A 226,892-nucleotide genomic window follows, 5' to 3' on the forward strand; every position below is an offset into this window, starting at 1 on the left:
GCGCTTCGGTTTCAGCGCGCGCCGTCGCGGCCATTTGCTTTACCGCTTCGAATTCCTCGCGGCTGACGAAATCCATCCGGCCGACCCATTCCTTGGCGCGTTCGCGCATCGCGGCTTCGGCCTCACGGCCGGCGCCCGCGACGGTTCCGGCCACGCCGTTCACCATCTTGGCCAGATCGTCGAAAAAGCGGTTCTCGCTCTGCATCTTAACTTCCTTCGTCGGGAGACATCCCTTGCCGTCACCCTATCTGGGTGCTGGCGGCGGTGGGGACAAGGGTTTCAGCGTCGGGATTGCGCTGATCGATCTGGAAATTCAGGATCGATGCGAAGCTCAGCCAGACCATATAGGGCACGAGCAGCCACGCCGCCGCCTTGCGGATCGGGGCAAAGGCAAAGGTGGTCGCGATCGTCGTCAGCAGGATGAAGATGATCAGGTACAGCGCGCTGGTCACCTGATATTGACCGAAAAACAGCGGCGACCAGGCAAAATTGGCGATCAACTGGACAAAGAACAATGTCAGCGCCAGCCCGCGCCCCTTGGCGCCGCGCGCGTGCAGGATCATCGCCAGCGCCAGCCCGAGCATGATGTAAAGGATCGGCCAGACCACCCCGAACACCCAGCCTGGCGGGGTAATCGCGGGCAGGTCGAGCGACGCGAACCAGCGATTGCCGTAACCGCTGTTCGACAGCACCCCCATCAGGCTGCCGATCAGGACGATCGCGGGGACTGTCACCATCGCCCAGCGGAGATACGACATGCGAAGCTGGCCCGGTGTAGCGATCTCGGTCATGCACATGGTCCTTTGCGCGGGAATCGGCTGATGTCGGGTGTCGCGGCGGGCGGGGCTGGCGTCAAGCCGCTGCTTTGACCGCGGCAATCAGAAATTCGACATTGCCCTCCGGCCCGGTGATCGGGCTTTCGACCGTTTCAACGACCGTCCAGCCATTCTGTTCCAGCCAGTCGCGCACATCGCCGCACACCCGGGCATGGACCGCGGCGTCGCGCACGACCCCTTTTTTGCCGACCTCGTGCCGTTCGGCCTCGAACTGCGGCTTGATCAGCGCGACGATGCGCGCGCCGGGTTTCGCGAAGGACATCGGCACCGGCAGCACTTTGGCCAGCGCGATGAAGCTGGCGTCGCACACGATCAGGTCGACGGGTTCGGGGATGTGCGCGGCGGTCAGGATGCGCGCGCTCGTCTGTTCGTGGACGACCACGCGGTCGTCCTGACGCAGCTTCCACGCCAGCTGGTTGGTCCCCGAATCGACCGCATAAACCTGCGCCGCGCCGCGGCTGAGCAGCACGTCGGTAAAGCCGCCCGTCGACGATCCGACATCGATCGCCACCGCGCCGGTCACATCCCAGCCGAGATGCGTCAGCGCATGATCGAGCTTGATGCCGCCGCGCGACACCCATGGATGGTCGCGGCCCTTGACGCTGATGTCGGCATCGGCGGCGAGCTGCTGTCCCGCCTTGTCGACCTTGCGGTCGCCGATAAACGCCAGGCCAGCGAGGATCAGCGCCTGCGCGCGCGTCCGGCTTTCGGCGAGGCCACGATCGACGAGCAATTGGTCGGCGCGAACCTTGGCCATCAGCGGCCCGCCTGTTCGACAAGTATCCCCGGCGTCAATATCTGCGGCAGAATTTCGGGCTTCGCCGCCCCTGGCGCGTACCACAGATACAGCGGCACGCTGTTGCGGCCATGTTCGGCCAGCGTGCGCGTGATCACCGGATCGCCGTTCGTCCAGTCGCCGACCAGTGTGACGACACCCGCCTTGTCGAACGCCGCCTGCACCGCCTCGCGATTGATCGCCGCCGCCTCGTTCGCCTTGCACGACAGGCACCAGTCGGCGGTGAAATAGACGAACACCGGTTTACCGGTCGCGCGCGCCTTTGCGAGCGCATCGCCGGCAAAGGTCGCACCGCTCGCGGCTGTCGTGCGTTCGGCGTCGGCAACTTCCGCAACCGTTCCTGCCAGACTGCCGACGAACAGCACCCCCGCGGCGATCAGCAGCCACGACCGCCGGTCGCCGCGCTGCATCGCGCCATAATGGGTGAGCAGCACCAGTGCCATGGTGACCGCAACGATCGGCCAGATCAGCTGCGATCCGCTGCCCAATTGCCGCCACAGCAGCCACGCCAGCGCGAGCGCGGTGAGCCCCATCGGCAGCGCCATCCATTTGCGAAAGCGGTCCATCCATGGCCCCGGCTTGGGCAGCCGGTTGCGCAGCGCCGGAACGAACCCGACCGCAAGGAAAGGCAGGGCGAGGCCGAACCCAAGACCGCCAAAGATCGGCAGCGCCGCCCAAATCGGCAGGACCAGCGTTGCGCCCAGCGCGGCTCCGAGCAGCGGGCCGCTGCACGGCGTCGCGACAAAGGCGGCCAGCGCCCCGGTCCAGAAACCGCCCGCCGCGCCCTCCTTGCCCGCCAGCGCCTGCCCGCCGCCGAACGACGGCAGGTCGTAGGCGCCGAGCAGGTTGAGCGTGATCGCGAGGGCAAGGATCAGCAGCGCGAGGACACTGACCGGATGCTGCAACTGAAACGCCCAGCCGACCTGCTCGCCCGCCGCGCGCAGCGCCAGCAACGCGCCGCCCAGCAGCAGCGCGGTGACGATCGCCCCCGCGGTATAGGCCAGCGCCTCGACCTTTGCCGACCGCGCATCGCCGCCTGAGCGGGCGAGGCTCAGCGCCTTCAGGCTCAGGATCGGAAAGACGCAGGGCATCAGGTTGAGGATCAGCCCGCCCAGGATTGCCCCGCCCAGCGCGGTCCAGAACAGCCCCATGTCGGTAGCGTCGATCGCGCCCGCCGGTCCGGCGATCGTCTCGCCCGCGGCAGGCACTGTGCCGGGCGCGAACCGCACCGAGAGCCCGCGGCCCTCGCCCAGCTTGAGCAGCGCCGCCACCGGCCCAACTGCCTCGCCCTTGGCGCGCGTCTCTACGATGATGAAATCGCCGTTGCGGCTGAACGCTTGCGGCGCCGCATAATCGACCAGATTTTGCGTCTCGGCGAACAGATAGGGCGCATCGAGCGCCGACCCGGCGGGCAGCGGGATCGCAAAGCGCACCTTGTCGCCGCGCCGCTCCCAAGTGCCGCCGCGGTCGAGCGGCTGCGGGATCAGCGCGCGCCAGCCGTCGAAGCGGGAGCGTGATGCGGCGGCAACGCTGCCGTCCGCCGCCTTCAGCGCCACCGAGACGACCGCCCGTTCGGGCACGCACACCTTGTCGGTGCAGGCGAGCCAGTTGGCGACCCCCGACAGCGTCAGGTCGGTGCCGGGCGCAACGCTCTTGTCGATGCGAACATCAGCGAGCAGCGCATAGGGGTGCTCATAGACATGGTTCATCATGCCGAACAGGACCAGCGGTTCGGGGACCGGATAACGGAAGGGCGCGACGGTGACGCCCTCGGGCGCATTCCATTCGATCGACAGCCCGAAACCGGCGTCGCCGCCGTTGATCCAATAGCCGTGCCAACCCGCGTCGGGGGCCATCGTCAGCGCCAGGGTGGTCGCGCCGCCGGGCGCGGGGGCAGCAGATTCGGCGACGAGTTTTGGCTGGATATGCGTCGATTGCGCCCTCGCCGGGCCCAGCGCGAGCAGCGCGAACGCCAGCAGCACCAGCACCGCGCGCCACAGCATTGTCACAAAAACGTCTTTGCCGCGATCCATGCCCGTTCCGCTGTCATCCATCTCTCGAGGCTTGCCATATAGGCGGCTTTCGTCGAGAGGACAGCCCGCGCTGACACCCTGCATGACGGAGACGCCGCTCGTGACGCTGAAACACCTCAAAATAGCCGTGGCCGCGACCCTCTGCGTCGGCGGCGCCAGCACCGTTCTCGCGCAAAATTCGGCGCCGCCGCCGGTTCAGAAAGTGACCGCCGCGACGCCGCCGCCGAAGCTGATCGTGATGGTCGCGGTTGACCAGCTGTCGGCGGACCTGTTCGCCCAATATCGCGGCAAGTTCACCGGCGGGCTCGCCCGGTTGGCGTCGGGCATCGTCTTTCCTTCGGGCTATCAGGCGCATGGCGCGACCGAAACATGCCCCGGCCATGCGACGATCCTGACCGGCCGTCACCCCGGCCCCGCGGGTGTCGTCGCCAATAATTATTTCGATCTGGCGGTCGCGCGCGAAGACAAGCGCATCTATTGCGCCGAGGACGAAAGCGTTGCCGGGACCGCATCGGGCGGCGGCAAATATGCGCCGTCGGTGAACCATCTGCTGGTCCCGACGCTGGGCGATCTGATGAAGGCGCGCGATCCCGCGGCGCAGGTCGTGTCGGTTGCGGGTAAGGACCGCGCCGCGATCATGATGGGCGGACGGAACGCCGACGAGCTGCTGTGGCTCGCCCCCACCGGCCTCACCAGCTATCGCGGCACCACGCTGTCGCCGACCGCGACGCAGGCGGGCGCGGCAATCGCCGCCGCGATCGCGCAGCCGCGTCCCGCGATGATGCTCCCGGCGGATTGCGTAAACCACGACATCGCTATTCCGGTGAATGACAAGGGCGGCACCGTCGGCACCGGCCGCCTCGCCCGCGAAGGCGGCGATTTCCGCCGCTTTATGGCCTCACCCGAAGCTGACGGCGCGGTCCTCGCGACCGCCGCGGCGCTGCGCCAAGCGCGCCGGATGGGCGAGGGCAGCGGCACCGATCTGTTGATCGTCGGGCTGTCGGCGACCGACTATGTCGGCCATGGCGCGGGGACAGAGGGCAGCGAAATGTGCCTTCAGATGACGGGCCTCGACCGCGAACTCGGCGATTTCTTCGCGCGCCTCGACGCGACCGGTATCGATTACGCCGTCGCGCTGACCGCCGACCATGGCGGTCACGACATGCCCGAACGCAACCGCCAGAACGCCTGGCCGGCGGCGCAGCGCGTCGATCCGGCGCTTGCCCCCGACGTGCTGGGCAAAGCGGTCGCCGAAAAGCTCGGCCTGCCGCAGCCGTTGCTCTATGGCGACGGCCCGTTTGGCGACATGTATCTGTCGAAGGCGCTCACCGCCGCGCAGCGCAAGGCCGCGCTCGACGATATTTTGGCCCGGCTCCGCGCGCATCCGCAGATCGAGGCGGTAGTAACAGCCGATGAGCTGGCGCGCCGTCCGATATCGAAGCAGGCACCCGACACCTGGGATCTTCACGACAAGCTGCGCGCGTCCTTCCACCCCGATCGGTCGGGCGACTTCATCGTGGTGCTCAAGCCGCGCGTGACCCCGATTCCCGAATCGGGACTCGGCTATGTTGCGACGCACGGGTCGGTGTGGGATTATGACCGGCGCGTGCCGATGCTGTTCTGGCGCAAGGGGCTGGCGGGGTTTGAACAGCCCAATGCGGTAATGACGGTCGACATTCTGCCGACGCTGGCGTCGTTGATCGGGGTGCCGGTCGATGCGGCCAAAATCGACGGGCGCTGCCTCGACCTGTTGTCGGGGCCTGAAACGAGCTGCCGCTAGGATTTAAGAAACAGGATCATGGTTCAAGATTTGAAGAGTTTTTCCCGCCGACTGCTGCTTGTCGGCTGCGGCAACATGGCGGGCGCGATGCTCGATCGCTGGCTGGCGGCCGGGCTCGACCGCGCCGATGTCGCGATCGTCGATCCGTTTGCAACGCCGCGGGGCGGCGTCGCCCAATATCCGTCGCTCGCCGAATGGAAAGCCGCGGGCGGCGGCGCCGACTGGATCATGCTGGGGATGAAGCCGCAGCAGCTGGGCGATGTCGCCGACATGCTCGCCCCGTTGGCGACCGGCGACGTGCATTTGCTGTCGATCCTTGCCGGCGTGTCGCTCGCCGATCTGGCGGCGCGCTTCCCCGATGCGGGGGCGCAGGTTCGCATCCTGCCCAACCTCGCTGCGCGCATCGGCGCCGGAGTGACCGCCGTCGCGACGCTGGGCGACGCCGATAATCAGGCGATCCACGCGCTGCTCGACCCACTCGGACAGACGGTCACGCTCACCGACGATTCGACGATGGATTTGGTCACCGCCTTTACCGGCAGCGGTCCGGCCTTTGTGTTTCGCCTGATCGAATCCTACGCGGCGGCGGGCGAACGGCTCGGTCTGTCGGGCGAAGATGCGCTGGCCCTCGCCACCGCGACCTTTGGCGGCGCGACGGCGCTGCTCGCCGACAGCGGCGAAAAACCCGGGGTGCTCACCGCGCAGGTGGCGAGCAAGGGCGGCACGACACAGGCCGGGCTCGACGTGCTCGACAGCGAGGGCCAGCTGGCCGCGCTGCTCACCAGCGTGTTGCGCGCCGCGCGCGACCGCGGCCGCGAACTCGCCGATCTGGCGCGGGGCGACGGCTAAACCGGATCGCGCCCCAGCGCCGCGATGCGTTTTCGGTCGCGTACCGGAACCAGGGCTTCACTGACGTGCCAGAACCCGGTCACCGCCTGTTGCCCGGCATGGGTGTAGGCGCGGCTCATCGTGTCGCGGAGCAGCGTAAAGATCGCGGCTTCGATCGTCCGTCCGGCTTCGGTCAGGCGCAGCTCCTTTTGCCGCCGGTCGCGATTGCCCGGCCGCGTCGTCAGCAAGTCGCGCGCTTCCAGTTCTTTCACCACCCGCCCCAGCGATTGCTTGGTGATGCCCAGCAGCGCGAGCAGGTCCGAAATCGTCAACGCCGGTTGCCGCGCAATGAAATAAAGCGCGCGGTAATGCGCCCGCCCGATCTCCTGCTCGGCCAGCTGCGCGTCAATCGACCGCCACAGCGATGCATGCGCGAAAAACAGAAATTCGATGCCGCGGCGCACTTCGTCTTCGCGCAAGAAAAGGGCAGACGCAGCGGGGACTTGTGAAAGAAAATTTTCCTCGGCCATGGTCACTACCGTTGCGCGCCGCGCCGGTCTTTGGCAAGAGGCGCGCACCATAGACCCGCTGATCATAGGTGTTTTCGCATGTCCGCTCCCGCATTTACCCATTTGCCGCACCCCAATCGCGTGGCGGACGATGTGCGCGCGGCGGCGATTGCCGATCCGGCGTTCGGGCGCGTCTTTACCGACCATATGGTGTCGATCCGCTATACCGAGGGGCAGGGTTGGCACGACGCACAGGTCATGCCTCGCGGCCCGCTGACGCTGGATCCCGCGACTGCGGTGCTGCATTATGCACAGGAAATCTTTGAGGGGCTGAAGGCCTATCGGCTCGACGACGGGTCGATGGCGCTGTTTCGGGTCGAGGCCAATGCGGCGCGCTTCAACGCCAGCGCGCGCCGCATGGCGATGGCCGAAATGCCCGAGGAGTTGTTCATCGCCGCGGTCAAGGCAGCCGTCGCCGCCGATGCGGCCTGGTTCCCGCCGGTCGATGGCGGCGCGCTCTATCTGCGTCCCTTCATGTTCGCCAGCGAGGTGTTTCTGGGGGTCAAGCCGGCGGCGGAATATCAATTCCTCGTCATCACCTCGCCGGTCGGAAATTATTTCAAATCGGGCGCCCCGGCGATATCGCTGTGGGTGTCGGAAGATTACACCCGCGCCGCGCCCGGCGGCACCGGCGCCGCCAAATGCGGCGGCAACTATGCCTCCAGCCTGATCGCGCAGCGCGAGGCGATCGCCAAGGGGCACGACCAGGTCGTGTTCCTCGATGCCGCCGAGCATCGCTGGATCGAGGAACTGGGCGGCATGAACATGTTTTTCGTGATGGGCGATGGCAGCATCGTCACCCCGCCGCTGACCGGCACGATCCTGCCGGGCATCACCCGCGACGCGATCATCACGCTGGCACGCGATGCCGGGTTGACGGTGCGCGAAGAACCCTATGCGATCGATCAGTGGCAGGCCGATGCGGAAAGCGGTAGGCTGACCGAGAGCTTTGCCTGCGGCACCGCCGCAGTCGTGACCCCGGTCGGCAAGGTGACGCGCGGCGACACCAGTTTCACCATCGGCGCAGGCGGCCCCGGACAGGTCACCGGGATGCTCAAGGACAAACTCGTCGACATCCAGCGCGGCCGCGCCGCCGATCCGCATGGCTGGGTCACGCGCCTCTAAGGGCTGCCTTGCCAACCTAAGCCGAAGCGTTATAGAGCGCGCTCGCACCGGCCCGTTGGGGCGTCGCCAAGTGGTAAGGCAGCGGCTTTTGATGCCGCCATTCGCAGGTTCGAATCCTGCCGCCCCAGCCAGCCGGTGCGGACTTCCCGCCCTATTCGCCGCGCTGCAGCGTCATCGCGAGTTCTTCGATATCCAGGTCGCGTTCCAGCTCGTGGAGCACCTCGTCCTCGATCAACCCCGCGCGGTGGATTCGGATCAATTCGGCGCGCCCGGCGGCAATCGCCGCCAGCAGTACGTCGAAATGCGATCGCAACCCGACCATTGCGGCCCCTGCGTCGGCTTCATAACGCTCCATGAACCCCAAACGCTTGCGATGTTCTTCGAGCATCATGGGGTGGACGAGCGTGCCATTCTCATCATATGCGAGCTTTTCGATCACTGCGAAGCGCGCGCGGGCCATCGCGGCTTCTGCCGCCGGCATCGCCATTTTGGCGGGCGGATCGGTATCGACCGGCTGGACCCGGCGGATCAGCAACCCAAGGCTGGAGCCTTGCGCGACGACAGTGACAAAGATCACGGCAAAGGCGCAGATCAACATCAGATCGCGCCCCGGCATATCGGTGGGCAGGGTGAGTGGCACCGCCAGCGTCACGACGCCGCGCATCCCGGCCCAGCTCAATACGGTCGCCTGACGCCAGCCAAGCGGACGGGCGCGCTTCAGTCCGGACTTGCCGACGATTTTCAGCACCGCCTCCGACCCGAAAACCCACATGAAGCGCGCGACGATAACGGTCAGCACGACCGCGACGATCAGGACGATCCACGACATCGGCATCGCCCCGATCCCGCCGACACGCTCGATCGCGCCGCGCAGCGAAAAGCCGATCAGAATGAACACCAGCGCTTCGAGGACGAAGACCAGGATCTGCCACCCTGAATTGGCGCGCAGGCGGACGGCGCCGGGCAGGATTTCATGCTGGTACCACCCCAGCGCCAGACCCGCAGTGACCGTTGCGATCACACCCGAAACATGGATGGCTTCGCCAGCGAGATAGGCGGCCCAGCATAGCAGGATCGTGATGAGCATGATCAGCATCGGGTCATCGAAACGCTTGGCGAGGAAAATCCACCCTTTGGCAACCACCGCGCCAACGACGACCCCGCCGACCGCGACGAAGGCAAAGCTCTGCACCGCCTCGCCCGTATGGAATACCCCGCTGAGCGTCGCAGCGACGGCAAAGCGGAACAGGATCAGCCCGGTCGCATCATTGAGCAGGCTTTCGCCCTCCAGCAGGGCTTCGAGCCGCCGCGGCAGATGGACGCCCTTCAGCACCGCGCGCGCCGATACCGCATCAGGCGGCGACACGATCGCGCCGAGCGCGAAGCAGGCGGCCCAGGGCAATTCCGGCACGATCCAGTGCACCACGACCCCGACAATCAAGGTGGTGAATATGACCGCGCCCACCGCGAGCGACAGGATGCCGGGCAGATGGCGACGAAAGCGGCCCAGCGCGGTGTAATAAGCGCCGTCCATCAGCAAGGGCGGCAGGAACAGGACAAGTGCCAGTTCGGGGTCGAGCGAAATCGCGGGCAGACCGGGAATGAACGCCAGCGCGCCGCCGCCGACGAGCAAGGCGGTCGCGGGCGGCCAATTGAGCTTCAGCGCCAGCCAGTGCAGCGCGATGACCAGCGCCAGCAGGCCAAGGACCAGCTCGAAGATTTCGACCGCGTGCATCGGCTCAGGTCCGATGTCGCGGGGTGTCAATTACCGATGTCATGCTGAGCCCCCCAAAGCCGCCCCAACTGCGTCTGATATTGGCGCCCTTTGCGGCGGCGATCAATGCTTTCGGTGACAGGCGCGTGGGGCGAACCTTTATCCCCCGTCCGCCGCGCTCGGCAGCCGCGACGGGGGATGAGGTTGGATGTGCACAAAAAGAACATTAAGTGAACAAATGACGTTCGTCAACCCTAATCCCTCACTTTTTAGAGCAGCGCCGGTCGATTGACGTAAACGTCAATCAACGGCAAGAGTTGGGGGATAAGCGAGAGGGAGAGCCATGGCCGACCAGCCGAAATTCGATCTGACGGGGCGCGTGGCGCTCGTAACCGGCGCGTCGTCGGGGTTGGGCGCGGGCTTTGCCAAGGCGCTCGCCGCCGCAGGTGCCAGGGTCGTGCTCGCCGCCCGCCGCGCCGACAAGCTCGCCGAACAGGTGGCGGCGATCGAAGCCGCAGGCGGGCAGGCGATTGCAGTCAGCATGGACGTCACTGACGACGCATCGACCATCGCCGCCTATGACGCCGCCGAAGCCGCGTTCGGCACCGTCGACACCATCGTCGCGAACGCCGGGGTGGCGACCGAAAAAATGGCGATGGGCCTGTCGGCGGGCGACGTCGATTTCCTGCTCGCCGCCAATGTCCGCGGTGTCTTTCTGACCGCGACCGAAGGCGCGCGGCGCCTCGACAAGGCGGGCAGCCGCGAGAAAGAGCATGGCCGCATCGTCCTGATCGGGTCGATCACCGCCGAGAAAATCTTTCCCGCCACCTCGGTCTATGGCGCAAGCAAGGCGGCGGTGCGCCATCTGGGCAAGGCGCTGGCGCGCGAATGGGCGCGGCGCGGGATCAGCGTCAATGTGATCCAGCCCGGCTATTTCGCATCCGAAATGACCGCCGAGCTGTTCGACAGCGATGTCGGTGCGGCGATGGTCAACAGCTTCCCGCGTCAGCGGATGCGCCCGGCGAGCGACCTGCACGCGCCGTTGCTGATGCTCTGCTCCGACGCGGCGCGGGGCATCACGGGCAGCGTGTTCACCATCGACGACGGGCAGACGTTGTGACTGACGCGCTGCTGATTGAGGCGCGCGGGCAGGTTGAGATCGCGACGCTGAACCGCCCCGACCGGCTCAACGCGCTGAACGAGGGGCTGGTCGATGCGCTCAACGCCTATTTCGGCGGGCTCGCCGAGCGACCCGAAGTTCGCGTCGTTATCCTCCGCGGCGCGGGGCGCGGCTTCTGTGCAGGACTTGATATTCAGGAGGACCGGTCGAGCGACGAAACGCCGGTGCTGCGCACGCTGCGGACCCAGACGCGCATCGGTAACATCTATCGCAAGATGCGCGCCTGTCCGCAGCCGATCATCGCGCTGGGCCACGGCGCGGCGTGCGGCGGCGGGCTGTCGCTGCTGCTGGCGTCCGACGTGCGCTATGCGGCGCCGTCGTTCAAGGCGAACGCCGCCTATATCCGTATCGGGCTGGGCGGTTGCGACATGGCGTCGAGCTATTTCCTGCCGCGGCTGGTCGGCGCCAGCCTGGCGGCCGAGATGATCCTGACCGGGCGGTTCGTCGACGCCGACCGCGCGCTGCGCGCCGGGCTGGTCAGCGAGATCGTCGATGAGGATGCATTGCTCGAACGTGGCCTTGCGCTTGCCGACGAGATGCTGGCGACCAGCCCGCACGGGCTACGCCTTTCGAAACAGGCGCTCAATCTCAACATTGACGCGCAAAGCCTCGATGCCGCGATGGCGATCGAGGATCGCCAGCAGGTGATCCTGTCGGCGACCGAGGATCATCGTGAAGCACTGGCGGCGTTTCTGGAAAAGCGCGCCCCCGACTATCGCGAACGATAGGCCGCGCGCGCCAACTTGACTCACCGATATATTGGCATAGTAAGTGCCAGTATCCCAGGGGGAGGGGGCGATGGCAGTGCGCGTGAGGACCACCAACGTGCCGGGTCGCAAGGGCCGGTTCCGGCGTACTGCCATCATCACCTGCGCCGCAATGTTGGCCGCGACGCCCGCGCAAGGCCAGCCGAAATCGGCTGCACCGCGCCAGCCCAACATCGTCATCCTGCTCGCCGACGACTGGGGCTTCAGCGACGTCGGGGCGTTCGGCGCCGAGTTCGCGACGCCCAATATTGACGCGCTGGCCTATGCCGGAACGCGCTTTGCCAACTTCCATGTCGCGGGATCCTGCTCGCCGACGCGGGCGATGCTCCAGACCGGGGTGATGAACCATCGTAACGGCCTCGGCAACATGCCCGAGACGATCCCCGACCAGCATCGCGGCAAGCCCGGCTACGACACGGTGATGAACCACCGCGTTGTGACGATCGCGCAGCTACTGAAGGCCGCGGGCTATCGCACGTATTTTACGGGTAAATGGCATCTGGGGAGCGACGCGACACGGCTGCCGCACGCGCGCGGCTATGACCGGGCCTATAGTCTGGCCGATGCCGGCGCCGACAATTTCGAACAGCGCCCGATCGAGGGCATGTATGACAGCGCCGCATGGACCGAAAACGGCAAGCCCGCGACGCTACCCAAGGATTATTATTCGTCGCGCTTCGTCGTCCAGAAGATGATCGATTATGTCGAGGCCGACCGGACGAGCGGCAAGCCCTTCCTCGCTTCGATCAACTTCCTCGCCAACCATATCCCGGTGCAGGCGCCCGACAGCGACATCGCGCGCTACGCGGCGCTATACAAGGATGGCTGGACCGCGTTGCGCGCCGCGCGGGCCAAGCGCGCCGCGGCACTGGGCATCGTGCCCGCGGGCGTGCCAATCGTGACGATGCCGACGACCCGCGACTGGCGCAAACTCGATGCCGACGAACGCGCCGCCGCGGTGCGGGTGATGCAGGCCTATGCCGGGATGGCAACCGCGATGGACCGCGAAGTCGGCCGGTTGGTCGCGCATCTGAAAGCGACCGGCGACTATGACAACACGATCTTCGTGTTCCTGTCGGACAATGGCGCCGAGCCGACCAATCCGTTCGGCAGCCTGCGCAACCGGCTGTTCCTCGACATGCAATATGACCTGTCGACCGCCAACATCGGCCGCCGCGGCAGTTTCAGCGCGATCGGACCCGGCTGGGCCAGCGCTGGCGCTTCGCCGCTGTCGGGGTATAAGTTCAGCGCGACCGAGGGTGGGCTGCGAGTCCCGCTGATCATCGCCTGGCCGGGCAATGACCAGGTGCAGGCGGGGGCGATCCGGCATGGGCTGGCGCATGTCACCGACATCCTGCCGACGCTGACCGACCTTGCCGGGGTCGCGGATCATGGCGGCCAGTGGCAGGGCAAGGCGGTCGAACCGGTCACGGGCCGCAGCCTCGTTCCGATGCTGGCCGGCAAAACCGACAGTGTTCATGGCGATACCCCGCTCGGTTACGAACTGTCGGGCAATGCGGCGCTGTTCCGCGGCGATTACAAACTCGTCCGCAACCTTGCGCCGACCGGCGATGGCCAATGGCGGCTGTTCGACCTCAAGACCGACCCCGGCGAGACGCGCGACCTGGCGGCGGTCCAGCCCGCGCGGTACGCGGCGATGCTGGCCGACTACCGCGCTTATGCCAAGGCGAACGGCGTGCTCGACATGCCCGCGGGCTACACCGCCGACGAACAGATCAATCGCTATGCGTTCGAACAGCAGGGGCGCAAGCGGCTGATCCAGCTCGGCCTGTGGGTCGGCGGGATCGGGCTGCTGTTGTCAGCTCTGGTCTGGCGCTGGCGCCGTCGGCGCCGCGTGCGCCGCGGAGACCCGGCGAAGCGCGAAATCGCTGGCGGCTAGCGGATCGCGCCGAGCCCGCTTCAGTGGGACTCGACGATCGTCGCCATCAATGTTTCGGCCATATGCATCGTCACGGTCCCGGCTTCCTCGGCCGACAAGCCCTGATCGTGGCGCAGCGCGCGCCAATTCTGGAACGACAGCGCCGCGCACAGCGCCTCGACGTTGATCCGGTCGATCAGCACCGCGCCGGGCAGCAGCCGGAGCAGCAGGTCGCGTTCCAGCATCACTGTGCGGCCATATTGTCCCATCAGAAACGGGGATTGGTATCGCTTGATGTTGGCCGCGAGGCGAAAGGGCAGCGTCGTTTCGAACACCCGCACGCGGCGGCGGACCAGATCGCGGACATTGGCGCGCCAGTCCTGGTCGGGATAGGGCGCGCTGACGATCGGCATGACCTGTTCGGTGATCGTTGCGGTAATCTCGGCGTAGAGTGCATCCATGTCGTCGAAATGACGAAAGACCGAGCGCAGCCCGATGCCGGCTTCTTCGGCGACGCGCGCCGCGCTGGGCGCCAGGTCGCCGCCGACAATCAACTCCATCATCGCCTCGACGATGCGTTTGCGGCTCGACCTGCCGCGCTCGCGGCGGCCGTCGATCCGCGTCGGTTCGGCCCTGCTCGCAATCGATCTGCTTGCCGCTTTGGTCATCATTCCTCCGCTGGCCCAGCTTGGCGCCGGGGTCAATGGGCTCGTGGTTCGCGAACTTGCGCTGCGCTTGATATAATGACACATATAGTGCCATAATATATCGGGCAAGGGTGGGGATGCCATGACAAAGCGATGGATAGCCGCGGGGGTGGTCGCGGCGTTGGCCGCGGGTGGATATTGGGGGTATCAGGCGAACAAATATCGCCTGCCCGGCCTGATTCAGGACTGGCGCGATCCCGTGGCGCCTAACCGCGCGGTGCTGTGGCAGCAAGGACCGACGACCGCCCCCGCCGAACCGCTTGGCGGCAAACGCCCGCCCAACATCATCCTGATCGTCGCCGACGACCTCGGATTTAACGACATCAGCCTGAATGGCGGCGGCGTCGCAGGCGGCATCGTCAAGACCCCCCATATCGATGCGCTGGCGCGCGAGGGGGCGAATTTTACCACCGCTTACGCCGCCAACGCCACCTGCTCACCGTCGCGCGCGGCGATGATGACGGGCCGCTACCCGACGCGCTTCGGCTTTGAATTTACCGCGGTGCCGGTCCAATTTGCCGAAAATCTGGCGCATGGTGAGGGCGTTGGGCCGCATCGGGCGATCTTCCACAAGGAGCGGATCACGCCCGACATCCCCGACTATCCCGCGATGGGCGTCCCGGCGAGCGAGGTGACGATTGCCGAAGCGGTGAAGGCGGCGGGGTATCACACGCTGCATATCGGCAAATGGCATCTGGGCGAGGCCGCTGCGCTGCAACCGCAGGCGCAGGGTTTCGACGAAAGCCTTGCGATCCTGGCGGGGGGCGCAATGTTCATGGCCGAGGACGATGTCGGGGTCGTCAACGCCAAGCTGCCCTGGGATCCGATTGATCGCTTTCTGTGGGCAAATCTGCGTCACGCGGTGACCTTCAACGGCGGCCCGCGTTTTCACCCCGAGGGGCATATGACCGACTATTTCGCCGATGAGGCGATCAAGGCGATCGACGCGAACCGAAACCGGCCATTCTTCCTGTATCTCGCGTTCAACGCGCCGCATACTCCGCTGCAGGCGACGAAAGCGGACTATGACAAGCTGCCGCAGATCAAGGATCACAAGACGCGGGTTTATGGCGCGATGATCGCGCAGATGGACCGGCGCATCGGCGACGTCATGGCGAAACTGAAGGAACAGGGGATCGATGACAATACCCTCGTCATCTTCACCAGCGACAATGGCGGCGCGTGGTATAACGGGATCGAGCGGTTGAACGCGCCGTTCCGCGGCTGGAAAGCGACTTTTTTCGAGGGCGGTATTCGGACCCCGCTGTTCATGCGCTGGCCGGGGGCGATCGCACCGGGGACGCAGCGCGCCGACGTCACTGGCCACCTCGACATTTTTTCGACCATCGCGGCGGCGGCGGGCGCGGCGGTGCCAAGCGATCGCGTCATTGATAGCGAGAATATCCTCGTCGGCCCGGCACAGCGCGCGGCGATGTTTTGGCGGTCGGGCGACTATCGCGCCGTCCGCGCGGGCGACTGGAAATTGCAAGTGACCAAGCGGCCCGAACAGGCGCGGCTGTATAATCTCGCCAGCGACCCCACGGAAAAAAACAACCTCGCCGCCGCCGATCCGGAGCGCGTCGCGGCGCTGGGCGCGATGATCGACGCGCAGAACAAGGGCATGGCCAAACCGATCTGGCCGGGGCTGGTCGAAGGTCCGGTCCGCATCGACGTCCCGCTGAACGCGCCGTGGCAGGACGGCCAGGACTATATCTATTGGAGCAATTGAGCTGCGCGGGGAGTGCTGCGGCTCGTAAACCAATTCCCTGCGACTGTATATTATGGTGCGGTCGAGAAGACTCGAACTTCCACGGCCTTTCGGCCACAACGACCTCAACGTTGCGCGTCTACCAGTTCCGCCACGACCGCACATCATGATGGGGCCGAACGGGTCCGGCTCCGGGTAGGAGCGGGCGCCTAGCAAAGGTTCCCCAGCGATGCAAGCGAGCTTCGTCGCATTTATTCTTGCCGGTGCGAAGGGCGGTTGCCGCGCCCGTGCTCGCGGTCCGGGCGGTTGTCATCGATCGGACTCAAAAGAGTCACCCGAATGTCACGGCTCTGGCGTCAGACCGTCATCGAATCACCCTAGTGGCGGCTTCACCGGGGGCGAAACATCGTTTGCCGGTGATTTTTCATCAGGGGCGCCGCTCGACCGATCTGGGGGCGCATACCGGGAACGGAGATTTTCATGGCGGCTTTCGCACGCGTTCGTTTGGTCATGCTCAGCGGCGTGGCCTGTTCTATCCTGGCTGCCTGCGGTGCCGACGGGGTTGCCTCGCCCGGTGAAGGCGTGATTGTCATTCCCGCGCCGACTCCGGCCCCAACCCCGACCCCAACCCCGACCCCCACGCCGACCGGCGTGACCCCCGCCGCGAATTGCCCGACCATTGCCGGTCCCGACCAGCTGGCGAACCTCGGCACGATCAGCGGCCCCGGCGGCGAATGGCGCAACTGTGGTTTCCCGACCCGCTTCACCGCGACGACCGCGATCCCGAAGGTGGCGGGCGTCATTTACTCACTCCCCGGCCGCGTCGATGTCGGCACGGATCAGGGCGCAACCAGCACCAACAATGTCGTCACGCTGACGATCGATCCGGGCGTGACCGTGTTCGGCGCGACCGGCGTGTCGTTTCTGGCGGTCAACCGCGGTAACCGCATCGACGCCGTAGGTACCCCGACCCAGCCGATCATCTTCACCGGTCGTGGCAACGTGGTCGGCTCGGCGAACGACCAGACGTCGCAGTTGTGGGGCGGCATCGTCCTGCTCGGCCGTGCGCCGATCACCGACTGCCTCGCCCCTGGTGCGACCCCCGGCACCGCGGCGTGCGAACGCGACACCGAAGGCACCTCGAACGCGCTGTACGGCGGCACGCAGGTTGCCGACAATTCGGGCCGCATGTCCTATGTCCAGATCCGCTATTCGGGCTTCGTCCTGTCGGGCAACAGCGAATTGCAGGGTCTGACCCCCTCGGGCGTCGGCAACGGCACCCAGCTCGACCATATCCAGATTCACAACAGCTCGGACGACGGCATCGAAGTGTTTGGCGGTCGCGTGAACATGAAGCATCTGGTCGTCACCGGCGCCGAGGACGACGGCCTCGACACCGACGTCGGGTACAAGGGCAATATCCAGTATGTCATCGGTGTGCAGCGCGAAGGCGGTGCGGTTGGCGATTCGATGATGGAAATCGACTCGAACGGCAACGAAGACACGACGCCGCGCCAGAATGTGAACCTGTCGAACTTCACCTATATCCACCGCAACACCGCGGCGGGCAACGGCGTGTCGATCCTGGTCCGCGGCGGCGCTGACTACACCTTCGCGAACGGCCTGATTGTGGCGCCCGGCTTCCGCTGCCTCGGCCTCAACAGCGCGACGACGATCCAGACGACTGGTCCCGACGAAGCCGGTCCGCCGCGCTTCTTCTCGGTGTCGATGCAGTGCAACGCTTCGCCGTTCCGCGGCACCAGCGGCGTCACCGATGCACAGGTTCAGGCAATCTTCGAAGGCGGCACGAACAACACCGTCGCCTACACGCCGACGCTGACCAACCTGTTCATCAACGGCGCGACGGAGACCGCACGTCCGGCCTTCGACGCCAAGACGCTGAACGCCTTCTTCGACACCACCGCCTATGTCGGCGCCGTCCGCGACGCCAATGACACCTGGTATCAAGGTTGGACGTGCAACTCGTCGACGGCAAACTTCGGGACCGCCAGCCGCAGCTGCAGCGCCATTCCGACGACCTGATCGCTCGCGATCCAATTGGGGAGCGGGCACGCCTGACGGGCTGGCCCGCTCCCTTCCTGCATGATTTGGGGACTTTCCACATGACCAAGCGGCCGATCTTTGCCAGCCTGCTCCTCCTCAGCTCGGCGCTGGTAGCGCCCGCGGCGCTCGCCCAGGATGTCAGCGGCGGCGCGCCCGCATCCGACACCCCGCCAGTGACCACCGAAGCACCCACCGGCGAAGAACCGGTCGCCGATGATGCGACGGCACCGGATGAGGACGGCGACATTTCGATCCCCGGCGGCGCCGATCAGGAAATCGTCGTCACCGGCCGCTTCACGCCCAACGTGGTCCGCGCGACCCCCGAAGTTGTGTCGGTCCTCTCCTCCGCCGACATCGCGCGGACCGGCGAAGGCGATATTTCAGGCTCGCTGCAGCGCGTCACCGGCCTGTCGGTCGTCGGCGGCGGTTTCGTCTATGTCCGCGGGCTTGGCGACCGCTATTCGCTCGCGCTGCTCAATGGTTCGCCGCTGCCCAGCCCCGAGCCGCTGAAGCGCGTCGTGCCGCTCGACATCTTCCCGTCGAATGTCATCGATTCGACGCTGGTCCAGAAAAGCTATTCGGTGAACTTCCCCGGCGAATTCGGCGGCGGCGTGATCAACCTGACCACCAAGTCCATCCCGCGCGAATCCTTCCTGACCCTCAGCGGCGGGATCGGCTGGGACAGCGAGACGACGAACCAGCTTGGCTATACTTATTATGGCGGCGACACCGACTGGACGGGCTTCGACGACGGTACCCGCGACGTCCCGCCGCTGCTCAAGGCCGCGCTGGCGAGCGGCAAGCCAATCCTCAACGGCGCCGATTTCACCCAGACCGATCTGAAAGCGATCATGGTCGAACTGGTCAATGCGCCGACCACTTTGCTTCAGCAGAATAATCATATTCCGGTCAACTGGTCGGCAGGCGTCACCGGCGGCACGTCGATCGCGTTGCCCGATGGCGAGCTGGGCATCATCGCTACGGCGGGTATCAGCAACAAATGGCGCACCCGCGATGCGATCCAGCAGACGTCGGTCGATCCCGAACTGGCAGGACCGCCGCAGACCGATTTCCGGCGCGTCATCACCGACAATCGCGTCGTCGTGAACGGGCTGCTCGGCTTTGGTCTCGAGCTGGGCGAGCACAAGTTTCGCTGGACCAACCTCTATATCCGCGACACGCTGAAACAATCGCGACTGGGGCTTGGCGTCGATCAGAACGTCCAGCTTCGTGACACGCTGGTGCAGGACACCGCGTGGTACGAGCGTCAGCTAATCAACACCCAACTCGTCGGCGAAATGCATTTCGACCGGCTGAAGCTCGATTTGCGCGGCGGTTACGCCAATTCGCAGCGCGAGGCGCCTTATGAGCGCAGCTTCACCTACATCCGTTCGAACCTGCCGCTCGATCAGGATCCGGTTGGCGACAAGTTCGTCAACGACCTTGGCGGCAACCGCGGCAGCGCGACGGTCGCCTTTTCGGATCTGAACGAGGATCTGTGGTCGGGCGGCGTCGATGTGTCTTATGAGCTGGCGCCGCGCATCACCGCGACCGTTGGCTATGCGTATAGCGACACACACCGCACCGCAGTCCGCCGGGCATTCCAGATCCGCGGCTCGAACCTGCCGATCGCAGTGCAGCAGCTGCGCCCCGACTATCTGCTCTCCGACGCGACGATCCAGCTGTACGACATCACGCTGGTCGAAGCATCGGCACAGGATGGCACGGCGGCGTTCGCAGCCGATCTGACGACCCACGCCGGCTATGCACAAGTCCAGGCCGAGATCCTGTCGGGCGTCAATATCAATGCGGGGGTCCGTTACGAAGACGCCAAGCAGAGCGTCACGCCGATCGACATCTTCGGCACGGGCGGCAGCGCCATCGTCGAGACCAGCCTCAACAATGATTATTGGCTGCCCGCGGTGACGCTGACCTGGGAAGTGGCGCCCGACATGCAGCTGCGCGTCAACGGATCTAAGACGATCGCGCGTCCGCAGTTTCGCGAGCTGATCGCGCAAATCTATCAGGATCCCGAATCGAATCGCCAGTTCCGCGGCAACCCGTCGCTGGTCGACAGCGAGCTGCTCAACGCCGAAGTGCGGTACGAATGGTACTTCGCCAAGGATCAGCGTCTGACGGTGGCGGGTTTCTATAAATCGATCGACAATCCGATCGAAACCTACACGTCGATCAGCACCGACTCGGTGGCCAACTCCAGCTTTGCCAATGCGCCCAAGGCCACGCTTTACGGCGCCGAGCTGGAAGCGCAGAAATACTTCCCGCTCGACACCTTGTCGGATTCTCCCTTTTGGGCGAGCCGCCGCTTGGTCTTGATCGGCAACTACACATTCACCAAGTCGAAAATCAAAGTCGGCGCCGATGACACGACGATCATCAACGGCGTGACGTTGAACGCGTCAGACTTCTTCTTCGATGGCTCCCCGATGACGGGTCAGTCGGACCATCTGGTGAACGTCCAGATCGGGCTGGAGGATCAGGACAATCTGTCGCAACAGACCTTGCTCCTGACCTATGCCAGCCCGCGCGTCACCAGCCGCGGTCCGTCGGGCCAGCCCGATATTCGCGAAAAGCCTGGCATCTCGCTCGATTTCGTGGCGCGGCAGGGGATCAACCTGCTGAACAAGGAAATCGAGCTGAAGTTCGAGGCGCGCAACCTGACGGGCCGTAATTATCAGGAAGTTCAGGAAAACGGCGACAACCGTCTCTTCCTCAACCGCTACAAGCTCGGCCGGACCTTCTCGCTGAGCGCGTCGCTGAAGTTCTGAGCTCATTCGCCCTCCTCGTCAGGAAGGGCGGCGAGACTTGGCAGCTTGCTGCCTAGTCGCAGCGGGTGGAGTCCATCGGCCTTGCGCAAGGCCGATGGACCTCGCCCCAACCCCTCCCCTGAAGGAAAGGGGCTTTCCGACGGCCAACTTCCGCACCAGACTCGCCCACCCGTCAAAAAACTGTAATCTTTCGGTCAACTGATTGTCACCAATCGCCCCTAGGCGATTCGCGACGGCAATTTCAGCCTCAGGGGGACAGGACGATTTCATGGCGACGCTGATGTCCGGATCGGCCTTCAGGCTGCCGCGCGGCTTGCCCGTGTGGCTGCGCGCGGGTCGGCGCTCGCCGCGCGAGATCGGGCCGGTGCTGCTTGCCGCGCTGCTCGGCGCGTTGCTGGTCTGGCAACTCGTCCGTCTGCTGTGGACGGTCATGACGCCGCTGTCGCCGCTGGGCGCGTGGCAACCGCAGGCCGCGGTCATCGCCTCGCCCGCCGAACGCCGCGCGCTGTTCGCCAGTTTCGATCCCTTCTTTCGCAGCGCCCCGCAGGGTCCGGCTTCGGCGACGGTGACCGCGCTCGGACTGACGCTGTTCGGGATCAACATCAACGAAGCGACCGGCGGCGGGTCAGCGATCATCGCGGGCGAGGACGGGGTGCAGACCAGCTATGCCGTCGGCGACGAGATCGCGCCGGGCGTCAAGCTCGTCGGCGTCGCCTTCGATCATGTGCTGCTCGACCGCGGCGGTGCGCGCGAAAGCCTGTTCCTCGATCAGAGCGGCGACGCCGCGGTCGCCGCGCCGGCAACGCCGCTGCCCGCGCCGACCCCCGAAGTCGGATCGACGGCCGCGACCGGCGTTAGCGCCAGCGGCGAAATGTCGCCCGCGACGCTCAAGGCCGGGGTCGGCTTTGCGCCGCGCGCCGAAAATGGCCGCGTCACGGGGCTGGTCGTCCAGCCACAGGGTGACGGCGCGGTGTTCCGCGCCGCCGGGCTGCGTCCGGGCGATGTTATCCGCTCGGTTAATGGGCGCCCGATCGGGTCGGCGGGCGATGCCGCCGCGCTCGCCAATCAGATTGGGCCGGGCGCCCGCATTTCGCTCGAAGTCGAACGCGGCGCCAGCGTCGTTCCCGTCGCCATCTTCCTCTCGAAGCAATAGGTTTTATGCGTCTCAAATTGTCCCTGATGCTTGCTGCCGCGCTGGTTTCCGCTGCGCCGGTCCCCGCGGTCGCCCAATACACCCTCAACGTCCGCGACGCCGACATCCGCGCCTTCATTCAAGATGCGGCGCGGATCACCGGGCGGACCTTCGTCATCGACGGCCGCGTCAACGGCAAGGTGTCGGTGGTGACCGACCGGCCGCTGTCGCGCAGCGAATATTTCGAGATTTTCCTCTCGACCCTGCGCTCGAACGGTCTGGTCGCGGTGCCGGGCCCGAACGGCAGCTACCGCGTGCAGCCGATCGACGGCGCCGCGGCGCAGCCGGGCCGCATCGGCAGCGGCGGCGCGGCGCAGAACCAGTTCGTCACCGAAATCATCCGCCTGCGCCACATCGATGCCGTGGCCGCGGTCGAAACGCTACGCCCGTTGGTCAGCGCGCAGGGATCGCTGACCGCGAACCGCAACGCCAACAGCCTGGTTGTCGCCGATTTCGCCGACAATATCCGCCGCATCCGCGCGCTGGCGTCGAGCATCGACCGCGACAGTTCGACCAGCCAGATCGTCACGCTGAAAAATGCCGGCGCGCGCGAAATTGCGGCCGCGCTGACCGCTTTGGTCCCGGCGGCGGGCGAGGGCGCACGGGCGCCGGTTGCGATCGTACCGATCGACAGCAGCAACGCGATCGCGCTGCGCGGCGATCAGGCGATGGTCGCGCGCTTTGTCGCGATGGCGACCGACCTCGATCAAAAGGCGGCGGGCGGCACCGAGCTGCGCGTCTATTGGCTGGAACATGCCAATGCCGAAACGCTGCTACCGACGATCCAGCAACTGGTCGGCGGCGGCAGCGATCCGGCGCAAAAGGCGGGCCTGCCGCCCGCGACCACCTCTTCGTCATCGGGCGGCGGGACGAGCACCCCGACGCCTGCCCCGGCGGCACCCGCCAATGTCTCCACGGGTGGTTCGGGCGGCAGCATCGCCACCCGCGGCCCCGCGATCGTCACCCGCTACGAAGGCGCCAACGCGATCATCGTCGCCGCCAACAGCGACGTCCAGCGCATGCTGGGCGAGTTGATCCGTCAGCTCGACAGTCGGCGGCAACAGGTGCTGGTCGAGGCGATCGTCGTCGAGATCGGCGACGATGCCGCCAAGCGGCTGGGCGTCCAGTTCCTGCTCGGCGGCAAGAATATCCCGTTCGTTGCGACCAGCTACAGCAATGCGTCGCCGAACATCCTGACCCTCGGTGGCGCCTATGCCGCCAATCGGCTGTCGCAGGAAACGACGACCGTCAACGGCAACACGACCGTGACCCAGACGAACAGCTCGCTGGGCAACAGCTTGCAGGAAGCGGCCGCGGCGTCGCTGCTCACCGCGACCGGGGGTTTTGCTGGTTTCGCGGGCGACATCGGCAAGAACACGATTTTCGGCGCGATCATCAACGCGGTGAAATCGGACACGACGTCGAACCTGCTGGCGACCCCGCATATCGTCACCCTCGACAATCAGGCGGCGAAGTTCCTGGTCGGCCAGGACGTGCCGATCACCACCGGCGAACAGCTGGGCGACAATTTCGAAAACGCCTTCCGCACCGTCCAGCGCGAAGAGGTCGGGATCAAGCTGGAAGTGACGCCGCAGGTCAATGGCGCGGGCGAAGTGAAGATGTTCCTGCGCCAGGAAGTGTCCAGCGTCGCCGGGCCGGTATCGTCTCGCAACAGCGACCTGATCCTCAACAAGCGCGCCTTCGAAACCGTGCTGACCGTCGACGACGGCGAGATTCTGGCGATTGGCGGGCTGCTCAACGATGACGAGCGCAAGACGATCGAGCGCATCCCGCTGCTCAGCGACATTCCGCTGCTCGGCGAACTGTTCAAATCGCGCAGCCGGACGCGGTCGAAAACCAATCTGATGGTGTTCATCCGCCCGACGATACTGCGCAATCGCGAGGATAATGCGGCGCTGACCGCGCGGCGTTATGGCTATATCCGCGACTTCCAATTGCAACGTAATCCCGATGAGGAGCCCGCGATCGATACGCTTGTGCGCGATTATCTGGGCGCGGTGCCGCCGGTGCCGACCGAGGCAACCGCCGCCGACATCACCGTCGGGCCGGTCAATCTGCCCGAACTGCGCGGTCCGGATGGCCGGGTGATTTCGACCGATGTCCCGCCGTCGATCTCGAACGCACCCGCGCCGCCGACCGGAGACTATCCGTGACCGACCCCGAACCGATCGTCGCGCCCGCAGCGCCGGTCGACATTCCTTATGGCTTCGCGCGTCAGCATGGCGTGGTGATCGCGCCGGGCGAGGGTGGTGCGTGGCTGGCCACGTTGCGCGAAGATGCCGACCCCGCGATCCTGATCGAGGTCAAACGCTACCTTGCCCAGCCGCTGCGCGTCGCGACCGCCAGCGTCGCCGATTTCGACCGGTTGCTGTCCGACCATTATGCCGTCGATAGTTCGGCGGCAGCGATGGCGGGGTCGGTCGGTGGCAACGACGTCGATTTCAGCCTGCCCAGCGCCGAAGATCTGCTCGACAGCGCCGACGACGCCCCCGCAATCCGCCTGATCAACGCGATCATCGCCGAAGCGGTGCGGCAGGGGGTCAGCGACATCCATATCGAACCCTATGAAAGCGGCCTTGTCGTGCGGATGCGGACCGACGGGGTGCTGCGCGAACATTTGCGGATGCCGCCGCACGTCGCCCCCGTCGTCGTCAGCCGTATCAAGGTGATGGCGCGGCTCGACATCGCCGAACGCCGCGTGCCGCAGGACGGCCGCATCGGGCTGACGCTGGCGGGCAAGGCGGTCGACGTGCGCGTCTCGACTTTGCCCAGCCGCGCGGGCGAGCGGGTGGTGATGCGTATCCTCGACAAGGATGCCGCGGGGATCGATTTCGACGTCCTCGGCCTGTCGGGCGCCGCCGACCAGATCCTGCGCGAGGCGCTGGCCGAACCCAATGGCATCATCCTGGTCACCGGGCCGACCGGATCGGGCAAGACGACGACGCTTTACGCCGCGCTCAAGCAATTGAACGACGGCCAGCGCAATATCCTGACCGTCGAGGATCCGGTCGAATATGCCGTCGACGGTGTCGGCCAGACGCAGGTCAACAGCAAGGTCGGGCTCGATTTTGCGGCCGGGCTGCGCGCTATTCTGCGCCAGGACCCCGACGTCGTGATGGTCGGGGAAATCCGCGACCGCGAGACCGCCGATATTGCGGTGCAGGCGTCGCTGACCGGGCATCTCGTGCTGTCGACCGTCCACACCAATGACGCGGTGGGAGCGATCACGCGCCTGAAGGATCTGAAGGTCGAGCCCTTCCTGCTCGCCTCGACGTTGCGCGCGGTCATTGCGCAGCGGCTGGTCCGCAAATTATGCGATCATTGCCGCGAACCGGTGCAGGCCGACAACAGCGTCGCCGCTATGCTCGGGCTCGACATCGGCACCGTCATCTGGCTTCCGAGGGGCTGCGACCAGTGCGGCGGCACCGGCTACAAGGGCCGGATCGGGGTGTTCGAGGCGATCAAGGTCGACGAAACGGTGCGCCGCTATATCTACAATGGCGGCGACGAGGCGATGATTACGCGCCATGCCTTTCTGAAATCGCCGACGCTCGCGTCCGCAGCGCGGGCGATGGTTGCGAAGGGGCTGACCACGGCCGAGGAGGCGATCCGCATCGCGCGGCGCGAGGAAATCGATGCCTGATTATCGCTATGTGGCGATCGATCCACAGGGCCGCGAGCGCAGGGGACGGCTGACCGCCGCCAACGACGATGCGGCGCGCGCCGATCTGGTGCGGCGCAAATTCCATATCGTCGCGGTCGAGGCGGCGGGGGCCAAGCCCGCGAGCCGGTCGCTGCTCGCCTTCCGCCGCGCGCGGCTGAGCAGCAAAGACCTCGCACTGTTCACTCGCCAGCTCGCGACGCTGGCCGAAGTCGCGCCGCTCGAAGAGGCGCTGCGCACGCTGACCCGGCAGAGCGAGGCGGAAAGCGCCCGCACGATCATTGGCGACGTCCATGCCGGACTGCTCGAAGGCCGCCGCCTCGCCGACGCGATGGCACGTCAGCCCGCCAGCTTCCCGCCGCTCTACCGCGCGATGGTCGCGGCGGGGGAAACCACCGGCAGCCTGACCACCATCCTCGCCCGCCTCGCCGATCTGCTCGAACGCCAAGCCGAGGTGCGCGGCAAGCTCATCGCGGCGCTCGCTTATCCGATCGTGCTGGCGGTCGTCGCCATCGGCGTCGTCGCGGCGCTGATGATCTTTGTCGTCCCGCGCGTCGTCGAACAATTCACCGATGTTGGCCAGCAATTGCCGTTCCTGACCCGCGCGGTGATCGCAATTTCGGGCTTTGCCGCCAGCTGGTGGTGGCTGATCGCGCTGCTGATTGTTGCCGCCAGCTTCGGCTGGGCGGCGGCGATGCGCCGCCCGGCGTTCAAGGCGCGCGTCGATGCGCGGTTGCTCCGCCTGCCTTTGTTTGGCCGCCTGCTGCGCGATCTCTACGCGGCGCGTTTTGCGCGGACGCTGGCGACGATGGTGTCGAGCCGCCTGCCGCTGGTCGACGGGTTGCGGCTGACCTTGCCCACGATCCGCAACGCCGCGCTGGCCAGCGCGACCGCGGCGATCGTCGATCAGGTCCGCGCCGGGGGCAGCCTGTCGGCGGCGCTGCGCGACGCAGGCGTGTTCCCGCCGTTGCTGGTTTACATGACCGCCAGCGGCGAGAGCGCCGGGCGGCTGGAGGTGATGCTGGAACGCGCCGCCGATTATCTGGAGCGCGAATTCGACCGCTTTACGGCGGCGTCGATGGCGTTACTCGAACCTGTCATAATAGTCCTTATGGGGTCATGCGTTGCCCTGATCATCCTCGCCATTCTGCTGCCGATCCTTCAGTTGCAGAATCTTGCCGGAATATAATAGATGTCGCTGATGCAGCTTTTCATTCGCCTGATGCTCGACACCTCGTTTTCGGGAGCGGGCCGCCCGCCGGTCCAGCGCCGCCGCAAGCGCGACGAACGCGGTTTTACGCTGACCGAATTGATGGTCGTGATCTTCATCATCGGGCTGCTCGCGACCGTGGTGATGATCAACGTCCTGCCCAGCCAGGACCGCGCCATGGTGACCAAGGCAAAGGCCGATATTGCAACGCTGGAAACCGCACTCGAACAGTATCGCCTCGACAATCTGACCTATCCGGCATCGACCGATGGATTGAACGCGCTCAGCACGCCGCCGCCCGCACTCGCGCAGCCCGAACGCTATCGCCGCGGCGGCTATATCAAGAAACTGCCCGCCGATCCGTGGGGCCGTCCGTATAATTATCAGGCGCCCGGGCCGAACGGGAAGGCGTTCGACGTCTGGTCGCTCGGCGCCGACGGTGCCCCCGGCGGGACCGACGACAATGCGGATATTCGCAGCGAAGGCTAAGCCGCGCGCGCGTCGGGTCTGGATCCCCGCTTTCGCGCGGACGCGATCATGTGCCGATGATCGCGGCTTCACGCTGGTCGAGCTGATGGTCGTGCTGGCCATCATGGCGCTGGCCGCGACTGCCGTCGTGCTGACCATCCCCGGCGACGAACGCAGCGCGCGCAGCGAAGCCGACCGGCTCGCGGCGCGGCTCGCCGGTGCGCGCGACATTGCGGTGATTGAGGGGCGCAGCGTCGCGGTGAATTTTGCGCCCTCGGGCTATGGCTTCGAGCGGCGAATCGCGGGCGAATGGCAACCGCTGCCCGGTCGCGCGTTCGCACAGCGCAACTGGCCCGGCGACGTGCGTTTTGCCGTCGGCAACGGGCAGGGCGTCGCGCGCATCCTGTTCGACCGCGTCGGGACCAGCCCGACCCCGCAAACGGTGGTGCTGAGCGGCGGCGACGCGCGCGAGATCGTGCGCGTGTCGGCGACGGGGGAGGTCAGCCGTGGCGAATGAGCGTGCCAATCGCTGCGAACGCGGCTTCACCCTGCTCGAAATGCTCGTCGCATTGAGCGTGATCAGCATCGCCGCGCTGACCCTCGTCCGCCTCGATGCCTTTGCGGTACGCACCGCGGGCGATCTCGACGAAAGCACCGTCGCCGGGATTGTTGCGCAGAATCGCGCCGTCGAACTGTGGACCGATCCGGCGCCGCCGACGATCGGCAATAGTGCGATTGGCGTCAGCAACGCAGGACGCAACTGGCGCATCGAGCAGCGGGTGGCGCGGACCGCCGACGATAGCCTGCTGCGCATCGACCTGATCGTTCGCCCCGAAAGCGGGCGCGGGCAGGCGGCGCTGACGATCATTCGGCCGTTGCGATGAAAGACGAGCGCGGCTTTACCCTCATCGAAATGCTCGTTGCGCTGTCGCTGTTCGCGGCAATCGCTTCGATCGGAGTCGGGTTGCTGCGCAGCAGCGTCGATACGCAGGATGCCGTACAGACGCGCTTGCAGGCGATGGGCGGCGTCAACCGGCTGCGCGCGGTGATGGCGAATGATCTGGCGCAGGCGGTCCAGCGATCGACGCGCGGCCCGGCGGGTGAGGCGGTGCCTGCCTTCGTCGGGTCATCGACCGGCTTTGCTTTCGTCCATGGCGGCGCAGCGGCGCTCGACGGGTCGCCGCGTCCCGCAGTCGAACGGGTCGCTTATGCGCTCGTCGGCCGCGAATGGCGGCGCGCGACCCAACCGATGCTCGACGGCGCCGCGTTAAGCGAAGGCGACCGGCTGTTGGGCGAGGTGGCCACGGTCGCGGTGCGCTATCGCGACGAGACGGGCAATTGGGGCGAAAGCTGGCGTTCCGAACCCGGCGACCGCCTGCCGCGCGCGGTCGAGGTGCGCGTATCGCGCAGCGGGCGTGAGGCGCTGACGATGCTGTTTCTGACCGCGCCGACGCTGCCGCCCCCGCCCCCGGTGGCCGAGAACCCGGCGCCATGATCCGCCGTCCGCCCAATGAGCGCGGCGCTGCGCTCCTCACCGTATTGCTGCTCGTCGCAGTAATGGCGGTAATTGCAGCCACCGCACTCGACCGGTTGACGCTCGCGACCCGAATCGCAGGCAGCGCGGCGACGGTCGATCAGGGGCGTGCCTACAGCTTTGCCGCCGAGCAGATCGCGCTGCGCCGCGTCGCCGATCTGGTCGGGCGCGATCCCGCGAAGCTGACGCTCGCGGGCGGCTGGCTGGGGCGCGATTTTACGTTGCCGCTGCCGGGCGGCGAGGGGCGCGCCAAGCTGGTCGACGCGAACAATTGCTTCAATCTCAACAGTCTGGTCGCCGAAACGGTGCCGGGCAAGTTCAGCCAGCGATCGGGATCGATGCGCCAGTTCGGCGAGCTGATGGTGCTGCTCGGGATCGACGCCGGCGAGGCACAGGCGATTGCAGGCGCCACCGCCGACTGGATCGACAGTGACGGCAACGACGGGCCGCTGGGTGCCGAGGACAATGTCTATCGCTCGCTGCCGGGCGCTTATCTCGCCGCCAACCGCAAGATGGCCGACGTCAGCGAACTGCGCGCGGTGCGCGGGGTTACGCCGAAAATCTATGCGCGGCTGAAGCCCTGGGTCTGCGTGCTGCCGGTGACCGATCCGGTACGGCTCAATGTCAACACGCTCGCGCCCGAGCAGGCGCCGCTGGTCGGGATGCTGCTGCCCGGTGAAATGACACTCGCCGATGCGCGGGCGGCGCTGGCCGCGCGGCCTGCGGGCGGCTATGGCAGCAGCGTGCGATTCTGGGAGGCAGCGGCGCTTGAGCGGTTCGACCCGCCAACCGACGTGGCCGAGCAGGCGGGGGTGACCAGCCGCTGGCTGACGCTGACGACGGATGTGACGATGGGGGACGGGTTTTTGACGGCAGTTTCGCTCATCGATGCCAATGGCGGCGCGCCGTCCGCGGGGCTGGCAGCGCCAGTGATCGTCCGCCGCGATTGGGGTGAGAGCGACTGATATGAGCCGCACGCTGGTTCTGTGGCTGCCGCCCGTGGCGTCGCTCGGCGATGGAGACGCTCCCGATCCCGCATGGCTACGCGTCGATGACGGTGTGATCGTCGATAGCGGGCAGGACGACGGCTGGGTCGATGCGTGGGAAAAGCCGCGGGATGATGGACCCGACGATCGGCTGATCGCGCTGGCCCCCGCCGCCGACGTGCCGCTGCGCTGGCGGCACTATCCCGACGCAGCCCCCGCGCAGGCCGCGTCCGCCGCGCGGCTCGATACATTGAAGGACAGTCTGGGCGACGGCGCCCTGTTGCATATCGTCGCGGGCCAGCCGATCGAGGCGGGGCAGGCCGTGCCGGTCGCCGTGACGACCCATGCTGCGATGACGGCATGGACCGACTGGCTGAAGGCTCGCGGCCTGTCGCCCGCCGCGATCATCCCCGCCGCCGCTGCCGTGCCGCCGCCCGAACCCGACAGCCTGTGGACGGCAGAGGTGGGCGGCGAACAGATCGTGCGTGCTGCCGATCATGCCTATCGCTCCGATCCCGACCTCGACCCGCTGATCGCGGGCGGCCGTAATATCGCGCCGCTTGATGGCGACCGGATGCGCGAGGCGTTGCTGATGACGTTGGCGACGCCGCCGCTCGATCTGCTCAGCGGCGGCTGGAAGCCGAAGCGCAGCTGGTCGCTCGACCCGGCGCTGCTGCGGCTGGCCAAGCGGCTGGCGATCGCGCTGCTGATCGTCAGCCTGCTGATCCCGATCATCCATGCCGTGCGTCTGTCGTCGGACACCAGCCGTGCCGATGATGCGGTGGTCGCGATGGCGAAAAAGGCGGGCATCACCGCACCCGACGCCACGACGGCCGAGGCTGAGCTTGATCGCCGACTCGCGGCCGCAGGTGGCGGGCCGCTGGCGTTTTCGGTCCCCGCGTCGGCGCTTTACGATGCCATGCGCGATACACCCGGCGTCGCGCTCAAGACGCTGTCGCACCGCACCGACGGCACGCTGACCACGACGCTGGCGGCGCCGCGGGTCGAGGATCTGAATGCGGTGCTGCTCGCGCTGCAAGCGCGCGGTTACCGTATCACCGCCCAACCGACGGCGGGTAGCGACGGCCAGCAGATGGCCAATATCACGATCCGGGCGGTGCCATGACCGAGCGTTTGCAAAATTGGTGGCTTGGCCTGTCGCAGCGCGAACGCTGGCTGGTCGGTATCGCGGGCCTATTAGCGCTCGGGGTCGTCCTGTGGGGCCTCGGACGCCCGGCCTATGGCGCTATAGTCGATCTGGAGAACCAGCATCGCGCCGCGATCGAGCGCGAGGGCCGCGTCGCGGCGAAAGTGCAATTGCTGGCGCAACGTCCGGCGAAGTCGGTCGCAGCCGCCGTCGATGCGATGGCGATCGACCAATTTCTCACGCAATCTGCCAGCGAGATCGGGCTAACCCTTGACCGCAACGAGGCACGCGGCGCGGGGCAGGCGACGATTGCGATCGCGACGGCGCGTGCGCCGGTACTCACCGACTGGCTGGCGTCGCTGGAGGGGCAGGGCTTTGTCATCGACCAGTTGACGATCACCCCCGCCGCCGACGGCACCGTCGGGCTGACCGCCGAATTACGAAAGGGCGGGCAATGAGCTTGCGGCAACGCTGGGGCATCGCCGCGCTGCTGCTGGCGCTGATCCTGATCATCGCGACATTTCCGATGCGCCTCGCGCTGGCATGGTCGGGCGCGACCGATGCCGGAGTGACCGCGCGCGAAGTGCGTGGGTCGGTGTGGGCAGGCGAACTGGTCGAGGCGCGGCTGGGCGCGCTGCCGCTTGGAACGGTGCGCGCCAGCCTTTCCCCGCTGGCGCTGCTCGGCGGCGACACCGAACTCGCTTTTTCGCGCCCTGACGAGCGGCTGGGCGCGCTGGCCGGGCGGCTGCATGGCAGCAACCCGCGCGGGGTGTCCGACGTCAATGGCAGGACGACGATGTCGGGCGGACTGGGGATGATCCCGGTCGATACCGTCCGCTTCGAAGGCGCGACGCTGCGGTTCGACGCCGCCGGGAAATGTACAAGCGCCAGCGGGCGCATCCAGCTGGCGGTCACCGCGCCGATCGCCGGGCTCGACCTGTCGCGCGGCCTGTCGGGGCCGCTACGCTGCGCGAACGGGCGCGCCCAGGCGGCGCTGGCCAGCCAGTCGGGGATGGAGCGGCTGACCCTCTCGTTCGACGGCAACGGTGCCTACCGCGCGCAATTCGCGATCAATGTCGACCGCGACCCGGCGATGGCAGCGGCGCTCGCGGCGCTGGGTTTCAAGGCCGGTTCGGGCGGCTTCGTGCTGGCGACCACGGGCCGCTTCTGACGTGACCTTTCTCGATGCCTTGCCCTTCGGCATGGGCGTCGTCTTGGCCGCGCTGATCGGACTTGTCCTTGGCAGCTTTCTCGCGACCTTGGTGCTGCGCTGGCCCGCCGGGCGATCGGTGCTGGGCCGCTCGCAATGCGATGGATGCCAGCGGGCGCTCGGGTCGCTGGAGCTTGTTCCTATGTTGTCGGCCTTATGGCTGCGCGGGCGGTGCCGCGGATGCGGAGCCCGCATCGATTGCTTTCACATGCTGGTCGAGCTGGGTGCGGCGCTGATCGGCGGTGCGGCGCTGGCCCTGCTGCCCGGCACGTCGGGCTGGCTCTGGGCGTTATTCGGGTGGTTGCTGCTGCCCCTTGCTTTGCTCGACGCGCGGCATTTCTGGCTCCCCGATCGGTTGAGCGCGGTCTTGGCGGTCACCGGCCTTGTGTTGGCGGGGCCGCTGCTCGGCGCGTCCCTGCTCGACCGCTGGATCGGCGCGCTGGTGGGTGGCGGCGCACTTGCGCTCATCGCCTGGGCCTATCGCCGCACGCGCGGCGGTGAGGGCATGGGCGGCGGCGATCCCAAACTGGTCGCGGCGATCGGCTGCTGGCTCGGCTGGCAGGCGCTGCCGCTGATGTTGCTGCTCGCCAGCCTGGGTGGCATCGCCTGGGCGCTTGCTGCCCAACGAAAAGGGGACCAGCCGCTGGCCCAGCGACCGGTCCCCTTTGGTGTCTTTGCCTGCACCGCCGCTTTCCTGGCGGTGCCGCTGTGGCCGCTTATTGCCCGATGACGACGGTCACCGCGCGGCGGTTCTTCGCATAGGCGTCTTCGGTCGATCCGAGTTCGGCGGGGCGTTCCTTGCCATAGCTGATGACATTGATCCGCGACGGGTCGATACCAAGCGAGGCGAGATAGTTTTTCGCGGCATTGGCGCGGCGCTCGCCCAGCGCGATGTTGTAATCGCGGGTCCCGCGTTCGTCGGCATGACCCTCCAGCGTGACGCGAACCGCCGGGTTACGCTGCAACCACTGCGACTGGCTCTGGAGCGTCGCCATGTCGGCGCTGTCGACGTTATACTGGTCGAAGTCGAAGAAGATGCGGTCGCCTTCGAGGCCGACGCTCGCAAGGAAATCTTCCTGCGACCCCGGCACGACCCCGGTGCCGGTGCCCGCGCCAGTATCGGTGCCGGTGCCTTCGGGAACCGGCGGCAGCGTTTCGGGAGCCTTTTTCGCGCAGGCGCCAACGGCAAGCATGGTGATCGCCGCGATCATCGCGGTGCTCTTGCGTATCGTCATGTCGTCTGTCCTCTTGTTGTTGCTCGGAAAATTTCGTCTCGGCCCGTTTTTCGCCGTTTTAAGCCAATATGTGAACCCTGAGAGCCAGTTTTGGTTCCCCTTTGGTTATGGCAGCACCGGCCCCCAGCTGGGGTCCGATCCATCCTGCGGGGTCGGCAGACGGCGCAGATTGACGCCGGTCAGATCGACCTGCCACAGGCTCGACTTGCCCTCGCGCCCCGGGCTGGTACGGAAAAACTGGATGACGCGGCCGTTCGGCGACCAGGTCGGCGCCTCGTCCTGCCAGCTGTTGGTCAGCATCCGCGCGCCGCCGCCCGACGGCGTCATGACGCCGATACGGAATTCGCCGCCGCCCATGCGGGTGAAGGCGATCAGGTCGCCGCGCGGCGACCATTCGGGGGTCGCGGCGCGGCCGCCGCCAAAGCTGATCCGTTGCTGGTTCGATCCGTCGATGTTCATCGTATAGATTTGCTGACTGCCCGACCGGTCGCTTTCGAACACGATCTTGCGGCCGTCGGGCGAAAAGCTGCCGCCGACGTCGATGCCCGGCGTGCTGGTCAGCCGCACCGGGGTGCCACCATTGGCCGAGATACGATAGATGTCGGTGTTGCCGCCGACCGCCATCGAATAAAGGATCTGCGATCCATCGGGCGACCAGCGCGGCGCGAAGGTCGCATTGCCGCTTTCGGTGACCAGCTTCTGCGACCCCGCTGCGATGTCGTAGATGAACACGCGGACGCGGTTGTTCAAATAGCTGACGTATACGATCTTTTTGTAATCGGGCGAGAATCGCGGCGAAATGGCGAGCGACTGGCCGTTGGTGATGAAGCGGTGGTTGCCGCCGTCGCTGTCCATGATCGCAAGGCGTTTGATGCGGTTCCCCTTGGGGCCGCTTTCGGCGATATAGGCGACACGGCTGTCAAAGAAGGGCGCCTCGCCCGACAGGCGCGAATAGATGGCGTCCGCGCATTTGTGCGCGGCACGGCGCCAGTCGCCGGGCTGAATCTCGAACCCCTTGCGGACCAGCTCGCTACCGAGCGCGGTATCATAGAGATAACAGCCGACGACCAGTCCGCCGGTGCCGCTGGCATCGACAAAACCGTGAACGACATTTTCGGCGTTGCGCGCCTGCCAGTCGGCAAAGCGCGGCGCCTGAACTTCGGCGCGGGTGACGGCGCGGACGCCATTGGGTCCGAAAGGATCATACAGGCCGCTGCGTTCAAGGTCGGCGGCGATGACTTCGGCGATCTGGCGGCCCAGCGTGTCGGTGCGCAGGCCCGCAACGGTCTGCACCGACGAGGTTGCCAGCGACGGGATGGCGATGACGGTGCGTTCGTTCGACAGCTCGCCTTCCACAGTCTCGCTCAAACGTGGTCCTGCAGGTGCCACGGGGTCAGCCGTTTGTGCAAAGAGTGGGCTGGATACCTGTAGGGCAACGCCCAAGCTGAGAAGAAGAATTGTCTTGGTCATCACTACCTCTTGAAGAAAGTTAAGTCGGATTCTTGCCAGAAACTGTAGCCTTCTTCCGAAAGATCAAAAGGCGAGGCGAGTTCGATTGCTCGCTTTGCACACTCCTGATGGCGGGCGACTTGGGGTTTGTTACTGTCATTTTGGCCCGTAGTCGTTACGCTTGTGAAACCGGCCAACTTTCCAGCCCGCGTAAGCGTGAATTCAATTTTAGTGACGAGTTCGCTCACATCGACGCCGGTTACAGAGCATCTGTTCCAGTATGGGCGAACCTTTGCGTTGATCGAAGCTCTGATTTCGCTTTGAGTTTGAGCGCCAACCGCCGCAGCAGGGGCGCCCTTGCTCGCGGGTGCTTTGGGCTGCGATTTCGACAGGCCTTCGGCGATGCCGTCGAGGCGCCCGGTGGGGCGCGCCGGGCGATCTTTGGCCGGGGCTGCCTTGGGCGCGGCCTTGGGCTGCGCCTTGGCGGCGGCGGGCGGGGTCTGTTTCGGCTGCGCCTTCGGCTGAGCGACCTGCTTCGGGGTTGGCGCAGGCGTCGGGCGGACGATCGGTTCGGGCAGCGGCGGCGCAGGCATCGGTTCGGGCGCGGTGATGTCGACCGCTTCCTCTTCGCCCAGCCGCGCCGCGGGGGGCGTTTCGCTGATCACCGGCGCGGTCGATTGCACCGCGGTTTCGGCGATCAGGTCGACCTCCATCGGCGGGTTGTCGAAACGCCGTTCGCCCGCGGTCCATTGCACCGACAGCAGGCCGATGATGACGACATGCGCCGCCACCGCGATGGCAAAGCCGCGTCCTTCTTTCCCCCTCACTGCCCGTGTTGCGGCCATGCTGTGACCCTATTGCCCAGTTTCTGAACCGTCGGTGACCGCGGCTTCGGCAGGCTGTGCGCTGTCGGCGCCGCCCTCTGCGCCGGTGGTCACTAGCGAAATGCGTGTCAGCCCGGCGCGGTTCAGTTCGCCCATGATGCGCATGACACGGCCATAATCGAGCCCCTTATCCGCCCGCAGCATGATCTGGCGCGGCTTGTCCGCGCCCTGCCGCTCGCGCACGATGGCGTCGAGCCGCGCCGGAAGTTCGGCTTCGGGCACCACCTCCTCGCCGATATACAGCGTGTCGTCGGCGTTGATCGACAGTTGTACCGGTTCCTGCTCCTCGGTCTCGACCGGCTTGGCGCGGCTTTCGGGCAGGTCGATCGGCACGGCGGAGGCGAGCAAGGGCGCGGTGATCATGAATATGATCAGCAGCACCAGCATCACATCGACCAGCGGGGTGACGTTGATGTCGGCGATCGGCGCGCGGCGATGGCCGCGACCGCGCCGTCCGCCGATGCCGCCCGAGGGACCGGTCATGCCCATCAGGCCTCGACCTCCAACTCGCGGCTAAAGGTCGCGTGCAGCCCGTCGGCGAAGCGGCCGAGCCGCGATTCGAGCCGGTTCAGCCGCTGCGAAAAGGCGTTGTAGGCGATCACCGCCGGGATCGCCGCGAACAGCCCGATCGCGGTCGCGAATAAGGCTTCGGCGATGCCCGGCGCGACGACGGCGAGGCTGCTGTTATTCTCGGCCGCAATTGCGGTGAAGCTGCGCATGATGCCCCACACGGTGCCGAACAGCCCGACGAAGGGCGCGACCGAACCGATGGTGGCCAGCGTACCGATCTTTTCGGCAAGGCGATCGACTTCGCCCGCGACCGCGCTGTTCATCGCGATGCCGAGGCGTTCGCGCGTGCCGTCGCGATCGACATTTTTGGTCTTGGTTGACCGGCGCCATTCGCTGATCCCGGCGCCGAGCACCTTGGCGCTCGGCAATTCCTCGCTGCCATTTTTGTCGAAAAATTTGTCGATATTGTCGGCGCGCCAGAAATCGCGTTCGAAGTTTTCGGACGCCCGCATCAATTTGCTGACACTGCGGCCGTGGGTGAAGATCACCTTCCAGACATAGATCGACGCCAGCAACAATCCGATCATCACCGCTTTCACGATGATATCGGCCTGCAGGAACAGCGCGACCGGGGACAGGGTCGCCGCGTCGGCGGCCAGCGAGATATTGTCTAGCAAGGGAAAGTCTCTCCATTCATGATGGCGGTAAAGCGGTCGGCCCAGCCCGTCGGCTGACGGCGCGGGCGGCCGGTGGGCGACAGAAAGGCGGCGGTGACCCGACCGTCGGTCAATGTCTCGCCGGTTAACGTGTCAGTTCCGCGAAGGATGCGCTGCGCGATGATCACGCTGGCGCCGCGCACCGCCTGAACCGTGCTGACGACGAGCAGATCGTCGTCGAGCCGCGCGGGGCGTTGGTATTTGATCGTCAGGTCGGTGACCGCCCAGCTGCCCTCGCCCGCGTCCATCGCGGCGCGCTGGTCGATGCCCGCGATCCGCAGCATGTCCGACCGCGCGCGCTCCATATAGCGCAGGTAATTGGCGTGATAGACGATGCCCGACAGGTCGGTATCCTCGAAATAGACGCGCGCCCGATACTGATGCGCTGCCCCGACAAAGGCGCCGGGAACGAAGGGGGGCGGGGCGTTTACCATGGGATTGATCGATAGCGGCCCTTCGACTCGTCGCATACCCCTGATCAACGGTTCGTCGCAGATGGGGGCCGTTTGGTGGGAGATGATGGGGGGAATCCGCTATATTTTTGTAGCCCGTGCCCCTGCGGAGGCAGGGGGCCATCACCGGACGCTTCGTTGCTGAGCTGCGTCTGCTTTAAGGATTGATGAGGTCAGGTCATCTCACTCGTCATTGCGAGCGAAGCGAAGCAATCCAGGGCGGTTTACGCTACTCTGGATTGCCGCGTCGCCTTCGGCTCCTCGCAATGACGATCCTGATTGAAGTCGTGCTGCGTTTGTGTGACGTCCGGTGATGGGCCCCTGCCTCCGCAGGGGCGCGGTCACTTGCCGTTGTCGAACAAACCGTCCTGCGATCCCGCGGGGGGATTGATCCCCAGATGCTTCCACGCGCTGGCATTCAGCATCCGCCCGCGCGCGGTGCGCGCGATCAGGCCGACCTGAAGGAGATAGGGTTCGATCACATCCTCGATCGTGTCGCGCGGTTCGGACAATCCCGCCGCCATCGTCTCGACCCCGACCGGGCCGCCGCGGTAAATATCGGCGATCATCGTCAGGTAGCGCCGGTCCATCGCGTCGAGCCCCAGCGCGTCGACTTCCAGCCGGTTGAGCGCGGCGTCGGCGGCTTTCGCATCGACGATCGCGTGACCCGCGACGGTCGCGAAATCGCGCACCCGCCGCAGCAGCCGCCCGGCGATGCGCGGGGTGCCGCGCGAGCGTTTGGCAATCTCCAGCGCGCCGTCGGCGGCGATCGGCAGCGACAGCAGCCGCGCGGCGCGGGTGATCACCTGCTCCAGCTCGCCATGGGTGTAGAAATTGAGCCGCACCGGGATGCCGAAACGGTCGCGCAGCGGTGTCGTCAGCAGCCCCTGCCGCGTCGTTGCGCCGACGAGGGTGAATTTGGGCAGGTCGATGCGGACGCTTCGCGCCGACGGCCCTTCACCGATCATGATGTCGAGCGCGCGGTCCTCCATCGCGGGGTAGAGGATTTCCTCGACCGCGGGCGACAGCCGGTGGATTTCGTCGATGAACAGCACGTCGCCGTCCTCGAGATTGGTGAGCAGCGCGGCAAGGTCGCCCGCCTTGGCAATCACCGGGCCACTTGTCGACCGGAAACCGACGCCGAGCTCGCGCGCGACGATCTGCGCCAGCGTCGTCTTACCGAGCCCCGGCGGGCCGTAGAAGAGGACATGGTCGAGCGCATCGGAGCGCGACTTGGCCGCCTCGATAAAGATCCGCAGATTCTCGCGCGCCGCAGCCTGGCCGACGAACTCGGCGAGCGTTTTGGGGCGCAGCGCGGCGTCGGCGTCTTCGGGGGTACGGATGGGGGTGGTGAGGTCGGTCAAGTCAGCATCCCAGTTGCGCTGCCAACGCGGTCAGGCTGTCGGCGCTATACGCCCAATCCTGCGCCGCGTCGGCATCGGGTGCGCGGGCGCCGCCATATTCCATGGGGCGGTGGATATAGGCGGTCATCAGCCCGCAACCCCGCGCGGCGGCGAGATCGCTGTGGTGCGAGGCGACGAGGCAAAGCTCGTGCGGCGCGAGCCCCAGCGCATCGGCGGTCGCAAGATAAGCCGCGGGTTGTGGTTTGTACGCGCGGGCATATTCGGCGCCGAGGATGGCGTCCCATATGATCCCGGCGCGGCGTGCCATATCGATCATCAGCGACACATTGCCATTCGACAGCGTGACGACGGGAAAGGCGGTGCGCAGCCGCGCGATCCCCGCAACGCTGTCGGGCCAGGGATCGAGCCGGTGCCAGGCGTCGGTCCAGTCGGCGAGCAGCGTCTGGTCGAGCGCGGCGGGGTCGATGCCCTGCGCGTCGAGCACGGCACCCAGCATCTCGCGGTGCAGGATGTCGAGTTTGACGAAGCCGCGCTGCCCGCCGCTGACCGCCGCCATCGCGGGCAGGTAGCGGCGGCGCCACTGGTCGGCGAAATCATGCGGGTCGATGTCGCTGCGATCGATCTTAGCAAGGAACGTCGCGGATTCGCGGGCGATGCTGCTGCGCCAGTCGACGACGGTGCCGAACACGTCGAAGGCGAGAGCTTTGGGGCGGCGGGCGGCGGCGGGCTCAGTCATAATGTTCTATTGCATCGCCCGTGATCGAAACCCAAGGCTCCATGCGGTCCTCGTACACCGAATAGTCGGGGGTAAAGCCGTGACCGGGCGCGAAATTGCCGAGCGGAATGGCATAGGCGTCATGATAGGGCCGCGCGCGGTACCAGACGCCTGAACCGCAGGTGCCGCAAAAGCAGAAGTCGGCGGGGTTGCCGCTGGCGCCGGTACATTGCCACATGCGCGCCTTGTCCTCACCCTCGATGCGGACCTGTTCGGCGGGGAAGCGGACCTGCGCGGCAAAGGCGCTGCCGCTGCGCGCCTTGCACTCGCGGCAATGGCACGCCGACACGCGGATCGGCTCGCCGGTGCAGGCGACGCGGATTTCGCCGCAGCGGCAGGATGCGTGGCGGGTGGGGGTCGTGATATTCGGCGCTTCAGTCTCCATCCGTCACCCGCCCTGATCGCCTGGCTTTAGTGGTATCGCTGCCGCACCCACAGCAAATCCGAGCTGGCCAGAAAGAATGGCGGGCGCTTTCCAGTTCAAACCCTTGTGCGGGCATTTTGTCGAACACCGACTGACCGCATTCGGGACAGGCTTTGGAAGAGAGAAGAGACCCAAGCCACTCGCAAAAAGGTGGAGTATCGGTGCCTGGACTCCAGCGACCCGCAGCGACCACGATCCCGACAAGGAAAATCCACGCGGGAGGTAGCTCGTTGTCGATCCCATTTGTTGCTGCAAACAGGGCGGAAATGGCGCCCAAAATCCACCAAATCACCATGCCACCGCCAAACAGCCCCAAGACACGCATCGCCAGCCATACAGGGTAGGGGGCAAGGCCTAACCCCAATTGGCGTGTATCTCGTGGGGCGTCGCGCGGAGGTTGGTCGTCCATTACTTTGCCGCTTTCTTGAGCGCCACGCGGACCAAGGCATCGAGGCTCGCATCCGCGCCCAGCTCTTCGCTCGCCGCCGCAACCGCGGCGCTCGCTTCGCCGGGTTTGAAGCCGAGGCCGGTGAGGGCGGTGACGGCGTCGGCGAGGGGGCCGGGGGTGGTGGCCACGTAGGAGGCGCTGCTGCCCGATATGCCGCCGAGCGCGCCGGCCTTGTCCTTCAGTTCATGCGTGATCCGCTGCGCCAGCTTTGGGCCGACGCCGTTCGCGCGCGCGATCATCGCGCTGTCGCCGCTGGCCAGCGCGCGTTGGAGGTCGGTGATTTCGAGCGCCGAGAGGATCGCGAGCGCAACTTTCGCACCGACGCCCTGGACGCTGGTGAGCAGGCGGAACCAGTCGCGTTCCTCGGCCTTGGCAAAGCCGAGCAGGCGCAGGAAATCCTCGCCGACCAGCATCTCGGTGTGGATTGTCACGTCGCCGCCGGTGGGGCCGAGCGCGTCGAGGGTGCGCGCCGATGCCTCGACCAGATAACCGACGCCGCCGACGTCGATCACCGCATGGCCTGCGCCGCTGGAGTCGAGCCGTCCGGTGAGTTTTGCGATCATGCGCCCGTGCTAGCGTGATGAGAACGAAAAGGGAATCAATTTCCCGCCGCCACCTGCTTCGTGACCTTCGAATAGGCCTTTCCTACATTATCCGGCTGTGTCAGCCTTCATGGGTCTTTTCAGGCTCGGGATACGGCCGGACGAGTCGGGCGCCTCATGGGGCCAAGGGAACGTCGTTGGGCTGAACTTTCCTGAACTTTGAACTATCGTGATGTCAAGCTGCGGTGGTTCGCGTGGCATATCGCGACCGCCAGCGCATCCGCGGCGTCCGGCCCCGCGACCTTTGCGCCGGGGAGCAACACGCGCAGCATCGCCTGCACCTGTTCCTTTGCCGCGGTGCCGGTGCCGACGATCGCTTTCTTCACCAGTCGGGGGGCATATTCGCCGACCGTCAGCCCTGCGTGCGCGCAGCCGAGCAGGACGACGCCGCGGGCGTGGGCGAGCTTCAACGTCGATTGCGGGTTGTCGTTGACGAACACCTCCTCGACTGCGGCGCTGACCGGCGCGTGATCGGCGATCACCGCCGTCAGCACGGTATCGAGATGCGCGAGACGGTCGGGCAAGGATGCCTTGGCGTCGGTCTTGATCTGGCCATTCGCGATATGGCTGATCCGGCTGCCCTCGACGCGGATCACGCCCCAGCCGGTGCAGCTGAGCGAGGGGTCGAGGCCGAGGATGATCATGGGTTGCCGCTCGTGTCGAGCGTAGTCGAGACACCCCGAAGGCCAGCACGACCGATGGGCATCTCGACTTCGCTCGATGCGAACGGGTTTTTGCGTTTAGCCAAGCTTTTCCATCACCGCGTCGGGGATCTCGTAATTGCCCCACACGGTCTGGACATCGTCATCGTCGTCGAGCGTGTCGATCAGCTTGAACAGCGTCTGAGCGGTCGCTTCGTCGCTGATTTCGCTTTTCAGCGTCGGGCGCCATGCCAGCTTCACGCCTTCGGCTTCGCCGAGTTTCGCTTCGAGCGCCTTGGCAACTTCATGCAGGCCTTCGACTTCGGTCCAGATATCGTGACCGTCCTCGGACGATTCGACGTCGCTGGCGCCTGCGTCGAGCGCAGCTTCGAACACCGTGTCGGGGTCGCCCGCCTTGGCGGGATAGCTGATCAGCCCGAGCCGGTCGAAGCCATGGGATACGCTGCCCGACGTGCCGAGGTTGCCGCCGTTCTTGGCAAAGGCCGTGCGGACGTTGGTCGCGGTGCGGTTGCGGTTGTCGGTCAGCGCCTCGACGATCAATGAAACGCCGCCGGGGCCATAGCCTTCGTAACGGATTTCTTCGTAATTATCGCCGTCGCCGCCCGCCGCCTTGTCGATCGAACGCTGAATATTGTCCTTGGGCACCGACTGCGCCTTGGCGGCGTTGATCGCGGCGCGCAGGCGCGCATTCGCGTCGGGATCGGGCAGGCCCATTTTCGCCGCGACGGTGATTTCCCGCGATAGCTTGGAAAATAGCGAACTGCGCTTTTTGTCCTGCGCACCCTTGCGGTGCATGATGTTCTTGAATTTACTATGGCCGGCCAAGCCACCCTCCATCGGTCAATTTGAAAGCTGGCGCCGCCCTACAGCGGCCGCCAACAAGAGACAACAGCGTCAAATGACGACCGCCGTCCCCGACGCGCTGACCATCAGCATCGAGCCATTCTGGCCGAGCACTTCATAGTCAAGGTCGACCCCGACCACCGCGTTGCCGCCCAGGCGCGCCGCTTCGGCTTCCATCTCGGCGATCGCTTCCTTCCGGGCGCGGGCCAGGACATCCTCATATTTGCCCGAGCGGCCGCCGACGATGTCGGTGATACTGGCGAACAGGTCGCGGAACAGGTTCGCGCCGACGATCACTTCGCCGGTGACGATGCCCAGATATTCGCGGGCCGGACGGCCTTCGACAGTGTTGGTGGTGGTGCTGAACATCGTCACTCTCCTGTGCTGATATTGGCTGGGGCTCAATCGATGCCGAGCGCCGATTTGTAAACGTCGAGGATCGCTTCCATTTCCTTGCGGTCGTTGACCGGCAATTTGCGCAGGCGAACGATCTGGCGCATGATCTTTGGATCATAACCCTGCGATTTCGCTTCGTTATAGGTGTCGCGAATGTCGTCGGCGACGCCCTTTTTCTCTTCTTCCATCCGTTCGATGCGCTCGATGAAAAGGCGCAATTGTTCGTCGGATACGGTGGCTTCGCTCATTTTATGCTCCGGTGATTGGGATGATGCGGCGCGAGAATCGCGGTTGGCGCGTCCCTAAAGCCCCAGAGGATTTTTGGCCATGCTTTCTTGGGCTGAGTTCTCACTCGGGCGGAAACGCCTGACGCTTGCCGCCCAGTTTGTGGACGACGCCGCGGCGCATGACAAAATCGATCGTTTCGAGCGCGGTGACGTCGGCGAGTGGGTCGCCGCCGACAGCAATGATGTCGGCCTCGTGCCCCGGCAGGATCGCCCCGATCGGCCGGTCGAGTTCGGCGGCATTGTCGATGGTCGCAGCCTTGATCGCCTGCGCCGGGGTCATCCCGGCCTTGACCATCAGCGCAAATTCCTTGGCGTTGTCGCCATGCGGCGCGACGCCCGAGTCGGTGCCGAACAGGATGCGGACATTGCCCTTTACCGCGCGCGCGATGCTGTTGGCGTGGGCGGCCGCGGCTTCCTCGGCCTTAGCCAGCTGCGGCCCCGGGGCGTCGCCGCGCCGCGCCTGCGCCAGCGCGGCGATCGGCGCGACCGCGGTCGGCACCAGCGCTGCATTCGACGCCTTGAACAGTTTGACAGTCTCATCGTCGATGAAGCTGCCATGTTCGATCGAATCGACCCCGGCGCGCAGCGCGGCGTCGATGCCTTCCTTGCCATGCGCATGGGCGGTGACCTTGCGGCCAAAGCTGTGCGCGGTGTCGACGACCGACTTCATTTCGGCATCGGACATCTGCTTGCCCAGCCCGCCTGCGACATTCGAGCGAACGCCGCCGGTTGCGGCGAACTTGATTACCTCGGCGCCCAGCGAGATCTGCGCGCGGACGGCGCTGGCGCAGCCATCCGGCCCGTCGCAGATGTTGGTGCGCTCGGCCGCAACCGCGTGGGTCAAGGTGCGGTTCAGCCCGTTGACACCGCCATGGCCGCCGGTGACCGAAATCATCGTCCCCGCGGGAATGACGGTGGGGCCAACGATGACGCCATTGTTGATCGCATCGCGCAGCGTCGTTGTGGTCCGGCCGTCGCCGCCCAGATCGCGCACGGTCGTAAAGCCCGCTTCGAGCGTGCGGCGCGCGTTCCCCTGCGCGATGACGAACACATCCTCGACGTCGCGCCCGGAGCTTTCGAGGCGGCTGCGCAGCAGATTATCGTCGCTGGAGATATGGACGTGCATGTCAATCAGCCCGGGCAGGACAAAGGCGGTCTTCAGATCGACGACCCGCGCATCGCCCTCGGGTGTCGCAAAGCCGTCGCGCACTTCGGCGATCTTGCCGTCGCGCACGATGATCGTCGATGGGCCGCGCGGTTCGCGGCCCGGCTGGTCGAGCAGGCGACCGGCATGGATATAGGTGGTCGTGGATGGCTGTGCGGCGAGCGGCGGGCTCGCGATCAGTCCTGCCGCGATCGTCGCTGCGGCCCATGTCATGCGCATCCGATAGTCTCCCTGTTGGCCGCCCCGGCATATCGCTCGATCATGTCGCGAAAGCTGGGCGGTAGCAAGATCAGCTATGCGGGTTCTTCGCCATGCTTTCTTCCATCCGCGCCAGTTGTTCGGGGGTGGCCGCGGTATGATGCATCGCCTTCCATTCGGCGGTCGGCATGCCGTGGACGATCGCCCGGCCGGTCTCCTTGTCGATGCCGCCCGCCTCGGCGATCCAGTCGCCCAGGCAATTGCGGCAGAAACCGGCGAGCCCCATAAGGTCGATGTTGGCGGCGTCACTGCGATGCTGGAGCAAGCGGACCAAGCGGCGGAAGGCGGCGGCGGCCACCGCGTCGTCCAAGCCGTCGAGGGCGTCGTCGGTACGGGTCTGATCGTCGCTGCAGGACATGGTTGCTCCTTGGGATGAGATGAATAGCTATACGGTGGTTGCCTTGGCGGCATCAAGGCGGCATTCCCTGCATGTCCCCCTGTCATCGGAGCATTTGTGGTTCAGAGCTTTACCCCCCGCCAGCGCAAGGTCCGCATCCTGGCGACGCTTGGCCCTGCGAGCGCTAATCCCGACATGATTGCGGCGCTGCATCGCGCCGGCGCCGACGCCTTTCGCGTCAATATGAGCCATGGCGACCATGCCGGCCATGCCAAGGTGATCGCCGCGATCCGCGCGCTGGAGAAGGAAACCGGGCGTCCGACGACGATCCTGGTCGATTTGCAGGGACCGAAGCTGCGCGTCGGCACGTTCAAGGACGGTCCGGTCGAACTGGTCAAGGGTGCGCCGTTCGCGCTCGATGCCGACAATACGGCGGGCGATGCGACGCGCGTCCACTTGCCGCATCCCGAATTGTTCGCGGCGCTGGAGGTCGGCACGCGGCTGTTGATCGATGATGGCAAGTTGGTGCTGCGCGTGCAGGCGGTGTCGCCGACGCAGATCGACACGCTGGTCGAGGTTGGCGGCAAGATTTCGGATCGCAAGGGGGTCAACGTCCCCGACGTCGTCGTCCCGCTGGCGGCGCTGACCGAAAAGGACCGCAAGGATCTGACCTTTGCGCTGGAGCAACAGGTCGACTGGATCGCGCTGTCGTTCGTCCAGCGGCCCGAGGATGTGGCCGAGGCGCGGACGCTGATCGGCGGCAAGGCGGCTTTGCTGGTCAAGTTCGAAAAGCCTTCCGGGGTGCAGCGGATTGAGGAAATCCTTGAGCTCGCCGACGCCGCGATGGTCGCGCGCGGCGACCTGGGGGTCGAATTACCGCCCGAAGCGGTGCCGCCGCTACAGAAACGCATCGTCGCAACGGCGCGGCGGATGGGCAAGCCGGTGGTCGTCGCGACCCAGATGCTCGAATCGATGATCGTGTCGCCGTCGCCGACGCGCGCCGAGGTGTCGGACGTCGCGACCGCGATCTATGACGGCGCCGATGCGATCATGCTGTCGGCCGAAACCGCCGCGGGCGCCTGGCCGATCGAGGCGGTGACGATGATGGACAGCATCGCGCGCTCGGTGGAGAGCGATCCCGATTATTTCCGCCGCCTGTATTTTACCGAGACGACGCCCGACGCGACCACCGCCGATGCGTTGGCCGAGGCGGCGGGCGACATCACTCGGACGATTGGCGCTGATGCGATCATCTGTTTCACCTTTTCGGGGTCCACGGCGCGCCGCGTCGCCCGCGAGCGGCCGAACGCCCCCTTGCTCGTGCTGACCCCCAAGAAGGAGGCGGCGCGGCGGCTCGGCCTGCTCTGGGGCGCGCATGCCGTGCCGACCAAGGACATCGGCAGTTTCGAAGAGATGATCGCCAAGGGCAAGCGCATGGCGCTGCGTCACGGCATCGGCAAGGCGGGCGCAAAGCTGGTGATGATGGCGGGGGTTCCGTTCGGCACCCCCGGATCAACCAACGTGCTGCATGTTGCGACGCTGACCGGCGACGAACTGCGCGGGTATAGCTGAGCAGGATTTTCACCGTCATCCCGGCGAAGGCCGGGATCTCACCCTCGCGTTCTGACGAAGCGGCGAGATCCCGGCTTTCGCCGGGATGACGAACAGGGGGCGGGCTTCCGATGGGTGGCGATCACCAATTCGCCCACCTTTGATTCAAATCGGCACAATCCTTACCGCGCGATTCAGATAATTTTCGACCTGAGTCAGAACGGTACGACTAAAAATGGTAAACAGACTTTGCACCATTGACGCCGCGCGGCATAGTTGGTGGGTGGTGAGCGTCGGACCCGCGTCGGGGGGATTCCGCATCGCATCTCTGGAGGTCCAAGCCGCGTGTCCGCACCGTTCCGTTTTCCGCGCTTTTTCGTCACCAGCCCGGCGCCTTGCCCCTATCTGGCGGGCAAGACCGAGCGCAAGGTGTTCACCGAGCTCAGCGGCAACACCGCGAACGAGCTGAACGATGCGCTCGGCCGCATCGGGTTCCGGCGCAGCCAGTCGGTGGCCTATCGCCCCAGCTGCGCCGATTGCGCAGCGTGCGTTTCGGTGCGCGTCTGCGCGAGCGAATTTACTCCGAGCAATTCGCAGAAACGCACCATCCGCCGCAACAGCGACCTGATCGCCACGGCGTGCAAGCCGTGGGCGACCGAGGAACAATATGCGCTGCTGCGGTCGTATCTCGGCGCGCGCCATCCCAATGGCGGCATGGCCGACATGGACGAGCAGGATTTCGCCGACATGGTCGAACAGACCCCGGTAGATTCGTACATGATCGAATATCGCGAGCCGACCACCGACGGCAGCAAGGGCCGCTTGGTCGGCTGTTGCCTGACCGACCGGCAGGGCGACGGGCTGTCGATGATCTACAGCTTCTTCGACGCCGCGCACCCGCTCCGCGAGGGGCTTGGCACCTACATCATCGCCGACCATGTCCAGCGCGCCGCGCGCGCGGGCCTCGCCTATGTCTATCTGGGGTACTGGATCGAGGGGTCGGCGCGCATGGCGTATAAGGCGCGCTTCCGCCCGATCGAACGCCTCGGTCCCGATGGCTGGTCGCGGTTCGAACCGGCCGCGCCCACCGGCATCGCGGCGATGTTCGAACTCGCCTGAACTGCCGCCGCCGACGGCGGTGTACTAGTTGTGAGCTTCGTCACAGTGGCTGCTCCGCGGGCGGTTTAGATCCCCCGTATGTGCTGCAACCAGACTCCATACCCCATTGGCTTTTCACATTATTTTGCCACGCACACCGACATGACCCGGGTCATGCGGGACGATGACGGTATGTCTCAATGCTCCTAAACCTATGGGTGAAGAAGTTTGTCCAGTGTGTTTGCAATGGAATATAATGCTGTGAAGTTGTTCAATATTCTTCAAACGCCTGTCGTCCTGGGTCTGGTGGCCCTATTGCCCGGAACGGCTTATGCCCAATCGGCCGGGCAACACGCCCGCGACATGAACGACATCGCGGCCACGCCGCCGCAAGGTAGCAGCGAGCGAGACAGCAGATTTCGCCCCTATTCCGAACCCAGCTATCAATATGATGTGCGCCCTTCAAAGCCGGGGTTCTTGGCGGTGGCCTATCATGTCGATACCGGATCGACATGGGCATCGGTAGCGCACAAGAACAGCGACGACGCCAAAAAGCGGGTGTTGGCCGCCTGCAATGCGGGAACCGGCGGCGGATGCTACATCGCCGCAGCGGTTCCCAGCCCAGGCACGATATTCCTTGCCGAAGATGCAATGGGCCAGACGTGGATCAAGGAAGAAATGCGGGAATATGGCGCACCCTACACCTATGACTACAGAATAACCGATCCAGCCCGGATCGACTGTCAAGTAAAGTCCTTCGGCTGTTCGAGGATGGGGGGGTATAGCAGCGATTATATCTATCTCGATCTCGATCCCAGTATCGATCAGGTCAAGGACTATTTTCCAAAGGGTAAGCTGCACTGGAATCGCTGGGCCATGGTTGCGCGTCCGACGACGCCGACCACAGCGGCGCACAACAAAAGCTGGCTGATCAGCGGCAAGGAAAATTCGGCGGCGACCCGCAAGGAAATCCTCGATCGCTGCCAGGCGGATTCGGGCGTGCCGTGCGAAATATCGGCCTATGCCGTCAGCGATAACGAGGTGCTGACCAATGACACGGGGTCGGAGAATGGCCTGCTGGTGCATTTCGTCAACGTGCGAGGGCAAAACCGCTGGATCAGCGCCGTGGCGACGAAGCCGAAGAAGAAGAAATACAAGAAGATGTTTCGTGACGATCCTGATTTCGTGGAGGCTCCCGACCCGGTCACCGTGCAGGAGCGCATCGACCGGCTGTGCCCGAAAAGCCTGCAATGCAGGGTCATCGCCACCTACGACGCCGCGACGCCGCGGATGCAGGTTGTCGAAGATGTGAAGTGACGGCGCAGAAGATGATTTTGGAGTGATGATGATGCAATATTTCCGACCCGCCCTGCTCGGCGCGGCCACCATTTCGGCCTTCCAGCTTTCCGCGCCTGCCTACGCCTGTTCCGATCTGCCGAATATCTGCGCCGCTCAGGCGCAGCACTACCAACAGATGAACGACATCGCGGCGACGCCGCAGCGGAGCGACGACGGCCCATATGACGATGGTGGCCCAACTGGCGAGCGGCCCCGCGATCCGATGGCACAGGCGATGGCCGATATTTCAGGGATCGGCGAAGCATCGTCGGCCTTCAGCGGCGAGCTTCAACAGCGCATGAAAGACCCTGCGTTCAAGGCGGCCTATGATCGTTACCACAATGGCGGCTGGGATTTTTTTCAGGACAGCAACAATCCGAAGCCGGGCGAATATTGCTCGGCCCTGTATACCAAGGGTGACGCCATGGTCCGCATATCCGGCCCTGGGAGCGGCTATGACGGCGCCCTGCTGACATTTTCCGGACCCAACATCAGCGGATCGCCGGACGTGAAGAAGCTGAAGGTAACGCTCGATCAAAGCGACGGCACCTCGCAGTCGGTTCAGGCCTTCAATTACCAGCTTCCCGGCGAAGTTTATGCCTCCATCGCCTTTGCCATGCCGACAATCGAGGCGGGGTTGGCGGAAATGAAGGAAAAATGGGGTTTCGACGTGCTGGTCAACGGCAGGTCGGTGTTGAAAATCGACTGGGATGGCGGCTTGGCCGCGCGCAAGCAGCTCGAAAACTGCCTCAGCAAACGCAAGGCGAGCTAAGTCTATGCAAAACCGATCTCGTGTCCCGCACCTCGCCGCCGCGCTTCTGATCGCCGTCGCTTCCAGCTTCGTACCGTCTGTCGCTTTTGCGCAGGCGCTGTTCTTTCATATCGATGGCGAACCCGGCAATCGTCAGGCCTATTATTCGCAAACGTTGGTCATGGACCGCACCCCTGCGGACCAGCTGCTGGGCCCGATCGAGATCAAGCAGCTCGATGTTACCGTCATCCATGAAAACCCGGCAAAGCCTGAATGGACGATGCTGCGGGTGCATTTCGAATGCCCAAGCCTGTTGGCGCTGGCGACCCGCAAAGCTGGCAAGCGGGGTAAGCCAGACACAGCAATCGCCGAAACCTCCCCGGTAAAGATGCGGATTGGCGAAGGCAGCTCGATTTTGCGGCGCAGCGATTTGCAGAATGAAGCGCTGCCGGCTGGATTATGGACGACGACCAGCGACCCCGCCATGCTCAAGGCACGAAAACTCGCCTGCAATGGCCCCGATATCGAAAAGGCGATGTTGGCTTCCTATCAAAACCAGCGGTTCGATATGAATGCCTTCAACGCGAGGCTCCGCCCATTCGGCTTTACCGAAAGCGTCATGGTCCTGGCCGAAACAACAGCGGCCGAACAGCTGGAGCTCAGCTGGACGCGGCTGTGGCGCGGCAGCAAGCGGCCCGACCCCAGCGGCCGGTTCGCCCAGGTGGCCACCGACGCCGACCGGGCGGCGGCGATGGCCAAAATGGCGGCCATCACCAAGGAAGTCGAAACCCTGGCGGCCCAGCTGCGCGGTAAATATGAGCAGGGCATCAAGAGCCTGGCCGCCGGGTTCGAGTTCGATCAAGCGGCGGCAAAGCTGCGCGGCGACCGGAAGCCGCGCGGGATCACCGCCCAGCTGCTGATGGTGTGGCAGGCAAGGCCCGAGGAGGATGTGGTGGCAAAGATGGGGCGGCCCCTCGTCACCGATTCCGGCGATCTGCGGATCCTTTCCTACGGCCAGCAATATGACAATCGGGTTCTGGTTGGCAGCAACAGCGGCGCGACTTGGGTCGAGGGCACCTATATGGCGTGCGACGTACAGTTTATCACTATCCCCGATAAAAATGGCGTTCGCCGCGTCGCCGACGTTCGCATTCTCGTGGACAGCAACAAGCCCGGATGGGCCGGAGCCGGCACCGGCGAAGCATGCGGTGAGCTGCTACAGGCTCCCGGAAATTGAACCGGCCCAGCCGCTTTTTATATGTTGAGGACTGGGAATGAGGCTTTTTCAGATGTCGATGACGCGTTTCCTCGTGCCGTGTTTACTGGTGGTTGGCTATTTTTTGCTGCCAAGTGCCGCTTGGGCCTCCTGCCCGCCCGGAATGTTCCAAACTGGGTCGCGGGACTTTATCGCCTGCGCCCCAATTCCGGGATATAACCAAGGCGGCGACGATGGCGGTGATGAATCTAAATCCACATCGCAAACCTACAACGTACCCTATAGGCCGATTCAGCCCAGCTACATGGCGGCGGTGACGCATATCGACACGTCTTCCTATTGGGTGTCGCGGGCGCATTGGACGGCGGATTCAGCCAATAAACGGGCGCTTGCGGCCTGCAAGGCGGCGATGGGTGACGGATGTGTCCTTAACGAAACGGTATATGGATATGGCCCGTTCGGTGTGATGATCGATGCGATGGGTCTGCGCTGGATTAAATCTGGCGCTGATGTTCCCAAAGGCACACCAGAATCGATCCGATACCAAGCGCTTGCTATGCAATGCCTTAAAAGTTCATTCGGCTGCGAGTTCGAAGAAGTCATATGGCAAGGCGCCATACCAGAAGACGCCGTGCCGCCGACCAATTTCGTTACCGATAATTTTCCGCTTTATGGGGTGAAGCGGCACCATTGGGCGTTGCTTGCCAAGCCGGAAGGTGAGCCGCCTGCTGCCTGGCAGAACAAGGCCTGGTTGATGAGCGGAAGCCAGAATTCGGCGGAGGCACGCAAAGCCGTTCTCGATCGCTGCCGTGCGGACTCTGGCGTATCCTGCGCAATCGATGCCTACGTCGCGAACGGCGTGCTGGTTCGTTTTGTAGATGCAAACGGAAAAGCGGGCTGGACGAGCGCGGTGACGAAAAGGGTGATTGAGCCGCTCGGGAGCGATAGAAGGAAAAAGCCCAAGATCGACCCGGCGTCGGTTGCGGCCCGTTTAGAGCGGCAATGCTTCGTCAAGCCCTGCAAGGTTATCGCCACCTATGATGCCGCAACGCCGCGCTTGCAGGTCGTCGACGATCCCCGCTGACGATGGCGTCGCGGTTTCGGTTCGCCGCCGATCGCGATCGTTGCGCCGGTGGGGCGGCGACTATCTTTGCAACGATCCGGCCTTGCAACGATCCGGCCTTGCGACGAGGCGGCGGCGCGCCCGCCGCGACGATCGCTGCGGCTGTCCATCGCGCCCCGCGCTGGTCGGCGATCCACAATCTCGTCGCCACCGGTTGACCTTTCCTCGCTTTCAAGGGCATAGCTTTGCGTCCAGGACATTAGTCCGGGTCGCATCCGTTATGAGTTCGCCGGGGGGCTGGCGAGAGGGGGAAGGGATGCCCGTGCGCGCGTTCGTCAGCATCATGGCCAGCGACTGGGTGAGTGGCTATCGCCGCCGGTCCGTGCATTCATGAGCGAGCCGGTCAAGGTCGCGATCATCGGGTCGGGGCCGGCGGGGCTGAGTGCCGCATCGCGCGCCGCGCAGCTGGGGCTGAGCCACATCCTGCTGGAAAAGACCGACCATCTGTCGGACACGATCTTCAAATATCAAAAGGGCAAACGCGTGCTGGCGACGCCCGAGCGGCTCGACCTGCGGTCGGACTGCCGCTTTGCCGAGGGCGCGCGCGAATATATCCTCGGTAACTGGGACGAGGATGCCGCGAATAACAAGGTGAATGTGGCGTATCACGCCGAGGTTGCCGAAGTGACCGGCGCAAAGGGTGCCTTCGCGATCAAGACCACCAAAGGCGATGTCTATAACGCCGAAAATATCGTGCTGGCGATCGGCACGCAGGGCAATCCGAACCGGATGCGCTGCGAGGGCGCCGACCTGCCGCACATCATCTATCAGGTCGACGATCCCGAAGATTTCAAGGACAAGCATATCACCGTCGTCGGATCGGGTGACGCAGGGATCGAGAACGCACTCGGCGTGGCCGAAGAGGCGCTCGAAAACACCGTCACCATCCTCAACCGTTCGAAAGATTTCGCGCGCGCCAAGGCGAAGAATGTCGCCGACATGACCGAAGCAGGCGAGAATGGCTTCATGTCGATCCGCACCGAGACCCAGCCGAAGCTGGTCGAACCCGGCTGGCTGACGCTCGAAACCCCGACGGGTGAGGAAAAGATCGAATGCGACGTCATCGTCGCGCGGCTGGGATCGGTCGCGCCGCGCGGCTTTGTCGAATCGATGGGGATCGAGTTTACCGGCCCCGACCGCGAAGCCTTTCCGAAACTGTCGCCGACGTTCGAGACGACGGTGCCGGGCCTTTATGTGATCGGCGCGCTCGCTGGCTATCCGCTGATCAAGCATTGCATGAACCAGGGTTATGATGTCGTAGAATTCATCAACGGCAACGCCGCGCTGACCCCAGCCGACGAAAAGGATCTGGCGGCCATCTTTGCCGATTTGCCGCAGCAGAAATCGGTCAGCGAGTGGCTGGAATATCTCCGCACCCGCATCCGCATCTTTGCCGACGTGTCCCCGCTCCAGATGCGCGAATTCATGCTCGATTCGAAGGTCGCTTTCTATTCCAAAGGCGACGTCGTGTTTGAAAAAGGCGAGCCGGGGTCGTCGCTGTTCGCGATCGCCGATGGCCATGCGGTGGTCGAGGTCGGTCCCGACTTTACCGTACCGATCGAACAGGGATCGATCTTTGGCGAGGTCGGCCTGATTTCGGGCCGCAAGCGCGGCGCGACGATCCGCGCGGGCGAGGATGCGATCTTTGTCGAGGTGTCGCGCACCGCGGCTTTGAAGCTGATGGCAGCAGTGCCGGGCGCCAAGCGCGTGATCAACCGCATTTCGCTCGAACGCCAGTTGCTCCAGATTTTCAAGGGCGGGCTGACGGTCGAGGATCTCCAACCGATCGTCGAGGATCCGGCGATCGAGCGGTTCCCGGCGGGCAAAATCGTGTTGGCGGAGGGCGACGCGGGCGACGATGTCTATGTCATCCGGTCGGGATCGATGGTCGTCGAGAAGGACATCGGCGGCAAACCGATCTTCCTGCGCTACCTGCCCGCGGGCAGTTTTTTCGGCGAAATGGCGGTGCTCAGCGGCGCGCCGCGCAACGCTACGGTTAAGGCCGCGGTCGCCAGCGAAGTCATCCGTTTGAAGGGCGAGGCGTTCAAGGCGATGCTCGCCAAGCGGCCGCAGGTGCGCGAAGCGACCGAGGCCGCGGTCGCCGAACGTGCGGCGATGAACGACTTCATCGAATCGCGCAAAGCGAGTTATTCGAGCGCGGTCGATCTCTATTCGGACACCGCGACCTTCATCATGAAGGAGGGGTTGGGCGAGGCGACCGATGCGCTGTTGATCGACGAGAATCTGTGCGTCGGCTGCGACAATTGCGAGAAAGCGTGTGCCGACAGCCATGAAGGGCTGTCGCGGCTCGACCGCGAGGCGGGCAAGACCTTCGCCCATCTGCATGTCCCCACCAGTTGCCGCCACTGCGAGCATCCGCATTGCATGGCCGACTGCCCGCCGAACGTGATCCACCGCGGCCCCGACGGTGAGGTGTTCATGGAGCCGGGCTGCATCGGCTGCGGCAACTGCATGCGCAATTGCCCCTATGGGGTGATCCGCATGGAGGCGGCGCCGCCGCAAAAACCCAGCCTGCTGCGCTGGTTGCTCACCGGCTTCGGCCCCGGCCCAGGCGAACCTTCGCCCAAATGGACCAAGAAGCAATTGGGCGACGAAAAACCCAAGAAGATCGCGGTCAAATGCGACATGTGCAAAGGCATTTCGGGCGGCCCCGCGTGCGTGCGCGCCTGCCCGACCGGCGCCGCGATCCGCGTCTCGCCCGAAGAGTTCCTGTCGATCGCGCGGCTGGACGAGGCGACGGACTGATGGCGAGCCTGTTCCAGCGCCGCCGCAACAAGGCGACCCAGACCGAGCGCATTCGCGAACGCAAGCATGAGGGATTTCTGCGCTATGCCGGGTTCCGCTGGGCGAAGATTTCGGGCGGCCTCTGCCTGCTGATCATCGTCAGCTACGCGATGGTCGATGTCACGCCGCGGCACAATGGCGGCAGCTGGTACGGCTACACGCTGGGCACGATCGGCGCCGGGCTGATCCTGTGGCTGACCGCACTCGGTTATCGCAAGCGCAAGATGACGCGCACCGCCTGGTCGCTGAAGGCGTGGACGTCGGCGCATGTCTATCTGGGGCTCAGTCTGATCGTCATCGGCACCTGGCACACCGGGTTCCAGCTCGGCTGGAACGTCCACACGCTAGCGTGGGCGCTGATGATGCTGGTGATCCTGTCGGGGCTTTACGGCGTCATCGTCTATGCGACCCTGCCCGCGGCGCTGTCGAACAACCGCGACGAGATGACGCAGATGCAGATGCTGGAGGCAATCCGCGCGTTCGACCGTCAGTTGCACAGCGCCGCGCAGCCGCTGACCCCCGCGGACACCGCGCCGGTGCTCGCGGCGCTCGATGAAGACCCATTTGCGGGCGGCGTCGTTGCGCGGCTGTCGGGACGTTATCCGAACTGCGCAACTGCCGCGGCACTCGCCACGCTGGCGGCGTCGCACGGCAGCGACGTGGCCGCGCGCAACAAGGTCGTCGGGCTGCTCAAGCAAAAGGTCGCGGCCCTGGCGCGGCTTCGCGCGCATCTGCGGCTGCGTGCCTTGCTCGAAATCTGGCTTTATGTGCATGTGCCGCTGACCTTCGCGCTGATCGCGGCGCTGTCGGCGCACATCATCAGCGTCTTTTTCTACTGGTGAGGCGGGGACGATGAGCTTCATCCTGCGCCGTATTTCGACGACCAAGACGGGCAAGCAAATTGTCCGCGATCAGCCGCTGCCCGGCGACACGATCACGCTGGGCCGTGAGGGTAGCAACATCATTCACATCGCCGATCTGGCGGTGAACCCCCAACATGCGACGATCAGCAGCGCCGACGGACGCCATGTCCGCGTCGCCGCCAGCGAGGGGCTGGGGTTCGACCTCAATGGCCGCACCGAGGCCGTCGCAGACATCGACAGCGGCGCAGGCGGCGAGCTGCGGTTCGGCGGCCACCGGCTGACCATCGCGCGCGAGGGGGACAATATCATCCTGCTCGTCGAAAGGATCGACGAGCTGTCGCAGTCGTCGAAAGACGTCGATGAGGCCAAGGCCTTTTCGCTGCAAGGCGTGATGCTGGGCAAGCGCATGGGCGCGTGGGCGTTCGGGCTTCTGATGCTGGCGGCGTTCCTGATCGGGCCGATCTGGGCATGGTACAGCTACAAGGGCATCGACGAGCGTCCCGAGGGTTTCCACGCCGACAGCAGCTGGTCGTCAGGGCCGCTGTCGAGCGCGCACGCCAGTTTGAAGGCGGATTGCCAGTCGTGCCATGTCGAGCCTTTCGTTGCGGTCACGGATACAGCGTGCGTCAGCTGCCACACCGGCGAGCATAAGGCGATGAGCACCGCGCATGCGGGAGCGCCGACTGCGATGCTGCTGGCGGCGCGCGCGCCAGACGGCGGCTTTGACAAATTGCTCGCGAATGTCGGTGAGGTTTTCAACCGCCCGCAGGGTCGCTGCGTCGATTGTCATACCGAGCATGAGGGGGCCGGGCCAATGCCCGCGACGCCGCAGAAATTCTGTGCGGATTGCCACGACGGGATGCAGGGCAGGCTGAAGAGTGCGGGGCATCCGACGACGCTGGCTGACGCCGCCGATTTCGGTACCGGCCACCCCGAATTCCGCCCGCTCGTCCGTGCGGCGCCCGGCGCCAAGTTAGCACGCGCGGCGCCCGGCAAGGGGACGGTCGATTATAACGGACTGAAATTCCCGCACGACATGCATTTGCAGGCAACCGGCGGGGTTGCGCGCATGGCGGCGAGTTTCCGCGGACGTTATGATTTCGGACAAAAGCTGGAATGCGAAAATTGCCACCGGGTTGAGGCCGACGGGGTGCGCGTCAAGCCGGTCGAGATGGAGCGCGACTGCGCGATGTGCCACAGCTTGGCGTTCGAAACCGTGGGCGGGACGACGCGGACGCTGCGCCACGGCGAACCCGATCAGGTCGTCGCCGACCTCACCGCCTATTACCGCTCGACCCCGCCAGCCCGCCCGCTGCAACTCGGCGGGATGCAGCGGCGGCGCCCCGGCGCCTATGCCGAGGGGCAGGTGTACAACATCTATTTTAACGAGGTAGCGGTGCGGCCGAGCCGGGCACAGGATGCGGTGCGCGCGGTGTTTTCAAAGGGCGGCGCCTGTTATGATTGCCACACCATCTTTGCTCCGCAAGCCGGAAACAGCTGGCGCGTCGCGGCGGTGAACCAGACCGCGCGCTATCTGCAAAAAGGCTGGTTCGATCACGACGCGCACCGCGAAATCGACTGCGCCGACTGCCACACCGCGGCACCCGCGTCGAAAACGTCGACCGATCTGCTTGTTCCGGGCCTGCGCCAATGCCGCGACTGCCATGTCGGCGAGGGCGGGGCGCGGCTGGTCAAGGTCGAAACCGCGACCGAATCGCCGTGCGCGATGTGCCACGAATATCACTCCGACGGCGGCCAGCCGTGGGTTCCGAACCGTCAGCGGAAGGTAAATAGCGCGGCAATCACAAATAAACCCCTGCGTGGTACTTATGGTGTGAGTGGGATCACAGGCATCGGGACACGGGGTCTTTACAATGTGACGTGGCGCACACCGGCCTTGCACGGGGCAAGACGGGGCGGATAGGGTCAGGACCGGGGTCGCTAACCGGCGCAGCAGGGGACGGATGTGCTGATCGCGCAGATCACCGATATCCATTTGGGGTTCGATCCGGACAATCCGGCCGAATATAACCGCAAACGCCTCGACGAGGTGCTCGACGTGCTGATCGACGGGCCGAACCGTCCCGATCTGTTGCTCGCCACCGGCGACATCACCGATCGCGGCGACGAGGACAGCTATCGCCGTCTCGCCAACGCCTTCTCGCGCTGCCCCTTTCCGGTGTGGCCCAGCGTCGGCAATCATGATCTGCGCGACAATTTCCACGCGCAGTTTCCGGGCCTCGACGATGGCAACGGCTTTGTCCAATATGCGATCGACCTGCCCGACATGCGGCTGGTGACGGTCGACACGCTGGAGGAAGGGCGCCACGGCGGCGCCTTTTGCGCGGAGCGTGCCGCATGGCTCGACGCCGAATTGGCAAAGGCGCCCGACAAGCCGACCTATATCGTGATGCATCACCCGCCGATCGAATGCGGCATCGAATGGATGAACACCCATCCCGAAGAACCCTGGGTCACCATGTTTACCGATGTTTTGCGCCGCCACCGCCAAGTGCGTGGTTTGATCTGCGGCCACCTTCACCGCAGCGTCACCGTGGCGTGGGAAGGGCGCACCGTCGCCATCTGTTCATCGACCGCGCCGCAGGTCTCGCTCGACCTGCGCCCGATCGACGCCGAGCGTCCCGATGACCGCCCGATGATTGTTGCCGAAGACCCCGCCTATGCGCTGCATCGCTGGAACGGGCGCGAGCTGGTGAGCTTTTACGACTTTGCCGGCGCGCATACGATGCTGGCGAAATATGATGCGAATTTGCAGCCGCTGGTCCGCGAGTTGAAGGCCGAGCGGCCGGTATAGTCTAACCGGTCATCGGTTTGGATCGTCATTGCGAGCGAAGCGAAGCAATCCAGAGTGGCGTAACCCGCTCTGGATTGCTTCGCTTCGCTCGCAATGACGACGTGGTTTGTGGCTGGGCTTAATACCCCAACGTCAGATCGACCCGCGGCTCGACCGCCTCGCCCTTCTGCCACCGCTCCAGATTCTCCAGAAACCGCTGCGCCGACCGCACGAACATCTTGTCCTGCGCGCGGCCGGACAGGTGCATGGTGATATGCGCGTTGTCGAGGCTCCACAGCGGGTCGTCGGCGGGGAGCGGTTCGGGGGTCGTGACGTCGAGGAAGGCGGCGGCGATTTGCTGTTCGTTCAGCGCCGCGACCAGCGCGGCCTGATCGACGACGCTGCCGCGCGCGATGTTGATCAGCGTCGCGGTCGGTTTCATCGCCGCGAGTTCGCTGGCGCCGATCATGCCGTCGGTTTCGGGGGTTGCAGGGACCGCGAGGATTACCCAGTCGAAGTCGCTCAGCTGTGCGCGCCATTGATCAGGGGTCAGCGTGTTCGGGCCGGGCGAGCGGCGCACGACGGTCACGTCGACCGCAAAGGCCTTCAACCGCTCCTCGATCAGCTTGCCGATCGCGCCATAGCCCAGCAGGAGAGCTTTCGAGCCAAACAGTTCGACCTTGCCGGGCGAGTCCATCAGCCATTCGCGGCGCTCCTGCGCGCGGACGACATCGCGATAGCCTTTGGCAACGGTCAGCATCCCCATCACGACATATTCGGCGATGGTGATCGCGTTGATCCCGGCGCCGTTGGTGACGATGGTGCCGCGCTGGGCGAGCAGGTCGAGCGGCATGCCATCGACCCCGGCGTAGATCGAGTTGAGCCATTTGAGGTTGGTCGCGGCGGTGATGACCGCCGCCATGTCCTTTTTGTCGTACATATCGAACCAGCCGATCTCGGCGTCGGGGGCGAGAGTGAGCGCCTCGTCCTTCGACTGGAAAAAGCGCGGTTCGACCCAGTCGGGCAGGCAGTTTTCGACGAGCGGGCGGATGAGTCCCGACAGGACGGTGACGGTTTTGGTCATGAACGATCCTTTTGATCCTCCCCATCGACTTGCGATGGGGAGGTGGCATCGCGGAGCGATGACGGAGGGGCTTTGCCGAAGCTGCGCAGGCGATCTTCGACAATGTCGATAATAGATTGGGCGACGGTTTCGGCGCTGTCCAGCACATCTCTGGCCGGTATGCGAAGCGTGTCGATGCGATTTTCGCGCAGGAAGTGATCGCGACGCTCGTCGCGAGCGGGGCGGTCGCCCATGTCGTGCGACACACCGTCGATCTCGATCGCGAGATTGGCCCGGGCGCAGAAGAAATCGAGGATGTACGGTCCGGCGGGGTGCTGTTTGCGGAACTTATGCCCATTGGGTGAGAGGCGCAGAATTCGCCAGAGGATGGCTTCCGGTAGGCTCAGTTCGCGGCGGAACTTCCTGGCGCGGTGGACGGATTTGGCCGGTTTTTCAGCACGCATCGTCGTTGCCCCTCCGTCAGCCCTGCGGGCTGCCACCTCCCCATCGCAAGTCGATGGGGAGGATTGTCTATACTTCCAGCCGCCAGTCCCAACCGAGCGGGTCGCCGTCCATCACTTCGACACCGGCGGCGGTGAGGTCGTCGCGGAGTTTGTCGGATGTCGCGAAGTCCTTCGCCGCGCGCGCTTCCTTGCGACGGGTGAGCGCGGCTTCGATTTCGGCCTCGGTGATAGTGGCGGATTTGGGACGGATGCGGAGGTCGGTGCGGGTCAAATTGCCGAGATCCAATCCCAGGACAGCGTCCATCTCGGTAAGAATCGTTAGTCGCTTGTCGGCGTCGATCTTCTTCGCGAACAACAAATCTTCAAGGGCAGTCAACGCGACCGGTGTATTCAGATCATTGGAGATTGCCCCATCGAACTGCTCCATATGAGTGGACAAAATCGTTTCGAGAGATGTGGGCTGCCAATTCGGGGAGACAGCTTCTTTCAGCTTTTGGTAGCCCATCAATATCCGCTTCAACCGCGTCAGCGCCGCGCCCAAACCCTCCCACGAAAACTCCAGCTCGCTGCGGTAATGCGCCTGCAGGCACATCAGGCGGTAGGCGAGGGGGTGGTAGCCTTTGTCGATCAGCAGTCGCAGGCGCAGGAATTCGCCCGCGCTCTTGCTCATCTTGCCGCTGCGTTCGATCAGGAAATTATTGTGCATCCAGATGCGCGCGCCGCTGGCGTCGCTGCAACTGTGCGCCTGATTCTGCGCGATCTCGTTCGGGTGGTGGATTTCGCGGTGGTCGATGCCGCCGGTGTGGATGTCGAACGGAAAGCCGAGCAGCGCTTCGGACATCACCGAGCATTCGAGATGCCAGCCGGGCGCGCCGCGGCCCCAAGGGGAATCCCATTCCATCTGACGCGTTTCGCCCGCGGGGGTCTTGCGCCAGATCGCGAAGTCGGCGGCGTGACGCTTGCCCTCGACTTCTTCGATGCGGCCTTCGCCATCTTCGGTCTTGGCGCGCGCCAGCGCGCCATAGTCGGCGACGGTCGAGGTGTCGAAATAGAGGCCGCCGTCCAGCTCATAGCAATGCTTGTCGGCGATCGCCTTTGCGAATTCGATCATCTGCGGCACATAATCAGTGGCGATCGACCAGTGGGCGGGCTGACGGATATTCAGCGCCTTCACATCGGCCCAATAGGCCTCGGTATAGTGGCGCGCGATGTCCCAGATCGACTGCGCCTTTTCCGCCGCCATTTTTTCCATCTTGTCCTCGCCCGCATCGGCGTCGTCGGTCAGGTGGCCGACGTCGGTGATGTTGATGACGTGGGTGAGCTTGTATCCCTTGAACGACAGCGTGCGGCCCAGCGTGTCGGCAAACACATAGGCGCGCATGTTGCCGATATGGGGGTAGTTATAGACCGTCGGGCCGCAGCTATAGACGCGCGCCTCACCGGGGTGGACGGGCTGGAATTCTTCCAGCTGGCGCGTCAGGCTGTTGAACAGCATCAGCGGCTGCAGGGCAGGGGCGTCGGTCATATTGGCGCCCATGCCCCGACCAGCCGGTCAGCGTCAACCGAAACGCTTGGTCGCCGTCACTCCGCCGCCGGACAGGTGCCCGCCGGATCGCATTCGTCGAGCGTCGGCGTCCACAGATCGTCATTGCCCGCGCCGGTCACCGGATCGTCGAGCAACGGCTCGCCGCTCAGCGGATCGAGGTCGCGCATCGTGATCAGCGGCACCGGCAGGCTCTGGCCGCTGCCGTCATCCTCCTCGGCATCAGCCTCTTCCTCGATGACGTCCTGCACCGGGAAGCTGTTTTCGTCGTCGATGAAGGCGCAGGCGCTGGCGCTGGCAATCAGGCAACCGTTGAAGGTCGAGCGCGGATCGAAGCTGCCCGCGGCGGGTGCGACGCCGCCGATGGTCAGCAGCGGAATGGTGTCGAGCCCGGTCACCTGACCCGTCGGCCCCAATCGCACTCCGTTGACGACGATCCGCGACGCACCGCTGGTGACCACGTTGAGCCCGCCCGCGCCAAAGGTCAGCCCGCGGCGGCTGGCAAAGTCGGTTCCGGCGCCACTGTTCTGGACATAAAAGCCGCCGACGACTTCGGCGCGGATACCGCGTGCGAACAGAGCCCCTTCGTTGATCAGCACCCCGTCGTTCTGCGCCAGCCGCGTCTCGATCGCGTCGGTCGTCGTCGCCGCGCCGACATCGCCGATCGCGGCGGTCGTGGCGACGATGATGTCGTCGGATACCATGTTGAGCTGTCCGGCGGCGGCGGTGCCATTGACCAGCCGCACCGTGCCCTGGCCCAAAATGACCTCGAGCGCGTCGTCGGCGAACAGGTTGAGCGCGTTGGTATCGGACAGGCCGGTCAGCTCGACATTGCCGATCACCCGCATCTTGCCCGGAGTGCGGATGGTCAGCGCGCCATTGGCACCCAGATTCGACCCGGCCGCGCCGCCAGCAAGGGTGAAGCTGTCGACGATGATGTCGGGCGGCGAACTGCTGCCGACCGACGCGTCGTTGACCACTTCGACCTCGGGCGCAAAGATTTCGATGTCGGTGCCGAACAGCCGCGTCAATTCGCTGGCATCGAGGTGGAATCCGTTGCGCGTTCCGGTGCCGCCGACAAAGGTCTGGCTGAACACGTCGTTATTCTCGATCGACAGCGTTTCAGTGCTGCCCGCGGTGCCGACGCGGGCGCCGGTGGCGATGATGATGTCGTTCGATTGCAACGCGATATTGCGAGCGGTCAGCACCCCGTTGATAACGATGTCGCCCTCCGAGGTGATGTCGGCGGCGTTCGCGGCCAATTGCGCGATGATGATGTCGTTGCCGTTTTCAGAGGTCAGCGTGGTGCGACCCGCGACGACGCTGGAGGTAATCGTCAGCGTCCCCGACCCGTTGGTCACCACCGCGTCGCCGACATCGGCGTCGAGCACGGCAAACACGATGTTGCCGCCGGTGCCCAGGTTAATACTGTCGCCGGTCACGGTGACCGGGCCGGTCGACAGCAGCCCGGCCGATGTTACCGCGCCGTTGCTGGCGGAGAGCAGCGTCGCGCCGCCCGCCTGAATATTGGTCGAATTGACGCCGTTGGTCCCGGTCAGGGTCAATTGCCCCGTGCCGGTGGTCTGGGCGCGGGTGATGTCGATGCGGTCGCCGGTCAGGGTCATGTCGCCCCCGGCGCGAACGCGCCCGCCGATGATGTTGCCGGTCGTGACGAGCGACAGGTTGCGCCCCGCTTCGAGGGTGCTGACGAACGCGCCGCCGGGGCTGGCCAGGGTTGTCAGATTCGCCGCCGCGGCGGTGATCGTGACGTCGCGGCCCGCCGCCACGGTGCCGGTGGCGTCGAGCGTGCCAGTTGCCGTTACCAGAACGTCGGTGAAGGCGTTGAGGCCCGCCAATGCGGTGTCGCCGCCCTGGGTGCGAATGTCGCTGCTCCCCCCCGTGACGCCCTGACCCAGCGTCGTCGCGCCGTTGATCGCGATCGCGCCGGTCGTGGTGACCAGAATGTCGTCGGCGGCCGACAGGGTCGCGGCGGTGATCGCGCCGCCTGCGGTCAGGAAGACGTCGGCACCATTCGTGGCCGAGACACCTTCGCCCTGACTGATCGTGAAGCCGCTTCCCGCCAGATAGCCGAGGGTGGCACTGTCGGCGCCGGTGCCGGTCGCGCTGACGCTGTTGGCCGTAACATCGCCAGCCGCGCGCACCTCGACATCGTCGCCTGCCGTCACGCCGCTGAGCGCGGCATTGGTCCCGGCGATGACGAGCATGTCCTCGCCCGCGCTGGCGCCGGTCAGCGCCGCCGATCCGCCCGCGCTGACCCCGAACATCCGCGCCGCCGCGCTGTTGGTCAGCGCGGCATTGCCCGCGGCTTCGACATACACATTGCCCTGTGCGACGCCGCCATTGCCATCGACATAGCCGCCGTTAGCGGTCGCCGACGCGGTGATATTGGCATCGGAATTCAACCGGACATCGCCGCCCGCAACAAAGGTGCCGATCAGGTCGCCCGCGGCAAAGATCGAGATCGTCCCGGCGACATCGGCGGCGTTCACCGCGACGGAGCCGCCCAGGCCAAAGGCGAAGAAGGACGCGTCGCCGGTGACTGCGCCGGTCAACGCAATGCTGTCTCCGACCGCATTAATGTCGCCGCCCGCCGCGATGTTGTTTCCCGTTATCGCGTTGATGGCGGACAGACTGACTGTGCTGCCTGCATCGATTGCAGCGAACGTGACGCTGTCGCCACTGATGCTGGTCGCCTGCCCCGATTGCAGGGTGCCGGTGGTTGTGACGGCGCCCGAAGCCGTCAGCGTCAGATTGTCAAACGCCGACATGCTCCCGCCGCCGATAGTACCCGCCGATGCGGTGAGGACGATGTTCGACAAATTGGGCGGCGTGGCGTTGATCTGGAAGCCGCTGGCGCCCGTGGGGCCGACCGGCAGATAGGTCAGCGTCGCGCTGTCGGGTCCGGCCCCGGTGGTCGTCAGGCCATTGGCGATGATCCCGCCCGCTGCGATCGCGCTCAGATCGTCGCCCGCGGTCAGGTTGGTCAGCGTCGCGGTGGTCCCCGCCAGCACCAATATATCTTCACCAGCCGCGATCCCGCTGAGCGCCGCCGATCCACCGGCGTTGACGCCGAACATGCCCGTCGCGCTGCTGTTGGCGAGGGTGACATTGCCGACCGCATCGGCAAACACGCTGGCCGCGATCGGCGGGCCGCTGCTCGAACTTTCAAAGCCGGTGGCGTTGGCCGACGCGTTGATGTTGGCGCCCGACCGCAGCCGCACATTGCCGACGGCATTATAGGTGCCGGTGATGTCGCCACGGGCCGAGATCGCGATATCGTCGGCGATGTTTGCCAAGTTTATCGCAATCGGTCCGGCGCTGCTCGCGGCAAACAGCGACGATGCGCCGGTGATCGTACCGGAGATGGCGATCCGCGTCGCGATCAGGTTGACGTTGCCGCCCGCGGCAATCGATCCGCCGCTGATCCCGTCGGCACCCGCGACATTGCCGCTTGCGGTCAGCGATACCGACGCCCCCGCGTCGATATTGTTGAAAATGATCGACTGGCCATTGACCTGAACGAAGCCGCCCGCGGTCGAATTGCCCAGATCGACCGCGCCGGGCGAGGTGACGATGATGTCGCCGCCGGTAATGATCGAATTGAGCCCGGTGCGGAAACTGGCGCCGCTCGCGGTGAAATCATTGGCGGCCTCGGCATGCTCGACCGACGCCGCGCCCACAGCGGTCATCACGATATTGCTGGCGTCGAGCCGGTCGACGGCAATGGCGCCCAGGGTGGAGGTGAGCGACAGCGTGCCGCCCGCGTCGAGCAAACTGCCCGAAGCACCGCTGATGCTGCCTGCGCTCGCGGTCAGATTGCCGACGGCCTGGAGTGTCGGCGCGGTGCCTTCGCGGGCATCGTGCCGGATGTCGATCTGGTCGCCGACATCGATGGTCAGGTTGCCGCCAGCACTGATTGTGCCATTCGACCGGGCATAGGCGCCGAACGAGCTGTCGGTGCTCAGCACCATGTTGCCCGTCGTCGCGATCGTGCCGCCGTCGGCAGCGAAGAAAATGCCCGCGGGCGCTTCATCGGTGTCGTTGTTGGTCGGCGGTGCGTCGCCGAAGGCTTCGGCGGCCAAGCTGGTCATCCGAACCGCGCCGCCGCCCGACGTGCGGATTTCGATGCGCCCCGCGACATCGCCAGTGGCGGCGATCGTCGTCACCCCCAAGTTGACCAGCGCCGCCGTCTCTCCGCCTGCCGCTTCGATCAGCGCCCGGCCCGCGACCGATTGCTGAACCGCGCCAGCGGCGCCATTGCCGCTGGTCCCGGTGCCGCCCGCGCCGCCGGTGCCGGCCGTGCCGCCGACCGTGATGCTGACCGGGCTGCCGCTGGAGGTGATCGTGCCGCCATTGGCGAACACGCGTACCGTGCCGCCCGCGGCGCCGCCGCCGTTGCCGCCGTCGCCGCCGACAAATCCCGCACCAAAGCCGTTGAACGCGCCGTCGCCGCCGCTGCCGCCCGACCCTTCGCTGCGCAGCGAGACCAGCCCGCCAGCATCCGAATCGAGGAAGATGGTGGCGCCGCCGCTGGCGATCATTTCCAGGGTGCCGCCGCTGCCTGACCCGCCGCTACCGCCCACTGCACCGACGGTCTCGCCGCCGAAAAACGACGATCCGGCGCTGCCGCCATTGCCGCCGATGCCGTCGATCTGGAAATTGGCCTGGCTGAGCGTGGCGCGCCCGTCGCCGCCGGTTGCCTCGATCCGGCCCGTGCCGCCGGTGCCGTCACCGCCGTCGCCGCCCGCACCATTGTTGCCGAATATTCCGTCGCCGCCGCGCGCCGAGGCATCGACGCTCATCACCAACGGATTGGCGTCGAAATCGGTGACGATGATCTGTGCCAGGCCGCCGAGCGCGTCGCCGCCGCTGCCACCGAGCAGGCCGAAGCCGCCATTGCCGCCCAAAGCCGCAGCTGTGCTGATAACCGCGCCGGTCGCGTTCAGAGGCGCAGCGACGTCGATCGTTGCCGATCCGCCCCGACCGTTGCCGCCATTGCCGCCGATGCCGACGCCGGTAACCGATCCTGAACTGCTGGAGGCGAACACATTGCCGCCGCTGCCGCCGAACCCGCCCGCTCCGGCGATCAAATCGCCGGTGTTGAGCGTTCCCGACACCATCGTGATCGCCGCCGTGCCGCCTTGACCGTTGCCGCCCAGCCCGCCGGCTTCGACAATGCCGCTGCCCGAGCTGAAATTGCCGCCAGCGCCGCCCAAACCCTCGGCAAAAGCGGTCGTGGTTCCGCTCACGGTAACCGTGGCGCCATCGATCCGGATCGTCGCGCTGCCGCCAATGCCGTCGCCACCAGGGCCGCCGGGCGTAACGTTCGCGGCATTGTCGTCGCTACCATCGGGACCGGTGCCGCCGGTGCCGCTCGCCGAAACGGTGACCGAGCCGCTGTTCAGCACGCCGCCAAGCAGGCTGACCGTCGCGGTGCCGCCGGTGCCGGTTCCGGCGGTGCCGTCGAACGCGGCACCCGCTTCGGCATTGGCGCCGACCAGCAGGTCGCCGAGCTGCGCCGTGCCGCCGGTCATCGTGAACGCCGCCGCCCCGCCGGTGCTGCCGCCCGTCGCCGAATCGATCAGGCCATCGGCAAGGATCGCCAGCATACCGCCGGTGAGCAACTGGCCGCCGCTGACATTGATCGCGGCGCTGCCGACCGCACCATTGGCGCCGCCCGACGCCAGCGTCAGCGCGCCGGTGGCGCCGATGACTCGTCCGGCGCCCAAGTTGAAGGTTGCGCTGGCGTCGCCGGTAAAGCTGCCGTTGCCTTGGACCAGAAGACGCCCCAGATGTGGGGGCGGGACAGAGGTGAACGGCCCGCCCGTTGGCACCTGCAGCAGCGGCTGGCCCAGCAGTGCGCCGCTGGCACGCGCCACGGTGTCGCTGCGGAACAGCGTGTCGTTGATCGTGATATTGGCGGCGGTCGCGTTCGCCGGAGCGCCGTCCAGTTCGCCGCCAAAAATGTTGTAACCCGCCGACAGGCGCACTGCGCCGTCGGGATCGGTCTGCGCCGATACCGCATCGTCATACCCGATCGAACCCGAAACGAGCATCGTGACCGCGTCGTTTTTGGGCATCGCGACCATATAGATGCGGCTCTGGTCGATGTCGCCTTGGGCGTGCGCCGGACCGGTCGTGCTGCCGGTGTGGGTGATGACGTTGCCACCCTCGGCGCCGACCAGCACGTTAATGTCGAACAGGCCGGTGTTGATACGGATGTCGGTCTGTTCGGCGGCGACATAGGCGGCCGACCCATCGACGCGGACGGCGCCCGCCTGGACGATCCGCGGCGCGACGACCGCGACATAGCTGCTGCCCGGATTGAAGGCATTGGCGGCATTGATATTGCCGTTGACGGCGACAGCCGCCGTGCTGCCCGACGCGCCGCGAAAGCGGATTTCCCCCGCTGGACCAAACAGGCCGTCGGTGGTGATCACGTCGTTGGTGGTCAGCACCAGGCTGCCGACATTGATCGCGGCGCCATTGCCGATCAGGATGCCGCCCGCGTTATAGAACCAGATATGCCCGTTTTGCAGGTTTGGCAGGCCCGAGATCGACACAACGCTGTTGACCGTCCCGTTGAGCGCAATCTGGTCCGCAATCGGGGTGCCCGACGCTGCGATAAAGCGGTTGAGGACGACATAATCGACGGTATTGCCGACAAAGTTCAGCGTGTTTCCCGACGGCAGAAAATCGATGATGCCACCGACCGGCGCATTGGACGGGGTCCAGTCAATGATGCTTTGCGGGCCGTTCACGTTGACCGTCGACGGGTTTACCCCGGTGCCGGCGGTCGTGCCGCCGGGCAGCGTCGTGATCGTTCCCGACCCTGCGACCTGCGCCAGCGTTGGCCCGCCATAGGCCAGCGCCATCAGGCCCGCGCCGATCGCACAGCTGGTCAGCAGACGGCGCTTGCCGACGTTGCCGGGTGCGGGGGTGCCAGATATTTGGGTGCCAGATACTTCGGTGACGGTGGCACGCATGGCGATGGTCCTTGATGCAATGGTCATGGGTCAGCGCGCCTTCACGCCGAATTGGGTGGTCAGCGACACCAGCAATCTGGGATCGGGCTTTTGCGCCAGAAATCCGCCGTGGTTGAGCGGCACCGCCACCGTCACGTCGAGTCGCCCGACATCGCCATAAGCGACCCGCAACCCGCCACCGGCAGAATAGAGTTTTTGCGGATCAAGCCCGTCGAATGCGCTGTCCTTGTTCCATACCCATGCGGCGTCGAAAAAGGCGAAGGGCTGGATCGCGAATGCTTTGGTGTTGGCGGGGACGAACGAGCCGTAGCGCGCCTCGACCGCGACCCCGACGCCGCTGTCGCCGATGATCGTGCCAGGGTCGAAACCGCGCCCAATGGTGAAATTGCCGCCCGAAAACTCTTCATAAGCGAGCAGCGGATCGCTCGCCCATTGCGCGCGCGGCGCCGCCGACAGCGTGAACAATTTGTGCGGGCGCCATTCGGCGAGCGCATTGGCGCGCAGCAGGAACGCGTCGGGCTTGCCCTCGACGCGGGTCAGCGGCACCGCGCCGGGCAGGAAACAGGTTGCCCCGGCGGGGCCGCAATCGTCGCTGGCGCCTAAAAAGCTGGCGCCCTGCCGCGCTTCGAGCGAGGTGGACAGCGCCCAGCGCGGTTCGCTGGGGCTGAAACCGCCGCGCCCCGCGACCGATCCGGGATCGATCCAGCTGGCATCGGCGCGCAGGTTGAACACGCGCAGCCGGTCGCGGTTGATCGGCACCCCGCCAAGCCCGATGTCCTGATCGATCAGGTCGAGCCCGCCGCCGATGGTCAGGCGGCGCGCCTGGGTCAGCGTCAGCGGATAGGATGCGAACAGGCTGACGATCTGGGTTTTCGACTTGATCGGGAAGGCCGCGATGTCGGGGCGCGTCCAGGCATAGGTATAACTGGCGCCGAAGCGTAGCCCTTCGCCGCCGACGCGGAACTCATGCGCCAGCTGCACGACCTGTTGCTCGTCGAAATCTGGGGTGGAGTAAAAGCTGGCGGTGGTCAGGTCGCCCATGCCGGTCAACCCGGCCAAGCGAACCCGCGCTACCCCGCCCCAGCGGCCGACGTCGCGCGACCCGAAATTCTGGGCGTTGAAGTCGAACAACACCGGCGTGCGCGCTACCAGCACTTCGCCGACAACCTCACCGGGCGTCGCACCCGGTCGCAGCGTCAACCGCGCATCCATGCCGGGAATGTCGCGCGCCAGCAACAGATAGCGTTCGGCATCGATGATGTTGAATACCGGCTGGTCGTCGAGCCGCGACAGATAGCGTTGCAGCAGCGGTTCGTTCGCGCCGGCATCGCCGCGCACCTCGATCCGCGCCATGCGCGCCGCCAATATGTCGAGCCGCACGACGCCGTCGTCGATCGTTTGCGGCGGCACGCGGACCGCCGCCAGATAGCCTTGCGAACGCAGCATCGTCGCGGCGCGATCGCGAATGTCGCAGACCACCGAAATCGGCAGATCCTGTCCGACCTTGTCCGACCAGCTGGACGCCAGCATCGCCGGGTCGATCCCCTCGACGCTGGAGAATTCGACGCCGCGCAGCGTGATGCGGACGCTCGCAAACTCCGCGTTGGCGAGCGGACAAGGCGCGCGTTCGATCGCATCGTCGGCGGACACGACCTGCTCGCTGGGCGGGGTGACCGGCGCCAGCGTTGGTTGCTGAATTTCCTCGCGGGTCGGAATCTGCGGGGTCGCCTGGGCCAACGCCGCGACAGGCAAGGCGGCGGCGATCAGCGCCGCCGAACCGCACAGCTGTTTTTTGAGGGCGACCCGTTTTGGCCGAACCCCCGGATAAATCGCCTGAACCCCCGTGATCATCACCACCCCTTGTGCACGAACGCAGCCGCGAAATCGCGGTGCGGCAATTCATCTAGCTCTGCCAAACACCGGCAGCGCGAATTTTTCGACCCAAGGAAAGCTCCTGCCGACGGATCGGCAGATTTTCTTTTTATTGTTATCAGATGGTAGCAAACGGTTCAATATTTCTGCGTTTCGGTTAACCTTATCCGGCCTCACCCTCCGCCATCGCATCGACCAGGCGATTGAGCTGCGGGGTGCAGCCCTTGGCCATCAGCATATCGACCGATCCGTCGATCGTATCGGGGGCATTTTCCAACGGCGTAAACCGCACCTTGACCGGCGCGGGCAGGCCGCCGCCCGACAGGCGGTAATCGACGCCATATTGGACCGGCAGGGTGTCGGTCGGCCATTTGCGGAAATTGGCACCGTCGACCAGCGCCACGGTGGCTTTCTTACCCGCACTTTCGATTTCCAGCGCGGTGTCGCCTTCCATGTTCGGGCGCCACAGCATCAACGTGGCCGGATCGGCGACGCAGAAGGTGCCGGTTTCGCGGTAATCGAGCAGCCACAGGTTCGGCGCGCGCGCATCGACCGGGGCTACATCACCCGGGCCGCGCGAAAATCCGCCGCGCGAGCGCATCGTCGGTCCTTTGGCGAGCATCCGGGTCACCGTGCCGCTCATCGACTGGCTCGCCTGGATCGTGCCGCTGGCGCCAAAGGTGCCAGGCCCGGACAGGGTGCGCGTCTTGCCCGCCTGCATCAGCACGACCTTGTCGCCCGCAACCAGGGTCAGCTTGTCGGCGGATTTCAGCTTGGCGCCGGTCGGATATTTGCCCGCCGACGGTCCGGTCGAGCGGACAACCATCGATTGGGCGGCGGCGGTGCCCGCCATCGCCACCGCCATCACGGCAGCGGCAGCGGTCAGGCTGACGCGGCGCAGGGTCAGATCAGGAAAGGACATAGCTTTCTCCTTTTTCGGTATCGTTCAGGCGTTCTATCAGGAACATGATGGCTGCATCCTGACTAAATTCGTCCGCCAGCGCTGTGGCGCTGGTCACATAGGCTTTTTTGTCGCCCGCGGTGTGCGCCGCGACCATCGCGGCGATGCGGGCGCGCTGGTCGGGGGCGAGGTCGGGGCGCGGGGTCAGCACATCGACCGGCTGGGCGCGGCCGCGCAATGTCACCCGCCCCATCGGCATCAGGTCGTCGCGGTTCGATCGCGCTGCGGCCTCGGCCGAGATCAGGACGCCGGTTTTCAGGCTCTTGTTCGCCGCTTCCAGGCGCGAGGCGGTGTTCATGCTGTCGCCGAGCGCGGTATATTGGATGCGCCCCTCGCCGCCGAAATTGCCGACGATCGCGTCGCCAACATGCAGGCCGACGCGCGTCATGCCCAGCGGCGGCACACCTTCGGCCAGGTCGACGCGGAACTTCTCACCCGCCTCATACATCGCCAGCGCCGCGGCGGCGGCTTGTGGCCCGTCGTCGGGGCGGCTGAGCGGGGCGCCCCAAAAGGCGACGATGGCATCGCCGACGAACTTGTCGATCGTCCCGCCATGGTCGAGCACGATGTCGGACAGGCGGTCGAGATAGGCATTGAGCAGCCGCGCCACGGTTTCCGGGGTCACCGCGTGGCTGAGCTTGGTGAAGCCTTCCAGATCGGTGAACACGCAAAAGATATTGCGGCGTTCGCCGTGCAGCGACAACTGGTCGGGGTCGCGCATGATCTGCGCCGCGACGTCGGCGGGCAGATATTTGCCCAGCGCCGACTGGGCAAAGGCGCGCTGGCGCGACCCGATCGTGCGTGCCGCGGTGCCGACCGCGGCGTATCCGAACAGCCAGCCGATCGCCCAGCCAAAGGTCGGCAGGGTGGTGGTGTCGACCCCGCGGCCCTGCAACCAAAAGGGAAAGGCGATGAAAAAGGCCATCTGTCCCAGAAACGCCAGCGCGACCCAGCGGGCGCGAAGATCGATCAGGCTGGTCAGCCCACCCGCCAGCACGATCAGGACGGCGAGGATCCACAGCACCGGTGCGGCGAGCGGCCGCGACCACGCGTTGTCGAGCTGTTGCGCCAGCATATGCGCGTGAACTTCCAACCCGATCATCGTTTCATGCTGGCCGGTGATCGGATCGGTGAAGCGGCTGAGCGGCGTGTTGAACTGGTCATTATCGATGATGTCGCCGCCGATCAGCACATAGCGATCCTTGATCAGCTCGGCAAAACCCGCGCGCATGTCAGCGTCCATCGGCATGGCAAAGGTGTCGATCGGGATATTGGCAAAGACGGGTTCTTCCTGTCCCGCGGCGGCGCGCGCCGGGACCAGGAAGCGGATATTGCCCTGAAAGCTCGCGTGCGCGGGATCGACCGGCGCCATGGCGTTCGACATCAGCGGCGGCAGGTTTTTGGGCCGGTCGGGCCAGTTGCGGATCACGCTGTCGTCATCCGTGCGGAACAGTACGCTGGTCGGCTTCGTCTTGTCGGTCGCGACCGCCGCGATGAAGGCTTCGAGAAACTTCTGCTGTTCGTAAAAGATGGTGTTCGGATTGCTCGCCTGTTCGGCATAGGCGAGCCAGGTCGGCGTCGTCATCGCGCGCAGCTGCGTTTTCAGCACCTCATCGTCGGGGCGCGGCGAATCGAACGCAATATCGATACCGATCGCCTTGGCGCCCATCTGGTCGATATTGCCGAGCGCATTGGCGAGCAGGGTGCGGTCGAGCGGCGACCGGATACCGGTGTTGAACAGCGTCTCGTCGTTATAGGTGATCAGGACGATGCGTTTATCCTGTTCGACATGCGGCGCCATCAGCGTGGCGCGGGCATCGTACAGCGCGCGCTCGGCGGCATCGATCAGCGGCATCTGCCAGCTGAAACGCGCGATCAGAATGGCGACGATCAGAAATACGATCGTCGCCGCCATCCGCGACGGGCCAAGCTGCATGACCAGTCGGCGCACTTGCTTGCGCAGCGGCACAGCGGGCCGCTGCCCGTCCTGCGCGACCGGATCGGCCGTGGGAATGCTGGTGTCAGGCGCGGTCATCGGATCAGCGGGCAGCGCGGCCGACACCTTCCTGTGCGGATGCTGCTTCGGCGGTCGCCGCGCCGCCGTGCAGCAGCGCTTGGCCGCCGTCGCCAATGATCGCAAACCCCGCCCAATAATAGGGATGCGACGTCTGCTTGTCGTCCATCAGCCGCATCTGCGTCCCCCACATCGCATCGGCGACGCTGGTGCCCTGATCCACAGCGAACAGCCCGCCGATCAATCGCTTGGTCGCGTCGAAATCGTCGGGCGCCGGCCAGTGGCTGGCGATCACCGAACGGCCGCCGGCGCCGATGAAGCTGCGGACCAGCCCGTCGAGGGCGTTGCCGCCGCCCGAAAGGCCCGCCTCGCGCGTTGCGGCCACCGACGCCGCGCCAGCCGTGTCGCACGCCGACAGGATCACCAGATCGGCATTGATCTTGAGGTCGAAGATTTCCTGAAAGGTGAGCAGCCCATCCGAATCGCCGTCGCCGAATGAGGTGACCAGCGCCGGGCGCGCCGGGCAGGCGGGCCGTGGTGCGGTGACCAGGCCGTGGGTCGCAAAATGAATGATGCGATAGTCATTGAGGTCGCTGCGGGTCTTGACCGCGCTGTCGGTAAAGGCGCCGCCGGTCAGCAGCGTCCCGGCGTCGCCGCCCATCGCATTGCGGGCGGTGACCAGTTCGTCGGCGGATATCGGCCGCGCCCATTGCGACACGTCCCACTGGCAGTCGCCGTCGATGGTGCTGGCTGCGGCGCCGCGCGTGCCGAGCGAGGGCAGGGTCGTGCCATTGATCGGCAGATTCTGCCCGAGCCCGAAATATTGGTGTGCCGCTTTCGACGGCGCCGCCTGCCGCGCGTTACGGAAGGCGAGGGTGGAGACTGCGGTGCTCGGCCGCGTCGTGCGCCCCAGCCAGGCAACCTGGCGCATGTCGAACGGGTCGGCATCGGGATCGAGCAACCGCTGTTCATAGGCGGCGAGGCCGGTGTCGGCGGTGACCAGCAGGTTGATCGGCAGCCGCAGCATCGCGCCGTCAGGTTCGAAAATCAGATGCGCGACCGTCGGCAGCTTGGCCGCCACCGGGCCGAACAGCTGGCCATAAAGTTTATAGGCGGTCGCGGCGTCAAAGGGATAAGTGACGCGGCGCCCATTTTCGACGATCGAGATCGTCGAGCGCAGCGTGTCGACCGCTGTGTCGAGCGCGCCGGCGCCGATGTCCGATTTCCACAGCTGGGCGCTGCCCGGCTCGATCAGCATCGCATAGACCGCATCGCCGACGACGAGCATCTTGAGATAGGCTTCGTCGGCGCGCAGCACCTGTTGCAGTTCGCCAAGGTCGAGCTTACCCGGCGCGACCACTCGATATTGCGGAAAGGCCGAAAGCGCGACGATCGATTCGGCCTGCTGGAACGACAGATTGTCGATCTGGGTCTTCAAATCGGCCCGCAATGCGTTGATTTCGGGCGATACTGGCAACTGGGCCAGTCGGGCGTCCTCGATCCGCGCCCGTTCGATGTCGCGGTTCAGCGTCGTCGCCTGCCGGAACAGCCGCGCGCCGTCGTCGCTGCCGCTCGACAATTCGCGCGCCAGCACCGCCTGCGTGTCGGCGACGCCAGGCCGGACCTGCAACTGGCTGGCGACGAAGAAATCGCCGACCGCCGCCGGATCACTCGCCGCCCGGCTGGCAAGCAGCCGGTAATAGGGCGCCATCATGTTCGCCATGCCGGTCGTCGAGCGTTGCGAATTGGCCAGCGCAGTCACGACGTCGCGATAGATGGTCAGCGCCTTGTCGTCCTGACCGTGCCGGGTCAGAAAGGCGGCGTAGCGCGCCCGCGCCGAGGCGAGCGCGTTGGTTTCGGGATATTCGATCGCCAGCGCGTTCACTGATTCCAGAAAGCGCGCGTCAGCGGCGGCGGTGTCGCCCAGCGCTTCCTCGGCGAGCGCGAGCTCGCCCAGCATCTGCGAACGCAACCGCACGATCGAAGTGACCCGGCCTTCGCGCACCGCGACCGCATCGGACAGGCCTTTGAGCTGCGCCGCCTTGGCCGCTGCGCCATTGCCGCGCAGCCGCTCGACGGTGCCGAGCAAGTGGACCGCTTGGGCATCGATGATCTGCGCGCGTTCGACCGGGGTCAGCCGCTCGCGGTCCGACCCTTGCTGGACGGCGCGGGCGTTGCTGCCGCTGTTCACCCCGGCGACGATCGTCGGGGTCAATGTCACGCTGGCGCCCTCGACCGTGACCGCGCTGGTCAGCGGCGGGATCGGCCGTTGCAGCAACTCCGCAGCGCCGTCGTAATCGCGCTGGTTCAGCGCATGGATCGCGCGGAAATTGCGGCGCAGGCGCAGCTGGACGGGGTCGCTCGTCGGCACCGCCTCGGCCTCGGCGAACAGTCGTTCGGCCTCGCCGAACTCGCCAAGGTTCGATCGTTGCAGCGCGCGGTTCAGGGTGAATTCGGTCGGATCGATGTCCGCCGCCGCCTGATCGCCCTCGGTGCGGCGCGACAGGGTTTCGAAAAATTCGGCCGCTTCGGCATAATCGCCGCTGTGGTTGCGGCGGTATCCTTCGGCCAGCGCCTTGTCGACGTCAATCGCCCCGGCCAGCGTCCGGGCGAACCCGTCGTTGCCGCCGACCGACGTCGTCGCGACCTTGATCACGCCGGGGACGACCCGACGCTGCCGAACTGAATCGAGCGCGAGGTTGAGCGCATCGCCATAGGCCGCGAAACCTTCGACTGTATAAGCGGTATCGCCGTCACTCTCGATCCGCGTCTGCCAGACGACGCTGCTGTCCTTGATCGTGCAAGTCCCGTCGGCGGTGCAGGTGACGGTTCCGGCGCGGCCGCGTTCGATCCGGGCCTTCGCGGCGTCGGGGTCGGCGCGGAGCATGCGAACATAGCCGACCGGCTGGCTGGTGTCGCGGCACAGAATGACCCACGCGCGGTCGAACATGCCGTCGATGACAGCGTCGCGCACCGTCGCCTGCACCGCACACAGCGAGCCGCCCTGGTCGCCGATCGAAAAACTGTCGCGCAAAGTGGGATCGGTGCCCTGCGCCTGCGCGGCTCCCGGCGCCGCAAGCGCGAGCGCCGCCAGAATCGGCAGGCAAAACGGACGTCGAACGGTCATCACCAATCCCCCAAACACAAGCCCAGAGGCGCCGTGCCGACGATATTCCGGCAAGGCGCAGTCTTCTATTGCTGCGGTACGACCCATTCCCTGACCCGGACCCTAACCCCTTCGCCGGAAAAAGGGAAGTGATCAGCGGCACAGGCGGCTTGCACCCGTGGGACACGCAACCTATCTGCAAAGTGACAGGTTCAAACCCATGAGGACGATATGAGCGGATTCGACGACCGAGAACGCGCCTTCGAGGCCCAATTCGCCCGCGATCAGGAATTGCAGTTCCGGATCACCGCGCGCCGCAACCGGCTGGTCGGCGAATGGGCCGCCGAACGCATGGGGCTGACCCCTGAGGAAACCGACGCCTATGCCAAGGCGGTCGTGCAGGCCGATTTCGAGGAAGCGGGCGACGAGGACGTCATCCGCAAGCTCGCGGGCGACCTGACCGCGGCGCAGGTCGAGATCAGCGATGCCGAAATCCGCGCGGCGCTGAACGAAAAATCGGTCGAGGCGCGGCGCCAGTTCATCGACGCGCAGGGCTGAAATCATGGGCATGCGCGCCGATGACTTGCAGGCGATGATCGCCGCCGCCTTTCCCGGGGCGAAGGTCGAAATCACCGATCTGGCGGGCGACAACGATCATTATGCGGCGCATGTCGTCAGCGAAAAATTCCGCGGGATGACGCGGGTCGCGCAGCACAAGGCGGTCTACGCCGCGCTCGGCGGCCGGATGGGCGGCGAACTTCATGCCTTGCAATTGACCACCGCCGCCCCCTCATAGGGGCGATCACCCAAATTTAGGGCGCGATGCGCCGCCGGAGACGATGATGACCGAAGCCACCCCCGAAACTACGGGCGACCGCATTGCCAAGCTGGTCGCCGAAAATCCCGTGCTGCTGTTCATGAAGGGGACGCCGCTGTTCCCGCAATGCGGCTTTTCGTCGCGCGCGATCGCAATGCTCGATCGGCTGGGCGTCGAATATGACACCGTCGACGTCTTGCAGGACATGGAAGTCCGCCAGGGCATCAAGGAATTTTCCGACTGGCCGACGATTCCCCAGCTGTATGTGAAGGGCGAATTTGTCGGCGGCAGCGACATCATGATGGAAATGTGGGAAGCGGGCGAACTGCACACGCTGATGACCGGGATTCCGGCGCGCGCCGAATAAAGCGGCGCGACAAAATCACAGGCCCGCCGGTCCATGCGGTCCGGCGGGCTTTTGTTTGTCGGCTTTGGAGTGGGGAGCTGCCCTCATGGACTCGTCACCCCGGACTTGATCCGGGGTCCATGAGGCCATGCGCCGCCCGCTGCTGAGAGGGCGCATGGATCCCGGATCAATTCCGGGATGACGAAAGTTTATGTCCGCTACCGGCCGCCAGCGGACATCACCCTCCGCTGACGCCGATCAGGCGATGTCCGACGTTTTGGGCTTGAAAAAGCGTCCGGGGGGCGGGACCTTTTCGGCCGCTCCGCCCCCCGTCTGCATCGGGGGCAAGTGGGAATTTCCCGGTGGGGGCAGGGGGCATCAGGGACCAGACCGATGCCCCCCACCGCTCCATTGAGCGGAACACTCGGGAACATCGGATACTATTCAATTGCCGTGCCAATCTGGCGCGGCGACGGATATGCGCGGGACACGGTGGTTAGCGATTCCTTACCGCCGTCAGAGCTTGTCAAAAATCCCGACACATTGGCGAACCCCTCTGTATTGTTGAACCGTTCAGCTTCGTTCATCGACCATTCAGCCCTTTGACTACATTTGTAGTCGCCCGGCAGATCAAGAACGGATCAGCGGTGCCAATGGGAGGGGTTCTAATGGCAGAAAGAGCAAGCGAGTCGGAGATGCAGGTGCTGTCGGCCCTATGGGACGATGCCCCGCAGACCGCGGCCGACCTGACCACCCGAATCGGCAAGGCGAACGGCTGGACGCAGGCGACAGTCAAGACCCTGCTCGCGCGGCTGGTCCAGAAAGGCGCGGTGACCGCCGAAGCCGATGGGCGTCGCTACCTCTACAGCCCCGCGATCGAGCGCGCCGACGCCGTTGGCGAGGAATCGCAGCGGTTTGTCGATCGCCTTTTCGGCGGCCGTGTCAGCCCGCTGATCGCGCACCTCGCCGATCGCGAGGCGCTGTCGGACACCGATATCGCCGAAATCGAGGCTTTGCTGCGGAGGCTCAAATCATGAGCGGCGCGACCTGGATGCAAGTGTGGAGCGACACGATGCTCACCACCGCGCTGCTCGTCCTCGCGGTGCTGCTGGTCCGCAAACCCTTTGCGCGCCATTTCGGGCCGCGGCTGGGGTATAGCCTGTGGCTGATCCCGGCGCTGCGGCTGGTGTTGCCGCCGCTGCCCTTTGCTGAACCGGTTGTAGTGGCCGATAGCGCCGACGTCACGCTGGTCGCGGTTGATGCGCCAATGATGGTTCCCGCGGCGCCCGCATGGTCGGTCGCCGATGCCATGCCCTATATCTTTGTCTTTTGGGCGATGGGCATGGCGGCGGTGCTAGCGATGGCTTTGCTGTCGCACCGCCGCTTCCGCACCTCGGTGCTGGCTGAGGCGGTCGAACTCGAACCGATCGGGACGATCCGGCTGGTGATGACCGATGCGGTCGACGGCCCCGTCGCCTTTGGTCTGTGGCATCGCATCGTCGCCGTGCCGCAGGATTTCTTTGCCCGCTACGCCGCCGACGAGCGCGCGCTCGCGGTCGATCACGAACTGGCGCACCATCGTCATGGCGATTTGTGGGCCAATGCCGCGGCGCTCGTGCTGTTGGCGTCGCAATGGTTCAACCCCTTTGCCTGGCGCGCGATCCGCGCTTTCCGCTTCGATCAGGAAGCAGCGTGCGACGCCCGCGTGCTGACGATGGCCGACGCAGACATGCGCGGCGAGCGTACGGCGCGCTACGCCACCGCGATCGCCAAGGCGGCCGTAGGATCGCGCCTGTCGCTCGCGGCGCCGATGGCGGTTCACGATAATTTGCAGGAGAGGCTGACGATGTTGATGCGGACGGATATTTCTAAACAGCGCGGGCTGGCGGGCCGGGTGCTGATCGGCGGGGCAACGCTGGCGGTCCTGGCGGCGACGGCGACGCTGGTGCCAGCGGGGATTGTGACCGCCACCGCGCAGACGATGGATATGGCCGAACCGCCCGCGCCGCTTATGCCGTCAGAGGCGCCGCCAGCGGCCGAGGCCCCCGACGCGCCCGGTGTAATGGTATTCACCGATCACAGCGAGGATGTGACCACCGACAAGGACGGCAAGTCACGCGAAGTACGCCGCATCGTCATCCGCCGCGACGGTGACGACGCGGGCAAGGCACCGACGGTCATGTTCGCGCCCGCGGACGGCAAGGACAAGCTACGCCGCATCGACGTGCGGATGCCGGGCAGCCTGTCGCGCGACGATGTGCTGGCGACGCTGAAGGAACAGGGGATCACCGGCCAGCAGGCCGATGCGATCGCCGACAAGCTGGAAGCGAAGCGTAAGGAACGCATCCGTACCGTGCTCGCGCCGATGCCGCCGATGCCCCCCATGCCGCCCATGCCACATGGTGCCTGGTCGTCGGTGCATGGCCAGACGATGGTGCTTGGCAAGTGCGGCGACAGCAAAAAGGCGGCGCCGATCGTAAACCGCGACGAGAGCGACGGCAACAAGCGTAGTCGCGTGGTCATGTTTGCATGCAACGACAGCGCAGAGGGCAAGGCAGCACGTCTGTCGGCACTGAAAAAGGCGCGCGAGGCCTTTGCCGAGGGCGAACGTGCCCGCGGCCTGTCGGAAGACATGCGCGCCAAGGTCGCCGCCGATCTGGACAAGGCGATCGCCGACATCGAGAAATCGGGCGACTGAACAACACGAAGCCCGAACAGCGTCGGCGCCAGCCTTTGCTCCCCGGTGGGGCTGGCGGCAGGGGCGGGAAAGGGAGCGGGCAACCGCTCCCTTTTTCGTGCGGGTGGGCGCGGATACTGCCGATCGTCCCCGGCACGGGGAGGGGGAGGATCGCTTAGGCACGCAACCGGCCATTATCTGAAATGAACGCCGCCGCCCCTTTCGCTCCGCCCCCCGCAATGCCACATAAGGCCCATGAGCGAAGACAAGCCCTGGCCCGACAGCATCCGCGCCGGCGATTGCGAGCAGCATGAACTGCTCGTTCGCCGCGTGCTGGCGCCCAACCCGTCGCCCTACACCTTCACCGGCACCCAGACCTGGCTTGTCGGCGCGGGCAGCGATGTTGCGGTGATCGATCCGGGGCCGACCGGCAGCGGCATGAGTATCGGCGACCCCGCCGACATCAACGGCGCGGGGCATGTTGACGCGATCCTGCGCGCCGTCGGCGGCCAGCGCGTCGCTGCGATACTGTGCACTCACACCCACCGCGATCACAGCCCCGCCGCGGCGCCGCTGAAGGCGGCGACCGGGGCGCCGATCATCGGCTGCGCGCCGCTCGCGCTGCGCGACGACGGCCCGCGCGCCGATTCGGCGTTCGATCCCGATTATGCGCCCGACCGCGTGCTGACAGATGGTGAGCGAATAACGGGCGACGGGTGGACGCTGGAGGCGGTCGCGACCCCAGGACATACGTCGAACCATCTGTGTTTTGGTCTGCTCGAAAGTGGCGCGCTGTTCACCGGCGATCACGTCATGGCGTGGTCGACCAGCGTCGTCAGCCCGCCCGACGGCGACATGGCTGCTTATATGGCCAGCCTGTCGAAGCTCTATGAGCGCGACGATCGCGTCTATTATCCGGCACATGGCCCGGCGGTGACCAAGCCGCGCCAGCTCGTCCGCGGTATGCTGGGCCACCGCAAACAGCGCGAGCGACAGATTTTGCGCGAGCTGGAAAAGGGAACCCGGGTCATCCCCGCGATGGTCGCGCATATGTACAAGGGGCTAGACCCGCGGCTGACCGGCGCCGCCGGACGCTCGGTGCTCGCGCATCTGTTCGACCTGCGGGCGCGCGGGGTGGTGCGCGAACGCGATGACGAATGGGAATTGGCCTGACATGCTTTTGACGATGTTGCTTGCCGCGGCGCAGCCCGCGGCCGATGCCGTGCCCGCCGCCAACCCTGTCATGGTCGACCTGATCGCGCACGAGGGCGGCGGCCATTGTCTGCCCGACGGGCAGATATGTTTTGCGCTGCCGGGTGAGGCGGACAGCGGCGCGTTGCCGGCCAATCTGGTCGTCTCGTTTCCGGGATCGGGTGACACCGAAAATACGGCGCTGCCGCTGCCTGCTTTCGCGGGTGAGCCGCAGGCGCTGCACCTGTGGCCTCACGCCGTGTGGGTGCGCCGCGGCGATGAAGCGGACGGGAAGTCCGGACTGGAGATGCTGGTCGGAGTGATCGGCGAACAACGCGCCATGTATTCGGGCGGCGGCGGGTCCGGTAGTCGGCTTCACCTGCTGCGCTTTGGCATGGCGCCCCACGCGATCGCGCTGGGCAGCGAAGTGCTCGATGTCGAATGGGACAGCTCGCTGATGATCCGCGCCTGCTTTTCGGAACAGGACATGAAGGATCGGCTCGACGCCTGCCACGACGAATATAAGTATAAGGCGGTGCTGCAACCTGCCCCGGCCGACGGCGGCGAGTTGCCCGCGCTGACCTATCGCAGCTTTGCCACTGCCTATCCGCAGACGTCGCGGCGGAGCGAAGACAATAGCGGCCAAAAGCTCAAATCCGGCGATCTCGCCGACTGGAAAGACCCCGATTGCAGCTACCAACGGCTGCTGCGTTACAACCCTGCCACGGCGCGATACGAAATGGATCGCCCCGCACCCGATTGTTCGAGCTATACAACCCCATGACCATGAATTCGTCCTCTCCCGCCCCGCGCCTTTTGCCGCGCCTCATCCTTCTCGCCGCCGCTGCGCTGCTGGCGCTCGCCGTCTGGTGGGCGGTGTCGGCGTGGCGCGACTGGCAAACGGGCACCGACCCTGAAACGGTCGTTGCGGCCAGCCTGCAGGGATTGCAGGAACAGAATGTCCTGGTGCCGTTCACTGCGCGCTATGTCGCCGTCGTCACCTCGACCCAGAACCGGTTGGGACTGAGCGCCAAAAAGACGCTGATCATGCCCGGTACGGTGCGTTACGAGGTCGATCTGGGCAAATTGAAACCGTCGGATCTCGATTGGGATGCGGCGACCAATATGCTCACGGTCACCCTGCCGCCGCTGCGCCTCGCCGGGCCTGAAATCGACCTCAACGCGATCAGCGAGTTTCGCGACGGCACGATCCTGCTGACGCTGACCGACGCCGAGGCCGCGCTCGACGCCGCGAACCGCAAGGCGGCGCAGGCCGAACTGATCAAGCAGGCCAAGGGACCAACCCCGATGCGGCTGGCACAGGGCGCCGCGCGCGCGGCGATCGAACAGAGTTTCGCGATGCCGCTAAAGGCCGCGGGGATCGATGCCAAGGTCACCGCGCGCTTTGCCAATACCCCTGCCGGGTAGGCGGCTTTCGCAAGCCCCGTCCGTCCATTAAGCTCGTCGCGATTCCAGCCGATGGGGGATATGGCATGGCGACGACAGCAGCGGGCGCGGCGCGCGCCGAACTCTTCTGGCAGCGCATGGCGCTCGGCCTGGCGGCGTTCATCGTCCTTGGCTTCCTGCAATTTGCGCTACGCGGTTTTGTCGATCCGGTCGCCGCGCCCTTCTGGGTCCATCTGCATGGCGGACTGATGCTCGCCTGGCTTGGGCTGCTGGTCGTTCAGCCGATGCTGGTGTCGCGGCAGAATATGGTGCTGCACCGACGACTCGGCTGGACCGGCGCGACGCTCGCCATATTCATCACCGGGCTGGGGATGTTCACCGGGATCGCGTCGCTGGTGCTCGGGCGTTTTCCGCCCTTTTTCTCGCCGCCGTATTTTCTGGCGCTGACTTTTACCGAATCGCTGGTGTTCGGATTGATGGTGTGGATGGCGGTGCGACGGCGCCACCGGACCGATTGGCATCGGCGGCTGATGATCGGGGCGACGATCGTCATCCTTGAGCCCGCGCTCGGCCGGATTTTGCCGATGCCGCTGATGATCGGCTGGTCCGACATCCCGATCGGCCTGATCCAGCTGGGCGTCGTCGGCATTATCGCGTTCCATGATCGCCGGACGCTGGGCAGCGTTCATCCGGCGACAAAGGCAATCGCGGCGGTTGTCGTCGCGGTGCGCCTCACCATTTATCTGGCAGCATTGACGCCCCCCGTCATCGCGCTCGCGGACCGGCTGACCGGCGGTTGACACCGCGTTGCCCTGTCTGGGGTCGCGGTGTAGGGGGGAGCCCAAGGCAAAAGCCAGATAAGGAAAAGCGATGACTGCTCCCATCCGCGAAAATCTCTCGGGTCTCGACCTGCGCGCCGAAATCGAACGCCTCCGCAAGGATCGCAACGCGGTGATTCTGGCGCATTATTACCAGAAGCCGGAGATTCAGGATCTGGCCGATTTCGTCGGCGATTCGCTTGAGCTGTCGCGCAAGGCCGCCGACACCGACGCCGATGTCATCGCGTTCTGCGGCGTGAAGTTCATGGCCGAAACCGCCAAGATCCTGAGCCCCGAAAAGATCGTCATCCTGCCCGACATGGACGCCGGCTGTTCGCTGGAGGACAGCTGCCCTCCCGAACAGTTCAAACGTTTCCGTGAAAAGCACCCCGACCATATCGCGCTGACCTACATCAACTGTTCGGCGGCGGTGAAAGCGCTCAGCGACATCATCGTCACCTCGTCGAGCGCGGAGACGATCATCAGCCAGATCCCCGAAAACCAGCCGATCATTTTTGGCCCCGACCGCCATCTGGGCGGCTATCTCAACCGCAAGTTCGGGCGCGAGATGCTGCTGTGGCCGGGCGTGTGCATCGTCCACGAGGCGTTCAGCGAAACCGAGCTGATCAAGCTGAAGGCGCAGCATCCCGGCGCGCCGGTTGCCGCACACCCCGAATGCCCGCCGCACATCGTCGACCATGCCGACTATGTCGGGTCGACCAGCGGCATCCTGCAATTCGCCAAGAGCTTTCCCGGCGACACGCTGATCGTCGCGACCGAACCGCACATCATCCACCAGATGGAACTCGCGATCCCGGAAAAGACCTTCATCGGCGCGCCGGGCGCCGACGGCAACTGCAACTGCAACATCTGCCCGTACATGGCGCTGAACACGATGGAAAAACTCTATCTCGCGCTGCGCGACCTGAAACCGCAGATCGAGATGGAGGAAGGCCTGCGGCTGGCGGCACGCAAGAGCCTCGACCGGATGCTCGAGATGGCATCGGGGACGATCGGCCAGGGTGATCTGGGACGGGCTTAAACCCTGACGCGAGTCGGATTTCCGAATCGCCGTTGCGAGTCGGCGGGACGCCTATCGTGGGAAAAGCGGCAAATCCGAATCCGAAAATGCTGCACCCTTGTTACAAAAATGCTGCACCGAATCCGCTTGTTGCTAATGCCGGACTTATCCACAGCAGCCGACGTTCGGACAGGGCATTTGGGCGTTTTTCGGTTGGCGCCCGGCGGGCTTCATGTCAGCTTCAAATCATCGGACGACAGAGACGAAAGACCGCCGGGACATCAAGGGTAGTTGCAAGACTAGCCAGAAGAGAACGGATAGGACTTACGAGGAAATCGACCGATAGCCTGGTCACGGAACGTAGCGATTCCCACGAGTTGATGCGAACCAGATCGGGTACAGGAAATGCAGTCCATCGCTTGGACAGCGACTGCTTCGGCAGACGCAGAAAAAGATGATGAAGGGCTTTCCAGGTGCGGCCGGCCCCCGAAAGGGGGCCGACCAAACCGTCGCCGGATTGTTCCGGCATGCGCCGCAACGCATCGTTTTGCGGGCTGCTGATCGCAAGAGAAGCGGACCGGGATGACGTGAGGCGGAGTATGTGGAGCAGGACCGGATAGTGGGGGTTGGCAGCGATGTCGGCCCCCATTTCGTTTGGGCGCAGCGCGCCGCGCCGCCGGGCGATCCCGCTCTTTCGCCGTCAGCCCCAGAGTTTATTTTGGCCGCTGTGACGATCGTCACATCGCGGTCAAACGGGACTGCTTAATCGGGTGTCGCGACCCGGAGCAGTTCTTGATCTGGAACTGATCCCACTTTCCCGGCCGTGTCCTGCGGGGCCGGCCGGGAACCTTTCGCTTCCCTTCCGCATTGTCGTTGCATCGTTGAAACGATGTCCGGGCGCGACCGGACGTTCAAAAATGCTTCGCTGGGTTCGGCGTCTGCCCGGCGGTTCAGGAAGGGAAAAACATGGGATTGATTATCACTTTGATCGTTGGCGGCATCATCGGCTGGCTGGCGAGCATCGTCATGCGCACTGACGCGCAGCAGGGCATCATTCTGAATGTCGTCGTCGGTATCGTCGGGGCGTTCCTCGGCAATTTCCTCGGCAGCTTTTTCGGCATGGGTGCCAGCCTCGACACCTTCAGCCCGATCGGCCTGTTGTGGGCGTTCATCGGCGCGGTGGTGCTGCTCGGCATCATCAACCTCGTTCGCCGCGGCAGCGTTCGTTAAAACACGGCATGGCGGCGGCGCGAATGACGCCGCCGCCATTCTGCTAGGCGATTTCAAATAATCGGGTTATCAACAGGATGCCTGCAATGGCGGGCGACACCAATGATCGTAGGGGGTCAATATCATGGATTTCATTATCGCAATCGTCATGGGCGGCGTTATCGGCTGGTTGGCCAGCATCGTGATGCGTACCGATGCCCAGCAGGGCATTTTCCTCAACATCATCGTCGGCTGTATCGGATCGATCCTCGGCAGGTTCCTGTTCGGGCAGTTCCTGGGCGGCGGTCACCTGCGCGGCAACGCCTTTGACCCGATGACCCTGCTCACTGCCTTTATCGGCGCGGTGGTGCTGCTGGCCATCGTCAACCTCGTGCGGCGCGGTCGCGTTCGCTGACGCGATAAGTGACCCGGTACTTGGTCCTGCGGGACTGACCGGATAAAGGGGTGGCCCGCCGACCGGCGCGCCGCCCTTTTTCATGTCCGCAACCACTGGAAATCGCGTCGATAACCGCTTAAGAACCGCGCTCCATGGGGGCGGCGAGGCAGCAAAGTTTGGCCTCTTGCCAGCGGTGGCTTAATTAGGTAATACACCTCTTGCGGGATTTCGGTCCTGTCGAGCGGGTCTGGAGGGGGCGGAGCGTTGTCGCGCTTGCCGCATCGGATGCCGCACGGTCAGGGAGGGATTCGGCGTGAACTACGAGCGGAAAGTGGATGTGATGGACAGCCTGGCGGGTTCGACCCAGAGCTATTATGACGAGTCGGGCAGCCGCCGCAAGCGGACGTGGATGATCGTTGCACTGGTGCTGATTGCGCTGGCGCTGGCGGCGACCTGGTATGCTTTCAGCTCCAGCAAGGACGGCGCGGCGGGTGCCGATGGCGCCGCCGTCGGCGCCGCGGGCGAAGCGAGCGTTCCCAACATTACCGTGGTGATCCCCGGCCGCCAGTCGGTGCAGGCGACGATTTCGGCCAATGGCACGATCGCGGCGCGCCGCGAAATGCCGGTCGGCGTGGCCGGTGAAGGCGGCCAGGTCGTGCGCGTGCTGGTCGAACCCGGCCAGTGGGTCGGCGCCGGACAGCCGCTCGCGATCATCGACCGGTCGGTGCAGGCGCAGCAGGCGGCCAGCTTGGCGGCGTCGATCCGGGTTGCTCAGGCCGATGCCGACCTGGCACAGGCCGAACTGACCCGCGCCGATGCGCTGGTGTCACGCGGCTTTATTTCCAAGGCGGATATGGACCGCAAGCGCGCCACCCGCGACGCCGCCAATGCGCGCGTCCGCGTCGCGCAGGCCCAATATGCCGAGGCGCAGGCGCGCAACGGCCGCCTCAACATCGTCGCGCCGGCGGCGGGGCTGGTGCTGACGCGCGGCGTCGAGCCCGGCCAGATTGTCGGTGCGGGCAGCGGCGTCTTGTTCCGCATGGCGCGCGGCGGCGAGATGGAGATGATGGCGCAGCTGGCCGAGGCCGATCTGGCGCGTATTCCCGTCGGAACGCGCGCGATCGTGACGCCGGTGGGCGCCGTGCAGGGGATCGCCGGACAGGTGTGGCAGAAATCGCCGGTTATCGACCCGCAGACCCGGCAGGGCATGGTACGGATCGCGATCCCGTATAGCGCCGAATTGCGCCCCGGCGGCTTTGCCGATGCCCAACTCATTGCCGGTTCGGCCGAAGCACCGCTGCTTCCCGAAAGCGCCGTCCAGAGCGGTCCCGAGGGCAGCTTTGTGCTGGTCGTCGGCAAGGACAACAAGGTCGAACGCCGCGCGGTCAAGGTCGGGTCGGTGTCCGATGCTGGCGTCGCCATCGCATCGGGGCTGACCGGCAACGAGCGCGTTATCGTGCTGGCCGGCGCGTTCCTGAACGTCGGCGACAAGGTGAAGCCGGTTCTCCAGAAATCGTCGAACTGATCGGCCTGTCCATCGCTGGGCGTGCGCACAAGGGCGTTTGAATCATGAGCTTCCGTAACATCTCCGCCTGGTGCATCCGCAATCCGGTGCCGCCGATCGTCATGTTCGTGCTGTTGCTGCTGGCGGGTGTCGTCAGTTTCAATCGCATGGACGTCAACGACAATCCGGACGTAGAATTCCCGGCGGTGCAGATCGTCGTGTCACAGCCGGGCGCAGCTCCGACCGAGCTGGAAACGCAGGTGACGCAGCGCGTCGAGGCCGCGGTGCGCGCGGTCAGCGGCGTCGAAGACATGTCGTCCTATGTAGGTGAGGGCAGCAGCCGCACGATGGTGCAGTTCGCGATCGGGACGCCGATCGACCGCGCCTACAATGACGTCAACCAGGCGGTGCAGCAGATCCGCAGCGACCTGCCCGACGGCATTCTGGAACCACAGGTCATGCGCGTCGATTTCGCGGGCGGGCCAATCACCTATTTCGCGGTCGAGGCGACCGACATGACGCTGGAGCAGCTGTCGTGGTTCGTAGATAATACCGTGGCCAAGGATTTGCTGTCGATCCAAGGCATGTCGCGCGTGCAACGGTCCGGCGGCGTCGATCGCGAAATCCGCGTCATTCTGGATCCCGCGCGGATGCAAAGCTATGGCGTGACGGCGAGCCAGATCAACCAGCAGCTGCGCCAGGTCAACGTCAACGCGGCGGGCGGCCGCACCGAAATCGCCGGGTCCGAACAGGCCGTGCGTGTGCTTGGCAACGCCGGGACCGCGAACCAGCTCGGCAATTATCAGCTATCGCTGGGCAGTGGCCGCACCATCCGGCTGAGCGACGTCGCGACGGTCAGCGACGGCTATGCCGAACAGCGCAATCTGGCCAAGATCGGCGGGCGTCAGGTGCTCAGTTTCTCGATCGAAAAGGCCAAGGGTTCATCCGACGTCACCGTCCATGACGAGACGATGAAAAAGCTGGAAGAGATCAAGAAGAACAACCCCAAGGTCAATTTCAAGATCCTGTTCACCCGCACCGAATATACCAAGGAACAATATACCAGTTCGATGCTGGCGATGATCGAGGGCGCCATTCTGGCCGTCGTCGTCGTCTTCCTGTTCCTGCGCGACTGGCGCGCAACGCTGATTTCGGCGCTCGCGATCCCGTTGTCGGCGATCCCGACCTTCTGGTTCATGGACATGATGGGCTTTTCGCTGAACGGCCTGTCGCTGCTCGCGCTCAGCCTGGTGGCGGGGGTGCTGGTCGACGACGCGATCGTCGAGATCGAAAATATTGTCCGGCACATGCGAATGGGCAAGACCGCCTATCAGGCGTCGATCGACGCCGCCGACGAAATCGGCCTGGCGGTGGTGGCCACAACGATGTCCATCGTCGCGGTGTTCCTCCCCGTCGCCCTGATGCCGGGCATCTCCGGCCAATTTTTCATCCAGTTCGGGCTTACCGTGGTCTTTGCGGTGCTCGTCAGCTTGGCCGTGGCGCGCATGATCACGCCCATGATCGCAGCCTATTTCCTGTCGGCGCAGGGCGAGCAGACGCATGCCGAAGGGCCGTGGGTCGATCGGTACGAACGCATTTTGGTGTGGACGCTCGACAGTTCGAAGCAAAAGTCGATGCGCGCCGGTTTTGACGCCATCCCGACGCGGCTGGCGTTTCTGGCCGTGCCGTTGGGGTTGACTCTCCTGACCGCGCTGATCGCAATCTATGCCTATTTCAGCTTGATCCCGCCTGATTCGGCCCCCAACCCAGCGCTGTATTTCCTGCTGATCACCCCGTTGCTGGTGGTGGTGACCTTTGCTGTGTCCAGCGTGCTGCTCATCCTGTTGGCCGCGCTCGCGTGGGTCTTCGGGATGCGTCAATTCGCTTTGACGCATTGGTCGAAGTTTATGGTGCAACGGGCCTATGCTCGGTTGTTCGACCATCGCACCTGGATTGTCGGCGTCGGCGTCGGAGCGTTCGCCTGGAGCATTTTGTTGTTCATGACGCTGCCGCAGCAGTTTCAGCCGACGATCAACAGCGACTACAGCCAGATCCGCTATGAACTGCCGCCGGGATCGACGCTGGCGCAGAGCGAACGCATTTCGAACCAGATCAATGCGATCCTGTCGGGCAACAAGACCGTCGAGAATGCGTTCTATGACGTCAATGTCGGCGGCGGCAGCGTCTACATCACGCTGAGAAAGCAGCGGGCGGAAAGCAGCGTCGATTGGGAGCGTGGGCTGCAACCAAAAATGGCCGCCATTCCCGATGCGCGCGTTTCGTTCCAAAGCCAGTCGGGCGGTTTTTCCGGCCGCGACATCAGCTTCATCATCGGCGGCGACGACCCCGTTGCGCTGGAAAAACATGCCCGCAAGATCATCGCCGAGATGAGCGGTTTGAAAGAGCTGCGGGCGCCGCGGATCGAGGGCGACATTCCGCGTCCCGAAATCATCGTCAATCCGCGCATGGATCTGGCGGCCGATCTCGGCGTGACCACCGCCGCGCTCAGCCAGACGATCCGCATCGCAACGCTGGGCGATATCGATCAGAACGCGGCCAAATTCTCGCTGTCCGATCGTCAGATCCCAATCCGCGTCCTGTTGTCCGAGGACTCACGCCGCAGCCTCGCGACGCTGGAGAATTTGCCGGTGCCGACGACGCGTGGGACCACAGTGCCGCTGAAAGCCGTGGCCGAGCTGAGCTTTGGCGCCGGACCGACCGAACTGCGTCGCTATAATCAGACGCGCCGGATCGTGATCGGCGCCGATCTGGCACCCGGGCTGGTGACCGGCAACGCCCAGACGAAAATTGACGCGTTGCCGGCGGTCAAGGATATGCCGCAGGGTATTCGCAAGGTGGTGCAGGGCGAACAGAAATTCATGGCCGAATTGCTCATGAATTTTGTCATCGCGGTGGTGTCGGGCCTGGCGCTGGTCTTCTCGACGCTGGTGCTGCTCTATCGCCGCTTCCTGTCGCCGCTGGTCAATATGTCCTCGCTGCTGCTGGCGCCGCTCGGTGGTTTGTTGGGACTGTGGGTCACCGGCATGGAAATCTCGATGCCGGTTTACATCGGCCTGCTGATGCTGCTCGGCATTGTCGCCAAAAACTCGATCCTGCTTGTCGATTTCGCCATCGAAGAAATCGACAACGGCGTGCCGAAGGCCGAAGCGCTGCTCGATGCCGGGCGCAAGCGTGCGCAGCCGATCGTGATGACGACGGTGGCGATGGTCGCGGGTATGGTGCCGACGGCGCTGTCGCTGTCGGGCGACGGGGCGTGGCGCGCGCCGATGGGCGTCGTGGTGATCGGTGGCCTGATCCTGTCGACGCTGTTGACGCTGCTGATCGTGCCCGCGGGTTTCAGCCTGGCCGACAGCATCGAAAAGCGCCTGGGCCGCTTCTTCTCGCGCAACCTGCTCACCTATGAAAAGGGTGATGATACGAAACCCCAGGGCGCGCCTGCTCCGCAACCGGCCGAGTGATCGGGCGCGGCCAAATGTGCCGCCGCGGTTGCAACTTTTGCGGCGCTTCGCCATTTTAGGCGCATGATGGACAAGATTTCGACCCCGGACGAAGCCGGACGCGCCCACCCCCTGCGGGTGGGCGTTGCCGTTCCAACCGGCGGATTAAATGTCCGCGTGGTCGCCACGGGCATGCTGGTGGTCATGGCGCTGGTGTTCGTCACCGCCAAATTTTATCAGGATGTCCACCCCGCGGTTGGCTTCGTGCGCGCCTTTGCCGAGGCGGCGATGGTCGGCGGACTGGCCGACTGGTTCGCGGTAACCGCCTTGTTCCGTCATCCGATGGGCATACCCATTCCGCACACCGCGATCGTCCCGCGCAACAAGAACCGCATCGGCGACACACTGGCGCGGTTCCTGCTCACCAATTTCCTGCTGCCGCGACTGATCGCGCGCAAGATGCAGACGGTTGATGTCGCTGGCGCGGTCGGCAAATTTCTGTCGCAGCCGGGTGAGGGCGGTGGGCGGCTGCGGCTTGGCGCGTCGCGAATCATCGCCGATGGGCTCGGCGCGCTCGACCAGCAACGCCTTGGCGGCATGGTCAAATCGGCGATCGCTGACCGGCTGCGCGAGCTCGATGTCGCGCCGTTGCTTGGACAGGCGATGCAGGCGGCGTTGGCGGAAGGACGGCACCAGCCGCTGCTCGATGCGATGGTCAAATGGGGGTCGAAGACGCTCGAACTCAACGAGCATCTGATCCACCAGATGGTCCACGATAACTCGAACGCAATTGTGCGCTTTACCGGGCTCGACGAGAGCATCTCGAACCGCATCGTCGCCGGGCTGTCGAAGCTGCTCAGCGAAATGGCGGTCGATGAAACCCATCCGCTGCGGATCCGGGTCGAGGAAGGGCTGGCCAAGATGGCGCTCGACCTGCAGCACGATCCCGAGGTGCAGGCGAAGGTTGCCAAGGTTCGCGACGAACTGCTCGAAAACAAGGCCGTCAAGCGCTGGCTCGACGGCCTGTGGGAACAGGGCCGCGGCGCGCTGCTGAAAGCCGCCCGCAACCCCGACACGATGCTCGCGGGGCGGATCGGCGAGCTGGTGACGCAATTCGGCGCAATGCTGGGCGAGGATGCCGCGATCAAACGCACGCTGAACCGCTACGCCCGCCGCGCCGTCGTCGGCGTCGTTGACAGCTATGGCGAAACGGCGCTGAAACTCGTGTCCGACACGATCCGCAGCTGGGACGCGAAGACGATCACCGACCGGTTGGAAAATGCCGTAGGCGACGATCTGCAATATATCCGCATCAACGGGACGCTGGTCGGCGGACTGGTCGGGGTGCTGATCCATGCGGTGGATGTGGTGATCTGATGCGTCGCCCCCGCGAAGGCGGGGGCCGTCGTAGGTTTACGCAACGGCGCTGAAGAAGACCGATAGCGGCCCCCGCCTTCGCGGGGGTGACGGCTACAGGCACGACGACAGCCCCTCGCGAAAACTGGGATAGCGCGGCGCCCAGCCCAAGAGCCGCTTCGCCCTGCCATTCGCAACCCGCCTGTTCTCGGCATAGAAAGCGTGGGCTGCGGGGGACAGGCCCGCCTCGTCGAGCGTCTGCAACGGCGGCAGCGGCGCGCCCAGCATCGCGGCGCCCCATTCGACCAGCCGGTTCTGGTGGCAGGGTTCGTCGTCGGCGAGGTTATAGACCCCCGGCGGCCCGCGGAAGGATGCGATCACGCCGCCCGCGATGTCGTCGACATGGATGCGGCTGAAAACCTGATCGGGCAGGGCGATGCGGTGCGCGCGGCCTGCGCCGATACGGTCAAGGATCGAGCGGCCCGGGCCATAGATGCCGGGGAGACGAAAGACCCGGACGTCGCTGCGCAACGCCTGCCAGGCCGCATCGGCGGCATTGCGGTCGGCGCGGCGTCCCTTGATCGGGGCGCTTTCATCGACCCAAGCACCGCCCGCATCCCCATAGACGCCGGTCGAGGATAGATAGCCGGTCCATGTCGCGGGGGCGACCGCGATCGCATCGCCATAGCGCGTCAGCACCGGGTCGGCGCCAGCGACGGGCGGCACCGACGACACGATATGCGTCGCCGACCGTAGCGCCGCCAGCACCGCGGATTCGTCGCCAAAGGCAATGCTGCCCGCGCGGCCGTCCTGCGTCGTTCCCGTCACATCCCACCCGCGCGCATGCAGGCGGTCGGCAAAGTGGCCCGCAGCATAGCCCAGCCCGAAAATCAGCATCTGTCCCATCGCCCGCCTTATTGCGCGGCCCGCGCCCCGCGCCTAGACCTGAAACATGACCGATGCCTCTTCCACCCCCGCCATCCCCGTCACCATCCACCGCGGCGATTATCGCCCGCCCGACTGGCAGGTGCCCGATGTGGCGCTCGATTTTGCGCTTGCGGTCGAGGCGACACGCGTTGCCGCGGCGCTGTCGGTCGTGCGCCACGTCGATACGGCCGTGCCGTTGGTGCTGCGCGGCGACGGGCTGACCCCGGCGGCGGTGCGCGTCGATGGCGAAGGCTGGAACGACTGGCGGATGGACGGCAGCGACCTGATCGTCGATCTGGGCGATCGCACGGCGGCGACGGTCGAGATCGACACGCTGATCCACCCCGCGTCGAACACCCAGCTGATGGGGCTCTATGCGTCGAACGGTATGCTCTGCACCCAGTGCGAGGCCGAAGGGTTCCGCCGCATCATCTTTCACCCCGACCGCCCCGATGTGCTCAGCCGTTACACGGTTCGCATGGAAGGCGACAGGGCGGCGTTCCCGATCCTGCTGTCGAACGGCAATTGCACCGCGAAGGGTGACGGTGCGGGCGGCAATCATTGGGCGCTGTGGGAAGATCCGTGGCCCAAGCCGAGCTATTTGTTTGCACTCGTCGCGGGCGACCTGGTGGTCAACCGTGACAGCTTTACGACGATGTCGGGGCGCGAAGTCGAACTCGGCATCTGGGTGCGCGACGGCGACCTCGATCGCACCGGTCATGCGATGCAGGCGCTGAAAGACAGCATGGCGTGGGACGAGCGCGTCTATGGCCGCGAATATGACCTCGACCTGTTCAACATCGTGGCGGTCAGCGATTTCAACATGGGCGCGATGGAGAACAAGGGACTCAACGTCTTCAATACCCGCTACATCCTCGCCGATCCCGACACCGCCACCGACGTCGATTATGACGGGGTCGAGGGCGTCGTCGCGCATGAATATTTTCACAATTGGTCGGGCAATCGCGTCACCTGCCGCGACTGGTTCCAGCTGTCGTTGAAAGAAGGCTTCACCGTCTACCGCGACCAGTGCTTCTCGGCCGATATGGGGTCGCCGCCGGTCAAGCGGATCGAGGATGTCCGCCTGCTCCGCGCCGCGCAATTCCCCGAGGATGCCGGGCCGCTGGCGCACCCGATCCGCCCCGACAGCTTTCAGGAGATCTCGAACTTCTACACCGCGACGGTCTATAACAAGGGCGCGGAGATCATCCGCATGATGGCGACGATGGTCGGAGCGGAGTGGTTCCGCAAAGGCACCGACCTGTATTTCGACCGCCACGACGGCGAGGCCGCGACATGCGAGGATTTCGTCCGCGCCATCGAGGAGGGCGCAGGCATTGACCTGACCCAGTTCCGCCTGTGGTACAGCCAGGCCGGGACGCCGCGCCTGTCGCTGTCGCTGGTTGAGGATGGAGGCCAATGGGCGCTCGATGTGCAGCAGACGGTGCCGCCAACCCCGGGGCAGCCCGACAAGCAGCCGATGATGATGCCGCTGAAACTCGCCGCCTTTGCGATGGACGGCAGCGGCGCGGCGATGCCCGAAACGCTGGTCACGCTGACCGGTGCGACGCAGCGGGTGATGCTCGGCGCCTTTGCAGCGCGGCCCGCGCTGTCGATCAATCGCGGCTTTTCGGCACCGGTCATCATCGATTATGCCCGCGCACCGGGCGAACTCGCGTGGCTTGCGGCGCACGACGACGATCCGTTCGCGCGTTATGAAGCGTTGCAGCAGCTGATGCTCGACACGCTGGTCGCTGCGGTATCGGGCGGAGCCCCCGATCATGGCGCGGTGATCGACGCCGTGGCGGGGACGCTGGCCGGGCGCCAGACCGATCCGGCGTTTGTCGCCGAGGCGGTGCTGCTGCCCAGCGAGGCGTTTATCGGCGACCAGATGGTGACCGTCGATCCCGACGCGATCCGCCGCGAACGGCTGGCATTGCAGGCCGCAATCGGTGCCGCGCTGGAAAGTGAATGGCGCGCGATCCTGGCGGGCCCCGCCCCGCCCGCGACCGACCTGTCGCGCGCCGCCAAGGGCGGCCGCCGCCTGCGCGGTGTCGCGCTCGCCTATCTGGCGGCGATCGGCAAGGACGATGTGCCTGCGTTTGCGTTCCGGATATTCTCTGACGCCGACGGGATGACCGAACGGCAGGCGGCGCTGGCGACGCTGGCGCATGGCGACAGCGACGAGCGCGCCCACGCGCTCGACATCTTCTACCAGCGCTATCGCGACAATCCGCTGGTACTCGACAAATGGTTCCAGGTGCAGGCGTGGTCGCTGCGCGCCGATACCGTCGATGCGGTCAGGGAATTGGCGCAGCATCCCGATTTCACCCTGGCCAACCCGAACCGCGTGCGGTCGCTATACGGCGCGCTGTCGGGCAATCAGGCGGCGTTCCATCAGGCCGATGGCGCCGGATACCGGCTGATCGCGGACCTCGTCATCGCGCTCGACCCAAAAAATCCGCAGACCGCGGCGCGGATGATCCCGCCGCTTGGCCGCTGGAAACGCTTCGACGATGCGCGCGCGGCGATGATGCGGAGCGAACTGGAGCGGATATTGGCGCAGCCGGGGTTGTCGAGGGATGTGACCGAGCAGGCGAGCAAGAGTTTGCTGGGGTAGCGAGCTTTGGGGTGGGTAGCGGACATACCCCACCCTCGTCACCCCGGACTTGATCCGGGGTCCATGACCCTTGCGCCGCCGTAATCTTGAGAGGGCAGATGGATCCCGGATCCAGTCCGGGATGACGATGTAAATTACAGCAGCTTTTGGTCGCTACCTGCTGTTCAAAGCGCGCAACCTAGCCCCCCAGCCATCCCGTAACTTCACCCGCGACCTTGTTCGCGGCGCGGGTCAGCGCTTCACCGACCAGCTTGGCTTCAACCTCGCCGCCGATCGCCTCGCGCGCTTCGAAGCGGCGCTGGCTGACCGTTTTGCCACCCGCGGCGACCAGCATTGCCTGATAGACGACGACCGCTTCGCCCGTCCGTGCATCGACGCCGAATTCCATCAGTTGTCCGGCAAGCTGTTCGCCCGGCGCGGTCAGATATTGCCCTTCGTCCAGCACTACGCGCGATGTGCGCGCGGACACCGTTTCCGACACAAGCCGCTGGAACAGGCGCTGCGGCGCCTCGACCCATTGTGCGTCCTTGACGTAGGTAACGCTGCTGTTGTCCTGCTGCACCGGGATGCGCGTCGTGCGCAGTTTCTGCGGCGCGGTCGGGATCAGGATGGTCAGCGTCGACGCGTCGGTGGCGGTGCGGGCGGCGCCCGCCGAAGGAGCGGCGGCGGCGTCGAGCGTCAACAGGAACGGCGGGGTCTTGCCGCCCAGGCCGATGCACGCCGACAGCGAGACGGCAAAGGCGGCGGCGAGCAGCGGGGTGCGGAGATGGCGGATCATGATCGTCCTCATTGCTTGTAATCGGGCAGCTTGCTGCCGCCCAGAACGGCGCCGGCACCCTGCTGGTCGAGCTTGTCAGTCAGGCTGGACAGCGAGGCAGACGTGCGGCGCAGGTCGCGGATCAGCGCATTGGCTTCGGGGATCGTCGTTTCGCTGAAGGTTTTCAGGCCTGGCCGCGCGTCGGCGATCGCGCCCTCCAGCGTGGCCATCGATTCACTGGCCGAACGCAGCGTTTTGCGCAGATCCTGCATCGCGGGATCGACGTTGCGGTCGATCGTGCCCTGCGCCGACGCCGCGAGATTGCCGATCTGTTCGGCGGCGACCCCGGTCTGCTGGATCGCAATTCGCGTGTCGGCGAGCGCCTTTTCGATCGCGGGGCCGTTGCGCGCGAGGATCGCGGTGCTGGCTTCGACATTGTCGAGGATCGCGGCAAAGCTCGCCTGATTGCGGTCGTCGGCGAGTTCGGCGAGCCGTTCGGTCAGCGTCGACAATCGCTGGAGCAACTGCGGCGCGGTGTTGAGCAATTCGCCCAGCCCACCCACGCGGGTCGGGATCACGGGCTTGCCCGCCGGACCCTTGTCGGCGATCGCGGGCGCGCCCTTGACGGCGCCGTCGAGTGAAATCTGCGACACACCGGTGAAGCCGACGCCTTCAAGCGCCGCGGTCGTGCCTTGCAGCACGGGCACGCCCTCGTTCACCTCGATGCGGACGCGGACGAATTGGGGATCGTCGGGCCACAGCGCAATTTCGCGCACCTGTCCTGACGGTACCCCCGAAAACTGAACCGCCGCGCCCTTGTTCAGGCCATCGACCGACTGTTTGAAAAAGATGTCATATTCGCGCTTCGTGCCGCCGCTGTCATTGGCCAGCCAGACGATGAAAAAGGCGAGCGCCGCAGTAAAGAACAGGACGAAGGCGCCGACCAGGACGTTGTTCGAGCGAGTTTCCATCAGCTTTTCCTATCGCCGGCCAACACCTTGGCCTGACTAGTTTGGTTTCCGCCCGCCGCGGCCCGGCCGCGGGGTCCGTTGAAATAATCCTGTATCCAGGGATGCTCGGTGGCAAGCAATTCCGGGATGGTGCCAACCGCGATCACCTTCTTTTCGGCCAGCACCGCGACGCGGTCGCACGTGGCATACAGCGAGTCGAGGTCATGGGTGATGAGGAAGACGGTGAGCCCCATCGTGTCGGCCAGCTCGCGGATCAACTCGTCGAACTTGGCGGCCCCGATCGGGTCGAGCCCGGCAGTCGGTTCGTCAAGGAACAGCAGCGCGGGATCGAGCGCCAGGCTGCGCGCCAGCCCGGCGCGCTTGACCATGCCGCCCGACAGCTCGGCGGGGTATTTCGGCCCCGCATCGGGGGGGAGGCCGACCATTGCGACCTTATACGCCGCAATTTCGTCGAGGAGTTTCTGGTCGGTGCGCGGATAATATTCGCGCAGCGGCACCTGAATATTTTCCGCGACGCTCAGGGTCGAAAATAGCGCCCCGCCCTGGAACATCACGCCCCAGCGGCGGCGCAGATCGCGCGATTCCTCTTCGTTGGCGATTGTGTCGAGCGTCTTGCCATAGACCTCGATCTCGCCCGCTGCGGGGGTTTGCAGGCCGATGATCGACCGCATCAGCACCGACTTGCCGGTCCCCGATCCGCCGACGACCCCCATGATCTCGCCCGACCGGACGTCGAGGTCGAGCCCGTCGTGGATCACTGCGTCGCCGAACTGGTTGACCAGCCCGCGGATGCGGATGGCATAGTCGAACGCCTCGGGCTGCACCGCATCGGCGGCTGCGAGCTCTTCGGCAACTTGGGCGTCGATCTCTTCGGTCATCAATTCCATCCGATCGAGGAAAAGAAGACCGCAAACATCGCATCGAGAACGATGACCAGGAAGATCGCGGCGACCACCGCCGACGTCGTGCGCTGGCCAACCTCCTCGGCGTTCTGGCGCACCTGCATGCCCTCGTAACAGCCGGTGACTCCGATCAATATGCCGAACACCGGCGCCTTGATCAGCATCGCCCAGAAATCGGTCATCGGGATGATGTCGCGCAGCAACTGGACATAGGTGACCGGCGGGATGTCGAGCCCGATCCAGCAGAATACCCCGCCGCCGATGATCGCGCAGATGCTGGCGTAAAAGCCGAGCAGCGGCATCAGGATCGTCGCGGCGGCAACGCGCGGCAGCACGATCGCCTCCATCGGCGAGACGCCGATCGTGCGCATCGCGTCGATTTCCTCGGTCAGCTTCATCGTGCCGATCTGCGCCGCAAAGGCGCTGCCCGACCGACCCGCGACCATTATCGCGGTCATCAACAGGCCGAGTTCGCGGATCGACGCGCGACCGACCAGATTGACGGTAAACACTTCCAGCCCGAACTGGCGCAGCTGGACCGCGCCCTGCTGTGCAACGACGATACCGATCAGGAATGTCATCAGGCCGATGATGGGGAGGGCGTCGACGCCGACGGTCTGGAACCGCGTCACGATCGCGTGCCAGCGCAGCCGCCGCCGGGCGCGGAGCTGGGTGCCGAGCGCCATGATCATCGCGCCGAAAAAGCCGACGATGCCGAGCAGTTCGTTCCACACCGCCATGCTGGCGACGCCGACCTGTTCGAGCATGCGGACCAGCGGCGGGCGACGGTCGCGGTGGACGCGATATTCGCTCTTGTCGCTGGCCAAGGCGTCGAGCAGCCGCTGTGCTTCCGGGCTGGCGCCGGTCACCTTGGCGCCATGCTCGTTGACGGTGCGGGTGACGATCCAGGCGCCGACGGTGTCGATCCGTTCGAGCGCCGACAGGTCGAGGGTGGCGATCGGGCCGAGCGCGTCGAGCCGCGCCGGCAGATCGCCGAGCCGCGCCAGCGTCAACCGGCCGGTGAAGCGGATGTCGGTGCCATTCGCACCTTCGCTCTGTTCGAAATCCGCCCGGGCCACCATCGTGCGGAGGACATTGTATTATTTGCCCGATCACGGCAAGCGAATCCCGTCCCCCTTGGCCGCTGCGCGGCGCGGCTCTATGATGGGCGCATGGAAACGCTGCCGATCGCCCCGCCCACCGATTACGCGCACCGCGTGGCGATGTACGACATGGACCGAACAATAACTCGATCAGGGACTTACAGCGGGTTCTTGATGCATGTTGCGGGGCGCCGCCAGCAATGGCGGCTGTTGCTGTTGCCGCTCGTCGGGCTGGCGAGCGCCGCCTATGCGCTGCGCCTGATCGACCGGTCGCGGCTGAAAGCGATCAACCTGCGGCTGCTGGTCGGGCCGCGGTTCCAGCGCGCCGAAATTGCGCCGCTCGCCGAAAGCTATGCCGACAAGGTGGTGGCGCGCGGGCTGCATCCCGCCGCGCTCGAACAGATCGCCGCCGATCGCGAGGCCGGGTATCGGTTGCTGCTCGCGACCGCATCCTTCCATCTCTACGTCGATGCGATCGCCAAGCGGCTGGGGATGGACGATGTGCTGGCGACCCGGCTCGACGAACCTGATGGTGCCGACCATATCCACGCGCGCCTGTCGGGCGACAATTGTTATGGGGATGCCAAATTCGCCCGGATCGACGGCTGGATGGCCGCCAACGCGATCACCCGCGACAGCGCCCATATCCGCGCCTATTCGGACCATCTGTCCGACCATCCCATGCTGCGCTTTGCCGATGAGGCGGTGGCGACGACGCCGTCGCGCGGGCTGAAGAAGCTGGCGCCGCAGATGGGCTGGTCGGTGGTCGATTGGCGGGCAGCGAAGCGGCGCCCCAAATAGCCCTCCCCCTTGATGGGGGAGGGTTTTGTGTTTCTCAAACCGCGTCCAGCGCCTGCGCGAAATCGGCGATCAAATCGTCGGCGTCCTCGATGCCGATCGAGATGCGGACCAGATTGTCGGTGATCCCCATCAACGCCTTGCGCGCGTCGGGTACCGACAGATGGGTCATCGCCGCGGGGTGGCTGGCCAGCGTTTCGGTGCCGCCCAAGCTGACGGCCAGCTTGGCGATCTTCAGCGCGTCCAAGAAACGAAAGCTCTCCGCCTCGCCGCCCTTGATGAACAGCGAAAAGGTTGATCCGGCGCCGGTGCAATGACGCTCGAAAATATCCTTTTGCGATCCTTCGGGCAGGAAGCCGAGGTAGCCGAGGCCTTCGACCTTGGGATGATCGCGCAACCACGCGCAAACTTTTTCAGCGTTTTCTCCGGCGCGGCTCATCCGCAGTTCGACGGTTTCCATCGACCGCAGCAGCATCCACGCGGTGTGCGGGTCGCAGATCGTGCCGATTGTGTTGCGCATCATGCGGATCGGCCCGAGCCAATGCTTCGATCCCAGCACCCCGCCCGCGACCAGATCGCTGTGGCCCCCGGCATATTTGGTCAGGCTGTAGAGGACGATGTCGGCGCCATGCGCCAGCGGCTTTGACCACAGGGGGCCAAGGAAGGTGTTGTCGATCGCGATCGGCGGCCGCGCGCCTTCGGCAAAGGCGGCGTCGGTCGCGGCGCGCATCGCCTGGACATCGACCAGCGCATTCGTGGGGTTAGCGGGGCTTTCCAGATAGACCATCGCGACCTTGCCGCCCTGATCGGCCGCCATCTGTTTGGCACGGGTCAGGATCGCGTCCATCTCGTCACGCGACGCCTCGGCGGGGAAGTCCACATAAGTCGCGCCGAACCGCGACAGAATGCGTGCGATCAGCGTTTCAGTGGCAGCGTAGAGCGGTCCCGAATGGACGATGACGTCGTTCATGCTGACGTGCGCGAGGAGCAGGGTGGCGATTGCCGACATGCCCGACGAGAACACGAGCGCATCCTCGGCCTTTTCCCAGACGCCCAGCCGCGCTTCGAGGATTTCCTGATTCGGGCCGTTGAAACGCGAATAGACCAAGCCGTCGGCGCCGCCCGGGCGCTTGCCGGTGATCCCCTCGAAATGATGCTTGCCCGCCGCGGCGCTTTCGAACGCAAAGGTCGAGGTCAGGAAGATCGGCGGCTTCAGCGACCCTTCGGACAGCATCGGATCATAGCCATAACCCATCATCAGTGTCGCCGGGGACAGTTCGCGCCCGCCGATTTCGGTGACGTCCTGCTTGGGCTTGCGGCGCGGGCTGGTGCCGGTGAGGTCGCTGTTGTCGATCGGGGGCATATTGTTGTCCTTGGGGTCAGATTAGTTTCGATTGCAACTAGCGCCCTTTGCCCCGCGCGTCACCCCAACATCGCTACGGCCCAGATGACTCCGATCAACAGCGGCACGCCCAGGACGTCGAGCGCCAATCCGGCCTTCAACATCCGCGGCAGCGCGATATGGCCGGTCGCCCAGGCAAGCGCGTTGGGACCGGTGCCCGACGGTAGCATGAACCCCCAACTGGCCGCCATCGCAACCGGCAACGCGAGCAGGATCGGGTCGACCCCGGTCGCCGCGATCAGCGCCGCGAGCACTGGCATGATGCCGCTGGCGGTCGCGACATTGCTGGCAAATTCGGTGATCAGGATGGTCAGCGCGACGATGATCGCGGCGAGCGCGATCGTCGGGATGCTGCCGAGCGGGGCCAGAACGGCGCCCAGCCACGCCGCCAGCCCGCTGGCGGTGATCGCTGCAGCGAGCGCGAGACCGCCGCCGAACATCATGATCACGCCCCACGGCGCGCGATCGGCCTCTTTCCAGATCAGTAGCGGACGGCCGGTGCCGTCGGGGAGCACGAACAAGAGCAGACTGCCCGCCACCGCGATCGTGCCGTCGGTCAGGGCGCCCTTGGGCAGGAAGGGTTCGAGCCACGGCTGTGCGATCCAGGCGAGCAGGACGAGCAGGAAGACTGGGACAACACGGCGTTCGGCGGTCGACCAGATCGCCTGCTTTCCCAGTGCCGATGCCGCCGCGACGCCGTCAAAGGGATGCGCTGCAAGACGCTGGACCCGCGCAATAATGATCATCGCGGCCGGCGTGGCGAGCAGCACGACGGGGACGCCGTAAATCGCCCAGTCGAGAAACGAAATGCGAAGCCCAAGTGCCTTTTCGATCAGCCCCGCGGCGATCGCGTTGGTCGGGCTGCCGACCAGCGTGCCGAGCCCACCGATCGACGCGGCAAAGGCGATGCCCATCATCACCGCGCCGGCAAATCCCTCGGTCTCGCCTTCGCGTATACCACCGGCGCGCACCACGGCGAGCGCGATCGGGATCATGATCAGCGCGGTCGAGGTGTTGGAAATGAACATGCTGAGCAGCGCGGTTGCCGCCATGAAGGCGAACAGCAGCCCGGTCGCGGTCGGCGCAGCGCGTTTGAGCAGCGCCAGCGCAAGGCGACGATGCAGGCCGACCCGCTCGATCGCGAGCGCGAGGAAGGCGCCGCCGAGGATCAGGAACAGGATCGGCGAATAATATTCCTTGGCGATGGCATTGGCGTCCATCACCCCGAATGCGGGAACCAGCAGGAAGGGGAGCAGCGCGGTGACGGTCAGCGGCATCGCCTCGGTCATCCACCAGATCGCCATCAGCACCGTCATCGCAGCGACATGCCAAGCGGTGGTTTCCATGCCCGCGGGGGCGGGGAGGGCGAGCATGACGATGAAAGTCAGCAGGCCACCGATCAGTCCAAGCAGGCGCGTGCGTGTCATCCGTCCCCCGAACGCTTGTTAGGTCAGGCCGATCACCGACAATTGGCGGCCATAGCTGTTCTCGTTTTTATGGCACGCGCGGCGATAGCTGAAATAGTCGTCCGCCTCGGCATAAGTGTCCTGTCCGCCGATGGCAATTCGCACAACCCCCGCTGCGGCAAGCCGCGCCGCGACATAGGCGGCGATGTCGAACATCGCGTGGCCGGGCTTGGCCGCCGCAAAGAAGCGTTCGTTGGCGGGGTCGTCGGCGGTGAAACGCTGCACAAATCCATCGTCGACCTCATAGGAAGCCCGGGCAATGCACGGGCCGATCGCGGCGGCAATGTTCGTGCGGCGCGCGCCAAGGCGTTCCATCGCGGTCAGCGTTGCATCGGTTACCCCGGCGAGCGCGCCTTTCCATCCGGCGTGTGCCGCGCCGACGACACCGGCGTCGCGGTCGGCGAACAGCACCGGCACGCAATCGGCAGTCAATATGCCCAGCAGGATGCCGGGGGTGCACGTCGCGAGGGCATCGGCTTCCGGTCGCGCGGTCGGTTCGCTGTCGCCATCGACGATGACGCAGCGGTTGCCGTGGACCTGATAGACGCCGGTCAGCGCCCCGCCGGGCAGCACCGAATCGGCCACGCGCCGCCGGTTCTCGGCAATCAGCGCCGGGTCGTCGCCCGACCCCAGGCCGCAGTTGAGCGAGGCGACTTCGCCCGTCGACACCCCGCCGCGACGGCCGAAGAAGCCGTGCGCGATGCCGTCGAGCGTCGCCGCCGTGACAAACGGCGCGATCACAGGTCGAGCCTGAAAAAACGATCTTCGTCGACATGATTGCCGACGCGAAATTCGTTGCGGCCGACGTCATAGAAACCATAGCGGCGGTAGAAGGCCTGGGCGCGGTCGTTTTCGGTAAACACGGTCAGGTAGAGGATTGACGCCCGCGCCCGCGCCCAGGCGATGCCCCAATCCATCAGCGCCGCGGCAACGCCGGTGCCTTTGGCGGCTTCGGCGACATAGAGCTGATGCAATTCGACGGCGCTGTCGGTTGGCTGCTCGGCTGGCAGGTCGAAATCGACCGGTCCCATCTTGATATAGCCCAAGATCGCGCCCGCCGTGTCGCGGACCAGCGCGATCGCATAGCCGGGGTTGGCGAGCTGGGCCCGAACGCGGTCGGGCGGGTTCCAGTCGGCGAGGAAGGTCGCCAGGTCGGCCGCGTCATAGATATGACCGAAGGTGTGGGTGAAAGACCCGTTGGCAAAGGCGGCAATCGCTTCCGCGTCGCCAGGCGTTGCCAATTGCAGGGCGGTCATGCGGCGTCTCCTGTAAAACCTGCGGGGGTGGGCCAGCCGGGTGCGGTGACGGCCATCACCTTGAACAGGTCGCCCATGGCGTCGGCCGCGACAAGCCGGTCGCGCTGGCCCTGCAATTCGGCGGCGCGGGTCGGCGCGGCGGTGGCCAGCGATTGCAGCCGCGCATCGATGCCCAGCCGTTGCAGCCAGTCGCCTTGGGTTGCAACGGCGCTGACCGTCGCCCCGGCAGACTGCGCGGCCTCAGCAAGCGCCTTGAAATCGACATGAGCGGTCAGATCGATCTCGCCCGGATCGGTGAACGGGTCGGCAAAGCGATGCGCCTTGACCGCTTGCAGCGTGTCGCCGACCGCCGGGCCCACATAACCATAGTCGATCGCCAGCATGGCCCCGCCGCGCCGCGCGAGGCGAAAGGCGCAGCTTTGCATGATCGCCGCCGCCGCAGGCGCGGTTTCGACGATGCTGCCGATCGGCGCAGCGCGCAGCGCCGCGGGGACGATGTCGTCGGCGGCAACGTCGCCCGCTACCGCGGTGAGTCGACCGCCCTGCCGCTCAACCATCCGCTCGCGCCAGCCATCCCTGGTGCGGACATATTGATGGATGGGCAAGGCGTCGAAAAATTCATTGGCGACGATGATCGCCGCACCGTCGTCCAGCACGTCGTCGATGACGTCATGATGCAGCGCGCCGGGAACGCGCGCCAATTGTGCGTTGCGGAGGGTCGGGCTGGTTTCGACAAAATGGACAGCGAGCGGCGCGCAACCGAACCGTGCCATCGCACGCAGCGCATCCGCCGCCAGCGTACCCCGTCCGGGGCCAAGTTCGACATAGTGAAAGGCGGGCTTGCCCGCGCGCGACCACAGGTCGGCGATCCATACGCCGATCATCTCGCCGAACATCTGGCTGATTTCGGGTGCGGTGGTGAAATCACCCGCGGCGCCCAGCGGATCGCGCGTCGCATAATAATGGCCGTTCGCCGCCGCCATATAATCGGCGACCGTTGTCGCCCGCGCGGCAGCGATGTCGCCGATCAGGGCAGCAGGCGTCGGCGGTCCGTCACGCAACGCTGTCGGGTCCGGCGACCGGCTCGATCCGCTGGCGGCGCGCCTTGGCGGTGGCGACCAGCCAGACGCCCCCCACGATCATTGGCGCCGAAAGCCACTGGCCCATCGACAGCCCGGTCGCATCGACGATCCATTGGCGCTGGACGTCGGGCTGGCGCACAAATTCGATCAGGAATCGGCTGACCCCATAGTCGATTGCCGCCACGCCAAACAGCAGGCCAGGCTTGTACCGCGCATCGGTGCGCCAGAACAGCCAGCCCAGGATGATCATCATCACCAGGCCTTCCATCCCGGCTTCGTAAAGCTGGCTGGGGTGGCGCGGATCGGGGCCACCGTTAGGAAAGATGACCGCCCACGGAACCGTCGTTACCCGGCCCCACAATTCGCTGTTCACGAAATTGGCAATGCGACCAAAAAACAGGCCGAACGGAATGACGCAGGCGACATAGTCGCAAAAGCGCAGGAAACTGAGCTTTTCTTTGCGCGTGACATACCAGATAGCGATCAGCACGCCCAGCGCCCCGCCGTGCAACGACATGCCGCCATCCCAGAGCCGGAATACCGAGAGCGGCTCCCTGACGTAGGATTCCAAATTGTAGAACAGCACATAGCCGAGCCGCCCGCCGATGATGATCCCCAGCATGGCGTAAAAGATCATATCGTCGGCGTGGCGCCGCGCCATCGGGGCGCCGGGCTGCGCGATCAGCTTGAGCAGATACCAATAGCCGACAAAGATCCCGGCGAGATAAGCCAGCGCGTACCAGCGGATCGGCAGACCAAAGACGCTGAACGCGACCTCGCTATTGTCTCCCATCAGATCATGGAAGTTCACATATTGCGTTGCGTCGGCTAGGGTTGCAAAAAGAAACATAAAGTCGCGCGGTCCTTCCCCAGGAGAGGCCTCCCCATAAGGGGTTAGGCCAGCGAGACCAAGAGGAGAGATACAATATGCCATCCGCGCTCGATTTGCGCCTGGACGCCGCCTATAATCTGATCACCGGTCCGGGCGGACCGATCCAGGTCGGGACGGTTGAACGCTTTGGCCAGCAGCTGCCCTTCATCACCAATGCGCCGACGAATCTGGCGGATTATGTTGCATTTTTTGCCGCGCAGCATGGCGATGCGACCTTTCTGGTCGAGGGCGATGAACGCTTGTCGTTCAAGCAGGTTTATGTCGCGGCGCGGCAGGTCGCGGCGGGGCTGATCGAGGGCCATGGGGTGCAGCGCGGCGACCGCGTCGGTTTGGCGATGCGCAACGCCAATGCGTGGTGCGTCGCCTATATCGGTATCCTGCTGGCGGGCGGCTGCGCAACCCTGCTCAACGGCTGGTGGCAGGGCGGCGAACTGGCGGCGGGAATCACCGACAGCGAAGCGAAGCTGGTGATTGCCGATGAACAGCGCGCCGCGCGGCTCGAAGAGGTCGAGCATGGCGCGAAGGTCATCACGCTCGACATCCGGCAACCGATCGATCAGGCGATGGCGCCGATCACTGGTGCGGGCGGCAGCGCCGCGACGACGCTGCCGGTGCTGACCGGCCAGGATCTGGCGACGATCCTGTTCACCTCGGGCTCGACCGGCCAGTCGAAGGGCGCCTTTTCGCGCCACGAGGCGATCTGCCAGGCGATCTTCAACTATGTCACCCAGACCGCAAGTATCGTCCATCTGCTGACTCAGGACGGGTTGATGTCGGACATTCAGCCCGCGACCCTGATCTGCACCCCGCTGTTCCACGTCACCGCCGAAGTGCCGGTATTCCTGCAAAGTTTTGCGCTCGGCCGCAAACTGGTGCTGATGCCGAAATGGAACGCCGATGAGGCGATGCGGCTGATCCAGGACGAGCAGTGCAATTATTTCGTCGGCGTGCCGCTGATGAGCTATGAGATATTGGTCAGCCCGAACCGCAAGAATTACGACCTGTCGACGTGTAAAAGCTACGCCGGCGGCGGCGCGCCGCGTCCGCCCGAACATGTTCGGCGTCTTGCCGCCGAAATGGGCGATGCTAAGCCGCTACTGGGTTACGGCCTGACCGAAACCAACGCCGTGGGCTGCGGGATCATCAACGAAAATTATGTCGCCAAGCCGCTATCGACCGGCCCGGCGTCGAAGCCGCTGGTCGACTTGGCGATCCTCGACGACAATGGCAACGCGCTGCCGCAGGGCAGCGTCGGCGAAGTGTGCATTCGCTCGGTCGCCAATTTTTCGGGCTATTGGAACAACGAGGCCGCGACCAAGGCGGCGTTTTTCGACAATGGCTATTTCCGTTCGGGCGACCTCGGCTATGTCGACGAGGACGGTTATCTGTTCATCGTCGATCGCAAGAAGGACATCATCATCCGCGGCGGCGAAAATATTAGCTGCCAGGAGGTCGAGGCGGCGATCTATGAACATTCCGAGGTCAACGAATGTGCGGTGTTCGGCCTGCCCGACGAGCGGCTGGGCGAGGTCGTCGGCGCGGTCGTGTGGGTCAAGCCGGGCAGCAGCGTGACAGCGGAGGATATGTGCTCGTTCCTCAGCGCGCGGCTCGCGCCGTACAAGGTGCCGTGCAAGATCTGGATGGCGGGCGACGCCTTGCCGAAGCTGGGCAGCGAAAAGATCGACAAGGTCAGTTTGCGCAATCAGTATCGCGCCGAATATGCGGCGGAGGTTGTCGCGTAACTTTTCGTGGTGAGGGAGCGAACCGGGATCATGGCCGAGGCTGAAACTCCCGTTGCTCCGTCGGCGCCGACGTCGCTGGCACCGGTGCGCGTGTATCGCCACCGGCTGCCGACGCGGATCTGGCACTGGGTCAATGCCGTCACGCTGCTGATCCTGCTGATGAGCGGGCTGACGATCTTCAACGCGCATCCGCGGCTCTATTGGGGCGAATATGGCGCCAATTTCGATCGCGCCTGGCTGGTGATCGGCTCGACTGCCGACAGTGGCTATTTGCGCGTCGGCGACTGGCGGGTCGAGACGACCGGGGTGCTGGGCCGCTGGACCGATGCCGCGGGCGAGGAAAGCACTTGGGCCTTTCCCGGCTGGGCGACGATCCCGACCAGCTACAGCTTGGCCGACGGGCGGCGCTGGCATCTGTTTTTTGCATGGGTGATGGCGATCGGGCTGACGCTTTATATGTTATGGACTGCGCTTGCCGGGCATCTGCGCCGCGATCTGCACGTCCGCCGCGGCGAATGGTCGCCGCGCCATATCTGGCACGATGTGAAGGATCACGCGCGGCTGCGCTTTCCAACGGGCGAGGCGGCGGCGCGGTACGGCATCCTGCAAAAATTGAGCTACATCGGGGTGATCTTCATCCTGCTGCCGCTGATGATCGCGACCGGGCTGGCGATGTCGCCGGGGATGAATGCGTCATGGCCCTGGCTGCTCGACCTGTTCGGCGGGCGGCAGTCGGCGCGGTCGATCCATTTCATCGCGGCTTGGGCGCTGGTGGCGTTCTTTTTCGTCCATATCGCGATGGTGCTGCTGGCCGGGCCAGTGAACGAACTCCGCTCGATGGTGACCGGCTGGTTCCGCCTGCCGCCGGAGCGCGGCGCATGAGCGAGATCATCATGCCGCGCCGCCAGTTGATGGTCCGCGCTGGTGGGCTGGCCGCGACGCTGCCCTTCCTGTCGGCGTGCGATGCGATCAACGAAGCGCCCGCAGTGCGCAAAATCCTGTCGATGGGCGAAGAGATGAACCACGCGAGCCAGCGGGCGCTGACCGACCGCAATGCGCTGGCGCGCGAGTTCAGCCGTGCCGACCTGTCGCCCTATTTCCGGCCGAACGGAACGCGTTTGCCCGCGGGTGCCGCCTATGCCGCGCATGCGGCGAGCGGCTTTGCCGACTGGCGGATCGCGGTAACCGGGTTGGTGGCGCGGCCCTTGTCGCTGTCGATGGCCGACATTCGCGCGATGCCGCAGCGCACCCAGATCACCCGCCACGACTGCGTCGAGGGGTGGAGCGCGATCGGGCAATGGACCGGGGTGCAATTGTCACGCATCCTGGCGGCGGCGGGGGTGAAGGACAGCGCACGCTATATCGTCTTTCGCTGCGCCGACCGGCTGGGCGACGCGCTCTATTACGAAAGCTGCGACATGGTCGATGCGCGGCATCCGCAGACGATCATGGCCTGGGCGCTGAACGATGCCGTGCTGCCGATCGCCAATGGCGCTCCGCTGCGGCTGCGGATCGAGCGGCAGCTGGGTTACAAACACGCCAAATATGTGAACGCGATCGAAGCCGTCGCCAGCCTCGACGCCATCGGCGCGGGTAAGGGCGGCTATTGGGAAGACCGCATCGATTACGAATGGTATGCAGGGATATAGCCGTTCGTCACTGCGAGCTTAGCAAAGCAATGACGGCGGCTTTTACGTCGGATAGCGCTCGTTCATGACGTCCCAGCTCAGCACGACCAGCTTTTCGAGCACATCCAGATCAACGTCGGCGAGCTTGTTGACGTAAAGACAGGATTTCCCGACCTTGTATTTGCCAAGCCGCGCGAACAGCGCGTCCGCCTCGGGCTGGCGGTCGCAGTAGTGGCCCATCAGGTACAGCGTCATCGCCGCCTTGCGCGGGCTGAACCCGGCGCGGCACATGGTCCCCGAATGGCCGCTGTCATATGTGTAGTCATAGCTGCCATAACCGATGATCGACGGTCCCCACATCTTCGGTTCCAGCCCCGTTACCCGGCGGTGGATCGCATCGATGACGGCCGCCTCTTCGCGCCGCCGCGCCTCGGGGACGGCGGCGATGAAGTCGGCCACGATGATTTCGGTGGCTTTGGTCTTGATCTCGGCTTTGCCCATCACATGTCTCCCCTCGGCAGGCTAGCGGGTTGGCACCGATAATCCAACCGGCGCGCAGGCGGGCCCGCCGCCCGCGCGCCGTAGGATCAATCACCGCTTGGCGCGCTTTCCCGCTAGTTCGGCGACCAATGCCGGGGCCGGCCAGATTGTCTCCAGCCCTTCCTGCACCGCGGCGGTCGACACGACGACGGTGCGGTTGAGCGTTCCGTCATAGCCGAAATTGCCGCCCAGCGAGTGGATGTTGCCGTCGAACGCCGCGCCGATCACGCTGCCGTCGCGGGCGATCACCGGCGATCCCGAATTGCCACCGATGATGTCGTTGGTGGTGACGAAATCATAGACGACCTTCTTGTCGATGCGCGCTTCGGCCTTCACGAATCCGTCGGCCAGCTTGTAGGGGAGCTGCCCGGTCGCCCGGTCATAGGTGCCGCCCATCACGGTAGTCGCCGGCACCGGCTTGCCGCGCTCGGTCCAGCCCTTCACCTGACCATAGGATAGTCGCAGCGTGAAGGTCGCATCGGGATAGAGCTTGTCGCCATAGGCAGCGAAGCGCGCCTTTGCCAGCCGTGCCTGCGCCGCGGTGACCGGGGCGTCATAATCGCGGTCGAACGCCGTCTTGATCGCGCGGGCGCGCGGATCGAGCGCGGCGAAGAAGCGGATCATCGGATCGTCCGACGCCGCGATCGCCGCAGCGCCACCCTCCCACAATTGCTTGCGATAGGCCGGATCGGCCAGCTTCGTTCCTTCGACCAGCCGCTTGCCGAGTGCTTCGGGGCTTTCCTTGCCGAGCAGCATTTTGACGTCTTGATTGTCGGCGCCCAGATATTCGCGCGCCTTACTGGCCCAGAAGCCGACGCCCAACTCCTCGAGCCACGGATAGGTCGGGACCGCATCGGTCAGCCGCTTTTCGGTCAGCGGCAGCGCCGAATCGGTAAAGCCGGGCAGGCGTTCGCTGTTGGGCTTGCTGCGTTCGGCGGCAGCGCGCACCAGCGTCTGGGCATAGCCGGCCAGCGTCGAATAGCTGGCAGGGCCGCTTTGCAGGAACACGCTGTCCAGATAGCTGTTGCGGCGCTCGGCCATCGCCTTGTCGATTTCCGACCAGGGATCGCCGATTTCGGCATTGCCCTTGACCCGTGCGCGCAGATCCGCCTCTTCGGCAGCCAACTTGGCGGTAAAGGCGGGATCGTTGAGCGCCCGCAGCTGTCCCGACAAGGCCTTGAAGCTGTTTTCATATCCGAACAGCTCGTCGCCGCCCTCGCGGGTTTTGGCAGCATCGCCCTCCATGCTGGCGATCAGGCGACCGCGAAATTCGGACAGCAGGATCAGCGTCAGCGGCAGGCGTTCGGCGCGCTGGAATTCGCGCTGCGTTTCGGTCAGCAGACGCTGGGTCGAACCCGGGTTGCCAGCGACAAAAGTGATCTCGCCGTCCTGCGGGGCGCGCGGATTCCATTTGAGGTGGGTCGGCGTCGCGACCGGCTTGCCGTCCTCATAGGCGCGCAGGAAGGCGGCATCCATCGCGTAGCGGGGGAAGTTGAAATTGTCGGGGTCGCCGCCGAAGAACGCCGCCTGAAATTCGGGCGCCCAGGCGATGCGGACGTCGCTGTACTTGCGATATTGATACAGCTTGTATTGGCCGCCGCCGAACAGCGTGACAACCTGACAGCGCGTTTTGGCGCGATCGGTGCAGCCCGCGGCTTCAATTGTCGCGATCCGTGCGTCGCGCGCCTTGACCAGCGCTTCGCCGGTCAGCGCCGCGATCGCGCCCTGAATGTCGCCCGTGACATCGGTGATCGAGGTGACCACCTCGGCCTGTTGGCCGGGGCATTTGCGCTCGCGCGCGCGGTCGGCGGCGTTGAAACCGCCCGCGACCAGATCGCTGTCGGCGGTCGACAGATTTTGCAGGCAACTGATGACGCAATGATGGTTGGTGAGGACCAGCCCCTCGCTCGACACGAACGACGCCGAACAGCCGCCGGTCAGCCGCACCGCCGCGGCTTGCGTGCGGGCGAGCCATTGCGCGTCGGGCGCCCAGCCATAGGCCTTGCGGATTGCGTCGGTCGGGACGCCGTCAAAGGTCCACATGCCCTCTTCGGCGGCAGCGGGGGTGGCAGCGGTAAAGGCGGCAAGAGCGGCGAAGGTCAGGGCAAGGGTCAGGCGCATGGGGATCCTCTTCGGCGTTATAAAGTATCATCCGATACTAGCGACGGCGGCGAGGGCGGCCAAGCGAATAAAGCGCGCTGGAGCCGCAACATATATGCGCTGGTTGCGCGCCGCGCGGCGGGCTGCTAGCCGCGCCCGCGTCTGTCCTCACGCCAAAGGTGCCATCATGTCCGAGTCCTTCAAGCGCGTCGTTCTCGCCTATTCGGGCGGCCTCGATACCAGCGTCATCCTGAAGTGGCTGCAGGTGACCTATGGCTGCGAAGTGGTGACCTTCACCGCCGATCTGGGGCAGGGCGAGGAACTGGAACCGGCGCGCGCCAAGGCCGAGTTGATGGGGATCAAGCCCGAACATATCTATATCGACGACCTGCGCGAAGAATTTGTCCGCGATTTCGTCTTTCCGATGATGCGCGCCAATGCGCGTTACGAGGGCGATTATCTGCTCGGCACCTCGATCGCGAGGCCGCTGATTTCGAAGCGGCTGGTCGAGATCGCGAAAGAAACCGGTGCCGACGCGGTGGCGCATGGCGCGACGGGCAAGGGCAATGATCAGGTGCGCTTCGAACTGTCGGCTTATGCGCTGAATCCCGACATCAAGGTGATCGCACCGTGGCGCGAATGGGATCTGACCAGCCGCACCGCGCTGATCGCGTGGGCGGAGGAGCATCAGATTCCAGTGCCGAAGGACAAGCGTGGCGAAAGCCCGTTCTCGACCGACGCCAATCTGCTGCACACGTCGAGCGAGGGCAAGGTGCTCGAAAACCCGTGGGATGAAACCCCGGATTATGTCTATTCGCGCACCGTTAACCCGGAAGATGCGCCCGACATCCCCGAGCATATCACGGTCGATTTCGAGCGCGGCGATGGCGTTGCGCTCAACGGTCAGGCGATGTCGCCCGCGACTTTGCTCGCCGCGCTCAACGACCTCGGCCGCAAGCATGGCATCGGCCGCCTCGACCTGGTCGAGAACCGCTTCGTCGGCATGAAGTCGCGCGGCATGTACGAAACGCCGGGCGGCGAAATCTATGCCCGCGCGCACCGCGGCATCGAAAGCATCACCCTCGATCGCGGCGCCGCGCATCTGAAGGACGAGCTGATGCCGAAATATGCCGAGCTCATCTACAACGGCTTCTGGTTCGCGCCTGAGCGCGAGATGTTGCAGGCGGCGATCGACCACAGCCAGGAAAAGGTCAGCGGCACCGTCCGGCTCAAACTCTACAAGGGCAATGCCAGCGTCGTCGGCCGCAAGTCGCCGAACAGCCTGTACAGCGAACGCCATGTGACGTTCGAGGATGACGCCGGCGCCTATGATCAAAAGGATGCGGCGGGGTTCATCAAACTGAACGCGCTGCGCCTCAAACTGCTCGCCAAGCGCGACCGCTGAGCCGCCGGCCGACCGCGGCCGCACCATCGTCATCGCCGATGCGATCGTTGCGGCCTGAACCGGCCGGGATCGCTTCGTCGCATATTCGGCGCGGATCGCGCCGGGACGGGAACCCGGCGCGTTGTGCCGGGTGGTGGCGTCATGACTTTGCCACATCGCGATGATAGTCATCGTGCGTTAAGTTAGTGAGAATATGTAAGAAAATAGCCAGGGGTGGGCCTATAGCGAGTGACAAGCGATGCAGAATCAACCCGCCCTGAACGACCCCGATTATGAATGGCACCCCCGCCGGGTGGCCTTCCCGCGCGTCGGTTTGCTGATCGATCGTAACGGCGTTCGCACCGGCGTGATCTGGCCCGGCCGCTACCTCGTTCGCAAGTCGCGCACGTTCAGTAAATGGATCTATCGGCAACCTTCGGCGGTTCGGCAGCTGTAAAGTTACGGCGCAATTCGCTCGATCAAACCCAACCGAAATACAGGATTAGCATGGCGCCCGGACCTGCGCTAAGGGGCGAGTCGTGACTGCGACCCGTTTTTTCTCCGACAATGCCGCCACGGTTCATCCGGCGGTGATGGACGCCTTGGCGGCGGCCAATCATGTCGATACCGCCTATGACGGCGACGCGCTTAGCCAATCGCTCGACAAGACCTTTTCGGACCTGTTCGAAACCGAATGCGAGGTTGTGTGGATCCCCACCGGCACCGCGGCGAACAGCATCATTCTCGCCCATTTCGTGCGGCCGTGGCAGGGTATCCTCTGTTATGAAGAGGCGCATATCGAGGTCGACGAATGCGGCGCCCCGACCTTCTATTCGGGTGGCGCCACGCTGATGACGCTGCCTGGACGCGGCGCCAAGATCGATGCCGAAGCGTTGAAAGAGCGGATTCGCAGCATCCGTAACGACGTGCATCAGGTTCAACCGGCAGCGATCAGCATCACCAACGCAACCGAATACGGCCTCGCCTGGCGGGCGCAGGAAATCGGCGAGATCAGCGAGATCGCCCGCGGCAAGGGCATGAAGCTGCACATGGATGGTGCCCGCTTTGCCAATGCCGTCGCCTATCTGGACTGCGCCCCCGCCGACGTTACCTGGCGCGCCGGGGTCGATGCGCTGTCGTTCGGTTTTACCAAAAATGGCGCGATGATGGCCGAGGCGATCGTCTTTTTCGGCGGCAGTGGCGGGCCGGGGGTTCGCGAGCTGAAAAAACGCGGCGGTCACCTGCTCAGCAAGGGCCGCTTTGTTGCGGCGCAGATTCGCGCGATGCTGACCGACGACCTGTGGCTCAAAAACGCGCGCGCGGCGAATGCGGGCGCGGCGAGGCTGGCGATGGCATGCGGCGACCGGCTGATGCACCCGGTCGAGGCGAACGAACTGTTCGTGCGGCTGACCGCGGCCGAAGCCGCGAAACTGCGCGGCGCCGGGTTCGATTTCTACGACTGGGGCGACGGCGCGGCGCGCCTGGTCGTCAGCTGGGATCAGGATGCAAAGGCGGTTGCGCCGCTGGCGGCCGCGATCGCGGCACTATGACCGCGCAGCCCGGCCTGCTGACGCCGCGCGTCCTGTTCCCATTCCTTTTCATCACCCTGATCTGGGGATCGACGTGGATCGTCATCACCGGACAATTGGGCGTCGTGCCGCCGAGCTGGTCGGTTGCTTATCGCTTTTTTGTCGGGGCGGCGGCAATGTTCGCTTATGCGCTGTGGCGGCGCGAGCAGTTGACGCTCTCGGGGGCGGGGTGGGCCTTTGCCGCGCTGCTCGGCCTGGCGCAGTTCGCGCTCAACTTCAACTTCGTCTATCGCGCCGAACAGCACATCACTTCGGGACTGGTTGCGGTGCTGTTTGCGCTGTTGATCGTGCCTAACACCTTGCTCGGCCGGGTTTTTCTGAAAACCAAGGTCGAGGGCCGATTCCTGCTTGGCGCGGGGATCGCCATCGTCGGCGTCGGCATGATGATCCTCCACGAATATCGTGCCGCCAATGTCGGCGCGGGCGAGGTACTGATCGGCACTGTGCTGACATTGTGCGGCGTGATGAGCGCGTCGGCGTCGAATGTGATGCAGGGATCGAACGTCGCACGCGCGCAGTCGATGGTGGTGATGATCGCTTGGGCGATGCTGTTCGGCGCGTTGGGTGACGCGCTGTTCGCCTGGGCAACCACCGGCCCGCCGGTGATCGAAATGACCCCGGCCTATCTCGGCGGCGTCTTCTATCTTGGGGTCATCGCGAGCGCCGTCACCTTCCCGCTCTACTTCAATATCATTCGCGCCGTCGGGCCGGGGCAGGCGGCGTGGTCGAGCGTGCTGATCCCGATCATCGCGATGGGCTTTTCGACGCTGTTCGAGGGCTATCGCTGGGCGCCCTTGTCGATCGCTGGCGGCACGGTGGCGCTGGTCGGGCTGGTCATTGCGGTGGCGAAACGCCCCGAACGGCCCTCGGTCAGCGGGAATACCGTGTCGGTGCCGGTTGTGGAGGCCAAGGACTCCTGACTTCGCTCGGCACGAACGGCAGCGGGGTGGTCCTTATCCCGCGCTGATCCGCTCGATATCGGCGCCAACCGCCTGGAGCTTCTCTTCCAGCCGTTCATAACCGCGATCGAGGTGATAGACGCGGTTGACCTCGGTCGTGCCTTCGGCCGCCAACCCGGCGATGATCAGGCTCATCGAAGCGCGCAGGTCGGTCGCCATCACCGGCGCGCCGACCAGATGATCGACCCCGCGCACCACCGCGCTGCGGCCGCGCACATCGATGTCGCAGCCCATGCGCGCCAGTTCAGGAACGTGCATATAGCGGTTCTCAAAGATGGTTTCGGTGAACAGCGACGCGCCCTTGCCCAGCGTCGCCATCGCCATGAACTGCGCCTGCATGTCGGTTGCAAAGCCGGGGTAGGGCGCGGTCGACAGGGTGACGGGTTCGGCGCGGCCCGACATCGCAACCCGGATGCCGGTCTTGGTTTCCTCGACCGTCGCGCCGGCCTGGCGCAGCGCGGCGAGCGTCGCGTCCATCTCGTCGGCCTTGGCGCCTACCAGTTCGACGTCGCCCTCGGTGATCACCGCGGCACAGGCGTAGCTGCCCGCCTCGATGCGGTCGGCCATCACACGATATGTCGCCCCGTGCAGGCGATCGACACCTTCGATGGTCAGCGTTTCGGTGCCGATGCCGTCGATATGCGCGCCCATCGCGACCAGGCAGTTGCACAGGTCGACGATCTCGGGTTCGCGCGCCGCATTTTCGAGAACGCAGGTGCCCTTGGCAAGGACGGCAGCCATAAGTGCATTTTCGGTCGCACCGACCGATACCACCGGAAAGGTAAACTTGCCGCCCGCGAGCCGTCCGCCCGGTGCGACCGCCTTCACATAACCCGAAGTCAGCTCGATTTGAGCGCCAAAGGCTTCCAGTGCTTTGAGATGCAGGTCGATCGGGCGGTTGCCGATCGCGCAGCCGCCGGGCAGCGACACCGTCGCCTCGCCCGCGCGGGCGAGCAGCGGCCCGAGCACCAGGATCGACGCGCGCATTTTGCGGACGATGTCATAGGGGGCGACGGTCGAGGTGAGGGTGGTCGTGCGCGCGGTCATCACGCGGCCAAAATCTTCGGGCCGCGATCCCTCGATCGTCGTCGAACAGCCCAGTTGGTTGAGCAGGTGGCCAAAGCCGTCGACGTCGGCGAGCCGCGGCAGGTTGCGCAGCGTCAGCGGCTCATCGGTGAGCAGCGCGCAGGGCAGCAGGGTGAGCGCCGCATTCTTGGCGCCGGAGATGGGGATACGGCCCTTGAGTCGCTGGCCGCCGCGAATGACGATTTGATCCATCGGCTGTCTTTAGCGCACGGGCGCGGGCGCGCAAGCAGGGCGGCGCACCTTCGGCCCCGGGCTGCGTCCGGTCCAGCGCTTGTAGGCTCGCGAAAAGGCGGCGCGATCGGAGAAGCCAAGGAGATACGCCGCTTCGTTGATCGACACTTTGCCGCCGTCCAGATAGCGGACCGCCATCTTGTGACGCAGCTGGTCGAGCAGCCGGTCAAAGGTCAGCCCTTCGGCCTTTAGTTTGCGGTAAAGCGTCTGCCGACTGATTCCCATTTCACGCGCGATACCGTCGATGTGCGCGTCCCCCGTGTGAAGGCGCTGGAGCAACAGGTTTTCGATCCGTCCGCCCAGGGTCGTCGTCGCCGCCAGACGCGCCAGCACGGCATCGGCATGGTCGATCAGGATGCCGAACACATAGCTGGGTTGCAGCGCGACGGGGTGCGACAGCCAGTCGCCGTCGAGCCGCATCGCGTTGCGGCCGCTGGCAAAGCGGATCGGCGCCTGAAAGACGCGCGCATACTCGGACGCATAGCCGGGCGCCGGATGGGTGAATTGAATTTCGCCGATCTTGAGCTGATCGGTAAACCGCCGCGGCCCGCAAACCATGCGGGCGAAACTCACTTCGCTGAGTTCGGGAAAGTCGTTGGGGTTCTGGCGGTGATCGACCACCCAGACATGGCGGCCCTCCTGCACAATCTCGAACCGATCGGTTGCGCCCAGATCAAGTTCGACGACGAGGCTGCCATAGCGGTTCATCTGGGCGAGCGCGTCGGCCATCGTCGGCGCCGCCCGAGTGATCAGGCCCACCACCGACAGCTCCGACAGGTCGACGGCTTCGCCATAATGGAGCGCCAGCGCGTCGTTGCCGGTCAAGCGCTGGGCGGCGCGGACCAGTGCGACATAATCGGCAAAGGCGACGCGGTTGTCCCGGTCAGCCAGATGATCTGCCGCGACCGGCAGACCGGCGGTCAGAATGGCGCGGTCGGCCCCACGTGACGCAGCGAAATCGAGAAACGCGGTGATCGCGCCCGCGGAAACGCTAGGGTCAGCCACCGCCGTTACCCTGGAACATATTTTTGATACGAACGAACATATCGGACAGTGTATTGCCTCTCTAATACTGCGCCGCGACGACCCCCGGTCAACCTATGGAAAAATGCTCGTTCAATGTCGATATTGTTACCATTAGTTGCCGTCCACATTGCCAGTGGCACTTTTGGCCTGATTGCGGGCACTGTGGCAATGGCGCGCCGCAAAGGCGGGCCGCAACATGCGCGCTGGGGGAGCTGGTTTTTTATCGCGATGCTGGTGATGGCGGTCACCGCAACCCCGCTCGCGCTGCTCGAACCCGATCGGCTGTCGGCGGTGGCCGCTGTGTTGACCGCCTACCTCGTCACGACATCGTGGATGGCGGTCAAGCGGCGCGGCAAGGCGGGGTGGCCCGAGTGGGCCGCGTTGGCGGCCGCCATCGGATGCGTCGTCGCAGAGATCCTGCTCGGCCTGAAAGCCATGAATGGTGTCGGCAGCGAATTGGACGGCCAGCCAGCGACCGCCTTTTTTGTCTTTGCTGGCCTGGCGGCATGGGCGGCGCTGCTCGATCTTCGCGTCCTGCTAGGCGCTCCACTCTCGGCGCAGCAACGGCTGGCGCGTCATTTGTGGCGGATGTGCACCGCGTACTTCCTCGCCGCGACGTCGCTGTTCCTGGGGCAGCAGGACGATGTCTTTCCCTTTATGGCCGGATCGCCGTTGCTGTTCATCCCGTCACTCGCGACGCTGATTTTCATCGCCTGGTGGCTGGTCAAGGTCCGGCGCAAGCCCAAGCCTCGCCGTGCCATCCCGGCGACCCAGACGCCCTGATTCCCCGAAAAAAGAAAGACAGGAACCCCATGCTGAGCAAGATTTTCCCGGCGCATTACGACGATGTCTATCGCGGACATAAATTCGCGCTGGTGCTGTTGGTCTTCATCACGATCTTCAACACGATCATGTGGTACCAATCGGTGTTCAACACCTATTACGCAGCGGCCGAGGCCGACAATATTCCGCTGGCCAGCTATCCCGCCGATGCCGCGCTGCAAATCATTTCGATCTTTGCCAAGCTCGGCAATGTTCATTTTATCTTTATCGTGCTGAGCGTGCTTGCGCTGATACGCTACCGCTCGATGATCTCGCTCGTCTTTCTGTTGCAGATATGGGAATATGTGACGCGCCTGGCGATCAACAATCATCTGCACGATACGCCGTGGGTCAGCCTGCCGGGTGACCTGGCGCAGGCGATCGTCCAATCGCTGTTCTATGCCATGCTGCTCGGCTTTGCGCTGTCTCTCTGGCATCGCGACCGGTCGGCCAGCCCAAGCTGAGCCGGGGCATTCGGGCCGGTGTTGGCGGACTTAGGCTTCGCCGTGGCTTTCCGGTCCGAATTGTGAAACTATCCGCTGCCATATCCGGATCGAGCGAGGGCGGCTTGCGCCGGCGGACTTTTCACAGGGGAGAAGGTCATGCGGAACCATGTCGTCACCATCGTTACATCTGCGGCGTTGATCGCCAGCCAGCTGGTTGTTCCGGCGTTGCCGCAATCGACCTATCCCTATCCGCCGCCGGGTGGTCCGCAAATTCAGCCGCCGCGGCCAGGCTATGAAGGCTATGTCGGGACGATCCGCTGCGAATCGCGGGGCAATACGACAGAGCGGTGCAGCGTGCGAACCGACAATCGCGTCGATCTCGTTCGGGTCATCGGTGGGCGCTGCTCGAAAGGGCGCGATTGGGGATTCACCGCGAACCAGATTTGGGTGTCGGGCGGCTGCCGCGCCGAATTCGCTTATGGCTACGCAAATAACGGCGGCTATCCGACCCCCTTGCCGCAGCCGGTCGATGACTATGCCGGAACGCTGACCTGCGAATCGCGAAACAAGACCTATCAGCAGTGCAACGTCCCCACGAACAATCGCGTCGATCTTGTCCGCAAGCTGGGCGGCAAATGCAATGCCGGGCGCCAATGGGGCTATACCGGTGATTATATCTGGGTCGACAAGGGCTGCCGCGCCGAATTCGCCTATGGCTATCGCAATGTGCAGCCGACGCGGCCCGACAAGGACAAGGGGCCGAGCACCGGGCTGATCATCGGCGGCGTCGTGGTTGCGGGCGGGCTGCTCGCATTGCTGCTCAGCAAGAAGAAGAAATCGGCCGACGGTGCGAGCGACGACAGCGCGGCGACGCACCCGCCGCGCGGACCGGCGACGTTGAGCGCGAACCTCAGCGGCTTGCCAAGCGCAGCGCGGCCGTCGGTGCAGAACTGCATGACCGATGCGGCGCGGCAGATCGGGGTCACGGGCGGGACGAGGCTGTCCTATGACAAGCTGGTTTCGCTGGAACAGGGCAATGGCGGCTGGCGCATCCGCGCCGCAATGACCGCAACCTATCCCGATGGCGCCAAGGCGATCGAAATGTATTGCCGCGCGACGCCGAGCGACATCATCCAGCTCGATTTTTCGTAGCGCGGGTTTTCATCACCGTCATTGCGAGGACCCGAAGGCGACGCGGCAATCCAGAGCGGTTCTAGGCCGCACCTGGATTGCTTCGCTTCGCTCGCAATGACGAACCCATTCTATCCGAGCAACGCCTCTTCGACCTGGCCAAGCCGGTCCTTGCCGAAAAACATGGCATCGCCAACAAAGAAGGTCGGGATGCCAAATACCCCGCGCGCGACCGCCGATTCGGTGTTGGCGACCAGCCTGGCCTTGATCTCTGGCTCCTGCGTCCGCGCGAGCAGCGCGGGGCCGTCGAAGCCGTTCGCCGACAGGAAGGACGCGATGACTTCGGGGTCGTCCATCTTCAGCCCGTCTTCCCACATCGCGCGGTTCACCGCGTCGATATAATCGTCGAGCACGCCTTCGTCGTCGGCCACGATCGCGCCGCGCATGATCGTAAGCGTGTTGACCGGGAAATGCGGATTGAGGCGGAATTTGGCGAGACCGTGCTTCTCGATGAAGCGCCGCATTTCCAAGTTTTCATAGGCCAGCTTGGCGGGCGCATCGGCATATTGGATCATCGGCGCCTTGTTGCCGGTTGCCTTGAAAATGCCGCCGAGCAAGCACGGGGTGACGAGCAGGTCGGCGCCGGTGCGGTCGAGCAGTTCGGGCAGCGCTTTCATGCAAAGATAGGCGTTCGGGCTGCCGAAATCGAAGATCAGTTCAAGGGTTTTGGTCATGGTTTCGTTCCTTTCCCTTCTCCCCTTGCGGGAGAAGGATAGGGAGCCTTATCGCGAAGCGATTAGGCGGACTTGGATGAGGGGTGGCGAGCGGAGCTCGCGAGGTCCGGTGGACCGCAACCCCTCACCCAGCTGCGACTAGCCAGCAAGCTGGCGAGTCTTCGCATCCCTCTCCCGCAAGGGGAGAGGGAATTGGGCCGCATCACCATTTTTCTCCCCAAGGGCGAAGGTCGAGTTCGTGCGTCCAGGCACTTTTCGGTTGCCGGTGCAGCATCACATAATTGGCGGCGATCGCGGCCGGATTGAGAATGAGATCCTGCGCCTTGGCATTGTCGAAATCCGGGTGGCGGCCCTTGATAAATTCGGTGTCGATCGCGCCGTCGATGACGGTGTGCGCGACGTGAATACCCTGCGGACCCAGTTCGCGCGCCATCGACTGAGCGAGCATCCGCAAACTTGCCTTGGCGCCGGAGAAGGCGGAAAAGCCAGATCCGCCGCGCAAGGATGCGGTAGCACCGGTGAAGATGATCGTGCCGCGACCGCGTGGGGTCATGCGCTTTGCTGCCTCGCGCCCCATCAGGAAGCCGCCGAGGCAGGCCATTTCCCAGACCTTGGTGTAAACGCGCACCGTCGTTTCGGCGATCGGGAAATTGACGTTGGCGCCGATGTTGAACACCGCGACCTCGACCGGGCCAACGTCGGCCTCGACCTGGTCGAACAGCTGGGTCATGTCGTCCTCGCTGCGCGCATCGCCGGGGAAAGCGCGCGCCTGATACCCGTCGTCACGGATCGATTGGGCCAGCGTTTCGAGCTGGTCGGCATTGCGGGTCCGGCGATTGACGCAGGCGGTGAACCCTTCGGCGGCGAAGGCGCGGGCGATGGCGCCGCCGGTGGCGTCGCCGGCGCCGATGATCACGGCAGCGGGATTGGGCATATGCGACTCTCCTCTTGCGCCTGATAGTAACTATGATAATCATAGTAACAAGAGAAATTTCATGGTATGAGAAACATGTGTGATGGCCTTGCCAGATATGATTTCGTCATTGCGAGCGAAGCGAAGCAATCCAGGGCGGCTTGTCACACTCTGGATTGCTTCGCTTCGCTCGCAATGACGGGACGTTAAAGGAATTCCGATGCCCAAACGCACCGATCTGTCAGCGACCTTTTGCCCCGTCGGCCGCTCGGCCGAGCTGCTCGGCGATCGCGCGGTGCTGCTGATCCTGCGCGATCTGTTCTTTGGCAATCGGCGGTTCGAGGTCATCGCCGCGAACACCGGATTGGGTCCGCAGCTGGTGTCGGCGCGGCTCAAGCTGCTCGAGGGCGAAGGCGTGGTCGAGCGGCGCGCCTATCAGGACCGCCCGATCCGCCACGACTATTGGCTGACCGCCAAGGGCAAGGATCTGTTCGGCGTCCTTTATGCGATGCGCGGCTGGGCTGAACGCTGGGCGTATCAAGAGGGCGAGACCGGCGGCGGACCGGCGATGCGCTATATCCATCGCGCCTGCGGCGCCGATGTGGGCACCGCGATGGTGTGTCCGGGATGCGGCGAGCCGCTGGGCTATGGCGATTTGAAAGGGGAGCCGTCACCTGCGCTCAAGGCCGAGCAGGCGCGGCGCGCGGGTTAGCTCAGGCCTTTTCCAGCGTGCATTGCAGCGGGTGCTGGTTCTGCCGCGCGGCGTCCATCACCTGGTTGACCTTGGTTTCGGCAACTTCGTAGCTGAATACGCCGCACACGCCGACGCCCTGCTGGTGGACATGCAGCATGACCTGGGTCGCCTGTTCGATGTCCATGTTGAAGAAACGCTGGAGCACCATCACGACGAATTCCATCGGCGTGTAATCGTCGTTGAGCAGCAGCACCTTGTACATCGACGGTTTTTTCGCCTTGGCGCGGGTGCGCGTGGCGATGCCGACGCCGGGGGTGCCGGGCGCGCCGTCATCCTTGTCCGCCATGGCGCGGACATTCCTAGGCTCCGCCATCGCGCGGACCGGCTGGGTGGTCGATACTGGAAACATCATGGGCAGGAATATCGCAAGCCGCGGGCGAAGCGCAAGGGGCGCGCGCGCGGTTTTTAACCTCTTGTTCGCCAGCGCGGAACGGGCTGGCTTCAAAAACAAGAACCGCCCGCTTCCTTGGGAAGCGAGCGGTCTTGAGAGTGTCGGCGCAGGCGGAGAGGGAGGGGGAAGTGCCCGCGCCAACGGAAGGTGAAAGCGCCTTAGGCGGCCTTCATCTTCGAGGTGATCACCGAAACGCGGTTCGAGATCGGCGCGAAGCTGTCGTTCGCCATCTTGACGACCAGTTCGCTGGTCTTCGAGGTCTGGGCGACAGCGGCGTCGAACGCCTTCTTGCTGTTTTCGGCATAGAGCTTGAAGAACTCGGTCGGCGACTTGACCGAGGTATAGCCCTTCAGCGCGGCGGTGGTGTCTTCAAAGCTCTTGCGAGCGAAGGTGACGCCTTCCTGGCCCAGAACTTCCATGTTCTTGGCAGCGATCTTGCCGGCTTCGACCATCGCTTCGATGTTGGCCTTGTTGAATTCGACGGCTTCTTCAGCAAGCTTGCTGGTCTTGCTCATCGCGTCCTTGGCCTTCGCATTGAAGTCGGCGGTCAGGGCTTCGGTGCGGGTCTTCGCTTCGTCGGCGAACTTCTTGACGGTGTCGTTCATGGTCTTGATTCCTTTGCTGACGGCGGCAACCGGCTTCGGTGCGGCCTTGAGGGGCTTGGGAGCAATATTCTTCACGGCCGCCTTCTTGGGGGCGACCTTCTTGGCAACTGCCTTGGGGGCAGCAGCCTTTTTCGCGACCGGCTTGGCTTTTGCCTTCACCGGCTTGATCTTGGCAGGGGCCGCAGCCTTCACCGCTGCGGGGGCAGCGACAACGGCGGGGGCAGCCGGAGCTTCCACCGGCTTGGCGGCGGTTTCCAGCGTCGCGGCTTCGAAAGCCTTTTCGGCACTATCCATCTTGGTAGCCATGGGTAAAACTCCTTTATGTTGCAGTGCACAATATAGGAGTGGCTCGGCGATTTCAAGGGTATTTTTGTGCAGCGCACAAAAAAACTGTCATCGCCGCCCAAAGGCTGGATAATCGCTAGATATTACCGCTGTTTGACATAGCGACCGGGCGCGTCTTCGATCGCCTTTTTGGCGCCTTTCCCGGGCATGCGGGCGCCTTTGGCGGCGACTGTTTCGCCATCCTGTGCCGCAATCCAGTCGATCCAGTGCGGCCACCAGCTGCCCTTAGTCTCACTGGCGCCCGCAACGAACTCGTCGAGCGTCGCGGCGTTGCTGTCTCCAGTCCAATATTGATATTTGCCTGCGGCAGGCGGATTCACCACTCCGGCAATATGGCCCGACCCGGCGAGCAGGAAGGTTTTCGGGCCGGACAAATTGTCCATCAACCGCCAGACGCTGGCGAGCGGGGCGATATGATCCTCGCGCCCCGCCTGGATATAGGCGGGGGTCTCGATTTTTCTCAGGTCGATCGGGGTACCGAGCGCCGACAGGCTGTTGGGGATGACCATGCGATTGTCGCGGTACAGGTCGATCAGATATTGCCGGTGCCATTTGGCGGGCAGGTTGGTCGTGTCGCCGTTCCAGTACAGCAGGTCGAAGGGCGGATAGTCGTTACCGAGCAGGTAATTGTTGACGACATAGTTCCAGATCAGGTCGCGCCCGCGCAAGCTGTTGAAGGTTGCCGCCATGTAGCGGCCGTCGAGGAAGCCCGGCGCCGACAACTGCTGAAGCAGGGCGAGATAGCCGTCGTCGATGAACAGCTTGAGGTCGCCGGCCTGTTCGAAATCGACCTGCGCGGTGAAAAAGGTCACCGATTTTACCCGCTCGGCTTCGCCCTTTGCGGCCAGCACCGCGAGCGTTGCGGCGAGCGTGGTCCCGGCCACGCAATAGCCGATCGTATGGACCGCGGGGACATCGAGCGCCGCGCGCACCGTGTCGATCGCATCGACCTGCGCCGCGATATAATCGTCCCACACCACGTCCTTCATCGACGCATCGGCCGATTTCCACGACACCATGAACACGCTCAGCCCCTGTTCGACCGCCCAGGCGACGAAGCTTTTGGCAGGGTTGAGGTCGAGGATGTAGAAGCGGTTGATCCACGGCGGGAAGATCAGCAGCGGAACGGTGAACACCTCCCTGGTCGTCGGCGTATATTGGATCAGCTGATACAGGTCGGTTTCATGAATAACCTTGCCCGGGGTGGTCGCGATATTGACCCCGACCTCGAACGCGTCCGGATCGACGTGAGACAGCTGGCCGCGTGACAGGTCGGTCAGCATATGCTGCAAGCCCTTGAGCAGACTTTCGCCGCGCGTCTCGACGGCGCGCTTGATGACTTCGGGATTGGTCAGCGCGAGGTTGGTCGGCGCCATCGCGTCGGCGATGCCCTTGGCGGCAAATTCCATCTTGGCGCGCGCCGCGGGGTCCAGCCCGTCGAGCTGGCGCGTCGTGGCCAACATCTGTTCGGCGAGCAGGCCATAGGTTTGGCGGATCATCGCGAACACCGGGTTCGAACCCCAGTCGGGGTCGGCAAAGCGGCGATCCTTTGGCGCCGCGCCATCCAGCGCTGCGGGGGTCATCGGGTTCAAGGTTGCCAGCGAGGTCCAGAAGGCGACGCCCTGATCCCACAGCTTCGACGACTGCTGGGTCCACAGCTGGGTGGCCGGGTTCTCGAGCCATGTGGAGGGATCGAACATCGCCGCTGCGCTCGCCTGTCCGTCATTGGCCTGGCCCAGCGCATATTCCAGCATCATCTGCTGTGCCCGCCCGATGACGCTGGCCCAATGTTGCATGTCGTCGGGCGACGGCAGAAAGGGATTGGGCGCTTCGGTCGTGCCGTCTTGATCTGCCTGGTTCATGCTCGTTCCCGCTGGTCAGTGCCGTCAAACTGCCTATAACAAGCCGCGTCGCGACTTGCGACCGCTGATCGTCCCGCAACGAAAAGGAGTTGTTCTAGTTTCCCATGTCCGAAGATGAATTCTATCGCATCAAGCGCCTGCCGCCCTATGTCATCGCCGAAGTCAATGCGATGCGTGCGGCCGCCCGCGCCTCGGGCGAAGACATCATCGACCTGGGGATGGGCAACCCCGACCTGCCGCCCCCCGCGCATGTCATCGAAAAGCTCTGCGAAGTGGCGATGAAGCCCGACGCGCACGGCTATTCGCAGTCGAAGGGCATTCCGGGCCTCCGCAAGGCGCAGGCCAATTATTATGCGCGCCGCTTCAACGTCGAACTCGACGCGGAGAGCGAAGTCGTGGTGACGATGGGGTCGAAGGAAGGGCTCGCGAGTCTGGCGACCGCGATCACCGGCCCCGGCGACGTCGTGCTGGCACCGAACCCGAGCTATCCGATCCACACCTTTGGCTTCATCATTGCTGGGGCGACGATCCGCAGCGTGCCGACGACGCCCGACGAGAATTACTGGCGCGCGCTCGACCGCGCGATGGCGTTCACCGTGCCGCGCCCGTCGATCCTGGTGGTCAATTACCCGTCGAACCCGACCGCCGAGGCGGTGGACCTGGCGTTCTACGAACGGCTGGTCGCGTGGGCGAAGGAGAACAAGGTCTGGGTGCTGTCGGACCTCGCCTATTCGGAACTTTATTACGACGGCAACCCGACGCCATCGATCCTGCAGGTGCCGGGGGCCAAGGATGTGGCGATCGAATTTACCTCGATGTCGAAAACATACTCGATGGCGGGCTGGCGGATGGGCTTTGCGGTCGGCAACAAGCGGCTGATCGCCGCGATGACGCGGGTGAAATCCTATCTCGACTATGGCGCCTTCACCCCGATTCAGGCCGCGGCCTGCGCGGCGCTGAACGGGCCGCAGGACATCGTCGCCCGCAACCGCGACCTGTATCAGAAGCGCCGCGACGTGATGGTCGAGAGCTTCGCCCGGGCCGGTTGGGACATCCCGAGCCCGAAGGCGTCGATGTTCGCCTGGGCGCCGCTGCCGCCCGCGCTGAAAGACATGGGCAGTCTGGAATTTTCCAAGCAGATGCTGATCCATGCCAAGGTCGCGGTGGCACCCGGCGTCGGCTATGGCGAAGATGGTGAAGGTTTCGTCCGCATCGCGATGGTCGAAAATGAGCAGCGCATCCGCCAGGCAGCGCGCAACATTCGCAAATTTCTCCAGCTGCACGGCGTCAACACGCCGTCGGTCGCCGTCGGCGCCGAGGGATGAGTATGACCGGCTCGGCGATGATCGCCGAGACGATCCAGCTGTCCGTCACCCCGGTGTTCCTGCTCGTCGCGACGGGAAGCCTGCTCAATGTGCTGACCGGGCGGTTGTCGCGCGTCGTCGATCGATCGCGCGCGCTAATGGAGCGTTGGGCGGAAACCGAGGGGGCGGAGCATGAACGGGTCGTCGCCGAACTGCGCGCTGCCGACCGCCGGATGGATGTGATCAACAATGCGATCGCCGCCGCGGTCGCGTGCGGGATCGTCGTGTGCCTGCTCGTGGCGCTGCTGTTCGCGCAGGCGATCGCCGGGTTCAACCTGGGCCTGGCGGCGTCGTGGGCGTTCGCGATCGCGATGCTGCTGCTCCTCGCCTCGCTGGTGCTGTTCCTGATCGAGGTGCGGATGGCGATCCGCAATATCCATGTCCCGATGGAGTTGCTCGAGCTGGAAGAAATGGGCTGGAAGCGGCGGCGCGATAAACGCTAAGCCTGTCGTCATTGCGCCCTCGGGACGCCGCGAGATTTTTTTGGACAGGTCGCAGGCTGGCAGCCGTAGCGGCAATTGCAAGTGAGCGACGTCAGCGCGCCGCAAGAACGTTGACACCACTCCCCCCGGTCTGCTCCCATGGACGCGGGAGATAGAAATGACCGAAAAAGCAGCCTTGTCGCCGGGCATTGCCACCCCGTCCGCCGGTGTTTCCGCGCAAACGCGGTCGATGCTGTGGATTTTGCTGGTCGTTTATATCTTCAACTTTCTGGACCGGCAGATCGTCAACATATTGGCCGAACCGATCAAGGCCGACCTGGGGCTTTCGGACACCCAGCTCGGGCTGCTGGCGGGACCGGCCTTTGCGGTCTTTTATGCGCTGCTCGGTATCCCGATCGCGCGCTACGCCGACAAGGACGGCACCAACCGGGTGCGGCTGATCGCGATCTCGCTGGCGATCTGGTCGGCGATGACCGCGGTGTGCGGGCTGGCGCAGAATTTCGTCCAGTTGCTGCTGGCGCGGGTCGGGGTCGGGGTCGGCGAGGCGGGATGCACCCCGGCCGCCCATTCGCTGATTTCGGACAGCGTCCCGGCCGAAAAACGCTCGTCGGCGATTGCGTTCTATGGCCTTGGCGTGCCGATCGGGTCGCTGCTCGGGCTGATCATCGGCGGGGTCGTCAACGATCTTTATGGCTGGCGCGTCGCCTTGATGATGGTCGGTGCGCCGGGAATCCTGCTGGCGCTGGTGGTGCTGTTCGTGATGCGCGAGCCGCGACACAGCCGTTCGGAGGAAGCGGTGGCGACGGCACGGGGGGTCGTGCCGCTCTCAACGGGCGAGGCGCTGCGCGAAATTTTCAGTTCGCGCGCCTTCATCTACATCCTGATCGCCGCGTCGGTCGTTGCCGTCCTGGGTTATGGCAAGGCGCTGTGGACGATCAGCTTCTTCATCCGCAGCCACGGACTATCGACGACCGAGGCCGGGCTGTCGATGGCGGTGGTGCTGGGGCTGGCCGGGGCGTTCGGAACCTGGCTGGGCGGCAAGATGGCCGACAAATACGGCCCGCGTGACAAGAAACATCTGCTGACCTTTCCCGCCTACGGCATGGCGATCGCAGCGCCGATCCTGTTCCTGGGCTATTATATGGAGGACTGGCGCGTCGCAGTGGCGATGCTGATCATCCCGACCATCCTCAATTCGGCTTATTATGGGCCCGCTTACGGCTGTGTGCAGGGGCTGGTCCAACCGCGCGCGCGCGCCGTCGCGGCGTCGATCATGTTGTTCGGACAGAATTTGATCGGTCTCGGCCTCGGGCCGTTCCTGTTCGGGGTGTTGTCCGACGCACTGCAACCTGTGGCCGGAACCGAAAGCGTGCGCTGGGTGCTGTATGGCGCGGCTTGGCTAGGGCTGATCCCGGCGTTCTTCTTCTGGCGCGCCAGCTTGCGGCTGAAGGCCGAGTTGAAGTCGGGTTAGCTGCCACGTCTCGTCATTGCGAGCGGAGCGAAGCAATCCAGAGCGGTTTACGCCTACTCTGGATTGCCGCGTCGCTTCGCTCCTCACAATGACGAATCAATAGGGCGGATCGACCTTCGCGCGCTGCGCCTTGGCAGCGTCGATCCACCAATTGAGGTCGTCGGCGAAGCGCGGGAAGCTCTTGACCAGCCGCGCGCCATCGTCGCCCGTCGGCTGGCCATCGGCATCGAACGCACCGCCGATCCGCCCGACGGGGAGGATCGACGAGGTGACCGCCATCCCCATTTCGCCCAGCGTATCGCGCCAGCCCATCATCGCGCGCACCCCCGACCATGGCCCTGCCGAGTAACAGGCGATCGCGGCGGGGCGCCAGAACCATTCTTCGAGGAAATGGTCGGTCAAATTCTTCAATCCCGGCTGCGGTCCCCAATTATATTCGCCGGTGACGAACAGAAAGCCGTCGGCGGCGCGAATTTTCTCCGCAAGCTCGCCCATCGCGGGCGGCGCTTCGCCCTTCGCATATTCTTTGTACATGCGGTCGAGCATCGGCAGGTTCACCGCTTTGGCGTCGATCAGTTCGGCGCTGTCGCCGCGCGCGATCACGGCATCGACCAGCCACTGCGCGAGCTTGATGCCCTGCCGGTCGCGGCGGTAGCTGCCATAGAAGATGAGTATGTGACGGGTCATGGTGCGACGGTGGCACGGCTTGCGCCGCAACGGAAGTGTCCTAAGCTGCCCGCGACCAAGATTGGGGGAGAAAATGATGCGCGTTTATCGCACGCCGGACGATCGTTTTGCGGATTTGCCGGACTGGCCCTATGCGCCACATTATGTCGAGATCGAGGGCGGCCTGCGCGTCCATTTTGTTGATGAGGGCGCGTCCGATGCCCAGCCGGTGCTGATGCTGCATGGCGAGCCGACTTGGGCCTATCTGTATCGTCACATGATCGGTCCGGCGGTCGATGCGGGGTTTCGCGTCGTCGCGCCCGACCTGATCGGCTTCGGTCGTTCGGACAAACCCCTCGACCGCACGGCCTACAGCTATGCGGCGCAGGTCGCATGGATGCGGCAATCGATCGAGGCACTCGACCTCAAAAACATGATCCTCGCCTGTCAGGATTGGGGTTCATTGATCGGCCTGCGACTGGTCGCCGAAATGCCCGAGAGGTTCGCTGGGGTCGCGTTATCGAACGGTGGACTCCCCGAAGGGCAACCCGCGCCGCGCGCCTTTGCCATCTGGCGCGCTTTTTCGCGCTACAGCCCGGTGTTCCCGATCGGCAAGATCGTCAAGGCGGGGGCCAAGCGTGAGCTGAGCGCCGCCGAGATTGCGGCCTATGATGCGCCATTCCCGACCCGCGCGTCGAAGGTCGCGGCACGGGTCTATCCATCATTCGTACCGCTGGGCCACAATGCCGCGGTGCCAGATCAAAAGCGCGCCTGGGCGGCGCTGGAGGCGTTCGACAAGCCGTTCCTGTGCTGCTTTTCCGATGGCGACCCGATCACGCGCGGCGGTGATGCGCTGTTCACGTCGCGCGTTCCCGGCGCGCAGAGCATGGCGCACCGAACTTTGCACGGCGGGCATTTCATTCAGGAGGATGACCCGGCCGGATTCGTCGCCGCGATCCGAGATGTCGCTGCTGCCGGGCGCTGATCGTCAGTCGCTGAACGGGTCGCGGATCAGGATTGTGTCCTCGCGCTCGGGGCTGGTTGATACCAGCGCGATCGGGGTCTCGATCAGTTCCTGGACGCGCTGGATATATTTGATCGCCTGCGCGGGCAGGTCGGCATAGCTGCGCGCACCCGCGGTCGTTTCCTGCCAGCCGTCCATTTCCTCGTAGATCGGCTCGACCTCGGCCTGATCGGCGGAGTGCGCCGGGAAATAGTCGAGGATCTTGCCGCGCAGCCGGTAGCCGGTGCAGATGCGGATCGTGTCGAAGCCGTCAAGCACGTCGAGCTTGGTGAGCGCGATGCCGGTGACGCCCGATACCGCGCAGCTTTGCCGCACCAGTACCGCGTCGAACCAGCCGCAGCGGCGCTTGCGCCCGGTGACGGTGCCGAATTCATGGCCGCGTTCGCCGAGCTTCTGGCCGGTCGCGTCTTCGAGTTCGGTGGGGAAGGGGCCGCTGCCGACGCGCGTCGTATAAGCCTTGGCGATACCGAGGACGAAGCCGACCGCCGAGGGGCCAAGGCCCGAGCCGCTGGCGGCGGTGCCGCTCACCGTGTTGCTGCTGGTGACGAAGGGATAGGTGCCGTGATCGACGTCGAGCAGGACACCCTGCGCGCCTTCGAACAAGATGCGCGCGCCCGCCTTGCGGACTTTCTTCAGGCGCTTCCACACCGGCTGGGCATATTCGAGCACATAGTCGGCGATTTCGGTGAGGTCGGCGACCAGCCGCTCGCGGTCGATCGGCGGCTCGCCGAACCCGGCGCGCAGCGCGTCGTGGTGCGCGGTCAGGCGGTCGAGCTGCGGTTCGAGCTTGTCGAGATGGGCGAGGTCGCAGACGCGGATCGCGCGGCGACCGACCTTGTCCTCATAGGCCGGACCGATTCCGCGCCCGGTGGTGCCGATCTTGCCTGCACCCGCCGCGGTTTCGCGCAGCGCGTCGAGGTCGCGGTGGAACGGCAGGATCAGCGCGCAATTGTCGGCGATCGCAAAATTCTCTGCATTGATGACGACGCCCTGGCCGCGCAGCTTGGTGATCTCGTCGCGCAGCGCCCAGGGGTCGAGCACGACGCCGTTGCCGATGATCGACAGCGTGCCGGTGACGATGCCCGACGGGAGCAGCGACAGCTTGTAGACCTGCTCGCCGACGACGAGCGTATGACCGGCATTATGGCCGCCCTGGAAACGCACCACGGCATCGGCGCGGCTGGCAAGCCAGTCGACAATCTTGCCCTTGCCCTCGTCGCCCCATTGCGACCCGATGACGGTAACATTTGCCATGATGCTGTCCTGCTGAACCGGGCCAAAAACGACCAGCGCGGCGCCCGGCGAGGCCTTAGCGGATTTGGCCGCAGAGGCAAGCGCGCTGGGATGATTTTGCGACATTTGGGCCGGACAAGCGATGCGCGCCGGGGGGCGATGGAGGTGCGGATATGAGCAAGCGAATCTGGATCGGGCTGGCGGCGGTGACCGCCGTGGTGGCAAGCGGGATGCCGGTCAGCGATGCGCGCGAAAAACTGCGCGACCGGCTGCGTGAGCGAATGGCCGAACGCATGGGCGCCGAGGATGGCGCCAAGGTGCCGGGGGGTGAGACGATCGCCTATGGCAGCGATGCGTTGCAGGTGCTGGATGTCTGGCGCGCCAAAGCGGCCAAAGGACCGGCGCCGCTGATCGTCTATGTCCATGGCGGCGGGTGGAAGCGCGGTAGCAAGGACAATGCGACCGGGCGCTTCAAGCCGGTGCATTATCCGGGGCAGGGCTATGCCTTTGCGTCGATCAACTATCGCCTCGTCCCCGCCGCGACGGTCGAGCAGCAGGCGGCCGATGTGGCGAGCGCGGTCAAGGCTCTGATCGACCGCGCCAGCGCGCTGGGCATCGATCGGCGGCGGATCGTGCTGATGGGACATAGCGCGGGCGCGCATCTGGTCGCGCTGGTTGGCACCGACGAGCGTTATCTGAGGGGGGCCGGGCTGTCTTTCGCCGACATCGCGGGGGTGATCCCGAATGACGGCGCGGCTTATGATGTTCCCGCGCAGATGAAGGACGGCCCGCCGATCATGCAAGCGACCTACAAGCAGGCGTTCGGGACAGACCCGGCGCGGCAAAAAGCCTTGTCGCCGACGGCGCACGCCGCGGCGCCCAATGCGCGGGAGTTTCTGCTGCTCTATGTCCAGCGCGAAGATGGCGTGCGGCAGGCGAAGGCCTTGGGGGCCTCGCTGACTGCGGGCGGCAGCCGGGTCGAACATGGCAGTTTCCCCGGCGAGGGGCTGAAAGGCCATGCCGAGATCAACCGCAGTCTGGGTGATCCGGCCTATGCGGCGACGGGGGCGGTTGATGCGTGGTTGAAGCGGGTGTTCGCAAAATAGCCATCGTCATTGCGAGCGTAGCGAAGCAATCCAGAGCAGGGTAAGGCCGCTCTGGATTGCTTCGCTACGCTCGCAATGACGGCTGAAGAGAAAGGATATGCGGCCATGACCAACCCCGACGCCCCTTACCACGCGCATATCTATTACGACCCCGTCGAGCGGCCTACCGCGGCTGCGCTTCGCGACGATTTCGGCAAAGATCCCGCGATCCTGTTCGTCGGCGCGATGACCGACGGACCTGCAGGGCCGCACCCGATCGCGCAATATGAGGTGCATTTTCTGGCGCGGTCGTACGATGATGTCGTGGCGACCATCGAAGCGACCGGCCTGCGCGCGCTTGTTCATCCACTGACCGATGATGACCTGGCCGACCACACGACGCTGGCGCACTGGATTGGCGAGCCTGTGACGCTCGATGTGACGGTGCTCGATCCGCCGGGGGTCAATCAAGGCGTGCCGCGGTTCGGGGTTTCGGATTTTTAAACCGTCCGTCATCCCGGCCTTCGCCGGGATGACGATAGATATGGGCCTCAGACCGCTGTTGGTCCGTCGGCACCCAGCCGCCACCCGCACCCCAGCGCCTGCGCATCGTCAATATCGGACAGGGCGGCCACCGTCTGCCAGTCATCGGCGCGCAGGCTCGCCGCGAGCACCGGATCGTGGCCCAGCGGCAGGAAGATGCGGCGGTCGCTGTCGTCTTCGGCACCCAGCCCCGCGTCGATCAGCGGATCGGGATAGAGCGAAAAGCCGACCGCGGCTTCCTCCTGTTCGCCAACCGGAATCGCATAGCCGCCGCCGCGGCCGACCGCGTCGCCCTGCCCCGGAACGAAGATCTGGAATCCGAACCAGCTTTGATAGGCAAAGCCGTGGCGTTCGGTCGGGTCGAGGGTCAGCGTGACGCGGTCGCGGATGGGGGCAGCGATCGCTTCGAGCGCGTCGATGCGGGCGGTGAGCACCCCCGATGTATCGAAGGCGCGCAGATCCGCAATCGCCTGATCGAAGGGGCCGGTGGCGCGGAGCAAGGGCAGATAGGCCGCGGCGCCGATGCGGGTAAGCGCCCCGGCGTCCTTGGCGTCGAGCTCGTCGCGCAATTGCTGGATGTCGGTATCGACGGGCAGCGGACCGTTCGCGAGCAGATCGACGACGTCGGGCAGGGTGAAGTCGATCGTCACCGGGCCGATCCCCGCGGCTTCGAGCGCGTCGATCGCGACCGACACAATCTCGCGCGCTGCCGCGACGCTGTCGCTGCCGATCAGCTCGGCGCCAACCTGGAGCATCTCGCGCGCCGGGCGCAGCTGGCTGGCGCGCAGTTTGACGATCTGACCGGCGTAGCAAAGCCGCAGCGGGCGCGGGGCATTGGCGAGCAGTGAGGTGGCGATCCGCCCGACCTGCCGCGTGATATCGGGGCGAAGCGCCAGCGTCCGCTGCGACACCGGATCGGTGAAGCGCAGCAGGTCGCGGGTGGTGCGATCATCGTCGCCGCCCAGCGTCTCGCGAAACTCGGCCAGCGGCGGCGCCACGCGGCCATAGCCATGCGCGCGCATCGCATCGACGAGCGCGCGGGTGACGCGCGACGCGGCTTCGGCCTGTTGGGGCAGGCGATCGCGGAGGCCTTCGGGTAGCAGGGCAGGGGTGCGGGGCATGGGTGCGGCCTTAGGCGGGTCGAAAACTTGATTCAACAACCCAGAATTTCCGTTCGCATCGAGCGAAGTCGAGATGCCTTGATGGCATGGTCACCCGATAGGTGTCTCGACTTCGCTCGACACGAACGGAAATGGAGGATGGCGCTAGAATTTGAGTCCCTTCACCGTCTTCACGCCGGGCAACTGGCACAGCTGCCACAGCAGCGGCTCAGGCATCGGCGAATCGAGCGAGAGGAGCAGCACCGCCTCGCCGCCCGCGCCGCGGCGGCCGAGGTGGAAGGTGCCGATGTTGAGCCCGGCGTCGCCCAGCGTCGTGCCGATGCGGCCGATGAACCCCGGGGCGTCCTCGTTGACGATATAGAGCATATGGCCGTCGAGGTCGGCCTCGACCTTGATCCCGAACATTTCGACCAGCCGCGGGTCGCCATTGCTGAACAGCGTGCCCGCAACCGAGCGGTCGCCCTGTTCGGTGGCGACGGTGACGCGCACCAGCGTGTGGTAATCGCCGTCGCGGTCGTGGCGCACTTCGCGGACGTCGAGGCCGCGTTCGCGCGCCAGATGCGGGGCGTTGACCATGTTCACGCTGTCCGAATAGCGGCGCATCAGGCCGGTCAGCACCGCGGCGGTGATCGGCTTGAGGTTGAGTTCTGCCGCTGCCCCCTCGACCTCGACCGAGATGGTGGTGAGATTGTCGTGCGCGAGCTGGCCGACCAGGCTGCCGAGCTTTTCGGCGAGGCTCATATAGGGGCGCAGCTTCGGCGCTTCTTCGGCCGACAGGCTGGGGACGTTGAGCGCGTTGGTGATGCCGCCGGTGAGCAGATAATCCGAAATCTGTTCGGCCACCTGAATGGCGACATTGACCTGCGCTTCGTCGGTCGAGGCGCCCAGATGCGGGGTGCAGATGAAGTTCGGGGCGCTGAATAGCGGGTGATCGGCGGCGGGGGGCTCCTGCGCAAACACGTCGAGCGCCGCGCCCGCGACATGGCCGCTGTCGAGCGCGTCCTTCAGCGCCGCTTCGTCGATCAACCCGCCACGCGCGCAGTTGATGATCCGCACGCCCTTCTTCGCCTTGGCCAGATTTTCGGCCGACAGAATATTGCGCGTCTGGTCGGTCAGCGGCGTGTGCAGCGTGATGAAGTCGGCTTTGGCGAGCAGCGTGTCGAGATCGGCCTTTTCGACGCCAAGCTCGATCGCGCGTTCGGGGGTCAGGAAGGGATCGAAGGCGACGACCTTCATACGCAGGCCCAGCGCACGTTCGGCCACGATGCTGCCGATATTGCCGCAACCGATCAGGCCGAGGGTTTTGGAGGTCAGTTCGACCCCCATGAAATCATTCTTCGGCCACTTGCCCGCCTGCGTCCCGGCGTTCGCTTCGGGAATCTGGCGGGCGAGCGCGAACATCATCGCGATCGCATGTTCGGCGGTGGTGATGCTGTTGCCGAAGGGCGTGTTCATCACGATGACGCCCTGTTTCGACGCCGCGGGAATATCGACATTGTCGACCCCGATCCCGGCGCGGCCGACGACTTTCAGATTGGTTGCGGCGGCGAGGACGTCGGCGGTGACTTTCGTGGCCGAACGGATGGCAAGGCCGTCATAGTCGCCGATCATCGCGATCAGCTCGTCCTTGGTCTTGCCGGTGATGACGTCGACCTGGATGCCGCGTTCGGCAAAGATCGCGGCGGCTTTGGGGTCCATTTTGTCGCTGATGAGGACTTTGGGTGCGGTCATTTCGATAATCCTATTTCTCGTCACCCCCGCGAAAGCGGGGGTCCCGCTTTCTTGTTCAATGCTGGACGTGACTTGGAAAAAGCGGGATTCCCGCCTTCGCGGGAATGACGATTAAGGCGTCAGGCGGAGAGGGTTGAGTAGGCCCAGTCGAGCCACGGGCCGAGTGCTTCGATGTCAGCGGTGTCGATGGTCGCGCCGCACCAGATGCGAAGCCCCGGCGGTGCGTCGCGATAACCTGCGATGTCGTAGGCCGCGCCTTCCTTGTCGAGCAGGGCCGCGAATTTCTTGATGAAATCCTCGTCGGCACCGGCGACCGACAGGCAAACCGAGGTCTTCGACCGGCTGGCGGGATCGGCGGCGAGGTGGCTGAGCCAGTCGCGGTCGGCGACGATCTTGTCGAGCGCCGCAGCGTTCGCGTCGCTGCGCGCCTTCAATCCGTCGAGGCCGCCCAGCGACTTCGCCCATTCGAGCGCGAAGATCGCGTCTTCGACCGCGAGCATTGACGGGGTGTTGATCGTCTCGCCCTTGAACACGCCCTCGGTCAGCGCGCCCTTCGACACGAGGCGGAACACCTTCGGCAGCGGCCAGGCGGGAGTGTAGGTTTCGAGCCGTTCGACCGCGCGCGGGCCGAGGATCAGCACGCCATGGCCGCCCTCGCCGCCGAGCACTTTCTGCCAGCTGAAGGTCGCGACGTCGATCTTGTCCCAGGGCAGGTCGTAAGCGAACACCGCGCTGGTCGCGTCGGCAAAGCTCAGGCCTTCGCGGTCGGCGGCGATCCAGTCGCCGTTCGGGACGCGGACGCCGCTGGTCGTGCCGTTCCAGGTGAACAGCACGTCGTTCGACCAGTCGACCTGCGTCAGATCGGGAAGCTGGCCGTAATCGGCGCGGATGACGGTCGGGTCGAGCTTGAGTTGCTTGGCGGCGTCGGTGACCCAGCCCTCGCCGAAGCTCTCCCATGCGAGTGTCGTCACCGGCTTGGCGCCCAGCATCGTCCACATCGCCATCTCGAAGGCGCCGGTGTCGGATCCGGGCACGATGCCGATGCGGTGGGTGTCGGGCAGCTGCAACATCTCGCGCATCAGATCGATGCAATATTGCAGACGCGTCTTGCCGATGTTGGCACGGTGCGAGCGGCCCAGCGATTCGGTTTGGAGTTTTTCGGGGGACCAGACTGGCGGCTTGGCGCAGGGTCCGGAGGAGAAAAACGGGCGTGCAGGGCGCAATTCGGGTTTCGGCACTTCAGTCATATAGTCTCTCCTTGCAGAGAGCTCGCGCGGCGTTGGGACCGCGTGGCCCGGCGCTGCGTTTAAGGTGAGCGCGCGGGCTGTCAAACAAAATGCGTGGGCCGCGCTAAATTTCGGGTGAGCCGAAGCAAGTCTAAAGAGCTTATTAACCATCTTGCCGGTATTTTGACGCCATGCCGATTCCGCCGTTCTTGCAGCCCCGGATATTGATCGCCGCGAGCGCCGCGCTGGCACTGTCGGCCTGTTTCGGCAGTCCCGACGTGATGAAGCGCAGCGACAGCAAACGTCCGGTCGCCAGCAAGCCCAACCGCCCGCAGGTCGTCGGAACGCCATCGTTCACCAGCGCCGAAGCCCAGCAATGCGCGTTCGATCTGAAGCAGGCGGGGGTGCGCTTCACCCCACTCGCCAATCAGGATCATGGCGGCGGATGCAGTTCGATCGATTCGGTGAAGCTGCTCGACATCGGCACCCCGACGACCAACCTGGGTGCGATGACTTGCCCGCTGGCCAAGAGTTTCGCCGGCTGGGCGCAATTTGCGGTGAAGCCCGCGGCGCGCAAATATTTCGGGCAGGAGGTCGTCAAGATCGAGACCTTTGGCACCTACAGCTGCCGCAATATTTATGGCGGCCGCTCGGGCCGCTTGTCACAGCACGCCTATTCGAACGCCGTCGACGTGTCGGGCTTTGTCCTCGCCGATGGACGGCGGATCATGCTCGACGGCGGATGGAAGGGCGACAAGGCCTCGCAGGAGTTTCTTCGCGCGCTCCACAAATCGGGCTGCCGCCGCTTTGGCACCGTGCTCGGGCCGGACTATAATGCCGCGCATTATAATCATTTTCACTTCGACATGAGCGGCAACGGATACTGCCGCTAAATTCCTTCTCCCTTGATGGGCGAAGTTGGATGAGGGTGACGGAGCGTCCTGACGCCGCCCGCTTCAGGCCGAGAGCACCCCCCACCGCTGTGACTAAGCCAGCAAGCTGGCAAGTTTCACTGCCTCCCCCATCAAGGGGGAGGGATGTTTGGCCTGACTTGGCAAAGTCACGCAGAGCGGCTAGCCGCTGTCCAATGGCAGAAGATAAACAACCCCATCGTTCGCGTTTCCACAAAGCCAAGGATGACGCCAAGTTCGCCAAGCAGGCGACCACCACCCCGCAGACCGCGAGCGCCGCGTACAAGCTGGCGTTTCAGGACAACGACTTCCTGCTGCGCGAAGATTTGCGCCCGGTGCGCTTTCAGCTGGAACTGCTCAAGCCCGAATTGCTGCTCGACGAGGCGAAGATCGAGTCGATGCTCGTCATTTACGGGTCGGCGCGGATTCCCGAGCCCGAACAGGCCGACGCGCTCGAAGCCGCGGCGACTGACGATGTTCAGCGCAACATCGCGCGCCGCCTGAAGGCCAAGGCGAAATATTATGAGGAAGCACGCAAGCTGGCGCGGCTGGCAAGCCAGGTGCCGCCCGACGAAAATGGTTGCCGCCATTTCGTCGTCTGCTCGGGCGGCGGCCCGTCGATCATGGAAGCGGCCAATCGCGGTGCCGATGATGTCGGCAAGGAATCGGTCGGGCTGAACATCGTGTTGCCGCACGAACAGGCGCCGAACCGCTTCGTCACCCCCGACCTCAGTTTTCAATTCCACTATTTCGCGCTGCGCAAGATGCACTTCCTGCTCCGCGCCCGCGCGGTGTGCGTGTTCCCCGGCGGGTTCGGCACCTTTGACGAGATGTTCGAGTTGCTGACGCTGATCCAGACCGGCAAGATCAAGCCGATCCCGATCGTGCTGTTCGGCCAGGAATTCTGGGAACGCGTGGTGAATTTCGACGCGCTGGTCGAAGAGGGCGTGGTGAGCGCGCGCGACCTGGGACTGTTCAAATTCGTCGAGACCGCCGAAGAGGCGTGGCAGATCGTTCAGGATTTCTACGCGAATATCGAAGCGCAGGGGTGACGTATTTTCCTCCCCCTTTGATGGGGGAGGCAGCGAGACTTGCCAGCTTGCTGGCTTAGTCGCAGCGGTAGGGGTGCGCTCTCGGCCTGAGACGACGGCGCAAGGGCGCACCGTCACCCCCATCCAACTCCGCCTGATCGCTCCACGATAAGGCTACATATCCTTCCCCCATCAAGGGGGAAGGGAGCTCATTTCTGCGTTTCCAGATACAGGATCAGCGCCTTGCGGTCGGCGGCGTCGATGACCCCGGCGAACGCCATGCGCGTCCCCGGGACGTCCTTCATCGGCGCTTCCAGATAGCGGTCGAGCGCGGCTTCGTCCCAGACGCCGCCCTTGGCCTTCATCGCTCCCGAATAGGAAAAGTCAGGCTTGGCTGCGACCGCGGCGCCGACGATGCCGTGCAGATTGGGGCCGATGCCGTTGCGGCCGCCCTTGTCGACCGTGTGACAGGCGACGCAGCGTTTGAACACTTGCTCACCCATTGCCGCGGTAGGCGCGACCGCTGCGAAGGGCGCGGTATCGCCGCTGGCGCCGTCGGTAGGTGGAGCGTCGCTTTTGCCGCAGCTGGCAAGGACGAACGCACCCGCCAGCAGGACGGGCGCGATCCGCATTATTTCTTGGCTTCGGCCGGAGCAGGTGTTGCTGCGGTCGCATCGGCCGCCGGTGCAGCCGCTGCGCCCTCTGCGGGGGCCGCAGCTTCGCCTTCGGCCGGGGCAGCACCCTCGGCAGGTGCGACGGCTTCGGGCGCGGGCAGCGGGAGGTTAGAGCCCTGGCTGTTCATGTAAACGATCAGGTTGGCGCGGTCTTCGGCGCTGCTGAGGCCCGCGAACGACATTTTGGTGCCGGGGGCATATTTGCGCGGGCTGGCGAGCCAGGCGTCCATTCCCTTGAAATCCCAGTTGCCGGGAACGCCCTTCAGCGCGTCCGAATAGGCAAAGCCTGCGACATGGCCGTGCGGCTTGCCCAGCGCGCCCCACAGATTCGGGCCAATGCCGTTAGCGCCGCCTGAGGCAATCGTATGGCACGCAGCGCATTTGGCGAAAACCACTTCGCCCTTCACCGGATCGGCGGCGGCAAGCAGGTTCGCAATCGGCACCGCGGCGGCGCCGGCGCCGCCAGCTTCGGCGTCTTCGATCGGGAAACCGGGCTTTTCGGGGGCGTGACCGGCGAACAACATGCTCGACCCGATGGTCAGACCCAGCGCGCAAATGCCGGCGAACAGCACCCAGCCAGCGATCGTGTTGTTGCGATTGTCCATGCTTTTGCAGCCCCGTTAGCTGGCGCCCGCTTGCGGACGCATATTTGATTTGGACGCTCCCTTACTGGTGCGGCGACGACGGCGCAAGGGGATGAAATCAGGGATTGCGACCACGCGCACCGGTTGCGCGGGTGCGGCCCTGCGGCTATGCGCCGCCGCGGTAACGCGGGAAGGCAGTCATGGGCAGTTATTCGGCTTCGGCACAGCATCTGGTCGACGATATGCGGGTGAAGGCGCTTGCCGAGCCCGCGCGCGGGCTGGCGTTTCAGGGGGCGCCGGGTGCCAATAGCGACCTGGCGGCGCGCGAGTATGACCCGGATTCGCTGCCGCTGCCCTGCTATGCCTTTCAGGACGCGATCGATGCGGTGCGCGATGGCCGGGTCGACCGCGCGATCATCCCGATCGAAAACAGCCTGCATGGGCGCGTTGCGGACATTCACTTCCTGCTCCCCGAATCCGGGCTGTCGATCGTCGGCGAGCATTTCCTGCCGATCCGTTACGGCTTGATGAGCCGCGACCTCGGCCCGGTGACGCGTGCGATGAGCCATGAACAGGCGCTCGGCCAGTGCCGCCACTGGCTGCGCGCCAACAATATCGCGCCGGTCGCGCACAGCGACACTGCGGGCGCTGCGGCATGGGTCGCGGACAGCGACGAGGTCGGGCTGGCGGCTCTGGCGCCGCCGCACGCGGCCGAACTTTACGGGCTGACGCTGCATGGCACCGGGATGGAGGATGCCGAACATAATATGACCCGCTTCGTCGTCCTCGCGCGCGAGCCGCTCGCCGATCTGGCGGCGATCACCGGTCCAGTGATGACCACCTTCATGTTCGAGGTGAAGAATATTCCTGCCGCGCTTTACAAGGCGCTCGGCGGCTTTGCGACCAATGGCGTCAACATGACCAAGCTCGAGAGCTATCAGACCGGTGGCAGCTTTGCTGCGACGCAATTCTACGCTGACATCGTCGGAGCGCCGGGCGACGAACGGATCGATCGGGCACTGGAGGAACTGGATTTCCAGACCAAATCGCTGCGGCTGCTCGGTACTTACGCGCAGGCGCGGCTGCGGCCCTAAATCCCGCGGCGGCGCAGCATCCGGGCGGTCGCCGACGTCTGGACGATGAACAACGTCACCAGAATGCTCGAGACGACCAGCGCAAACAGGTCGAAAGCCGAGAAATTGGTGCCGCGAATATCGCCGCCACCGACGATCGGCATCGCGATCGTCATCGCCATCAGCATCAACCGCAGCTCGGTCGGGCCGCCCGCCATATAGGACAGACGGAATTCGCCGACGACCTTGGCGGCGATGAAGGTGTGGATCGACAGCAGGAAATAGCCGATCACCGCCATCAGCGCGACGTCGAAGCGCATATAGGGGCTCATCCCGATCGCGCTGACCATCAACAGCGTCGCCAGTGCGTCGACGCTATGGTCGACGAAATAGCCGTAATTGGGGCGTTCGATCTTGCGCCAGCGCGCCAAGCTGCCGTCGAGCGAATCGCCGAACCAGTTGACGACATAGCCCGCCAGGCAAAGCCCGAGCCATTCGCTGTCGATCCAGCTGAGCATGTAGCCAGCGGCGACCATCACGGCCCCGAAAAATCCCAGCGCGGTCAGCTTGTCGGGGGTCATCCATTGCGGCAGGCGCGGGCAGATCCAGTTGAGCAGGCGGCGTTCGCCGCGCGCGAGAATATTCTGCTGGATACGGACCGGCGCCTGCGCGACGGGCTGAAACTTGCTCATGGAAACCCTTTGTTACCGGTTGTCACAAATGCGACAGCCAGATGTCATCGGCGCGTCATAGAGCGAAAATAGCGGGTGGGGAAGGGCGGTGCAGGCGGCGCGGCGCACCGGGGCTTCGGTCAGTCCTGCCAGGGCCCGATTTCGCCGACTTCGCCGATCGTGCGAAAGCGGACGGCGTCGTCGACCCACGCAACCTCCCACATCGGCGCCGGTCGCGCCCATTCGCCGATCACGAACAGCGGCAGGCGGTGCGCAGCAACGAACGCCAGATCGTTGGCACTCGGACCGGGGACGGGGGTTTCGTAGCGTTGGCGCAGGCGGACGACCGCGAGCATATTCTGCGGCGGCGCTGGCAAGGCCTGGCGCGCCGGAAAGCCGGTGCTGACCGCGATCACGGGAAATCCCTTGTCGTCGCGCGCGATCAGCAGCACCTTGTCGGCGCTGGCGATCGGCCCGCCCACCGGGCGTCCGGCGACCTTGCGCCCCGCGATCGCGACAAATTCCCGCAGATCGGCTTCGGCGATCGGCGCTGCGGCGCTGGCCGGGGCCGCGACCGGCGCAGGGACGGGATCGGCGGCGAGCGCCGCGGCAAACAGCAGGGCCGCGATCAATGTGCCTCGCCCCAGCTTTTGCCGATGCCGATTTCCACGTCGAGCGGCACCGACAACGTCAGCGCCGGTTCGGCTGCGCCCGCCATCACGGCGCGAATGACCTCGCCCGCGGCCTTGGCCTGGCCCTCGGGCGCTTCGAACACCAGTTCGTCATGGACCTGCAGCAGCATCTTGACGTCGGACAGCCCTGCATCGGCGAGCGCGGCGGGCATCCGCGCCATGGCGCGCTTGATCAGGTCGGCGCTGGTCCCCTGGATCGGGGCGTTGATCGCGGCGCGTTCGCTCCCCGCGCGCTCGTTCTGGTTGGCAGCCTTGATCCGCGGGAACCAGGTTTTGCGGCCGAACAGCGTCTCGGTATAGCCCGTGGCGCGGACGCTTTCGAGCGTGTCGGTGATGTAATCCGAGATGCCGGGGAAGCGTTCGAAATAGCGCGCGATGAGCGCCTGCGCTTCGTCGGGGGTGATCTCGAGCCGCCCCGCCAGACCCCAGCGCGAAATGCCATAGAGGATCGAGAAATTGACCGTCTTGGCCTTGCCGCGCGTGTCGCGGTTGCTTTCGCCGAACAGTTCGATGGCGGTGGCGGCGTGAATGTCCTGCCCCTGCGCAAAGGCTTCCTTGAGTTCGGGGACGTCGGCCATATGCGCCGCGAGGCGCAGCTCGATCTGGCTATAGTCGGCGGCAATCAGGACATGGCCGGGCGCGGCGATAAAGGCATCGCGGATCTGGCGCCCGGTCTCGGTCCGGATCGGAATGTTCTGGAGATTGGGATCGGTCGATGACAGGCGCCCGGTTTGCGCGCCGACCAAGCTGTAGCTGGTGTGGACGCGGCCCGTGGTGGGGTTGATCTGTTGCTGGAGCGCGTCGGTATAGGTCGATTTCAGCTTCGACAGCTGGCGCCATTCCAGGATTTTGCGCGCGATCGGCACCCCGTCGCGTTCGAGCCGTTCAAGCTCATTCTGGTCGGTCGACCAGTCGCCCGACTTGCCCTTGCGCCCGCCCTTCAGGCCCAGCTTGTCGAACAGGATTTCGCCGAGCTGTTTGGGGCTGCCGATCGCGAAGGGCTGCCCCGCGAGCGCGTGGATCTCGCCCTCGATCCGCAGCATTTCGGTCGCAAATTCGCCCGATAGTCTGGCCAGATAGTCGCGATCGACCATGATCCCCGCGCGCTCCATGCCCTCGATAATGGCGGCGAGCGGACGATCGACCATCTCATAAACGCGCGTTCCGCCCTCGATCGGCAGGCGCAGCTTGAGCAGCTTCCACAGCCGCAGCGCGACGTCGGCATCCTCGGCGGCATATTCGGTGGCGCGGTCGAGTTGAACCTCGGCAAAGCTGATCTGCGATTTGCCGGTCCCGCACATTTCCTTGAAGGTCAGGCAGATGTGATCAAGGTGGAGCTTCGCCAGTTCGTCGAGCCCATGCTGATGCTTGCCGGCGTCGAGCGCAAAGCTCATCACCAGCGTGTCGTCATAGGGGGCGATGGTAATGTCGTGCTGCGCCAGGACGCCGATGTCATATTTCAGATTATGCCCGACCTTCAGCACCGCGTCGTCGACGAACAGGCCGCGGAGTCGGCCCAGCGCCGAGTCCATTGCGATCTGCTCGGGCTTTTCGGCGAACATGTCGGTGCCGCCATGGCCGAGCGGGATGTAGCAGGCCTTGCCGGGCGCCGTCGCCAGGCTGACCCCGACGAGACGGCCGGTGACACTGTCCAGACTGGCCGTTTCGGTATCGACTGCGACGACATGCGCGGCTTGCGCAGCAGCGATCCAGCGGTCGAGCGCGTCGAGCGTCGTGACGGTTTCGTATAGCGACCGGTCGATCGCGGGCATCGGCGGCAGCGCCGGGGTCGAGGGCGCGTTGTTCGCGCTCGCCGACGGCGTTGCAGCGGCGCGCGGGAAGGTTGGCGGGCCGCCGGGGGTGCCGCCAAGATCGAGTTTGGCCGATAGCGAGCGGAAACCATGTTCGTCGAGGAAAGTCTTGAGCGGCAGCGGCGGGATTGCGCCCAGCTTCAGGTCATCCAGCGCATCGGGCAACGGGCAGTCGCGCTTCAGTTCGACCAGCACGCGCGACAAGCGCGCCATATCGGCATGTTCGATCAGATTTTCGCGCAGCTTTGACGTCTTCATCGTCTCGGCGCCCGCCAATACCTTTTCCAGATCGCCATATTCGACGATCAATTTGGTCGCGGTTTTCGGCCCGACCCCGCGCACACCGGGGACATTGTCGACGCTGTCACCCATCAGCGCCAGCACGTCGCCGACCAGATCGGGGGTCACGCCGAACTTCTCGTTCACCGCTTCCAGCCCCAGCCGGACATTCTTCATCGTGTCGAGCATATCGACATGCGGACCGTCGGTCGGCTCGCGGATCAGTTGCATCAGATCCTTGTCCGACGACACGATCGTGACGTCCCACCCCGCCGCCACCGCCGCCTCGGTATAGCTGGCGATCAGGTCGTCGGCTTCGAACCCCTCGGTCTCGATGCACGGTAGCGAGAAGGCGCGCGTTGCGTCGCGGATCAGCGGGAATTGCGGGCGCAGATCCTCGGGCGGTTCGGGGCGGTTTGCCTTATACTGGTCGTAAATCTCGTTGCGGAACGACTGGCTCGAATGATCGAGGATCACCGCGAGGTGCGTCGGCCCGTCGGCGTCGTGCAAATCCTTCGCCAATTTCCACAACATCGTGGTGTAACCATAGACCGCGCCGACCGGCACCCCGTTGGGGTTGGTGAGCGGTGGCAGGCGGTGATAGGCGCGGAAGATGTAGCTGGAGCCATCGACCAGATAGAGATGATTCTTGTCCGACATCGCGGCGGTGTAGCAGCGGTGGGCGGGACGGCCTAGGGCGAGGTTCCCGCTTTCTTCGCGGTCACGCGGCGCGCGAATGCGACGGTACGGTCGAACGCCTGTTTTCCCGCCGCGCTGTCGAGATCGAACTGATATTCATGGCCCAGTGCGGGGACGTGGTCCTTGGCAAACAACAGCGTTTCGACCGGCGCACCGGCCGCTTTCAAGCTGCTTGCCAGCCGTTCGGACTGGCCGAGCAGCGGGTCGCCATTGCCCGCGGTGATAAAGGCGGGCGGGAATTCGCCGGTCACATGATCGGGCAGTGCCATCAACCGGAACTGCGGATCGTCCATCGCGTCGCGCTTGCCGCCATAGGCCCAGACCACGGCGCGCAGGAACGGCCCGAGCGCGCCGTCGAGATTGAGCACCGTCACATCATGCGCGCCGCAGAAGAGGATGGCCCCCTTGATCCGGTCGGGCTCGACCGCGGGCGCGATGCCCACCGCCTTTGCATAGGCGGGGCTGGTCGCGATCGTGGCGACTTGCGCCGCGATCTGCGCGCCCGCGCTGTCGCCGCCGATCAGGATCTGATCGGGGTCGATCCCGTAGCGCGCCGCGTTGGCGACCACATAGCCGAGCGCCTTGTTGGTTTGCCGGATCGGGGTCGGATAACGCGCTTCGGGGGCGATCGTGTAATCGACGGTGATCGTGACGAAGCCTTGGGCGGCGAGCATCTTCAGATATTCGGCGACGATCCGGCGGTTGCCCGACACGAAGCCGCCGCCATGGACCCAGATGATTGCGGGTTGCGGCGCTGCCGCACCCTTCTGACGAAAGATGTCGAGCAGCGCGTCGGGATCGGCGGGGTCGTAGCGGAGCGCCGCAATCGTTTCGACATTGGCCGGTACCTTGGGAAGCAGCTTTGCGCTCGCGGCGTCCGACCCTGAATCGAACAGCGCGCGGATCGCCCAGATGGCGGGCTGCGGGGTGATATAGCTGACCGTCAGCCACAGCGCGGCGACGATCGCCGCAAGCGCCAGGACAATGCGAATGAACCAGCGCAGCATCGCGCGTCCCCTTCCGCGGGCTCAGCCCTTGGCGCGCGGCAAGGGCGGCAGGTCGAAATGCATCACATCCTCGCGCGAGCCGAGCTTGGTGTATAGCGCAACCGCGGGGTCGTCGCCATAGTCGGCCTGCACGAACACCGCCCAAGCGCCGATGTCGGCGGCGATGTGCTGCAGTTCGGCGATCAGCGCGCTGGCGATGCCGCGGCGGCGGTGTGCCGCATCGACCGCGAGGTCGTAGAGATAGATTTCGCTGCGCGCGGCTTCGAACTTGGGCAGTTCATAGGCGGTGAGGCCGCCGATAATGCGGCCCTCGCATTCGGCGACAAGCAGGATGATCGCTTCCTTGCCAAGCTGGCGAGCCAGCCACGCGTCGTCGGGTGCGTCGCGGCGATAGGTTTCGCTATCCTCGAACGCCGCGGCATAGAGGGCATTGACGTCGCGAATCGTCGCGACATCAACCGGGCCGAGGCGGCGAACGGCGCCGGTCATCAATAATCGATCGCCAGTTTTGCCGCCGCTGCGACCGCGGCGGCGCGCGCGTCGTCGGTCGTGCCACTCGCGACCCGCGCCAGCGTCACGCCCATGCGGCGGTACGGGCGGGTGATGGGCTTGCCAAAGATGCGGACGTCGATCGCGGTTTCGGGATTCGGCGCGGTGAGCGCGTCGGCGAGGCCGGTGATCGCGAAGTCGCTCGCGTCGCGGTCCGCGAGCAGGACCGCGCTCGCACTGGCATCGGGGACGGCGATGGCGGGGATCGGCAGGCCGAGAATGGCGCGCGCGTGGAGATCGAATTCGGACAAGCTCTGCGAAATCAGCGTCACCATTCCGGTGTCGTGCGGGCGCGGCGAAAGTTCGGAGAAGATCACCGCGTCACCCTTGACGAAAAATTCGACGCCAAAGATGCCGTGGCCGCCGAGGGCATCGACGACCTTGGTCGCCATGTCCTGCGCGCTGGCGAGGGCGGCATCCGACATTGCCGCGGGCTGCCAGCTCTCGCGGTAATCGCCGCGTTCCTGCCGGTGGCCGATCGGGGGGCAAAAGGCGACACCGCCCTTGTGGCGGACGGTCAGCAGGGTGATCTCGTAATCGAAATCGATGAACGCTTCGGCGATCACGCGCAGCCGGTCGCCGCGCATCCCGGCGGCGGCATAGTCCCACGCTGCATCGATGTCGGCTTCGCTTTTTACGGTGCTCTGGCCCTTGCCCGACGACGACATCACCGGCTTGACCACCAGCGGAAAGCCGATGCGCGCTGCGGCGGCGCGCAGTTCCTCAAGCGTTTCGGCATATTCGAAGGTCGAGGTGGCGAGGCCGAGCTCGCTGGCGGCAAGGTCGCGGATCGCGTCGCGGTTCATCGTCAGCTGCGCTGCGCGGGCGGAGGGAACGACGTGGAACCCTGCCGCTTCGACTTCGGCCAGGATTTCGGTGCGGATCGCCTCGACCTCGGGGACGATATGGTCGGGCTGGTGCTTTGCGATCGCGGCGCGCAGCGCGTCGCCGTCGAGCATCGAAAAGACCTCGAAGGCGTCGGCGACCTGCATTGCGGGGGCGCCGTCATAGCTGTCGCAAGCGATCACGCGGCAGCCGAGCCGCTTCGCCGAAATGACGAATTCGCGGCCAAGCTCGCCCGAACCGAGCAGCAGGATGGTGGCGGTAGGGGTCATGCGGGCCAACTTTCGGTGTCATGGTCGGGGTGCTGGTGATTGGTCGCTTGGATCGCACCGACATAGGCCGCCATCGTTTCCTCGGTCGTGCCTTCGGCCTGGAGCGGGAGGGCAGCGAAACAGGGCAGGCGGCCTTCGAGGCCAAATTCGACCTTGGGCGCAAAACGTGCGGGCTCGTCGAACGAGCCGGTGGTCAGGTTGATATGTTTGCTCTCGGCATAATCGTAAAGCAGCGGCGTCCCACAACTCCGGCAGAACCCGCGCGCCGCCTTGTCCGAACTGTTGAACGTCGCCGGTTGTCCGCGCGTCCACGTGATGGCGTCGCGCGGCACGCCGATCAGCGCGGCAAAGAAATTCCCCGCCGCCTTCTGGCACATCCGGCAATGGCAGATATGCGACGTGTCGAGCACAGCGGTTACGTGGTAACGCACCGCGCCGCACTGGCAGCCGCCTGAGGCCTGGGTTTCGATCCGGTCCATCACGGCCTGTTATCAAAGCCGACCCGCGGCGACAATCGTTCGCCATTCGCGCCGTCGATGAGGATATATCGACGACCTTCCGGAACTACGCTGGTGCAGGGTTTGCCGGACTCGCTACCGATCATGACGTAGCCCGTTTTCACCGCTATTCAGCGTGTGGATAGCGGCGATATAGAGCTGCACGAAGTATCGGAGAGGGGCAAAAATGACGTTCGACAATCTGCCGCAACTGTTGCTGCGCCATCGCCTGGCGGTCGGCATCATCGCCATCGCGATTGCGGCGCTGACCTGGACGGTCGATCTTGCCGGGCTGGTCTATGCCTGCCCCTATTGCCGCAGCCAGCGTACCGTCATCGGCCTGCTCGGTCTGTTGCTGATGCTGCCTAATCCGGCGCATTGGCTCGTGCGCTATCTGTCGGCGGTCTTTGCGGTGTTCGGCTTGTCGGTCGGCGCGACCCAACATTTTCAGGGCTGGATGCGGATCATGCGCGGCGAGTTCGAATGGGGCGAACAATGGTATGTGAACGCCTGGATGCTGTCGGGCTTTGCCCTGTTCATCATCGTCGGCCTGCTGCTCCTGATCTGGAGCTGGCGGCCGGGTCCTTCGGCAGACCCCTGAACGGTCAGGCGCTTACTCCCACTCGATCGTCCCCGGCGGTTTCGACGTATAGTCGTACACAACGCGGTTGATGCCCTGCACCTCGTTGATGATCCGCGTTGCGCAGCGGCTGAGGAAAGTGGCATCGAACGGATAGATGTCGGCGGTCATGCCGTCGGTCGAGGTGACGGCGCGCAGCGCGCACACGAAATCATAGGTGCGCCCGTCGCCCATGACGCCAACGGTCTTGACCGGCAGCAGCACCGCGAACGCCTGCCAGATCGCATCATATAGACCGGCATTGCGGATCTCGTCGAGATAGACGGCGTCGGCCTTGCGCAGGATGTCGCAGCGGTCCTTACTGACCTCGCCCGGAATGCGGATCGCGAGGCCGGGGCCGGGGAAGGGGTGGCGGCCGACGAAAATGTCAGGGAGGCCCAGCTCCTTGCCGAGCAAACGGACCTCGTCCTTGAACAATTCGCGCAAGGGTTCGACCAGCGCCATCTTCATGCGCGCGGGCAGGCCGCCGACATTGTGGTGGCTCTTGATCGTCACACTCGGCCCGCCGGTGAACGACACGCTTTCGATAACGTCGGGGTAGAGCGTGCCCTGCGCGAGAAAATCGGCGCCGCCCAGCTTCTGCGCTTCCTCGTCGAACACGTTGATGAATTCGCCGCCGATGAACTTGCGCTTCGCCTCGGGGTCGGTGACGCCGGCGAGGCCCGCCATGAAGCGTTCCTCGGCGTCCACGACGACCAGCGGGATGTTGTAATGGTCGCGGAACAGGCGCTCGACCTGTTCGCGCTCGTTCATGCGCAGCAAGCCGTGGTCGACAAAGACGCAGGTCAGCTGCTCACCGATCGCCTCGTGGATCAGCACCGCGGCGACGGCGCTGTCGACCCCGCCCGACAGGCCGCACAGCACGCGCTTGTCGCCGACCTGGGCGCGGATTTCGGCGATCTTGGTGGCGCGGAACTCGGCCATCGTCCAGTCGCCGCTGCACCCGCAGACATGGCGGACGAAATTGGCGATCAGCTTGGCCCCGTCGGGGGTGTGGACGACCTCGGGGTGGAATTGTGTGCCGTAATAGCGGCGCTCGTCGTCGGCGATTAGCGCGAAGGGGGCGCCGTCGCTGACCGCGACAATGCGGAAACCGGGGGCGAACTGGGTGACCTTGTCGCCGTGGCTCATCCACACCTGATGCCGTTCGCCGACCTCCCACAGGCCATCGAACAACACACAGGGTTCGGTGACGGTCAGGAAGGCGCGGCCAAATTCGCCGTCGCGCTCGCCATCCGCGCCGCCGGGCTCGACCCGGCCGCCGAGTTGTTGGCTCATAACCTGCTGGCCGTAACAGATGCCCAGGATCGGCAGGCCGCTATCGAACACCGACTGCGGCGCGCGCGGGCTGCCGTCGGCGGGGACCGACGCGGGCGAGCCCGAGAGAATGACCCCCTTGGGCTGCATGCGTTCGAGCGCGGCCTCGGCCTGGGTGAACGGGACGATCTCGCTATACACCCCCGCCTCGCGGACGCGGCGGGCGATGAGCTGGGTCACCTGGCTGCCGAAATCGATGATCAGGATCGATTCACCAGGATCGGACTTCGGGGCGGCGGATGTGTCTGGAGTCGGCATGGCTGGCCGATAAGGGCAGGGCGCCATGCTGTCCAGCGGTCGATATGGCCCGTTGGTGGAACCACGGTGGCCTCGACACATTGTTGCGACAATTGCGACATAAATGAACCGCCGACGCCAAAGATCGTCAGGGCGGGTTCACTCCTGCCGCGCCAATAAAGACCAAGACAAAAACAAAAAGGCTTCTCCCCCGATGAATAAATCTCGCCTGCCCCTATCCGCGCGCGCCGCTTTGCTGACCGCCAGCGCCGCGCTTGCCTGGCCCGCCATGGCGGAAACCGACGCAATGCCGGCGAGCATCGCGGTTACCGCGGCCGCCGACCAGCCCGCCGATCCGGTGGTGTCCGCGTCCGACGATGGCGAGGACAGCTATGACGACATCGACGGCGAGGAAATCATCGTCACCGCGCCGCGGCTCGCCGGACAGCTGGACACCGACATCAAGGCCGAGGCCGAACTCGATGAGGCGGCGATCGCCAGCTATGGCGTATCGAACGTGTCCGAATTGCTAGACGCGCTGGCGCCGCAGACCCGCTCGGGGCGCGGGCGCGGCGGCGGGCGGCCGATCATCCTGGTCAACGGGCGCCGGATCGGCGGTTTTGGCGAAGTCCGCAATCTGCCGCCCGAGGCGATCGCCAAGGTCGAAGTGTTTCCCGAAGAAGTCGCGCTGCAATATGGCTATTCGGCCGACGAGCGCGTCGTCAATATGGTGCTCAAGCCCAATTTCCGCCAGATCGCGGTCGAAGCCGAAGGCGGCATCCCGACGCAAGGCGGGCGCTTTCAGAGCGAGATTCAGCCGAGTTTCCTGATGATCGGCGACAACGGACGGCTCAATGTCAACGCGGGCTGGGATCACAAGACGATGCTGCGCGAAGACGAGCGCAATCTTGTGTATGACGATCCCGCGCAGGCTGCCGAAGCCCCGGCGCGCAGCTTGCTCGGCGCGTCCGACGAATATTCGATCGACGCGACGATCCAGCGCAGCCTGAACAAGCTGACCGATGCATCGATCAACGTGCGGTTCGACCAGACCGACAGCCTGTCGCTGCTCGGCCCCGGCGTTGGCGGGGTGACCGATCCGCTGGAGCGCGACAGCCGCAGCCGCAACCTGACCACCACCGCCAGCGTCAACGGCATGCTGGGCGACTGGCGCTGGTCGGTGTCGGGCAATTATGCCGACGCCGATCAATTAACCTTTACCGACCGCATCAGCGGCGCCCGCGACCGCTTCGACAGCAGCCAGCAGACCTTTGGCGGCAACGCCAATCTGTCGGGCACGGTGACCGAAGGCTGGGCGGGACCGATCCGGCTGTCGGCGACGGGCAGCTATTCGGGGCTGCGCTTCGACAGCCAGTCCGAGCGCTCGGGCGCGATCACCACCACCGACCTGACGCGCGACCTGCCGGGGGTGTTCGGGTCGCTGACCGTGCCGCTGCTCGATCCCGAATATGAGGTTGGCAACATCGGCCGCGTGTCGCTGACGCTGAGCGGTCAGTACCAGGATCCGAGCGATTTTGCGGCGCTGAAAAGCTGGGGCGCGAACCTCAACTGGGGCGTCACCGACAATTTGTCGCTGATCGCCAGCTTCAATCAGGATGAAGCGGCGCCGGGCATCCAGCAGCTCGGCGCGGCGCCGCTGGTGACCCCCGCGGTGACCTATTATGATTTCGCGACCGGCCAGACAGTGCAGATCACCACGACGACGGGCGGCAATCCCCTGCTGCTCGCCGAACAGCGCCGCGACCTGAAACTGGGGCTCAACTGGTCGCCGCCGATGGTCGAGGGGCTGAATTTTTCGGTCAATTATAACCGTAACAAGAGCAGCGACACCGCGAACAGCTTTCCGTTGCTGACCCCAGAGATCGAGGCGGCGTTCCCTGATCGAGTGACGCGCGACGCCAATGGCGTGCTGATCGCGCTCGACCAGCGGCCGGTCAATTTTGACCAGGTGGAAAATTCGCAGATCCGCTGGGGGCTGAACTTCGGCAAAAGTTTCGGCCAGCAACAGGCGGGCGGTCCCGGTGCGGGGCGGCCCGGCGGCGGGCGACCCGATGGCGCTGGCGCCGGTCGGCCGCGCGGTGGCGGCGGCGGGCCGCGCGCGGGTGGCGGTGGCCGCGGCCCGGGCGGTCCGGGCGGCATGTTCGGCGGACCGCAGGGCGGCCGCTGGCAGGTGTCGCTGTATCACACGATCAAGCTGACCGACAAAATCCTGATCCGCCCCGGCGTCCCCGAACTCGACCTGCTCGACGGGTCGGCGACAGGCAGCGGCGGCGGCAGCAACCGCCATCTGTTCGAACTCGATGGCGGGCTGTTCAACAAGGGGCTGGGGGTGCGGCTCAGCGCCAAATATGACAGCGGCAGCACGGTCACCGGCGGCACCGCGGGCGATCTGAAATTCGGCGATCTGGCGACGTTCAACCTGCGCTTCTTTGCCGATCTGAACCAGCAGCCGAAGCTGATCGAGAAACTGCCGTTCCTGAAAGGATCGCGCCTGCGGCTGTCGGTTGACAATCTGTTCGACGCGCAGCGCAAGATCACCGACGCGAACGGCGTGGTGCCGCTGAACTATCAGCCCGGCTACATCGACCCGCTGGGCCGCTACATCGAGCTGGAGTGGCGCAAGACTTTTTGACGCCGCGTCGGTTCAATTACCCGTTCGTCCTGAGGAGCCATTGAGCTTGTCGAAATGGCGTCTCGAAGGAGCCGGCACAGCGCATGGTCCTTCGAGACGGGTCCCTTCGACTGCCTTGCAGGCGCTCAGGACAGGCTTCGACTTCGCTCAGCCCCTCCCCAGGACGAACGGTGGTTGATGGTCTTAGGCGGCGTAGGCAGTCGCGCCAGCCGGTTGTTCGCCTTGTACCTCGTCGGGGACAAACGACAACGCGTTGGCAAACTGCGCGGTGCAGCCCGCCCAGCTGTAACGCGCACCCAGCGCTGCGGCGTGGGCGCGGTCGCACGCCAGCGCGGTGTCGATGGCACAGGCAAGATTGTCGTCTAGCGCGCCCGCACCGTCGCGAATGATGTCGCCCGGCCCGGGCACCGGAAACGCAGCGACGGGTGTGCCGCAGCTCAGCGCCTCGATAACGACGAGGCCGAAGGTGTCGGTGCGGCTGGGAAAGACAAAGACGTCGGCACCGGCATAGGCCGCGGCGAGCGTTTCACCGCCGAGCTTGCCAAGGAAAAGGGCGTCGGGATGCTGTGCCTTGAGCGTGGCCAGCGCGGGGCCGTCGCCGACGATGACCTTGGTCCCCGGACGATCGATGTCCAGAAACGCGCCGATGTTCTTTTCGACCGCGACGCGGCCGACATAGAGCTGAATCGGCCGCGGCAGATCGGCATAGGCGGGATGCGGCGCGCGGTCGGCGCGGAACAGCGCATGGTCGACGCCGCGTTCCCACATCATCGTCTGACCCAGCCCCTGATTGGCGAGCTCGCGCGCCAAGCTGCGCGTTGCGACCATGATGTGCCGCGCCGGGCGGTGGAACCAGCGGATGAAGCGCCACACGACGGCGGGCGAAATCGGGAACCGCGCCGCGACATATTCAGGAAAGCGGGTGTGATAGGCGGTGGTGAAGGGAAAGCTGTTTTTCAGGCACCAGCGCCGCGCCGCGAGGCCGAGCGGGCCTTCGGTCGAGATATGGATCGCCTGCGGACCAAAGGCACGGATATGCTGCCCGACCTTGCGCCATCCGGCAAAGGCGAGACGGATTTCGGGGTAGGAGGGGCAGGGGACCGATCGGAACAGGTCGGGCGAGACCACCCCGACCTCATGCCCTGCCGCCCGCAGTTCACGGATCGTCGCCTGTAGCGTGCGGACGACGCCGTTGACCTGCGGTTCCCAGGCGTCGCTGACGATCAATATCCTCATGCGGCGCGCGCCGGGGCCGGCAGCTGAAGCTGCGCGGGCGCGGACCGCGCCGCAACCTCTTCGGCCCAGTGCAGGATTTCCATCGTGCCGTCATGATGTTCGACCAGCGCGGTGCAGCCTTCGACCCAGTCGCCGTCGTTATAATATTCGGTGCCCTCGATTTCGCGCATCTCGGCGCTGTGGATATGGCCGCACACGACGCCATCGACCCCGCGCGAGCGCGCGGCGTGGGCGACGACTTCTTCGTAGCGCCCGATGAACTGGACGGCGTTCTTCACCTTGTGCTTGGCGACCATCGACAACGACCAATAGGGCAAGCCGAACGCGCTGCGGATGCGGTTGACCACCACATTGCACTTCATAAGCGCGGTATAAGCCGCGTCGCCGACAAAGGCGAGCCAGCGGTGCGCCAGCATCACCGCGTCGAATTCGTCGCCGTGGACGACGAGCAGCTTGCGGCCGTCGGCGGTCTCGTGGATCGCCTCGCGGCGGATTTCGACCCCGCCAAAATCGAAACCGTCGAAGGGTTTGCACATTTCGTCATGATTGCCCGGAACATAGACGACGCGCGTACCGCGCTTGGCGCGCTTGAGCACCCGCCACACGACGTCATTATGCTCGGGCGGCCAGAAATGGCGCTTTTTCAATCGCCAGCCGTCGATGATGTCGCCGACCAGATACAGTGTCTCGCAATCGACATGGTCGAAGAAGTCGATAAGCATTGCGGCATTGCACCCGCGGGTGCCGAGGTGGATGTCACTGACCCACACGGTGCGATAGCTCCGCCGCTCGCCGATCAGGCGTTCGGGGACATGCGGGTCGGTAGCGAAGGGATCGGGGAAACGCGCGGGGATGGGCAGGGTCGAAATCGATGCCATGTCACACTCCATCAGCAGCCTTTGGCTGCCCACGGCCTAGACAGGAGTTTTGTGACACTGTGCGATTCAAAGTGACGTCGGTTTGACGACGGTTTGAAGGCGGTTTGGTGACGGCGGCACCTCATCCGTCATTGCGAGGAGCGAAGCGACGCGGCCATCCAGAGTAGCGTAAACCGCTCTGGATTGCTTCGCTTTGCTCGCAATGACGAGGTGTATGGCGCTAAGTCCGCCGGATCACCAGATTCCGGATCTCGCTCATATCCTCAATGGCAAACCGGACCCCTTCGCGCCCCAGCCCGCTGTCCTTCACGCCGCCATAGGGCATGTTGTCGACGCGGTAGCTCGAGACGTCGTTGACCACGATGCCGCCGACGTCGAGGTGATCCCACGCGTCGAGCACCTTTTGGATGTCGCTGGTGAACAGCCCGGCTTGCAAGCCGAACTTGCTGTCGTTGACCTCGGCCAGCGCATCTTCCCATGTGGCGAATTTCGACAGCACGACGACTGGCCCGAACGCTTCCTCGACGACGACATCGGCGCCCGCGGGCACATTCTCCAGCAACGCTGCCTCGAGCATATTGCCCTCGCACCCGCCGCCCGCAAGCAGCGTCGCGCCCGCGGCGACCGCATCGTCGATCCAGCGCTTCAGCCGCTGGGCTTCCTTGACCGAAATCATCGGCCCGATGAAGGTGTCGCGATGTTTCGGATCGCCCGATTTCAATGTCTTGACCTTCGCTGCTAGCATGTCGCGGAACCTGTCGTAAATGTCCGCATGGATGATCACGCGCTGCACATGGATGCAGCTTTGTCCCGACTGATAATAGCCGCCAAAGACGATCCGCGCGAGCGCATGGTCGAGGTCGGCGTCCTTGTCGACGACCACCGCGGCGTTGCCGCCCAGTTCGAGCACGACCTTTTTCTTGCCCGCCTTGGCTTTCAGATCCCAGCCGACGCCGGGTGAACCGGTGAAGCTCAGCAGCTTCAACCGCTCGTCGGTCGTGAACAGGTCGGCCCCGGCACGGCTTGCGGGCAATATGCTGAACGCACCCTCGGGCAGGATGTCGCACTCGGCGAGCACCTCGCCCATGATGATCGCGCCGAGCGGCGTCATCGACGCGGGCTTCATCACGAACGGACAGCCGATCGCGATTGCCGGGGCGATCTTGTGCGCGGCAAGGTTCAGCGGAAAATTGAATGGCGAAATAAAGCTGCACGGGCCGATCGGCACCCGCTTCCACATCCCCATATAGCCCTTGGCCCGCGCCGAAATGTCGAGCGGCTGGACCTCGCCATAATTGCGCGTCGCTTCCTCGGCGGCGATACGAAAGGTGTCGATCAGGCGCGTAACCTCGCCCTCGCTGTCGGCGATCGGCTTGCCCGCCTCGACGCAGAGCGCATAGGCGAGTTCGTCGAACCGCTCCTGAAAGCGCGAGACGCAGTGCAGCAGCACGTCGCGCTTCTCGAAACTCGCCAGCCGCGCCATCGGCTCGGCGGCGCGGACGGCGCCCGCGATCGCTGCGTCGATGACGTCGGGGGTTGCCAGCGCGGTGCGGAACGCGACCTCGCCGGTAAACTTGTCGATCACCTCCAGGTCGGTGTTCGGCTGCGCCGCCTTGTTGTTGAGATAGAGCGGATAGACGTCTTTGAGTTTCATTTTTACCTCTCCGCACCCCGGCGAACGCCGGGGTCCAGGGTTGGAAAGCGCAACGGTGGCGCGACGACGCTCTGGACCCCGGCGTTCGCCGGGGCACAGGAAGCAGCGACTACATCTCCTTCGATATCTTCTTGATATCGATATTTAAAATCTGGTCGTTTTCGGTGTAGTCGACCGGGCAGTCGATCAGATGCACCCCCGGCGTATCGCGGGTGTGGGCGAGCAGTTCCTGCAGATGCGCGGCGCTTTCGACGCGGTGGCCGTGGGCGCCATAGCTTTCGGCATATTTGACGAAATCTGGGTTGCCATAGGTCAGCCCCCAATCCTTGAACCCCATGTTCGCCTGTTTCCAGCGGATCATGCCATAGCTGTTGTCGTTGAGGATCAGAACCGTCATGTTGAGCCCCAGTCGCACCGCGGTTTCCATTTCCTGACTGTTCATCATGAAGCCGCCGTCGCCGCACACCGCCATGACCTTGCGATCGGGATAGAGCATCGCCGACATCATCGCGCTGGGCAGGCCGGCGCCCATCGTCGCCAGCGCATTGTCGAGCAGCACCGTGTTCGGGCGATAGGCGGTATAACCGCGCGCGAACCAGATTTTATAGACGCCATTGTCGAGGCAGATGATGCCGTCGTCGGGCATCGCGTCGCGGATCGACTGCACCAGGTGCGGCGGAAAGATCGGGAAGCGCGCGTCCTTCGCGAGCGGCGCGGTGTGATCGACCTCGCCCTGGCGATAGGCCAGCATATGGTCGAATTTCCAGCTGCCGTTGGGGACGATGTCTTCCTTGATCTGCCACACCGCGTTGGCGATGTCGCCGATCACCTCGATATGCGGGAAATAGACCGGATCGACCTCGGCGGTCTTGCTGGAGATATGGATCACCGTCGGGCCATCCTCCTTCATGAAGAAGGGCGGCTTTTCGATCACATCATGGCCCAGGTTGACGATGCAGTCCGATGCCTCGACGGCACGGTGGACGAAATCGCCCGCCGACAGCGCGGCGCAGCCGAGGAATTTCGGATGCCGCTCGTCGATCACGCCCTTGCCGAGCTGGGTCGTAAGAAAGGGGATGCCGGTCTTTTCGATAAATTGCAGCAGCATCCGGCTGGTCATGGTGCGGTTGGCGCCAGCGCCGATGACCAGCACCGGGGATTTCGCATTTTCCAGCGCCTTCACCGCTTCGCGGATCGATTTGGTGTCGGCGTTGGGGCGGCGCGAATGGCTGCGCTTCAATGGCCGCGAGTCGGTATGCTCATCAGCGATATCCTCGGGCAATTCGATATGCACCGCGCCGGGCTTTTCTTCCTCGGCCAGCCGGATCGCCTCGCGAACGCGGCTCGGGATATTGTCGCTGCTCGCCATCTGATGGGTGAATTTGGTGATCGGTGACATCATCGAACAGACGTCGAGGATCTGGAAGCGCCCTTGTTTCGACTTCTTGATCGGCTTTTGCCCGGTGATCATCATCATCGGCATGCCGCCCAATTGGGCATAGGCCGCGGCGGTGACGAAATTGGTCGCGCCGGGGCCCAGCGTCGCCAGGCACACCCCGGTCTTGCCGGTGTGACGGCCATAGGTCGCCGCCATGAAGCCCGCGCCCTGTTCGTGGCGGGTCAGGATCAGCTTGATCTTGGTCGAGCGCGACAGGCTGTCAAGAAAGTCGAGATTTTCCTCGCCCGGAACGCCGAAGATATATTCGACGCCTTCTTCTTCCAGGCACTCGATAAACAGGTCGGATGCTTTTTTCATGTGTCAGTCGCCCCCTCAGCCAGCACCACCCCGGTGCGGCACCAAGCCATGCTGGCGACCCACAGCATGAATATCGGCGCAGCGGCTCCCGTCGTCAGGCCGCGAGTCCCTGCTGCTCCGGGAAAGGTTTGTAACGAGGGGGGCGGGGGTTGTCATCCGCGGATAAGGACATTCGATTTCGCGTCCGCAACAATGCCTGGTCCGGTTTTGCAAAAGGATTGCAAAGCGTAAATTCGACCTTATCCATTCGGCACCAGAGGGGTCAAAAAATTCAGGGGGGAAACATGCGTAAATTGGTCATGGTGACGCTTGGCGTGTCGATGATGGGGCTGCCGATTGCGGCATCCGCAAAGGACAAGGAACCCAAGCCGGTGGAGCTCAGCGAGAGCGAACTGGCGACGCTGCAAAAGCGCGAAATTTCGGCGGGAACCGATGTGGTGTTCCGCTCGTCGATCTCGGCTTTGCAGGAAATGAGCTACGTCAATATCAACGCCAGCAAGGACGCTGGGACGATTACCGCCGAGACCGACGCGAAATCAAAGCTGGTCTATAACATCTTCTGGGGCTTTGGAAAAAAGAAGCTGACCCAGGTTGCATCGGTGTTTGTCGAACCGGTGTCGCCGACCCTGACGCGCATCTCGGTCAAGCTGCAAACGGTCGAGGCCAAGGCGCGCATGGGTTCGTCCTATTCGGACGGCAAGCCCGTGGTGTTCGGCGAACCGTACAAGGCGTTTTACGCCGAGTTTGATAAGGCGTTGGCGGTGCGGATGGCCGAGGCCGCGGCGCCTGCCGCCCCCGTGCCCGCTGCGGCTGAAGCGGTTGCCGCTCCGGCACCCGTCGCGACGCCGGTTGCAGCAGCGAGCGAACCGACCGGCTAAGCGTCGATCGGCAGTTTGGCGACGCGGTGCCCAGCGGCGGCGCGTCGCCATGCCGGTGGTTCAATCGATGTCGAACAATCCCGCGAGCTGTTCGACCATCGTCCCGCCCAATTGTTCGGCGTCCATGATCGTCACCGCGCGGCTATAGTAGCGCGTCACGTCGTGGCCGATGCCGATCGCGCACAGTTCTACGGGTGAGCGATTCTCGATCCAGTCGATCACCTGGCGCAGATGCTGGTCGAGATAGGCGCCGTGATTGACCGACAGCGTGCTGTCGTCGACCGGCGCGCCGTCGCTGATCACCATCAAAATCTTGCGTTCTTCGGGGCGGCCGATGATCCGGCTGTGCGCCCAGGTCAGCGCCTCGCCGTCGATATTTTCCTTAAGCAGCCCTTCGCGCATCATCAGTCCGAGCGACTTGCGGGCGCGGCGATAGGGTTCGTCGGCGGGTTTGTAGATGATGTGGCGTAGGTCGTTGAGGCGGCCCGGATGCGCGGGACGCCCCGCCGCCAGCCAATCCTCGCGGCTTTGCCCACCCTTCCACGTCCGCGTCGTGAAGCCGAGGATTTCGGTCTTCACCCCGCAGCGTTCCAGCGTGCGCGCCAATATGTCGGCGCTGATCGCGGCTATGCTGATCGGCCGCCCGCGCATCGACCCGCTGTTGTCGATCAGCAGCGTGACGACCGTGTCGCGGAAATCGGTATCGCGCTCGATCTTGTAGCTTAGCGACTGGCCGGGCGAGACGATGACGCGCGCGAGCCGTGCCGCATCGAGTTGGCCTTCTTCCTGATCGAAATCCCACGCGCGGTTCTGCTGCGCCATCAAGCGGCGCTGCAACCGGTTGGCGAGCTTGGTTACCGCGCCTTGCAGATGCTGCATCTGGGTGTCGAGATAGGCGCGCAGCCGGGTCAGTTCGTCGGCGTCGCACAGTTCGGTCGCCAGGATGATCTCGTCATGCTTGTCGGTGAAGCGCAGATAGTTGAAATCGGGAATGTCGCTCGGCAGGCGGTTGGGGCGGACCGGCAGCATCCCCTCATCGCCTTCGCCGCCCATTTCGGGCTCGCCGTCGGCTTCCATCTCCTGCGCGTCGGGGTCGCTGTCGCCGTCGTCGGCCTGATCGCCCGCCATTTCGGCGCGGGCGTCGACCTGCGATTCCCCGGCGCCGCCGTCTTCGCTATCCTGTTCTTCCTGGCTTTCTTCGGCTTCGGACTCGTCCTCCTCGCCGCCGTCCTCGCTGCCTTCCTCCAGCGGCTCGTCGCTCTGGATCAGGTCGAGGTGGCGCAGCGCGAGCTTGGCGGTTTCGCCAAAGGCGGCCTGATCGTCGAGCAGCATCGACAGCGCGGTCAGATCGCCGCCTGCCTCCTTGCCGATCCATTCGCGAACCAGCGACAGCCCGGTTTCGGTCCCTTGCGGCGCCTGCTCGCCAGTCAGCGCCTCGCGCAGCATCAGTTCGAGCGCGCTCGACATCGGCACATCGTCGCGGCCCTGCGCGCGCGAAATCGGGTCGCTACGCATCCGCATCGCGAGACTCGCCGACAAATTGGCGCGCATCCCGTCCATATGGCGCGCGCCGAGTGCCTCGATGCGCGCGCGTTCCATCGCGTCGAAGGCGGCGGCGGCCAGCGGTTCGGCGGGGCGCGCCGCGGCGTGCAGTTTCTCGCTGTGATGTTTCATCCGCAAAGCGTAGGAGTCTGAAAATCCGCGCGCTTCGGCGACCTGATCCGCCGGAAGCGTGCGCGACGGCGTCGGCACCTTGATCGCCTTGCCGATCTGCGCCGGGGCATCGGCGGTAAAGCCAACCTCGACCTCGGCATCACGCGTCACCGCGCGCGCGACGCTCGACAGCGCGGCTTTGAAATCGTCGAGTGGCGAAGAGGTGGTCATTTCGAGTCGGCTCTAACCAGCTTTTGATGACGAAGGAAGAGGATGAGAAAACGCATAAATGCAATCGTCACCCCGGACTTGATCCGGGGTCCCGCTTTTCGACGTTTCTGAGCGGGACCCCGGATCAAGTCCGGGGTGACGAAGAGGGAGTGAAGGCCGCCATAGCTATGTTCGCTTGACCCGACGCAGTAAGGGTTGCATCCGGCAACCTATGATCTCCCCGACAACATCTGCGATGAAACGCCCGTGGATTGTCATTGCCTGCGCCGCGTTCATCGTCACCCTGGCGATGGGGGTGCGGCAGTCGTTCGGGCTGTTCCTGCCACAGATGAGCATCGATATCGGGATCAGCCGGTCGGATTTCGGGCTGGCGATGGCACTGCAAAATCTGCTGTTCGGGCTGGTTCAGCCCTTCGTCGGCGCGCTGGCCGACAAGCATGGCGCGGGGCGGGTCGTGCTGGCGGGGGCTCTGGTCTATGCGCTTGGGCTGATCGGCGCGGCGTTTGCGACCGATGCGATCGGGCTGCACATCAGTTTCGGCATTTTCATCGGCATGGCGCAGTCCGCGACGACCTTTGTCGTCGTGCTGGGCGCGGTGGGGCGCGTGGTCAGCCCCGAAAAGCGCAGCAGCGCGTTCGGCATCGTCACCGCGGGCGGTTCGCTCGGCCAGTTCCTCGTCGTGCCGCTGGCGTCGATGCTGCTCGGCGATGTCGGCTATCATCAGACGCTGTGGATCATGGCAGGGCTGGTTGCGCTGTGCGGGTTGCTCGCGATCGGGGTCGCCGGCCGTACCGATGGCGGGCCCGGGCTCGCTGCGGAGGTCGAACAAACCGCGCGTGAGGCGCTGCGCGAGGCGTCGCTCCACCGCGGCTTCTGGCTGCTCAACGCGGGATTTTTCGTCTGCGGATTCCACATCGCCTTCATCGCGACGCATCTGCCCGCCTATCTCGACGACAAGGGGCTGGGGATCGCGATCGGCGCGCAGGTGCTGGCGCTCGTCGGGCTGTTCAACATCCTCGGTTCGTACATCTTCGGTCGCGCCGGCGACGTGCTGCGGCAGAAATATGTGTTGTCGGGGGTCTATGTCGCGCGCTCTGCCGTCATCGCGCTATTCCTCTTCCTGCCAATCACCCACGCCAGCGCGCTGGTATTCGCGGGGGCGATGGGATTCCTGTGGCTCGGCACCGTACCGCTGACCAGCGGCATCGTCGGGCGCATCTTTGGCATCCGCTACCTCTCGATGCTCTATGGCATCGTGTTCCTCAGCCACCAGGTCGGCAGCTTTTTCGGCGCGTGGATGGCGGGGCTGATCTTCGACGCCACCGGCAGCTATAACATCGCCTGGGGCATATCGATCGCGCTCGGGCTGTTCGCGGTCCTTGTTCACCTGCCGATCGCCGACGCGCCGGTCCGGCGGCTGCAACCGGCATGAGGTTGCAGCGGCAGGACGGGATCGCACTGGCGCTGTTCGCGGTCATTGCGGTCGGCGGCTTGTGGCTGTGGACCGGGGCGGGGCCAGTCGTCTGGCTCGCTAATTTCGCGATCCTGTGCGGCTTTTAAGGCGCGGCGGTCACGGGCAACCGGTTGCAAATCGCTTCGTCGTCGGGCTTCGGGTCGGCGGGATCGGGAACGAGGCGAAAGGTGTGCGCAAGGAGCGTCGCCATCCGTTCGGGCCGCGTCCGCTTGCCCGCGACGACATCGACAAAATCGCGGCAAGCCACCGCGCTGCGCAGGAAATTGCTGTGGCCGGTCGCGCTGCGCGACACGTCGGTGGTATCGACCACCGTCAGCCCGGCGCGCGCCACCGGGTAACAGCGCACCGGCAAGCCTTTGGCTTTCAGATCGGCGGCTTCGAATGGGTCGAAGCAATAGGGTGAACCGAGCCGCGGATAACCGTGCAATGCCCGCGACGCGGCGAGCGCCTTGTCGGCGTGTGACACATAGACGGTGATTCGCCGGTCGTTGGCGACCCGCCGCGCCGACAGCACCTCTTCCTCGATGTCGCGTTCGAATGTTTCGCGGTCGATGTCGGGTGAGGCCAGGATGACGTTCGAGATGTTGCTGCTGTCCGCGCTGCTCGACGCGCGATCGACATAGGCGATCGCCGGAATGACCAGCCGCGCCCCCAGCGAGTGCGACACGACGACGATTTCCTTGACCCACGGCCGTTCGGCCAGCGTTTTCAGGAAGTCGCGAAAGTTGCGGACGTCGTGATACATGTTGGTCTCGTCGACCGCATAGCTCAGCACTTCGCCCTGCGACGGCCAGCTATATTCGATCACCGGCCCGTCGAAGCCGGTCATCCGTGCGATCTGCGCCGCGTCCTTCGATGTCGATTCGAACGTCTCGCGATAGCCATGGACATAGAGCAGGACGCGCCCCTGCCGCCGGTCGGTTTCGGCCTGCAAGGCCGTCCACCAGTCGGCCGAGTTCTGGAACGCCATCGGCGTCCGCAGCTTTTTCTTGCCACCGACCTCGGTTTCGGTCGGCACGGCAAAGCGGCCATAGCGGATCATATCGCCGCGGTGCCGCAGCAGGCTGATGTCGGGGGTGCGGCAGTCGGGCAGGCGGCTGGTTGCAAAAAATAGCGGCAGCGCGTCGCCATCGACGGTGGCACCCGGCTGCGGGGCGCAGCGCGGGTCGGTGACATAGGCGGCGTGCGGGACGGGGCCGTAATCGACCGCGGCAATGCCGCACCCTGACAGAGCCAGCGCCGCGGCGGCGACCGTCAGGCGGCGGACCGGAATCACTTGCCGATGACGCTTTCGGGCAGGTCTTCGCCGAACACCCGCTGATAATATTCGGCGACGATCATCCGCTCGGCCTCATCGCATTTGTTGAGGAAGGTCAGGCGGAAGGCAAAGCCGAGGTTGTTGAAGATAGCGGCATTCTGCGCCCAGCTGATCACGGTGCGCGGGCTCATCACGGTTGAGATGTCGCCGTTGATAAAGCCTTGGCGCGACAGGTCGGCGACCTTGACCATGTTGGCGACCGTCGTGTCGTCGGTGCCGGGCACCTTGGCCAGGATGATCGCGCTTTCGGTCGCGGCGGGCAGATAGTTCAGGGTGACGACGATGTTCCAACGGTCCATCTGGCCCTGGTTGATCTGTTGCGTGCCGTGATACAGCCCGCTCGTGTCGCCGAGCCCGACGGTGTTCGCGGTCGAGAACAGGCGGAAATGCGGGTTCGGGCGGATGACGCGGTTCTGGTCAAGCAGGGTCAGCTTGCCCTCGGTCTCCAGCACCCGCTGGATCACGAACATCACATCGGGGCGCCCCGCGTCATATTCGTCGAAGACGAGCGCGGTCGGCGTCTGCAATGCCCAGGGGAGGAGGCCTTCGCGAAATTCGGTGACCTGCTGGCCATCGCGCAGCACGATCGCGTCGCGGCCCACCAGATCGATACGGCTGATATGCGCATCCAGGTTGACGCGGATGCACGGCCATTTCAGCCGCGCCGCAACCTGTTCGATATGCGTCGACTTGCCGGTGCCATGATAGCCCTGGACCATGACGCGGCGGTTGTATTTGAACCCCGCCAGGATCGCGAGGGTGGTGTCGCCATCGAACACATAGGCGGGGTCGAGGTCGGGGACGCGCTCGTCGGCTTCGCTGAAGGCAGGGACCATCATGTCGATATCCACCCCGAACAGCTCGCGCGCGCTGACCTCGACATCGGGCGCGGCGAGGAGCGTCGAGCCGTGGTGATCGGGAAGGCTGTTCGGAATATCGGTCATGATCGCGTCCATCATTTCAGGATCGTCATGCTGAACTTGTTTCAGCATCCATGGCCGTGGCTCTCGTTTGACGTCGCGCCAGCGGAAAGGTCGGGCCATAGACCCTGAAACAAGTTCAGGGTGACGAGGAAGAGGAGTCGGGGCATTCCCGCCGACTGTTGGAGCGCGGTATCGTCAAGGGTTTCGCCTTGCAACGCCTTTTCAGAGGAGGCCGAGCGCCTTCATCACCGCCGACTGGTCATAATAGGGGCGTTCGCAGACGATCTTGTCGCTGCCCGGGGCAAAGACGAAACTGGCCGCCATCCGGATGCGAAACGCCTTGCCGGTCGGAGCGATCGTCCGCGGGCCGAGCTTCAGCGGGCCGAGATGGGTGCCGGTCAGCCAGAATTCGACCAGCACCGTGTCGGTCGCACCATCGGCGGCAATCGCGATCACTTCGTTCGCCTGATCGGGAAAGGGTTCGCGCGACGCCGCGAAATAGGATCGCACCGCGGCTTTGCCGTCGAACACGGTGCCTGGCCCCAGCAATTCGTAACGCGGATGGTCGAACGTCGCGATGACGCCATCCCAGTCGTGCGTGATTTCCAGCGCCATATGGCGGCGAACCACTGCGATCCGGGCGTCGTCCAAGTCCCCCATCCAACCCTCCCTACGCGAAAGCCTTGGTCTTGCGCAGCAGTTGATACGCCGCGACGACCTCGCCCAGACGCGACTCGAAACTGCGGTCGCCGCCGTTGCGGTCGGGATGATAGCGGCGGACGAGCTCGCTGTAACGCCGTCTGAGCGCGGCGCGGTCAGCATCGGCGGGCAGGCCGAGCAATTGCATTGCGGCATGTTCCTCGCGCGTCAGCGCGGGGTTGGCCGCCTCGCGCCGCGCTTCGTCCATCCGCTGGCGAAAGCGCGCCCCCAGCGCGTCGATCGGATCCTTGAAATCGGCCCAGCGCGGCGGCAGGTCGGCGCTGCCGGCGGCGCGGAAGGTTCGGCTTTCGGTTTCCCAGCCAGCGGTCGGTGATTGCGCCGCCATGATCTGATCGGCGTTCATGCCTTCGAAAAAATTATAGCCTGCATTGAACTCGCGGACATGGTCGAGGCACAGCCAGCGATATTGCGGCGGCCCGTCGGGCGAGCGCGTCCACGCCATCGGGGCGCGAAATTCGCCGGGTTCGCGGCATCCGGGCGCGGCGCACGGCGCGTCGCGCGGAATGCGGCCATGGAAGCGGTTAGGGCGGGGTGACGAGGGCAATGATCCAAAAGTCCGTTCGCCCTGAGCTTGTCGAAGGGCCGTTATTCCTCCTAAATAGGGAAATACGGTGCTTCGACAAGCTCAGCACAAACGGATTTGAGGGTCAAAGATGGTTATGGGACAGGTGCAGGCCGAGATGGAAGCGTTGCTGGCGGGGGCTTTTCCGGGGGCATCCTTCAAGGTCAGCAACGACAGCGCCCAGCATCATGGCCACGCCGGCGACGACGGATCGGGCGAATCGCATTTCAGCCTGACCATCGAATGGGCGGGCTTTGCGGGCCAGAATCGCGTCGCGCGGCAGCGGGCGGTGAACAAGGCGCTGGGCGACCTGCCGGGACAGCGCGTCCATGCGCTGGCGATCAAGGCAACGGCGCCGGGCGAATGACAATGGACATCATCACCCCGTCGACCCACGACCTCGGCGCTTTCGAGGTGCGGCGCACGCTGCCCAGCAAAGCACGCACGATGGTCGGTCCCTTCATCTTCGTCGATCAATTCGGTCCGGCGCATTTCGACATCGGGGCGGGCATGGACGTGCGGCCGCACCCGCATATCAACCTGGCGACCGTGACCTATTTGTTCGACGGCGCGATCGAGCATCGCGACAGCCTGGGCACCTTGGCGACGATCCGTCCGGGTGCGTGCAATTTGATGACCGCAGGCCGCGGGATCGTCCATTCGGAGCGGACCCCGGCGGCTGAGCGCGCCAGCGGATCGGGCATCTCGGGGATGCAGACCTGGCTCGCGCTCCCTGACGGTATGGAGGAAATCGATCCAGCGTTCGAGCATGTCGGAAAGGACGATCTGCCGCTGATCGAAGACGGCGGCGTGTCGGCGCGGATCATCATGGGCAGCCTGTGGGGCGCCATGTCGCCGATCACCCAGCACGCCGCGACCATCTATGCCGACATTCTGATGAACGCCGGTGCAAGCATTCCGATCGAGGCTGAGGCCGACGAGCGCGCGGTGCTGGTGGCGCTCGGCGACGCCAGCCTCGATGGCGAGCGGCTCGATCGCCACAGCCTCTATATCCTGAAACCCGGGCAGGCGATGACGCTGCGCGCCGATAGCGACGCGCGGGTGATGCTGCTTGGCGGTGAGGCGTTCCCGACGCCGCGCCATGTGTGGTGGAATTTCGTCAGCTCGTCGCGTGGCCGGATCAATCAGGCGAAGCATGATTGGAAAGATGGCAAATTTCCCTTGGTGCCGGGCGACAGCGAGGAATTCATCCCGATTCCGGAGGTTCCGAAGACGGTGAGTTATCCATAAGGGGCCGCAAACTACCAGAACTAGACGTTCCGGATCCTACAACTTCGTCATTCCCGCGAAAGCGGGAACCTAGGGTGGGGTTAGCCTACGCACGCTCTGGGTCCCCGCTTTCGCGGGGATGACGAATCTGGTGAATATCCGTTTCCCACCCCAAAGCCGACCATGCTTGCCGCGCCCGGCCCAAGGCAGAGCCCACTTGCCAGCCGCAATGATCCCGGCCAGATTGGTTGCGAAACAAAACTAAAGGAGGGGGCGGATGATCGGTGATTTCGAACAGCAGCGCGTGAAGCTATCGACCGGCGTTGAACTCGACGTCGTCGACATCGGCCCGCGCGATGCGCCGACGCTGATCTTTCTGCACGGCTTTCCCGAATCGCACCGCACCTGGCGCTATCAACTGCCGCATTTCGCGAGCCGCTTTCGCTGCATCGCGCCCGACCAGCGCGGCTATCGCGGTTCGTCGAAGCCGCAGGATGCCGAATCCTACACCCCCGACAAATTGATCGCCGACATCTTCGCGCTCGCCGATGCGCTGGGGGTCGGCGAATTTACGATTGTCGGTCACGACTGGGGCGGGGCGATCGCGTGGGGGGTGGCGCTGGGCGGCCAGCCGAATGGGCTGCATCCCGCGTGGTCGGGGCGAGTGACGCGCGCCGTCATTGCCAATGCGCCGCATCCGGCGATTTTTCAGCGGCTGTTGTTCACCAATGATCAGCAGCGCGCGGCAAGCCAGTATATCAGCATTTTCCGCGATCCCGCGAGCGACGCGATCATCGAAGACCATGGCATCGCCGGGATTCTGGCCCATGCCTTTGCCGGACGCGTGCCGAGCGGCGGTATCCAGCCGCCCGACGAGATCGCCCGATTGCTGAAAGATTGGGAGGATCGCGACACCTGCCGCGCGATGATCAACTGGTATCGCGGCTCGCCCGCGGTCGTCCCGGCAATGGACGCGCCTTATGCCGAGCCGCCCGCGATGCCGTTTCCCAAACTTAACATCCCAACGCTCGTCGTCTGGGCGCTCGACGACGTCGCGCTGCCGCCGTGCAACATCGACGGGCTAGCCGATCTGGTTCCCGCAGTGAAAATTGTTCCCGTCGCGGGCTGCGGTCATTTTGTGCCATGGGAGGCGCCCGACGCGGTCAACGCGGCGATGGACGCATTCCTGACCGGAAACTGAACCCGATTATTTCCTGCTAGCCTGAAAAAAAGGGTGGCGGGCGGCATGTTTGCCGCCCGCCTGGGGGGGGTCTGTTTTGGCATGTCAGGGGACATGCGAAAGGGTTTTGCGAGCGGCAGTTTCCCCCCGTTTTCTGCCGCCTTCCGTTAATTTTGGAGGGGCGAGTTAACCATAGATTTGGCCCAGATAGCAGGCTTTCAGATTCTCCCCAACTTGCCATACTCATGTCATGGACGTGGGAGGACTCAGGGTCGAATCGATCGTCGACCGGATCGATGGACCATCGAACTGGACATTCGAACGCGATGTCCACGTCCTCTATCTGTATGAGGCGGGAAGCTATCATTGGCTCGAGACATGGCTCGATAAAATCGCACCTCGCTGGGCGATCCCCTGCCGGGCGAAATGTGGCTGGCCCCCGCCGGGCGTCGCTATCACGGCGAGGCAAAGGGCGGCGGCGTTCGCTATGTCGCGGTTGAAATTCCTGTGACGCGGCTGACGGTGTCGCCGAACACGCGCGCGCTGGCGGGCCATTATGACCTGACGCTGGCGGCGCTGATCCGCGCGTTGGTCGCCGGGGATGCCGCCGCCGCCGACCCGTTGATCGTGATTCTCGCCAAGACGCTGGACGGAATGGTCGTCCGTCCGGAATCGCCTGCCGTCGTCCAGCGGATCAACGATCTGATGGCGTATATCCAGACCCAGCTCGAACTGTCACTGACTGTCGAAGAGATGGCGGCTGAGGCAGGCATGTCGGTCAACAGCCTGATCGTCCATTTCGCGCGCGCGACGGGCTACACCCCGGCGCAATATATGCTGCGCCAGCGGCTGCGCCGCGCCTGCTGGTTCCTGATGAACCGGCCGCTGTCGGTTGCCGAAATCGCCTTTGCCACCGGCTTTTCCAGCCACGCGCATTTGTGCGCGATCTTTCGCCGCAAGCTCGGCATGTCGCCGGGCGAATGGCGGCGGCGGCATGTGTCGGCAATTTTGCCGCCCGCCTTGGAGGAATAGACGATGTCGCACACCGTAGTCATGTTGCTGGCCGGCCTAGCGCTGTTGATCGTTTTCCGGGTCACGATCCGCGACGCGGCTCGGGCGACGCGGATGTTCCTGATCCTGTGGCTGCTCGTATCGATCGGCAACCTGCTCGTCGGGGTGCTCTACGCCGGTTATGGCTGGGCCGAGGAAGCGGGGATCTGGTTGCTTGTGTTCGGCGGCCCGGCGGTGGTCGCGCTAGTGGCGCGGCGGATCGTGCCTTAGTTTTCGGGCCGCAGCAAACAGCCGCTCGCGCCGGCATAGCGTGCGCTGCGCGAGGCGAGCAAGGGGACGCTGCCGGTGACCGTCTTGGTCGCCGGGTCTTCGCTCAGCGACACGATCTCCATACCCGGCTCGAAATCGCTCTGGCAGCTCTCCAGACTACGTCCCTGGACATAGCGGCACGAACAGCCGACGCGCGCCGCATAGGCGGACCCGAGTTCGGCCTGTGCCTTGAACGACGGGAATTTCCAGATCGCGAAGCCCGCCAGCAGCACCGCAAGGACGATCAGCCACGGCAGACATCCGCCCCAGCGGCTCGGCGTTTTGCGCGGGCGCGGTGAGGTCGGGTTGGGGGTTTCGGGCAGCGCCGCCGCGGTCGGCGTCTCGCCCGTTGAAGGACTGGTCGGGTTGGTGCTAGTCACTGGTCCCATGATCACGAAAAAACGGCTGCTGGCAAGTGCCGCTCTAGCGATGCTCGGAACCCTGTCGCTGGCGCAAGCGATGGGGCAGGGCAATATCGCGCCAGCGTCGCCGACACCAAAATTCGGTGCCTCGCTCGATGGGGTGGCGGCGGTCGAAACGCTGCAACCGCTGCCGGTGTTGCCCGCAGCGATCAAGGCGCGCGCCGACGCCTTGTTCGTCGATGCCGAGGACGTCGGCGAAACGCGCGCCCTGTTCGTGCTGCGCGATGGCGAGCCGATCTATGAACGCTACGCCGCGGGGTTCGGCCCGGACACGAAGCTGATCAGCTGGTCGATGGCGAAAAGCATCACCGCGGTGCTGACCGGTTTCCTTGTCGCCGACGGACAATTGGCGCTCGACGGACCCGCCCCGGTCGCCGCCTGGCAACGCAGCGGCGATCCGCGCGGCGCCATCACGCTCAAGCATCTGCTCCATATGTCGGCGGGGCTGGAGCATGTCGAAAATGGCGATCCGATCTGGCGTGGCGATACCGTCGATATGTTGTTCGGCCCCGGCGCCGCCGACATGGCGGGGTTTGCCGAAGCGAAACCTGCGGCGGCGCAGCCGGGTGAGATTTTCAACTATAGCTCGGCGACCAGCGTCATCTTGTCGGACATATTGGCCGACACGCTGACCCCGTCGCAAAGCCCGGCGGCGCGGCGCGACGCGATGCGCGAGTTCATTACCGGCCGTCTCGTCGAACCGCTGGGCATGACCAGCCTGACCCCCGAATTCGACGCCAACGGCACGATGATCGGCGGCTCGATCATGCACGCGACGGCGCGCGACTATGCCCGCTTCGGCGAATTTCTGCGCAACCATGGGGTGGTGAACGGCCAGCGACTGTTGCCCGAAAGCTGGATGGACTTCATGCTCAGCCCGTCGGCAAATGATCGCGGCTATGGCGGGCATATCTGGCTCAACCGGGCACGGCCCGCGGGCGCTCAGCCTGCGCTATGGCCCGACCGCGGCCCCAACGACCTGTTCGCATGCATCGGCCATCAGGGCCAGTACATCATCGTGTCGCCGTCGCAGCGGGTGACGATCGTCCGGCTGGGGGTGACGAAAAGCGAGCAATTCCCGGCGCTGCGTCGCCATCTGGCCGACCTGACCGCCGCTTTATAGCAGGAAATCGCCGACCAGCGTCGTGACGCAGCGACCGGTCAGCTCGACCATGTCGCCGTCGAGACGGCATCCGACATGACCGCCGCGCTTGCTCGCCTGATACGCCGCGAAACTGCCACGTCCCAGCCGCGCCGCCCAATAGGGGGTCAGCACGCTGTGCGCCGATCCGGTGACCGGATCCTCGTCGATCCCGGCACCGGGCGCAAAGCAACGGCTGACGACGTCGGCGCCCGACCGATCGCCATCGCCGGGCGCGGTCGCGATATACAGCACGTCACCGCCATCCCTGAGCGCGCGGAAATCGGGTTCCAGGGCGCGGACGCTCGCCGTGTCAGCATAGGCGATGACCGCATAGCCGCCGGGGTGCCACTGCGTTTCGACCGCATCGCCGCCAAGCGCGCGGACGATGTCGGGCATCGCTTTGGGGGCTGGCGCATAGGCCGGCAGCGTCATGCGATACCCCGCGTCCTCGCCGTCGTCGCCAAGCACGCGCGCGACGTGCAAAATACCCGCCTTGCGAGTGCGAAAGCGCATGTCCTGCCGCCATGGCGCCGCCGACAACAGCACATGACCGCTGGCCAGCGTCGCATGGCCGCACAGCGCGACCTCGACCGTTGGGGTGAACCAGCGCAGCTCATAATCGGCCTCGCCGCTTTCGTCAGGCACCAGAAAGGCGGTTTCGGCCAGGTTGTTCTCGGCCGCGATCGCCTGCAACACGCCGTCCCCCAGCCATTCCTCGAGCGGCATCACCGCCGCCGGGTTGCCGGTGAAGGCGCGGTCGGCAAAGGCATCGACCTGGCTCATCGGCAGGCGCCGTGCCGCGCTCATGGGTAGAGCATCCCACTCGACCAGCCATTGCCGGTGCGGGTGAACAGGGTGCGTTCGTGCAGCCGATGGGCGCGGTCCTGCCAGAATTCGATCACGGCAGGGGTCACTCGCCAGCCCGACCAGCGCGGCGGCCGGGGGACGTCCTGTCCGTCGAAGCGCGCCTGGATGTCGGCGAAGCGCGCCTCGAAAGTTGCGCGGTCGGCGAGTGGGCGCGACTGGTCGCTGGCCCAGGCGCCAAGCTGGCTGTCGCGGCCGCGCGTCGCGAAATAGGCGTCTGCGATCGCGTCATCGACGGGGCTCACCGGCCCTTCGATGCGGATCTGGCGCCGCAGCGATTTCCAGTGGAACAGCAATGCGACATGCGGGTTTGCCGCTAGCTCGCCGCCCTTGCGGCTGTCGAGATTTGTGTAGAAGACAAACCCGTCGGCGCCATGCCTCTTGAGCAGCACCATGCGAAGCGACGGGTGACCATCGGCGGTCGTAGTCGCCAGCGCCATCGCATTGGCGTCATTGGGTTCGCTGGCGCGCGCTTCGGTAAACCAGCCGTCGAACAGGGCGAAGGGATCATCTGTCATGAGCGCGTTCATACTGCGGCGCAGGGCCGCACGAAAGGCGGAACTTGACCGCGCTGCGACACATTACCACATCGACGCGCAATCGGGCCTTCCCGGCCAATCACTTATCGGGCTACAGGAACAAAATGGCCAATCCCTATTCCACCCTGGGCGTCGCAAAGGACGCGAGCGAAGCGGAGGTAAAATCCGCTTACCGCAAACTCGCCAAGGAATTGCACCCCGACAAGAACAAGGACAACCCGAAGGCGTCGGAGAAATTTTCCGAGGTCACGCGGGCGTATGACATATTGTCCGACAAGACCAAGCGCGCGCAGTTCGACCGCGGCGAAATCGACGGCGACGGCAATCCGGCGATGCCGTTCGGCTATGGCGGCGGCGGTGGGTTTCGCGGCGATCAGCGGAGCGGGCCGGGCGGGTTCAGCGGCTTTGGCAACGAGGGCGCCGACTTCGGCGACATTTTCGAAGGTCTGTTCGGGCGCGGCGGTGGCGCCGCAGCGGGCGGCGGATTTGGCGGCTTTGGCGGGCGCAGCGCGCCGCCGCAGAAGGGCGCCAACGTCGCCTATCGTCTGGCGGTGTCGTTCGTCGATGCCGCAACGCGGGCGCCGCAGCGGATCACGCTGGCCGATGGCGGCACCATCGACCTGAAGCTGCCCGCCGGGGTCGAAACCGGCACCCAGATGCGCCTGGCGGGCAAGGGGCAGGCGGGGCCCGGCGGCACCGGCGACGGCATCGTGACGATCACGGTCAAGGACCATCCGTTTTTCGTGCGCGAGGGCGCCAACATCCGCCTCGACCTGCCGGTGACGCTGGACGAGGCGGTCAAGGGCGCCAAGGTCAAGGTGCCGACGGTCGATGGCCCGGTGATGCTGTCGATCCCCGCCGGATCGACGTCGGGCAAGGTCATGCGGTTGAAGGGCAAGGGATTCAGCGAGAAGGGCGGCGGCCGCGGTGACCAGCTGGTGCGATTGATGATCGATCTGCCCGCCGATGACGATGCGCTGGTCGCGCTGCTCGGCGGCTGGACCGATCCGCGCGCGGTGCGGGCCGACCTTGGCGTGTGATGCGTGACTAACGCGACTGACCAACAGGCGGCCGACGCGCTGGCCAGACAGGTCGCCGAAGAGGTCGGCAAGGAGTTTCTGGCCGAGGGGCACTCGCCGCATTCGCCCGAAGCGCGCGCCGAACGCGCCAAGCGGATCAAGCTGCGCGCGCGGGCGCAGGGGGTTTTCGATGCCGGGCGCCAGCGGCTCGGCCCGGGCACCCGCGCCTTTCATATCGTCCGCCGCGTCGTCGTTGGCACCTATACCGACGGCTTTATCCACGCCGGCAATCTTGCCTATCTGGCGCTGATCGCGCTGTTTCCCTTCTTCATCCTGCTCGCCGCGGCCTTTTCGCTGATCGGCGGCAGCGTCGGCGGCGAGGCGGCGATCGAGGCGGTGTTCTCGACCATGCCGCCGTCGGTCGCCAGTGCCTTGTCAGGCCCGATCCGTGAAGTGATGAGCGCGCGCACGGGAATTTTTCTCTGGCTCGGCGCGCTGGTCGCGCTGTGGACCGTGGGCAGCCTGATCGAAACGGTGCGCGACATCTTGCGCCGCGCCTATGGAACCCATTTCAGCAAGGGCTTTTTCCATTACCGGCTGCTGTCGATCGGCATCATCACCGGCGCCGTCGTGCTGATGCTGCTGTCGTTCAGCATGCAGGTGCTGATCGTCGGGGTCGAACAGTTCGTCAGCCGCGTACTACCCGAACAATATCAGGCGGTCGGTGTGGTCGCGATTTCGCGCGGCGTGTCGGGGCTGGGCCTGTTCCTCGCCATCTATATGCTGTTCTACAGCCTCACCCCGTCGAAATACCGGCGGCTCAAGCAATGCCCGAAATGGCCGGGGGCACTGTTCACCACGCTGTGGTGGATCGGCGTTACGCTCGCGCTGCCGCCGCTGCTTGCCAGCCTGCTCAGCTATGACGCGACCTATGGCAGTCTGGCGGGTGTGATGGTCGCGCTGTTCTTTTTCTATCTGGTCGGATTGGGTATGGTGATGGGCGCCGAACTCAACGCCGCGCTCGTCGAGGTTGAGGATTTGGGCCACGACGCTATTGGGCGCATCGACGATGTAATATTGGCAAAGGCCGGAGAAGAACAATGACGGGTCTGATGAAGGGCAAGCGCGGGCTGATCATGGGGCTCGCCAACGACAAGTCGCTGGCGTGGGGCATCGCCAAGGCGCTGCACGCGCATGGCGCTGAGCTCGCGATTTCCTACCAGGGTGACGTGATGCTGAAGCGGGTGAAGCCGCTCGCCGACGAACTCGGCTGCGATTTCCTGATCGATTGCGACGTCGCCGACATGGACAACCTCGACGCGGCCTTTGCAACGCTGAGCGACCGCTGGCCGACGATCGACTTCGTCGTTCACGCGATCGGCTACACCAACAAGGAGGCACTGCGCGGCCATTATGCCGATGTGACGCTCGACGACTTCCTGATGACGATGAACATCAGCGTGTACAGCTTTACCGCGGTAGCGAAGCGCGCGGCGGCGATGATGACGCCGTTCGATCCCGAAACCGGCAAGGGCGGCGGGTCGATGCTGACGCTCAGCTATTATGGCGCTGAAAAGGTTATCCCGCATTACAACGTCATGGGTGTCGCAAAGTCGGCGCTGGAAACCAGCGTCAAATATCTTGCCAATGATTATGGGCCGCAGGGGGTGCGCGTGAACGCGATTTCGGCGGGGCCGATCAAGACGCTGGCCGCATCGGGCATCGGTGATTTTCGCCTGATCCTGAAATGGAACGAGCATAATGCGCCGCTGCGCCGCAACGTCACGATCGACGATGTCGGCGGTTCGGCGCTGTATCTGCTCAGCGATCTGGCGTCAGGGGTTACCGGCGAGACGCATCATGTCGATGCAGGATACCATACGGTCGGGATGAAGCAGGAAGATGCGCCGGACATTGCGTTGGTGTGATGTTCGATCTCGCCCTTGACCATGTCCAGATAGCGATTCCGGTCGGCCGAGAGGAAGCAGCGCGGGTTTTTTATGGCGTGGTCCTGGGTCTGACTGAACTGGCGAAGCCGCCGGAGATGGCGGCGCGCGGGGGATGCTGGTTCCAGATCGGCGCGCAGCAATTGCACGTTGGGGTTGAGGCCGATTTTCGCGCAGCGAAAAAAGCGCATGTTGCGCTGGCGACTGATGACTTGGTCTCGCTGCGGCACCGGATCGAAGCGGCTGGCCATGCGACCGAAGATGACAGTCCGGTCGATGGGCGCTATCGCTTTTTTACCGAAGACCCTTTTGGCAACCGGATCGAATTTATGGACAGGGTGGCGCGGGGAAGATGAGTTTCAACAGCTTCGGGCGCGTTCTTCGCTTCACGACTTGGGGGGAGAGCCATGGCCCTGCGCTGGGTGCCGTCGTCGACGGCTGCCCGCCGCGGCTGTCTTTGTCCGAAGCCGACATTCAACCGTTCCTCGATAAACGCCGCCCCGGCCAGTCGCGCCACACGACGCAGCGCCAGGAACCCGATCAGGTCCGCATTCTTTCCGGCACCTTCGAAGGCAAGACCACCGGCACCCCGATCAGCCTGCTGATCGACAATGTCGATCAGCGGTCGAAGGATTATGGCGAGATCGCGCAGGCCTACCGCCCCGGCCACGCCGACTATAGCTATGATGCCAAATATGGGATCCGCGACTATCGCGGTGGCGGGCGGTCGAGCGCGCGCGAGACCGCGGCGCGGGTCGCGGCGGGCGGCGTCGCGCGGCTGGTCATCCCCGAAGTGCAAATCCACGCCTGGGTTGCCGAAATCGGCGGCGATGCGATCGACCCTGCGAACTTCGACCTCGAAGAAATTGATCGCAATCCCTTTTTCTGTCCCGATCCTGCCGCGGCGCAGCGTTGGGAAGGCCTGATGGATGCCGCGCGCAAGGCGGGCAGTTCGCTCGGCGCGGTCATCGAATGTGCCGCGAGCGGCGTTCCGGCGGGTTGGGGCGCCCCGATCTATGCCAAGCTCGACAGCGACCTTGCTGCCGCGATGATGGGGATCAATGCGGTCAAGGGCGTCGAGATTGGCGCGGGTTTCACCGCGGCGCGGCTGCGCGGCGAAGAAAATGCCGACCCGATGCGCCCCGCCACCGACGGCAGCAACCGTCCCGATTTCCTGTCCAACAACGCGGGCGGCATCGCCGGCGGCATCTCGACGGGCCAGCCCGTCGTCGTCCGCGTCGCGTTCAAACCGACCAGCTCAATCCTGACCCCGGTGCCGACGATCAATCGGGCGGGCGAGGCCGCCGACATCGTTACCAAGGGCCGTCACGATCCCTGTGTCGGTATCCGCGGCGCTCCGGTGGTCGAGGCGATGATGGCGCTTGTGCTGGCCGATCACAAACTGCTCCACCGCGCGCAATGCGAGTGATGCGACGGTAATGGAGTTTATCCGCACGTTCATCGAAACGCACCAGGCTGTCATCGCGCTGATCATTCTGATCGGCATCTTTGTTGGCTTCATGCTGGAACGCCTGCCCGCGACGGTGATCGCGGTCGTCGGTGCCTGCATCTATCTCGCGCTCGGCATCCTTGATGGCGACGCGGTGTATTCGGTGTTCTCGAACTCGGCGCCGATCGTCATCGGCGCGATGTTTGTGCTGTCGGGGGCGCTGATCCGCACCGGGGTGATTCAGCGGGTCGCCGATGCGATCATGAAGCGCGCCGAAAAATATCCACGCCTTGCGATCGCCGAGGTGCTGGTCGGCGCACTGGTTGCATCGGCGTTTCTGAACAACACCCCGGTCGTCGTCGTGCTGTTGCCGATCATGCTCAAGCTCGCCGAAGTGACTGGGGTGAGCGCCAAAAAACTGTTGATGCCGCTGTCGATCGCCGCGGTGCTCGGCGGGACGCTGACCCTGATCGGCACCTCGACCAATCTGGTCGTCGACGGCATCGTGCGCGATGCGGGCATGGAACGCTTCGGGATTTTCGAGATTACCCCGATCGGACTGGTCACCGCGGCGTCGGGCATGGTCGGCCTGGCGCTGATGTGGTGGCTGTTGCCGTCGGACAAGCCGGTCAAGGGACCGGCGGGGACGCACGACGCGCATCAATATCTGACCGAACTGGTGCTGGATGACGACGACGAACTGGTCGGCATGACAGTCGAGGCATTCGGTGACCTGCCGCGGTCGGGGCGGATCGTCGGCATCCGCCGCGCATCGGCGGTGGTTCATGGCAGCGATCTGGAACACTGGATTCTCGCCCCCGGTGACCGGCTGATCGTCCGTGTCGACGGCGCCAGCCTGATGACGTGGCGCGAACAGGGGCGTTTCCGGCTCGGCATCGGCAGCGGCGAAGCGGCCGAAGGCGACATGGTCGTCGAAACGATGGTCGCATCGAACCACCCGGCGATCGGTCAGCGGTTGATCGACATTCCGTTTCTGCAGAAAATCCGCGCGCGGATCATCGGCCTCGACAGGCCCGCGCACGAGCCCGGGCCGGACCTGGCCAGCGTCCGCATCCGCCCCGCTGACCGTCTGCTCGTCGCGGGCGGCCCGCGCGAGGTCGAGGCGCTGCGCGACAATCCGCATCTGATCGGCGCCGATCTGGCGAAGGTGCGGGCGTTCCGGCGCAGCAAGGCGTGGATCGCGATCCTGTGCATGGCATCGGTCGTCACCCTCGCCGCGCTCGATATTTTGCCGATCGGCGTCGCCGCGATCATCGCGATCGGGGTCATCCTGGTCACCCGCTGCATCGACAGCGAAGAGGCGTGGGGGACGATCGACGGCGACGTGCTGATCCTGATCTTTGCGATGCTCGCGGTCGGCCTGGCGCTAGAGAACAGCGGCGCGGTCGCCATGATGGTCGGCTGGGTCAAGCCGTCGCTTGCCGATGCGCCGTCATGGGTGCTGATTTTCGGTATCTATTTCTTTGCCCTGATCCTGTCCGAACTGCTCAGCAACAATGCAGTTGCGGCGTTGATGACGCCGGTGACGCTGGCGATCGCCAGCGAGCTTGGGGTCGATCCGCGGCCATTGCTGATCGCGCTGATGATCGGCGCGTCGGCGTGCTTTGCGACGCCGATCGGATACCAGACGAACACCATCGTCTATGCCGCGGGCGATTATCGCTTCATCGACTTCGTCAGGATCGGCGTGCCGCTCAACATCATCACCGGCGTTTCGACCTGTTTCGCCATCGTCGTTTTCATGACGTGACGCGCCCTTGACGATGCGCGCTGTGGCGGCTCAAAGGGTGCCCATAACGGGTCCGCAACAGCGCGCCATTCATTAAGAATTTCGAGGGGGACGGCCGCATGGACCGCAAGCTGACTTGGTATATATTGGCTGGCATGGCACTCGGCGTGGTCGTGGGTTACGCGGTCCACATTGGCGTGGCCGCTGACCAACCGTGGTTCGAATATCTGACCAAGACGTTCAAGCTGCTGTCCGACATTTTCCTTAATCTGATCAAGCTGCTCGTCGCGCCGCTGGTGCTGTCGACGATCGTCGTCGGCATCGCGAACATGGGCGACAGCAGCGCGCTTGGGCGCATCGGCACGCGCGCGATCATCTGGTTCATCACCGCCAGCTTCATCTCGATCGCGCTCGGCCTGCTCATGGTCAACCTGTTCCAGCCTGGCATCGGCGCGCCGATCCCCGACGCGGCGGAGGCGGCCAAGATGGTGGGCGAGGTAAAGAAACTCGACGCCTGGGAATTCACCCTGTCGATCTTCCCCAAAAACGCGCTGGAGGCGTTGGCGGCGAACAATATTCTGCAGATCCTGGTCTTTTCGATTTTTGCCGGGGTCGCCTTGTCGGCGATTGGCGAAAAGGGCTCGGCCTTGGTACGCGGCGCCGACGCGCTGGCCGAAATGATGTTGCAGATCACCGGCTATGTGATGCGCTTTGCGCCATTCGCAGTGTTTGGGGCGATCGCCAATGTCGTCGCAAAAAGCGGGCTTGGCATCCTCGCGACCTATTTCGAACTGCTGGTCGAATTCTATATCTCGCTGTTCTTGCTGTGGATCATCTTGCTGACGATCGGCTGGGGGTTCCTGCGCCAGCGCATCTGGACGCTGATCCGTTATATTCGCGAGCCGTTGCTGATTGCCTTTTCGACCGCCTCGTCGGAAGCCGCGCTGCCCAAGATGTTCGAACAGCTTGACCGGTTCGGAGTGCCGCGCCGCATTTCGGGCTTCATGCTGCCTTTGGGCTACAGCTTCAACCTCGACGGTTCGATGATGTATATGAGCTTTGCGACGATCTTTATCGCGCAGGCTTATGGCATCGACCTGTCGATCAGCACCCAGGTGCTGATCCTGCTGACGCTGATGATCAGTTCCAAGGGCATCGCCGCGGTGCCGCGCGCCAGCCTGGTCGTCATCACGGGCACGCTGGCGCAATTCGGCCTGCCGGTCGAGGGCGTGGCGATCATTTTGGCGATCGACCAGTTCCTCGACATGGGCCGCACCGCGACCAATGTCGTTGGCAACGCGGTGGCGACCAGCGTGATTACCAAGTGGGAGGGTATGCTCGAAGTACCCGAACCCGCCGATGCCGAACGGCCGCATGCGCCGGCGCATACGCCGCACCATGGAACCCGCGGGCTCGATCTTCGTGATGACATGGGGGACGGCGAAAACAAGCCAGCGGCCGACAACGCATAATCGTCAGCGTTCCGGCCGCCCAATTGGGGGCGAGCAAGGGAGCTGAGCCATGGCCGAGGCCGCCGCGATCGATGAAGCAGACCGGGACGCCGTGCGCGCGCGCCGGTTGCGATGGCGGATGCTGGTGGGGTTTCTTGCCGGGCTGATTGTCGGGCTGGCGGTCCACTATGGCGCGCCCGACGCTTCTTGGGTCGCGGCGATTACCACCTATGTCACCGGGCCGCTCGGCCAGATATTCCTGCGCCTGCTGTTCATGCTCGTCATTCCGTTGCTGGTGTCGGCGCTGATCGTCGGGGTCGCCGATATGGGCGAGATGCGCGCGCTGAAAAGCATCGGCGTCCGCACCTTGATCTATACCGTAATCGTGGCGGCGATTTCGGTCGCGGTCAGCCTGCTCGTCGTCAACCTGCTCCAACCGGGAGCAGGGGTCGATCCGGCGCTGGCGCGCAGCCTGATCGCCGAGGGGGCGGAGGGCGCGAAGGCGATCACCGAGCGGGCGGGCGAAGCCAAGACCGGCATGGACGCCGTCGTCGCCATCGTCCCCGATAATTTCGTCGCCGCGATGAGCGCTAACGACGTGCTGGCGGTGATGTTCTTCGCGCTGTTCTTTGGCGTCGGGCTGATGCTGGTGCAAACACCGCAAACCGCGGCGCTCAAGTCGGTGGTCGAGGGCGTGTTCGCCGTCGCGATGAAGCTGATCGGGCTGGTCATTCAACTCGCGCCGATCGCGATCTTCTGTTTCATGTTCAATCTGGCGTCGCAGTTCGGGTGGGAGCTGATCATCCGCCTGTCGGCCTTTGTCGGGGTCGTGCTGCTGGCGCTCGCGCTTCAGATGTTCGTGGTGTTCCCGATCATCCTGAAGACACTGGCGAAGAAATCGCCGGTCGCCTTTTTTCGCGAGACGCAGGAGGCCTTTGTCATGGCCTTTGCCACCGCGTCGTCGAACGCGACCTTGCCGACCGCGCTGCGTGTCGCGCACGACCGGTTGCATCTGCCCGACCGGGTCGCGCGCTTTGTGCTGACCATCGGCGCGACCGCGAACCAGAATGGCACTGCGATGTTCGAGGGGGTGACGGTGATCTTCCTCGCGCAATTTTTTGGCATCGACCTGACGCTGACGCAGCAGATTTTCGTGATGCTGATCTGCATATTGGGCGGCATTGGCACTGCCGGAGTACCGGCGGGATCGCTGCCGGTGATTGCGCTGATCCTGGCGTCGGTCGGCATCCCACCTGAGGGGATCGGACTGATCCTGGGCGTCGACCGCTTCCTCGATATGTGCCGCACGACGCTCAATGTCATCGGCGATCTGGTCGCCGCGACGGTGGTGTCGGCGGGCGTGGCAGACGAAGCCGAATCGCCGTCCGCGGCGTCCACTTCCTAGTGTTGGCAGGTTAGTCTTCGCGTACCTTGTTTTGGCGGTCGGCGCGGCTTACCGGGGCCGGGCGGGGTTCAGGCGCCGCGGCGGGCGGCGGGGCAGCGCGCGGCGGGGCTGCGGCGGGCCGCGGTGCGGCGCGAACCGGCGGGGCCGACTGCGCCGTGGGGGGCTGGCGGACCACCGGCGCAGGCCGATCGGCGCGCGCGGGGCGCCGGATGTCCGCGCCCGGTCGCGGAGCCGAAAATATCTCGCCCGGCTCGGTCGCAGGCAGGTTACGGATCGGACGCGGACGACCGACGCCATTTTGCGGTTCGGGACGTGGACGGCCGCTGGTCCAATCGGGACGGCCGGGATTGCCGCTGACCGGCGGTGTGCCACCATTGCCGTCGCCGGGCCCGCGTCCGGGGCGTGTCCCGCGAGGGCCATCACTATCATTGCGGTCACCGCGGTTCCAGCCGCCGGGGCGGCCCGGACGTCCATCACCGGGACGGCCGTCGCTATCGCCGCGGTGCCATCCGCCGGGGCGGCCCGGCTGGCCATCGCCGCGTCCACCATGATGTTTCCACCAGGCGCGGCGGCCGCCCCAATAGTTCAGGTAACGGTCGCGCAGCGGATACCGGTTGCGATAATTGTCGAACATCCACAGGCCGTAACCGGGGTAATAATAATCGTCGTACCAGCCGCCGCCAAAGCCGATGTTGACGAAGCCGCCGCCATAATCCGACGCATCATAGCAATCATAGCCATAGCCGTCGTCATAGGCATAACCGTCATAGTCGTAATAGGTGCTGCCGTAGCGCGCCGCGCAATCGCCGCCCGATGCGTAGCTGGTGCCATAGACGTCGCCGTAATAGCAGCCGCCGAGCGTTGTCGCCGTGATCGCGCCGAGGGCGATGGACAAGGGGCGCCTGAACGTGAGGGGCATTAGCGTTCCTTAAAAGCCGCGTCGGGGTCTAGCGGTCATCTTGGGCGCGACGCTGCCCGAGTCGAGTTGAATTTGCGGTGAATGGTGTCGGAGCAGCGCCATGGCGTTACTTGCATCGCTGTCAGTAGTGCGTTACGCATGGGGCCGAAACAGCACGACCGAGGGTATGATCCGATGAACGCGCCGACCAATATCAAATGGCCCGAAGCCCGTTTTGGCCCCGAAACGCAGCATTGGCTGCCGCGTAATCCCGACGAGGCGCTGGACCATATCCCAGGCGAGGATGGCTATCCGGTGATCGGCAACACGCTCGAACAGCTGGGCGATTATCGCGGTTTTACGCAGCGGATGGTCGCGAAATATGGCCGCGTCTATCGCAACAACAGCTTTGGCGGGCGCAGCGTGGCGCTGCACGGTCCCGAAGCGAACGAGCTGGTGATGTTCGACCGCGAGAAAATCTTCTCGTCCGAACAGGGCTGGGGGCCGGTGCTCAACCTGCTGTTCCCGCGCGGGCTGATGCTGATGGATTTCGAAAAGCACCGCGCCGACCGCAAGATACTGTCGATCGCGTTCAAGCCCGAACCGATGCGCCATTATGCCGAGGCGCTGAACGACGGGATCAAGGACCGCGTCGCGTCGTGGAGCGGCAAGACGTTCCAATTTTATGCGGCGATCAAGAAGCTGACGCTCGATCTGGCGGCCACCAGCTTCCTCGGCATCCCCTTCGGTCCCGAGGCTGACAAGGTGAATAAGGCCTTTGTCGACATGGTGCAGGCGTCGATTGGCGTCGTCCGGGTGCCGATGCCGTTCACCGCGATGGGGCGCGGCGCCAAGGGCCGCGCCTATCTGGTCGAATATTTCGGGCGCATGGTGCCCGAACGTCGCGAGGGGACAGGCGAGGATATTTTTAGCCAGATCTGCCGCGCCCGCGACGAGAATGGCGAATATATGAGCGCCGAGGCGATCGTCGATCATATGAACTTCCTGATGATGGCGGCGCACGACACCATCACCAGCTCGATCACCTCGATGGTGTGGATGCTCGCCAAGCACCCCGAATGGCAGGACAAGCTGCGCGAAGAGATGCTCGCGGTGTCGCCGGCGGGCGAAGGCGTCGGGCACAACAGCCTGGGCGAGCTGGAAATGACCGAATGGGCGTTCAAGGAATCGCTGCGCCTGGTCCCCCCGGTGCCGAGTTTCCCGCGCCGCGCGCTCAAGGATTTCGAATATGGTGGCTATCGCATCCCGGCCGGGACGTCGGTCGGGGTCAGCCCCGCCTTTACCCATATGATGGAGGAGCATTGGCCGCAGCCCGACAAGTTCGACCCGATGCGCTTTTCGCCCGAGGTCGCGCGCGAGCGGCACAAATATGCGTGGGTGCCGTTCGGCGGCGGCGCGCATATGTGCCTGGGGCTGCACTTCGCCTACATGCAGGCAAAGATCTTTTTCCACCATGTCATCACCACCCACCGCATCGTCGTCGCCGACGGCTATGAGCCGAAATGGCAGGTGCTGCCGATCCCGCGCCCAAAGGACGGGCTGATGGTCAGTTTTGTCCCGCTGACCTGACCGGACCATTGCCCCACATTTTCAGGCCCGCCGCCGGTTTCCGATATTGTTAGCGTTCACATTCCGGTATACGTATGCCCGATTGCTCCGCATCGACCGTGGGGAGACAAGCGAACAGCGGTAGGCGGGCGACGACTCGGCGCTGCGGGGAGGGTGAGCGATGACCGACATGCTGAACGATCTGTTCCAAACCGTCGGCGACATATTGGGCGCGCATGGTCCCGCCGTGACTGCGGCACAAAGCTACACCCCGACCGACTACAGCATCCACTTCTTCCTGCAGATCGCGGTGATCCTGCTGGTCTGCCGTGTCGTCGGTTGGGCGGCGCAGAAGTTCCTCGGCCAACCGCAAGTGGTGGGCGAGATGATCGCCGGGGTGCTGCTCGGCCCGTCGCTATTCGGGCTGATTTTTCCTGACCTTCAGGCGGCGTTATTCCCCAAGGAAACGCGCAACATCCTCTATGTCGGCGCGCAGGTCGGGGTCGGACTCTACATGTTTCTGGTCGGCACGACGCTGCGGCTCGACCATTTCCAGTCCAAGGCGAAAAGCGCGGTCGGTGTTTCGGTGGCCGGGATCGTGGCCCCGTTCATGTTCGCCGCGCTGATCACGCCGTTCCTGCTCGATATCCCCGGCCTGTTTGCCGAGGGGCTGGGACAGGGCAGCGCGACGTTGTTCATGGGCGCGTGCATCGCGCTCACCGCCTTTCCGATGCTGGCGCGGATCATCAACGAACGCGGGCTGGCGAACACGTCGCTGGGCACGCTGACGCTGACGGCGGGGGCGTTCGACGATGCGGTGTCATGGTGCGTGCTGGCGATCGTGCTGGCGACCTTTGGGGGCGGCCCCGGCATCGCCATGTTGGCGATTATCGGCGGGTTGGGGTTTGCCGCGTTCATGTATTTTTTCGGACGGCGGCTGTTGATCCCGCTGGGCCGCGCGGTCGAGGCGCGCGGCGAGATGAGCGACACGATGCTGTCGATCGTGCTGATGCTGTTTGCCCTGTGCGCCTTTGTGATGGACGCCGCGGGGATCCATGCGGTGTTCGGTGGCTTCATCCTGGGCGTCTGTATGCCGCGCGGCAAGCTGACCGAAGAAATCAAGCGCAAGGTCGGGCCGATCACGATTCTGCTGGTGCCGGTCTTTTTCACCTACTCGGGCCTCAACACCCAGCTCAGCACGGTGAACAGCCTGTCGCTGCTGGGACTTGCGCTCGTCATCCTGCTGGTGTCGATTGCGGCGAAGTTTGGCGCGTGCTGGCTTGCCGCGCGGCTGGCGGGCGAGGATAATCGCACTGCGCTCGGCATCGGGGCGCTGATGAACGCGCGCGGGCTGATGGAACTGATCATCATCAACATCGGCCTGCAAAAGGGGATCATCGGGCCGACGCTGTTCGCAATCATGGTGCTGATGGCGATCGTCACCACGGTGATGGCGGGGCCGTTGTTCGAAATCGTCTATGGCCGTAAGGCGCGCGCCGCGGGCGAACTCGGGACATTGGGCAGCGAAGCACCAACCGAAGAGACGCTGAAAGTGCGGCCGACCTGATCTGCGTCTGACCAGCCCGCGACCGCCATTGTGCTGCGCGGCGCGGCGCGCCAATAGGGGCGCATGAAAAGCGTTCGACCCTATCTGATCTGGCTGGGCATCGCAGTGCTGCTGACCCTCGGCGCGATCCGCGGGATGCAGTGGGTGCGCGATCATCCCGAACATATTCCGACCGCCCGGTTCGAGATCGCGCATCCACAGGGCTGGGCGACGCATCGCAAGCTGGTCGGGCTGGTCGGCGACACCAGCGCCTGTTTCGCGGCGCTCGATCGTGCCGGTGCGCGCTATCTGCGGCGGCCGGTGGTGGGCGAAGGGGTGTGCCGCGCCGAGCAGCGGCTGGTGCTGACCGGCGACAAATTTGTGCCGACGACGCGCCCCGCCAACGCCGCGCCGGGTTGCGCCGTGACCATCGCGATGGCGCTATGGAATCGCGATGTCGTCCAGCCCATGGCGCAGAAGCATTTCGGGCAGCGGGTCGTCGCGCTCGAAAATCTGGGCAGCTACAATTGCCGGGCCATCCGCGGCGGGCAGACGCAAAGCCAACATTCGACCGCCAATGCGATCGATATTTCGGCATTCGTTCTGGCCGACGGGACGCGCATTTCGTTGATCGACGACTGGACCGACGCCGATGTCCGCCGCGAGTTTCTCCACGATGTCCGCGACGGGTCGTGCGACCTGTTCAGCACCGTGCTGTCACCCGACTATAATGCCGCCCATGCCGACCATTTCCATTTCGACATGGCGGTACGAACGGCGGGGTGGTCGGTCTGCCGCTGATCAGACGGTGAAACTTTCGCCGCAGCCGCAGGCACCCTTCGCGTTCGGATTCTCGAAGACGAAGCCGGCCGCAAAATCATCCTCGACCCAGTCCATGACGCTGCCGATCAAGTACAGCACCGACGCGCCATCGATGTAGAAAATGCCACCAGGGGTTTCGATCTTCTCGTCGAACTTCTGCTCGTCGGTCACATAATCGACCGAATAGGCGAGCCCCGAACAACCGCGGCGCGGGGTCGACAGCTTGACCCCGATCGCGCCGTCGGGGGCCGCCGCCATCAGCGCCGCGACGCGCGCTTCGGCGTTGGGCGTCAGCGTGACCGCGGCGGGGCGAGTGCGGGTTTTGGTTTCAGTCATCAGAGCATTCCCAACTCAAGCCGTGCTTCGTCGCTCATATTCGCGGGCGACCACGGCGGATCCCAGACCAGATTGACTTCGGCATCGCCGACCCCAGGCACCGCGCCGACGCGCAGTTCGACCTCTGCGGGCATCGATTCCGCGACCGGACAATGCGGGGTCGTCAGCGTCATCGTGACCACTGCATGGCCTTCGTCGATCTCGACGTTATAGATCAGGCCAAGGTCATAGATGTTCACCGGGATCTCGGGGTCGTAAATATCCTTAAGCGCGTTGATCACGGCTTCATACAGGTCGCCGCCGACACCATGCGGGTCCACCGCCGCGGGCTTGGCGGCCAGGAAGCCTTCGAGATAGTCGCGCTTGCGCTCGAGCTTCGCCGGGGCCGTCTCGACGTCCTCGACGCGCGCCTTGGGCGGTGCTTCGACGCTGGTGACTTCTTCCACCTTGATCATCCGATCCTCACTCATCCGAAAATCCTCTCGACGCGCGACAGGCCATCGATCAGCGCCGCCACATCATCGTCATTGCTGTACATGCCAAAACTCGCGCGCGCCGTCGCGGACACGCCCAGATGGTCCATCAGCGGCTGGGCGCAATGGTGCCCGGCGCGGATCGCGACCCCGCTTTCGTCCAAGATAGTGCCGATGTCGTGCGGATGAACCCCCGCCATTGCAAAACTGACGATTCCGGCGCTGTTTTCAGGGCCGAACAGCGTGATGCTGTTCCGCCGCGCCAGCGCCTCGCGCAGCGTGCCGACCAGCGCCGCTTCATGTGCGTGGATCGCCTCGACGCCGATCGCCTCGACATAATCGACCGCCGCTGCCAGCCCGATCGCCTCGATTATCGCGGGCGTTCCCGCCTCGAACCGCGTCGGGGCGGGGGCGTAGGTCGTCTTGTTGAACGTCACTCGGTCGATCATCGACCCGCCGCCCTGCCATGGCGACAGCCTGTCGAGCTTGTCGCTCCACAGCACGCCGATGCCGGTGGGGCCATAAAGTTTGTGGCCCGAGAACACATAATAGTCGCAGCCGAGCGCGGCGACATCGACCGGCAGCCGCGGCACCGCCTGGCAGCCGTCGATAAGCAATTCGGCGCCGACGCGGTGCGCCAACGCGGCAGCGCGCGCGACGTCGAGCGGGCTGCCGAGCACGTTCGACACATGGGCAAAGGCGACCATGGTGTGTTCGGGCGTCAACAGCTTTCCCGCCGCGTCGAGGTCGATGCACCCGTCGGCGGTGAGCGGGCACACATCGACCTGCCAACCCGCCAACTGCCACGGCACGATATTGCTGTGATGTTCCAGCATCGACAGCAGCACGCGGCCTTTGCGCGGGTGCGAGTAAGCGACGAGGTTGATCGCTTCGGTCGCCCCGCGCACAAACACGCATTGATCCTCGCGGGCACCGACAAAGGCCGCAATCCGCCGCCGCGCTGCCTCATAGGCGAGCGTCATGTCGGCCGAACGCGCATAAACGCCGCGATGCACGGTCGCATAATCGCGGCCCATCGCGTTGACGGTGGCGTCGATGACGGCCTGCGGCTTCTGAGCGGTCGCGGCGGTATCGAGATAGTGCCAATTGTCGGCAAGACCCGGAAAATGCCCCCGGATTCCGTTCGTGTCGAGCGCAGTCGAGCCAAACTGGCGCCGGGCTTCACGTCCCTCGACTTCGCTCGGGACAAACGGGGAGGTGAGGGCGCTCACACCAATTCCCCCAGCTTCGCCAGCGCCAGTTGCTGCAATCGCGCCTCGTCCTCCGCGCCGTCGAACACCCCCGCGACAAAGGCCTGCAACATCAGCTTCTTCGCCTCGCTCGGCGGCAATCCGCGCGATTGGAGGTAGTAAAGGGCCATCGCGTCCAATTCGCCGATCGCGCAGCCATGCGCGCATTTCACATCGTCGGCATAGATTTCGAGCTCGGGTTTGGCGTTGGCGGTGGCGCTGCGGTTGAGCAGCATCGCCTTCACATCCTGCGCGCTGTCGGTCTGCTGCGCATTGCGCGCGACCGCGACCTTGCCCAGATAGGTCCCGGTCGCGGTGCCGCCGAGCACCGACCGCACCACCTGCCGCGACGTCGCGCCGGGTTCCGCATGGGTCACCGTGGTGACGATCTCGAGATTCTGTTCACCGCCGCCGATCTGTGCCGCGCCCAGGTGGAAGTCGGCGCCTTCGTGCAGCGTCACCGCCAGTTCGATGCGCCCATAGGCGCCGCCGACGTTGAGCACATGGAGCGAAGCAACCGCGCCCTTGCCGATGCTCATCGCGATCTGCTGGACGCCGCCGACATCCTGCACGATCGCCCGCGCGAAGCGCCCGCCGGCGGGCACGACGATACTATCCGGCGCGGGCAGCGGCCAGGCAGCAGTGACTGCGTCGATGTCGGCGTAGCGCCAGGCTTCATCGCGGCGCGAGGGGAGGGCGCTCGTGGTCAAGCCGCAATCTCCGCATAACCATGTTCTTCCAGCTCACGCGCCAGTTCGGGCCCGCCCGACTTCACGATCCGCCCGGCGGCCAGCACATGCACGAAATCGGGCTTCACATAGTCGAGCAGGCGCTGATAGTGGGTGATCAGTAGCACCGCCTTGCCGGGCTGGCGCATGATCGCATTGATCCCGTCGCCGACGGTGCGCAGCGCATCGATGTCGAGACCGCTGTCGGTCTCGTCGAGGATCGCCAGCTTGGGATCGATGATCCCCATCTGCACCATCTCGTTGCGCTTTTTCTCGCCGCCCGAAAAGCCGACGTTCACCGGGCGCTTGAGCATGTCCATATCCATCTTGAGCAGCGCGGCTTTCTCGCGCGCGACCTTCAGGAACTCGCCGCCCGACAGCGGTTCCTCACCGCGCGCACGGCGCTGGGCGTTGAGCGCCTCGCGCAGGAATTGGACGTTGGAAACGCCGGGAATCTCGACCGGGTATTGGAAGCCCAGGAACAGTCCCGCCGCGGCGCGCTCGTGCGGTTCCATGTCCAGCAGGTCGGCGCCGTCAAAGGTCGCCGACCCGTCGGTCACGTCATAACCAGGCCGTCCGCCAAGGACATAAGACAGTGTCGATTTGCCGGCGCCGTTCGGCCCCATGATCGCATGAATTTCGCCCGCGTGGATGGTCAGCGACAGGCCTTTCAGGATCGGCTTGTCGGCGACGGTGGCGTGCAGGTTTTCAATCGTCAGCATGTCAGACTTTCAGGCAGGATGAAGCAACGCGGCGCGCGCCGATTGGTGCGCCGACGTTGGGCAGGTGCTGTGGGTGGCAGATGAGGTGCGCAAGGCCCGCGAAGGGCCGGGGCCGCAGCGCGGTTATTCGGCGGCGAAGATTTCCGCCAGTTCCGAATTGGCGACTTCTTCGACGCTGATCACGCTGGTGTTCTGCAGATACTGGAGCCGGCGGATCAGCATGGTCACCGCGTGATGCGGCACCGTGATCACCTCGTCGCGATCGCGTTCCGATTTTTTCTGCTGCCGGATGACGACGCCCTGATGCGTCGGATAGGCGGTCACCGCCTGCACCGGATGCACGACCAGATCGGCGTCCGACCAGTTGAATTCCAAACCGCGTGCCATCGTCCCGCCTCCCGTTCGAATCGAACCGATGACGAGAATATGACAAGGGCGTGATTTCCCATGTCCCCGGATGCGGACTGGCAGAAATTATAGTTAATTCAGGCCCGTTCGCCGCGACCTTGCGTTGGAATCCAGCGCGAATTGTCTCAATTCGGGGCATATATGACAGCGCAGCGGAAATCGCTTTCCCTACCACAACTGGCTTGGCCCCCACGACAGCCGCGAGATGCTCAGTTTCGTGCATCTTGCGCTTTCATCTGATCCAAAATTCGCCGCTCGGCAGCGCCGATGATGGCGTTGGCGGCCTTTTCCGCCGTTTCGCGGCTGGAAAAAGGAACCTGTTCGCCAATGCCGTCGGCCAGGACGTTGACGGCCACCTCGCGCGCACCGGCCACCGATGCAACGTCGGCAAAACTGACCGGCCAATGGCCGAATTCAGCTTTGTAGCTGGCGGCGGCGTTCAACAGATCACGCTCATAAGAGGTGACCGAACCGCGAACCTCCGGCGGCAATTGCTCGACAAGCGTCGCTGTGTCGAGCAAGCCGCCGTCGTTCGCCGAACCAGCGTCGCCGCACGCCGACAGCAGCGCCAAGCTCAAGCACGCTGGAATTACCAAACCAAGGCGCATTATCCCACGCTTCCTTCCAGGCTGATCCCCAGCAACTTCTGCGCCTCGACCGCGAACTCCATCGGCAGCTGTTGCAGCACTTCCTTGGCAAAGCCGTTGACGATCAGCGCCACCGATTCCTCGGCATTCAGCCCGCGCTGCATTGCGTAGAACAGCTGGTCATCCGAGATTTTGCTCGTCGTCGCTTCATGCTCGACGGTCGCGGTCGGGTTGCGGACTTCGATGTATGGCACCGTGTGCGCGCCGCTGAGCGAGCCCAGCAGCAGGCTGTCGCACTGGGTGAAGTTTCGCACACCCTCGGCATTGGGTGCGACGCGCACGATGCCGCGGTAGGTGTTGTTCGACTTGCCCGCGCTGATCCCCTTGCTGACGATGGTCGACCGCGTGCGCTTGCCATTGTGGATCATCTTGGTGCCGGTGTCGGCCTGCTGGTAATTGTTCGTCACCGCAACCGAATAGAATTCGCCGACGCTGTCGTCGCCGTTGAGGACGCAGCTGGGGTATTTCCACGTCACCGCGCTGCCGGTCTCGACCTGCGTCCACGACACCTTGCTGCGCTTGCCCTGGCACAGCGCGCGCTTGGTGACGAAGTTATAGATGCCGCCCAGCCCCTCGGCATTGCCGGGATACCAGTTTTGCACCGTCGAATATTTGATTTCGGCATCGTCGAGCGTCACCAGTTCGACGACCGCGGCGTGGAGCTGGTTTTCGTCGCGCATCGGCGCGGTGCAGCCTTCGAGATAGGAGACATAAGCGCCCTTGTCGGCGATGATCAATGTCCGCTCGAACTGCCCGGTATTTTCGGCGTTGATGCGGAAATAGGTGCTGAGCTCCATCGGGCAGCGCACGCCTTCGGGCACATAAACGAAGGTGCCGTCGGAAAAGACCGCGCAGTTCAAGGTTGCAAAATAATTGTCGTGCATCGGCACGACTTTGCCGAGCCACTTTTTCACCAGCTCGGGATACTCGCGGATCGCCTCGCTGATCGACAGGAAGATCACGCCGGCGCGCTTGAGTTCCTCGCGAAAGGTCGTCGCGACGCTGACGCTGTCGAACACCGCGTCGACCGCGACCTTGCGCGCGCCCTCGACCCCCGCGAGCACCTTTTGCTCCTCGATCGGGATACCGAGCTTTTTATAGACCTCAAGGATTTCGGGATCGACCTCGTCGAGACTACCGAGCTTGGGCTTCGGCTTAGGCGCCGCGTAATAGTACGCATCTTGGTAATCGATCGGCGGCACGTTGAGCTTCGCCCAGTCGGGCGTCTCCATCGTCTGCCAGTGCCGGAACGCCTTCAACCGCCAGTCGAGCATCCATTCGGGCTCGTTCTTCTTTGCCGAAATGAAGCGGACCGTATCCTCGGTCAGCCCCTTGGGCGCGAAGTCGGTCTCGATGGTCGAGGACCAGCCATGCTCATAGTCGGCAACCTTTGCCGCGGCATCATGCGCCGCCTGGTCTTTCACGGGGAGTTCGGTGTTTTCGGTCATATCTCTAACTCGTTGCTCCCGCGAGGGCGGGGGCCGCTGTCGGTTTGCTCTGCGTCGCTGGCATAGAATCTCCAGCGCCCCCCGCCTTCGCGGGGGCGACGGTCAAACTTGCCAAACTGATCTCCGCCAGCGCCCCGCGCACCGCGCCGTTGACGACGCCCCAATGCGGCTGCACCTTGCAGCTGCCTTCCAGCGAGCAGTCATGCCGTCCCTCGGCGACGCACGCGGTCAGCGCGATCGGTCCTTCGACCGCCTCGATAATGTCGGCGACGCTGATCGCCGCCGCGGGCCGCGCGAGGCGCACGCCGCCGCCGCTGCCGCGCGAGGCGACGAGCAGGCCAGCGCGGGCGAGACCACTCACCAGCTTTTGCGCTGTCGGCCCGGGAATCCCCGTCTGTTCGGCCAGCATCGCGGCGTGCAACGGCACCGACCCGCACTGGCGAGCGGCGGCGCTCATCAGCACCACGGCATAATCGGCAAGGTTGGACAGGCGCATTGGGACTATTGGACTCTCGATCGTCCGCAAATTGCGAATGATTCTTAACTGGAGTAAATTACTCCACTTATATAGCCACGCCGTCCTCGCGGCGCAAGCAAGCCCCTTTGGACGCGGTGATAGAAAAGCTGCGCCAAAAAAAAGGCACCCACTTGGCCGGAGCCAAATGAGTGCCGAGATGAAGGTCTCAGTCCTCGTCAGAGGATGAGCTCTTCTGGGTCGCAAGGCTGAATTATGCCGGTGCGATGATTCGCGATTGGACGGAAACGCCAAAAACGGCTTGGATCGCATTTTGATGATGATCGATCTGACCCATTCCGAGACAGAATCGGTCGCGCGCGCCGCAGGCCGCTGCTTCAGGTTTCGGACACCATCGGACTGACCTTGCCGGCCAGCTGCTTGCGCCCCTTGGTCGTTGCTTCGGTGTAGGTGGTCGGTTTGCCGAGCTGCCCCGGCGTCGCCCCGGCGAAACGCTTGATCTCGCGGATCAAATGCGACTGGTCGTAAAAGGCGTCGCCGAGCTGCGCCGAATCGAGCCCTTCGCCGCGCGCCAGCGCCGATGCGGCGCGCACCGCGCGATATTTGCGCGCCAGCATCCGCGGCGACAGCCCGTAATAATGTTTGGTCATCCGCTCGACCGAGCGGATCGACATGCCGGTGGCGTCGACGAGGTCGGGAACCTGGGGGGAGGGCGACGCGGTCAGCCACTCGTCGACGGTGCGGATGAACCACAACGGCGGTGCCTCGCCGCGGGTCAGCACCTCGCGGGCGAAATTATTGCCGATGACCAGCCGCGCCTCGACATCCGCCGCCTGTTCCAGCGCGCTCGCCACCTCCTCGATCCACGGCCCGAAACGGCTGGTCGCGTCGATCGCGCGGTCGGTCAGCTTTTCCGCGTCGTCGCCCATCAGCGCTGCCCATCCTGCGGGCAACATGCCAAACCCGAACAATTGCGCCGGACAATTGCTGATCGCGCGCACTCGTCCGCTCGTCGGGCCGATGATGATGGCGCGCGTCACCGTCGTGCGATGCCCATCGGCAAAGACATATTCGCCGTCGGCATTGGTCACGAAGCGGAACTGCGGCCGGTCGGCGCGTTCATATTCGTCGAATTTCGGCATGTTGAGGCGCGCAAAATAGAAACTCGACACCATGTCTGCCAGATCGGGATCGGGCGGAAAATAGTGAAGTTCGAACGGCGCGCTGCCGTCCGCGCCGACGCGCGAGGATGATGCTTCTGACATGACGAACCCAGACCGTGGCAACCTTTCCCCAGGTTGCCTTGTTATCTGGAACAAATCATTTGCGTTTCATCCCTGCGCGTCAAGCGCGAACTTTGTTTTTTAATTAGCTTTTTTGTGCAGCGATCCAAGCGTCGACCCGCCGTTCGAGCACATCGAGCGGCACGGGGCCGGATTTCAGGACGACGTCGTGAAAGGCGCGATAGTCGAACTTTGCGCCCATCGCCGTCTGCGCGCGGCCGCGCAATTCCATGATCTTGAGCTTGCCAATCAGATAGGCAGTCGCCTGCCCCGGATAGACGATATACCGCTCGATCGCCTTTTCGATGTCGCCTTCGGGGTTGGGGGTGTTGTCCTTGAGGTACTTGATCGCCTGCTCGCGGCTCCAGCGTTTGTCGTGGATGCCGGTATCGACGACGAGGCGGCACGCACGCCACAGCTCCATGCCCAACCGCCCGAAATCGCTGTAGGGATCGGTGTAGAAGCCCATGTCCTTGGCGAGCTCCTCGGTATAAAGACCCCAGCCTTCGGTGTAGGCGGTGAAGCCGCCGAAGCGGCGGAAGGGCGGCAGGCCGGTCAGCTCGGTCTGCACCGCGCGCTGCAAATGATGCCCCGGAACGCCTTCATGATAAGCCAGCGCCTCCAGCTCGGTTTTGGGCATGTCGCGCAGGTCGTATAGGTTCACATAATAGGTGCCGGGGCGCGATCCGTCGGGCGACGGCGATTGGTAAAACGCCTTGCCCGCCGATTTCTCGCGAAACGCCTCGACCGCCTTCACCTGCAGCGCCGCCTTGGGCAGCGTGTTAAAAAAGGCCGGAAGCCGCGCTTCCATCGCCTTGGTGCGCGCATCGACTTCGGCCAGATAGGCCTCGCGCGTCATATGATAATATTGCGGGCTGGTTCGCAGATGCTCGAAAAACTGTTGCAGTGTTCCCTTGAACCCGACCTTCGCCATGATCGCTTTCATCTCGCCGTGGATGCGCGCGACTTCGGACAGGCCCAGGTCGTGGATCTGCGTCGCGGTCATGTCGGTGGTCGTGTAATTGGCGAGCAGCGCCTCATAATAGGCCTTGCCGTCGGGTAGTCGCCACACCCCGTCCTGCGTCGGGGCGCTTGCCTGCTGACGCTTCATTTCGACGAGCAGACGGCCATAGGCGGGGCCGGCGCTTTCCGCCCAGGCCGCTTTTGCTGCCGCGGTCAGCCGTGCCTTTTCGGCGGCATCGATGTCGAGCTTGGCGACTTTCGCGGTGATGTCCTCGATCACCGCGTTGTTCGGCGCCTGCAAATTGCCGATGTCCGAAATCAGATAGGCATAGACCCATTTGGGCGGCTGGACGCCATTGGCGGCGCGCGTCACCGACTGCGCGGTCAGCGCGTCGAGGATCGGGCCCAGCCCGCGGATACGTTCGACATAGGACTCGGCCTCGGCGGCGTTCGCGACGCGGTGGATGTTGATGAGGAAGGCGGGAAGCTGGCTTTGCGGGCCATTCATCTGATCAAAGACATAGCCCCGATCGCGGAACGGGAACAATCGCTCGGCGCGCGCCGCCTGCGCGTTGAACAGTTCGAACGAGAGGGCGTCGTCGGTTGACATGGTGGTTGGGTCAAAACTGCCGCGCATCGCTGCGGCGGTCGCCTGTTGCAATTTGTGGCTCGCGACAGCGGCCTCGTCGCTGACGTCGTTCCAACGGCCGTAGTCGGCGTCGCGAATCCCGCGATAGGCTTTGCCCTGTGGGCTGAGCGACAGCTGCGCCGCATCGTAATTGTCAAAGAATTGCGCCAAATTCGCCCCGGCAGGCGCAACGTCTGGCGCGGGTGCCGATGCGGCGGTGGCGGGCGCCTCCTGCACCGCGGCAGGCGCGCAGCCCGCGACGGCGAGCAGGGCGAGGCCGGTGGATAGACGAGCGATGATGCGAAGCTGCGACACGATTTTCTCCCGGTTTTTCCGATGGCTTTTTGGCGATGCTCAATAGGTTGAGGCGGGGCTTGCCATAGCCGCGCGGGACGCGCAATGGCGGGCCATGTCGCTCTTCGCCTCTGCCGCCGATGCCGCCTATGCGCTGGTCCGCCCGATCGTCCATGCCACCGATGGCGAGGCGGCGCATAATCTGACGCTCAGCGCATTGCAGCCGCTGCCGCGGGCGCGAAGCGCGCTGACCAGTCCGGTGCTCGCGACCGAACTCGCCGGGCTGCATTTCCCCAACCCCGTCGGCCTGGCTCCCGGTTTCGACAAGGACGCGCGCGTCGCGCATGCGATGCCGCATTTCGGCTTCGGCTTTGTCGAGGTCGGTACGCTGACTCCGCTGCCGCAGGATGGCAATCCGCGTCCGCGGCTGTTCCGGCTGGTCGAAGATGGCGCGGTGATCAACCGCATGGGATTCAACAATGGCGGGCAGGAACAGGCGGCGGAGCGGATCGCGTGCCTGCGCCGTCACGGTCTGCCGGTGCCGCTGGGGATCAATATCGGCGCCAACAAGGATAGCGCCGACCGTATCGCCGATTATGCCAAAGGCACCGCGGCGATGGCGCCGCTCGCCGAGTATCTGACCGTCAATATAAGCTCGCCCAACACGCCCGGATTGCGCGCGTTGCAGGACAAGGGCGCGCTCGAGGCGCTGCTCGACGGTGTCGCTGCGGCGCAGCCGGTAGGGGCGGCCAAACCGGTGTTCCTGAAAGTAGCCCCCGACCTCGAACCTGCCGACATCGATGACATCGTTGCGGTGGCGATCGCCAAGGGGCTGGCCGCGGTGATCGTGTCAAACACCACGGTCACGCGCCCGTCGCTGGTCTCGCGCAATGCCGACGAAGCGGGCGGGCTGTCGGGGGCGCCGCTCGCCGATCTGGCGTTGCAGCGGGTCCGCGATTTTCACGTCGCCAGCGGCGGCAAGGTGCCGCTGGTCGCGGCGGGCGGGATCGCCTCGGCTCAGCAGGCATGGGAACGTATCCGCGCGGGCGCGAGCCTGATCCAGATTTATTCGGCGATGGTTTATGCCGGACCGGGGCTTGCGGCGCGGATTGCGCAGGGGCTGGAAAAGCTGGCGGTGCGCGATGGGTTCGCGCGGGTGAGCGACGCGGTGGGGGTAGGGTAAGCCGTTCTCCCCTCCCGCAAGCGGTAAGGGAACAAGGCTTGCACTCCCTCCGACCCCGCGCCAAAGTCGCCGCCATGTTGAAAAGACTCCTGCCGCTTGCCGCGCTCCTCACCCTGACCCTCCCGACATCCGCGCTCGCACAGGGCGTCACCTCGTCCGCCGATCCGCGCGCGACCGAGGCGGGGCGTCAGATATTGCATCAGGGTGGCACCGCCGCCGATGCTGCGGTCGCGATGGTGGCGGTGCTGACGCTGGTCGAACCGCAATCGAGTGGCATCGGCGGCGGTGGTTTCATGCTGCATCATGATGCCAAGGTCGGCAGCATATCGACGATTGATGGCCGCGAAATGGCCCCTGCTGCCGCCAAGCCCGATCGTTTTTTGGGCACCGACGGCAAGCCGCGCTCGTTCCGCGATGCCATCCCCGGCGGGCTGTCGGTAGGGGTGCCCGGCAATATGCGGCTGATGGAAATGGCGCATAAAAAATGGGGCAAGCTGGAATGGCAGGCGGTGCTGCAACCCGCTATCAAGCTCGCCGAAGACGGGTTTGAGGTCACCCCGGTGCTGCACAACTGGTTGACCCAGTTCGAACCGCTGTGGAAGGATTTTCCCGACGCGCGCGCGATCTATTATGTCGATGGCAAGCCGGCGCCGGTCGGCACCCGCATCCGCAACCCGGCCTATGCCGCGCTGCTCCGCGACGTCGCGGCGCGCGGTCCCGATGCGTTTTATAGCGGCGCCAATGCCAAGGCGATCAGCGATGCGGTGGCCAAGGCGCCGCGCAACAGCGCGCAAATCACCGCCAAGGATATTGCCGCCTATCAGTCGAAGGAGCGTCCGGCAGTTTGCACCACCTATCGCGCCTACAAGGTCTGCGGCATGGGGCCGCCCTCCTCGGGCGCCACTACCGTCTTCGGCATCCTCGGCATGATCGAGGGGTGGGACATGAAGGCGATGGGGCAGGGCAACCCGATGAGCTGGCACCTGCTGGCCGAGGCGATGCAACTGTCCTATGCCGATCGCGGGGCCTATCTGGGCGACGCCGATTTCGTCGACGTCCCGGTGGCCGGGTTGCTCGACAAAAAATATCTGGCTGAGCGCCGCCAGCTTATCTCGCCATTCGGTGCCGCTGGAAAATATGAACCCGGCACGCCGCCCGGCGCCAAGCCGCGCGCCGAAGCGCCGCCGATCCCCGAGCAGGGGACCACCCATTTTGCGGTCGCCGATCAGGCGGGCAACGTCGTGTCGATGACCTCGACGATCGAAAGCATTTTTGGCAGCCACCTGATCGCCAACGGCTATTTCCTCAACAACGAACTCACCGACTTCGATCTGGCGCCGACCAATAACGGCGTGCCGACCGCGAACCGGGTGCAGGCCGGCAAGCGCCCGCTGTCATCAATGTCGCCGACAATCGTTTACGGCCCTGATGGCAAGGTCGTGCTCGCGGTCGGCTCGGCGGGCGGCAAGCGGATCATCATGCATGTCACGAAAGTGCTCGTCGGCGTGCTCGACTGGGGGCTCGACGCCAAGACCGCGATGGAACTGCCCAACCTCTATTTCGGCGACCGCGGGGTGTTGATCGAAGATACGGCGGCGGGCGAGGCGGTCGCCGCGAAGATGAAACCCTTCGGCTATAATTTCACCCCCACCGATCTGGGGTCAAAGCTGAACGCGGTCGAACGCGTCGATGGCGTCTGGCGGGGGGCTGCCGATCCGCGTGGTCCGGGGACTTCATCGGTGGATGGCGCGCCGCCGCAGGGCTGAATACGCCAATCTCGTTATGTCGTCATTGCGAGGGTGGAAGGCTCGTGGCAATCCAGAGCGGCGCAAAACGACTCTGGATTGCTTCGCTTCGCTCGCAATGACGTGTAATTGAAACGATAAGAACAGAAAAACAGTCTCCGTGGAGAGAGATAAAATGAAGCTCAACAACCCCCATCTCGACCATTTCCCCAGCTTGGTCGCGATGTTCTTCGATCGCGCCGAACAGGGCGGCGAAGACCCGTTTCTGTGGCGCAAGGCCGACCGTATCTGGCATCCGCTAAGCTGGCGGCAGGTCGCCAATCAGGTTGCGGCGCTCGCGCATGGCCTGCGTGAGATGGGCCTGAAGGACGGCGACCGGGTGGTGCTGGTCAGCGAAAACCGCCCCGAATGGTGCATCGCCGATCTGGCGATCATGGCCGCGGGGTGCATCACGGTGCCGACCTACACCACCAACACCGAACGCGATCATCAGCACATCCTCGACAATAGCGGCGCCAAAGCGGTGATCGTATCGACCGCCAAGCTGGCGCGTACGCTTATGCCCGCGGTGACGCGCTCCGACGCGCACACGGTCATCACGATGGAGAGCCTGCGCGTCGGGCAACAGGGCGATGTCGCCGTGCGCGACTGGGCGCCGCTTGTCACCGGCGGCGAGGCGTATCTGGAGGAAACGAAGGCGCGCGCCGCGGCGATGACGCGCGATGACACCGCCTGCCTGATCTACACCAGCGGCACCGGCGGCGCGCCGCGCGGGGTGATGCAGCATCATGGCGCGATCCTGCACAATGCGGCGGGTGCCGCCGAAGTGCTGGTCAATGATTTCGGCATCGGCGATGAAGAGGTGTTCCTGTCCTTCCTGCCGCTCAGCCACGCCTATGAACATTCGGGTGGCCAGTTCCTGCCGATCATGGTCGGGGCGCAAATCTATTACAGCGAAGGCCTCGAAAAGCTCGTCTCTAACATCGAGGAAACCCGCCCGACGATCATGGTCGTCGTGCCGCGCCTGTTCGAAGTGATCCGCGCGCGGATGATCAAATCGGTCGAAAAACAGGGCAAGCTCGCCAACTGGATGCTGAACCAGGCGCTGCGCGTCGGCGAAAAGGATTACGAACGCCGCATGGGCGTGCTAGACCGCCCGGTCGACCTGATCCTCGACAAATTGTTCCGGCCCAAGATCCAGAAGCGTTTCGGCGGCCGGATGAAAGCGCTGGTGTCGGGCGGCGCGCCGCTCAATCCCGAAATCGGGGTGTTTTTTCACTCGATCGGGCTGACGTTGCTGCAAGGCTATGGCCAGACCGAGGCGGGACCGGTGATCAGCTGCAATCGCCCTGCAGCGGGCATCAAGATGGACACCGTCGGCCCGCCGCTGATGAACACCGAGGTCAAGATTGCCGACGACGGCGAGATATTGGTGCGCGGCGAGCTGGTGATGAAGGGCTATTGGCGCAACGACGCCGAAACCGCGCGGGTGCTTATCGACGGCTGGCTCCACACCGGCGACATCGGCCATATCGACGACAAGGGGCGGATCGTCATCACCGACCGCAAGAAGGATCTGATCGTCAACGACAAGGGCGACAATGTCTCGCCCCAGCGCGTCGAGGGGATGCTGACGCTCCAGCCCGAAATCCTGCAGGCGATGGTCTATGGCGACAAGCGCCCGCACCTTGTCGGCCTGCTCGTTCCCGATCCCGAATGGATGGCCGAATGGGCCGAGGCCGAGGGGCTGCCGAAAGACCTGTGCCGCCTGCGCGAACATGAAAAATTCCGCGCCGCAATCCGCGCCGCGGTCGACCGCGTCAACGGCCAGCTGTCGGTGATCGAAAAGGTCCGCAAGTTCGACTTTGCCGACGAGGCTTTCACGATCGAGAATGAGCAGATGACGCCGTCGATGAAGATCCGCCGCCATGTGCTGCGCGAGGTGTATGCCGACAAGATTGCGGCGTTGTATAAGGCCTAGTCATCAAAGCAGGCGGGGGTGCGACCCGAAGAGCTCGGCGCAAACCGGTCCCCGCCTGCGACTGAACCGCTGGTTCAGCCTGCGTCCCCCGCCGGTTTGCGATAGGGGACGAATTCGCCGAAAACACAGGTCGGGCCGCGGATACCGCTTGACCGGTCGACCAGATGAAAGAAGTCGCCGCTGCACGTCGATGACCCGAACTGTCGCACGACCATGATGTCGCTATCGCGCGCCAAGCCCGGGCAGCTATTCCTCAGGTCGTTGCGATAGACCAGATTGCCGCCCGACCGGTACAGCAGGATGCTGTCCGACACGCGGATCGTGTCATTGCTGCGATAGCTGGGCAGGCAGCGGATCGGTTGGCCGGGCACTTTTCCAGCCAGCTGTTTGTCGAGCCGTTCGGCCTGTTTCGGGGTCAGAGCCGCCGCGCCCGGTTCGGCGGTGCCGGCGGGCGCGCAGCTGGCGACCAGCGGCGCGGCTGCGAACAGCAGCGCGGCCCCCACCAGGTTCAGCTTTGCCATGACATTGCTCCTTGAGATTGCTCAATATATTGCTGGCAGATGAACGGACGCTGAAGCGGCGCCATCAGGCAGCGTCCTTCAGAGCCCGGATCCGCCCCAGTTCGGCGGCGGTCGGCGCGCGCAAAAACGGGTTGGTCGCGCGCTCTTCGCCAATGCTCGTCGGCACCGTCGCCTCGCCCGCGGCGCGCGCCGCCTCGACTGCGGCGAGCCGTGCGGCAAGCGCCGGGTTGTCGGGATCGACTGTCACCGCAAAGCGCGCGTTCGACAGCGTATATTCGTGCGCGCAATAGACCTGCGTCGCATCGTCGAGCGTACCCAGCTTTTGCATATTGGCGAACATCTGTTCGGCCGTCCCCTCGAACAGGCGGCCGCAGCCCATCGCGAACAGCGTGTCGCCGACAAAGATCGCGGCGTCTGCGGCGAAATGATAGGCGATGTGTCCCGCGGTGTGGGCGGGGACGTCCCACACGCTGGCGACATGGCGGCCCAGGCGCACGCTGTCGCCGCCCGCCACCTGCACATCGAGCGTCGGAATGCGGGCATATTCAGCGGCGGGACCAGTGATCGTGCAGCCGGTTACCTCTTTGATCGCGGCGTTGCCGCCGGTGTGGTCGGGGTGCCAGTGGGTGTTCCAGATGTCGGTGATCGTCCAGCCGCGCGTCGCGGCGGCGGCGAGGACGGGGTCGGCAACCGCAGGGTCGACCACCATGGTCGCTCCGCTTTCGGGATCATGGACCAGCCAGACATAATTATCGCTGAGCACCGGGATGCGGACGATGTCGAGTGCAGCCACGTTGATCTCCTTTCGCTCCGGCCTCTTGCCTTCTTAGACGGAAGCCAGAGGTCGCCGCCTTGGTTGCCGCTGCCGGTTTACGCCTACCACGCGCCGGTGTTGGGCATCGACGCCCAGGGTTCAGCCGGGGGCAGATGGCCGTCCTGCAACAGTTCGACCGAAATGCCGTCGGGCGAGCGGACAAAGGCCATATGACCGTCGCGTGGCGGGCGGTTGATCGTCACCCCGGCATCCATCAGCCGCTGGCAGGTCGCGTAAATATCATCGACGCGGTAGGCTAGATGACCAAAATTGCGACCGCCCGAATATTCCTCCGCAGCGCTGCCGTCGGCGGGCGGCCAATTATAGGTCAGCTCGACCTCGGCGACGCCTTCCTGCCCGGGACAGGCGAGGAAGATCAACGTAAAGCGCCCCTGTTCGCTGTCGAAGCGGCGGGTTTCTTCCAGCCCGATCAACTGGAAAAAGGCGACGGTCGCGTCGGGTTCGGTGACGCGGATCATGGTGTGAAGATATTTGGCCATGCCGCCGTTCTACCCGCGAAGGCTGCGTCCTTCAAACGCTTCGAACAAGTTTACGAATTTATCGGGCACCGGGGTCGGCGCGCCCTGCGATTCGGCGACATGGACGCTGACCTCAAGCCCCGTCGCGCGTAGATCGTCTTTCCCCGCGCCGTGCAGTTCGAACAAAAAAGTCATCGAGCTGCGCCCGACGCGCGAACAGCGCACGCAAATGTCGACTTCCTCGTCGAGCAGGATCGGCACCTTGTAATCGACCTCGGCGCGCGCGACGTGGAATTCCGGGCTGGTGTGGCCCGGCCAGCGGTCATAAACCCCGGCGGCGCGCCAATATTCGGTGATTCCGATGTCGAAATATTCCAGATAACGGCTGTTGAACACCACCGCTTGGGCATCGATTTCGGCATAGCGGACACGTTTGATGACGTGGAAACGAAAGTCGCTGCGGGCCATGATAATCCTTTAGTTTGCCGTCGCGAGCCGCGCGACGTGGTCAGGGTGCCGCGAGCCGCGCGACGGTGTCGATCAGCAGCGCGATGTCGGTATCGCGCGACAGGCGGTGGTCGCCGCCCTTGACCAGCGTCACCTGCACGTCCGCGCTGACGAGCGCGGCGGACAGGCGCAGGCTGATTTCGGGCGGCACGTCGCCGTCCTGCTCGCCGTGCAGCAATCGCACGGGGCAGGCGAGCGCGATAGATCCGCCGAGCAACCGGTTCGCCTCACCCGACTGGAAAAAACCGCGCGTCGTCACATAGGGCTGGTCGCCATATGGTGTGTCCTCGCGCAATTCGCCTTCGGCCAGGATGATCGCCTTTTCGGCGTCGGTGAATCCCCAGTCGGTGAAATCTGGCGCCGCGGCGATCCCGACCAGTCCGGCGACCCGGCCCGGCCCGTCGCGCTGGACCAACGCCAGCGCGGTCAGCAGCATCAGCCAGCCGCCCATCGACGATCCGACGATGATCACCGGGCCATCGCCCTTTGCATCGATCAGGTCGAGCACATCGCCGCGCCAATCGAGCAAATCTTGTTCGGCGAACAGACCCTCAGACAGTCCGCATCCGGCATAATCGAGCAGCAGGCACGCCTGGCCTTCGGCTGCGGCCCAATCGAACAGCGCGGTCGCCTTGCCGCCCGCCATGTCGGACATATAACCGGGCAGGAAGACGATCGTCGGCGCCGCCCCTGCGACATGGCGACAGGCCAAGCGCGGGCGGCCGGGCCGGTCGAGATAGTCGGGAGCGGCGTCCACTTGGGTCAGATGACCCAGTCGATCGTGCTCATCTGCATCACGGCCTGGCCTTTCGCCCGCCGCTTTTCGACCATGATATGATTGAGCCGCTGGATCGTGTCGCTGCCGGTGGTGATGCACCACCCGGGCACGACCGCATGGACCAGCGCACACAGCCCGCCCCAGATCATGGTTACACCGAATTTCGACGCGACGCCGAAATGTTCGATATAATTTTCATCGACGCTCTTGGGATGGTCGACGAACAGGCGCTTAAACATGCGGGTGGCTCCCTTCCGACTGCCGCTGCCCTAGCGAGCGATCGATCGGCTCGCAAGGGCAGGGGGCGGTTGGACGCTCAATCGGCAAGGAAATCGTCGACCGCTTTGGCAAAGGCTTCGGGCTGGTCGAGCATGATGAAATGACGGCTGCCCGACACCATCTGCGCGGTGAATTTTGCGACGCCGACATATTGCGGCTCGAACGCGGCCTTCGCGCGCTCGGCCGGCATCAGACTGTCGTCCTGTGCATAGAGCAGGGTGACCGGCGCTGTCACCGCGGCCAGTTCGCCGCGCATGTCGGTCGTCATCACGTCGTGAAAGACCTGCGCGGTGACCCGTGCATCGGCGGACCGCATCCAGCCGAGGATCGCGGTGCGCCCGGCAGGCTGGTTCGACATGCTGCCGACCATGCTGACCGGGCCGGGATCGCTGACCGGCGTCGTCGGCACAGGTTGGCCATATTGGGCGCGCATCATCGCCGCCATCTGCTCGGCTTGCGGTTTCACGCTGTCGACCGTTGCCGCAGGATTGAACAAGGTGCCGATAAACGGCAGCGCATCGACGATCATCAGCTTGCCGACCTCGTCCGGTGCCCGCGCGGCGATCATCAATCCGGTCAGCCCGCCCATCGAATGGCCGATGATAGCGGGCGCGGCGCGCCCCCGATCGGTGATGCAATTGTCGATATAATCGGCAACCTCGCGCATCATCGGGTCGAGCACTGGCCCCTCTGCATTGATCCCGGCCTCATCGCCAAAGCCGCGAATCTGGATGCGGTGCAGCCGATGCTTGGCCCTCAGTCGATCGGCAGTCGAATCCCAGACCCCGCGCGGGCTGGACAGACCCGGGATCAGCACGACGTCGGGGCCATCGCCCTCGACCTGCACCGTAATGCGCTTGCCCTCGACCATTCCCGTCGGACACGGCTCGGCGGCATCGGCGCGGCCCGCGAGCAGACCGACCGCGAGAAGGAAGGTCGCGGCAACAGAAGTATGTCGATTCATGGCAATCAATCCTTCAGGAAAATATCTTCGATCGGCAGCCCGAACAGGTCGGCGATGCGAAAGGCGAGGGGGAGCGAGGGGTCATATTTGCCTGTCTCGATCGCGTTCACCGACTGGCGCGACACCTCCAGCCGCTCGGCCAGATCGCCTTGGCTCCAGTCCCGCTCGGCACGCAGGACTTTCAGGCGGTTTTTCACGACCCGCTGATCCGCCGCCGGATTTGCGACAGGCCAAGGCCGATCGCCCAGACCGGAACGACAATCCAGCTTTCGACATGCGGCACGACTTTGAAGCTCTCGAGGAAGCCCCAAATTGTTGATACGATCAGCAGCAGGCCAAGCCCGAACAAGGCATCGCTCACGTAGCGCATCTTCAGATATTCGTCGGTTTCTTCGATCAGATAACGATAGAGCGCCCACACGAAGTAGAGGATCGGCAGCGCCGGCAGTACCGCGATCAGCCATAGCAGCGGTCCTGTCGGCTTCAGCCAGTCGTTGACCGAGATGGCGAAGAACAGCGCCGCGACATAGCCGAATGCCCAGACCAACCCTCGGCGATTATAGCGGCTCAGCGCCGGTGAGTTGCATCCGGCAAGATTTCCCCCGCGCTCGGCGGACCGGATCATGGGGATCAGCAGCAGCATCGGCGGTAGCATCACGGCCATGCTCCAAAAGCCGTTCAGGCCGACGACGCGGGCAAAAATGCCGGTCCCGAATGTGGCGACCATGAATGCGAGGCCCCACAGCAGTGGAGCGCGATGCCGCGGCATGGGGGAATCTTCGGCCATCTCAGACGCTCTGCTGGCGCAGCGCGCACGGCTTGGCGTTCATGGTCGCGACCATCAGCACGGGGATGACGACGATCAGCGTCTGCGCCGACGATTCGGGAATCAGCTCAAAGATGCTGGCGACGGCGACGAGCACGCTCGCAGCCGCCCATGGCAGAGCGCGAAGAATTTGTGGCATTGGTCAAGCTCCCTTGTTAATCGGTAAAGGAACATTGACAGTAAGCCCGATCAAAGTCAAGCGAAATTGACAAGAGGATTGGTTTGCTTGTCACCATGAATCGTTGTGACGGCTGGGAAACAGGTTCGGCGCCGCGTCCCCGCGATGCCGCAGCCGCCAGTTGAAGAGGTGTGCGCTCGCCAGCGCCAGCGCGCCGAGAGAGGTTAGCAGCCGGTCTGCCGCGGCGCGATCCGCTACCGCAATCCATCCCTCATGCGCCGCCAATCCGGCCGCCAGCAGCGTCAGGCCGACGCCCGCCAACACGCCGGGCATCAGCCCGCCGTGGCGCCGCCAACCGTCGGTCATCGCGATCAACGCGGCTGGCACGGCCAGCATCAGGATCGCCGCGTGAAACCACTCGGGCATTGCGATCCAGCGGCTGAGCGCGGGTGCGAGCAGGATCAGCAGCGGCAACGCGAGGCAGTGGGCGAGGCAGGTCAGCGATAATCCGACCCCAAACAGGTCGGCAAAGCGCGGACGCGCGGCGGGAAGGCACATAGGGGAATCTTTCGCGGGAGGGGCTGCGGTGCGAGATAGTGATACATTGTATCATTGCAAGCGTGATTGTGAATCCGCCCCTTGCCGCCCCCACCGCATGCTGGCAAAGGAACCCGGCAATTTTGCCCAGAAAGGCTATAGTTTCGATGTCCCAGATGATCCGCGTCACCCTTCCCGATGGCTCTGCCCGGGACGTCGTGCGCGGGACTACCCCGGCGCAAATCGCCGCCGACATCGGACCCGGTCTGGCGAAGGCCGCGCTTGCCGCCAAGATCGACGGAGAACTGCGCGACATCATGCGCCCGCTGGAGGAAGACACCAATCTGGCGCTGGTGACGAGCCGCGACGAGGCCGAAGCGCTCGAACTGGTGCGCCACGACTTTGCGCATATTTTGGCCGAGGCGGTGCAGAACCTGTTCCCCGGCACGCAAATCACCTTCGGCCCGTCGACCGGCGACGGCTTTTATTATGACTTCGCGCCGACCGCCGAGCACGGACCGTTCCGCGATGAAGAACTGCCGTTGATCGAGGAAGAGATGCGCCGGATCATCGCCGCCGATCTGCCGCTGACGCGCGAAGTGTGGGAGCGGGACAAGCTGATCGCGAAATGGCAGACCGATGGCGAGACGTTCAAGGCCGAATGGGCGGCTGAGCTGCCGGCGAACGAAGAACTGACCGTCTATCGTTCGGGCGGCCAAAGCGGAGAGGGGGGCTGGATGGACATGTGCCGCGGCCCGCACCTCGCCTCGACCGGCAAGCTCGACCCCACGGCGTTCAAGCTGACGCGCGTGTCGGGCGCCTATTGGCGCGGCGATCAGAAAAACGCTCAATTGAGCCGCATCTACGGCACCGGCTGGCTCAACAAGAAACAGCTCGCCGAACATCTGGTGCGGCTTGAGGAAGCGGCGAAGCGCGACCACCGCAAGCTGGGGCAGGAGATGGACCTGTTCCACCTCCAGGCCGAAGCGCATGGCTCGGTGTTCTGGCACCCCAAGGGCTATATGATCTGGCGCGAGTTGGAGGCCTATATGCGCCGCGCGATCGACGGAGCAGGCTACCGTGAGGTCAAGACGCCGCAGGTGATGGACGCGCGGCAATGGGAACAGTCGGGCCACTGGGGCAAATATCGCGAGAATATGTTCGTGATCCCGGATGAAGTGCCGAACACAGAGGATGAAGGCCCGATCGTTTCGGACGACGCCGAGTGGATGGCGCTGAAACCGATGAACTGCCCGGCGCATGTGCTGATTTTCCGCCAGGGGATGAAATCGTACCGCGACCTGCCGCTGCGCCTCTATGAAAACGGCTGCTGCCACCGCAACGAACCGCATGGCGCGCTGCACGGTCTGATGCGGGTGCGCCAGTTCACGCAGGACGACGCGCATATCTTCTGCCGCGAGGATCAGATTGTCAGCGAAGTGCAGGCGTTCTGCGCGCTCGCCGATCGTATCTACAAGGAATTTGGCTTCTCCTATTCCATCAAGCTCGCGCTCCGCCCCGAAAAGCGGTTCGGGACTGAAGAGATGTGGGACATGGCGGAGACCGAGCTGCGCGCCGCGGTTGCCGCCGCGGGCCTCAACACCCCCGACTATGGCTGGGAAGAATTGCCGGGCGAGGGCGCCTTTTATGCGCCGAAGCTCGAATGGCATTTGACCGACGCCATCGGCCGGACGTGGCAGGTCGGGACGATCCAGTCCGACCGCGTCCTCCCCGACCGTCTCGACGCATCCTATATTGCCGAGGACGGCGAGCGCCACCGCCCGGTGATGCTGCACCGCGCGATCTTTGGCAGCTACGAACGTTTCATCGGCATCCTGATCGAACATTTCGCGGGTAAGCTGCCCGTGTGGCTGGCGCCGGTGCAGGCGGTCGTCGCGACGATCGTCAGCGACGCCGATGACTATGCCAAGGATGTCGCGGCGCAGTTGGCGGCTGCTGGGGCGCGCGTCGAAACCGACCTGCGCAACGAAAAGATCAACTACAAGGTCCGCGAACACAGCCTGGCCAAGGTTCCGCACCTGCTCGTCGTCGGCAAGCGCGAGGCCGACGAAGGCACGGTGGCGATCCGCACGTTGGGTCAGGAAGGCCAGCGCATCATGCCGCTCGCTGAAGCGATCACGCTGCTGCAGGGTGAAGCGACGCCGCCCGATCTGCGCCGTTGATCGCAACGCCGGACCGTCGCCCACGCCGGTGGCGGCGCTGGCTGTTGCTGGTGGCGCTGCTCGGCGCTGCTTTGCTCGCCAAGGGCTATTGGAACGCGACGCGCGACCCGGTCATCCGCACCGCGGCGGTCGCGGTCGCCGACTGGCCGGTCGAGCAACCGCCGCTGAAACTGCTGTTGCTGTCGGACATCCATGTCGCCGGTCCCGACATGCCGCCAGAGCGGCTGACGCGAATCATCGCGCAGCTCAATCGACTGCGCCCCGACCTTGTGCTGATCGCGGGCGATCTCGTCAGTGAGAAGCGCAGCGCGACGCATATCTACACCGCCGCCGAAGTCGTCGCGCCGCTCGGCAAGCTGCGCGCGCCGTTGGGCGTCGTGGTTGCGCCGGGCAATCACGACCATTGGTTCAAGCCCGACGCGCTGCGCGGCGAGCTGGAACGGCGCGGGCTGCGCGTGCTGCAGAATGAAGCGATCAAGCTCGGCCCACTGATCGTCGGCGGGGTGGATGACGATTATTCGGGGCATGACGATGTCCCCGCGACGATCGCCGCGATGGACCGGCTCGGCCCCGGCGTTCCGCTGATCCTGTCGCACAGCCCCGACATCGTCCCGGACGTGAAGCGCCCGGTCGCTGCAATCTTCGCGGGCCACACCCATTGCGGCCAGATACGTTTCCCGTTCGTCGGCGCGCTAAGCTATGTCTCGCGCTACGGCGACCGCTTTGCGTGCGGCGCCATGACCGACAACGGCCAGCGCGTGTTCGTCGGGGCGGGGTTGGGGACCAGCCTGCTGCCCCTGCGTTACAACACCCCGCCCGACGCGTGGCTGGTGACGCTGGGACCACGAGGCCCCGACAAATGATCGACCTGCACAGCCTGGTCGGCATCGCCCCGCTCACGCTCGCGGGGGCCGCGGCGATGACATTTGGCGCGGCCTATGTGCGCGGGCTCACCGGGTTCGGCATGGCGATTATCCTCGTGCCCTTGCTCGGACTGATCATCACCCCCGGCGAGGCGGTGGTGCTCGGTATCCTGTTGCAATTGCTGATCGGGCCGGTTGGACTGAAGGTGATCCTCGCCGATGCCGACCGGTCGACCGCGGTGCCGATCGCGCTGATCGCCATGGCGACGACCCCGATCGGCATGATCGCGCTCGATCTGGCGACCCCCGATGTGGCGCGGCTGCTGATCACTCTGATCGCGGTCGGTGCGTTCGTCGCGGTGCTGCTGCCCAAGCAGCCTGAGGGGCATCGTCCCGGTCGTATCGCGATTGGCGGCACCGGGATCGCGTCGGGCATATTGACCGGCTTTGCCGCGATGCCGGGCCCGCCGGTCGTCCCATTCTATCTGCGCCGCTCGCTGCCACCCAGCGTCGCACGCGCATCGATGATGCTGATCTTTTTTGCGACCGCCATCGCCGGGACGCTGGCGGCGATCTGGGTCGGGATCGCGACCGGACGGCTGCTCATCCTGTCGTTGCTGCTCTTCGCGCCGATGTGGCTTGGCAACCGGATCGGCGGGCGCCACTTCGGCAGCGTCGCGCCGCATGTGTGGCAGGCGATGGTCGCGGTGGTGCTGGGCATCGCCGCGGTGGCTGCAGTGGTGCGAATCCTGAACTGATCTTTGCCGTTCGTGTCGAGCGAAGTCGAGACACGGTGAGGTCAGGCACCGCCGATGGGTGTCTCGACTTCGCTCGACACGAACGGAATTTGAAGGCGGCTAAAGGCTCCGCAGCGCCTGCGCCGGTTTCGCCGACAACAACGGCCAGCTGCCCGCGATGCCGATCAGGAACGACAGCCCGGCGCCGCCGATCAGCGTCGCGCCGACGATCAGCGGATCGGGAGCAAAGGTGAAATCGAACAGGCTGACCACGACATAGCGCGCCGCGATCAAACCCAGCCCGAGCGCCAGCACCGCCAGCACCGCCGCCAGCACCGCATATTCCATCGCCTGCGCCCCCAGAATCTGGCGTCGCGTCGCGCCGAGCAGTTTCAGGATCACGCTGTCATACACCCGCCGCTCGCGGCTGGCGGCGATCGCGCCGATCAGCACGGCGATCCCGGCGAGGATCGCGATGCTCGCCGCCGCAGCGATCGCCTGACTCATCTGGGTCAGCAAAGTCGTCACCTGCGATACGACATCGCGCACCGCGATCAGCGATGCCGAGGGGAAGGTGCGCGGAATGCTGCGCGCCAGTTCGGTTTCCGCCTTGGCATCGACCGCGACCGTCGCAACCATATTATGCGGCGCCGCGTCGAAGGTGCCGGGCGAAAACACCATCACATAGTTCAACCCGAAATTGTCCCAATTGACGGTCCGGAACGACGCGACCTTCGCCTGCACCTCGACCCCCAGCACATTGACGCTCAGCGTATCGCCGATCTTGAGGCCCAGCGAGGTCGCGACCTCTTGCTCGACGCTGACCAGCGGCGGTCCCTTGTAATCGGTGGCCCACCATTGTCCGCCCACCAGCTCGCTGCCGTTGGGCGGCACCGCGCTATAGGTCAGCCCGCGGTCGCCGCGCAGCACCCACGCGCCCTCGGGCAATTCGGCAAGCTCGTCAACGCGCTGGCCGCGAAACTCGGTGACACTGCCGCGCAGCGCCGGAATCATGTTGATCTGGGCGTCGGGTGCGGCCTTGGTCACCATCGAGCGAAACTGCGCCGCGCCGTCGCGCGGCACGTCGAGCACGAAAAAGCTCGGCGCGCGCTGTGGCACGGTGCGCGAAATCTCGTTGGTTATGCTGGTCTGGATCGCCGCGAGGGTGACGAACAGAGTCAGCCCCAACCCAAGTGCGACCACGAGCGCGCCAGTCGCGGCGCCGGGGCGGTGCAGGTTGGCGAGTGCGAGGCGGAACAGCGGGCGGCGCGGGCGAGGCAGCCGGCTTGCAGTGCGGCGCACGAGCCAGCCCAGACCGACCAGGATCAGCAACAGACCGACCGCCGCACCGATAAAGCCCAGCGCAAACAACGGCTCGCGCGCGGTGCCGACCGCCAGAGCGACGATCGCCATCAGCGCGGCCGCAACCGCGATCAGCGCGGGCCGGTCGATCCGCGCGCCCTTGTCCACGGTGGCGCGATAGAGTCCCGCCGCCGGGATATGTTTGGTGGCCGCCAGCGGTGGCAGCGCGAAGGCGATCGCGATCAGCAGGCCATAAGCGGCGCTAACCGCAAGCGGCAGCGGATAGAGCGCGAAACCGGGCCGTACGGGCAGGACGTCTCCTGCGATAGCTCCGATGGCGACCGGCGCAAGCGCGCCGACGATCAATCCGGCGAAGATCGACACCGCGGCAACCGCCAATATTTGCAAGCCATAGATGCGCAGCACCGTCGCGCTATCGGCGCCCAGCACTTTCAGCGTCGCCAAGCCGGGACGTTTGCCCGCGAGGTAGCTCGCCACCCCATTGCCGACGCCAATTCCTGCGATCACTAGCGCGGCGAGACCGACGAGCGACAGAAATTGCCCCATACGTTCGATGAAGCGCCGCGTTCCCGGCGCGCCGTTGCTGCTGTCGGTGATGTCCCATCCGGCGTCAGGGAATTCTGCGGTGAGTGCTTTGCCCACGGCTTCGGGATTGGCGCTGGCGGGCAGGCGGACGCGATATTTGCTTTCGTAAAGGCTGCCCGGCTGAATCAGCTGCGTTGCGGGCAGGTCGGCGAGGCCGATGATCGCGACGGGGCCAAGAGTGAAACCTTCGCCCAACCGGTCGGGTTCTTCGGCGATGACGCCGTCAATAAGGAACGGTTTTTCGCCGAACTTCACCTGCTCGCCGATTTTCAGGTCAAGCCGCGAGGCGAGATCCTTGCCGATCCAGATGCTGCCCGCAGGTGGCGGGCCGCGGCGCACCCCGCTGTCGAGCCGCATCGTGCCATAGAGCGGATAGGCGCCATCGACCGCTTTCAGCTCGGACAGCAAGGCGTCGCCGTCCGGCGCATTGGCCATCGCGCGCATCCGTACGGTTGCCGACGGCGTGCCGGCGCGGCGGAAGCCTGCCATTTCGTCGGCCGTCGCTTCGCGCTGCGGGATGCCGAATTCGATGTCGCCGCCCAGGATCGTCTGGCCGCGCACCTCGAGTTCCGAGGTGATGCCGCTGGTCAGGCTGCCGATCGCCGCCAGCGTCGCAACGCCAAGGAACAGGCAGACCGCGAGCAGGCGTAATCCGCGAATCCGCGTCGCCAGATCGCGACGGGCAATCCGCCAAAGAGCCGAAAACGGGAGCATTAGATCAACACCCCCCTTGGCCCGTTCGTGTCGAGGGCGTCATCATGCCCGTTCCTCGATGCGCCCGTCGTGCATCACGACCACCCGGTCGCAATGCTCGGCCAATTCAGGATCGTGGGTGATGATCAGCAACGTCGCGCCCAATGCGGCACGGCGGGCGAAGATCAGGTCGATGATCGCATGGCCCGTCGCGGTGTCGAGATTGCCGGTCGGCTCGTCGGCAAAGATGATCGCGGGTTCGCTCGCCATCGCGCGCGCGATCGCGACGCGCTGCTGCTCGCCGCCCGACAGCTGTGCCGGATAATGGGTCAGCCGATGGCCAAGGCCAACCGCTTCAAGTTCGGCCGCCGCGCGCCCGAACGGATCGGAGATCCCCGCCAGCTCGAGCGGAACCGCGACATTTTCCAGCGCGGTCATCGTCGGCAGCAGGTGAAATGCTTGCAGCACGATGCCGATGCGCCCGCGCCGCGCGCGCGCCAGTTCGTCCTCGTCCATCGTGGTGAAATCCAGCCCGGCGACGCGGATCGTCCCGCCATTGGCGCGCTCGAGTCCGGCGAGTACCGCCATCAGCGAGCTTTTGCCCGACCCCGACGGCCCGAGCAGCGCGACCGAAGCGCCCGCGGGAACCTCCAGGTCGACACCGCGCAAAATTTCGACAGGGGACTTGTCGCTCCCCAGGGTCAGCGTCACATTATGGGCGGCGATCGCCATTTCGGGCGAAGGTCGATCTGCGGTCAAGAAAGGACCCTTTGGAAATGAGAACGACCGGATGGCGCTCTTACGCACTATATGGTTGCGCCATCGCGCTTTGCCAACCGCTCGCCGCGTGCGGATCGGCGGAAACCCCGGCGGCTTCGACCAACGACAAGGTCGCAGCAAAAGCGGCCCCCGTTATCCCCGCCGACGCGGCGCTCGTCATCGCGTTCGGCGACAGCCTGTACGCCGGCTATCAGCTGGGGCCTAAAGAGGGTTTGGCGCCGCAGTTGCAGGCGGCGCTGGCCGCCCATGGCGTCGTGGCGCGGGTGCAGAACGCCGGGGTGTCGGGCGACACGACCGCGGCGGGGCGCCAGCGGCTGACCTATGTCCTCGACAATGCAAAGGTGAAGCCCGCGCTGGTGATCCTCGGGCTCGGCGGCAATGACATGCTGCGCGGCATCGGCCCCGACCAGACGCGCGTCAACCTCGACGCGATGCTGGCTGAGCTGAAAAAGCGCCAGATTCCGGTGCTGCTTACCGGCATGATGGCGGCGCCCAATCTCGGCAGCGATTATGCGAAGAAATTCAATCCGATCTATCCCGAGCTGGCGGGAAAATATGATGTCAGCTTCTATCCGTTCATTCTCGACAATGTCGTGACCGACAAGGCGCTGATGCTCGGCGACAACATGCATCCCAATGCGAAAGGGGTGGCGGTGGTCGCCGAGGCATTGGCGCCGCTGGTCGAACAGGCGCTGCCAAGCGCGGGGTAGTCCTTTTCTTCGTCATTGCGAGCGCAGCGAAGCAATCCAGAGTGTGCGTAAACCGATCTGGATTGCTTCGCTGCGCTCGCAATGACGATTGACTTCGGCGCGCTCTAACTCCCCCGCGGCCCGAACAGGATGATCGCGGCGCCGCCCAGGCACACCGCGGCGCCGATCAAATCCCATCGGTCGGGCCTGGCGCCCTCGACCGCCCACAGCCACAACAGCGCCGCGACGATATACACACCGCCGTAAGCGGCATAGCTGCGCCCGGCATGTTCGGCATCGACCAATGTCAGCAGGTAAGCGAACAGCGCCAGCGACGCGATGCCGGGGACGAGCCACCAAACCGACTTGTCCAACCGCAGCCACGCCCAAAAGGCAAAACAACCTGCGATCTCGGCGAGTGCGGCGGCGATGTAGAAGAATGCGGTCATGGATCGACCGTGGAGAGTTGCCTGGCGAAAGGGAAGGGGGTTGTAGCGGAGGGAGGGGGCGGCTGTCGGCTTTGGGGTGGGAAGCCGTCATTTCCTGATCCTCCCCGGAACGGGGAGGTGGCAGCCCGCAGGGCTGACGGAGGGGTCGAAACCTCGCGCCATGACGCACCGTCGCGGCCCCTCCACCCCCGCTTCGCGGCGGTCCCCCTCCCCGTTCCGGGGAGGAACTTTATGGCAACTTCTGGTCAAACCCGCCATCGCGCTCGCCCAACAAAAAAAGGGCGACCCGCAGGCCGCCCCTTCCCTTTTCTTCGCGGGTTCCGAAAAATCAGAACGCGAAGCCGACGCCTGCGACGAAGGTGTCGAAGTCGCCGAAGTTCTCGATGAACTGGTGACGATATTCGGCCTTGGCGTACAGGTTCTGGCCCAGCTTGTGCTGGTAACCGGCACCGACATAGGGATCGTCGATGTCGCTGAAGGTGTAGCCACCGGTGACATAGGCCTTGCCGTTCGCGCCAACCTTGGCGCCGACGCGGCCGCCGGCCGAGAACTGGACATCCGCACCGTCGACCAGCACCTTGTCGCCGGCGACTTCGGCGCCGATGAACGCGGTCGAACCGAGGTCGAAGTCATAACCCGCGGCAAGGCCAGCGGTCGCTTCGTCGATGCCGTTGCCGGTGATCAGGCCGCCGCGCACTTCGACGCGGCCTTCGCCGCCTTCGGCTGCCATGGCGGGGGTTGCAACGATGGCCGTCAGGAGAGCGGCTGCAACTGCGAATTTTTTCATTTATCGTTCCTTCTACATGTATGCGGCCACGCCCTTTGGGTCGTGGTCCATCGCGTAGATGGCCTTTGCAGCTGTCGCTTCAATGAACGGATTGTTCAGAATGTGACAATTTTCTTACCTGTGTTATTTTTACCACACGGTATAGAATAGGTATGCGCTCTTTCGGCCATGAAAACCACGGATTTTGGCAGTTTGTCTTAGAGGGGAGAAAGGCGCCGAGGGCAACTTCAGCCGAGCGCGGCCTGTTTTTCCTCTGCGATGCGGTCGAGTTCGGCCCGCGTCGGCTTGGTCGCGGCGCTTTTCAGCTGACCGCACGCCGCCATGATGTCGCGCCCGCGCGGGGTGCGCACCGGCGCCGAGATTCCGGCCTTGAAAATCAGGTTGCTGAACGCGCGCACCCGCTCGGGCGACGAACATTCATACATGGCGCCGGGCCAGGGGTTGAACGGGATCAGATTGACCTTGGCATGCAGCCCATATTCGCGGATCAGCCGGACAAGCTCGCGCGCATCGTCGTCGCTGTCATTCTTGTCCTTCAGCATCACATATTCGAAGGTGATGCGCCGCGAATTGCCCGCGCCCGGATAGTCGGCGCAGGCCTTCAGCAATTCGTCGATGCCATATTTGCGGTTGAGCGGCACGATCTCGTCGCGAATTTCTTTGCTCACCGCGTGCAGCGACACCGCCAGATTGACGCCGATCTCTTCACCGGCGCGCGCCATCATCGGCACCACCCCGCTGGTCGACAGGGTGATCCGGCGCCGCGACAATGCCAGGCCGTCGCCGTCCATGACGATCTTCAGCGCGCCCTTGACCTCATCGAAATTATACAGCGGTTCGCCCATGCCCATCATCACGATGTTGGTCAGGATGCGCCCGTCGGCAGTATAGTGACCGCCGTCTTCTTCGTCGTCGCCGTCCTCGGGATCGGGGCCGAAACCGGCCATGGTGCCCTTCGGCCATTCGCCGAGCTCGTCGCGCGCCAACATGACCTGCCCGACGATCTCGCCCGCCGCCAAGTTGCGCACGAGCCGCATCGTGCCGGTGTGACAGAAGCGGCAATTGAGCGTGCAACCGACCTGGCTCGACACGCACAGCGTTCCCCGATCGGCGTCGGGGATAAACACCATTTCATATTCCTGGCCGTCGGCGGCGGCGAGCAGCCATTTGCGGGTGCCGTCGCTCGACACCTGCGCTTCGCGCACCGTCGGGCGGCCGATGATGAAACGGTCGGTCAGCCACGGGCGCATGGCCTTTGCGATGTCGGTCATTGCCTCGAAATCGGTGACGCCGCGGTGGTACATCCAGTGCCAGATCTGCTTGGCGCGCAGCTTGGCGCCCTTGGCATCGAGCCCCGCCTCGACCAGCACGCCGCCGATCGCGTCGCGGGTCAGCCCGACCAGGTCGATGCGGTTGCCGCCGCGCAACGGGACGGTGCCCGTCGTGACGGGGTCGATATGGCCGGGAATCTGCATGATGGGCGCGCATATAGGGCGGAAGGGGGCAATGTGCAATTGCGGCCGCGTGTTGGCGGTTTGTCTGGCCGTGGCAGGCGCGGACCGGCCGGCAATGGACCAGTACATCCGCGTTTTGGGCCCGATCGTGCCGCGAAAAAAGGGTCGATACCACTTCGCCGGGATGGGTGCACGACGGCACTATGACCCCCATCACTCTGCGGACAAGGTTCCCAGCGTAAGGATGATGCACGTCCCGACCGGAGGCTTCTTTATGCGTTTTCCTATCCTGACCGCCGCGCTGGCCCTTGCCGCGCCATGCGGACCCGCCATGGCGGCGCCGTCCGAGGCTGCCAGTGGCTGCGTCGCGGGCGAAAGACCGATCAAGCACCATCCGAACTGGTCGAGCCAAAGCGATGCGATCTGCGATTACGGCTTTATCGATGTCAATCGCCGGCTGGCGGGATTGATCGAGGCGCCGGGCGGCGAGGTGAGCGTCGAATGGCTGAAGCGCGTGCTTGGTATACCGGAATTTGTCGCGCGCGAAGGGTTTGAGCCAAACGGCGTCTACGTCATCAAGGCGGCGCATCAGGTCGCGCTGGCCGGTCAGGATGATTGGGAGATGATCATCGCAACCTATCATCACCGGCGCGAGGGTGTGTGGGGTCGCAAGGATGATTTCAGGGTCGATTTTCTCGGCTCCGGCTTAAACCCGGCGACCGAGGCGGCTTATAAAGGTCGCTGCATCAGCGAGGCCGAAGTGCTGGACCGTGCTCTTACCGCAGGATGGTGGTATGTGCCCGGCACGATCGAAAGCGGCACAGCCGGCCCGCTTTTCATGCCGGGCGCGCTGGTGAAGGACGACGGGCGCCGACTGGTGCTGGTCCATCTGTCGAGCACCACCGAATTGCCGCCGCGCGCGACGCTGGAGGCGACCTGCGCGTGGATCGTAGAGTTCCACGACCTGCACGAAACGCGGGCAGGCATTACGTCCTGACGTCGCGCGCCGACGTGAACCAGTACATGATTGCGGGTGCCGCCCCCTGCCACGCTCCCTAGAATATTCAGTTGCCGTTGAAGAGGTTATGCCATGTATCGCCCCATTTACTTCGCCGCCATGTTGTCCGCCGTCGCGCTGCCCCAGGCCGCGTCTGCGGCGCCGGGGCAGAAGATTTGCACCCGTCACTCGACGATCGTGCTGGAACCGGGCGAAAAGGCCGAGGTCAACGGCGCCGGGTCGAGCGGGGTCGAGTTGCTGATCTCGGGTCCGGCCGGGCAGTGGATATTTGCCGATTTCAACGGGCTGTCGGCGCCCGGTGCGGATGATGTCCAGGTTGCGTCGACGAAAACGCAGACGGTCGTCCGCCGCGGACAATTGCCGCAAATCTATGCGATCTATTCAAAGGCATCGCGCCTGATCGAGGGCAAGCAGATGACCGCCTTCATCAGCGGGCTATATCTCGACCGGCGCCCGCTCGCCAATCCCCGCATCAAGGGCTCTGACGCCGACAAGGCTGTATGGAGCCGCGTGCTGCTGGGTCAGACGGCCGGCTGCGATCTGCGCTGGGTGCCGGGGCAGGGACTGGTGAAATAGGAATGCGTCAGAACGCTCGCTGCCTTCCGTCAGCCGACATTGCCCCGGCTCCGCGCATCATTTGCGGATCGAGCTGACGCGGATCGCCTGATTGCGCGCCGCGTCGGCGATCGCCACGTCGGCCTGCGCCGATGCGGCCAGCCGCGTGTCGGTGCGGCATTGCCGGACGTCGTTCTTGCCTTTCAGATCGAAGTCCGACGCGGTGCCGCACACTTCGATAACCGCGCGCCAGATGCGGCGATCGAGGCTCTTGGCACCGGCCTCGGTCCGCAGGTCGAGGTCGCGGTGCTGGACCACGATGCTCCGGTTCGCGGGCGCCGACTGGGCGAGGGCGGGCTGGCTCACCGAGGCGGCGGCCAACGCGGCGAGGATCAGAAGCTTTTTCATCTCATGTCTCCATCGACCGGCCAAAGAGGAGGGGAGGAAGCCGGTAATCAGCAGATAAGCGATCGATCGCCGCCGCAGGAGCAACGATGTTGCGCGACCATTCTGCAAAATTGCAGAATGCCGCGAAGCCGCTTATGACGCACAAGACGCCATGTATGATTGGAACGACCTCAAAGCCTTTCTGGCGGTGGCCGAAACCGGCAGCACCCTGTCGGCCGCACAGTCGCTGCGCGTCAGCCAGACGACCGTTGCGCGCCGGATCGCGGCGCTGGAGGCGGCGACCGGGCTCAATCTGTTCGAACGGCGGCAGGCGGGCTACGCGCTGACCCCGGTGGGACAGGCGATGTTGGCGAGCGCCGCGGCGGTGCGCGAAGCCGCCGATCGTTTTGGCGCCGCGGCGGGCGCGTCGTCGCGCGATGTTGGCGGCACCGTCAGCCTGACGGTGATGGAAATCTTTGCGGTCACCGTTCTGCCGCCAATCCTGCGCGACTTGCGCGCCGCGCATCCCGGCATCCACATTCACCTGGATACCGCCGACGAACACCGGGATCTCGCTGCGGGCGCCGCCGACATCGCCATTCGCAGCAGCAAGCAGCCGACCGGCGCCGGGCTGGTCGGACGGCGGATCGCCGACAATCCATGGACGGTGTATTGCAGCCGCGACTATGCCGACCGTCACGGCATTCCGCACAGCCGCGAACAGCTGGCGGCGCATCCGTTCATCGGCGGCGGCGGCGGGGTGTGGAAACCCTATCTGGCCTGGCTCCAGCAATATGGGCTCGAGGAGTCGGTGGTCATGCAATATGACAGCGCCTCCGGCCTGCTCGCCGGGGTGCGTTCGGGTATGGGGCTGACCATATTGCCCGGCTTCATCGCCAACCGCGAACCCGATCTGATCCGCTGTATTCCGCCCAAGAAGGAGGACACGACCGGCCTGTGGCTGTTGACCCACGAGCGGCTGCGCCACGTGCCGCGAGTGCGGCTGGTGCTCGATTTTCTAGCGCAGGAATTGGCGAAGCTAGCGCGGGAAGGCTGACCTTTAGCTCAGCTTCGCGCATCCCAGCGCCGCCGCGTCGATCGCCGTGGCGGCCCCGCGCAACCGGTATGTGTCGGCGATCGCTCCGCCCGACGCGGTGCTGCTAGCGACGCTCATGCTTGGCGCCGATCGCATCGCACCGATGATCGCGGCGTCCATCCGCGGGTCGCTCGCCCAGCCGTGCGCGCCATTGCCGGTCAGGATGAAACGGCGGCTGCCGATGGTCAGGCGCAGGTCGCGCCCCGGCGCGCGCGCTTTCGACAGGCGGACATAGAATTGCCCGCGGATGCGCGCTTTGGGCCAATATCCGACGCTGGCATAGGCCTTGATCTGGGGGGTGCCGATGGTCGCCGACGGGGCGGCGAGGGCGTAGCAGCGCGGCGTCGCGGGATTGCGGAACGCGCCCCAGCCATCGAAAATGCCCAAGGCTGTCGGGCCCGCCGCCAGCGCCGCGGCGGGCATCGCCGCCAACATCAGGAAAAGGGAGGCCCGGCGCTGCATCGGCCCTCGTTCGCGCGATTGGGAATGGTTTGCAAGCATGGCTTGCACGTGCCGATGCGTGCGTTAAGGAAGGTGGGCATTTTCAGGGGCCGGGAATCGGGGTGACGAATCGCCTCCGGTGGCGGCTCTGTCGGGGACTTCTCCCGCGGAACACAGGGATGGCGGATTTAGAATGAAAGCGACGATCGAACGCGCGGTGTTGTTGAAGAGCCTGGGTCACGTCCAGTCGGTGGTCGAGCGGCGCAACACCATCCCCATCCTGTCGAACGTCCTGATCGAAGCCGATGCGTCGGGCCAGCTCAAGCTGATGGCGACCGATCTTGACTTGCAGGTCGTCGAAACGATCGCGGCCAAGGTCGAAACGGCGGGCACGACCACCGTGTCGGCGCACACATTGTTTGAAATCGCGCGCAAGCTGCCCGAGGGCGCCGAGGTCAGCCTGGCCGCCGCCGAGGGCAAGATGCAGGTCAAGGCCGGGCGGTCGAACTTCAACCTGCCGACGCTGCCGCGCGACGATTTTCCGGTGATCGCCGAAGGTGACCTGCCGACCAATTTCGAACTGCCGGTCGCCGAACTGATCCAGATCATCGACAAGACGCGCTTTGCGATCTCGACCGAGGAAACGCGCTATTATCTGAATGGTATCTTCCTGCACGTCGCCGAAGACGCGTCGGGTCCGGTGCTAAAGGCCGCGGCGACCGACGGTCACCGACTGGCGCGCTATACGGTGACCCGGCCCGAAGGCGCTTCGTCGATGCCCGACGTCATTGTGCCGCGCAAATGTGTCACCGAAATCCGCAAACTGCTCGACGAGGCCGAGGGCAATGTCGAAATCAGCCTGTCGGCCAGCAAGATCCGTTTTCAGCTGGGCAATGCGATCCTGACCTCGAAGCTGATCGATGGTACTTTCCCCGATTACAGCCGCGTCATCCCGACCGCAAACGACAAGCTGCTCAAGGTCGATCCGAAAAGCCTGTATCAGGGCGTTGACCGCGTCTCGACGATCGCCAGCGAAAAGACCCGCGCAGTGAAAGTCAGCCTCGACAAGGACCGCATCACGCTGTCGGTGACCAGCCCCGAGAACGGCACCGCGGCCGAAGAAATCGCGGCGGGCTATGACAGCGACGCGATCGAAATCGGCTTCAACGCCCGCTATCTCAGCGACATCCTAGGCCAGGTCGACGGCGACAGCGTCGAGCTGCATCTCGCCGACGCCAACGCCCCGACGCTGATCCGCGAAAGCGAAAAAAGTCCGGCCCTGTATGTGCTGATGCCAATGCGGGTCTGATTGGCCGACACCTCCACGCAACATTTTTCGCGGAGGCTGTCGAAATCGCCGCGGCGCCGTCGTCACGGAGGTGAGGGACGGCATGGTGCGGTTCTTCGTCTTGATGGAGGACTGCCATGACCAACGTGTCAATTGCGCCGCCAGCCGTTTCGCTTCGCGCGGTGGCGGCGGGCGGCGCGACGTGGAACGCCTTTGGTATCGTTCAATTCGCGCTGCAATATGCCGCGACCCCCGCGTCGATGATGGCGCAGGGAATGACCGCGGTCCAGATCGAAGTCTATGCCGCACTGCCTGGCTGGATGACAGCCGCGTTCGCGGTCGCGGTGTTTGTCGGCACGGCCGGCTGTGTAATGCTGGCGCTTGGCCGGTCGGCGTCACTGCCACTGCTCGCGCTGTCGCTCGCCGCCTTCGTGCTCCTGTGCATCGGCGACATCGCTTTCGGCGTCTTTGCTGCCTTTGGCGCGCCGACGATTGCCGTGGTCGGCTTTTCGACCGCGCTGATGTTCATTGTCACCCTGTGGGCGTGCCGCGCGCGCGCAATGGGCCGTCTGGCGTGATCGCACCCCAAACTTAAGGACAATTCCATGCAATATATGCTCATTCTCAACGAAACCCCCGCCGATTTCGCCGACCGCAATGATCCGCAGCGGGCCGAAGCCTATTGGGCCGGCTGGAATGCCTTCATCGGTGCGTTGTCGGCTGCTGGTATCGTGGTCAACGGCGACGGGCTGATGCCGCCTGAGACGGCGACTACTGTACGCATCCGCGACGGCGAGCGCATCGTCGAAGATGGCCCCTTCGCGGACAGCAAGGAACAGCTCGCGGGCTATTTCATCATCGAGGTGGACGGACTTGACACCGCGCTCGCCTGGGCTGCCCGTGCGCCCTCGGCGGTAACCGCCTCGGTCGAGGTCCGCCCGGTAATGCCGCCGCCGGCTGCACAGTGACCATTGCCGCCGCCGCGGTCGAGCGCACCGCGCGCGATGCCTATGGCCGCCTTGTGGCCTTGCTGGCATCGCGCTCGGGCGACCTCGCCGCGGCGGAGGCCGCGCTCTCAGATGCTCTGCTCGCGGCGCTGGAAAGCTGGCCGAACCAAGGCGTCCCCGCCAATCCTGCCGGTTGGTTGCTGACGACGGCGCGCAATCGCGCGATCGACCGTCACCGTGCAGCCGGCCGCGCCGACGCGCGCGCCGACGACATCCGAATGCTGGAGGAAGAATTGACGGCTCTCTCCCCCGATTTTCCCGACGAACGGCTAAAGCTGCTTTTCGTCTGCGCCCATCCGGCGATCGACGCGAGGGTGCGCACACCGCTGATGCTTCAGGCCGTGCTCGGCCTCGATGCGGCGAGGATCGCTCGCGCCTTTCTCGTCGCCCCCGCTGCGATGGGGCAGCGGCTGGTCCGTGCCAAAACCAAGATTCGCGCTGCTGGTATCGGTTTCGCGGTTCCCGATCCACAGCAGTTGGGTGACCGTCTGCTGCCGGTACTCGATGCCATCTATGGCGCCTTTGGCCTTGCTTGGGACGATGTCCCCGGCGGCGACGCCACAGCGAGCGAGCTTTCGGCGGAAGCGATGTTTCTCGCGCGGCTGCTCGTTGACCTGATGCCCTTCGAACCCGAACCCAAGGGGCTGCTGGCGCTGATGCTGTTTTGCGAGGCGCGGCGCGGCGCGCGGCGCGACGCCGTCGGCTGCTTCGTCCCACTCTCGAAACAGGATGTGTCGCAATGG

216 protein-coding genes and 2 tRNA genes (2 of these 218 running past the window's edge) are annotated in these 226,892 nt (G+C 64.8%); 107 read left to right on the forward strand and 111 right to left on the reverse strand.

Features of this window, described 5'->3' with window-relative positions; genetic code table 11:
• The 4 genes from J2X44_RS06300 to J2X44_RS06315 all read right to left on the reverse strand — a co-directional run.
• A protein-coding gene (locus J2X44_RS06300; RefSeq protein WP_310088676.1) for an accessory factor UbiK family protein crosses the window boundary here: on the reverse strand, positions 1-205 show its 5' portion. The gene continues 116 nt to the left of window position 1, outside the view; only the first 205 of its 321 coding nucleotides appear in the window; it begins with the start codon at positions 203-205; its stop codon lies off the left edge, out of view.
• A 34-nt stretch (positions 206-239) separates the two neighbouring features.
• Entirely contained in the window at positions 240-791 is a 552-nt protein-coding gene (locus J2X44_RS06305; RefSeq protein WP_310088677.1) for a TspO/MBR family protein, read from the reverse strand.
• A 61-nt stretch (positions 792-852) separates the two neighbouring features.
• Positions 853-1,593: a TlyA family RNA methyltransferase gene (locus J2X44_RS06310; protein WP_310088678.1), complete on the reverse strand. Its 741-nt coding sequence runs from the start codon at positions 1,591-1,593 to the stop codon at positions 853-855.
• On the reverse strand, positions 1,593-3,665 hold the full coding sequence (locus tag J2X44_RS06315) for a protein-disulfide reductase DsbD family protein (RefSeq protein WP_405053395.1): 2,073 nt from the start codon (positions 3,663-3,665) through the stop codon (positions 1,593-1,595). The genes J2X44_RS06310 and J2X44_RS06315 overlap by 1 nt, the downstream gene beginning before the upstream one ends.
• An 82-nt stretch (positions 3,666-3,747) precedes the next feature.
• Between J2X44_RS06315 and J2X44_RS06320 the strand changes: the two genes are divergently transcribed.
• Complete coding sequence (locus J2X44_RS06320) at positions 3,748-5,445, forward strand: alkaline phosphatase family protein (RefSeq protein WP_310088680.1); 1,698 nt, start codon at positions 3,748-3,750, stop codon at positions 5,443-5,445.
• An 18-nt stretch (positions 5,446-5,463) separates the two neighbouring features.
• Positions 5,464-6,294, forward strand: coding sequence for a pyrroline-5-carboxylate reductase (locus J2X44_RS06325; protein WP_310088681.1), 831 nt, complete (start codon positions 5,464-5,466; stop codon positions 6,292-6,294).
• Here J2X44_RS06325 and J2X44_RS06330 read toward each other — a convergent pair.
• Positions 6,291-6,803 (reverse strand): MarR family transcriptional regulator, encoded by a 513-nt coding sequence (locus J2X44_RS06330; RefSeq protein WP_310088682.1) that lies wholly within the window; start codon positions 6,801-6,803, stop codon positions 6,291-6,293. The two genes, J2X44_RS06325 and J2X44_RS06330, sit on opposite strands and share 4 nt — an antisense overlap.
• 78 nt (positions 6,804-6,881) lie before the next feature.
• Between J2X44_RS06330 and J2X44_RS06335 the strand changes: the two genes are divergently transcribed.
• Both J2X44_RS06335 and J2X44_RS06340 read left to right on the forward strand, forming a co-directional pair.
• The gene (locus J2X44_RS06335) at positions 6,882-7,967 is read left to right on the forward strand and encodes a branched-chain amino acid aminotransferase (RefSeq protein ID WP_310088683.1); all 1,086 of its coding nucleotides are present in this window, start codon (positions 6,882-6,884) and stop codon (positions 7,965-7,967) included.
• Positions 7,968-8,023: 56 nt separating this feature from the next.
• Positions 8,024-8,098: transfer RNA gene (locus tag J2X44_RS06340), tRNA-Gln, on the forward strand.
• Between the two features lie 20 nt (positions 8,099-8,118).
• On the opposite strand, the gene J2X44_RS06345 is transcribed toward J2X44_RS06340, so the two are convergent.
• Positions 8,119-9,702, reverse strand: a complete 1,584-nt coding sequence (locus J2X44_RS06345; RefSeq protein WP_310088684.1) for a Na+/H+ antiporter — start codon at positions 9,700-9,702, stop codon at positions 8,119-8,121.
• A 322-nt stretch (positions 9,703-10,024) separates the two neighbouring features.
• On the opposite strand from J2X44_RS06345, the gene J2X44_RS06350 reads away from it, so the two are divergent.
• The 3 genes from J2X44_RS06350 (at position 10,025) to J2X44_RS06360 (ending at position 13,528) form a co-directional block, all read left to right on the forward strand.
• Positions 10,025-10,801, forward strand: a complete 777-nt coding sequence (locus J2X44_RS06350) for an SDR family NAD(P)-dependent oxidoreductase (protein ID WP_310088686.1) — start codon at positions 10,025-10,027, stop codon at positions 10,799-10,801.
• Positions 10,798-11,589, forward strand: coding sequence for an enoyl-CoA hydratase-related protein (locus J2X44_RS06355; protein ID WP_310088687.1), 792 nt, complete (start codon positions 10,798-10,800; stop codon positions 11,587-11,589). Before J2X44_RS06350 ends, J2X44_RS06355 begins: the two co-directional genes overlap by 4 nt.
• An 82-nt stretch (positions 11,590-11,671) precedes the next feature.
• Entirely contained in the window at positions 11,672-13,528 is a 1,857-nt protein-coding gene (locus tag J2X44_RS06360; RefSeq protein WP_310088688.1) for an arylsulfatase, read from the forward strand.
• Positions 13,529-13,548: 20 nt separating this feature from the next.
• Here the strand turns inward: J2X44_RS06360 and J2X44_RS06365 are convergent, their stop codons facing one another.
• Complete coding sequence (locus tag J2X44_RS06365) at positions 13,549-14,175, reverse strand: TetR/AcrR family transcriptional regulator (RefSeq protein WP_310088689.1); 627 nt, start codon at positions 14,173-14,175, stop codon at positions 13,549-13,551.
• A 121-nt stretch (positions 14,176-14,296) separates the two neighbouring features.
• On the opposite strand from J2X44_RS06365, the gene J2X44_RS06370 reads away from it, so the two are divergent.
• Positions 14,297-15,943 carry a sulfatase-like hydrolase/transferase gene (locus tag J2X44_RS06370; RefSeq protein WP_310088690.1) on the forward strand — a complete coding sequence of 549 codons (1,647 nt, stop codon included), beginning with the start codon at positions 14,297-14,299 and terminating at the stop codon, positions 15,941-15,943.
• A 53-nt stretch (positions 15,944-15,996) separates the two neighbouring features.
• Here the strand turns inward: J2X44_RS06370 and J2X44_RS06375 are convergent.
• Positions 15,997-16,083, reverse strand: a tRNA-Leu gene (locus J2X44_RS06375).
• A gap of 319 nt (positions 16,084-16,402) precedes the next feature.
• Between J2X44_RS06375 and J2X44_RS06380 the strand changes: the two genes are divergently transcribed.
• The 15 genes from J2X44_RS06380 to J2X44_RS06450 all read left to right on the forward strand — a co-directional run bounded on the left by J2X44_RS06380 (position 16,403) and on the right by J2X44_RS06450 (position 32,931).
• Positions 16,403-17,965, forward strand: coding sequence for a hypothetical protein (locus J2X44_RS06380; protein ID WP_310088691.1), 1,563 nt, complete (start codon positions 16,403-16,405; stop codon positions 17,963-17,965).
• Positions 17,966-18,045: 80 nt separating this feature from the next.
• Positions 18,046-20,772, forward strand: coding sequence for a TonB-dependent receptor domain-containing protein (locus J2X44_RS06385; RefSeq protein ID WP_310088692.1), 2,727 nt, complete (start codon positions 18,046-18,048; stop codon positions 20,770-20,772).
• A 268-nt stretch (positions 20,773-21,040) separates the two neighbouring features.
• Positions 21,041-21,925, forward strand: coding sequence for a type II secretion system protein N (locus J2X44_RS06390; protein ID WP_310088693.1), 885 nt, complete (start codon positions 21,041-21,043; stop codon positions 21,923-21,925).
• A 5-nt stretch (positions 21,926-21,930) separates the two neighbouring features.
• Positions 21,931-24,138: a type II secretion system secretin GspD gene (gene gspD / locus J2X44_RS06395; protein WP_310088694.1), complete on the forward strand. Its 2,208-nt coding sequence runs from the start codon at positions 21,931-21,933 to the stop codon at positions 24,136-24,138.
• Positions 24,135-25,628: an ATPase, T2SS/T4P/T4SS family gene (locus J2X44_RS06400; protein WP_310088695.1), complete on the forward strand. Its 1,494-nt coding sequence runs from the start codon at positions 24,135-24,137 to the stop codon at positions 25,626-25,628. The genes gspD and J2X44_RS06400 overlap by 4 nt, the downstream gene beginning before the upstream one ends.
• Positions 25,621-26,835, forward strand: coding sequence for a type II secretion system inner membrane protein GspF (gene gspF / locus J2X44_RS06405; RefSeq protein ID WP_310088696.1), 1,215 nt, complete (start codon positions 25,621-25,623; stop codon positions 26,833-26,835). The genes J2X44_RS06400 and gspF overlap by 8 nt, the downstream gene beginning before the upstream one ends.
• A gap of 33 nt (positions 26,836-26,868) precedes the next feature.
• Complete coding sequence (gspG, locus tag J2X44_RS06410) at positions 26,869-27,345, forward strand: type II secretion system major pseudopilin GspG (protein ID WP_405053396.1); 477 nt, start codon at positions 26,869-26,871, stop codon at positions 27,343-27,345.
• On the forward strand, positions 27,320-27,841 hold the full coding sequence (locus tag J2X44_RS06415; protein WP_310088698.1) for a GspH/FimT family pseudopilin: 522 nt from the start codon (positions 27,320-27,322) through the stop codon (positions 27,839-27,841). Before gspG ends, J2X44_RS06415 begins: the two co-directional genes overlap by 26 nt.
• Positions 27,831-28,208, forward strand: coding sequence for a type II secretion system minor pseudopilin GspI (gspI, locus tag J2X44_RS06420; protein WP_310088699.1), 378 nt, complete (start codon positions 27,831-27,833; stop codon positions 28,206-28,208). Before J2X44_RS06415 ends, gspI begins: the two co-directional genes overlap by 11 nt.
• Positions 28,205-28,819, forward strand: coding sequence for a type II secretion system minor pseudopilin GspJ (gene gspJ / locus J2X44_RS06425; protein ID WP_310088700.1), 615 nt, complete (start codon positions 28,205-28,207; stop codon positions 28,817-28,819). Before gspI ends, gspJ begins: the two co-directional genes overlap by 4 nt.
• Positions 28,816-29,823 (forward strand): type II secretion system minor pseudopilin GspK, encoded by a 1,008-nt coding sequence (gene gspK / locus J2X44_RS06430; RefSeq protein ID WP_310088701.1) that lies wholly within the window; start codon positions 28,816-28,818, stop codon positions 29,821-29,823. Before gspJ ends, gspK begins: the two co-directional genes overlap by 4 nt.
• 1 nt (position 29,824) lies before the next feature.
• Complete coding sequence (gene gspL / locus J2X44_RS06435; protein WP_310088702.1) at positions 29,825-30,970, forward strand: type II secretion system protein GspL; 1,146 nt, start codon at positions 29,825-29,827, stop codon at positions 30,968-30,970.
• Positions 30,967-31,449, forward strand: coding sequence for a type II secretion system protein GspM (gene gspM, locus J2X44_RS06440; RefSeq protein ID WP_310088703.1), 483 nt, complete (start codon positions 30,967-30,969; stop codon positions 31,447-31,449). Before gspL ends, gspM begins: the two co-directional genes overlap by 4 nt.
• Positions 31,446-32,162 (forward strand): type II secretion system protein N, encoded by a 717-nt coding sequence (gene gspN, locus J2X44_RS06445; RefSeq protein WP_310088704.1) that lies wholly within the window; start codon positions 31,446-31,448, stop codon positions 32,160-32,162. The genes gspM and gspN overlap by 4 nt, the downstream gene beginning before the upstream one ends.
• A gap of 31 nt (positions 32,163-32,193) precedes the next feature.
• Positions 32,194-32,931 carry a prepilin peptidase gene (locus J2X44_RS06450; RefSeq protein ID WP_405053397.1) on the forward strand — a complete coding sequence of 246 codons (738 nt, stop codon included), beginning with the start codon at positions 32,194-32,196 and terminating at the stop codon, positions 32,929-32,931.
• Here J2X44_RS06450 and pal read toward each other — a convergent pair.
• The 17 genes from pal to J2X44_RS06535 form a co-directional block, all read right to left on the reverse strand.
• The gene (pal, locus tag J2X44_RS06455) at positions 32,918-33,436 is read right to left on the reverse strand and encodes a peptidoglycan-associated lipoprotein Pal (protein ID WP_310088706.1); all 519 of its coding nucleotides are present in this window, start codon (positions 33,434-33,436) and stop codon (positions 32,918-32,920) included. The genes J2X44_RS06450 and pal overlap by 14 nt on opposite strands.
• A 105-nt stretch (positions 33,437-33,541) precedes the next feature.
• Entirely contained in the window at positions 33,542-34,906 is a 1,365-nt protein-coding gene (tolB, locus tag J2X44_RS06460; protein ID WP_310088707.1) for a Tol-Pal system beta propeller repeat protein TolB, read from the reverse strand.
• Between the two features lie 2 nt (positions 34,907-34,908).
• Positions 34,909-35,712, reverse strand: a complete 804-nt coding sequence (locus J2X44_RS06465; RefSeq protein ID WP_310088708.1) for a hypothetical protein — start codon at positions 35,710-35,712, stop codon at positions 34,909-34,911.
• Between the two features lie 27 nt (positions 35,713-35,739).
• A complete protein-coding gene (gene tolR / locus J2X44_RS06470; protein ID WP_310088709.1) occupies positions 35,740-36,258 on the reverse strand; it encodes a protein TolR in 519 nt (172 codons plus the stop codon).
• Complete coding sequence (gene tolQ / locus J2X44_RS06475; protein WP_310088710.1) at positions 36,258-36,956, reverse strand: protein TolQ; 699 nt, start codon at positions 36,954-36,956, stop codon at positions 36,258-36,260. Before tolQ ends, tolR begins: the two co-directional genes overlap by 1 nt.
• Entirely contained in the window at positions 36,950-37,429 is a 480-nt protein-coding gene (locus J2X44_RS06480; RefSeq protein ID WP_310088711.1) for a YbgC/FadM family acyl-CoA thioesterase, read from the reverse strand. Before J2X44_RS06480 ends, tolQ begins: the two co-directional genes overlap by 7 nt.
• Before the next feature lie 359 nt (positions 37,430-37,788).
• Positions 37,789-38,811: a Holliday junction branch migration DNA helicase RuvB gene (gene ruvB / locus J2X44_RS06485; RefSeq protein WP_310088712.1), complete on the reverse strand. Its 1,023-nt coding sequence runs from the start codon at positions 38,809-38,811 to the stop codon at positions 37,789-37,791.
• A gap of 1 nt (position 38,812) precedes the next feature.
• Complete coding sequence (locus J2X44_RS06490) at positions 38,813-39,547, reverse strand: haloacid dehalogenase type II (RefSeq protein ID WP_310088713.1); 735 nt, start codon at positions 39,545-39,547, stop codon at positions 38,813-38,815.
• The gene (locus J2X44_RS06495; RefSeq protein WP_310088714.1) at positions 39,540-39,971 is read right to left on the reverse strand and encodes a GFA family protein; all 432 of its coding nucleotides are present in this window, start codon (positions 39,969-39,971) and stop codon (positions 39,540-39,542) included. Before J2X44_RS06495 ends, J2X44_RS06490 begins: the two co-directional genes overlap by 8 nt.
• Positions 39,961-40,305 (reverse strand): hypothetical protein, encoded by a 345-nt coding sequence (locus J2X44_RS06500; RefSeq protein ID WP_310249220.1) that lies wholly within the window; start codon positions 40,303-40,305, stop codon positions 39,961-39,963. The genes J2X44_RS06495 and J2X44_RS06500 overlap by 11 nt, the downstream gene beginning before the upstream one ends.
• 113 nt (positions 40,306-40,418) lie before the next feature.
• Positions 40,419-41,021 carry a Holliday junction branch migration protein RuvA gene (gene ruvA / locus J2X44_RS06505; RefSeq protein ID WP_310088716.1) on the reverse strand — a complete coding sequence of 201 codons (603 nt, stop codon included), beginning with the start codon at positions 41,019-41,021 and terminating at the stop codon, positions 40,419-40,421.
• Between the two features lie 203 nt (positions 41,022-41,224).
• Entirely contained in the window at positions 41,225-41,704 is a 480-nt protein-coding gene (gene ruvC / locus J2X44_RS06510) for a crossover junction endodeoxyribonuclease RuvC (protein WP_310088717.1), read from the reverse strand.
• Positions 41,705-41,800: 96 nt separating this feature from the next.
• A complete protein-coding gene (locus tag J2X44_RS06515) occupies positions 41,801-42,547 on the reverse strand; it encodes a YebC/PmpR family DNA-binding transcriptional regulator (RefSeq protein ID WP_310088718.1) in 747 nt (248 codons plus the stop codon).
• 69 nt (positions 42,548-42,616) lie between these two features.
• Positions 42,617-42,934, reverse strand: a complete 318-nt coding sequence (locus J2X44_RS06520; protein WP_310088719.1) for a heavy metal-binding domain-containing protein — start codon at positions 42,932-42,934, stop codon at positions 42,617-42,619.
• Positions 42,935-42,966: 32 nt separating this feature from the next.
• Positions 42,967-43,209: a DUF2312 domain-containing protein gene (locus tag J2X44_RS06525; protein ID WP_088441254.1), complete on the reverse strand. Its 243-nt coding sequence runs from the start codon at positions 43,207-43,209 to the stop codon at positions 42,967-42,969.
• 100 nt (positions 43,210-43,309) lie between these two features.
• On the reverse strand, positions 43,310-44,632 hold the full coding sequence (locus J2X44_RS06530) for an amidohydrolase family protein (RefSeq protein ID WP_310088720.1): 1,323 nt from the start codon (positions 44,630-44,632) through the stop codon (positions 43,310-43,312).
• Between the two features lie 70 nt (positions 44,633-44,702).
• Positions 44,703-45,029, reverse strand: coding sequence for a DUF1244 domain-containing protein (locus tag J2X44_RS06535; protein ID WP_310088721.1), 327 nt, complete (start codon positions 45,027-45,029; stop codon positions 44,703-44,705).
• 96 nt (positions 45,030-45,125) lie between these two features.
• Here J2X44_RS06535 and pyk point away from each other — a divergent pair, with 96 nt between their 5' ends.
• From pyk to J2X44_RS06590, 11 genes are all read left to right on the forward strand, one after another.
• Positions 45,126-46,580, forward strand: coding sequence for a pyruvate kinase (gene pyk / locus J2X44_RS06540; RefSeq protein WP_310088722.1), 1,455 nt, complete (start codon positions 45,126-45,128; stop codon positions 46,578-46,580).
• 324 nt (positions 46,581-46,904) lie between these two features.
• Entirely contained in the window at positions 46,905-47,678 is a 774-nt protein-coding gene (locus tag J2X44_RS06545; protein ID WP_310088723.1) for an arginyltransferase, read from the forward strand.
• Positions 47,679-48,020: 342 nt separating this feature from the next.
• A complete protein-coding gene (locus tag J2X44_RS06550; RefSeq protein WP_310249223.1) occupies positions 48,021-48,974 on the forward strand; it encodes a hypothetical protein in 954 nt (317 codons plus the stop codon).
• 28 nt (positions 48,975-49,002) lie between these two features.
• Positions 49,003-49,767 (forward strand): hypothetical protein, encoded by a 765-nt coding sequence (locus J2X44_RS06555; protein WP_310088725.1) that lies wholly within the window; start codon positions 49,003-49,005, stop codon positions 49,765-49,767.
• Positions 49,706-50,983, forward strand: a complete 1,278-nt coding sequence (locus J2X44_RS06560; RefSeq protein ID WP_310088726.1) for a hypothetical protein — start codon at positions 49,706-49,708, stop codon at positions 50,981-50,983. Before J2X44_RS06555 ends, J2X44_RS06560 begins: the two co-directional genes overlap by 62 nt.
• Positions 50,984-51,035: 52 nt before the next feature.
• Complete coding sequence (locus J2X44_RS06565) at positions 51,036-52,046, forward strand: hypothetical protein (protein WP_310088727.1); 1,011 nt, start codon at positions 51,036-51,038, stop codon at positions 52,044-52,046.
• 2 nt (positions 52,047-52,048) lie between these two features.
• Positions 52,049-52,243: a hypothetical protein gene (locus tag J2X44_RS06570; protein ID WP_310088728.1), complete on the forward strand. Its 195-nt coding sequence runs from the start codon at positions 52,049-52,051 to the stop codon at positions 52,241-52,243.
• 172 nt (positions 52,244-52,415) lie between these two features.
• Positions 52,416-54,851, forward strand: coding sequence for a cyclic nucleotide-binding domain-containing protein (locus J2X44_RS06575; RefSeq protein ID WP_310088729.1), 2,436 nt, complete (start codon positions 52,416-52,418; stop codon positions 54,849-54,851).
• Positions 54,851-55,732, forward strand: coding sequence for a hypothetical protein (locus J2X44_RS06580; protein WP_310088730.1), 882 nt, complete (start codon positions 54,851-54,853; stop codon positions 55,730-55,732). Before J2X44_RS06575 ends, J2X44_RS06580 begins: the two co-directional genes overlap by 1 nt.
• 10 nt (positions 55,733-55,742) lie before the next feature.
• Positions 55,743-57,677 carry a cytochrome c3 family protein gene (locus J2X44_RS06585; protein WP_310088731.1) on the forward strand — a complete coding sequence of 645 codons (1,935 nt, stop codon included), beginning with the start codon at positions 55,743-55,745 and terminating at the stop codon, positions 57,675-57,677.
• A gap of 42 nt (positions 57,678-57,719) precedes the next feature.
• A complete protein-coding gene (locus tag J2X44_RS06590; RefSeq protein ID WP_310088732.1) occupies positions 57,720-58,568 on the forward strand; it encodes a phosphodiesterase in 849 nt (282 codons plus the stop codon).
• Positions 58,569-58,686: 118 nt separating this feature from the next.
• Here the strand turns inward: J2X44_RS06590 and J2X44_RS06595 are convergent, their stop codons facing one another.
• The 8 genes from J2X44_RS06595 to J2X44_RS06630 all read right to left on the reverse strand — a co-directional run bounded on the left by J2X44_RS06595 (position 58,687) and on the right by J2X44_RS06630 (position 76,598).
• Positions 58,687-59,631, reverse strand: a complete 945-nt coding sequence (locus J2X44_RS06595; RefSeq protein ID WP_310088733.1) for a D-2-hydroxyacid dehydrogenase — start codon at positions 59,629-59,631, stop codon at positions 58,687-58,689.
• Positions 59,628-60,074, reverse strand: coding sequence for an endonuclease domain-containing protein (locus J2X44_RS06600; RefSeq protein WP_310088734.1), 447 nt, complete (start codon positions 60,072-60,074; stop codon positions 59,628-59,630). The genes J2X44_RS06595 and J2X44_RS06600 overlap by 4 nt, the downstream gene beginning before the upstream one ends.
• Before the next feature lie 67 nt (positions 60,075-60,141).
• The gene (cysS, locus tag J2X44_RS06605; RefSeq protein WP_310088735.1) at positions 60,142-61,599 is read right to left on the reverse strand and encodes a cysteine--tRNA ligase; all 1,458 of its coding nucleotides are present in this window, start codon (positions 61,597-61,599) and stop codon (positions 60,142-60,144) included.
• 56 nt (positions 61,600-61,655) lie between these two features.
• A complete protein-coding gene (locus J2X44_RS06610) occupies positions 61,656-68,624 on the reverse strand; it encodes a hypothetical protein (protein WP_310088736.1) in 6,969 nt (2,322 codons plus the stop codon).
• A gap of 30 nt (positions 68,625-68,654) precedes the next feature.
• Complete coding sequence (locus J2X44_RS06615; RefSeq protein WP_310088737.1) at positions 68,655-70,475, reverse strand: ShlB/FhaC/HecB family hemolysin secretion/activation protein; 1,821 nt, start codon at positions 70,473-70,475, stop codon at positions 68,655-68,657.
• Positions 70,476-70,659: 184 nt separating this feature from the next.
• Positions 70,660-71,418: a hypothetical protein gene (locus tag J2X44_RS06620; RefSeq protein ID WP_310088738.1), complete on the reverse strand. Its 759-nt coding sequence runs from the start codon at positions 71,416-71,418 to the stop codon at positions 70,660-70,662.
• Positions 71,405-73,492, reverse strand: a complete 2,088-nt coding sequence (locus tag J2X44_RS06625) for a CHASE2 domain-containing protein (RefSeq protein WP_405053398.1) — start codon at positions 73,490-73,492, stop codon at positions 71,405-71,407. Before J2X44_RS06625 ends, J2X44_RS06620 begins: the two co-directional genes overlap by 14 nt.
• Before the next feature lie 4 nt (positions 73,493-73,496).
• Complete coding sequence (locus tag J2X44_RS06630) at positions 73,497-76,598, reverse strand: CHAT domain-containing protein (protein WP_310088740.1); 3,102 nt, start codon at positions 76,596-76,598, stop codon at positions 73,497-73,499.
• Between the two features lie 210 nt (positions 76,599-76,808).
• On the opposite strand from J2X44_RS06630, the gene J2X44_RS06635 reads away from it, so the two are divergent.
• The 10 genes from J2X44_RS06635 to nadA all read left to right on the forward strand — a co-directional run bounded on the left by J2X44_RS06635 (position 76,809) and on the right by nadA (position 84,875).
• Positions 76,809-77,135, forward strand: a complete 327-nt coding sequence (locus J2X44_RS06635) for a DUF1476 domain-containing protein (protein WP_310088741.1) — start codon at positions 76,809-76,811, stop codon at positions 77,133-77,135.
• A gap of 4 nt (positions 77,136-77,139) precedes the next feature.
• Positions 77,140-77,373 carry a BolA family transcriptional regulator gene (locus tag J2X44_RS06640; RefSeq protein ID WP_310088742.1) on the forward strand — a complete coding sequence of 78 codons (234 nt, stop codon included), beginning with the start codon at positions 77,140-77,142 and terminating at the stop codon, positions 77,371-77,373.
• Positions 77,374-77,419: 46 nt separating this feature from the next.
• Complete coding sequence (gene grxD / locus J2X44_RS06645) at positions 77,420-77,761, forward strand: Grx4 family monothiol glutaredoxin (protein WP_310088743.1); 342 nt, start codon at positions 77,420-77,422, stop codon at positions 77,759-77,761.
• Positions 77,762-78,408: 647 nt separating this feature from the next.
• The gene (locus J2X44_RS06650; protein WP_293972880.1) at positions 78,409-78,777 is read left to right on the forward strand and encodes a BlaI/MecI/CopY family transcriptional regulator; all 369 of its coding nucleotides are present in this window, start codon (positions 78,409-78,411) and stop codon (positions 78,775-78,777) included.
• Entirely contained in the window at positions 78,774-80,438 is a 1,665-nt protein-coding gene (locus J2X44_RS06655; protein WP_310088744.1) for a M56 family metallopeptidase, read from the forward strand. Before J2X44_RS06650 ends, J2X44_RS06655 begins: the two co-directional genes overlap by 4 nt.
• 234 nt (positions 80,439-80,672) lie before the next feature.
• Positions 80,673-81,590, forward strand: coding sequence for an MBL fold metallo-hydrolase (locus tag J2X44_RS06660; protein WP_310088745.1), 918 nt, complete (start codon positions 80,673-80,675; stop codon positions 81,588-81,590).
• A 1-nt stretch (position 81,591) separates the two neighbouring features.
• Positions 81,592-82,392, forward strand: coding sequence for a hypothetical protein (locus J2X44_RS06665; protein WP_310088746.1), 801 nt, complete (start codon positions 81,592-81,594; stop codon positions 82,390-82,392).
• A complete protein-coding gene (locus J2X44_RS06670) occupies positions 82,389-83,036 on the forward strand; it encodes a DUF4230 domain-containing protein (RefSeq protein ID WP_310088747.1) in 648 nt (215 codons plus the stop codon). Before J2X44_RS06665 ends, J2X44_RS06670 begins: the two co-directional genes overlap by 4 nt.
• Before the next feature lie 65 nt (positions 83,037-83,101).
• Positions 83,102-83,815, forward strand: a complete 714-nt coding sequence (locus tag J2X44_RS06675) for an adenylate cyclase (RefSeq protein ID WP_310088748.1) — start codon at positions 83,102-83,104, stop codon at positions 83,813-83,815.
• 70 nt (positions 83,816-83,885) lie between these two features.
• A complete protein-coding gene (gene nadA / locus J2X44_RS06680; RefSeq protein ID WP_310088750.1) occupies positions 83,886-84,875 on the forward strand; it encodes a quinolinate synthase NadA in 990 nt (329 codons plus the stop codon).
• Between the two features lie 220 nt (positions 84,876-85,095).
• Here the strand turns inward: nadA and J2X44_RS06685 are convergent, their stop codons facing one another.
• Positions 85,096-85,503 (reverse strand): hypothetical protein, encoded by a 408-nt coding sequence (locus J2X44_RS06685; RefSeq protein WP_310088751.1) that lies wholly within the window; start codon positions 85,501-85,503, stop codon positions 85,096-85,098.
• A 317-nt stretch (positions 85,504-85,820) separates the two neighbouring features.
• Here J2X44_RS06685 and J2X44_RS06690 point away from each other — a divergent pair, with 317 nt between their 5' ends.
• The 5 genes from J2X44_RS06690 (at position 85,821) to J2X44_RS06710 (ending at position 92,799) form a co-directional block, all read left to right on the forward strand.
• Positions 85,821-86,084: a GlsB/YeaQ/YmgE family stress response membrane protein gene (locus J2X44_RS06690; RefSeq protein WP_293647980.1), complete on the forward strand. Its 264-nt coding sequence runs from the start codon at positions 85,821-85,823 to the stop codon at positions 86,082-86,084.
• Positions 86,085-86,208: 124 nt separating this feature from the next.
• Positions 86,209-86,478, forward strand: a complete 270-nt coding sequence (locus tag J2X44_RS06695) for a GlsB/YeaQ/YmgE family stress response membrane protein (protein ID WP_137752677.1) — start codon at positions 86,209-86,211, stop codon at positions 86,476-86,478.
• Positions 86,479-86,773: 295 nt separating this feature from the next.
• Positions 86,774-87,985, forward strand: coding sequence for an efflux RND transporter periplasmic adaptor subunit (locus J2X44_RS06700; RefSeq protein ID WP_405053343.1), 1,212 nt, complete (start codon positions 86,774-86,776; stop codon positions 87,983-87,985).
• 44 nt (positions 87,986-88,029) lie between these two features.
• Entirely contained in the window at positions 88,030-91,443 is a 3,414-nt protein-coding gene (locus J2X44_RS06705) for an efflux RND transporter permease subunit (protein ID WP_310088752.1), read from the forward strand.
• A gap of 63 nt (positions 91,444-91,506) precedes the next feature.
• A complete protein-coding gene (locus J2X44_RS06710; RefSeq protein ID WP_405053344.1) occupies positions 91,507-92,799 on the forward strand; it encodes a DUF445 domain-containing protein in 1,293 nt (430 codons plus the stop codon).
• A 93-nt stretch (positions 92,800-92,892) separates the two neighbouring features.
• Here J2X44_RS06710 and J2X44_RS06715 read toward each other — a convergent pair whose 3' ends face one another.
• On the reverse strand, positions 92,893-93,684 hold the full coding sequence (locus J2X44_RS06715) for an SDR family NAD(P)-dependent oxidoreductase (protein ID WP_310088753.1): 792 nt from the start codon (positions 93,682-93,684) through the stop codon (positions 92,893-92,895).
• Between the two features lie 46 nt (positions 93,685-93,730).
• Here J2X44_RS06715 and pepN point away from each other — a divergent pair, with 46 nt between their 5' ends.
• On the forward strand, positions 93,731-96,325 hold the full coding sequence (pepN, locus tag J2X44_RS06720; protein ID WP_310088754.1) for an aminopeptidase N: 2,595 nt from the start codon (positions 93,731-93,733) through the stop codon (positions 96,323-96,325).
• A 178-nt stretch (positions 96,326-96,503) separates the two neighbouring features.
• Here pepN and J2X44_RS06725 read toward each other — a convergent pair whose 3' ends face one another.
• The 4 genes from J2X44_RS06725 to J2X44_RS06740 are packed head-to-tail and all read right to left on the reverse strand — an operon-like array spanning position 96,504 to position 100,037.
• On the reverse strand, positions 96,504-97,103 hold the full coding sequence (locus J2X44_RS06725; RefSeq protein WP_310088755.1) for an ABC-type transport auxiliary lipoprotein family protein: 600 nt from the start codon (positions 97,101-97,103) through the stop codon (positions 96,504-96,506).
• Between the two features lie 8 nt (positions 97,104-97,111).
• A complete protein-coding gene (locus J2X44_RS06730; protein ID WP_310088756.1) occupies positions 97,112-98,053 on the reverse strand; it encodes an MlaD family protein in 942 nt (313 codons plus the stop codon).
• The gene (locus J2X44_RS06735; protein ID WP_310088757.1) at positions 98,053-98,931 is read right to left on the reverse strand and encodes an ABC transporter ATP-binding protein; all 879 of its coding nucleotides are present in this window, start codon (positions 98,929-98,931) and stop codon (positions 98,053-98,055) included. The genes J2X44_RS06730 and J2X44_RS06735 overlap by 1 nt, the downstream gene beginning before the upstream one ends.
• Positions 98,931-100,037, reverse strand: a complete 1,107-nt coding sequence (locus J2X44_RS06740) for an ABC transporter permease (protein ID WP_310088758.1) — start codon at positions 100,035-100,037, stop codon at positions 98,931-98,933. Before J2X44_RS06740 ends, J2X44_RS06735 begins: the two co-directional genes overlap by 1 nt.
• Before the next feature lie 90 nt (positions 100,038-100,127).
• On the opposite strand from J2X44_RS06740, the gene J2X44_RS06745 reads away from it, so the two are divergent.
• Positions 100,128-100,859: an HAD-IB family phosphatase gene (locus J2X44_RS06745; RefSeq protein WP_310088759.1), complete on the forward strand. Its 732-nt coding sequence runs from the start codon at positions 100,128-100,130 to the stop codon at positions 100,857-100,859.
• A gap of 34 nt (positions 100,860-100,893) precedes the next feature.
• Here J2X44_RS06745 and J2X44_RS06750 read toward each other — a convergent pair whose 3' ends face one another.
• From J2X44_RS06750 to lgt, 6 genes are read right to left on the reverse strand one after another with little or no spacing between them, the layout of a single operon-like run.
• Positions 100,894-102,219, reverse strand: coding sequence for a cystathionine gamma-synthase family protein (locus tag J2X44_RS06750; RefSeq protein ID WP_310088760.1), 1,326 nt, complete (start codon positions 102,217-102,219; stop codon positions 100,894-100,896).
• A gap of 59 nt (positions 102,220-102,278) precedes the next feature.
• Positions 102,279-103,685 carry a DASS family sodium-coupled anion symporter gene (locus tag J2X44_RS06755; RefSeq protein WP_310088761.1) on the reverse strand — a complete coding sequence of 469 codons (1,407 nt, stop codon included), beginning with the start codon at positions 103,683-103,685 and terminating at the stop codon, positions 102,279-102,281.
• A gap of 18 nt (positions 103,686-103,703) precedes the next feature.
• A complete protein-coding gene (pgeF, locus tag J2X44_RS06760; protein WP_310088762.1) occupies positions 103,704-104,465 on the reverse strand; it encodes a peptidoglycan editing factor PgeF in 762 nt (253 codons plus the stop codon).
• Positions 104,462-104,980 (reverse strand): GNAT family N-acetyltransferase, encoded by a 519-nt coding sequence (locus J2X44_RS06765; RefSeq protein WP_310088763.1) that lies wholly within the window; start codon positions 104,978-104,980, stop codon positions 104,462-104,464. The genes pgeF and J2X44_RS06765 overlap by 4 nt, the downstream gene beginning before the upstream one ends.
• Positions 104,977-106,041 (reverse strand): SAM-dependent methyltransferase, encoded by a 1,065-nt coding sequence (locus J2X44_RS06770; protein WP_310088764.1) that lies wholly within the window; start codon positions 106,039-106,041, stop codon positions 104,977-104,979. The genes J2X44_RS06765 and J2X44_RS06770 overlap by 4 nt, the downstream gene beginning before the upstream one ends.
• Entirely contained in the window at positions 106,034-106,912 is an 879-nt protein-coding gene (gene lgt / locus J2X44_RS06775; protein WP_405053345.1) for a prolipoprotein diacylglyceryl transferase, read from the reverse strand. Before lgt ends, J2X44_RS06770 begins: the two co-directional genes overlap by 8 nt.
• 77 nt (positions 106,913-106,989) lie before the next feature.
• Between lgt and J2X44_RS06780 the strand changes: the two genes are divergently transcribed.
• Genes J2X44_RS06780 through J2X44_RS06790 form a run of 3 tightly spaced genes read left to right on the forward strand, consistent with a single transcriptional unit; the run spans position 106,990 to position 110,345 of the window.
• The gene (locus J2X44_RS06780; protein WP_310088765.1) at positions 106,990-108,696 is read left to right on the forward strand and encodes a class I adenylate-forming enzyme family protein; all 1,707 of its coding nucleotides are present in this window, start codon (positions 106,990-106,992) and stop codon (positions 108,694-108,696) included.
• Between the two features lie 30 nt (positions 108,697-108,726).
• Complete coding sequence (locus J2X44_RS06785; protein WP_310088766.1) at positions 108,727-109,578, forward strand: cytochrome b/b6 domain-containing protein; 852 nt, start codon at positions 108,727-108,729, stop codon at positions 109,576-109,578.
• Positions 109,575-110,345, forward strand: coding sequence for a molybdopterin-dependent oxidoreductase (locus J2X44_RS06790; protein ID WP_310088767.1), 771 nt, complete (start codon positions 109,575-109,577; stop codon positions 110,343-110,345). The genes J2X44_RS06785 and J2X44_RS06790 overlap by 4 nt, the downstream gene beginning before the upstream one ends.
• A 42-nt stretch (positions 110,346-110,387) precedes the next feature.
• Here J2X44_RS06790 and J2X44_RS06795 read toward each other — a convergent pair whose 3' ends face one another.
• Together J2X44_RS06795 and J2X44_RS06800 are read right to left on the reverse strand one after the other, a co-directional pair.
• Entirely contained in the window at positions 110,388-110,825 is a 438-nt protein-coding gene (locus J2X44_RS06795) for a DUF1801 domain-containing protein (protein ID WP_310088768.1), read from the reverse strand.
• A gap of 90 nt (positions 110,826-110,915) precedes the next feature.
• Positions 110,916-112,985, reverse strand: a complete 2,070-nt coding sequence (locus J2X44_RS06800; protein WP_310088769.1) for a S46 family peptidase — start codon at positions 112,983-112,985, stop codon at positions 110,916-110,918.
• A gap of 166 nt (positions 112,986-113,151) precedes the next feature.
• Here J2X44_RS06800 and J2X44_RS06805 point away from each other — a divergent pair, with 166 nt between their 5' ends.
• From J2X44_RS06805 to J2X44_RS06820, 4 genes are all read left to right on the forward strand, one after another.
• The gene (locus J2X44_RS06805; protein ID WP_310088770.1) at positions 113,152-114,369 is read left to right on the forward strand and encodes an argininosuccinate synthase; all 1,218 of its coding nucleotides are present in this window, start codon (positions 113,152-113,154) and stop codon (positions 114,367-114,369) included.
• A 238-nt stretch (positions 114,370-114,607) separates the two neighbouring features.
• Positions 114,608-114,805 (forward strand): hypothetical protein, encoded by a 198-nt coding sequence (locus J2X44_RS06810; protein ID WP_310088771.1) that lies wholly within the window; start codon positions 114,608-114,610, stop codon positions 114,803-114,805.
• Positions 114,806-114,887: 82 nt separating this feature from the next.
• Entirely contained in the window at positions 114,888-115,898 is a 1,011-nt protein-coding gene (locus J2X44_RS06815) for a beta-eliminating lyase-related protein (RefSeq protein ID WP_310088772.1), read from the forward strand.
• The gene (locus tag J2X44_RS06820; RefSeq protein ID WP_310088773.1) at positions 115,895-116,857 is read left to right on the forward strand and encodes a DMT family transporter; all 963 of its coding nucleotides are present in this window, start codon (positions 115,895-115,897) and stop codon (positions 116,855-116,857) included. Before J2X44_RS06815 ends, J2X44_RS06820 begins: the two co-directional genes overlap by 4 nt.
• Positions 116,858-116,890: 33 nt before the next feature.
• Here the strand turns inward: J2X44_RS06820 and murA are convergent, their stop codons facing one another.
• Together murA and J2X44_RS06830 are read right to left on the reverse strand one after the other, a co-directional pair.
• Positions 116,891-118,174 carry a UDP-N-acetylglucosamine 1-carboxyvinyltransferase gene (gene murA / locus J2X44_RS06825; RefSeq protein ID WP_310088774.1) on the reverse strand — a complete coding sequence of 428 codons (1,284 nt, stop codon included), beginning with the start codon at positions 118,172-118,174 and terminating at the stop codon, positions 116,891-116,893.
• Positions 118,175-118,183: 9 nt separating this feature from the next.
• Positions 118,184-119,218: an AraC family transcriptional regulator gene (locus J2X44_RS06830; RefSeq protein WP_310088775.1), complete on the reverse strand. Its 1,035-nt coding sequence runs from the start codon at positions 119,216-119,218 to the stop codon at positions 118,184-118,186.
• 189 nt (positions 119,219-119,407) lie between these two features.
• On the opposite strand from J2X44_RS06830, the gene J2X44_RS06835 reads away from it, so the two are divergent.
• From J2X44_RS06835 to J2X44_RS06845, 3 genes are all read left to right on the forward strand, one after another.
• On the forward strand, positions 119,408-120,022 hold the full coding sequence (locus J2X44_RS06835; protein ID WP_310088776.1) for a hypothetical protein: 615 nt from the start codon (positions 119,408-119,410) through the stop codon (positions 120,020-120,022).
• A gap of 29 nt (positions 120,023-120,051) precedes the next feature.
• On the forward strand, positions 120,052-120,525 hold the full coding sequence (locus J2X44_RS06840; protein ID WP_310088777.1) for a hypothetical protein: 474 nt from the start codon (positions 120,052-120,054) through the stop codon (positions 120,523-120,525).
• Between the two features lie 138 nt (positions 120,526-120,663).
• Positions 120,664-121,659 (forward strand): DUF3011 domain-containing protein, encoded by a 996-nt coding sequence (locus tag J2X44_RS06845; protein WP_310088778.1) that lies wholly within the window; start codon positions 120,664-120,666, stop codon positions 121,657-121,659.
• Positions 121,660-121,769: 110 nt separating this feature from the next.
• Here J2X44_RS06845 and J2X44_RS06850 read toward each other — a convergent pair whose 3' ends face one another.
• Complete coding sequence (locus tag J2X44_RS06850) at positions 121,770-122,372, reverse strand: 2-hydroxychromene-2-carboxylate isomerase (RefSeq protein WP_310088779.1); 603 nt, start codon at positions 122,370-122,372, stop codon at positions 121,770-121,772.
• Positions 122,373-122,574: 202 nt separating this feature from the next.
• Positions 122,575-123,306, reverse strand: a complete 732-nt coding sequence (locus J2X44_RS06855; protein ID WP_310088780.1) for an SDR family oxidoreductase — start codon at positions 123,304-123,306, stop codon at positions 122,575-122,577.
• Positions 123,307-123,505: 199 nt separating this feature from the next.
• Here J2X44_RS06855 and J2X44_RS06860 point away from each other — a divergent pair, with 199 nt between their 5' ends.
• Positions 123,506-123,997, forward strand: coding sequence for a winged helix-turn-helix transcriptional regulator (locus tag J2X44_RS06860; protein ID WP_310088781.1), 492 nt, complete (start codon positions 123,506-123,508; stop codon positions 123,995-123,997).
• 1 nt (position 123,998) lies between these two features.
• Here the strand turns inward: J2X44_RS06860 and clpS are convergent, their stop codons facing one another.
• From clpS to J2X44_RS06875, 3 genes are all read right to left on the reverse strand, one after another.
• The gene (gene clpS, locus J2X44_RS06865) at positions 123,999-124,325 is read right to left on the reverse strand and encodes an ATP-dependent Clp protease adapter ClpS (RefSeq protein WP_310089336.1); all 327 of its coding nucleotides are present in this window, start codon (positions 124,323-124,325) and stop codon (positions 123,999-124,001) included.
• A gap of 263 nt (positions 124,326-124,588) precedes the next feature.
• The gene (locus J2X44_RS06870; protein ID WP_310088782.1) at positions 124,589-125,341 is read right to left on the reverse strand and encodes a phasin family protein; all 753 of its coding nucleotides are present in this window, start codon (positions 125,339-125,341) and stop codon (positions 124,589-124,591) included.
• A gap of 122 nt (positions 125,342-125,463) precedes the next feature.
• Positions 125,464-127,242, reverse strand: coding sequence for a class I poly(R)-hydroxyalkanoic acid synthase (locus tag J2X44_RS06875; protein WP_310088783.1), 1,779 nt, complete (start codon positions 127,240-127,242; stop codon positions 125,464-125,466).
• A 104-nt stretch (positions 127,243-127,346) separates the two neighbouring features.
• Here J2X44_RS06875 and J2X44_RS06880 point away from each other — a divergent pair, with 104 nt between their 5' ends.
• The 3 genes from J2X44_RS06880 to J2X44_RS06890 all read left to right on the forward strand — a co-directional run bounded on the left by J2X44_RS06880 (position 127,347) and on the right by J2X44_RS06890 (position 130,520).
• Positions 127,347-128,567: an LL-diaminopimelate aminotransferase gene (locus tag J2X44_RS06880; protein WP_310088784.1), complete on the forward strand. Its 1,221-nt coding sequence runs from the start codon at positions 127,347-127,349 to the stop codon at positions 128,565-128,567.
• Positions 128,564-129,049, forward strand: a complete 486-nt coding sequence (locus tag J2X44_RS06885) for a DUF2721 domain-containing protein (RefSeq protein ID WP_310088785.1) — start codon at positions 128,564-128,566, stop codon at positions 129,047-129,049. Before J2X44_RS06880 ends, J2X44_RS06885 begins: the two co-directional genes overlap by 4 nt.
• Positions 129,050-129,206: 157 nt before the next feature.
• Positions 129,207-130,520 carry an MFS transporter gene (locus J2X44_RS06890; RefSeq protein ID WP_310088786.1) on the forward strand — a complete coding sequence of 438 codons (1,314 nt, stop codon included), beginning with the start codon at positions 129,207-129,209 and terminating at the stop codon, positions 130,518-130,520.
• A 96-nt stretch (positions 130,521-130,616) separates the two neighbouring features.
• Here J2X44_RS06890 and J2X44_RS06895 read toward each other — a convergent pair whose 3' ends face one another.
• Complete coding sequence (locus J2X44_RS06895) at positions 130,617-131,207, reverse strand: NADPH-dependent FMN reductase (protein ID WP_310088787.1); 591 nt, start codon at positions 131,205-131,207, stop codon at positions 130,617-130,619.
• 76 nt (positions 131,208-131,283) lie between these two features.
• Here J2X44_RS06895 and J2X44_RS06900 point away from each other — a divergent pair, with 76 nt between their 5' ends.
• The gene (locus J2X44_RS06900; protein WP_310088788.1) at positions 131,284-132,171 is read left to right on the forward strand and encodes a haloalkane dehalogenase; all 888 of its coding nucleotides are present in this window, start codon (positions 131,284-131,286) and stop codon (positions 132,169-132,171) included.
• Positions 132,172-132,174: 3 nt separating this feature from the next.
• Here the strand turns inward: J2X44_RS06900 and J2X44_RS06905 are convergent, their stop codons facing one another.
• On the reverse strand, positions 132,175-133,464 hold the full coding sequence (locus J2X44_RS06905) for an adenylosuccinate synthase (RefSeq protein ID WP_310089338.1): 1,290 nt from the start codon (positions 133,462-133,464) through the stop codon (positions 132,175-132,177).
• A gap of 152 nt (positions 133,465-133,616) precedes the next feature.
• Here J2X44_RS06905 and J2X44_RS06910 point away from each other — a divergent pair, with 152 nt between their 5' ends.
• Both J2X44_RS06910 and J2X44_RS06915 read left to right on the forward strand, forming a co-directional pair.
• Positions 133,617-134,549 (forward strand): alpha/beta hydrolase, encoded by a 933-nt coding sequence (locus tag J2X44_RS06910; RefSeq protein ID WP_310088789.1) that lies wholly within the window; start codon positions 133,617-133,619, stop codon positions 134,547-134,549.
• A gap of 105 nt (positions 134,550-134,654) precedes the next feature.
• Positions 134,655-135,032, forward strand: a complete 378-nt coding sequence (locus J2X44_RS06915) for a DOPA 4,5-dioxygenase family protein (RefSeq protein WP_310088790.1) — start codon at positions 134,655-134,657, stop codon at positions 135,030-135,032.
• A 47-nt stretch (positions 135,033-135,079) separates the two neighbouring features.
• Here the strand turns inward: J2X44_RS06915 and J2X44_RS06920 are convergent, their stop codons facing one another.
• From J2X44_RS06920 to J2X44_RS06930, 3 genes are all read right to left on the reverse strand, one after another.
• Positions 135,080-136,192, reverse strand: a complete 1,113-nt coding sequence (locus tag J2X44_RS06920) for an ATP phosphoribosyltransferase regulatory subunit (RefSeq protein WP_310088791.1) — start codon at positions 136,190-136,192, stop codon at positions 135,080-135,082.
• A 144-nt stretch (positions 136,193-136,336) separates the two neighbouring features.
• A complete protein-coding gene (gene serA, locus J2X44_RS06925) occupies positions 136,337-137,923 on the reverse strand; it encodes a phosphoglycerate dehydrogenase (RefSeq protein WP_310088792.1) in 1,587 nt (528 codons plus the stop codon).
• Between the two features lie 119 nt (positions 137,924-138,042).
• Positions 138,043-139,170, reverse strand: a complete 1,128-nt coding sequence (locus J2X44_RS06930; protein ID WP_310088793.1) for a phosphoserine transaminase — start codon at positions 139,168-139,170, stop codon at positions 138,043-138,045.
• 170 nt (positions 139,171-139,340) lie between these two features.
• On the opposite strand from J2X44_RS06930, the gene J2X44_RS06935 reads away from it, so the two are divergent.
• Entirely contained in the window at positions 139,341-140,042 is a 702-nt protein-coding gene (locus J2X44_RS06935) for an extensin family protein (protein WP_310088794.1), read from the forward strand.
• 194 nt (positions 140,043-140,236) lie between these two features.
• Entirely contained in the window at positions 140,237-141,112 is an 876-nt protein-coding gene (locus J2X44_RS06940) for an LOG family protein (protein WP_310088795.1), read from the forward strand.
• Positions 141,113-141,300: 188 nt separating this feature from the next.
• Here J2X44_RS06940 and J2X44_RS06945 read toward each other — a convergent pair whose 3' ends face one another.
• Complete coding sequence (locus J2X44_RS06945; RefSeq protein WP_310088796.1) at positions 141,301-141,723, reverse strand: cytochrome c family protein; 423 nt, start codon at positions 141,721-141,723, stop codon at positions 141,301-141,303.
• Positions 141,723-142,370, reverse strand: a complete 648-nt coding sequence (locus J2X44_RS06950; protein ID WP_310088797.1) for a cytochrome c family protein — start codon at positions 142,368-142,370, stop codon at positions 141,723-141,725. The genes J2X44_RS06945 and J2X44_RS06950 overlap by 1 nt, the downstream gene beginning before the upstream one ends.
• 179 nt (positions 142,371-142,549) lie before the next feature.
• Here J2X44_RS06950 and J2X44_RS06955 point away from each other — a divergent pair, with 179 nt between their 5' ends.
• Positions 142,550-143,443 (forward strand): prephenate dehydratase, encoded by an 894-nt coding sequence (locus tag J2X44_RS06955; protein ID WP_310088798.1) that lies wholly within the window; start codon positions 142,550-142,552, stop codon positions 143,441-143,443.
• Here J2X44_RS06955 and J2X44_RS06960 read toward each other — a convergent pair.
• The 7 genes from J2X44_RS06960 to J2X44_RS06990 form a co-directional block, all read right to left on the reverse strand.
• Positions 143,440-144,114: a CDP-alcohol phosphatidyltransferase family protein gene (locus J2X44_RS06960; RefSeq protein ID WP_310088799.1), complete on the reverse strand. Its 675-nt coding sequence runs from the start codon at positions 144,112-144,114 to the stop codon at positions 143,440-143,442. The genes J2X44_RS06955 and J2X44_RS06960 overlap by 4 nt on opposite strands.
• Positions 144,115-144,233: 119 nt before the next feature.
• Complete coding sequence (locus J2X44_RS06965; RefSeq protein WP_310088800.1) at positions 144,234-144,725, reverse strand: hypothetical protein; 492 nt, start codon at positions 144,723-144,725, stop codon at positions 144,234-144,236.
• Positions 144,722-147,535, reverse strand: coding sequence for a DNA polymerase I (polA, locus tag J2X44_RS06970; RefSeq protein ID WP_310088801.1), 2,814 nt, complete (start codon positions 147,533-147,535; stop codon positions 144,722-144,724). The genes J2X44_RS06965 and polA overlap by 4 nt, the downstream gene beginning before the upstream one ends.
• Before the next feature lie 32 nt (positions 147,536-147,567).
• Positions 147,568-148,581, reverse strand: coding sequence for an alpha/beta hydrolase (locus J2X44_RS06975; RefSeq protein ID WP_310088802.1), 1,014 nt, complete (start codon positions 148,579-148,581; stop codon positions 147,568-147,570).
• 21 nt (positions 148,582-148,602) lie between these two features.
• Positions 148,603-149,070: an AAC(3)-I family aminoglycoside N-acetyltransferase gene (locus tag J2X44_RS06980; RefSeq protein ID WP_310088803.1), complete on the reverse strand. Its 468-nt coding sequence runs from the start codon at positions 149,068-149,070 to the stop codon at positions 148,603-148,605.
• Entirely contained in the window at positions 149,070-150,245 is a 1,176-nt protein-coding gene (purT, locus tag J2X44_RS06985; protein ID WP_310088804.1) for a formate-dependent phosphoribosylglycinamide formyltransferase, read from the reverse strand. The genes J2X44_RS06980 and purT overlap by 1 nt, the downstream gene beginning before the upstream one ends.
• Entirely contained in the window at positions 150,242-150,724 is a 483-nt protein-coding gene (locus tag J2X44_RS06990; protein WP_310088805.1) for a GFA family protein, read from the reverse strand. Before J2X44_RS06990 ends, purT begins: the two co-directional genes overlap by 4 nt.
• Positions 150,725-150,929: 205 nt before the next feature.
• On the opposite strand from J2X44_RS06990, the gene J2X44_RS06995 reads away from it, so the two are divergent.
• Entirely contained in the window at positions 150,930-151,343 is a 414-nt protein-coding gene (locus J2X44_RS06995; RefSeq protein WP_310088806.1) for a hypothetical protein, read from the forward strand.
• A gap of 12 nt (positions 151,344-151,355) precedes the next feature.
• Here the strand turns inward: J2X44_RS06995 and guaA are convergent, their stop codons facing one another.
• Positions 151,356-152,957 (reverse strand): glutamine-hydrolyzing GMP synthase, encoded by a 1,602-nt coding sequence (guaA, locus tag J2X44_RS07000; protein ID WP_310088807.1) that lies wholly within the window; start codon positions 152,955-152,957, stop codon positions 151,356-151,358.
• Between the two features lie 193 nt (positions 152,958-153,150).
• Between guaA and J2X44_RS07005 the strand changes: the two genes are divergently transcribed.
• On the forward strand, positions 153,151-155,589 hold the full coding sequence (locus J2X44_RS07005; protein ID WP_310088808.1) for an ABC transporter ATP-binding protein: 2,439 nt from the start codon (positions 153,151-153,153) through the stop codon (positions 155,587-155,589).
• Between the two features lie 183 nt (positions 155,590-155,772).
• Here the strand turns inward: J2X44_RS07005 and J2X44_RS07010 are convergent, their stop codons facing one another.
• The 4 genes from J2X44_RS07010 to J2X44_RS07025 form a co-directional block, all read right to left on the reverse strand.
• Positions 155,773-156,825: a glycosyltransferase family 1 protein gene (locus tag J2X44_RS07010; RefSeq protein ID WP_310088809.1), complete on the reverse strand. Its 1,053-nt coding sequence runs from the start codon at positions 156,823-156,825 to the stop codon at positions 155,773-155,775.
• Entirely contained in the window at positions 156,822-157,703 is an 882-nt protein-coding gene (locus tag J2X44_RS07015; RefSeq protein ID WP_310088810.1) for a UDP-2,3-diacylglucosamine diphosphatase, read from the reverse strand. The genes J2X44_RS07010 and J2X44_RS07015 overlap by 4 nt, the downstream gene beginning before the upstream one ends.
• 220 nt (positions 157,704-157,923) lie before the next feature.
• Entirely contained in the window at positions 157,924-159,357 is a 1,434-nt protein-coding gene (locus tag J2X44_RS07020) for an aldehyde dehydrogenase family protein (protein ID WP_310088811.1), read from the reverse strand.
• Positions 159,358-159,466: 109 nt separating this feature from the next.
• Positions 159,467-161,113, reverse strand: coding sequence for an acetolactate synthase large subunit (locus tag J2X44_RS07025; protein ID WP_310088812.1), 1,647 nt, complete (start codon positions 161,111-161,113; stop codon positions 159,467-159,469).
• A 284-nt stretch (positions 161,114-161,397) separates the two neighbouring features.
• Between J2X44_RS07025 and J2X44_RS07030 the strand changes: the two genes are divergently transcribed.
• Entirely contained in the window at positions 161,398-161,991 is a 594-nt protein-coding gene (locus tag J2X44_RS07030) for a hypothetical protein (protein ID WP_310088813.1), read from the forward strand.
• A gap of 60 nt (positions 161,992-162,051) precedes the next feature.
• Here J2X44_RS07030 and cobT read toward each other — a convergent pair whose 3' ends face one another.
• Positions 162,052-163,875, reverse strand: coding sequence for a cobaltochelatase subunit CobT (gene cobT / locus J2X44_RS07035; RefSeq protein ID WP_310088814.1), 1,824 nt, complete (start codon positions 163,873-163,875; stop codon positions 162,052-162,054).
• Positions 163,876-164,086: 211 nt separating this feature from the next.
• Here cobT and J2X44_RS07040 point away from each other — a divergent pair, with 211 nt between their 5' ends.
• A complete protein-coding gene (locus tag J2X44_RS07040; protein ID WP_310088815.1) occupies positions 164,087-165,307 on the forward strand; it encodes an MFS transporter in 1,221 nt (406 codons plus the stop codon).
• Positions 165,304-165,435: a hypothetical protein gene (locus tag J2X44_RS07045; RefSeq protein ID WP_310088816.1), complete on the forward strand. Its 132-nt coding sequence runs from the start codon at positions 165,304-165,306 to the stop codon at positions 165,433-165,435. The genes J2X44_RS07040 and J2X44_RS07045 overlap by 4 nt, the downstream gene beginning before the upstream one ends.
• Here the strand turns inward: J2X44_RS07045 and J2X44_RS07050 are convergent.
• From J2X44_RS07050 to J2X44_RS07065, 4 genes are all read right to left on the reverse strand, one after another.
• The gene (locus tag J2X44_RS07050) at positions 165,432-166,625 is read right to left on the reverse strand and encodes an alpha/beta hydrolase (protein ID WP_310088817.1); all 1,194 of its coding nucleotides are present in this window, start codon (positions 166,623-166,625) and stop codon (positions 165,432-165,434) included. The two genes, J2X44_RS07045 and J2X44_RS07050, sit on opposite strands and share 4 nt — an antisense overlap.
• A complete protein-coding gene (gene cobS, locus J2X44_RS07055; RefSeq protein ID WP_310089340.1) occupies positions 166,622-167,611 on the reverse strand; it encodes a cobaltochelatase subunit CobS in 990 nt (329 codons plus the stop codon). Before cobS ends, J2X44_RS07050 begins: the two co-directional genes overlap by 4 nt.
• Positions 167,612-167,812: 201 nt before the next feature.
• Positions 167,813-168,250, reverse strand: coding sequence for a nuclear transport factor 2 family protein (locus tag J2X44_RS07060; protein WP_310088818.1), 438 nt, complete (start codon positions 168,248-168,250; stop codon positions 167,813-167,815).
• A 10-nt stretch (positions 168,251-168,260) separates the two neighbouring features.
• Entirely contained in the window at positions 168,261-168,854 is a 594-nt protein-coding gene (locus J2X44_RS07065; protein ID WP_310088819.1) for a J domain-containing protein, read from the reverse strand.
• Between the two features lie 136 nt (positions 168,855-168,990).
• Here J2X44_RS07065 and J2X44_RS07070 point away from each other — a divergent pair, with 136 nt between their 5' ends.
• The 5 genes from J2X44_RS07070 to J2X44_RS07090 all read left to right on the forward strand — a co-directional run bounded on the left by J2X44_RS07070 (position 168,991) and on the right by J2X44_RS07090 (position 172,563).
• Complete coding sequence (locus J2X44_RS07070) at positions 168,991-169,239, forward strand: BolA family protein (RefSeq protein ID WP_310089344.1); 249 nt, start codon at positions 168,991-168,993, stop codon at positions 169,237-169,239.
• Positions 169,236-170,123: a pirin family protein gene (locus J2X44_RS07075; protein WP_310088820.1), complete on the forward strand. Its 888-nt coding sequence runs from the start codon at positions 169,236-169,238 to the stop codon at positions 170,121-170,123. The genes J2X44_RS07070 and J2X44_RS07075 overlap by 4 nt, the downstream gene beginning before the upstream one ends.
• Before the next feature lie 256 nt (positions 170,124-170,379).
• Positions 170,380-171,303, forward strand: a complete 924-nt coding sequence (locus J2X44_RS07080) for an alpha/beta hydrolase (RefSeq protein ID WP_310088821.1) — start codon at positions 170,380-170,382, stop codon at positions 171,301-171,303.
• A gap of 405 nt (positions 171,304-171,708) precedes the next feature.
• A complete protein-coding gene (locus tag J2X44_RS07085; protein WP_310088822.1) occupies positions 171,709-172,314 on the forward strand; it encodes an AraC family transcriptional regulator in 606 nt (201 codons plus the stop codon).
• Between the two features lie 3 nt (positions 172,315-172,317).
• On the forward strand, positions 172,318-172,563 hold the full coding sequence (locus tag J2X44_RS07090; protein WP_310088823.1) for a hypothetical protein: 246 nt from the start codon (positions 172,318-172,320) through the stop codon (positions 172,561-172,563).
• On the opposite strand, the gene J2X44_RS07095 is transcribed toward J2X44_RS07090, so the two are convergent.
• Entirely contained in the window at positions 172,560-172,991 is a 432-nt protein-coding gene (locus tag J2X44_RS07095; RefSeq protein ID WP_310088824.1) for a hypothetical protein, read from the reverse strand. The genes J2X44_RS07090 and J2X44_RS07095 overlap by 4 nt on opposite strands.
• On the opposite strand from J2X44_RS07095, the gene J2X44_RS07100 reads away from it, so the two are divergent.
• Positions 172,990-174,147 carry a serine hydrolase gene (locus J2X44_RS07100; protein ID WP_310088825.1) on the forward strand — a complete coding sequence of 386 codons (1,158 nt, stop codon included), beginning with the start codon at positions 172,990-172,992 and terminating at the stop codon, positions 174,145-174,147. The genes J2X44_RS07095 and J2X44_RS07100 overlap by 2 nt on opposite strands.
• Here the strand turns inward: J2X44_RS07100 and J2X44_RS07105 are convergent.
• Together J2X44_RS07105 and pdxH are read right to left on the reverse strand one after the other, a co-directional pair.
• A complete protein-coding gene (locus J2X44_RS07105; RefSeq protein WP_310088826.1) occupies positions 174,142-174,975 on the reverse strand; it encodes a PhzF family phenazine biosynthesis protein in 834 nt (277 codons plus the stop codon). The genes J2X44_RS07100 and J2X44_RS07105 overlap by 6 nt on opposite strands.
• On the reverse strand, positions 174,972-175,550 hold the full coding sequence (gene pdxH, locus J2X44_RS07110; protein ID WP_310088827.1) for a pyridoxamine 5'-phosphate oxidase: 579 nt from the start codon (positions 175,548-175,550) through the stop codon (positions 174,972-174,974). Before pdxH ends, J2X44_RS07105 begins: the two co-directional genes overlap by 4 nt.
• 125 nt (positions 175,551-175,675) lie before the next feature.
• On the opposite strand from pdxH, the gene J2X44_RS07115 reads away from it, so the two are divergent.
• From J2X44_RS07115 to J2X44_RS07150, 8 genes are all read left to right on the forward strand, one after another.
• Positions 175,676-176,611 (forward strand): DnaJ C-terminal domain-containing protein, encoded by a 936-nt coding sequence (locus J2X44_RS07115; RefSeq protein ID WP_310088828.1) that lies wholly within the window; start codon positions 175,676-175,678, stop codon positions 176,609-176,611.
• A 3-nt stretch (positions 176,612-176,614) separates the two neighbouring features.
• A complete protein-coding gene (locus J2X44_RS07120) occupies positions 176,615-177,694 on the forward strand; it encodes a YihY/virulence factor BrkB family protein (protein WP_310088829.1) in 1,080 nt (359 codons plus the stop codon).
• Complete coding sequence (gene fabI, locus J2X44_RS07125; RefSeq protein ID WP_310088830.1) at positions 177,691-178,518, forward strand: enoyl-ACP reductase FabI; 828 nt, start codon at positions 177,691-177,693, stop codon at positions 178,516-178,518. Before J2X44_RS07120 ends, fabI begins: the two co-directional genes overlap by 4 nt.
• Complete coding sequence (locus tag J2X44_RS07130) at positions 178,518-178,892, forward strand: VOC family protein (RefSeq protein WP_310088831.1); 375 nt, start codon at positions 178,518-178,520, stop codon at positions 178,890-178,892. The genes fabI and J2X44_RS07130 overlap by 1 nt, the downstream gene beginning before the upstream one ends.
• The gene (gene aroC / locus J2X44_RS07135; RefSeq protein WP_310088832.1) at positions 178,889-179,965 is read left to right on the forward strand and encodes a chorismate synthase; all 1,077 of its coding nucleotides are present in this window, start codon (positions 178,889-178,891) and stop codon (positions 179,963-179,965) included. The genes J2X44_RS07130 and aroC overlap by 4 nt, the downstream gene beginning before the upstream one ends.
• Positions 179,966-179,975: 10 nt before the next feature.
• Entirely contained in the window at positions 179,976-181,757 is a 1,782-nt protein-coding gene (locus J2X44_RS07140) for an SLC13 family permease (RefSeq protein ID WP_310088833.1), read from the forward strand.
• 98 nt (positions 181,758-181,855) lie between these two features.
• A complete protein-coding gene (locus J2X44_RS07145) occupies positions 181,856-183,208 on the forward strand; it encodes a dicarboxylate/amino acid:cation symporter (protein WP_310249227.1) in 1,353 nt (450 codons plus the stop codon).
• 49 nt (positions 183,209-183,257) lie between these two features.
• Positions 183,258-184,592 carry a dicarboxylate/amino acid:cation symporter gene (locus J2X44_RS07150; protein WP_310088835.1) on the forward strand — a complete coding sequence of 445 codons (1,335 nt, stop codon included), beginning with the start codon at positions 183,258-183,260 and terminating at the stop codon, positions 184,590-184,592.
• A gap of 10 nt (positions 184,593-184,602) precedes the next feature.
• Here J2X44_RS07150 and J2X44_RS07155 read toward each other — a convergent pair whose 3' ends face one another.
• Positions 184,603-185,487 (reverse strand): hypothetical protein, encoded by an 885-nt coding sequence (locus J2X44_RS07155; protein WP_310088836.1) that lies wholly within the window; start codon positions 185,485-185,487, stop codon positions 184,603-184,605.
• A gap of 198 nt (positions 185,488-185,685) precedes the next feature.
• Between J2X44_RS07155 and J2X44_RS07160 the strand changes: the two genes are divergently transcribed.
• The 3 genes from J2X44_RS07160 to J2X44_RS07170 all read left to right on the forward strand — a co-directional run bounded on the left by J2X44_RS07160 (position 185,686) and on the right by J2X44_RS07170 (position 189,406).
• Positions 185,686-187,080, forward strand: coding sequence for a cytochrome P450 (locus J2X44_RS07160; protein ID WP_310088837.1), 1,395 nt, complete (start codon positions 185,686-185,688; stop codon positions 187,078-187,080).
• A 160-nt stretch (positions 187,081-187,240) separates the two neighbouring features.
• The gene (locus tag J2X44_RS07165) at positions 187,241-188,626 is read left to right on the forward strand and encodes a cation:proton antiporter (protein ID WP_310088838.1); all 1,386 of its coding nucleotides are present in this window, start codon (positions 187,241-187,243) and stop codon (positions 188,624-188,626) included.
• A gap of 63 nt (positions 188,627-188,689) precedes the next feature.
• Complete coding sequence (locus tag J2X44_RS07170; RefSeq protein ID WP_310088839.1) at positions 188,690-189,406, forward strand: extensin family protein; 717 nt, start codon at positions 188,690-188,692, stop codon at positions 189,404-189,406.
• On the opposite strand, the gene J2X44_RS07175 is transcribed toward J2X44_RS07170, so the two are convergent.
• From J2X44_RS07175 to J2X44_RS07225, 11 genes are all read right to left on the reverse strand, one after another.
• Positions 189,407-189,763, reverse strand: coding sequence for an iron-sulfur cluster assembly accessory protein (locus J2X44_RS07175; protein WP_310088840.1), 357 nt, complete (start codon positions 189,761-189,763; stop codon positions 189,407-189,409). It lies immediately after the preceding gene.
• The gene (locus J2X44_RS07180) at positions 189,763-190,233 is read right to left on the reverse strand and encodes an SUF system Fe-S cluster assembly protein (RefSeq protein ID WP_310088841.1); all 471 of its coding nucleotides are present in this window, start codon (positions 190,231-190,233) and stop codon (positions 189,763-189,765) included. Before J2X44_RS07180 ends, J2X44_RS07175 begins: the two co-directional genes overlap by 1 nt.
• A complete protein-coding gene (locus J2X44_RS07185) occupies positions 190,230-191,375 on the reverse strand; it encodes a cysteine desulfurase (protein ID WP_310089346.1) in 1,146 nt (381 codons plus the stop codon). Before J2X44_RS07185 ends, J2X44_RS07180 begins: the two co-directional genes overlap by 4 nt.
• 89 nt (positions 191,376-191,464) lie before the next feature.
• The gene (locus J2X44_RS07190; protein WP_310088842.1) at positions 191,465-192,196 is read right to left on the reverse strand and encodes a SufD family Fe-S cluster assembly protein; all 732 of its coding nucleotides are present in this window, start codon (positions 192,194-192,196) and stop codon (positions 191,465-191,467) included.
• Positions 192,193-192,936 carry a Fe-S cluster assembly ATPase SufC gene (sufC, locus tag J2X44_RS07195; RefSeq protein ID WP_310088843.1) on the reverse strand — a complete coding sequence of 248 codons (744 nt, stop codon included), beginning with the start codon at positions 192,934-192,936 and terminating at the stop codon, positions 192,193-192,195. Before sufC ends, J2X44_RS07190 begins: the two co-directional genes overlap by 4 nt.
• A 123-nt stretch (positions 192,937-193,059) precedes the next feature.
• A complete protein-coding gene (locus J2X44_RS07200; protein WP_310088844.1) occupies positions 193,060-193,323 on the reverse strand; it encodes a hypothetical protein in 264 nt (87 codons plus the stop codon).
• 230 nt (positions 193,324-193,553) lie between these two features.
• Positions 193,554-193,916 (reverse strand): hypothetical protein, encoded by a 363-nt coding sequence (locus J2X44_RS07205; protein ID WP_310088845.1) that lies wholly within the window; start codon positions 193,914-193,916, stop codon positions 193,554-193,556.
• Between the two features lie 35 nt (positions 193,917-193,951).
• Complete coding sequence (sufB, locus tag J2X44_RS07210; RefSeq protein WP_310088846.1) at positions 193,952-195,439, reverse strand: Fe-S cluster assembly protein SufB; 1,488 nt, start codon at positions 195,437-195,439, stop codon at positions 193,952-193,954.
• Between the two features lie 4 nt (positions 195,440-195,443).
• Positions 195,444-195,935 (reverse strand): SUF system Fe-S cluster assembly regulator, encoded by a 492-nt coding sequence (locus J2X44_RS07215; protein ID WP_310088847.1) that lies wholly within the window; start codon positions 195,933-195,935, stop codon positions 195,444-195,446.
• A 356-nt stretch (positions 195,936-196,291) separates the two neighbouring features.
• On the reverse strand, positions 196,292-197,179 hold the full coding sequence (locus J2X44_RS07220; RefSeq protein ID WP_310088848.1) for a helix-turn-helix domain-containing protein: 888 nt from the start codon (positions 197,177-197,179) through the stop codon (positions 196,292-196,294).
• Between the two features lie 103 nt (positions 197,180-197,282).
• Positions 197,283-199,103 (reverse strand): DUF885 domain-containing protein, encoded by a 1,821-nt coding sequence (locus tag J2X44_RS07225; RefSeq protein WP_310088849.1) that lies wholly within the window; start codon positions 199,101-199,103, stop codon positions 197,283-197,285.
• Positions 199,104-199,197: 94 nt separating this feature from the next.
• Here J2X44_RS07225 and J2X44_RS07230 point away from each other — a divergent pair, with 94 nt between their 5' ends.
• The 3 genes from J2X44_RS07230 to J2X44_RS07240 all read left to right on the forward strand — a co-directional run bounded on the left by J2X44_RS07230 (position 199,198) and on the right by J2X44_RS07240 (position 203,991).
• A complete protein-coding gene (locus tag J2X44_RS07230) occupies positions 199,198-200,265 on the forward strand; it encodes a quinone-dependent dihydroorotate dehydrogenase (protein WP_310088850.1) in 1,068 nt (355 codons plus the stop codon).
• A gap of 74 nt (positions 200,266-200,339) precedes the next feature.
• The gene (ggt, locus tag J2X44_RS07235) at positions 200,340-202,031 is read left to right on the forward strand and encodes a gamma-glutamyltransferase (protein WP_310088851.1); all 1,692 of its coding nucleotides are present in this window, start codon (positions 200,340-200,342) and stop codon (positions 202,029-202,031) included.
• A 154-nt stretch (positions 202,032-202,185) separates the two neighbouring features.
• Positions 202,186-203,991, forward strand: coding sequence for a long-chain fatty acid--CoA ligase (locus J2X44_RS07240; protein ID WP_310088852.1), 1,806 nt, complete (start codon positions 202,186-202,188; stop codon positions 203,989-203,991).
• Positions 203,992-204,065: 74 nt separating this feature from the next.
• Here the strand turns inward: J2X44_RS07240 and J2X44_RS07245 are convergent, their stop codons facing one another.
• The 11 genes from J2X44_RS07245 to J2X44_RS07295 all read right to left on the reverse strand — a co-directional run bounded on the left by J2X44_RS07245 (position 204,066) and on the right by J2X44_RS07295 (position 209,835).
• Entirely contained in the window at positions 204,066-204,512 is a 447-nt protein-coding gene (locus tag J2X44_RS07245) for a hypothetical protein (protein ID WP_310088853.1), read from the reverse strand.
• A gap of 64 nt (positions 204,513-204,576) precedes the next feature.
• A complete protein-coding gene (gloB, locus tag J2X44_RS07250) occupies positions 204,577-205,305 on the reverse strand; it encodes a hydroxyacylglutathione hydrolase (RefSeq protein WP_310088854.1) in 729 nt (242 codons plus the stop codon).
• Positions 205,306-205,388: 83 nt separating this feature from the next.
• Complete coding sequence (locus tag J2X44_RS07255) at positions 205,389-205,826, reverse strand: VOC family protein (RefSeq protein ID WP_310088855.1); 438 nt, start codon at positions 205,824-205,826, stop codon at positions 205,389-205,391.
• Positions 205,827-205,835: 9 nt separating this feature from the next.
• Complete coding sequence (locus tag J2X44_RS07260; RefSeq protein ID WP_310088856.1) at positions 205,836-206,273, reverse strand: thioesterase family protein; 438 nt, start codon at positions 206,271-206,273, stop codon at positions 205,836-205,838.
• 40 nt (positions 206,274-206,313) lie between these two features.
• The gene (locus tag J2X44_RS07265) at positions 206,314-207,078 is read right to left on the reverse strand and encodes an alpha/beta hydrolase (RefSeq protein WP_310089347.1); all 765 of its coding nucleotides are present in this window, start codon (positions 207,076-207,078) and stop codon (positions 206,314-206,316) included.
• Positions 207,075-207,329, reverse strand: coding sequence for a DUF6356 family protein (locus J2X44_RS07270; protein WP_037556512.1), 255 nt, complete (start codon positions 207,327-207,329; stop codon positions 207,075-207,077). Before J2X44_RS07270 ends, J2X44_RS07265 begins: the two co-directional genes overlap by 4 nt.
• A 77-nt stretch (positions 207,330-207,406) precedes the next feature.
• On the reverse strand, positions 207,407-208,333 hold the full coding sequence (locus J2X44_RS07275; RefSeq protein WP_310088857.1) for an alpha/beta hydrolase: 927 nt from the start codon (positions 208,331-208,333) through the stop codon (positions 207,407-207,409).
• Positions 208,334-208,338: 5 nt separating this feature from the next.
• The gene (locus J2X44_RS07280) at positions 208,339-208,530 is read right to left on the reverse strand and encodes a helix-turn-helix transcriptional regulator (RefSeq protein WP_079637060.1); all 192 of its coding nucleotides are present in this window, start codon (positions 208,528-208,530) and stop codon (positions 208,339-208,341) included.
• Complete coding sequence (locus J2X44_RS07285) at positions 208,527-209,102, reverse strand: hypothetical protein (protein WP_310088858.1); 576 nt, start codon at positions 209,100-209,102, stop codon at positions 208,527-208,529. Before J2X44_RS07285 ends, J2X44_RS07280 begins: the two co-directional genes overlap by 4 nt.
• A gap of 19 nt (positions 209,103-209,121) precedes the next feature.
• Entirely contained in the window at positions 209,122-209,298 is a 177-nt protein-coding gene (locus tag J2X44_RS07290) for a hypothetical protein (protein ID WP_310088859.1), read from the reverse strand.
• A 90-nt stretch (positions 209,299-209,388) separates the two neighbouring features.
• Positions 209,389-209,835: a MerC domain-containing protein gene (locus J2X44_RS07295; protein ID WP_310088860.1), complete on the reverse strand. Its 447-nt coding sequence runs from the start codon at positions 209,833-209,835 to the stop codon at positions 209,389-209,391.
• 146 nt (positions 209,836-209,981) lie between these two features.
• On the opposite strand from J2X44_RS07295, the gene thrS reads away from it, so the two are divergent.
• The 3 genes from thrS to J2X44_RS07310 are packed head-to-tail and all read left to right on the forward strand — an operon-like array spanning position 209,982 to position 213,618.
• Complete coding sequence (thrS, locus tag J2X44_RS07300; RefSeq protein WP_310088861.1) at positions 209,982-211,997, forward strand: threonine--tRNA ligase; 2,016 nt, start codon at positions 209,982-209,984, stop codon at positions 211,995-211,997.
• Positions 211,994-212,860: a metallophosphoesterase gene (locus J2X44_RS07305; protein ID WP_310088862.1), complete on the forward strand. Its 867-nt coding sequence runs from the start codon at positions 211,994-211,996 to the stop codon at positions 212,858-212,860. Before thrS ends, J2X44_RS07305 begins: the two co-directional genes overlap by 4 nt.
• Positions 212,857-213,618 (forward strand): sulfite exporter TauE/SafE family protein, encoded by a 762-nt coding sequence (locus J2X44_RS07310; RefSeq protein ID WP_310088863.1) that lies wholly within the window; start codon positions 212,857-212,859, stop codon positions 213,616-213,618. Before J2X44_RS07305 ends, J2X44_RS07310 begins: the two co-directional genes overlap by 4 nt.
• 99 nt (positions 213,619-213,717) lie before the next feature.
• Here J2X44_RS07310 and J2X44_RS07315 read toward each other — a convergent pair whose 3' ends face one another.
• Both J2X44_RS07315 and J2X44_RS07320 read right to left on the reverse strand, forming a co-directional pair.
• The gene (locus J2X44_RS07315; protein ID WP_310088864.1) at positions 213,718-216,219 is read right to left on the reverse strand and encodes an FtsX-like permease family protein; all 2,502 of its coding nucleotides are present in this window, start codon (positions 216,217-216,219) and stop codon (positions 213,718-213,720) included.
• Positions 216,220-216,261: 42 nt separating this feature from the next.
• On the reverse strand, positions 216,262-216,930 hold the full coding sequence (locus J2X44_RS07320; RefSeq protein WP_310089349.1) for an ATP-binding cassette domain-containing protein: 669 nt from the start codon (positions 216,928-216,930) through the stop codon (positions 216,262-216,264).
• A gap of 44 nt (positions 216,931-216,974) precedes the next feature.
• Between J2X44_RS07320 and J2X44_RS07325 the strand changes: the two genes are divergently transcribed.
• Positions 216,975-217,688, forward strand: a complete 714-nt coding sequence (locus J2X44_RS07325) for an arylesterase (protein WP_310088865.1) — start codon at positions 216,975-216,977, stop codon at positions 217,686-217,688.
• 104 nt (positions 217,689-217,792) lie between these two features.
• Here the strand turns inward: J2X44_RS07325 and J2X44_RS07330 are convergent, their stop codons facing one another.
• The 3 genes from J2X44_RS07330 to rlmN all read right to left on the reverse strand — a co-directional run bounded on the left by J2X44_RS07330 (position 217,793) and on the right by rlmN (position 220,378).
• The gene (locus J2X44_RS07330) at positions 217,793-218,116 is read right to left on the reverse strand and encodes a YnfA family protein (RefSeq protein WP_310088866.1); all 324 of its coding nucleotides are present in this window, start codon (positions 218,114-218,116) and stop codon (positions 217,793-217,795) included.
• Positions 218,117-218,444: 328 nt separating this feature from the next.
• Positions 218,445-218,903 carry a hypothetical protein gene (locus J2X44_RS07335; protein ID WP_310088867.1) on the reverse strand — a complete coding sequence of 153 codons (459 nt, stop codon included), beginning with the start codon at positions 218,901-218,903 and terminating at the stop codon, positions 218,445-218,447.
• A 227-nt stretch (positions 218,904-219,130) separates the two neighbouring features.
• Positions 219,131-220,378: a 23S rRNA (adenine(2503)-C(2))-methyltransferase RlmN gene (gene rlmN / locus J2X44_RS07340; protein WP_310088868.1), complete on the reverse strand. Its 1,248-nt coding sequence runs from the start codon at positions 220,376-220,378 to the stop codon at positions 219,131-219,133.
• A gap of 94 nt (positions 220,379-220,472) precedes the next feature.
• Here rlmN and J2X44_RS07345 point away from each other — a divergent pair, with 94 nt between their 5' ends.
• Positions 220,473-221,354, forward strand: a complete 882-nt coding sequence (locus J2X44_RS07345; protein ID WP_310088869.1) for a hypothetical protein — start codon at positions 220,473-220,475, stop codon at positions 221,352-221,354.
• A 120-nt stretch (positions 221,355-221,474) separates the two neighbouring features.
• The gene (locus J2X44_RS07350; protein WP_310249230.1) at positions 221,475-221,951 is read left to right on the forward strand and encodes a hypothetical protein; all 477 of its coding nucleotides are present in this window, start codon (positions 221,475-221,477) and stop codon (positions 221,949-221,951) included.
• A gap of 57 nt (positions 221,952-222,008) precedes the next feature.
• Here J2X44_RS07350 and J2X44_RS07355 read toward each other — a convergent pair whose 3' ends face one another.
• Positions 222,009-222,338 carry a UrcA family protein gene (locus J2X44_RS07355; protein WP_310088871.1) on the reverse strand — a complete coding sequence of 110 codons (330 nt, stop codon included), beginning with the start codon at positions 222,336-222,338 and terminating at the stop codon, positions 222,009-222,011.
• Between the two features lie 151 nt (positions 222,339-222,489).
• Between J2X44_RS07355 and J2X44_RS07360 the strand changes: the two genes are divergently transcribed.
• Positions 222,490-223,374 (forward strand): LysR family transcriptional regulator, encoded by an 885-nt coding sequence (locus J2X44_RS07360; protein WP_310088872.1) that lies wholly within the window; start codon positions 222,490-222,492, stop codon positions 223,372-223,374.
• Positions 223,375-223,377: 3 nt separating this feature from the next.
• On the opposite strand, the gene J2X44_RS07365 is transcribed toward J2X44_RS07360, so the two are convergent.
• Positions 223,378-223,875 carry a hypothetical protein gene (locus J2X44_RS07365; RefSeq protein WP_310088873.1) on the reverse strand — a complete coding sequence of 166 codons (498 nt, stop codon included), beginning with the start codon at positions 223,873-223,875 and terminating at the stop codon, positions 223,378-223,380.
• A gap of 172 nt (positions 223,876-224,047) precedes the next feature.
• Here J2X44_RS07365 and dnaN point away from each other — a divergent pair, with 172 nt between their 5' ends.
• The 4 genes from dnaN to J2X44_RS07385 all read left to right on the forward strand — a co-directional run.
• Entirely contained in the window at positions 224,048-225,163 is a 1,116-nt protein-coding gene (gene dnaN, locus J2X44_RS07370) for a DNA polymerase III subunit beta (RefSeq protein WP_310088874.1), read from the forward strand.
• A 116-nt stretch (positions 225,164-225,279) separates the two neighbouring features.
• Positions 225,280-225,720, forward strand: a complete 441-nt coding sequence (locus J2X44_RS07375; RefSeq protein ID WP_310088875.1) for a hypothetical protein — start codon at positions 225,280-225,282, stop codon at positions 225,718-225,720.
• A 27-nt stretch (positions 225,721-225,747) separates the two neighbouring features.
• The gene (locus J2X44_RS07380; RefSeq protein ID WP_310088876.1) at positions 225,748-226,110 is read left to right on the forward strand and encodes a YciI family protein; all 363 of its coding nucleotides are present in this window, start codon (positions 225,748-225,750) and stop codon (positions 226,108-226,110) included.
• Positions 226,107-226,892, forward strand: partial view of a DUF6596 domain-containing protein gene (locus J2X44_RS07385; protein ID WP_310088877.1) — the 5' portion only. The gene runs 438 nt beyond the window's last position; 786 of the gene's 1,224 nt are visible here — the first part of the coding sequence; the start codon lies at positions 226,107-226,109; the stop codon falls past the right edge of the window. The genes J2X44_RS07380 and J2X44_RS07385 overlap by 4 nt, the downstream gene beginning before the upstream one ends.

This window comes from Sphingopyxis sp. BE259, from assembly GCF_031457495.1.
In the GTDB taxonomy this organism is placed as follows: Bacteria; Pseudomonadota; Alphaproteobacteria; order Sphingomonadales; family Sphingomonadaceae; genus Sphingopyxis.

Excerpts from the sequence above, each read along its gene's own strand:
- J2X44_RS06920 (WP_310088791.1), bottom strand. The coding sequence starts at position 136,192 with ATGCCCCGCACCCCTGCCCTGCTACCCGAAGGCCTCCGCGATCGCCTG.
- J2X44_RS06490 (WP_310088713.1), bottom strand. The coding sequence starts at position 39,547 with ATGACTGAGCCCGCCGCCGCCCGCCGCCCCAAAGCTCTCGCCTTCGAC.
- J2X44_RS06800 (WP_310088769.1), bottom strand. The coding sequence starts at position 112,985 with ATGCGCCTGACCCTTGCCCTGACCTTCGCCGCTCTTGCCGCCTTTACC.
- J2X44_RS06585 (WP_310088731.1), top strand. The coding sequence starts at position 55,743 with ATGAGCTTCATCCTGCGCCGTATTTCGACGACCAAGACGGGCAAGCAA.
- J2X44_RS07255 (WP_310088855.1), bottom strand. The coding sequence starts at position 205,826 with ATGGCCAAATATCTTCACACCATGATCCGCGTCACCGAACCCGACGCG.
- J2X44_RS07275 (WP_310088857.1), bottom strand. The coding sequence starts at position 208,333 with ATGAATCGACATACTTCTGTTGCCGCGACCTTCCTTCTCGCGGTCGGT.
- J2X44_RS07145 (WP_310249227.1), top strand. The coding sequence starts at position 181,856 with ATGGACCGCAAGCTGACTTGGTATATATTGGCTGGCATGGCACTCGGC.
- J2X44_RS06895 (WP_310088787.1), bottom strand. The coding sequence starts at position 131,207 with ATGACCCGTCACATACTCATCTTCTATGGCAGCTACCGCCGCGACCGG.
- J2X44_RS06750 (WP_310088760.1), bottom strand. The coding sequence starts at position 102,219 with ATGCCCCCGATCGACAACAGCGACCTCACCGGCACCAGCCCGCGCCGC.
- gspK (WP_310088701.1), top strand. The coding sequence starts at position 28,816 with ATGATCCGCCGTCCGCCCAATGAGCGCGGCGCTGCGCTCCTCACCGTA.
- J2X44_RS06880 (WP_310088784.1), top strand. The coding sequence starts at position 127,347 with ATGTCCGAAGATGAATTCTATCGCATCAAGCGCCTGCCGCCCTATGTC.
- J2X44_RS06860 (WP_310088781.1), top strand. The coding sequence starts at position 123,506 with ATGCCCAAACGCACCGATCTGTCAGCGACCTTTTGCCCCGTCGGCCGC.
- gspN (WP_310088704.1), top strand. The coding sequence starts at position 31,446 with ATGAGCTTGCGGCAACGCTGGGGCATCGCCGCGCTGCTGCTGGCGCTG.
- J2X44_RS06495 (WP_310088714.1), bottom strand. The coding sequence starts at position 39,971 with ATGGAGACTGAAGCGCCGAATATCACGACCCCCACCCGCCACGCATCC.
- J2X44_RS06650 (WP_293972880.1), top strand. The coding sequence starts at position 78,409 with ATGGCAGAAAGAGCAAGCGAGTCGGAGATGCAGGTGCTGTCGGCCCTA.
- J2X44_RS06875 (WP_310088783.1), bottom strand. The coding sequence starts at position 127,242 with ATGAACCAGGCAGATCAAGACGGCACGACCGAAGCGCCCAATCCCTTT.
- thrS (WP_310088861.1), top strand. The coding sequence starts at position 209,982 with ATGTCCCAGATGATCCGCGTCACCCTTCCCGATGGCTCTGCCCGGGAC.
- J2X44_RS06890 (WP_310088786.1), top strand. The coding sequence starts at position 129,207 with ATGACCGAAAAAGCAGCCTTGTCGCCGGGCATTGCCACCCCGTCCGCC.
- J2X44_RS06600 (WP_310088734.1), bottom strand. The coding sequence starts at position 60,074 with ATGCGTGCTGAAAAACCGGCCAAATCCGTCCACCGCGCCAGGAAGTTC.
- J2X44_RS06370 (WP_310088690.1), top strand. The coding sequence starts at position 14,297 with ATGACAAAGCGATGGATAGCCGCGGGGGTGGTCGCGGCGTTGGCCGCG.
- J2X44_RS06335 (WP_310088683.1), top strand. The coding sequence starts at position 6,882 with ATGTCCGCTCCCGCATTTACCCATTTGCCGCACCCCAATCGCGTGGCG.
- lgt (WP_405053345.1), bottom strand. The coding sequence starts at position 106,912 with ATGTTTCTTTTTGCAACCCTAGCCGACGCAACGCAATATGTGAACTTC.
- J2X44_RS06690 (WP_293647980.1), top strand. The coding sequence starts at position 85,821 with ATGGGATTGATTATCACTTTGATCGTTGGCGGCATCATCGGCTGGCTG.
- J2X44_RS07005 (WP_310088808.1), top strand. The coding sequence starts at position 153,151 with ATGAATAAATCTCGCCTGCCCCTATCCGCGCGCGCCGCTTTGCTGACC.
- J2X44_RS06535 (WP_310088721.1), bottom strand. The coding sequence starts at position 45,029 with ATGTCCTGCAGCGACGATCAGACCCGTACCGACGACGCCCTCGACGGC.
- J2X44_RS06635 (WP_310088741.1), top strand. The coding sequence starts at position 76,809 with ATGAGCGGATTCGACGACCGAGAACGCGCCTTCGAGGCCCAATTCGCC.
- J2X44_RS07090 (WP_310088823.1), top strand. The coding sequence starts at position 172,318 with ATGTCGCACACCGTAGTCATGTTGCTGGCCGGCCTAGCGCTGTTGATC.
- J2X44_RS06810 (WP_310088771.1), top strand. The coding sequence starts at position 114,608 with ATGCAGAATCAACCCGCCCTGAACGACCCCGATTATGAATGGCACCCC.
- J2X44_RS06630 (WP_310088740.1), bottom strand. The coding sequence starts at position 76,598 with ATGACCGTTCGACGTCCGTTTTGCCTGCCGATTCTGGCGGCGCTCGCG.
- J2X44_RS06390 (WP_310088693.1), top strand. The coding sequence starts at position 21,041 with ATGGCGACGCTGATGTCCGGATCGGCCTTCAGGCTGCCGCGCGGCTTG.
- J2X44_RS07310 (WP_310088863.1), top strand. The coding sequence starts at position 212,857 with ATGATCGACCTGCACAGCCTGGTCGGCATCGCCCCGCTCACGCTCGCG.
- J2X44_RS07070 (WP_310089344.1), top strand. The coding sequence starts at position 168,991 with ATGGAAGCGTTGCTGGCGGGGGCTTTTCCGGGGGCATCCTTCAAGGTC.
- J2X44_RS07095 (WP_310088824.1), bottom strand. The coding sequence starts at position 172,991 with ATGGGACCAGTGACTAGCACCAACCCGACCAGTCCTTCAACGGGCGAG.
- J2X44_RS06525 (WP_088441254.1), bottom strand. The coding sequence starts at position 43,209 with ATGAGCGAAGCCACCGTATCCGACGAACAATTGCGCCTTTTCATCGAG.
- J2X44_RS07010 (WP_310088809.1), bottom strand. The coding sequence starts at position 156,825 with ATGAGGATATTGATCGTCAGCGACGCCTGGGAACCGCAGGTCAACGGC.
- J2X44_RS06500 (WP_310249220.1), bottom strand. The coding sequence starts at position 40,305 with ATGGTGATTTGGTGGATTTTGGGCGCCATTTCCGCCCTGTTTGCAGCA.
- J2X44_RS06850 (WP_310088779.1), bottom strand. The coding sequence starts at position 122,372 with ATGACCAAAACCCTTGAACTGATCTTCGATTTCGGCAGCCCGAACGCC.
- polA (WP_310088801.1), bottom strand. The coding sequence starts at position 147,535 with ATGTCGGACAAGAATCATCTCTATCTGGTCGATGGCTCCAGCTACATC.
- fabI (WP_310088830.1), top strand. The coding sequence starts at position 177,691 with ATGACGGGTCTGATGAAGGGCAAGCGCGGGCTGATCATGGGGCTCGCC.
- J2X44_RS06625 (WP_405053398.1), bottom strand. The coding sequence starts at position 73,492 with ATGACCGCGCCTGACACCAGCATTCCCACGGCCGATCCGGTCGCGCAG.
- gspM (WP_310088703.1), top strand. The coding sequence starts at position 30,967 with ATGACCGAGCGTTTGCAAAATTGGTGGCTTGGCCTGTCGCAGCGCGAA.
- cobS (WP_310089340.1), bottom strand. The coding sequence starts at position 167,611 with ATGACCGATATTCCGAACAGCCTTCCCGATCACCACGGCTCGACGCTC.
- J2X44_RS07085 (WP_310088822.1), top strand. The coding sequence starts at position 171,709 with ATGTGGCTGGCCCCCGCCGGGCGTCGCTATCACGGCGAGGCAAAGGGC.
- J2X44_RS06610 (WP_310088736.1), bottom strand. The coding sequence starts at position 68,624 with ATGCGTGCCACCGTCACCGAAGTATCTGGCACCCAAATATCTGGCACC.
- J2X44_RS07075 (WP_310088820.1), top strand. The coding sequence starts at position 169,236 with ATGACAATGGACATCATCACCCCGTCGACCCACGACCTCGGCGCTTTC.
- J2X44_RS06660 (WP_310088745.1), top strand. The coding sequence starts at position 80,673 with ATGAGCGAAGACAAGCCCTGGCCCGACAGCATCCGCGCCGGCGATTGC.
- J2X44_RS07015 (WP_310088810.1), bottom strand. The coding sequence starts at position 157,703 with ATGGCATCGATTTCGACCCTGCCCATCCCCGCGCGTTTCCCCGATCCC.
- J2X44_RS06670 (WP_310088747.1), top strand. The coding sequence starts at position 82,389 with ATGACCATGAATTCGTCCTCTCCCGCCCCGCGCCTTTTGCCGCGCCTC.
- J2X44_RS06900 (WP_310088788.1), top strand. The coding sequence starts at position 131,284 with ATGCGCGTTTATCGCACGCCGGACGATCGTTTTGCGGATTTGCCGGAC.
- nadA (WP_310088750.1), top strand. The coding sequence starts at position 83,886 with ATGACTGCTCCCATCCGCGAAAATCTCTCGGGTCTCGACCTGCGCGCC.
- J2X44_RS06915 (WP_310088790.1), top strand. The coding sequence starts at position 134,655 with ATGACCAACCCCGACGCCCCTTACCACGCGCATATCTATTACGACCCC.
- J2X44_RS07245 (WP_310088853.1), bottom strand. The coding sequence starts at position 204,512 with ATGGCAAAGCTGAACCTGGTGGGGGCCGCGCTGCTGTTCGCAGCCGCG.
- J2X44_RS07130 (WP_310088831.1), top strand. The coding sequence starts at position 178,518 with ATGTTCGATCTCGCCCTTGACCATGTCCAGATAGCGATTCCGGTCGGC.
- J2X44_RS06685 (WP_310088751.1), bottom strand. The coding sequence starts at position 85,503 with ATGGGGGCCGACATCGCTGCCAACCCCCACTATCCGGTCCTGCTCCAC.
- tolB (WP_310088707.1), bottom strand. The coding sequence starts at position 34,906 with ATGACCAAGACAATTCTTCTTCTCAGCTTGGGCGTTGCCCTACAGGTA.
- tolR (WP_310088709.1), bottom strand. The coding sequence starts at position 36,258 with ATGGGCATGACCGGTCCCTCGGGCGGCATCGGCGGACGGCGCGGTCGC.
- dnaN (WP_310088874.1), top strand. The coding sequence starts at position 224,048 with ATGAAAGCGACGATCGAACGCGCGGTGTTGTTGAAGAGCCTGGGTCAC.
- J2X44_RS06520 (WP_310088719.1), bottom strand. The coding sequence starts at position 42,934 with ATGTTCAGCACCACCACCAACACTGTCGAAGGCCGTCCGGCCCGCGAA.
- J2X44_RS06845 (WP_310088778.1), top strand. The coding sequence starts at position 120,664 with ATGCGGAACCATGTCGTCACCATCGTTACATCTGCGGCGTTGATCGCC.
- J2X44_RS06380 (WP_310088691.1), top strand. The coding sequence starts at position 16,403 with ATGGCGGCTTTCGCACGCGTTCGTTTGGTCATGCTCAGCGGCGTGGCC.
- J2X44_RS07380 (WP_310088876.1), top strand. The coding sequence starts at position 225,748 with ATGCAATATATGCTCATTCTCAACGAAACCCCCGCCGATTTCGCCGAC.
- J2X44_RS06305 (WP_310088677.1), bottom strand. The coding sequence starts at position 791 with ATGACCGAGATCGCTACACCGGGCCAGCTTCGCATGTCGTATCTCCGC.
- J2X44_RS07270 (WP_037556512.1), bottom strand. The coding sequence starts at position 207,329 with ATGTTTAAGCGCCTGTTCGTCGACCATCCCAAGAGCGTCGATGAAAAT.
- J2X44_RS07020 (WP_310088811.1), bottom strand. The coding sequence starts at position 159,357 with ATGAAACTCAAAGACGTCTATCCGCTCTATCTCAACAACAAGGCGGCG.
- cobT (WP_310088814.1), bottom strand. The coding sequence starts at position 163,875 with ATGACCACCTCTTCGCCACTCGACGATTTCAAAGCCGCGCTGTCGAGC.
- J2X44_RS06725 (WP_310088755.1), bottom strand. The coding sequence starts at position 97,103 with ATGATCCGCCATCTCCGCACCCCGCTGCTCGCCGCCGCCTTTGCCGTC.
- J2X44_RS07260 (WP_310088856.1), bottom strand. The coding sequence starts at position 206,273 with ATGGCCCGCAGCGACTTTCGTTTCCACGTCATCAAACGTGTCCGCTAT.
- J2X44_RS06960 (WP_310088799.1), bottom strand. The coding sequence starts at position 144,114 with ATGAGCAAGTTTCAGCCCGTCGCGCAGGCGCCGGTCCGTATCCAGCAG.
- gspD (WP_310088694.1), top strand. The coding sequence starts at position 21,931 with ATGCGTCTCAAATTGTCCCTGATGCTTGCTGCCGCGCTGGTTTCCGCT.
- J2X44_RS07345 (WP_310088869.1), top strand. The coding sequence starts at position 220,473 with ATGGACCAGTACATCCGCGTTTTGGGCCCGATCGTGCCGCGAAAAAAG.
- J2X44_RS06885 (WP_310088785.1), top strand. The coding sequence starts at position 128,564 with ATGAGTATGACCGGCTCGGCGATGATCGCCGAGACGATCCAGCTGTCC.
- purT (WP_310088804.1), bottom strand. The coding sequence starts at position 150,245 with ATGACCCCTACCGCCACCATCCTGCTGCTCGGTTCGGGCGAGCTTGGC.
- J2X44_RS06780 (WP_310088765.1), top strand. The coding sequence starts at position 106,990 with ATGCCATCCGCGCTCGATTTGCGCCTGGACGCCGCCTATAATCTGATC.
- pdxH (WP_310088827.1), bottom strand. The coding sequence starts at position 175,550 with ATGACAGATGATCCCTTCGCCCTGTTCGACGGCTGGTTTACCGAAGCG.
- J2X44_RS06580 (WP_310088730.1), top strand. The coding sequence starts at position 54,851 with ATGGCGAGCCTGTTCCAGCGCCGCCGCAACAAGGCGACCCAGACCGAG.
- J2X44_RS07160 (WP_310088837.1), top strand. The coding sequence starts at position 185,686 with ATGAACGCGCCGACCAATATCAAATGGCCCGAAGCCCGTTTTGGCCCC.
- J2X44_RS06870 (WP_310088782.1), bottom strand. The coding sequence starts at position 125,341 with ATGGCTACCAAGATGGATAGTGCCGAAAAGGCTTTCGAAGCCGCGACG.
- pepN (WP_310088754.1), top strand. The coding sequence starts at position 93,731 with ATGACCGATGCCTCTTCCACCCCCGCCATCCCCGTCACCATCCACCGC.
- J2X44_RS07240 (WP_310088852.1), top strand. The coding sequence starts at position 202,186 with ATGAAGCTCAACAACCCCCATCTCGACCATTTCCCCAGCTTGGTCGCG.
- J2X44_RS07220 (WP_310088848.1), bottom strand. The coding sequence starts at position 197,179 with ATGTCAGAAGCATCATCCTCGCGCGTCGGCGCGGACGGCAGCGCGCCG.
- J2X44_RS07365 (WP_310088873.1), bottom strand. The coding sequence starts at position 223,875 with ATGCAGCGCCGGGCCTCCCTTTTCCTGATGTTGGCGGCGATGCCCGCC.
- J2X44_RS07140 (WP_310088833.1), top strand. The coding sequence starts at position 179,976 with ATGGAGTTTATCCGCACGTTCATCGAAACGCACCAGGCTGTCATCGCG.
- rlmN (WP_310088868.1), bottom strand. The coding sequence starts at position 220,378 with ATGCAGATTCCCGGCCATATCGACCCCGTCACGACGGGCACCGTCCCG.
- J2X44_RS06805 (WP_310088770.1), top strand. The coding sequence starts at position 113,152 with ATGTCCGAGTCCTTCAAGCGCGTCGTTCTCGCCTATTCGGGCGGCCTC.
- J2X44_RS07170 (WP_310088839.1), top strand. The coding sequence starts at position 188,690 with ATGAAAAGCGTTCGACCCTATCTGATCTGGCTGGGCATCGCAGTGCTG.
- gspL (WP_310088702.1), top strand. The coding sequence starts at position 29,825 with ATGAGCCGCACGCTGGTTCTGTGGCTGCCGCCCGTGGCGTCGCTCGGC.
- J2X44_RS06955 (WP_310088798.1), top strand. The coding sequence starts at position 142,550 with ATGGGCAGTTATTCGGCTTCGGCACAGCATCTGGTCGACGATATGCGG.
- J2X44_RS06790 (WP_310088767.1), top strand. The coding sequence starts at position 109,575 with ATGAGCGAGATCATCATGCCGCGCCGCCAGTTGATGGTCCGCGCTGGT.
- J2X44_RS06905 (WP_310089338.1), bottom strand. The coding sequence starts at position 133,464 with ATGGCAAATGTTACCGTCATCGGGTCGCAATGGGGCGACGAGGGCAAG.
- J2X44_RS06480 (WP_310088711.1), bottom strand. The coding sequence starts at position 37,429 with ATGGTAAACGCCCCGCCCCCCTTCGTTCCCGGCGCCTTTGTCGGGGCA.
- J2X44_RS06555 (WP_310088725.1), top strand. The coding sequence starts at position 49,003 with ATGATGCAATATTTCCGACCCGCCCTGCTCGGCGCGGCCACCATTTCG.
- J2X44_RS07175 (WP_310088840.1), bottom strand. The coding sequence starts at position 189,763 with ATGACTGAAACCAAAACCCGCACTCGCCCCGCCGCGGTCACGCTGACG.
- murA (WP_310088774.1), bottom strand. The coding sequence starts at position 118,174 with ATGGATCAAATCGTCATTCGCGGCGGCCAGCGACTCAAGGGCCGTATC.
- gspF (WP_310088696.1), top strand. The coding sequence starts at position 25,621 with ATGCCTGATTATCGCTATGTGGCGATCGATCCACAGGGCCGCGAGCGC.
- J2X44_RS06570 (WP_310088728.1), top strand. The coding sequence starts at position 52,049 with ATGGCGTCGCGGTTTCGGTTCGCCGCCGATCGCGATCGTTGCGCCGGT.
- J2X44_RS07200 (WP_310088844.1), bottom strand. The coding sequence starts at position 193,323 with ATGGCACGCGGTTTGGAATTCAACTGGTCGGACGCCGATCTGGTCGTG.
- J2X44_RS06320 (WP_310088680.1), top strand. The coding sequence starts at position 3,748 with ATGACGGAGACGCCGCTCGTGACGCTGAAACACCTCAAAATAGCCGTG.
- J2X44_RS07105 (WP_310088826.1), bottom strand. The coding sequence starts at position 174,975 with ATGAGCGCGGCACGGCGCCTGCCGATGAGCCAGGTCGATGCCTTTGCC.
- J2X44_RS06855 (WP_310088780.1), bottom strand. The coding sequence starts at position 123,306 with ATGCCCAATCCCGCTGCCGTGATCATCGGCGCCGGCGACGCCACCGGC.
- J2X44_RS06820 (WP_310088773.1), top strand. The coding sequence starts at position 115,895 with ATGACCGCGCAGCCCGGCCTGCTGACGCCGCGCGTCCTGTTCCCATTC.
- J2X44_RS06745 (WP_310088759.1), top strand. The coding sequence starts at position 100,128 with ATGGAAACGCTGCCGATCGCCCCGCCCACCGATTACGCGCACCGCGTG.
- J2X44_RS07290 (WP_310088859.1), bottom strand. The coding sequence starts at position 209,298 with ATGCCACAAATTCTTCGCGCTCTGCCATGGGCGGCTGCGAGCGTGCTC.
- J2X44_RS07360 (WP_310088872.1), top strand. The coding sequence starts at position 222,490 with ATGTATGATTGGAACGACCTCAAAGCCTTTCTGGCGGTGGCCGAAACC.
- sufC (WP_310088843.1), bottom strand. The coding sequence starts at position 192,936 with ATGCTGACGATTGAAAACCTGCACGCCACCGTCGCCGACAAGCCGATC.
- J2X44_RS06910 (WP_310088789.1), top strand. The coding sequence starts at position 133,617 with ATGAGCAAGCGAATCTGGATCGGGCTGGCGGCGGTGACCGCCGTGGTG.
- J2X44_RS07320 (WP_310089349.1), bottom strand. The coding sequence starts at position 216,930 with ATGGCGATCGCCGCCCATAATGTGACGCTGACCCTGGGGAGCGACAAG.
- ruvC (WP_310088717.1), bottom strand. The coding sequence starts at position 41,704 with ATGATCATCCTCGGCCTCGACCCCTCGCTCAGCTGCACCGGCTGGGGC.
- J2X44_RS06315 (WP_405053395.1), bottom strand. The coding sequence starts at position 3,665 with ATGGATCGCGGCAAAGACGTTTTTGTGACAATGCTGTGGCGCGCGGTG.
- J2X44_RS06350 (WP_310088686.1), top strand. The coding sequence starts at position 10,025 with ATGGCCGACCAGCCGAAATTCGATCTGACGGGGCGCGTGGCGCTCGTA.
- J2X44_RS06615 (WP_310088737.1), bottom strand. The coding sequence starts at position 70,475 with ATGATCACGGGGGTTCAGGCGATTTATCCGGGGGTTCGGCCAAAACGG.
- J2X44_RS06840 (WP_310088777.1), top strand. The coding sequence starts at position 120,052 with ATGCTGAGCAAGATTTTCCCGGCGCATTACGACGATGTCTATCGCGGA.
- J2X44_RS07045 (WP_310088816.1), top strand. The coding sequence starts at position 165,304 with ATGAGGTTGCAGCGGCAGGACGGGATCGCACTGGCGCTGTTCGCGGTC.
- J2X44_RS06785 (WP_310088766.1), top strand. The coding sequence starts at position 108,727 with ATGGCCGAGGCTGAAACTCCCGTTGCTCCGTCGGCGCCGACGTCGCTG.
- J2X44_RS07165 (WP_310088838.1), top strand. The coding sequence starts at position 187,241 with ATGACCGACATGCTGAACGATCTGTTCCAAACCGTCGGCGACATATTG.
- J2X44_RS07025 (WP_310088812.1), bottom strand. The coding sequence starts at position 161,113 with ATGAAAAAAGCATCCGACCTGTTTATCGAGTGCCTGGAAGAAGAAGGC.
- J2X44_RS06550 (WP_310249223.1), top strand. The coding sequence starts at position 48,021 with ATGAACGACATCGCGGCCACGCCGCCGCAAGGTAGCAGCGAGCGAGAC.
- J2X44_RS06620 (WP_310088738.1), bottom strand. The coding sequence starts at position 71,418 with ATGTCCTTTCCTGATCTGACCCTGCGCCGCGTCAGCCTGACCGCTGCC.
- J2X44_RS06310 (WP_310088678.1), bottom strand. The coding sequence starts at position 1,593 with ATGGCCAAGGTTCGCGCCGACCAATTGCTCGTCGATCGTGGCCTCGCC.
- J2X44_RS06945 (WP_310088796.1), bottom strand. The coding sequence starts at position 141,723 with ATGCGGATCGCGCCCGTCCTGCTGGCGGGTGCGTTCGTCCTTGCCAGC.
- J2X44_RS07295 (WP_310088860.1), bottom strand. The coding sequence starts at position 209,835 with ATGTGCCTTCCCGCCGCGCGTCCGCGCTTTGCCGACCTGTTTGGGGTC.
- J2X44_RS07215 (WP_310088847.1), bottom strand. The coding sequence starts at position 195,935 with ATGCGCCTGTCCAACCTTGCCGATTATGCCGTGGTGCTGATGAGCGCC.
- aroC (WP_310088832.1), top strand. The coding sequence starts at position 178,889 with ATGAGTTTCAACAGCTTCGGGCGCGTTCTTCGCTTCACGACTTGGGGG.
- J2X44_RS06450 (WP_405053397.1), top strand. The coding sequence starts at position 32,194 with ATGGGCGTCGTCTTGGCCGCGCTGATCGGACTTGTCCTTGGCAGCTTT.
- J2X44_RS07150 (WP_310088835.1), top strand. The coding sequence starts at position 183,258 with ATGGCCGAGGCCGCCGCGATCGATGAAGCAGACCGGGACGCCGTGCGC.
- J2X44_RS06695 (WP_137752677.1), top strand. The coding sequence starts at position 86,209 with ATGGATTTCATTATCGCAATCGTCATGGGCGGCGTTATCGGCTGGTTG.
- J2X44_RS06675 (WP_310088748.1), top strand. The coding sequence starts at position 83,102 with ATGGCGACGACAGCAGCGGGCGCGGCGCGCGCCGAACTCTTCTGGCAG.
- sufB (WP_310088846.1), bottom strand. The coding sequence starts at position 195,439 with ATGACCGAAAACACCGAACTCCCCGTGAAAGACCAGGCGGCGCATGAT.
- gspG (WP_405053396.1), top strand. The coding sequence starts at position 26,869 with ATGCTCGACACCTCGTTTTCGGGAGCGGGCCGCCCGCCGGTCCAGCGC.
- J2X44_RS06655 (WP_310088744.1), top strand. The coding sequence starts at position 78,774 with ATGAGCGGCGCGACCTGGATGCAAGTGTGGAGCGACACGATGCTCACC.
- J2X44_RS07325 (WP_310088865.1), top strand. The coding sequence starts at position 216,975 with ATGAGAACGACCGGATGGCGCTCTTACGCACTATATGGTTGCGCCATC.
- J2X44_RS07180 (WP_310088841.1), bottom strand. The coding sequence starts at position 190,233 with ATGAGTGAGGATCGGATGATCAAGGTGGAAGAAGTCACCAGCGTCGAA.
- J2X44_RS06560 (WP_310088726.1), top strand. The coding sequence starts at position 49,706 with ATGGCGGCTTGGCCGCGCGCAAGCAGCTCGAAAACTGCCTCAGCAAAC.
- J2X44_RS07315 (WP_310088864.1), bottom strand. The coding sequence starts at position 216,219 with ATGCTCCCGTTTTCGGCTCTTTGGCGGATTGCCCGTCGCGATCTGGCG.
- J2X44_RS06365 (WP_310088689.1), bottom strand. The coding sequence starts at position 14,175 with ATGACCAAAGCGGCAAGCAGATCGATTGCGAGCAGGGCCGAACCGACG.
- guaA (WP_310088807.1), bottom strand. The coding sequence starts at position 152,957 with ATGCCGACTCCAGACACATCCGCCGCCCCGAAGTCCGATCCTGGTGAA.
- J2X44_RS07350 (WP_310249230.1), top strand. The coding sequence starts at position 221,475 with ATGTTGTCCGCCGTCGCGCTGCCCCAGGCCGCGTCTGCGGCGCCGGGG.
- J2X44_RS06730 (WP_310088756.1), bottom strand. The coding sequence starts at position 98,053 with ATGGAAACTCGCTCGAACAACGTCCTGGTCGGCGCCTTCGTCCTGTTC.
- pal (WP_310088706.1), bottom strand. The coding sequence starts at position 33,436 with ATGACGATACGCAAGAGCACCGCGATGATCGCGGCGATCACCATGCTT.
- grxD (WP_310088743.1), top strand. The coding sequence starts at position 77,420 with ATGACCGAAGCCACCCCCGAAACTACGGGCGACCGCATTGCCAAGCTG.
- J2X44_RS06975 (WP_310088802.1), bottom strand. The coding sequence starts at position 148,581 with ATGCTGCGCTGGTTCATTCGCATTGTCCTGGCGCTTGCGGCGATCGTC.
- J2X44_RS07100 (WP_310088825.1), top strand. The coding sequence starts at position 172,990 with ATGATCACGAAAAAACGGCTGCTGGCAAGTGCCGCTCTAGCGATGCTC.
- J2X44_RS06665 (WP_310088746.1), top strand. The coding sequence starts at position 81,592 with ATGCTTTTGACGATGTTGCTTGCCGCGGCGCAGCCCGCGGCCGATGCC.
- J2X44_RS07355 (WP_310088871.1), bottom strand. The coding sequence starts at position 222,338 with ATGAAAAAGCTTCTGATCCTCGCCGCGTTGGCCGCCGCCTCGGTGAGC.
- J2X44_RS06595 (WP_310088733.1), bottom strand. The coding sequence starts at position 59,631 with ATGACCAAAACCGTCACCGTCCTGTCGGGACTCATCCGCCCGCTCGTC.
- J2X44_RS06995 (WP_310088806.1), top strand. The coding sequence starts at position 150,930 with ATGACGTTCGACAATCTGCCGCAACTGTTGCTGCGCCATCGCCTGGCG.
- serA (WP_310088792.1), bottom strand. The coding sequence starts at position 137,923 with ATGACCGCACCCAAAGTCCTCATCAGCGACAAAATGGACCCCAAAGCC.
- J2X44_RS06740 (WP_310088758.1), bottom strand. The coding sequence starts at position 100,037 with ATGGTGGCCCGGGCGGATTTCGAACAGAGCGAAGGTGCGAATGGCACC.
- J2X44_RS07285 (WP_310088858.1), bottom strand. The coding sequence starts at position 209,102 with ATGCCGCGGCATCGCGCTCCACTGCTGTGGGGCCTCGCATTCATGGTC.
- J2X44_RS06575 (WP_310088729.1), top strand. The coding sequence starts at position 52,416 with ATGAGCGAGCCGGTCAAGGTCGCGATCATCGGGTCGGGGCCGGCGGGG.
- J2X44_RS06710 (WP_405053344.1), top strand. The coding sequence starts at position 91,507 with ATGATGGACAAGATTTCGACCCCGGACGAAGCCGGACGCGCCCACCCC.
- J2X44_RS06330 (WP_310088682.1), bottom strand. The coding sequence starts at position 6,803 with ATGGCCGAGGAAAATTTTCTTTCACAAGTCCCCGCTGCGTCTGCCCTT.
- J2X44_RS06345 (WP_310088684.1), bottom strand. The coding sequence starts at position 9,702 with ATGCACGCGGTCGAAATCTTCGAGCTGGTCCTTGGCCTGCTGGCGCTG.
- ruvA (WP_310088716.1), bottom strand. The coding sequence starts at position 41,021 with ATGATCGCAAAACTCACCGGACGGCTCGACTCCAGCGGCGCAGGCCAT.
- J2X44_RS07335 (WP_310088867.1), bottom strand. The coding sequence starts at position 218,903 with ATGAAAAAATTCGCAGTTGCAGCCGCTCTCCTGACGGCCATCGTTGCA.
- J2X44_RS06705 (WP_310088752.1), top strand. The coding sequence starts at position 88,030 with ATGAGCTTCCGTAACATCTCCGCCTGGTGCATCCGCAATCCGGTGCCG.
- J2X44_RS07375 (WP_310088875.1), top strand. The coding sequence starts at position 225,280 with ATGACCAACGTGTCAATTGCGCCGCCAGCCGTTTCGCTTCGCGCGGTG.
- J2X44_RS06325 (WP_310088681.1), top strand. The coding sequence starts at position 5,464 with ATGGTTCAAGATTTGAAGAGTTTTTCCCGCCGACTGCTGCTTGTCGGC.
- J2X44_RS06940 (WP_310088795.1), top strand. The coding sequence starts at position 140,237 with ATGGCAGAAGATAAACAACCCCATCGTTCGCGTTTCCACAAAGCCAAG.
- J2X44_RS06795 (WP_310088768.1), bottom strand. The coding sequence starts at position 110,825 with ATGGGCAAAGCCGAGATCAAGACCAAAGCCACCGAAATCATCGTGGCC.
- J2X44_RS06755 (WP_310088761.1), bottom strand. The coding sequence starts at position 103,685 with ATGACACGCACGCGCCTGCTTGGACTGATCGGTGGCCTGCTGACTTTC.
- J2X44_RS06530 (WP_310088720.1), bottom strand. The coding sequence starts at position 44,632 with ATGCGCATGACATGGGCCGCAGCGACGATCGCGGCAGGACTGATCGCG.
- J2X44_RS07115 (WP_310088828.1), top strand. The coding sequence starts at position 175,676 with ATGGCCAATCCCTATTCCACCCTGGGCGTCGCAAAGGACGCGAGCGAA.
- gspJ (WP_310088700.1), top strand. The coding sequence starts at position 28,205 with ATGAAAGACGAGCGCGGCTTTACCCTCATCGAAATGCTCGTTGCGCTG.
- ggt (WP_310088851.1), top strand. The coding sequence starts at position 200,340 with ATGTTGAAAAGACTCCTGCCGCTTGCCGCGCTCCTCACCCTGACCCTC.
- J2X44_RS06950 (WP_310088797.1), bottom strand. The coding sequence starts at position 142,370 with ATGGACAATCGCAACAACACGATCGCTGGCTGGGTGCTGTTCGCCGGC.
- J2X44_RS07060 (WP_310088818.1), bottom strand. The coding sequence starts at position 168,250 with ATGGGGGACTTGGACGACGCCCGGATCGCAGTGGTTCGCCGCCATATG.
- J2X44_RS06935 (WP_310088794.1), top strand. The coding sequence starts at position 139,341 with ATGCCGATTCCGCCGTTCTTGCAGCCCCGGATATTGATCGCCGCGAGC.
- clpS (WP_310089336.1), bottom strand. The coding sequence starts at position 124,325 with ATGGCGGACAAGGATGACGGCGCGCCCGGCACCCCCGGCGTCGGCATC.
- J2X44_RS06990 (WP_310088805.1), bottom strand. The coding sequence starts at position 150,724 with ATGGACCGGATCGAAACCCAGGCCTCAGGCGGCTGCCAGTGCGGCGCG.
- J2X44_RS06735 (WP_310088757.1), bottom strand. The coding sequence starts at position 98,931 with ATGACCGAAGAGATCGACGCCCAAGTTGCCGAAGAGCTCGCAGCCGCC.
- J2X44_RS07330 (WP_310088866.1), bottom strand. The coding sequence starts at position 218,116 with ATGACCGCATTCTTCTACATCGCCGCCGCACTCGCCGAGATCGCAGGT.
- J2X44_RS06930 (WP_310088793.1), bottom strand. The coding sequence starts at position 139,170 with ATGACTGAAGTGCCGAAACCCGAATTGCGCCCTGCACGCCCGTTTTTC.
- J2X44_RS06565 (WP_310088727.1), top strand. The coding sequence starts at position 51,036 with ATGTCGATGACGCGTTTCCTCGTGCCGTGTTTACTGGTGGTTGGCTAT.
- J2X44_RS06835 (WP_310088776.1), top strand. The coding sequence starts at position 119,408 with ATGGCGCGCCGCAAAGGCGGGCCGCAACATGCGCGCTGGGGGAGCTGG.
- J2X44_RS06715 (WP_310088753.1), bottom strand. The coding sequence starts at position 93,684 with ATGGGACAGATGCTGATTTTCGGGCTGGGCTATGCTGCGGGCCACTTT.
- J2X44_RS07230 (WP_310088850.1), top strand. The coding sequence starts at position 199,198 with ATGTCGCTCTTCGCCTCTGCCGCCGATGCCGCCTATGCGCTGGTCCGC.
- J2X44_RS07040 (WP_310088815.1), top strand. The coding sequence starts at position 164,087 with ATGATCTCCCCGACAACATCTGCGATGAAACGCCCGTGGATTGTCATT.
- J2X44_RS06765 (WP_310088763.1), bottom strand. The coding sequence starts at position 104,980 with ATGACCGCCCTGCAATTGGCAACGCCTGGCGACGCGGAAGCGATTGCC.
- J2X44_RS07030 (WP_310088813.1), top strand. The coding sequence starts at position 161,398 with ATGCGTAAATTGGTCATGGTGACGCTTGGCGTGTCGATGATGGGGCTG.
- cysS (WP_310088735.1), bottom strand. The coding sequence starts at position 61,599 with ATGACCGACGCCCCTGCCCTGCAGCCGCTGATGCTGTTCAACAGCCTG.
- J2X44_RS06385 (WP_310088692.1), top strand. The coding sequence starts at position 18,046 with ATGACCAAGCGGCCGATCTTTGCCAGCCTGCTCCTCCTCAGCTCGGCG.
- J2X44_RS06640 (WP_310088742.1), top strand. The coding sequence starts at position 77,140 with ATGGGCATGCGCGCCGATGACTTGCAGGCGATGATCGCCGCCGCCTTT.
- J2X44_RS07080 (WP_310088821.1), top strand. The coding sequence starts at position 170,380 with ATGATCGGTGATTTCGAACAGCAGCGCGTGAAGCTATCGACCGGCGTT.
- J2X44_RS06980 (WP_310088803.1), bottom strand. The coding sequence starts at position 149,070 with ATGACCGGCGCCGTTCGCCGCCTCGGCCCGGTTGATGTCGCGACGATT.
- J2X44_RS06415 (WP_310088698.1), top strand. The coding sequence starts at position 27,320 with ATGCGGATATTCGCAGCGAAGGCTAAGCCGCGCGCGCGTCGGGTCTGG.